Below are 226,123 nucleotides of genomic sequence, written 5' to 3'. Positions count from 1 at the left end.
CGCCGAACGGCACGGACCCCTCGCACGCCTGCGCGAACCGCTCCAGCTCGTCGACCGCCTCAGCCGGGTCGCCGTGCTCGTCGTAGTCGACGATGGCCCGGCCGACCCGCTCCGCGGTCTCCAGGTCGGGCACCGACACCGGCGAGTTCTGCTGCAGGAACAGCACGTCGTGGCGCAGCGCGCCGACCGACCGCGCGGTCGCGGCGATCCGGTCCAGGGTGTCGGTCAGCTCCGGCAGCTCGTACGCCGAGCGGGGGATCGGCAGCCCGAGCAGCGAGCACAGGCGGGCGATCTCGTCGTCCCGGCGGGCCAGGTCGAGGTGGTTGACGATCGCGGCCACGTGGTCGTAGGTGTACGGCTCGCCGCCGGCCACCCGGAACCGCTCCAGCATCGGCTCGGCGTCGCGCTGCGGCTGCGGCCGGAAGTAGGACCGGATGCGGCCGCCGCCGTCGAGATAGTCGAGGTAGTGCCGGATCACGTCGTCGCCGCCCTCCGGCAGCGGCTCCAGCACCTGCACCGGCGGACCGGCGGCGAAACGCACCCGGTCGTCGCGCTGGCGGGCGGCCAGCCCCTGCAGCGACTCGAACTCGGCGCGCAGCCCGCCGTGCACGAGCCGGCCGACCACGTCGCGCAGCCGATCGGCGTCCGGCTCGCCGGCCAGCGAGCCGAGCGAGCCGACGACGCAGCGGGCGACCTGGGTGACGGCCGCGCGGCGCTCGGCGTCGAGATCGCGCAGCAGGCCCGGGAGCACCCGCGCCTCACCGCTCCCGTCGCCGTCGGTGCCGTCGACCACCCGGTCGGCCCGCCGGCAGCAGGCCGCCACCTCGGCGTGCGACGGCAGCGCGCCCTCCGGGGGCAGCTCCTGGTCCGCCCTGGCCGACCGGTCGCGGCCGACCGTCGCCAGCAGCCGGCGCAGCCGGCGCAGGTCGATCGAGGAGAGCCCGGGCAGCCGGTCCACGATCCGCCCGCCGAGTGCGGCCGGGAGCGCGGCGCGCACCGCGCCGAGCCGCTCGGTGTCCGCGCCGGTCAGCAGGATCCGCATGCCCTGGTCGGCCAGCTCGGCGAGCGCCCGGGCCAGCTCGTCGGTCCCGGTGTCGGACAGCACGACCAGCGGTTCGTCGCCGAGCACGCCGGCCAGCGTCTCGGTCTCGTCGCCCGCGGACCGCGGCCGCGGCGGGACCGGCGAGTTCAGCGAGGCGGAGAGGATCCGCAGACCCGCGGGCACCCGCTCGGCGCGCAGGTCGCCGACGATCCGGGTCGTCGCCGCCCGTACCGCCGGTCCACCGTGCCCGCTGCCCGCCAACCGTTCGACGAACGCGACGAGCGCCTCCGTGTCCGTGCCCTCGGACACCCGGACATCCAGCATCTCGCTCACACCTCCGCCGTACCAGCAACGCCGTACCGGGGACGGCGCTCACGGTGTGTATCGCCGTGGCGCGCCCGGCGTTCCGCCTCCCCGCCTGCTCCGTCCGGCCCACCGCCGTTCGCGATCACGATCCGCGACGGACGGGAACCCGAACGGGCACACGACGACTCGGCGGCACGCCCGTGCCGGTCCTGTCGCAGGCTACCCGGCGCGCCGTCGCGGCGCTCCGACCTGGCGGAACTCCCCGGCGACACGATCCACGCAACCTCCGGGGTCCACACTGGGTGACGACGCGCCGTCCAGCACTGCTCCATCGGCGTGAAATCTCTCTCCGTCACCGATCGTGGGCCCAATGTGACGAAACCCCCGGCGGCCGGACGGCCGCCGGGGGTTCGGTCCCGGTCGGGGATGCTCAGAGGCCCAGGCGCTGCTTGAGCGCCTCGAACTCGTCGCGGATCGAGGACGGCAGGTTGTCGCCGCCGATGGTGGCGAACCACTCCTCGATCAGCGGGATCTCGGCCTTCCACTCCTCGACGTCGACGGCCAGCGCCTCGGCGACGTCGGCCTGGTCGGCGTCGACGCCGTCGAGATCGAGCTGGTCGGTGGTGGGCACGTAGCCGATCGGGGTCTCGACGGCGGCCGCCTTGCCCTCCAGCCGCTCGATGCACCACTTCAGGACGCGGCTGTTCTCACCGAAGCCGGGCCACAGGAAGCGGCCGTCGTCGCCGCGCCGGAACCAGTTGACGTAGAAGATCTTCGGCAGCTTGTCCGCGTCCGCGCCCTTGCCGACGTTCACCCAGTGCGCGAAGTAGTCGCCGACGTTATAGCCGAGGAACGGCAGCATCGCCATCGGGTCGCGCCGGACCTGGCCGAGCCCGCCGGCCGCGGCCGCGGTCTTCTCCGACGACATGGTGGCGCCCATGAAGGTGCCGTGCTGCCAGCTGCGCGCCTCGGTGACCAGCGGGATCGTCGTCTTGCGGCGGCCGCCGAAGAGGATCGCCGAGATCGGGACGCCCTGCGGGTCGTCCCACTCCGGGGCGACGACCGGGCACTGCTCGATCGGCACGGTGTAGCGGGAGTTCGGGTGCGCGGCGTCGGTGCCGGACTCCGGGGTCCAGTCGTTGCCCTTCCAGTCCGTCAGGTGCTGCGGGTCGCCCTCCAGCCCCTCCCACCAGATGTCGCCGTCGTCGGTCAGCGCGACGTTGGTGAACAGCGCGTTGCCCTGCTCGATGGTGCGCATCGCGTTCGGGTTGGTCTTCCAGTTGGTGCCCGGCGCGACGCCGAAGAAGCCGAACTCCGGGTTGATGGCGTAGAGCCGGCCGTCGGCACCGAAGCGCATCCAGGCGATGTCGTCGCCGACGGTCTCGGCCCGCCAGCCCGGCACGGTCGGCTGCAGCATCGCGAGGTTGGTCTTGCCGCAGGCGCTCGGGAACGCGGCGGCCACGTAGTACGCCTTGTCCTCCGGGCTGATCAGCTTGAGGATCAGCATGTGCTCGGCGAGCCAGCCCTCGTCGTGCGCCATCGAGGAGGCGATCCGCAGCGCGTAGCACTTCTTGCCGAGCAGCGCGTTGCCGCCGTAGCCGGAGCCGAAGCTCCAGATCTCCCAGGTCTCCGGGAAGTGGCTGATGTACTTGGTCTCGTTGCACGGCCAGGCGACGTCGGCCTGGCCCTCCTCCAGCGGGGCACCGATCGAGTGCAGCGCCTTGACCCAGCGGTCGCCCGCGGTGTCGAGCAGCGGGACGACGCTCGCGCCCATCCGGGTCATGATCTTCATCGAGATGACGACGTACTCGGAGTCGGTGATCTCGACGCCGATCTTCGGGTCGTCCGAGTCGATCGGCCCCATGCAGAACGGGACGACGTAGAGCGTCCGGCCCTTCATCGAGCCCCGGTAGAGCTCGGTCATGGTCTGCTTCATCTCGGCCGGCGGCTGCCAGTTGTTGGTCGGCCCGGCGCCCCGCTCGGTCTCGCTGCAGATGAAGGTCCGCTCCTCGACCCGGGCGACGTCGTCGGGGTCGGACGCGGCGTAGAACGAGTTCGGCTTCTTCTCCAGCCGGGTCAGGGTGCCCGCCTCGACCAGCTGGTCGGTCAGCCGGGTCCACTCCTCCTCCGACCCGTCGCACCACACGACCCGGTCCGGTGACGCAAGCTCGGCGATCTCCTGCACCCAGGCCACGACGGCCTGGTTGGTGGTCGGTGCCTTGTCGGTTCCCGGAACGGTGGCTGCAGTCATGTCGTCCTGTTCTCCTCGCCGGCCCCGGCCCGCCGCCCGGGGAAGTCTTACGAGCCCGTACCGATCATCGGCACGGGCCTGTGCGGGAAAAGGTGGAAACCGAGGCTACCCGCGGAATGGACCCCTACCCATGGCATCTCTTGAGAGGTCAGGCACAACACCGATCATGTAAATCGATCCAGAAGGCCGCGGTGGACGCCGACGTCCTTCCTGGTGACGGGCTTGTCACACGAACGCAACCCGATGCGGGTGACGGATTCGACGACATCACAGGACGATTGAGCGGAAATGCGCAAGCAGGCTTCGCCGAACTACATCCGCGCAGTCGGAACGGTCCGATTCAACGTATTGATCCGACGTAGTTACGCATTCTGCGTGCCGAAGGGGTGCGGACCGGCTCGGCCGGGGTCCGCGCGAACTCCGGGACCATGATCGGCAGCCGGTGCGCGGTGATGTTCCAGTAGCGGGCCACCGGGTCGGCCGCCCGCCAGGCGTCGGCCAGCCGGACGACCGCGTCCGGGTCGATGCTCCGCCGCGGCCGGGGCCGCATCCCGCAGCGCTGCCGGACGCCGGCGTCCAGTGCCCGCCAGGCGTCCTCGGCGGTGGTGTGCACCGAGACCTCGGGCCCGGACGCGCGCTCGTCGGTATCCGGCTCCTCGTGTCCCCCACCCAGAACCAGCGTGTAGGCACTGACCACCTCGTACGGCACGGATGTCTCCCACGGCGTCGGCGGCTGTCCCGGTGTAGTCAACCAGCCGGTCGACGGCACGCCGCCGGGGCGCCCCGGCGGCGGCCCCCGGGGCCGGCGGGGTCCCCGGGGATCCGGCCCGCACCCCCGGGGTCCCGGTCAGCGACCGGAACGCTGCAGCGCCCGCTCCGGGATCCCGGACGCGCCGGCGGCCAGCACGGCCCGGTGCGCCCGCCACAGGCCGGTCCCGGCCGTCACCAGGACGACCGCGACGATCGCCGCGGCCACCCCGGCCGCGAGGTCGACCCCCGCGACGAACGCCTCCCGGCCGGACGCCAGCAGCTCGCCGGCCGGGCCCGCGGGCAGCGACCGGGCGGCCTCGACGGCGCTGCCGAGCGTCTCGCCGGCCGCCGCGGGCGCGCCGCCGGGCAGCACCACCGCGTCCCGGTACACCGCGGAGAGCACCCCGCCGACGACCGCGGTGCCGAACACCGCGCCCACCTCGTAGGCCGTCTCCGAGACCGCGGACGCGGCGCCCGCCTTCTCCGGCGGGGCGGCCGCGAGGATCGCGTCGTTGGTGACCGTCTCGGACAGCCCGATGCCGGCGCCGATCAGCACCGCCGCCGTGGTCAGCAGCAGCACCGCCGAGTCGACCTGCAGGAACAGGCTGACCGCGAAGCCCGCGAGCACCAGCGCCAGCCCGACCGACACCAGCTGGTGCAGGGTGAACCGGCGGGCCAGCCGGGCCGCGGCGAGTCCGGCCACGATCGTCACCAGGAAGCTGGGCAGCAGGAGCAGCCCGGCCTCCAGCGGCGACGAGCCGAGCACCAGCTGGAGGTACTGCGCGGCGAAGAACAGCAGCCCGGTCAGGCCGAACATGGTCGTCGCGTTGGCCAGCGCGCTGTAGCGGAGCACCGGCCGGGCGAACAGCTCCAGGTCGATCAGCGGATCGAGCCCGGCCCGGACGCGCCGCCGGTAGTGCAGCACGAACCCGACCGCGGCCGCGGCCCCGACCAGCACCGACGCCGCGGCGCCCGGGCCGAACCCGGACGAGCCGATCAGCTTGACCGCCAGCACCAGCGGGCCCATCGCGAGCAGCGACAGCAGCACGCCGACCAGGTCGAGCCGGCCCGGGGACGGCTCCCGCGACTCCGGCAGCAGGAACGGCGCGACGACGAGCAGCAGCGCCATCGGCGGCACGCTCATCACGAAGATCGATCCCCACCAGAAGTGCTCGAGCAGCAGTCCGCCGACGATCGGGCCGAGCGCGGCACCCGCGGCGAAGCCGGTCGCCCACACGGCCAGCGCGAGGCGGCGGTGCACCCGGTCGACGAACACGGTGCGCAGCAGCGCCAGCGTCGAGGGCATCAGCATCGCGCCGAACACGCCGAGCAGCGCGCGGGCGGCGACGAGCTGCCCGGCGGACGTCGCGAACCCGGCGGCCAGCGAGACCACGCCGAAGCCGGCCACGCCGATCATCAGCAGCCGGCGGCGGCCGATCCGGTCGCCCAGGGTGCCCATCGTGACCAGCAGCCCGGCCAGCACCAGCGGGTAGATGTCGACCACCCACAGCAGGGTCGACGCGTCCGGGCTGAGCGCCGCGCTGAGCTCGGGCAGCGCCACGCCGAGCACCGTGTTGTCGATCGACACCAGCAGGGTCGGGATCACCAGCACGGCCAGCGCGAGCCAGGCGCGGGCCCCCGGGCGCTCGACCGGGCCGGTGCTGACCTCGGGCCGTGACATCTGTCTTCTCCTCCGTGAACGCCGCACGACGGCTTTACCGTCCAGACGGTACAGTCATATACCGTCCAGACGGTACAGTCCACTCGCCGGGCCGCCCTGTGAGCGGAAGCACCGACGGGCACGTGGGTAGCCTTCGCGGATGGCGGAGCGGCGGAACGCAGGACCACCGGCCCGCGACCGGGTGCTCGACGCGTACGAGACGCTGCTCATCGAGCAGGGGCCGGGCGGGGCCACCCTGGACGCCGTCGCGGCGAGTGCCGAGGTCTCCAAGGGTGGGCTGCTCTATCACTTCTCCTCGAAGGAGTCGCTGGTCGGCGGGCTGCTCGACCGGCTCCGCGAGCGCAGCGCGCGCGACGCCGAGCGGATGCGGACCGATCCGGACGGCGCCGTCGCCTACTACCTGCGCACCTCGGTGCCCGGTGGCGAGTCGCCGGTCGGGCTGACCCGCACCTACCTGGCCGCGCTGCGGATCGCCGACGGCAGCACCGCAGGCGCCCCGGCCCGGGACGCACTGGCCGCGGTCGACGCCGACGGTCTCGCCGCGCTCCGCGAGGAGATCGAGGACCCGGTCCTCGCCTGGCTGGTGCAGCTCGTGGGGGACGGCCTCTACCTGCGCACCCTCACCGGGGCACCGCTCACCGGCGGCGTCTCGCCGGAGGAGCTGCACGCCCGGCTCCGGAAGCTGATCACCGACCGGTCCTAACCGGTGAACCATCCGCGCGCACAGCGCGTCGGAGCGGTCGCACAGGGTAGGCTCGGACCCTGCTCACGCACGGGGAGGGGCCCACTGTGGAGGGAACCGCCAGTTACCTGACGTTGGTCGTGATCGGCATTCTGATCACGGTCGGTGTCGGCCAGATCCTGTTGCGCTCCGGTCAACCGTTCCTGGACGACGTCTTCCAGAACAAGGAGAGCGCCCACTCCATCAACCGGCTGCTGGTGGTGCTGTTCCACCTGCTCACGCTCGGCGTGCTCGGGATGATCTCGGTCATCGACGTGCCTGCCGATGCGGGCACGGCCCAGACCGTGGCGTTCAAGATCGGCGTGGTGCTGCTGCTGGTCGGCATCGCCTACGGCGTCTCGATGCTGGTGCTGCTGCGGATCCGGGAGCGTCGCCGGCAGCAGGCCATGTCCGCCGAGATCGACCAGAAGCTCGCCGAGCAGCGCCGCGGCCCCGGCCGGTTCCGGCGCGGTGGCGGCGGGCCGGCCCCGGAGAGCGAGGCCCGGACACCGTCCGAGCAGCCGGGGGACTGAGCCGGGTCACCGGTCCCCGCCGGGATCGGTGAGCGCGTCCGGCGGGCCGACCGCCGGATCGGCCGGACCCGGCCTGACGACGCGATCGGCCAGGCCGTCGCGGTCCAGGTCGATCCAGAACGACGTGCCGGTGGGCCCGTCGACGACCAGCGTGTCCGGCAGGCCGTCCCGGTCGGCGTCGTGCGCCGCGGGCCCGCTCACCGGTACCGCGGTGCCGGGGACCGGGCCGGTGTCCGCCTCCGGCCGGACCGGCGCCCGGGCGACCTGAACCGAGCTCCACCACGGCGGGGCGGCCGCCGCACCGGCCGCGATCCCGGACGGCCCGCACGGCAGGCGCCTCGGGCGAACGGAGCGGGCACCGCCCGGACCGGTCCGCGGGTCCGGCGCGGGGACCGGGCGTCCGGCCGCAGCCGGGTCAGGCCGCACGATGTGTCCCCGGGCCGGACGGCGTCCGGTGCCACGGCGCCGACCGTCCCCCGACGACGAGCTCGGCGTCCAGGGTCCGCCGGATCAGCTCCCGGTCCGCGGCGGCGAGCACCGCCGCACGCACCCGGTGCGCGATCTCCCGGTCGCGGGCGACCCGGGCCGCGCGCGACCGGGCGGCGAGGCCGGCGCCGCCGAGCAGCACCAGCCCGGACAACACGAGCAGCAGCCCGGGGCCGGCGGTGGGCAACAACCGTCCGGCGGCGAGCAGCCCGGAGAGCAGGGCGCCGGGCAGCAGCGTTCCCGGCAGGAGGGTTCCGGGCAGCAGCGTTCCCGGGAGGAGGGCGCCGGACACGAGGAGACCGGCCACGCCCGAGCCCGGGGGGCGGCGGGCCGGGCCGGACCGCCGGGGACGCACCGCCCGGCCGGATCGCCGGGCACGCGACGGGCCGGGCCGCCGGGGGAGCGGGGCGCCGGACCGCCGGGATCGGGGCGGGCGGTGCCCGGGCACGGCATCGAGGGCCGCCGACGCCGCCGACACCAGGACCGGACCGCAGATCGGTGACCCAGCGTGAGTGATGTGCATCACCCGTTGCCCCGGACGTCCCAGTGCCCGCGGCGCGCCCGCGCGGCGCATCGGCGGACCCGCACGGCGCACCCAGCCCTCGGCGAGATCGCGGGCCGGCCGGTCCAGCGCTGCCGCCCACCAGCCGGCGTCGCCGGCCCGGCCCGGCCGGCGCACCGCGGCCTCCACCAGCCCGTCCACCTGCGAGGACAGCCTTGCAGCACAGTCCATCCTGGCCAGTGCGAGGAGCGGACGAAGCTCACCGAGGGGGTCCGTCCGGCGTCGTCGGATCGACATGGTGAGAGCCTGTCGGGCACCACCGGCGACCGGATGCGTAGGACTGCGCAGCAGTCCCCCCGGGCCCCACCGGCGTCCCGGGCGCGGACCGAACCGGACGCCGGATACGGACGAATCAACCGACCGGGGCAACCCCCCGGGTGGTCCGGACGTCTGCACAGTCGGGTCCGAGAAGCTGCCCGACACGAGAACCGCAACCAGACCGTGACACCGTCGTTGAACGAGTAGAGCGGACCTGTATGGAGGAAGTGTGAGCGCCGTTACGCCCGCCCGCCCGGCCGTCACGCCCGAGTCGAGCGCACCCGCGCGACCCGGGCGCCAGCCCGGCCCCGGCACGGGACAGACGCCCCTCCCGGCGAGTCCTGCCCGACCGACGAACGGTGCCGCCCGCGCGGCCCAGCCGACCCAGTCGGCCCAGCCCCTCCAGCCGGAGGGCCCCGAGGGCTTCCGGCGCCCGCGGCCCCGGCCCGCGCCGCGCCGCAGCGCGAACCCGGCCGTCTCGGTCATCGTCCCGACCCGCAACGAGGCGCGGAACCTCGAGATCGTGCTGCCGGCCATCGCCGCGGTGCGCCCCGCGGTGCACGAGGTGATCGTCGTCGACGGCAACTCGACCGACAACACGGTCGCCGTCGCCCGCCGCACGCTGCCCTGGGCCCGGGTGATCACCCAGACCCGCAAGGGCAAGGGCAACGCGATGGCCTGCGGCTTCACCGCCGCCACCGGCGACGTCCTGGTGATGTTCGACGCGGACGGCTCGGCCGACCCGAACGAGATCCCCGGCTTCGTCGACGCGCTGGTCAACGGCGCCGACTTCGCCAAGGGCAGCCGGTTCTGCAAGGGCGGCGGCTCGGACGACATCACGCTGCTGCGCAAGACCGGCAACGCCGGCCTGAACGGCGTCGCGAACCGGCTGTTCGGCACCCGCTACTCCGACCTCTGCTACGGCTACAACGCCTTCTGGGCCGACCTGCTCCCGCAGCTCGAGCTCCCGGACCCGGCCGCGCCGCAGCCGGAGGACGGCTCGATGCTCTGGGGCGACGGCTTCGAGATCGAGACCGTGCTCAACTGCCGGGTCGCCGCCGCCGACCTGAAGATCACCGAGGTGCCGTCGATCGAGCGTGAGCGCATGTTCGGCGAGACGAACCTGCGGACCTTCGCGGACGGCACCCGGGTGCTGCGTACCCTGATGGCGGAGCACCGTCGCATGGAGCAGCGCCGCAAGGCGTCCGGGTACGCCCGCTAGAGCGCTGCCGGCGCGGCCCGCCGCGGAACCAGCAGCACGAGGAGCGAGTACGTCGTGAGCGACCTGCCCACCGCCAGCGTCGTCGTCTGTGTCTACACCGAGAAGCGCTGGTTCGACATCCGGTCGGCCGTCGAGTCGGTGCTGGCCCAGGACGTCGCGCCGCTGGAGACAATCGTCGTCGTCGACCACAACGACCGGTTGTTCGAGCGCGCCGAGCGCGAGTTCGGGCCGCTCGGGGTCGTCGTCGTCGCGAACGACCGGGTGCAGGGCCTGTCCGGCGCCCGCAACACCGCGCTCGACCTGGCCTCCGGCGAGGTCGTCGTGTTCCTCGACGACGACGCCAGCGCCCGCCCCGGCTGGCTCCGCGCGCTGCTCGCCCCCTACGCCGATCCGGACGTCATCGGGGTCGGCGGGATCGCCCACCCGCGCTGGCCGGACGGCCGCCCGCGCACCCTGCCCGGCGCCGCGCCCGCCGATCCGGACGCCACCGGCGAGCTGGACTGGGTCGTCGGCTGCACCTACACCGGCCAGCCCACCGAGCGGGCCGAGATGCGCAACCTCATGGGCTGCAACATGTCGCTGCGGGCCGAGGTGTTCAAGCGGGTCGGCGGGTTCGCCGAGGACATGGGCCGGATCGGCAAGAACCCGCTGGGCTGCGAGGAGACCGAGCTCTGCATCCGCGCCCGGCAGGCCTACACCGCCGACGGCCGCACCCCGCGAATCCTGTTCGAGCCGAAGGCCGCGGTCGACCACCGGGTCTCCGACGACCGCGTCTCCTGGCGCTACCTGCTGCGCCGCGGCTGGGCCGAGGGCATCTCCAAGGCCGCCGTCTCGAAGGTCGTCGGCACCGGGGACTCGCTGTCCACCGAGAGCAGTTACACGCTGAAGGTGCTCCCCGCGGGCGTGCTCCGGGAGGCGCGCGAGCGCAATCCCGCCTCGGCCGCCGCGATCGTGGCCTGCTTCGGCGTCACCGCGGCCGGCTACATCCGGGGCCGGCTGCCCGGCGCGACGGCGCACGTGCGGCTGCCCGCCGCCGGCCGGAACACCACCGGTGCCTGATCGGGCGCTGACCCCGGACCGACCGCACGACAGCCGGATCCGCTCGTACGTCCACCAGCGGGTCCGGCTCTCCGACGGCCAGGAGTCGGCCTGGCGGAGGCTGTGGCCGGTGCTCGGCGGCGAGGTCGCGGACGTGCTCCCCGAGCCGGGCGGCCACTGGGACCCGCACGCCGCGTTCGGCCGGACCGCCCCGCTGGTGCTGGAGATCGGTTCCGGCATGGGGGAGACGACGGCCGCGCTCGCGGCGGCCGAGCCGGGGATCGACCACCTGGCCGTCGAGGTCTACGAGCCCGGCCTCGCCCAGCTGCTGATGCGGGTCGAACAGCTCGGCCTGAGCAACCAGCGGGTGCTCCGCGGCGACGCCGTCGAGCTGCTGGAGCGGGCCGTCGCGCCCCGATCGCTGAACGGTCTCCGGATCTTCTTCCCGGACCCGTGGCCGAAGCGACGGCACCACAAACGGCGGCTGGTGCAGCCCGGCTTCGTCCGGCTGGCCGTGTCCCGGCTGGTCCCCGGCGGCCGGTTGCACCTGGCGACCGACTGGCCGCACTACGCCGAACAGATGCGCAGAGTGGTCACCGCGGAGCCCGACCTACGGCCGGACGGCGCCTTCCCGCCGGGGCCGGACGGGTGGCAGGAGCGGCCCGAATGGCGTCCTACCACGAAGTTCGAGGAACGTGCCCGGATCGAGGGTCGCCCGGTACGGGACCTGTTGTACGTCGCCGACCACAGAAGCGCCCCCAGTGACATACGGAGAGTGACCGACTAGGGTCATTGTTCCCCCCGACACACATCCCCGCCCGAGTGACCCCAGAAGGACGCCCGTGACGACGGTGGAGCACGCCGCGAGCAACCAGCCCGCGCCCGCGCGACCGACCCAGCCGGTGCGCCGCCCGGCCGGTTTCCGCCCCAGCCCCACCCCCCGCTCCACCGACGCCCAGCCGGGCACCGCCGAGGAGTCCGAGTCGTCCGCCGGTCAGCAGCAGCCCGAACCGGCCACCCGGGCGGTCGCGATCGTCCCGCTGGCGGGTGCGGTCGACGCCACCACGGCGACCCCGGCCCGGACCGGCGTCGAGGCCACCGCGGTCGTCGGCCCCGCCGCGCTGGGCCGCACGGTCCGTACCGGCGGGACGGCCGCCGTGGAGGGCGCCACCGTCGCGGTCCCGCTGCGCAGCACCGGGGCCACCGTCACCACCCGGGTCGAGGCGCCCGGCATCGCCACGACCACGGTCGTCCCGGCGGCGGGCTCGGCGGCCACCCGCACCCCGGCGACCACCCGCACCCCGGCGGCCGGCGCCACCGGCTGCCCGGTCACCGGGCACGGGCGGTCCGGCGGGCACCCGGTCGCCGCTGGCGTCCCGGACGAGCGCAATCCGCAGCCGGTCGACCCGAAGGCCGCCGAGGAGTTCCTCCGTCAGGTCTACACCGAGACCGAGCCCGAGCTGCCGCTGACCGAGCGGCTCCGGCAGGTGCTGGGCGAGATCGACCGGCGCGGCGTCTACACCCACACCGCGCACGAGCTCGTGTTCGGCGCGCGGGTCGCCTGGCGGAACTCGGCGCGCTGCATCGGCCGCCTCTACTGGCAGTCGCTGCAGGTGCGCGACCTGCGGCACCTGAGCGACCCGGCGGACGTCGCGCAGGAGAGCGTCGGGCACCTGCGGGCCGCCACCCGCGGCGGCCGGATCCGGTCCACGATCACCGTGTTCGCGCCGGACGTTCCCGGCCGGCCGGCCCCGCGGATCCGCAACGACCAGCTGGTGCGCTACGCCGGCCATCGCGGCCCGGACGGCGCCGTCGTCGGCGACCCGACCCAGGTCGAGTTCACCGACCGGGTGGTCGAGATGGGCTGGCCGCGGCCGCAGCCGCTCGGCCGGTTCGACGTGCTGCCGCTGCTGATCACCGGTGCGGACGGCCGGTCCCGGCTGTTCGACGTCCCGCCGGACGCCGTGCACGAGGTCCCGCTGCGCCATCCCGAGCACCCGTGGTTCGCCCGGCTCGGGCTGCGCTGGCACTCCGTCCCGGCGATCAGCAACATGCCGCTGGAGATCGGCGGCGTGGTGTACCCGGCCGCACCGTTCAACGGCTGGTACCTCGACACCGAGATCGGCGCCCGCAACCTGGCCGACCCGGACCGCTACGACCTGCTGCCGGAGATCGCGAAGCGGCTCGGGCTGGACACCCGCTCGGTGCGCACCATGTGGAAGGACCGGGCGATGGTCGAGCTGGTCCGGGCGGTGACCTACTCGTTCGACGCCGACGGCGTCACCATGGCCGACCACCACACCGAGTCCGAGCGCTTCCTGCGGCACCTGGAGAAGGAGGAGGCCGCGGGCCGGAGCTGCCCGGCCGACTGGAGCTGGATCGTGCCGCCGATGTCCGGTGCGCAGACCCCGGTGTTCCACCGCTACTACGACGAGCCGGATCCCGACCTGCGGCCGGCGTTCCTGGAGCCGCACCGGATCTGACCGGAGCCGGCGGCCGTCGGGCCGGTCAGATCGGGCCGCGGGGGTCCCGCTCGGCCCGGTCGCGGCGCAGCCGGTCCAGGTCGCCCTCGGCCAGCGCGGTCCAGAACCGCAGCGCCGCGTGCTCCATCTCCAGCCCCAGCTCGAGGGTGATCATGCGGGGCTCGGCCCATCCCTCGGCACCGTGTCGGTCGACCATGGCCTCGTAGATGCCGATCCGCTCCTCGTGCTGGCGGATCTGCTCCCGGGCGAGCTTGTCGACGTCCTCCGGTGAGCCCGCCTCGTTGAAGAACAGCTTGAGCTCGGCCACGTCGCGCATCTCGAAGTGCTCGGGTGTCGGGGCGGCCAGCCACTCCCGCAGCGCGGTCCGGCCCGCCCCGGTCAGCGAGTACGTCTTGCGGCGGCGACCGCTGTCCTCGGTGTCGAGGGCCAGCAGGCCGGCCTCGGCGAGCCGGTCCGGCTCCGAGTACAGCTGCGCGTGCGGGAAGTGCCAGAAGTAGCCGACCGATCGGCTGACCGCCCGCTTGAGGTCGTAGGGCGTCGACGGCCCGCGCAGCGCGATCATGCCCAGGACCAGGTACGACGTCGTCGACAGCCGCATCCGCTCTCCTCACGACCGGTCCATCGGCAGGGACCCGACTGTAGCCGGGTGCTCCCGGCGCTCCTCGTCCGCCGAGAACGACCCTTGCCAGCGCGATCGTCTGAATCGTATGGTCTGAAACAGATGGAAGACGAGGAGGTCGCATGGACCTGGTGACGACGCTGCGCTGGGCTGCCGAGCGCAACCCGGAGCGGACGGCGGTCGCCGGCGCGGGGCGCCGGCTGACCTACCGCGAATGGGACGCCCGCACCGACCGGCTGGCCGCGGCCCTGAGCGCGAACGGGGTGGGCCGGGGTGACCGGGTGGCGCTGCTGATGCACGGCGGCGAGCAGCTGGCGAGCCTGCACCTCGCCGCCCAGAAGCTCGGCGCGGTCTCGGTGCCGCTCTCCACCCGGTTCGGGGTCGCGGAGCTGACCTACTGCCTCGACGACGCCGACGCGCGGCTCGCGATCGCCGACTCCGCGCACGCCGACCGGATGGCCGAGGCCGGGATCACCGACAGGTTGCGCACCGTCGCCGAGATCGACGCCACGGCGCAGCGGCAGGACGCACCGGTCGCCGCGGCGACGCCGCAGGCCACCGACCTGAGCGTGATGCTCTACACCTCCGGGACCACCGGGAAGCCGAAGGGCGTGCCGCGCACGCACGGCGCCGAGCACTCCGCCGCCGTCGCCCACGTGATGCAGACCCGGCAGCGGCAGGGGGTGGCCACCCTCGGCGTGATGCCGCTGTTCCACACGATGGGTCTGCGCACCCTGCTGGGATCGATCGTCGTCGGCGGCACCTGGGTCGGCCAGCCCGCCTTCGACGCCGAGGAGTCGATGCAGCTGATCCTCGACGAGCGGATCGGCTCGCTCTACCTGGTTCCGACGATCTACTGGTCGCTGCTGCGCACCGGCCGGCTCGGCGGGGCCGGCGCGCTGGACAACCTCGCCTACGCCGGGGCGGCGATGACCCCGTCGCTGGCCGAGCAGCTCGTCGAGGAGCTCGCACCGATCTCGTTCGTCAACCACTTCGGCTCGACCGAGATCTACACCTTCACCATCGGCCCTGATGTCGCCGCCAAGCCCGGCTGCGCGGGCCGGGCCGGGCTGTTCTCCCGGGTCCGGCTGATCGCACCGGACGCGGACGCCCCGGTCGACGAGCAGGTGAAGCCCGGCGAGCAGGGACAGGTCATCGTCTCGATGGAGTCGGTGGAGGCGTTCGGCGGCTACTGGCAGCGGCCCGACGCGAACGCCAGGGCGATCCGGGAGGGCTGGTACCACACCGGCGACCTGGCCGTCGCCGACGACGACGGCGACCTCTGGGTCTCCGGCCGCACCGACGACATGATCAACTCCGGCGGCGAGAACGTCTACCCGGACGAGATCGAGTCCGTGCTGGCCCGGTGCCCCGAGATCGACGACGTGTGCGTGGTCGGGCTGCCCGACGAGCGCTGGGGGCACGCCGTCAGCGCGTTCGTCGTCCCGGCCCGCGGGGCCGACCCGATGGTCGCCGCCGAACGGGCGATGGCGTTCGCGCGGGAGCACCTGCCGTCGCTGAAGCGCCCGAAGCGGGTCATCGCCGTCGACGAGGTGCCGCGGTCCGGGGTCGGCAAGACCCTGCGCCGCACCCTGGTCGCGGGGGACTACCGGGCCAGGGGTGAGTTCCGTGCCTGAGCACCCGGAGCACTGGACCCCGAGCCGGGACGAGGACGCCGCGCTGGTCACCGGCCGCGGCGCGTTCCTGGACGATCTCGATCCGCTCCCCGGCACGCTGGTCGCCGCCGTCGTGCGGTCCAACCGGCCGCACGCGCGGCTGCGGTCGGTGGATCTCACCCGCGCCAGGGCACATCCCGGGGTGGCCGCGGTGATCGGGCCCGACGAGGTGCGTGCGGCGCTGCGGCCGTTCCCGCTCTCGACCGGTGTGCCGATGCCCTACCTGCCCACCGGCGTCGACAAGGTGCGCTTCGTCGGGGAGCCGATCGCCGTCGTCGTCGCCACCGACCGGTACGTCGCGGAGGACGCCGCGGAGCTGGTCTCGGTCGACTACGAGGATCTCGGCGCGGTCACCGCCGCCCGCGCGGCGCTGGAGCCCGGCGCCCCGCTGCTGCACCCCGACGCCGGGACCAACGTCGCCACCGACCGCACCTTCTCCTTCGGGCCGGTCGAGGAACGGTTCGCCGACGCGGCCCACGTGGTGACCGGGACCTACGACTTCCCCCGCTACTCCTCGGTGCCGATGGAGTGCTACTCGGTGATCGCGCACTGGACCGAGCAGTCCGGCGGGCCGTCGGTCGAGGCGTGGGCGAACTTCCACGGGCCGTTCTCGATGGTGCCGGTGATGGCCGGCGCGCTCGGCCTGCCCACCTCGCAGGTGCGGCTGCACGTGCCCGCCGACATCGGCGGCAGCTTCGGGATCAAGGCGGGCATCTATCCCTACGTGGTGCTGATGGCGCTGGCCTCGAAGCACGCCGGCACCCCGGTGCGCTGGTCCGAGGACCGGGTCGAGCACCTGATGGCCAGCTCCACCGGGGCCGACCGGGCGATGACGTTCTCCGCCGCGGTGACCGCCGACGGCACGATCACCGCCCTGCGCACCGACCTGATCGACAACGTGGGCGCCTACCTGCGCCCGCCGGAGCCCTCCACGCTCTACCGCTGCTACGGCAACATCACCGGCCCGTACACGATCGACGCGGTGCAGATCCGGGCCCGCGCGGTCGTCACCAACACCATGCCGACCGGGCTGAACCGCGGGTTCGGCGGCCAGCAGCTCTACTTCGGCCTCGAACGGCTGCTGGACGAGATCGCCGACGCGACCGGGCTCGACGTCGTCGAGGTGCGGCGCCGGAACCTGGTGACCGCGTTCCCGCACGAGACGGCCACCGGCGGCGTCTACGACTCCGGCGACTACGCCGCCGCGCTGGAGCTGGCGGTGAAGAACGCCGACCTGCCCGAGCTGGAGAAGCGCCGCGACGAGGCGCGGGCCCGCGGCGGCTGCTACGGGATCGGTACCGCGCTGGTCGTCGACCCGTCCGGCACCAACATCGGCTACGTCGGTCTCGCCACCCCGGCCGAACAGCGCAGGCCGGGCCGCGGGAAGTCCGGCTCCACCGAGCACGTCCGGATGTCGGTGGACCTCCAGGGGACCGTGACCGTGCTGCTCGGCTCGGTCCCGCAGGGGCAGGGGCACGCCACGGTGGCCCGCCGGATCGCCGCGCAACGGCTCGGGCTGCCGCCCGACCGGGTCCGCGCGGTGATCGACATGGACACCGCGACGACGCCCTGGACGGTCACCTCCGGCTCCTACTCCTCGCGCTTCGCGCCGCTGGTGACCAGCGCCGTCGTCGCGGCCGCCGACACGATCGCGACGACGGTGAAGGCCGCCGCCTCGACCCTGCTCGACGGCGCCGACCCGGCCGAGCTGTCGCTGGTCGACGGGCACGTGGTGCACCCCGACGGCCGCGGCGTCACGTTCCGGCACGCGGCAGGCGTCGTGCACTGGGATCCGGCCGCGCTGCCCGAGGGCGTGCCCGCCCGGCTCTACGCCGAGGCCGAGTTCTCGCCGCGCGAGACCCGGGCCGCCACCGCCGATGACCGGATCAACTCCTCGCTCTGCTACGGCTTCGTCGCCGAGATCGTCGCCGTCTCCATCGACCCGGACACCCTGGAGATCACCGTCGACCGGGTGTCCTCGGTGCACGATGCCGGCACCGTGCTCGACCAGACCCTGCTCGACGGGCAGGTCCACGGCGCACTGGTGCACGGCCTCGGCGGCGCGGGCTACGAGGAGTTCACGCACGCCCCGTCCGGCCAGCCCACGTCGGCGACGTTCCTCGACTACCTGTGCCCGACCAGCGCCGAGGCCGGGTTCGAGCTGCGCACCGACCACGTGGTGACGCCGTCACCGCTGACCCCGCTCGGAGCCAAGGGCTGCGGCGAGGGGTCGTCCATGAGTTTCCCGGTCGCCTACGCCAACGCTGTCGCCGACGCGCTGGCCCCGCACGGGATCACCGTCACCTCGCTGCCCCTGCACGGCGAGGTCCTGCACCGGAAGTTCACCGAGAAGGAGCGTTCCTGACATGGCACTCACCGGCGGCGACGTCGTCCTCGAACGCGGGCACGACGGCCGCGTCGCGTACCTGACCCTGTCCCACGGCACGTACACCGTCGTCACGATGGAGATGCGCCGGCTGGTCGCCGAGCGCTTCGCCGAGATCGACCGGGACCCGCAGATCAAGGTCGTGGTGGTCCGCTCGGACGGGCAGCACTTCACCTCCGGCGGCGACATCGCCGGGTTCATGGAGGTCGACCCGATCGACCTCACCGACCTCGGGCACGACGTCACCGCCCCGGCCCGCAGCACCAGGCCGGTGATCGCGGCGATCGACGGCTACTGCTTCGGCGTCGGGCTGGAGATGGCGCTGGCCTGCGACATCCGGCTCGGCACCGGCCGCACCCAGCTCGCGCTGCCCGAGATGAACCTCGGCATGATCCCCGGCTCCGGCGGCACCCAGCGACTGGCCCGGCTGATCGGGCTGTCCCGGGCGAAGTTCCACATCATGACCGCCACCCGGATCCAGGCCCGGCAGGCGCTGGACTGGGGGATCCTCTCCGCCGAGCTGTACGACGACCGGGACGCCCTGCACGCCGCCGCCGACGAGCTCGCGCTGAGGATGGCCGGCTTCTCCCCGGCCGCGCTGCGCACCGCCAAGGAGGTCCTCGACCGCGGTGTCGACGGCCCGCTGTACACCGGCATCGAGCTGGAGCGGAAGGCCTACTCGATGCTGCGCGCCACCGACGACTTCGCCGAGGGCGTGAAGGCGTTCGGCGAGAAGCGCGCGGCGGAGTTCACGGGTCGCTGATGAAGGCCGCACCGTTCGCCTACGTCCGCCCCGGTTCGCTCGACGACGTGCTCGGCGAGCTCGCCGGCGGGAACGGCAAGGTGCTCGCCGGTGGGCAGTCGCTGGTCCCGGTACTGGCCATGCGGCTGGGCCGGCCGGGCACCCTCGTCGACATCACCGCCGTCCCCGAGCTCGGCGAGCTCGGCGTCCGGGACGGCGGCCTGCGCGTCGGCGCGGCGGTGCGCCAGCGCGCGGTCGAGCACGACCCGGCCGCCCGCGCCGTCCCGCTGATCGGGATGGCGATGCCGTTCGTCGGTCATCGCGAGCTGCGCAGCCGGGGCACCGTCTGCGGCAGCCTCGCGCACGCCGACCCGGCCGCCGAGCTGCCCGCCGTCGCCTGCTGCCTGGACGCGCGGATCGAGCTGATCGGCCCGGCCGGGCGGCGGACGATCCCGGCGGCCGAGTTCGTCACCGGGGCGATGAGCACCGCCGCCGGCCCGGAGGACCTCCTGTTGTCGGTGACCTTCCCGGCCGCGGCGGCCGGCGAGGGCCACGGGTTCGCCGAGATCGCCCGCCGGCACGGCGACTTCGCGCTCGCCGGGGTCGTCACCCGGGTCCGGGTCGATCGCGACGGCGCCGTCACCGGGGCCCGGCTGACCGGCTTCGGCATCTCCGACCGGGCCGTCACCCGCGAGGTCACGCCGCTGCTGCGCGAGGCGGAGGACGAGCACGGCCTCCGCCCGGCCACCGCGGCGCTCGCCGAGGAGGTCGTCGACACCGGCGGGGACACGCACGGCTCCACCGGGTACCGGCGGCGGCTGTTCGGCGTGCTCGCCGCACGAGAGCTGTCCCGGGCGCTGCGCCGCGCCCGGGACCGGAGGGAGACCGCATGACCGCCCTGTCCGATCCCCCGGCCTCGCGGGCCCGGCCCGCACCCCGGGAACGGGTCGCCGCCGACGAGACCGTCCGGATCGCGATGACCGTCAACGGCACCGGGGCCACCGTCGAGGTGCCGCCCCGGGCGCATCTCGCCGACGCGCTGCGCGAGCAGCTCGGCCTGACCGGCACCCACCTGGGCTGCGAGCACGGCGTGTGCGGGATGTGCACGATCATGGTCGACGGGCAGGCGGCCCGGGCCTGCCTGCTGTTCGCCGTCCAGTGCGAGGGCGCCGAGATCGTCACCGTCGAGGGGCTCGGCACCCCCGAGGACCAGCATCCGCTGCAGCGGGCGTTCTCCGCCCATCACGGGTTGCAGTGCGGCTTCTGCACTCCCGGGATGCTGATGAGCAGCTACGACCTGCTCCGGTCCGATCCGGGCGTCATCGCCGAGGAGCTGCCCGAGCAGATGTCCGGCGTGCTGTGCCGGTGCACCGGGTACCGCGGGATTCTCGCCGCCGTCGACGACGTCGCACGTACCTACCCGGACGGCGTCCCCGGCCCGATGGCCTGCGGCCACCGCACCCTGGTCGGCCGCGGCACCGGAGCGGGATCCGGGGCCGGGGCCGGGGCCCCGGCCGAGGACGTCCCGGCGACAGCGGCACCCGAGCGCGTCGAGCTGCCCTCCGGTCCGCCGTCGGCGGTGGTGGAGGTGACCAGCACGCTGTGCGCGCCGACCGACCGGGTCTGGGCGGTGCTGGACGACTTCGACCTGCTGGCCCGCTGCCTGCCCGGCGCCCGGCTGACCGAGGTGCTCGACGGCGACCGGTACCGCGGCCGCGCCACCGTCGCACTCGGCCCGGTGAGGCTCTCCTTCGACGGACTCGCCCAGGTCGTCGAACGCGATCCGGCGGCGCACCGGCTGCGCTTCCACGCCCAGGGCGCCGACGCCGGGGGCAGCACCACCCGGGCCGATGTCGTGCTGGTGGCGGCGGCCGGCCCCGATGGGCGGACCGTCCTGACCGCGCACGCCGACGTCCATCTCACCGGCCGGGTCGCCCAGTTCGGCCGGGCACTCGCCGGGGACGTCTCACGGCGGATGTTCGAGCAGTTCGCGGCGAGTGTCGACGAGGCCGCGCAGACCGGCTCGGTGACGGCGCCGGGTCGCCGGGCGCAGCTGCGGCTGCTCGTCGGCACCGCCCGGGACGCCGCCGGTGCGCTCGTCCGGCGCGGGCTCGGCCGGCTCCGGGGCCTGCGCCGCCGGTCCTGACCGCACCGCCGGACACCCCGTACCCACTGCACCGATCCGGTGTGTGATCGCTAGGAGGCGACACGATGGCCGCATCCACCGACGGGCCCGGCGAGGGCGCCGTGCTGGACGAGTCGGTCCGTTCCCGCGGGCTCGAGCCCGGACCTGGCATCCGGTCCGGTCTGCGCGGCCTGCCGTCGCGGCTCAATCCGGCAACGGTCGGCGCCGGCGTGGTCGCCGCGGTCTTCGGGTGCACCGGGCCCGCCCTGATCGTGATCGACGGAGCCTCCGCCGCCGGCGTCCCAGGCGTGATCATCTCGTCCTGGATCTTCGGGATCTACGTGTTCGGCGGGCTGATCTCGCTGTTCCTGGCACTGCGCTACCGGATGCCCGCGGTCGGCGCGTACTCCATCCCCGGCGCGGTGCTCGCAGTCGGGGCGCTCGGCTTCTACGAGTTCTCCGACCTGGTCGGGGCGTTCCTGGTCGCCGGCCTGCTCGTGCTGGCGCTCGGCCTCAGCGGGCTGATCGGCACGGTGGCCCGCCTGCTCCCGCTGCCCATCGTGATGGCGATGATCGCAGGGGCGCTGATCCGGTTCGGCACCGACGTGGTGAACGCGGCCGCGGCGGCGCCGTGGATCGTCGGCTCGGCGATCGCCGGGTTCCTGGTGCTGTCCCGGTTCGTGCCGTCGGTCCCGGGGGCGCTCGGCGCGCTCGGGGCCGGGCTGGTCGCGGCGATCGCGACCGGCGCCCTCTCCGGGGACGGCGCCGCCGTCGAGGGCTGGACCCTTCCGGTACTGGTCGTCCCTACCTTCGACGTGGGCGCGCTGCTCGCCGTCGCGCTGCCGCTCGCCGTTCTGGTGATCGCGGCGGAAAACGCGCAGGCCTACGGCGTGCTGCTCAGCCAGGGCTACCGGCCGCCGGTGAACGCGATGACGGTGGCCAGCGGCATCGGCGGCGCGCTGGCGCCGCTGTTCGGCGGGCACAACGCGAACATTGCCGGCCCGATGACGGCGATCTGCGCCGGTCCGCAGGCGGGCCCTGACAAGGACGCCCGGTACGCGGCGAGCGTGGTCAACGGTGTCGTGTTCATCGCCTTCGGCGTGCTCGCCGGCCTGGCGATGACCGCGGTGACGGCGCTGCCGGTCGAGTTGGTCTCGGCCGTCGCGGGCCTGGCGATGATCGGGGTGCTGGTCTCGTCGTTCCGTGGCGCTTTCGGCGAGGGCCGGTTCCGGGTGGGGGCGCTGACGGCGCTGGTCGTGGCCATGAGCGGGATCGCGCCGCTAGGGATCTCCAGCCCGTTCTGGGCGCTGGTGGCCGGCGTGCTCGGCTCGGCGGTCCTGGAGGGTCGCGACTTCAGGTCGGCGCCGGCGTGAGCCCGGTCGCCGGTGCGGCCGCGGGCCGCGCCCGGGCGGGCCGGGAGGGTCAGGCCGGCGGCGGCGGGGCCAGGCCAGGGACCTGACGGGTCCGCCCCCGGAACTCGGCGACGACCGCCCCGTCGGCGGTCCGGACCGTCACGTCGTAGAGCCCGGACCGCCCGGCCAGCGCGCGCTCCGCCGCCTCGGCGGTCAGCAGGTCGCCGGTCCGGGCCGGGCGCAGGAACGCGATGTCCGCGCCGGTCGCCAGTGCCGAGACGCCGTAGGCGTTGCACGCGTACGCCATCGCGGCGTCGGCGAGCAGGAACAGGTAGCCGCCGTGGCAGACGCCATGGCCGTTCGCGTGGTCCTCGCCGACCGTCATGGTGGCGACGGCGCGGCCCGGCGCCACCTCCGTCACCTCGACGCCCGCGATGCGGGCCGCCCGGTCCGCCGCCCGCATCGCGGCCGCGCTCTCGTCGGCGATCCGCTGACCGTCGGTGCCCGCACTGCCCGTCGTCGTCACCGGCACAGTCTCGCCCACCCGGCGCCCGCCGGCCGACGGGATGTCCCGACTAGGCTCGCCGGCATGAGCAGCGGGGCGGGGACCGTGACGGGCCAGCAGGGGCGTACCGCGCCGACCGGACCGCTCGAGCGGGTGCTGCTCGTCTGGGACGCCCCGAACATGGACATGAGCCTAGGCTCGCTGCTGGGCGCCCGGCCGACGTCGGCCTACCGACCCCGGTTCGACGCCGTCGGCCGCTGGCTGCTCGATCTCGCCGGCCCCGAGGCCGAGGCCGAGGCGTGCGTGTTCACCAACGTCGCCGCGGGCAGCATCGAGATCGTCCGGCCCTGGGTCGAGGCGCTGCGCAACGTCGGCTTCGCGGTCTTCGCCAAGCCGAAGAGCAGCGAGGACTCCGACGTCGACGACGACATGCTCGCGCACATCGACCTGCGCGCGGCCGAGGGCAGGCTGCGGCACGTCGTCGTCGCGTCCGGCGACGGGCGGGCGTTCAAGGACCCGCTGGAGAAGCTCGTCGAGTCCGGCACCGACGTCTCGGTGATCGGGTTCCGGGAGTACGCCGGGTTCGCGCTGTCCTCCGAGGTGATCTCGTTCCTGGACCTGGAGGACATCGACGGCGTGTTCCGGGAGCCGCTGCCGCGGGTCTCGCTGGACACGCTGCCCGACGAGGGCGCCTGGCTGCCGCCGTTCCGGTCCCTGCGCTCGCTGCTCGAGCGGCGCTGACAGTGGCGGTGCTGCAGCGGCTCACCGCCCCGGTGGCGCTGAGCTGCGCGCCGGGGTTCCCGGTCGTCCGCGACGCCGTGCTCGACGTCGACGACACCGGCCGGATCGCTCACTTCGGCCCGGCGACCGACGCACCGGCGACCGACGCCGTCGTCCGGCCGCTGCCCGGGCTGATCATGCCGGGCCTGGTGAACACGCACTGCCACACCCCGATGTCGCTGCTGCGCGGGATGGGCGGCGATCTCCCGCTGATGCCGTGGCTGACCGACGTGATGTGGCCGGCCGAGGCGCTGCTGACCGAGTCCGACGTGCACGCCGGGATGCTCGCCGGCTGCCTGGACCTGCTGCGGACCGGCTGCACCACCAGCGTCGAGATGTACTTCTTCACCGACGCGCTGACCGACGCCGTCCGGACCGCCGGATCGCGCGCCGTGCTGACGCCGGGGATCATCGCCGCGCCCGGCTGGGACCGGCTGGGCACCTGGGAGCAGATGCGCGACGACGTGTCGGCCCGGATCGACGCGCACGGCCTGCACCCGGGCGGGGACGGCCGGATCGAGCTGGGCTACGGCCCGCACTCGGCGTACACCCTCCCGCCCGGTGCGCTGGCGTCGATCTCCGAGCACGCCCGTGAGCGGGGCGCGCTGGTGCACACGCACGTCGCCGAGTCCCGCAGCGAGGACGCCCACCTGCGCGACGAGCACGGCTCGGTCCCGGCGATGCTGGACGCGGGCGGCGCGCTGGGCGGCCGGATCCTGGCCGCGCACTCGGTGCACCTGTCCGACGACGACATCGCCACCTACGCCCGGCACGGGGTCGCGGTCGCGCACTGCCCCGGCTCCAACGCCAAGCTCGCGGCCGGGACGGCGCGATTGCTGGACCTGCGCCGGGCCGGCGTCCCGGTGGGGCTGGGGACCGACGGCCCGGCCTCCGGTGACGACCTGGACCTGTGGCACCAGGCCCGGCTCGCCGGGCTGCTCGCCCGGATCGGGGCCGACGACGCCGCGGCGATCACCGCCGCCGAGGTGCTGCTGATGGGCACCGCCGACGCCGCGGCCGCGATCGGGCGGGACGACCTGGGCGTGCTCGAGGGCGGCCGGCGGGCCGACGTGGTGCACATCGACACCGACGACTCCGCGTTCGTCGCCCCGGAGGACGACGCCCAGCTGGTGTCGAACCTGGTGTGGGCCGGCGGCTCGCGGCTGGTGCGCGACGTGTGGGTCGGCGGCGAGCAGGTCGTCGCGGGCGGCGAACCGACGATGGCCGACCGCCGGGAGTCGCTCGCCGCGGTGCGAGCCGTCTCGGCCCGACTCCGAAAGGCGCTGGCGTCCTGAGAGGTCAGGGGCCGAGCACCGACGCCAGGTAGGGATCGGTGAACCGCCGCTCCGGGTCGAACCGGTCGCGGACCTCGCCGAACGCCGCCCAGCCCGGGTAGGCGACGGCCAGCTCGTCCGGCCCCCACTCGTGCCGGGTCGTCCAGCAGGGGCGGCCGCCCGCGTCCTCCAGGACGGCACCGGCCAGTCGGCGTACCGGCTCCTCCGCCGCGCCGCGGGTCCGGATCCGCAGGTAGGCGGTGTCCCGGCCGGACGCCGGGTGCAGGTGGCCGGTCTCGGCGGGTCCCAGCCGCACCCGGACCGGGCGCAGGTCGTGCCCCCGGGTGGCGACCGCGGCACCCAGCTCGCGGAGCACCGTGCCGAGCGCGGCGCGCGGCACCGCCCACTCGGCGAGATCGGGGTCCCACGGCTGCGGATCGGGCAGCACCTCGTGCGGCGGGCCGGCGGTCCCGGGTGCCCAGCGGTGCGGCGGCGGCCACGACGACCGCGCGGACCACCACGACGACGCCAGCCGGGACACCGCCCGGCCCCAGGTCCCGGCGTATCCGCCGCGGGCCTCGGCGACATCGGCGGGCAGGTCGTCGGTGTCCTCGGGCTCGGCCCACCGGACGATCGCCTGGCCGGTGTGCACCGCCACGTCGCACTCCGTCCAGGCGTACCCGGTCAGCACGCCGTCGGCGAGCAGCTCGCTGGTCCGGGTCGACTCCTCGTGCACCCGCAGCCTGCGCAGCGGCACCGTGCGCAGCTGCACGGCGGTGAGCACGCCGAGCGCGCCGAGGCCGCAGCGGGCGGCGTCCAGGTCCGATCCGGTCACCTCGCGGACCCGGCCCAGCCCGTCCACCAGCCGCACCGCCAGCACCTGGTCGGACAGCGACCCGACGGCCGGTTCGCCGCCGTACATCCCGAGCCCGGTGGCACCGGCGATGGTGGCCCGCGGCGCGTCCGGCACGGTCGCGAGCGCGCGCCCGGACGCGGCCAGCGTGGTGCACAGGGCGGCGATCGTCTCCCCGGCACGGACCCGCACGGTGTCCTCGGCGACCTCGACGACCCCGGTCAGCGCGGACGCGTCGAGCAGCACGTCGTCGGTCCGGACCAGCGGTCCCGGCGCCCGCGCCCCCGCTCCGGTCGGGCGCACCCGGGTGCCCCGCTCGGCGGCGCGCCGCACCGCCGTCACCACCCCGGCCTCGTCCAGCGGGCGGTCGGTGCGACGGGGTCCGGTCGCCGCGGCATCGGTGCTCATCGACTGCAGGGTAGAGCGCCCGGGCGTCACCGTGCGGAAGGATCCGGGTACGACGCGGCGACGTCACCCCGCACGACTTCGTCGAACGTGGTGACTCAGGTGACGGTGGTGACTGCAGTGTTCGGTGATGCTGCAGAACGGACTACGACAGACCCCTTGTGACCCGGACGGCCGCCCGTTACGGTCACACTCCGTGGCGATCATGTCGCCGCGTGAGGCAGGGCCGACGCCGTCCCCGCCTCGTCGAGCCCGCGCCTCCGGAATCGCGCTCCCCACGGTTCCGGGCCGGCTCGATCGCGTCCGGCACCGCCCGACCGTGCCGGCACGGGTACGCGCGAGGGCCGGGACGCCCGGTCGGCTCCCTCCGACCCGGCGTTCCGGCCCTCGCCTTGCGTGCTGACGACCCTGCTCCCCAGCCGGTCGTCACCCACCCCGCGGCCCAAGGTCTCCGCGGGACGTCTTCTCACCTCCCGGGACGTCCCGGGGGCGCGCTGGTTGCCTGCGCCGTGACGATCAGGCCGAACGGGTCAGCCGGTGCCGCCCGGCGCCGCCGAGCAGGTCGGCGACCGCCGCCCGGTCCGCGGCCCGCGCGGCGTCCCGACGGCGCCGCAGCATCGCCAGCGCGGCGTCGCCCGGGTCGTTCCAGGTGCCCCGGCCGACCGGCTCGGACTGCTGCGGGACCGGCGAGGCGAGCGGATCGGTGTGGAACGCGGCGACCGCGTCGGCGGTCTGCCGGGCGTCGGCGGCCGGGGCGCGGCGGGTGGTCCGGACGGTGCCGCGGTGCACCCGCCGCACGGCGTTGCCCGCGGAGCCGGAGCGCTGCCGGTCCCGCCACCCGCCGACGGTGAGCGAATGGAAGATCGGGGTCTCGTCCGCGATCTCGTTGTGCGACTCGTGCCGGCCCGGGAACGGCCATCCGTCCCGGGTGGCCCGCCGACGCCGGATCGACGACTCGAGACCGCCGGAACCGTGACCGCTGGATCCACTCTCGAACTCGTACACCCGCCGTACCTCCTGCTCGCTGACGTCGGTTGTGTGCCGCAACTGGTTCGCCCGAAGTCCGTACCCGTCGTACCGCCGTTCGGCCCACTCACTCCGTCAACGGGTGACACCCGAGCGGGGAAACGGCGGTTACAGCGACACCGGCAAGTGCGCTCGTACGGGTGGCGCAGCCCGGCCGTCACCCTGCGTCGCGTGTACGGAGAGTGTGTGTCCGGCGCTCTTGTGGAGCAGCGAGTAATTGTCAACCCGTCCCGAACCCGGGGCGGAGGTGTCGCTCCGGCTGCTCCTACCGGCTTCGGGGCACGTCCGGGCGGTGATCGGGCGGTGGGTGACCGGTCCGCCACCTGACGGTGTCACCGCCGGACCTCGGGGTGTCCACTACACGGGTGTAGTTCGACGCTGCGTCATCTCCGGTGGTCCACACTGCTCCGACCGCGCGGTGGCTGGGCCGTCCGAGGGGTGCGAGAGGTTCCCCGGATCGCGTGCCGGGCGGGCGTCGCCGGACGGCCGGTCGCCGGCGCGTCCCGGTCCGCGAGCCCGGATCGCCGGCACCGTCGTGCCGGTCGTCGGCACCGCCCTGCCGGACCGCCGGCACCGTCCCGGGGCGACGGGCCGGCCCCGGCCGGATACCGCCGGGTGGACCGCCCCGGCCGGGCCGGCGCTGGGCCGTCCGAGCGGACCTGGGTGCGGGCTCCGCGCGCGGCGGGCCGGCAGCCGGACCGGGGTCTAGCGTCGGGGTGATGGCGGACGGTGCGGGACCAGGCGACGGCCGGCCGGACCCCGGGACGGCCACCGACCCGGACACGACGCGCCCGGAGACCGCACGGCCGGACACCGCGCACCCGGACACCGCGCACCCGGAGACCGCACGGCCGGACACCGTGCAGCCGGGCATCGCGCACCTGGAGACCGGCACCGGGCACGATCCCGGGTCCTCCGCGGCCGCGCTCGCCGAGGGAGCCGGACCGCCCCTCGCCGAGCCCCGGGGCGGCGCGGCGTCCGATCCGGAGGCCGCCCTGTCCTGGTCCGACACCCCGCAGCAGGCCCCCGGGGCCCGGCGATCGCGCCGCCCGGCGGACCGCTCGGACGTCCCGGCACCGCTGCGGGTGGCCTCCGAGATCTGCGCCCGGATGCTGGTCATCGCGGCCGGACTGGCACTGATGATCTTCCTGGTGATCCAGCTGCGGGTGGTCGTCATCCCGGTCGCGATCGCCGTGCTGCTGGCCGCGCTGCTCGCCCCCCTGGTCCAGTGGCTGCACGACCGGCGGGTCCCGCGCGGGGTCGCCACCGGGCTGGTGATGGTCACCGGGCTGGCCGCGCTCGGCGGGCTGCTGACCCTCGTCGTCAACACCCTGGTCGACGGCACCGCCGACCTGATCGGGCAGCTCACGATCAGCGTGGCGTCGCTGCAGGGCCTGGTGGACGCCACCCCGTTCCAGGTCGACGTCGAGCAGCTCGGGAACCAGCTGCTGGAGACCCTGCAGGACAACCAGCAGACCCTCACCTCGGGTGCGGTGAGCACCGCGACGACGGTCGGCGAGGTGCTGGCCGGTTTCGCGCTGTGCCTGTTCGCACTGATCTTCATGCTCTACGACGGCCGCCGGATGTGGGGCTTCCTGCGGCTGCTCGCACCGGTCGGCCGGCGCGAGCGGGTGGACGTCGCCGGTCGGCGCGCGTTCGCCTCGCTGGTCGGCTACGTGCGGGCGACGGTGCTGGTCGCGATCGTCGACGCGACCGGGATCGGCCTCGGGCTGTGGATCACCGGCGTACCGCTGGCGCTGCCGCTGACGGCGCTGGTGTTCGTCGGCGCCTTCATCCCGATCGTCGGCGCCGTGGTGACCGGGGCGATCGCCGTGCTGATCGCGCTGGTCGCGAACGGCCTCGGGACCGCGCTGATCGTGCTCGGTGTCGTGCTGGCCGTGCAGCAGCTGGAGAGCCACGTGCTCCAGCCGGTGCTCCTCGGACGCGCCGTGCGGCTGCACCCGCTGGCCGTCGCGCTGGCCGTCGCCGCCGGCGTGGTGATCGCCGGCATCGTCGGTGCGCTGCTCGCGGTCCCGCTGCTGGCGGTGCTCACCGCCGCCGTGCGCTCGCTCGTCGCACCCCGGGAGGTCACACCCGAGGCCGTCGATCCGCTGCGGCCGCGCGACGGGAACCCGCCCGCCGAGCTCACCGGGAGATCGTGAACCCTGCCGGGCGGGCGAACCGGTGGGACGATCGGTCCGTGCGCTATCTCGTCACGGGAACGACCGGGTACATCGGTGGACGGCTGGCACCGCGGCTGCTGGGGCACGGCCCGGAGGCCGATCTGGTGCCCGACCCGGACGCCGGCCCGGTGCACGTCCGCTGCCTGGTCCGGAACCCGGACAAGCTCGCGGACGTCCCGTGGGCCGGCGACGCCGAGATCGTCACCGGGGACCTGCTCGATCCGGAGAGCGTCCGGGAGGCGTGCCGGGACGTCGACGTCGTCTACTTCCTGGTGCACTCGCTGTCCGACTCGGACTTCGCCTCGCTCGACCGGCGGGCGGCGCTGATCCTCGGTGAGGCCGCGCGCGAGGCCGGCGTGCGGCGGATCGTCTACCTGGGCGGGCTGCACCCGGACGGCGACCCGGCCGAGCTGTCGGCGCACCTGGCGTCCCGGGTCGAGGTCGGGGAGACGCTGCTGCGGTCCGGGGTGCCGACCGTCGTGCTGCAGGCGGCGGTGATCCTCGGCTCCGGATCGGCCAGCTTCGAGATGCTGCGCCACCTCACCGAGCGGCTCCCGGTGATGGTCACCCCGCGCTGGGTGCACAACCGGATCCAGCCGATCGCGGTGCGCGACGTGCTGCGCTACCTGATCCGGGCGGCCGAGCTGCCCGGGCGGCTGAACCGGACGTTCGACATCGGCGGGCCGGAGATCCTCACCTACGTCGAGATGATGCAGCGCTACGCCGCCGTCGCCGGGCTGGGCCGCCGGCGGGTCGTCCCGGTGCCGGTGCTGTCGCCGTCGCTGTCCGCGCACTGGATCAACGTCGTCACGCCGGTGCCGAAGTCGATCGCGACCCCGCTGATCGAGTCGCTGGTGCACGAGGTGGTCTGCTCCGAGCAGGACATCCTGGGCTACGTGCCCGACCCGCCGGAGGGCCGGATCGGCTACGACCGGGCGGTGCGGCTGGCGCTGTCCCGGATCACCGACGGCGAGGTCGAGACCCGCTGGTCCGGCGCGACCGTGCAGAACGTGCCGTCCGATCCGCTGCCCAGCGACCCGGAGTGGGCGGGCGGCAGCGTCTACCTCGACGAGCGCGAGCAGGACTGCGGCGCCTCACCCGAACGGCTGTGGACGGTCGTCAAGGGCATCGGCGGGGAGCGCGGCTGGTACTCGTTCCCGCTGGCCTGGTCGGTGCGCGGATGGATGGACCGGGCCGTCGGCGGGGTCGGGCTGGCCCGCGGCCGCCGCGACCCGGACGACCTGCACACCGGCGACGCGCTGGACTGGTGGCGGGTGGAACGGCTGGTGGAGCCCGGCAGCGACAGCCGGCACGGGGACAGCCGGAACGGGGACGGGGCGGCGCTGCTGCGGCTGCGGGCCGAGATGAAGGTCCCGGGCCGGGCCTGGCTGGAGATGACGGTCCGGCCCCGCGACGGCGGATCGACCTACCATCAGCGCGCGGTGTTCATCCCGCACGGGCTGCCCGGGTTCCTGTACTGGTGGTCGGTCGCGCCGTTCCACGGGATCGTCTTCGGCGGGATGGTCCGCAACATCACCAGGACCGCCGAGCGGGCCGACGACGGCGCACCCGACACCCCGCCGGCGAGCCGCAGGCCGTCCTGGCTGCGGTCCCGCCGGTCCGCCGGCCGCGCCGCCTGATCCCGGTCAGCCCGCGGCGTCGCGGCCCCACAGCACCGGCGGTGCCGACGGGTTCAGCGCGGCCCGCAGCACCGCCGACTCGCGCTCGGACACCGAACGGGCGAAGTGCAGCACGACGGCCTCGGTGTCGCCGGCCGCGTCCAGCAGCTCGCGCAGCGCCTGCGCGGTCTCCTCCTCGCGGGTGGCGGCCGGGCGGTAGAGATAGGCCCGGCCGTCGAGTTCGCGCCGGACCCAGCCCTTGCGGTGCAGGTTGTCCAGCACCGTCATGACGGTGGTGTAGGCCAGCGGGCGGGCCGGTGCGAGGCGGGCCCGGACGTCCCGGACGCGGCACGGTGCGGCACCGTCCCACAGCACGTCCATCACGGCTGCCTCGAGCTCACCGAGTCGACCTCGCATGGTGCCTCCCGGTCTACGAGGGTAACCGCAACCCCCCATGCGCCCCAGGGCTCCGTCCGGCGGACCGCTCCGCCGCCACCCGGCCGAGCAGCCGCGGAGCCGGATCGAGGACGACCCACCGGCCCCCGGCCGCCTCGATCCCCGGCAGCTCCGCGCGCACCTCGTCGGCGAGCTCCGGCATGAACAGCACGACCCGGTCGGGCTGCAGCCGCGCCAGCTCCGCCGGGGCGACGACGGGCACGTCGGTGCCGGGCATCCGCCTGCCCTGCTTCGCCGGCGCCGCGTCGCCGACCGCCGCGAGCAGGTCCGACCGGATCCCGGCCCGGCAGACCAGGGGGACCGACCGCGACGCGGCGCCGTAGGCGGCGACGGTGCGGCCCGCGGCACGCTCGGCGACCAGCCAGGCGTGCAGCGCGCCGGTGCCGTCGGCGGCGGCCTGCAACCGGCCCAGCCCGGCCGCGGTCCGGACCCCGAGCCCGTCCTCGGCGCTGAGCAGCCGCCGGGCCCCGGCGTCCGGCTCGGCCCCGGCCCGGGCGGTGACCAGCAGCGTTCCGCCGGAGAGCGGGTACCACCAGGCGCGGTGCAGGCCGATCCCGTGCCCGCGCAGCGCCGCGTCCAGCGCGGGCAGCGACCAGTAGGCGTGGTGACCGTGCCGCAGGTCGTACCACTGGCCCTCGCGCAGCACGGTGCCCAGCGACAGGAGCTGCAGGGCGAGCGTCCCGCCCGGCGCGAGCAGGGCCGCGCGGCGGCGCAGCGCGGTCCGCTGGTCCGGCTCGTGCAGCAGCCCGTAGACGTCGACCACCAGGTCGGCGGGCCCGGCCCCGGGATCCGCCGGATCGAGCGCGGTCATCCCCCGGCCGGTCAGCCGGGGCAGCCAGGACTCGCCGTGCGGGCTGCCGAACTCGGCCACCCGGCCGCCGGTACGGACCAGGCCGGCGTCGGCGAGCCGGGCGACCGACCGGTCGCTCTGCGCGGCGAACGCCAGCGGCTCGACGCCGTGCAGCTCCTCGGCGACCGGCACGTCATCGGCGAGCTGGGCCAGGCCGCAGCGCCCGCACAGCCACATCCGCAGCGGGGCGACCGGATCGGGCAGCGGCGCGTCCCGCAGCGGCATGCGGTCCCACGGGGGCTGTTCGCCGAGGTCGAGGACGATCTCGCCGCGATCGGAACGGCAGGCGCGGCAGCGCACCGGTTCCGGCATGGCGCCCACCCCCGATCAACTATGGGCGACAGTAGTCCGCGACGGCGGCCACGCCTCGGCCACCCGTTCGGAGCAGTACACATTCGCCGAGCGTCACCGACGGCGTTCTCTCTCGTTGTCGTCCCGGGTACGAGAAACGGGCCGGGGCCCGGACACGCCACCGGGCGTGACCGGAGCGGCCGGGGGGGGGAGCGGCGGGTGAGCGTGCTGAGGACCGTGGTGCCGGGGTCGCTGCTCGTCGGGCCGCCGGGGCCGGACGCGTTCGCGGTGCGCCGCAGGCGCCGGGTGGCCCGGGACGCGGTGGACGGCCTGCACCTGCACCGGGCCGAGGCGGTGCTGCTCGACGTGTCCCGCGGAGCCGGCTACGCGGTCGTGATCGACGCCCGCCCGGAGGCCGAGACGTTCGGCCGGCTCGCCGTGTCCGTGCTGGACGGCGGGCGGCTGCTGCTGGTCCCGCCCGGCTGCCTGCACGGCGTGCAGGCGCTCACCGACGGCACGATCGTCGAGACCCGGTCGGCGGCCAGGCCGAGCCGCCGGGACCGGGCGACCGTCGATCCCGACGACCCGGACCTCCAGCTGCGCTGGCTGCGGTCCCGGCCCGCCAGGACACCGGCCCCGGACCGCTCGTGGACCGGTCTGTGCAGCAGGCTCGGCGCCCCGGCCGGGCCCCGGCGGGACCGCGTCTCCATCTGGTGACCCGGGCCGGTGCGGCGTGAGCACAGGCACTGTGACCCCGTTCGCCCGGCTGTCAAGGTCACGATCAGGTCACGTAGTCTGCCCTGAACGCCCGGATCGACGTCGCCCCAGGCTCCCCACCGGTGCTCCCGTGCGCCGGTCGAGACTCCGAGGGGTGCTCCTGTGCTGAGCGAGCGCGAGACACGGCGGCTGCACGAGATCGAGATCCGGCTGCGGCTCACCGATCCACGCCTGGTGCGCCGGTTCGCGGCGCTCACCGGCGCGAACCGGCCGGCCGGCCCGGGGCGCGCGCTGCGTCCGGCCACCCCGGGGAGCCTGCTGCGTCCGGCCGCGCCGGGAAGCCTGCTGCACGGCCCGGGCGGGTCGGGTCGTTCGGTGCACGGGGCCGGGCCGCTGCCGTCGGTGCTGCTGGGGGTGTCCCTGCTGGTGCTGCTGGCCGGAGCGGTCATGGTCGCGGTGCCGGTGGTGATCGCCGGGATCGTGCTCGCCGCGCTGTCGCTGGGCGTCGCGGCCACCGTGCCGCGGCGGCGCCGACCCGGGGGCTGAGCGGGCCGCCGGGCCACGCTCACCGCGCCGGTCGCGCCGGGCCGGCCCGGCCGCCTGACACCCCGTGCCGCGGCCACCGCCGCGCTGCCGCCACGTCCCGCGCTGTCGCCACGTCCCGCGCCGCGGTCAGCGGGCCGCACGCCACGTCGTACCGGCCGCCCGCGCGCCCGGTGCTGCCGCTGCCCGGCGCTCAGCCGTGCGCGAGATCGGAGAACCGGCTGTAGTGCAGCTGGTGCGCCACGGTGATCGTCGTCGTCGGACCGTTACGGTGCTTGGCCAGGATCAGGTCCGCCTCGCCGGCCCGCGGGTCGTCCTGCTCGAAGGCGTCCGGGCGGTGCAGCAGCACCACCATGTCGGCATCCTGCTCGATGGATCCGGACTCACGCAGGTCGGACAGCATCGGCCGCTTGTCGGTCCGCTGCTCGGGACCACGGTTCAGCTGGCTCATCGCGACCACCGGCACCTCGAGCTCCTTGGCGAGCAGCTTGATCTGCCGGGAGAACTCCGAGACCTCCTGCTGGCGGGACTCGACCTTGCGGCCCGAGGTCATCAGCTGCAGGTAGTCCAGGATGATCAGCTTCAGGTCGTTGCGCTGCTTCATGCGGCGCGCCTTGGCCCGGATCTCCATCAGCGTCAGGTTCGGCGAGTCGTCGATGTAGAGCGGCGCCTCGGAGATCTCCGACATCCGCCGCGCCATCCGCGTCCAGTCCTCGTCGGACATCCGGCCGGCCCGCATGTCGGCCAGCCGGATCCGTGCCTCCGCCGACAGCAGACGCATGACGATCTCGGACTTGCTCATCTCCAGGGAGAAGAACGCGCTGGTCATGCCGTTCTTGATGGAGCAGGAGCGGGCGAAGTCCAACCCCAGGGTGCTCTTCCCGAGCCCGGGCCGGGCCGCGACGACGACCATCTGCCCGGGGTGCAGACCGTTGGTGACCGCGTCGAGATCGGCGAACCCGGTGGGGACGCCGGAGGACATACCGCCGCGGGAGGCGATCGCGTCGATCTCGTCCATCGTCGGCTGGAGGAGCTCCTCCAGCACCGTGTAGTCCTCGGTGGTGGTGCGCTCGGTGACCTCGTACACGGCGGCCTGCGCCCGGTCGACGACCTCGTCGACCTCGCCGCCCTCGGCTCCGTGGTAGCCGAGCTGCACGATCCGGGTGCCGGCCTCGACCAGCCGGCGCAGGATCGCCTTCTCCCCGACGATCTCCGCGTAGTACGCCGCGTTCGCCGCGGTCGGCACCGTCGCGATGAGGGTGTGCAGGTACGGCGCGCCGCCCAGGCGCACCAGCTCGCCGCGGCGCTGCAGCTCGGCCGACACGGTCACCGCGTCGGCCGGCTCACCGCGGCCGTAGAGGTCCAGGATCGTCTCGTAGACCGTCTGGTGCGCGGGACGGTAGAAGTCCTCCGGGCGGAGCACCTCGACGACGTCGGCGATCGCGTCCTTGCTCAGGAGCATGCCGCCCAGTACCGACTGCTCCGCGGTGAGATCCTGCGGCGGCTGACGATCGAAGGTGCCGCTCCCGCTGCCGGAGCCGCCCGCCTGGTCCTCGTCGCGAACGGCTCGAGGCCGGCCGGTGGGACGATCGTCCGTCAGAGCCATACGCAGCGTCACCCCCGGTGGACAGCATAGCGAACACACGTTCGAAGCGCGAGAGCCGTCCTCGGCGTACTCGCGTGGGTCTCCCGTGATGGTCCGGCCCGGGCGCCCGCCACCGGGCCGCCGGTCGTGCGGGCGGGTGCGGGACGTACTGCCGAGCCGGTCGGACCGAGGCTAGGTCGGCGCACACCCCCGGCACCAACCGGCCTGGTGATCAACCTGGGGACGGACTGTGCACGACCGCCGCCCATCCCGGGACCGTGCTGTGGACAACCTGGGGACAGCGCATCGATTTCTGCCATCATCGCTGGTCAGTGGCATGGGGACAGCTGTGGACAACATCGCTCTGGCGTGTCGTCGCAGGGCCGCTTCCGGCGTGTCGGAGTGCGCCGGACACCGTTCACCGCCCGGCGCGTCCACAGCCCCGCCCGACGAGCCGATCGTCACCGCGCGGCGTGTCGTCTGTGTGACAGCGGATCCGGTCCGTCCTCACCCGACCGGGCGGACCCGTCCACTCGCGACTCCGGAGCGCGTCCGCGGACCGGTCGCCGACCCGTCGCGGGCGGGTCCGTACATACGACAGAGCGGTGCCCGGAGCACTCGGCTCCGGACACCGCTCTGACTACTCTCAGTGGTCGACCGACCACCGCACCGCTCAGCTCGCGACGACCGCGATCGGCAGCTCGGTGGTGACCTCCGGGTGCAGGCGCACCTGCACCTGGTGCTTGCCCAGGGTCTTGATGTGACCCGGGACGTCGACGATCCGCTTGTCCAGCGTCGGACCGCCGGACGCCTTGACCGCCTCGACGACCGCGGTCGGGGTGACCGAGCCGAACAGCCTGCCGTTGTCGCCGGCCTTGGCCGGGACGGTCACGTTCAGGTTGCGCAGCTGCGAGTCGACCTGCTGGGCGTGCCCGAGGTCCCGGATCTCGCGGGTCTTCTGGGCCCGGCGGATCTGCTCGACCTGCTTCTCGGCACCACGGGTGGCGACGACCGCGAGCTTGCGCGGCAGCAGGTAGTTGCGGCCGTAGCCGTCCTTGACCTCGACGATGTCGCCGGGCGCGCCCAGGTTCGGGACGTCGGCGTTGAGGATGAGCTTCATCTGCGTTCTCCTCGTCAGCGCGCGGTCGAGGTGTAGGGCAGGAGGGCGACCTCGCGGGAGTTCTTGACCGCGACGGCGACGTCCCGCTGGTGCTGACGGCAGTTGCCGGTCACCCGACGGGCACGGATCTTGCCCCGGTCCGAGATGAACTTCCGCAGCAGACCGGTGTCCTTGTAGTCGATCAGCTGGGCCTTGTCCTTGCAGAACGCGCAAACCTTCTTCTTCGGCTTGCGCACGATGGCCTTGGCCATGGTGGTGCTCCTGGTGGGTCTACCGCCCGTGACGGGCGGTGGGTACGTGGATCAGAAAGGGGGCTCGTCGTCGGACGCCGCGCCGCTCCCGGCGGGCGGGGCCGAACCCCAGGGGTCGTCATAGCCGCCGCCGGAGTTGCCTCCGCCGGAGCCGCCGCCCTGCTGGCCGCCGCCGCCACCGCCGTCGTAGCCGCCGCCACCGCCGCCGCCACCGAAGCCGCCGGAGCCTCCGCCCCGGCTGACCTTGTTGACCTTGGCGGTCGCGTAGCGCAGCGAGGGGCCGACCTCGTCGACCTCCATCTCCACGACGGTGCGCTTCTCGCCCTCACGGGTCTCGAAGGACCGCTGCCGCAGCCGCCCCTGCACGACGACCCGCGCACCGCGGGTCAGCGACTCGGCGACGTTCTCCGCCGCCTGCCGCCAGATGTTGCAGCGCAGGAACAGCGCCTCGCCGTCCTTCCACTCGCCGGACTGGCGGTCGAAGGTCCGCGGCGTCGACGCGACGGTGAAGTTGGCGACCGCGGCGCCGGAGGGGGTGAACCGCAGCTCGGGATCGGCCGTCAGGTTTCCCACGACGGTGATCACGGTCTCGCCGGCCATGACAGCCCCTCTCAGCCGGCGGCGGGCGCCGGCGTGCGGGTGACGTCCTTGCGCAGCACCTTGGTGCGCAGCACGGACTCGTTCAGACCCAGCTGGCGGTCCAGCTCGGCGACGGTGGCGGGCTCCGCGGCGATCTCGACGACCGCGTAGATGGCCTCGCTCTGCTTCCTGATCTCGTAGGCCAGCCGGCGCTTGCCCCAGACCTCGATCTTCTCGACCGATCCGCCGTCGCTCTTCACGACGGTGAGGAACTGCTCCAGGGACGGCTGCACGGTGCGCTCGTCCAGGCTGCCGTCCAGGATGACCATGACCTCGTAGTGACGCATGAGAACCACTCACCTCCTATGGACTCGAAAACGGTCACGGCCCGGACGGCCGTGACAGGAGGTTCTCAGTGCCCCCCGACAGAATCGCCGCACGGCCGGAGCCGGCAGCGGACCTGCGGGATGACCGGGCAAGGCTACCAACGGCCGTCCGGCGCCCCACCTGCGGGTACGCGGGCGCCCGGGCGGTTCTGTCGGGGGCGCTCGCTACCGTGACCCGCATGCAGATCGGAGCACACGTCCGCGACGCCGAGGACCCGCTGGCCGCGGCCGAGGAGGTGGGGGCCGAGGTGATCCAGCTCTTCCTCTCCGACCCGCAGGGCTGGAAGAAGCCGCCGCCGCACCCGCGGGCCGCCGAGCTGGCCGGGTCCGGGGTCGCGGTCGTGGTGCACGCCCCCTACACCGCGAACGTGGCGTCCACGAACAACCGGATCCGGATTCCGTCCCGCAAGATCGTGCAGCAGCACCTGGCCGGCGCGGCCGAGGTCGGCGCGTTCGGCCTGGTGGTGCACGGTGGTCACGTCACCGCGGGCGAGGACCCGGCCGCCGGGATCGACAACTGGCGCAAGTTCGTCGAGCGCCAGGCCGGCGAGCACGGCTTCGACGTGCCGGTCCTGATCGAGAACACCGCGGGCGGGGACAACGCGATGGCCCGCCGGTTCGACGCGCTCGGCCGGCTGTGGGACGCGGTGGGCGAGTTCGGCGTCGGGTTCTGCCTGGACACCTGTCACGCGTTCGCCGGCGGGGAGGAGCTGGCCGGGATCGTGGCGCGGGCGAAGGCGATCACCGGCCGGATCGACCTGATCCACCTGAACGACTCGCGCGATCCGTTCGACTCCGCCCGCGACCGGCACGCCAACATCGGTGCGGGCACCATCCCGCCCGACGAGCTGGCCGCCGTGGTCGCCGAGGCCGGCGCGCCGGTGGTCGTGGAGACCCCGGCCGAGGGCCAGGCCGCCGACATCGCGTACCTCCGCGAGCACACGCGGAGCTGAGTCACCGCCAGGCGAACACCGGCTGTTCCAGGTGCGCCACCCTGGTCGGCCGCCCGTGCAGCACGACCTCCCGGAACTGGTGCAGCACCGCACCGGTCGGAGCGTGCACGTAGCGGTCGAACAGCGGCACCTGGATCACCGGGGACCCGGACTCCGGGATGGTCAGGAAGCGGGGTTCGCGGTCGATCTCGGCGAGCGGGAGCCGGTGCAGCTCCGCGACCTCGTCCGGGTTCGGGAACGGCTCCCCGGCACCGCCCGCCCAGAGCACCACCGGCGTGATGACGTACCCGGAGCGGGTGGGGTAGTCGTCGAGCAGGCCGAGCACCCGGTCCGGGCCGAGGTCCAGGCCGACCTCCTCGGCCACCTCGCGGCGGGCGGCCTGCTCGGCCGTCTCGCCCGCGTCGAGCCGGCCGCCGGGCAGTGCCCACTGGCCGGAGTGCGCGCGTAGCGACCGGGCCCGGCGGGTGAGCACGAACGCGACCTCGGTGGCCAGCGGGCCGTCGCCGGTCGCACCCGGCACCGGGAGCAGCGTCATCGTGACCGACGCGGGCCGCTTCCCGGCCCGCTCGGTGTCGGTCGCGGCGCGCCGCTGCAGCACCGGCAGCGCCGCCTCGATCCGTTCCCGCAGCCGCTGCTGCACCCGGTCCGGGACCACCGCGTCGTCGCCCATGCCCCGATACTTCCGCACCCGTGCGCGGTGGCCCGCCTCGCGAGACCACCGTCACCCGTCACCGAGATGCAGCTCAGCGGGCGCATCGCACACCGGAACGCCCGCTGAGCTGCATCTCGGCGGGGTGCGGGGCGGAGCGGGGCGGGGCGCGGTGCGGCGGGGCGGGGTGCGGCGGGTCAGGTGCGGGCCGCCACCCGGGTCGCGGGCGGCCAGACCGGGTCGGGCGCGGTGTCCCGCCCGCGCCGCAGGATCTGCCGCACCACCAGCACGCACAGTGCCACCACGACGGCGTCCCGGACCAGGACGGTGACCAGGAACGGCTCCATCGGCAGGCCCTTGTCGGCCACGCCGAGGTACTGGTACATCCGCGGCACCCAGACCAGGGCGTCGATCACCATCCAGCCGAGCAGCAGCCGCCAGCGCGGGATCGCCAGCACCGCGAGCGGCACCAGCCAGAGCGAGTACTGCGGGCTCCACACCTTGTTGAACAGCAGGAACGCGGCGACGCACAGGAAGGCGAGCTCCGCGACGGCCGGCGGTTGCGGGGCGCGCAGCGCGAGCCAGGCGATGGCGGCGACGGCGAGCACCATCAGCACCGCGGTGACCGCGTTCAGGATGGTCGGCGGGGCCCCGTCGACGAGTGGGCCGTCGAACCCGGCCCAGCCGGTGAACCAGCTCAGCGAGTACCAGATCGAGTCCGGATCGGCCGGACGGGTGCGGTTGAGCAGGAAGAACTCGGCCCATCCGCGCGGCCAGGCGAGCGCGACCGGCACGTTGACCGCGGCCCAGGCGGCGACCGCGGCGCCGGTCGCCCAGCCGGCCCGCACCAGGCCGCCGCCGGGGCGGCGCCGCCACCCGACGAGCAGGATCGGCACCAGGAGCAGCAGCGGGTAGAGCTTCGCGGCGGCGCCGAGCCCGATCAGGACGCCGGCCCAGCCGGGCCGGTCCCGGCGCAGCGCCAGCAGGGCGCCGGTGGCGAGGGCCACGGTGAGCGCGTCGAAGTTGGTGAACACGTGCACCAGGGCCAGCGGGGACAGCGCGACCAGCGCGGCGTCCCACGGCCGGTTCGGCCGCAGCCGCAGCACCGCCCAGACCACCGTGAGCCAGGCCGCCGACAGCCAGAAGGCCGTCATGTTGAAGTAGACGACGACGTCGAGCGCGGTCGGCAGCGGCAGCCGCTCCGCCAGCCACTGCCAGCCGTCGGTGAGCTGCGCGTTGAGGTACTGGAAGAACCCGGTGAGCACCGGGTACTCCATCCAGCGCTCGACCCGGGTGCCGTCGGAGCGGGTCTCGAACCAGGCGTCTCGGTAGGGGACGCCGTCGTCGGCGAGCCCCTCCAGGCCGTAGAGCGGGACCGTGTCGGAGTAGCACATCGCCACGTACTGGCGGTCGTTACGCCAGTCGAGCGCCAGCACGCCGTCCGCGGTGCGGTACTCCTGCAGGCAGGCTGCCTTGCCGAGCCAGCTCATCGCCAGCACGACGACGGCGAGCAGCAGCACGGCCCGCAGCGGCGTCCAGTAGCGGGCCCGGCCGATCAGCGCGTGCCTGCCGAGCGGGCCGCCGACCAGCCGGCTGGCCGAGCGGGCGAGCGGCTCGGTCCAGCTCGGGACCTCGCGGACGGTCGGGCCGTCCCCGGTGTGCGGTTCCCCGGGGGGATCGGCGCCGGGGCGGCCGGGGTCGCTCAGCCCCCACCGCCGTTCGGGTCGTCGGAGCCGTCCTGGCCGCCGCCGGAGTCCGGGCCGCCGCCGTCGGAGAACGGGTCGCCGTTCTCGAACGGGTTGCGGTCGCCGCCCCCGTCGCCACCGGAGCCGTCGTCCGAGGAGTCGCCGTCGCCGCCGGAGCCGTCGCGCCCGGAGCCCTCGTCGCCGTTGCGGTCCCGGCCCTCCTCGGGCTCCCGGCTCGGCTCCGCGCTCTCCCCGGCCGAGGACGAGTCGTCGCCGGAGCCGGTCTCGGCGGAGACGTTGCGGGCCGGCGGGGCCTCGCCGATCGGCCGGAAGCTGGAGAACTGCTCGGGCGGGGTGCCGCGCAACACGTCGTCCATGAACGACTGCCAGATCTGGCCGGGCAGCATCCGGCCGAAGATCGCGTTGCCGGAGGCGTTGCGGATCGGCGAGTTGTCGTCGGTGCCGACCCAGACGGCGGTGGAGACCGACGGCGTGTAGCCGACGGTCCACGCGTCGTTGTTCTGGCCCTCGACCGAGCTCTGCACGGTGCCGGTCTTGACCGCGACCGGGCGCCCGCCGTTGAGGCCGATCCGGGACGAGCTCGCGACGTCGGTCATCGACTCGGTGACGTTGCGCGCGACCTCCTGGGGCATGACCTGCTCGCCGTCGTCGGTCCCGCCGCGGTCGTAGATCACCCGGCCGTCGTTGGCGGTGACCTTGCTGACCATGTACGGCGCGCGCTTCACGCCATCCGCGGCGAACGTCGCGTAGGCCGCCGCCATGTCCTTCGGGTGCACCTCACGGTCGCCGAGCGAGATGCCGCCGGTCGGGTCCGGCAGCAGGTCGGCGGGGATGCCGGCCTGGTGCGCGGCATCGGCGACGCGCGCCGGGCCGACGTCGAGGCCCATCCGGTAGAAGACGGTGTTGATCGACTTGGTCATCGCCTCCTTGACCGAGCAGTTCGCGCAGCTCACGCCCTCGGAGTTGGTGACCCGGGTACCGGCCAGCGTCTGCGGCGACGACCCGTCGTAGGTGGTGCCCAGGCCGATCGGGTCGGGCGCCTGCAGCGCCGCGGCGACCACGAACGGCTTGAACGACGACCCGGGCTGCTTCAGCACGGACGCGTAGTCCAGCCCGACGCCGTTCTCGCCGCCGTAGTAGGCGATCACGGCACCGGTCCGCGGATCGACCGACACCAGCGACGAGCGCAGGTTCTCCGGCTGCCCGTCCAGGCTCTGCGCGACGGCCTCGGCGGCCTCCTCCTGGGCGGCCGGGTCGATCGTGGTGGTGATCGTGAGCCCCTGGGTGTTGAGCTCGGTCTCGGAGATCCCGAGGCCCTCGAGCTCACCGCGGGCTGCGTTGTAGATGTGTCCCCGGTCGTCGCCGGGGATGCCGCCGCCCTCGGCGGCGGACGACTCGTTCCAGCGGGGGAACTGCTGCTGGTCCCGCTCGGCGTGGCTGAGCCAGTTCTGCCCCACCATGCCGTCGAGCACGAAGTTCCAGCGCTGCTGTGACATCTCCAGGTTCTTCGCCGGGTCCCAGCGCGACGGCGACTGGATCACGCCGGCGAGCATCGCCCCCTCGGAGACGCTCAGCTCCGACACGTCCTTGCCGAAGTACGCCTGGCTGGCCGCCTGCACGCCGTAGGCCCCGCGGCCCAGGTAGATCGCGTTCAGGTAGTTCTCCAGGATCTGTTCCTTGGTCATCTCCTTGGAGATCTTCGCCGCCAGCACCACCTCGCGGAACTTGCGGAACAGCGAGTTCTGGTCGTTCCCGGTGGTCACCTTGATGTACTGCTGGGTGATCGTCGAGCCGCCGCCGATGCCGCCGGTCAGCTGGTTGATCACCGCCCGGCCGATGCCGGAGATGTCGAAGCCGGGATTGGAGAAGAAGCTGCGGTCCTCGGCGGACAGCACGGCCTGCTGCACGGGCACCGGGATCCGGTCCAGCGTGACGCTGGTGCGGTTCACGTTGCCGGGCCGCACCGTCGCCAGCGGCGCGCCGTCGGCATAGGTGAACGTCGCCACCTGGGTGACCGCGATGTCGTCGGCGGCCGGCACCGGGAAGACCAGCCAGCCGATCGCGAAGGCGACCAGCGGGCCGAGCACGGAGACCCCGGCCGCGGCGATGAGCCAGTTCCGGATCCGGCGCCTGCGGCTCGGCCTGCGCCCGTCGCCGCCGTCACCGCCGGGGCGGCGGCCGTCGGTGCGGCCGGGCGGCCCGGGCGGGCCACCGGTCCGGCCCGGCGCCGCGGCCGGCGCGGGAGCACCGCCGCGGGGCGGGCCGGGCCGCTGCGGGGACGGCGGGGCCTGCTGGGCGCCGTGGGCGACCGCGCCGAAGTTGCCGATGCCGGAGTCCTCGTGGGTCAGCAGCGGTGGCGGCGGCTGGGGGAGCGGCCGGGGCCTGCCCCCCTGCGGGACGGGCGGGGGCGCGCCGGGCGGCCCCGGGCGCGGGTTCGGGCCCGGACGGCCGGGGGGCGGTCCGGGTGGCGGTCCGGCCGGTGGCGGGGCCGGCGGACCGGGCCGGCGGGGCCCGGCGCCGGGGCGGGGAGCCGGCGGGGGGAGCGGGCGGCCGGGGGGAGGCGGCGGTCCGGGCGGCGGGGTGTGTCGGGGGTCACGCTCGTCGTTCACCGGGGCGGCTCCGTGGGGTGCGGTCTCGCTGGTCCGCCGGTCGCCGGGTCGGGGGTGCCCGGGACGGCGGTGGTCGGTGGCCGGACCCGCGCCACGGCGGGCCCGGTGGGCTCCGGCGCGCGGTCCGTGATCGGCGGGCGGGCCGGCGGGCGGGGCGACATGGGCTCAGCCACCCGCCGTCCGGCGGCCGCCGCGCGGACGGCCGGTGCCGAGGACGAACGAGCGGACCAGATGGTTCCACTGGCAGGTCCGGCAGACCTCGACCACGTGCACGGTGAACTCGCGATGGTGCGCCGCGAGCTGCTCCAGGTCCTCGGTGGAGCGGGCCGAACCGGAGATGTGCCGCAGTGCCTCGCCGAACACCCAGGACACCTGGCTGAGCTGGTCCCGGCGGCAGACCGGGCAGATCTCGTCGACGGTCCGGCCGTGGAAGCGGGCGGCACGCTGCAGGTAGGCACCGGCGTCGCACACCTCCTCGGGATCGACCCGACCGGCACGGACGTCTGCCAGCAGCGCGCGGCGCTGCAGGGCGTAGTCCACCACCTGTCGCGGGCTGAGCACTCGACCAGGGTACGCGCGACCGTGATCCGCGCCGACCGCCCGCCCCGTGCCAGTGGCCCGTTCCGTGCCTGGTCGGGGCACTCGTCCGGATCGGTGGTGGTTGTGACGACGATCATTCGACGAGCGAACCGATGTATCGGGCCGATATGGTCGGGCCGCGGTCCGTCCGGGATCGCGCGGCAGCGAGGGGGGCGTGCGGTGCTGGAGTTCGCCGTTCTCGGGTTGCTCCAGGAAGGACCGCTGCACGGCTACGAGCTGCGCAAGCAGCTCGGCCGTCGGCTGGGTGGTCTGCGGGCATTCTCCTACGGCTCGCTCTACCCGGCACTGCGCAGGCTGCTGCGGGCCGGACTGATCGCCGAGACCGGGCCGGATCCCGCCGACGTCGAGCGTGCGGTCGGGGCCGGCTGGTCCCGGCGCGGCCGCCGCGTGTACCGGATCACCGCAGAGGGCAAGGAACGGTTCGGCGAGCTGCTCGACGACGCCGGACCGCAGGCGTGGGAGGACGGCAGCTTCGGCGTGCACCTGGCGTTCTTCTCGCGGACGCCGGCCGACACGCGACTGCGGATCCTGGAGGGCAGGCGCCGGGCGGTGGAGGAGCGCCGGGACGGCCTGCGCGCCGCGCTCGGCCGGACCGGCGAGCAGATCGACCGCTACACCCGCGAGCTGCACCGCCTCGGGCTGGAGAGCTCCGAGCGCGAGGTGCGCTGGCTGAACGAGCTGATCGCGGCCGAGAACGCCGAACAGCCGCACGAGACCATCCCCGGCGACGGCGCCGGAACGGACGCCGGACCCGGGTCCGGCGGGGAACGACAGGACGAGACAACAGGAGGAGCCTGACATGAGCCAGGTTCGGGTCGCGGTCGTCGGCGTGGGTAACTGCGCGGCGTCGCTGGTCCAGGGTGTCCACTACTACGCGGACGCCGACCCGTCGACCCAGGTCCCCGGCCTGATGCACGTCGACTTCGGCGGCTACCACGTCCGGGACGTGACGTTCGTGGCCGCGTTCGACGTCGACGCCAAGAAGGTCGGCCACGACCTCGCCGACGCCATCTCGGCCAGCGAGAACAACACCATCACGATCGCGGACGTGCCGCCGCTCGGGGTGGCCGTGCAGCGCGGCCCGACCCTGGACGGCCTCGGCCGCTTCTACCGGGAGACGATCACCGAGTCCGACGACGAGCCGGTCGACGTCGCGCAGGCGCTGCGCGACGCGGGCGCCGACGTGCTGGTCTCCTACCTGCCGGTGGGCAGCGAGGAGGCGGACCGGCACTACGCCCAGGCCGCGCTGGACGCGGGCGTCGCGTTCGTCAACGCGCTGCCGGTGTTCATCGCGTCCGATCCGGTGTGGGCGGAGAAGTTCCGCGCCGCGGGCGTGCCGATCGTCGGCGACGACATCAAGTCCCAGGTCGGCGCGACCATCACGCACCGGGTGCTGGCGACGCTGTTCGAGGACCGCGGTGTGCAGCTCGACCGCACCATGCAGCTCAACGTGGGCGGGAACATGGACTTCCTGAACATGAAGGAGCTGGACCGGCTGGAGTCCAAGAAGGTCTCCAAGACCCAGGCGGTGACCTCCCAGGTGGACCGGGACATGGGCCGGGGCAACGTGCACATCGGCCCGTCCGACTACGTCGCCTGGCTGGACGACCGCAAGTGGGCCTACGTCCGGCTGGAGGGCCGGGCGTTCGGCGACGTCCCGCTGAACCTGGAGTACAAGCTCGAGGTCTGGGACTCGCCGAACTCGGCCGGGATCATCATCGACGCCGTCCGCGCGGCCAAGATCGCCAAGGACCGCGGCATCGGCGGACCGCTGCTGTCGGCGTCGAGCTACTTCATGAAGTCGCCGCCGGAGCAGTACCGCGACTCCGTCGCGCGGGACAAGGTGGAGGCCTTCATCCAGGGCGAGATCGACAGCTGATCATTTTCTCAGGGCATCGGCCCGGCAGCGACCACGCAGGTCACCGCCGGGCCGATGCCGTTTCCGGAACAGGAAGTCTCCGATCTGAAATCTTCTCATAATTGTTCGTGAGCGCAGTCATCCCATTATTGTGTGCTGGGTCATTTATCTGAGCGATATCTGTTCGTAATGTGGTGGTCGGCCTTGTGCGATCTGTGCCCACCCGGGGTGCAGGGCGCAGGGTCTCCGCCGGACGACGACGCGGGCGGGTTGCACGGCCACCGGATACGGCGTTCCCAGCGCCGCACCACGAACTCCCCTCGGGCCGGCGCACCCCACCCCCATGGTTCGCCGGCGGTGCTACCCCCGAGGACACACCGTGCCCCAGCGTCCCACCGCTCCGGCGCTCCGCGTCGCCGTCGTGGCCACCACTGCCGCCGCGGCCGCAGCCCTGTCCGTGCTTCCCGCCGCCACCGCGGCCCCGGCCCCGGACACCACTCCCGAACTCGGCACCGCGACGGTCACCCACGACGTCGTGCCCGCCACGAACGTGCTGCCCGTCTCGCTCACCACCGCGGGCAACCCGGCCGCGCAGAACGTCGCCGCCGCCACCGACGCGGCCGCACAGGCCGGCCAGGCCGTCGCCGCGCGCCAGACCGCGCTGTCCACCGCGATGGCCCAGATCGGCAAGCCCTACAGCTGGGGCGCCACCGGCCCGAGCGCCTTCGACTGCTCCGGCCTGGTGTCCTACGCGTTCTCCGCCGCCGGCAAGGACGTGCCGCGCACCAGCCGCGCCCAGGCGACCGCGGGCACCCCGGTCAGCCGCTCCGAGCTGCAGCCCGGTGACCTGGTCTTCTTCTACAGCCCGGTCAGCCACGTCGGCATCTACATCGGCGGCGGCCAGATCGTGCACGCCTCGACCAGCGGCAAGCCGGTGAAGATCGACGACATGGACCGGATGCCGTTCAACTCGGCGCGCCGGATCTGAGCCGCGGGGTCCGCCGCGCGCGGACCCGGCAGCGCGCCGTAGGTTCCGGCGCATGACCGCTTCGCACCGCCCGCTCGCCCTGATCACCGGTGCCTCCCAGGGCATCGGCGCCGCCGTCGCCCGGCAGCTCGCGCCGCGCTACGACCTGATCCTGGGCGGGCGCGACGAGGAGCGGCTGGCCGCGGTCGCCGACGAGCTCACCGCGGCCGGCCCGGTCGGCGTCCGCACCCTCGCCGTCGAGCTCACCGACGACGCGGCGCTGGCCGGCGCGCTGGCCGGGATCGACCGGCTCGACGCGCTGGTGCACTCCGCGGGCACCGGCGAGCTCGGGACCGTCGAGGAGACCCCGGCGCAGGCCTGGCGCAGGCAGTTCGACGTGAACGTGGTCGCCGTCGCCGAGGCCACCCGGCTGCTGCTGCCGGCGCTGCGCGCGGCCGGTGCGGCCGGCGGGGCCGACGTCGTGCTGGTGAACTCCGGCGCGGGCTTCACCGCCAGGCCCGGCTGGGTGTCCTACGCGGCCAGCAAGTTCGCGCTGCGCGCGTTCGGCGACGCGCTGCGCGCCGAGGAGTCGGCCCGCGGCATCCGGGTCACCTCGGTGCATCCCGGCCGGGTGGACACCGCGATGCAGCGGGCGGTCGTCGCGCACGAGGGCGGCGAGTACGACGGATCGCGCTTCCTGCGCCCGGAGTCGGTCGCGGCCGCCGTGCTCGCGGCGCTGACCGCGAGCCGGGACGCGCACCTCACCGAGATCGTGGTGCGGCCGCAGGGGTGAGCGCCGCGACCGTGCGGAGCTCGGCGAGCGCGGCGACGACCGGCGGGGTGCTCGCGACGGCCTCGCGCACCACCGCCAGGATCGTGCGCACCGGCACCGGCCGGACGACCGGGACCGCCCGGGTCCCGGCCGGGAGCCGCACCGCCCCGAGCTCGGGGAGCACGGTGATCCCGATCCCGGCCCCGACGAAGGCCAGCGCCGTCGGGTAGTCGTGCGCCTCCACGTGGAACGGCGGCCGGAACCCGGCGGCCGAGCAGGCCTCGACGAGATTGCGCCGGCACCAGCCGCGGGCGAAGTCGTTGTCCACCCAGCGCTCGCCGGCGAGCTCGGCCAGCTCGATCTCGGACCGGGCGGCCAGCGGATGGCCGTCCGGGAGGACGACGACGTACGGATCGTCGAGCAGGTGCACCACGCCGAACCCGGGCCGGCCCCGGAAGTCCGGCCGCTCGACCGCGATCTGCACGTCCGAGCACTGCGCCGGATCGTCCGGCAGCGACTCGCGCAGCGCCAGGTCCAGACGCACGCCCGGGAAGTCGGCGGTCAGCCGGTGCACCACGCCGGGCAGCCAGGCGGCGCCGACGGAGGCGAAGTAGGACAGCGACAGCGTGCCGGTCCGGCCGGCCCGCAGGTCGGCCACGACGGTCTCGGCCTCGCCGAGCCGGGCGAGGATCGCATCGGCCTGCTCGGCCAGCACGGTGCCGGCCGCCGTCACCCGCAGGCCGCGCCCGGCCCGTTCGAACAGGGCGAGCCCGGTCTCCCGCTGCAGCGCGGTGACGTGCTGGCTGACCGCCGACGGCGTGTAGCCCAGGTTCGCGGCGGCCGCCTGGACCGATCCGCTCGCGACGACGGACCGGAACACCCGCAGGCGGTGCGTGTCGAGCATCGGCCAATCGTACAGCGCTACTGAATCCATCGGTAGGAAGAGTCGCTGGTACTTAATGGTTCGCGGGAGCAGGCTGAGCACATGACGCCGTTCCCCGCCCGGTACCGGGCGCTGCTCCCGCTCGCCGCCGCCGCTGTCACCGTCGTGCTCTGGGCCTCGGCGTTCGTCGGGATCCGGGCGGTCGGCCACGATCTGTCGCCGGGCGCGCTGGCGCTGGGCCGGATGCTGGTCGGCTCGGCGACGCTGACGGCGATCGTGCTGGCCGTGCACACCCGGCGCGGCCGGCCGGTGCCCCGGCCGGCGCCGGGACTGCTCGGTGCGGTCGCGCTCTGGGGTGCCGCCTGGTTCGGGCTCTACAACCTGGCCCTCAACGCGGCCGAGCGGCACCTGGACGCCGGCACCACCGCGCTGCTGGTGAACGTCGCACCGGTGGTCGTCGCGGTGCTCGCCGGACTGCTCCTCGGCGAGGGCTTCCCGGTCCGGCTGCTGATCGGGATGGCGGTCGCGTTCGGCGGCGTCGCGCTGATCGCGGCGACCACCTCGGCCGGCGGGACCGACGTCGCCGGGGTGCTCCTCGGGCTGGTCGCGGCACTGGTCTACGCCGGCGCCGCGGTCGCGCAGAAGCGGCTGCTCGCCCGGATCGACGCGCTGACCGTCACCTGGCTCGGCGCGCTCGCCGGGACCGTGGCACTGCTGCCGTTCCTCCCCGCCCTGCTCGGCGAGCTCGCCACCGCACCGACCGGGGCACTCGCCGGGACCGTGTACCTCGGCGTGTTCCCGACCGCGATCGCGTTCCTGACCTGGGGCTACGCCCTGTCCAGGACGAGCGCCGGCCGGCTCGCGGCGGCCACCTACGCGGTCCCGCCGATCGTGGTGCTGCTGTCCTGGGGCCTGCTCGGCGAGATCCCGGCCCCGCTGGCACTGGCCGGTGGTGCGCTGTGCCTGGCCGGTGTCGCCGTCGCGACCCGGCGCGGCCGCCCGATCCCCACCGGATCGGTCGGACGACCGATCCCCACCGGCTGATTCCGGTCTACCCTCGCCGGTATGGGGGACGAGCAGGGGGACGACGGCAGGGCCCTGATCCGGGTGTCCGATGCCGAGCGACAGGAGACGGCCGAGCGCCTCAAGATCGCCCACGACGAGGGCAGGCTGTCGCTCACCGAGTACGACGAGCGGCTGCGCGCGGCCTACGCGGCGACGGTGCGCGCCGATCTCGTGGCGCTCGAGGCCGACCTGCCCCGGGTGCGCCGCAAGGACCTGCCCGCGGTGCGCGCGGAGCGGGCGGAGGCCGAACGGGCCGACCAGATCCGCGAGTACACCAAGGAGTGGCGGTCGTGGGCCGGGGTCGCGGTGCTGCTCACCACGATCTGGGGGATCACCTCGATCGCGTCCGGCCAGCTGAACTTCTTCTGGCCGATGTTCCCGATCGGCATCTGGGGCGCGGTGCTGGTCGCGCAACTGTTCTGGCGCGACGACGACTGACCCGGGACTAGAGTCCTGGCATGCTCGATCCCGGCCGCGTCGACCTGGCTGCGCTGGCCGACGCGCTCGACGACCGGTCGCCCGACGTCCGGTGGTACCTCGATCCGGACACCGGGGCGGTCGCGGCGCACCCCGCGGGGGACCCCCCGCCGGCCGGCGACCGGGTGCTGATCGAGCCGGTGACCAGCCGCGAGTCGTACCGGGACATGTCCGACTTCACCGCGGGCGTGCAGCACCGGCGGGCCGGCGCGCTGCTGGACCGGGCGATCGACGGGCGGGGCGCCTTCCGCCGGTTCAAGAACACGCTGTTCGAGTTCCCCGAGGTGCGCGACCAGTGGTACCGCTTCCGGGACGCTCGCTCCCGGCGCCGCGCCGTCGACTGGCTGGCCACCGCCGGGCTGATCTCCGAGGCCGACGCCGAACGCGTCCGGGCCCGCCATCCCGATCCCGACCCGTCGAACGAGGACGTGCCCGCGGCCGTCGCCGACGATCTCGTCGCGCACTACGGTCCGCGACTGCGGCAGGTGCTGCTGTTCGGCTCGTGGGCCAGCGGCGAGGGATCGGTGGAGTCCGCGATCGACCTGCTCCTGGTGCTCGACGACGAGCAGGCCCCGGTCGACCCGTGGCAGGAGCTCGCCTCGGTGGACGAGGTGCTGTGGCGGCACACCCAGCGCAGCGGGCTCACCATCAGCGTGCTGCCGGTCGGTCAGCGTGAGCTCGCCCGGCCGGACGATCCGACGGTGATCCGGGCCCGCGCCGAGGCGGTACGCGTGCGATGAGCACCGGCCGGCACCGCCCCGGGATCGCCAGGGCCCGCACCGAGCTCGCGGGTGCCCGGCTGCTCGCCGGGCACGGCTACGCCGACGCGGCGGTGTCGCGCTCGTTCCACGCCGCGTTCCGGGCCGCCGAGACGGCGCTGCTCGTGCTGGGGGAGACTCGGGCCGAGCACTCCGACGTGGTCAGCGCGTTCGTCCGCCGGGTGGTCCGGGAGCGCTCGCTCGACCCGCGGGCCGGGCGGCTGCTCCGCTCACTGTACAACCGGCGCGGCCTGGCCGACCACTCCGACGTGCCGGCCCCGGCCGCCGAGGCGGACGCCGCGCTGGCCGACGCCGCGTTCGTGATCGACGCGGTCGCGGCCTGGCTCGCGGAGCCCTCGCTCAGCAGCCCGCCGGACCCGAGCAGCGGCACCACCCGGCGGCCGGCGCGGCCGGTCCGCCGGGCCCGTCCGGCGCGGGCCGCCGACTCCTGACCGGGCCCGGACCGCACCGGGTCCGGACCGCACCGGGTCCGGACCGGGCGTCAGAAGAAGTCGCCGCCGAAGTCGCCGCCGCCGTCGAACATGCCGCCGCCGTCCCCGCCGTCGAACCCGCCGGGATCGTCGAAGCCGCCGCCGTCCGTGCCACCGTCCATGCCGCCGCCGTCCATGCCGTCGGCTCCGGCGTAGGCGGCCTGGTCGGCACCGGCCATCCCGCTGAACAGCGAGGTGAACAGCAGCGCCGATCCGACGCCCCACGCCCCGCCGATCAGCGCGGGCTTCCACCACGGCTCGGAGTACCAGCCGCGCGGCACCGGGCGCCCGGCCACCGTCCCACCGGGGTAGTAGTGGTTGTTGCGGTCGGTCGGCTGCGGCGACGCGCCCAGCGTGCGCCCCTCGACCTCGACCTCGCGCTCCTCGGTGACCGCACCGGCCCGCGCCTGGCCCGGGAGCGGCGGCAGCTCGGGGCCGGGGTCCATCCCCATCGCGGTCCGGGCGGCGCGCACGTAGTACAGGCCCTCGTACGCGGTCTCGGTGACCTGGCGGGTCTGGGGCACGGTCCGCGCCTGCTCCATCTGCGACCCGGCCGCGGTGTAGCGCTCCGCGGCGTCGGCGAGCGCCTGCCGGGACGGCTCGTCGGTCCCGGTCAGCGACAGCACCTGGCCGCCGAGCCGCTCGACCCAGCGGCGGGCCTCGGCCTTCGCGTCGTCGAGCTGCGCGGCCTGGTCCGCCTGATGCCTGCGGACCAGCCAGACCACGGCGGCGACCGCCGCCAGCGCGACGATCAGTGTGAGCAATGCTCCGGTCATATCGGACCTCCCACCCGGGTCAACGCACGAGATGCCCGCCGCGTTCCGGGCGCCGGCTTCAGCGGACGACGTTGACCAGGCGGCCCGGCACCACGATCACCTTGCGCGGCTCCGCACCGGCCAGCGCCGCGACAATCTTCTCGTCGGCCAGCGCCGCCGCGCGGATCTCGTCCTGCCCGGCGTCGGCCGGGACCGTGATCCGGGACCGCACCTTGCCGTTGACCTGGATCGGGTACTCGACGGTGTCGTCGACCAGGTACCGCTCGTCGGCCTGCGGGAATGGCGCGTAGGCCAGCGAGCCGTCGTGCCCCAGCTTCTGCCACAGCTCCTCGGCGATGTGCGGGGCCAGCGGCGCCAGCATCAGCACCAGCGCCTCGGCGACCGGCCGCTCGACCGGCGCGGCCCGCTTGGTCAGCACGTTGTTCAGCTCGATCAGCTTCGCGGCTGCGGTGTTGTAGTGCAGCGCAGGGACGTCCTCGCGGACGCCGGCGATCGCCTTGTGCAGCGCGCGCAGCACGTCCTCGCCGGGCTCGGCGTCGACGACGGTGACCTCGCCGGTCTGCTCGTCGACCAGGTTGCGCCACACCCGCTGCAGGAACCGCTGCGGGCCGACGACGTCGCGGGTCGACCACGGCCGGGAGGCGTCCATCGGGCCGGTGTACATCTCGTAGAGCCGGAACGTGTCCGCGCCGTAGCGGTCGCACATCTCGTCCGGCGTCACGACGTTCTTCAGCGACTTGCCCATCTTCCCGTACTCCCGGGTGACGGGCTCGCCGTTCCACGTGAAACGCGGCGTGCCGTCCGGGCCCGCCTCCTCGACGACCTCCTCGGCCGGCACGTAGGTGCCGCGGGCGTCGGTGTAGGCCCAGGCCTGGATGTAGCCCTGGTTGAACAGCCTGCGGAACGGCTCCTCACTGGACACGTGGCCCAGGTCGAACAGCACCTTGTGCCAGAACCGCGAGTACAGCAGATGCAGCACCGCGTGCTCGACGCCGCCGACGTACAGGTCGACGCCGCCCGGGTCCTCGGTGCCCGGCTGCGCCTCGGACGGGTCGGTGCCCAGCCAGTACCGCTCGGCCTCCGGCGAGACGAACCGCTCGGAGTTCTCCGGGTCCAGGTAGCGCAGGTAGTACCAGCAGGAACCGGCCCACTGCGGCATCGTATTCGTCTCGCGCCGGTACGCCCTCGGACCCTGGTCGCCACCGGCGGCGCCCAGGTCCAGCTCGACGTACACCCACTCCGCGGCCCGGGACAGCGGCGGCTCGGGCTCGCTGTCCGCGTCGTCCGCGGCGTAGGTCTTCGGCGCGTAGTCGTCGACGTCGGGCAGCTCGACCGGCAGCTGGTCGGCGGGCAGCGAGATCGGGCCGTGCTCGTCCCACACGATCGGGAACGGCTCGCCCCAGTAGCGCTGCCGGGAGAACAGCCAGTCCCGCAGCTTGTACTGCACGACGCCCTCGCCGGAGCCCTTGGCCGCCAGCCAGTCGATGATCGCCCGCTTGGCGTCGGCGACGCCCAGGCCGTTCAGGCTGATCTCGTCGTTCGCCGAGTTGACCGCAGGCCCGTCGCCGGTGAACGCCTCGCCCGACCAGTCGGCGCCCGGATCCACGGTGCGCACGATCGGCAGGCCGAACGCGGTCGCGAAGTCCCAGTCCCGCTGGTCCTGCGCGGGCACCGCCATGATCGCGCCGGTGCCGTAGCCCATGAGCACGTAGTCGGCGACGAAGACCGGGATCTCGGCCCCGTTCACCGGGTTGACGGCGTACGCGCCGGTGAAGACGCCGGTCTTGTCCCGGTTCTCCTGGCGGTCCAGCTCGGACTTGCGGGCCGCCTCGGCCCGGTAGGCCGCGACCGCCTCCGCCGGGGTCGCCGCGCCGCCGGTCCACCGCTCGTCGGTCCCGGCGGGCCAGGCCGCGGGGGTGATCTCGCCGACCAGCGGGTGCTCCGGCGCCAGCACCATGTAGGTGGCCCCGAACAGCGTGTCCGGCCGGGTGGTGAAGACCTCGATGCCGGCGTCGGCGTCGCACACGCCGAACGTGACCCGTGCGCCCTCGGACCGGCCGATCCAGTTGCGCTGCATCGCCTTGACCGACTCCGGCCAGTCGACCCGGTCCAGGTCGGCGATCAGCCGGTCGGAGTAGGCGGTGATCCGCATCATCCACTGCCTGAGACTGCGCCGGAACACCGGGAAGTTGCCGCGCTCGGAGCGGCCGTCGGCGGTGACCTCCTCGTTCGCCAGCACGGTGCCCAGCCCCGGGCACCAGTTGACCGGCGCCTCGGAGATGTAGGCCAGCCGGTGCGAGTCGATCAGCCGGCGGCGCTCGCCCTCGGACAGCCCGGTCCACGGCCGGCCGTCCGGGGTGGGCCGCTCACCGCTCTCGAAGGACGCGCGCAGCTCGGCGATCGGGCGGGCCCGGTCCGCGTCGGTGTCGTACCAGGCCTCGAAGATCTCCCGGAAGATCCACTGCGTCCAGCGGTAGAACGGGATGTCGGTGGTCGAGACCGACCGGCGCGGGTCGTGCCCCAGGCCCAGCTGGCGCAGCTGCTGCCGGTACCGGGCGATGTTCGCCTCGGTGGTGGCGCGCGGGTGCGTCCCGGTCTGCACGGCGTACTGCTCGGCGGGCAGCCCGAACGCGTCGAACCCCATCGGGTGCAGCACGTTGTGCCCGGTCATCCGCAGGTAGCGGCCCAGCACGTCGGTGCCGATGAAGCCGAGCGGGTGCCCGACGTGCAGGCCGGAGCCGGACGGGTACGGGAACATGTCCATCAGGTAGAACTTCGGCTTCTCCGAGCCCGGCTCGCCGGGGCCCGGGGCGTGGAAGGTCTGCTCGGCCTCCCAGAAGTCCTGCCACTTGCGCTCGATCCGGGCGGCCATCTCGGCGTCGTACCGGAAGGCCGGACGGTCGGTTCGGTCACCGGTCGCCGGTGCCGCGCTGGTCTCGGTGGTCATGTCCGCTTCACCTCGGGAAACATGTCGTGACGGCCCGTGCCCGGGGCCCGGAACACGCTGCGACCCCTCCGCACCCGGTGCAGGAGGGGTCGTCGCCGCGCCGGCGTGTCGTGACGGCGGTCTCGCTGCCGACCTCAGCCCGGCGCGGCGCCGGGAAGTCGGTGCTGCCGGTGGGGCAGCCGACGTCGGGCCGCGCACATGTGACCAGGGTAGCCGGGGCGGGCGGGCCCGCTGCGCCGGGTTCTACCCTGGTCACGTGCCCACCATGCTGCGCCTGGTCCTCGCCGTCCTGCTCCTGCTGGCCGGAGCGGTGCTCGTCGTGCTCGCCGTGCTCGGTGCGAGCGGCAGGCTGCCGCGCAACAGGTTCGTCGGTGTCCGCACGCCGAGCAGCCTGCGCACCGCGGACGCGTTCGCCCTCGCCAACCGGGTCGCCGCGCGCCCGCTGGGCGCGGCCGGCCTGATCGGGCTGGTCGGCGGGACCGCGCTGCTGCTCACCGACCGGGGTGGCGCGGCCCCGTGGGTGCTGGCCGTCATCGCGCTGGCCGGGGTGGTCGTCATGGCCGGTCTCGGCGGCTCGTTCGGGGCCCGGGCCGCGGAGATCGCGATCGCCGAGCAGGCCCCCGCGCCGTCCTGCGCCGGTGTCTGCACCGGCTGCGACCTGGTGGCCGGCTGCGGCGGCCCGGCGGAGTCCGACCGGCGGGCCGGGGAGCGCAGCGCGGGCACCGGCCGCTGATCCCGGCGGGACCCCGGATCAGCCCGGCGGCGGGAGCGCCCGCTCGATCTCGTCGGCGGCGGCCGGTGCGCCACCGGCCGCGGCGATCTCGCCGGCCATCCAGCTCAGCCGCTCGCGCACCGCGGGATCGGTGCTGACCTGCTGCACCGCCGACCACAGCCGGTCCGGGGTGAGGGTGGCCGGATCGAGGGTGACGCCGAGCCCGAGCTCGGCGATCCGGTCGGCGTTCGCCCGCTGCTCGGCCATCTGCGGCAGCGCCACCAGCGGGACCCCGGCTGCGAGGCCCTCCATCGTGCCGCCCATCCCGGCGTGCGTGACGAAGGCCGCGGCGTGCCGCAGCACCGACACCTGCGGGACGCTGCGGTGCACCTCGACCCCTGCCGGCAGCGGGCCGAGCTCGGCCGGGTCGACGTCGCCGACGGCGAGCACGACGTGCCGGCCACGCCCGGCGAGCCCGGCCAGGATCGTCCGGTAGAGGGCGGGGCGCCGGTTGTAGGCGCTGCCGAGCGACACCAGCAGCACCGGCCGGTCGCCGTCCGGCGGGGTCCAGCCGGTCTCGGCCGCGCGGTCGCCGAGCACCGGGCCGACGAACCGGAATCCCTCGAAGGTCTCCCCGGCGTACTGGAACGCCCGGGGCAGGGTGACCAGCCGCTGGGCCGCGGCGCTGCCCTCGAAGAACCCCCGGACGTCCCGGATTCCCTCCCTGCGCAGGTAGGAGCCATATCTCATCATTATGGCGAGAAACCGTGGGGCGAGCGGGTTCAGCCGCGTGTAGCGGTTCATCGACCAGTGCCGGTTGCTGACCAGGTTCGGCCAGACCTCCACGCCGAGCGGCACGTAGTGCGACGCGGTGGCCATCGGCGGCAGGGTAGCTCCGCCGGTGCGTCCGCCCGGATCAGTTCTGCGCGGGGTCCGCCGGGAAGGTGGCGAGCAGCGCGAGCGGGATCCCCTGCCGGCGCAGCACCCGCTCCCACAGCCGGTCGTGCGAGGTCGTCAGCAGGTCGTCCGGGAGCCCCGGCACGACGAACCAGTCGCCGCGGGCGATCTCCCCGTGCAGCTGCCCGCCGTCCCAGCCCGAGTAGCCGGCGAAGATCCGCAGCCCGCGCAGCCGGGGTGCGAGCGGGGCCGGATCGGAGTCGAGATCGACCAGCTGCACCGGGGGCCGGACCGGCATCAGGCCGCTCAGCCCGCGGGTCGACTGCCCGGTGCGCAGCGCGGCGAGGCAGAGCGCGGTCTGCGCCTCCACCGGCCCGCCGACGAACATCGAGCCGGGATCGCTGGTCACCCCGGCCCATCGGGGGAGCACGTCGCGCACGGCGGACCGGCCGGGCCGGTTGAGCACGACGCCGAGACTGCCGTGCGGACGGTGCTCGATCATGTAGACGACCGTCCGGGCGAAGTTCGGATCACCCAGACCGGGGGCGGCGACGAGCAGGCTGCCCGGTGTGACCGGGGGAAGGGCGGCGCCTCGGGTGGCGCGGTGTTCCCGCACGGCGTCAGTTTCGCACCCGCCCCGGGGGTCCGCTTTCGGCACCCGTGTGCAGTAGCGCCACCCGACCGATGGACGCCGGACCGGGCGGGTCGTCCGGGGCGCTCGGCACCCGGCGCGGACGATCGTGTGTACGGACGTCTGAACGGGGTCACCGGCCGGGCACGCTCCGTACGTACGTCATAGACGATCGTCTATGACGTACGTACAGCTCAGAGGTTCTCGGCCGCCCAGGCCCGCAGCGCCGCCTCGGCCTCGTCCGGCCCGAGCGGGCCCTGCTCCATCCGCAGCGCGAGCAGGTGCTGGTAGGCACGGCCGACCGCCGGGCCCGGCGGGATGCCGAGCAGCCGCATGATCTGGTTGCCGTCGAGGTCCGGCCGGATCGCGTCGAGCTCCTCCTGCTTGCGCAGCTCGGCGATCCGCCGCTCCAGCCCGTCGTAGTTGCGCTGCAGCGCCGCCGCCCGCCGCCGGTTGCGGGTGGTGCAGTCGGACCGGACGAGCTGGTGCAGCCGGTCCAGCAGCGGGCCGGCGTCGGTCACGTACCGGCGGACCGCCGAGTCGCTCCACTCGCCCTTGCCGTAGCCGTGGAACCGCAGGTGCAGGTAGACGAGCTGGGAGACGTCGTCGATCAGTGCCTTCGGGTACTTCAGCGCGCGCAGCCGCTTGCGGGTCATCTTGGCGCCGACCACCTCGTGGTGGTGGAAGCTGACCCGGCCGTCCGGCTCCTTGCGCCGGGTGGCCGGCTTGCCGATGTCGTGCAGCAGCGCCGCCAGCCGCAGCGTCAGGTCCGGGCCGTCGGTCTCCCGCTCGATCGCCTGCTCCATGACGACCAGCGAGTGCGTGTAGACGTCCTTGTGCTGCATGTGCTCGTCGGTCTCCAGCTGCATCGCCGGCACCTCGGGGACGACGTGCTGCGCCAGCCCGGTGTCGCAGAGCAGCTCGATCCCGCGCCGCGGGTGCGCGCCGAGGACCAGCTTGGAGAACTCGGCCTGCACCCGCTCGGCGGTGATCCGGGACAGCTCGTCGGCCATCGCGGTCATCGCCGCGGTCACCCGGTCGGCCGGGGTGAAGCCGAGCTGGGACACGAACCGGGCGGCCCGCAGCATCCGCAGCGGATCGTCGGCGAAGGAGCGCTCGGGGAGGTCCGGGGTGTCGAGGACGCCCTGGGCGAGGGCGGCGAACCCGCCGTGCGGGTCGACGAACCGGCGCTCCCCGAGCTCGACGGCCATCGCGTTGACCGTGAAGTCCCGCCGGACCAAATCGCCCTCGATGTCGTCGCCGAAGCGGACCTCGGGATTGCGGGACCTGCCGTCGTAGGTGTCGGCACGGAACGTCGTCACCTCGATCACCTGATCGCGGCGGCGCAGCCCGACGGTGCCGAACGCGATCCCGGTGTCCCAGACCGCGTCGGCCCAGCCGCGGACGGCCTCCAGGATCTGTTCCGGCCGGGCGTCGGTGGTGAAGTCCAGATCGCCGGAGTCCCGGTCCGACACCCCGGTGCCGCGCAGCAGCGCGTCCCGGACGCTGCCCCCGACCAGGTAGATCCGGTGCCCCCGCTCGGCGAACCGGGCCGCCAGCTCGTCGGCGACGGCCGGCACGTCCAGCATCTGCATCACGGCGTCCTCCTGCGAGCGCTTCAGCCCCTCCGGATCCGGCCCGGGGCCGGACTCCCGACCGCCCCGGGCAGCCGGGCGCGGGTTCTGGGCGGAGGTCACGGGACGCGAGGTGACGGACGGCGTGGACACGACCGGCCAGTGTAGGCAACGCGCCCGGGCGGGGCCCGCGGGTACGGGTCCGGGCGGGACGGCGGGCCCGCAGATCAACGGGCAGCCGACCGCCGCGAGCCCGATCGGTGACGGCTCGTCGACCCACCGAGATGCCACCGTCTCGTTACCATCGCCACATGTCCACCTCCCGCGGCCGCTCCGGGGGGCGTCGCGCGGGACGCTCGTCCGACCGGCGCCGCCGCCTGCGCACGGTGGACGAGACGTCCGCGGGTGGCCTCGTCGTCGATCCGCGCTCGGGCGCCGCGGCGCTGATCGGCCGGCTGGACCGGCGCGGCCGGCTGCTGTGGTCGCTGCCCAAGGGGCACATCGAGGCCGGTGAGACCGCGGAACAGGCGGCCGTGCGCGAGGTGCAGGAGGAGACCGGCATCATCGGTGAGGTGCTGGCACCCCTGGGCACCATCGACTTCTGGTTCGTGGCCGAAGACCGCCGCGTGCACAAGACCGTGCACCACTACCTGATGCGCGCGCTGGGCGGCGAGCTCTCCGACGAGGACGTCGAGGTCTCCGAGGTGGCCTGGGTGCCGCTCGGCGAGCTGGAGGGCCGGCTCGCCTACGCCGACGAACGCCGGTTGATCCGGCACGCGGCCAACCTCCTGGAGGAGACCGCGTGAGCCGGGTCGCGGCCCTGGTCGCGATCCTGCTCGCCGCCCTCCTGTCCGGGTCGGTGGCACTCCCCGCCCCGGCGCGGGCCCAGGAGCAGCCGGATGTGGCACCGGTCCGGCTGGAGGTCGACGCGATGTCGCCCCGGGTCGTCACCTCGGCCGGGCCGCCGGAGCTCGTCGTCACCGGTTCGGTGACCAACACCGGACCGGATCCGGTGGACGACCTCTCGCTGCGGGTGCAGCGCGGACCCGCGGTCGGCGGCGAGCCGGCGCTGCGCGCGGCGTTCGCCGGGGAGGCCCCGGTGGACGACGCGACGCCGGCGTTCACCGAGCTGGGGCCGGTCGCCCCCGGCGGCTCCGTCCCGTTCCGCTACTCGGTCCCGCTGACCGGTGACCGGGCGGACTCGCTCGCGCTGCCGGGCCCGGGCACCTACCCGCTGCTGGTGAACCTCAACGGCACGGTGAACGGCACCCCGTCCCGGATCGCCGGGATCCGCAGCGTGCTGCCGGTCTCGTCGCTGCCCGGCGCGCCGGCCGACCCGGGCACCTCGGCGACCCCGGTGTCGATGCTGTACCCGATCACCGACGCCCCCCGGCGGATCCCGCCGGTGCCGGGGCAGGTCCCGGTGCTCACCGACGACGACCTGGCGACCTCGATGGCTCCCGGCGGGCGGCTGTACGGCCTGGTCGACGCGCTGTCCGACGGCGCGCCACCCGGCTCGCCGGTCCGCACCGCGCTCTGTCTGGCGATCGATCCCGAGCTGGTGGCGACGGCGGCGGCGATGAGCGGCGGCTACGAGGTGACCGTCGGGCCGGGCGGCGAGACCGCCCCCGGGCGGGGCGCCGCGGCCGCGGCCGAGTGGCTCGAGGCGCTCCGGGGTGCCGCGGCCGGGTCCTGCGTGCTGGCCCTTCCCCCGTCCGACGCCGACCTGGTCGCGCTGGTCCGCGCCGGCCAGGCGGAGCTGGCCCGCACCACCCTCGAACAGGGCCGGGCCGCGCTCGCCGAGCTGCTGGGCGCCACCGTCCTGAGCGACGTCGTGTGGCCCGCCGACGGCGTGCTGGACGAGCCGACCCTGGAGGCGCTCGGCGGCGGCACGCGGTTCCTGCTGTCGTCGGACGGCGTGTCCTCCGGGCAGACGTCCGGGGTGGTCCGGCTCAACGACGGTCCCGCCGGTGGGGACCGGGCGGTGCTGGCCGATCCGTTGCTCGCCCAGGCCGCGACCGGCCCGGCCGTCGTCGAGCTGCAGGACGGTGGCGCCGGGGGTCTGGCCGGCCAGGAGCTGGCCGGGGCGCTGGCGTTCCGGGCGGGCACCGGCGGCACGGCCGGCCCGGATGGCCCGGCCGGTTCGCTGCTCGTCGCCCCGCCGCACGGCTGGGCCGCAGGCCGGGAGGCCGCCGCCGGGATCCTGTCGGCGCTGACCGCCCTGATCCAGGACGGCAGGCTCGCCGCGGCCGGGCTGCCCGGCGTCGCGGCCCAGGCCGATCCGGCCGCCGAACCGGCCCGGCTGTTCTACCCGGTGCAGGCCGGCGGGGCGGAGATCCCCGGCCCGGTGATCGACACGGTGGCCGACCAGGTCCGGTCGATCGAGGGACTGCGCGGCGCCGCGGAGGCCCGGACCGGGGTCGGCGCGAGCCCGGCCGAGGTGTTCGATCCGCTGGTCCGCGGGACGCTGCGGGCGGCGTCGTCGTGGTGGCGGGCGGACCCGGCCCGGGCCGAGCGGGAGGCCGCGATCGTGGCCGGGCGGATCGAGCAGATCCGGGCGTCGGTGCGGGTCGTGCAGCCGCCGAGCCCGTACTCGCTCGGCACCAGCGACGCGCCGCTGCTGATCACGGTGGCCAACGGGCTGCCGGTCACGATGAACGTCCGGGTGGTGCTGTCCAGCACCACCGGCCTGCGGGTGGCCCCGATCCCGGTGCAGGCGGTCCCGCCGCTGGGCCGGGTGCAGGTCCGGGTGAGCGCGCAGGTGACGCGGTCCGGCCAGTTCGGGGTGGACGCGGGCCTGCGCACCCCGGACGGCGCGGAGCTCGGGCCGGACACCCGGCTCCGGGTCCGGTCGACCGTCTACGGCACCGTCACCGTCTGGCTGACCGGGATCGCCGGCGCGTTGCTGGTGGTGCTGGTGGTGCGCCGGATCGTCCGCCGGGTGCGCGCCGGGAGCGGCTCCGGCGACGCCTCGGGGGGCGGCCCGGCAGGCGGCCCGGACAGCGGGCCGGACGGCGGGCCGGACGGTGCTGCGGGCCCCCGGGCGGCGTCGCCCACCGGCGCCGGCGGCGAGGCCGCCGCACCCCCCGCCGCGGACCGGGCACCGCCGCGCTGAACGGCGGCCCACTCACCCGCAACGGGTCGTCCACGGATCCAGGACGACCGTTCGTCGCATGAAAACGACATTTCGCCGAATACCGTCGGCTGTGCGGCGAACCTGTCCGGACCCCCGGCCGATGACTGTTCGAGCGGGTCGCGAAGGCGGTCCTCGACTCGTCCGGAAGGGACGGGGTGACGTAGGCTGATGCCCGACGAGACATCAGCGCGCCAGGGGGAGGCGAAGCCGTTGAACGGGCAGATCGACGAGCGCGCTGCCCGTACGGAACTTCACCCGAACCCCCAGGCCGACGCGGCGGGCACGCACCCCTCGCTGGACCCGGCCGGTGCCGTCGATCCGGCCACCGCCACCACCCACGACGGCCGTGAGCAGTCCCCGGCGGCCGACGGCGGGGCGACCGCCCGGGTGCCCGCGCAGACCCGGGCCACCGAGCGGATCCCCGCGGCGCGGGACGCCGTCGGCACCGCGGCGGGCTCCCCGCTCACCGACCGTTACGTGCTCCGCCAGCGGACCGGCTCCGATCCCTCGGCCGGCGCCGAGTTCTGGCGCGCCGAGGACACCGTGCTGCGCCGTCCGGTCGCCGTCACCCTGCTCCGCAGGCTGCCCGCCGACGACCGTTCGGACGATCCGGAGGGCTCGGCCCGGGCCGGCGAGATGATCGTCCGCGCGCTGCGGTCGGGCTGTTTCGAGCACCCCGGCAGCGCGCGGCTGCTGGACGTGCTGGCCCCGGCACGCACGGCCTCCCGGCCGACGTGCTGGGCGCGGCCGTCGCCGAGTGGGTGCCGGGCAGGTCGCTCGCCGAGACCGTCGCCGACGGGCCGGTCCGGGCGCAGCGGGCGGCGAAGGCCGTCGAGACACTCGCCGCCGCCGCGACCGAGGCCCACCAGCAGGGCCTGGTGCTCGGCTGCGACCACCCGCAGCGGATCCGGATCACGCCGGACGGCCGCGCGATCCTCGCCTTCCTGCTGCCCCGCCCGTCGGTGTCGGCCGCCGACGACGTGCGCGGGCTGGGCGGGCTGCTGTACACGCTGCTGACCCGCCGCTGGCCGCTCTCGGTCGCCGACGCCGCCCGGGCCGGGCTGGTCGCCGCGGACCGGACCCCGACCGGCCGGCTGCGCTCGCCGGCGCAGCTGCGCCCGGGCGTCCCGCTGGAGCTGGACACGCTGTGCATGGGCGCGCTCGGCCAGGCGGGCGAGGGCGGTCTCGGGCGGGTGCACACCGCGGCCGCGATGCACCGGATGCTGGCCGACGTCGTCGCCGAGCACGCGGACCAGGCGTTCTTCCCGCCGGTGCACGACGGCGCCCCGTCCGATCCGGACGACGTCTGGCAGGACTCCGATCGGCTCCCCGACACCCGCAACGATCCGCAGCGCCGCCAGAACCTGCGGGTCGGCCTGGCCGTGCTGGCGATCGGCGTGCTCATCGTGCTCGGCTACCTGGGCATCCAGGTGGGCGCGCTGTTCGGCGGCTCCAGCACCCCGCCGGTCGTCATCCCGCCGGCCGCGACGGCGCCGGTCCAGCAGGGCCAGGCTCCGGCCGCGGTCGCCGCCCCGGTGCAGGACGTGTCGGTCCAGGTCTTCGACCCGGCCGGGGACGGGGACAACGCCGCCACCGTCGACCGGGTGGTCGACGGCGACCCGTCGACCACCTGGAGCACCAGCCGGTACTTCCAGCAGTTCCCGGCGCTCAAGCCCGGGATCGGGATCATGGCGTCGTTCGGCTCGCCGGAGCCGGTGAGCCGGCTGACGATCGACTCGGCGAGCGCGGGCACCGTCGTGGAGGTGCGCACGGCGCCCACCGCGGACGCCACGCTCGGGCAGACCGATCTCGTCCGCACCGTGACCCTGGAGCAGGGCGAGACGGTCGTCCCGCTGGACGCCGCCGAGCCGACCGGCCACGTCCTCCTGTGGATCACCGGCCTCGGCCCCGGCAACCAGAGCGAGATCGGCGAGATCTCCTTCGAGCGGGCCGTCCAGTAGCCCACCCCGGCAGCCCGCCGTTCGCAGCCGCGAACGGTACCGGCCGGACGCCGGTGGCCGGACCCGCACCGGACCTACCGTGCGCCGGTGCCCACCGTCGACCGGTCCCCGCGGCCCGCCGCGCCCGACCTGGACGAGGTGTTCCGTGCGCACGCAGACCGGCTCTGGTCGGTCGCGCTGCGCATCCTCGGCGATCGGGCCGACGCCGAGGACGCGGTCCAGGAGGCGTTCCTGGCCGCGCTCCGCTCGTCGCACTTCCGGGGTGAGGCCGCCCCCGGGACCTGGCTGCACCGGATCCTGGTGAACGGCTGCATCGACCGCATCCGGGCCCGGGCCCGGCGCCGGGACGCCGACGATGCCGGCGCGGCCGTCGTCCGGGATCCGGCCGGGCCGCTGGTGACCCGGCTGACGGTCGACGACGCGCTCGCCGTGCTGCCCGTCGAGCAGCGGGTGGCGGTGGTGCTGGTGGACGGGCTCGGCTACCCGGTCGCCGAGGTCGCGGAGATCTCCGGCGTCGCGGACGGAACGGTGAAGAGCCGCTGCGCGCGGGCCAGGGCCCGCTTGGCCGCGGAGCTCGGGTGCCTGCACGAGGAGGACCGATGAGCACGTCCGGGGAGCCTTCTCGCCACACTGACACGAATCAGTCGGAGAGTTCTTCTCGGAGCGACGAGAACAGGGATCCACCTGGTGAATGTCATATCGACGATAACGTTGCGGTGCAGGTGCGGCTCGGGGTGGCCCTCGGGCCGGTCCCGATGCCCGACGACGTCGCCGGCCGGATCCGCGGGCGGCTGCACGACGAGCTCACCGGCGGCACCCGCACCCCGCCGGACACCCGGTGGGCGACCGGCCGGTCGCCCACCACCCGCCCCGGTCGGCCGCCGCGACCCCGGAGCGCCCGGCTGCTCGCCGCGGCGGGCTCGGTCGCCGCGATCGCCGTACTCGCCGCCCTGCCCGCGTTCCTGCGGGCGGCCGCGGACCGGCCCGGCCCGGCCCCCCGGCCGGTCGCCGCCGACACCCCGGAGGCACTCCGCAGCGCCGCGCCGGGCGCCGGGGCCCCCGCCGGGCCGCTCGCCGATCCCGGGCGCGTGCGGGACTGCCTGACCGCCGCCGGCGCCGACGACCCGGACGCGCCGCTGCTCGCCACCCGGCCGTATCCGGTGCAGGGTGAGCCCGGGGTGCTGCTCGTCCTCGGCACCCCCGAGCCCGGCCGGCTGCGGCTGCTCGTCGTCCCGCCGGACTGCGGCCCGGGCAACGGCCGGGTGCTCCTGGAGGGCCGCGCTCCGTGACCGTTGCGGGACCGATCGGCCGGGCCCCGGTTCGCGCCCGGAGCACCGGGAATGCCCCTGTCTAGGATCTCGTTCGAGAGAACAGACAGCTACGACGCGGGGCAGACCCCCGCGGGCCCCGTCATCGCGCAGCCCGCACGGGCAGCGCCAGGAGGGATCGGTACCGGTGAGCACCCATGACACCGTGCACAACCTGATCATCATCGGCTCCGGCCCGGCCGGCTACACCGCCGCGGTGTACGCCGCACGGGCCCAGCTGGCACCGCTCGTCTTCGAGGGCAGCCAGTTCGGCGGGGCGCTGATGACCACCACCGAGGTCGAGAACTACCCCGGCTTCACCGACGGCATCATGGGCCCCGAGCTCATGGAGCAGATGCGCGGCCAGGCCAAGCGCTTCGGCGCCGACCTGCGCGCGCAGGACGTCGACGAGGTCTCCCTCGAGGGCGAGATCAAGGAGGTCCGGGTCGGGAAGGAGACCTTCCGCGCCCGGGCCGTGATCCTCGCGATGGGTGCCGCGCCGCGCTACCTGCACGTCCCCGGTGAGCAGGAGCTGCTCGGCCGCGGCGTCAGCTCCTGCGCGACCTGCGACGGCTTCTTCTTCCGCGACCAGCACATCGCCGTGATCGGTGGTGGCGACTCCGCGATGGAGGAGGCCACCTTCCTCAGCCGGTTCGCCGAGACCGTCACCGTCGTGCACCGGCGCGACGAGTTCCGGGCCTCGAAGATCATGCTCGAGCGCGCCCGGAACGACCCGAAGATGCGCTGGCGCACCAACACCGAGGTCATCGAGGTCACCGGCGACGGCTCGGTGAAGCAGCTGCAGCTGCGCGACACGGTGACCGGCGAGACCGACACGCTCGACGTGACCGGCATGTTCGTCGCGATCGGGCACGACCCGCGCAGCCAGCTGGTCCGCGGCCAGGTCCCGCTCGACGACGAGGGCTACGTGAAGGTGCTCGACCGCAGCACCTACACCGACCTGCCCGGCGTCTTCGCCTGTGGCGACCTGGTGGACCACACCTACCGGCAGGCCGTCACCGCGGCCGGGTCCGGCTGCTCGGCCGCCATCGACGCCGAGCGCTGGCTGGCCGGGCACCCGATCTCGCCCGAGCTGGCCGGCGGCGGCTACGGCGACGCGCCCGCCGAGGAGGTCGCCCGGGCCGCGCACTGACGCCCCGGCACGACCACCCCACCCACCACCCGACCCGTTCCGACCGAAGGAGAAACCCATGGCCAACACGATCGACGTCACCACCGGTTCGTTCGACCAGGACGTCCTCAAGAGCGACAAGGCCGTCCTGGTCGACTTCTGGGCCACCTGGTGCGGCCCGTGCAAGATGGTCGCCCCGGTGCTCGACGAGATCGCCGGTGAGCACGCCGAGAAGCTCACCGTCGCGAAGCTCGACATCGACGCCAACCCGGAGGTCGCCCGCGACTACCAGGTGATGTCGGTGCCGACGATGATCCTGTTCAGCGGCGGCAAGCCGGTGAAGCAGATCGTGGGGGCGAAGCCGAAGGCCGCCCTGCTGGCGGATCTCTCCGACCACATCTGACGATCACTCGCGCGCGTCTAGCGCATCGAGATCACGCTGCGTGTCCCGGTTGATCACAACCGGGACACGCGCGTGTACGCCCCGCTGCACTACCCCGCGGCCCGGGCAGGGCACAATGGTCGTCGGCCGTCGCCCGGTTCGACCGGGTGCGACCAACCGACAACGGGGCGCCACACGGCGCCATCGACTGCGAGCGAGGGGTGCATGCAGCTGCTCCGGCGCGGGGACTTCGGTCCTGCTGTTCTCGAGGTCCGGGTGACGCTGCAGCAGCTCGGTCTGCTGCCCGAACTGCCGGCGGACTCCGCGTCCCGGCATCAGTTCGACGACGCCATGGACCACGCCGTCCGGGTCTTCCAGCAGAGGCGTGGCCTGATCACCGACGGCATCGTCGGCCCGGACACCGCCCGCGCGCTGCGCGAGGCCGGGTGGACGCTGGGCGACCGGATGCTGTCGTTCACCCTCTCCACCCCGACCACCGGTGACGACGTCGCGATGCTGCAGGAGCGGCTGCTCGAGCTGGGGTACAACTCCGGCCGCCCGAGCGGTCTGTTCGACCAGCAGACCGAGCAGGCCCTGATGCGCTTCCAGCGCGACTACGGCATGGTCCCGGACGGCGTCTGCGGGCCGGAGACGCTGCGCGCGCTGCGCCAGCTCGGCCGCAAGGTGACCGGCGGTCGTCCGCACCTGCTTCGCGAGCAGGAGCTGCTGCGCCGGGCCGGGCCCCGGATGCGCGGCAAGCGGATCGTGATCGACCCGGGGCACGGCGGGAACGACCGCGGCGTCGAGGTCGCCGGCGTCACCGAGGCCGACCTGATGTGGGACCTGGCGCACCGGCTGGTCGGACGGATGTCCGCGACCGGCATGGAGGCGCTGCTGTCCCGGCCGGAGTGCGGGAACCCGCCGGACGCCGATCGCGCCGAGTTCGCGAACGAGGTCGGCGCCGATCTCGTCGTGTCGTTGCACACCGACGCGAGCTTCAGCCCGAACGCCCAGGGGCTGGCGACCTACTACTTCGGCAACGGCTCCGGCACCACGTCGAACGTGGGGGAGGCGCTCGCCGGGCTGATCCAGCGCGAGCTGCTCACCCGGACGTCGATGCTCGACTGCCGGAGCCAGACCTGCACCTGGGAGCTCGTCCGGCGGACCCGGATGCCGGCCGTCCGGATCGAGACGGGCTACCTGACCCACCTGGGGGACCGGCGCAAGCTGCTCGATCCCGGCTTCCGGGACGTGGTGGCCGAGGGCATCCTCGTCGCGGTGAAGCGGCTCTACCTGCTCGGCCAGGACGACCAGCCGACCGGGACGTTCACCTTCAACGACGTGCTGGCCCGCGAGTACGGCAGGGACCAGATCAGGGCCGTTTAGGCCCATTCCGACGTTTCCCGGCCCCGTACACCGGGGCCGTCCCGGAAGTCGATCAGCGGCGATCTCAGGAAGCCCTGAGATCGCCGCTGACGTATGTTCAGGCCCCGTTCGACGCCTGGCAGCGGCCGGCCCGAACGGGGGTCTTCGTCGCGACCGGCGCCGGGGCCTGCATCGGGATCGTCACCGTGTTGAACAGCTGTTCGAGAGCGGCCTCGACATCGGACTTCCATTCGATTCCGGAACGGAGCTCCATCCGCAGTCGCGGCCACCTGTGGTGCGGGCGGACGGTCTTGAACCCGACCGACCGGAGGAAGTCCGCCGGCACGACACAGTCGGCCTCGGTCCCGGGACGGGCGTCACCGAACGCCTCGACGGCGCGGACGCCGCGGCGTACCAGCTCCTTCACGACGGCCTGGGCGAGCGCGCGGCCCAACCCCTCCCCGGAGAACTCCGGCAGCACCTGCATCGTCGTGAGCAGCACCGCATCGGCGCTGACCGGGCCGGTCGGCATCTCGGTGGCCCGGGGGACCGAGACGGGCGGGGCGAACAGCACGTACCCGGCGGGGGCGCCGCCGACGTAGACGACCCGGCCGCAGGATCCCCACTCGAGCAGGACCTCGGACAGCCAGGCTTCCTTCTCCAGATCGGTGGTGCCGTAACCGTCAGCCTGTTCGGCCAGCTTCGGAGACAGTTCCCAGTAGACACAATTCCGGCAGCGCTTGGGCAGATCACCCAGATTGTCCAGATTGAGCGCGGCCACATGCCAGGACACGGATCGAACCTCCGGCTGTCGTCGTCGCGCGGGACTCGCGCACATCCGCGGAACGATCGGCCCCGGAGATCGTCCCCCGAACCGGCGCAACAGCCCCCGTCGCTGTATCCGGTCCCCGCAATGGACCCGGCGATCCGCCTGCCCCGAGGGTAAGCGGAATTCGGCGCCACCGTCACCCCGGAAAGGCCCACCGGTCCCTCCGTGACGACGAAGGGCAAGCCGATCACCCGTCGTGGTTACACTCGGCCGACCATTCATCTCGTCGAAGGGGAGCACCCCGATGGCCTCGCCCGATCGTCCGCAGCAGCCCGACGCCCGCCGCACCGCGGCAGCGGCGGCGGCCGCAGCGGCAGGGGAGGGCGTCGTGCCGGCCCCGCTCCCGGACGGGTTCGCGGCGCCGGCGCTGCTGCCCCCCACCGAGCGCTTCGCGGCGCGCACGGCCGGGATGACGGCGTCGGAGATCCGGGCGCTGTTCGCCGTCGCGAGCCGGCCGGAGGTGGTGTCGCTGGCCGGCGGCATGCCGAACCTCGCGGCGCTGCCGCTGCAGTCGCTCGCCTCCGAGGTCGCCGAGCTGGTCGACGTCGACGGGATGACCGCGCTGCAGTACGGCTCCGCGCAGGGCGTGCCGCAGCTGCGTGAGCAGATCTGCGAGGTCATGCGCGAGGAGGGGATCGAGGGCGACCCGAACGACGTCGTGGTGACGGTCGGCTCGCAGATGGCGCTCGACCTGCTCACCCGGATCTTCGTCGACCCGGGCGACGTCGTGCTGGCCGAGGGACCGTCCTACGTCGGCGCGCTGGGCAGCTTCGCCGCCTACCAGGCCCGCGTCGTGCACGTCGCGATGGACGAGCACGGGCTCGTCCCCGCGCTCCTGCACGAGGCGCTGGAGTCGTTGTCCCGGAAGGGCATCACCCCGAAGTTCCTGTACACGATCCCGAACTTCCACAATCCGGCCGGCGTGACGCTCGCCCACGAGCGGCGCCCGCAGATCCTGGATCTGTGCCGCCGCTACGGCGTCATGGTCATCGAGGACAACCCGTACGGGATGCTCGGCTTCACCGGCGAGGTGCATCCCGCGCTGCGGTCGTTCGACCCGGACGTGATCTACCTCGGGTCGTTCTCGAAGACGTTCGCGTCCGGCCTGCGGGTCGGCTGGGCGCTGGTCCCGCCGCTGGTCCGCGACCGGCTCGTGCTGGCCGCGGAGTCGGCGACGCTGTGCCCGCCGAGCTTCACGCAGATGCTCGTCTCGCGGTACCTGTCGCATCACGACTGGCGCAGCCAGATCAAGACGTTCAGCGAGAACTACCGGGAGCGGCGCGACGCGATGCTGGCCGCACTCGAGGCGCACCTGCCGGAGGGGTGCAGCTGGACTGTGCCGGACGGCGGGTTCTTCGTCTGGCTCACCGTGCCGGCCGGCGTGGACACGAAGGCGATGCTGCCGCGCGCGGTGACCGCACGGGTCGCGTACGCGTCCGGAACCGGCTTCTACGCCGACGGGTACGGCAGCCGGCAGCTGCGGTTGTCGTTCTGCTTCCCGACGCCCGAGCGGATCACCGAGGGGGTCCGCCGACTGGCGGCCGTCCTGGAGGCGGAGCTCGACGTGGTGCGCACGTTCGGCACGCCGGACCGGCCGGAGCTCAAGCGGGGCTCGGACAATCCGGCGCCCGACACGACCTGACCGTGTTTCACGTGAAACGCCCCGGATCGGAAGGTCCGGGGCGTTCCCGTCTCCGGGGCATGGAGCAGAATGCCCGGGTGAGCGATCGAACGGTGGCCGTGCTGGCCGGAGGTCTGTCCCACGAGCGCGAGGTGTCGCTGCGGTCCGGCCGCCGGCTCGCCGGTGCGCTCCGTGCGAACGGCGTGGACGTGCGGGAGTGGGACGTCGACGGCGCGCTCCTCGGCCGGTTGAACGACGAGCGCCCGGACGTCGTCGCGGTCGCACTGCACGGCGGCGAGGGGGAGAACGGGGCCGTCCAGCAGATCCTGGAGCTCCTGCACATCCCGTTCGTGGGCACCCCGTCGGGAGCCTGCCGGCGCGCCTGGGACAAGCCGAGCGTGAAGGCGGAGCTGGTCCGCGCCGGGCTGACGACGCCGGACTGGGTGGCACTGCCGCACTCCACGTTCCGGGAGCTCGGCGCGCAGGGAGTGCTGAGCGCGATCGTCGAACGGCTGGGCCTCCCGCTGGTGCTCAAGCCGGACCAGGGGGGATCAGCGCTGGGCGTCCAGGTGGTGCGTGACGCCGCCGAACTCCCGGCCGCGATGGTGAGCTCGTTCGCCTACGCCGACACGGTGCTCGCCGAGCGGTTCGTGAGCGGGACCGAGGTCGCGGTGTCGGTCGTGCACGACGGCGCCGAGCCGCGCGCGCTGCCCGCCGTCGAGGTCGAGGTGCCGTCCGGCTTCTACGACTACACCTGCCGCTACACGCCGGGTGCGGCGAGCTTCCACTGCCCGGCCCGGCTCCCGGACGATGTCCTGGCCATGCTGGCGGAGACCGCGCTCGCCGCGCACCGCCTGCTCGGTATGCGGGACCTCTCGCGCACCGACGCGATCGTCGACGACGAGGGGCGCGTGCACGTGCTGGAGATGAACGTGTCGCCCGGCCTGACCGACACCTCGCTGCTCCCGACCGCGGTAACCGCCGCCGGTTCGGACCTGGCGACCGTGTACCAGGCGTTGGTGGAACGGGCGGCCTCCCGCCCGGGCTGAGATGTTCCACGTGAAACCGGTGGATGTGGGCGCGCCGGTTTCACGTGAAACCCGCGCGGCGTCCGAGCTGGCGCGGGGCGACCGGCCGCGCTGCGATCCCTCGGGCAAGGGCCAGGGAGTACCGGACGGTCCGGACGTCGATCCGGCATCCACCGGCGCCCGGCCCGGGGAGCCAGGGGAGCGCGGCTCCGGCCGGGTGCTCGGGTGCGCCGGGCCGGGCCGCGACCCGTCCCTGGCCGGCGAGTTCGCGGCGGGCCGGACCGCACGCCGGCCGGCGCGGTCCGCAGGCGCGCCGGGTCGGCGCGGATCCGGCCGGTGCGCAGGCAACCGGGAATCGCGCCCGTGACCGCGGCTCGCAGCGCCGACCCGAGCTGAGTCCGGAGCCTCGGGGAGGCGGGGCCGCGCATGGGTGGCCCAGCGCTGCACCGGAATCGGCGCTCGCGGGCGGGATCGGGGGAGGCCAGGGCAGAGCCCCGGGTGTGCCGAGGCGGAGCCCCGCGTCGAGGCGGAGCCCCGCGCCGAGGCGGTGCCCCGGGTGCTGGGGCGGAGCCTCGGGTGCCGGGGCGGAGCCCGACCCGCCGGACTGGAGCCCGACCACCGCGGAGGAGCCGGACGCTCCGGGGGGCGGGATCCCGGGCACGCCGGCTGCGGAGCGCGGGAGCTCAGCTGCCGACTCCCGCACTCCGAGGTGCGGTCGGGGCAGCGAGAGCAGGGCCGAACGCGTCAGCGCGGAAGCCGGACACGCCGGAGCGGGGTCCAGCGCTCCGAGGCAGAGCCAGGCACGCGAGAGCTGAGGCCGAGCACGCCGGCGCGAACCCGAGCACACCAGCGCAGAGCCCGCACACTCCGAGACAGAGCCCGGGCAGGCCGACGCGGACCCGAGCCTGCCAGCGCCGAACCCCGCACGTTCCGAGACAGAGCCCGAGCACCCGAGCGCGGAACCCGCGCACTCCGCGGCAGAGCAGGGGCACACCGACGCAGAGCCCCGCCACGCCGGCGTGGCACCCGAGCACGCCGGCGCGGACCCCGGACACTCCAGGGCGACCGGCCGACCCTCCGGAGCGGAGACCAACACCCGGAGGGCCGCCAGGACACCCACCCGGCGCAGCCGCGGCGACCGTCGTCCCGCCCACCAGGTTCTCGATCCAGGCCGCTGAGCAGACGAGGCCCGGCCCGCTCCGCGAACGCACTCCGGCCGAAGCACCGATGCCCGGGCCGGCGCACCGGTCCGGGATGAGCACGCACGACCCGGGGGAGGGGAACGCCGGGTACCTCGGGAACGGGAACAGCGTGGCGCCGGCCCCGAGCGCAGTCCATGATCATGAAAAGTGCGAGCGACCTCTGCCGGCGCCCCGCCTCCGCCATCCGCGCGCGACCACCGAGCGCTGTACCGGGACGCGCCTCGGCCCACACCCCCGTAGCCCGTCGCTGTTCGGGCCGACCGTGTCACCGCGCACCGCCAGGCGGCCGGCAGCTGCCGACCCGGACCGTGCCGCCGATGGGACCAGCGCCCCACCGCGCGGAACAGCGGCTCAGTCCGCCCCTGGCAACGCCCGGCACCCTGCCGGAGTGATCGTGCGGCGACCCCGGCGCCGGCCGCCCAGCGGCCGATCTGGGGCGCCCTCAGATCCCGGCTGCCGGGCGAACCAGGGGAGGGGTCAGCCCTGGTCGCGCAGCCCCATCATGCCGGTGATCCGCTCGAGGTCCTCCACCGAACCGAACTCGACGACGATCCGGCCCTTCCGCTGACCCATCTCCACCTTGACCCGGGTGTCGAAGGTGTCGGAGAGCCGGTCCGCCATGTCGGTGAACTCGGGCCGCTGCACCCCCTGCTTGCGGGTCCGCGGCTCGCGCGCCGGGCCGTCCTGCCGGGCGAGCACGACGGCCTCCTCGGTCGCTCGGACCGACATGCCCTCCGCGACGATCCTCGTCGCGAGCTCCTCCTGCCGGCCGGCGTCCTCCAGGCCGAGGAGTGCCCGGGCGTGCCCGGCGGACAGAACGCCCGCGGCGACCCGACGCTGCACGGTCACCGGGAGCTTGAGCAGCCGGATCATGTTCGTGACGACCGGGCGGCTGCGGCCGAGCCGGTCGGCGAGCTCGCCGTGGGTGACCCCGAACTCGGCGAGGAGCTGCTCGTAGGCGGCCGCCTCTTCGAGCGGGTTGAGCTGGACGCGGTGGATGTTCTCCAGCAGCGCGTCGCGGAGCATGACGTCGTCGCCGGTGTGCCGGACGATCGCGGGCAGCGTGTCCAGGCCGGCCCGCTGGGCGGCCCGCCAGCGGCGCTCGCCCATGATCAGCTCGAAGTCGCGGCCGGCACGGCGCACCACGATCGGCTGGAGGAGCCCGAACTCGCGGATCGAGTGCTCCAGCTCGGCGAGCTGCTCCTCGTCGAACTGGCTCCGCGGCTGCTTCGGGTTCGGGACGATCCGCTTCAGCGGGATCTCCCGGTACTCGGCACCGCCGTCGACGACCGAGGTCTCCGCGTCGGTGCCGTCCCGGTGCGCGGACCGGTCCGGCCGGTGCAGCGGGGCGCCGGCGGCGCTCCCGGGGCCCGGGCCGTCCTCGGCCGGTGCGGTGGGGATCAGCGCGGCGAGGCCGCGCCCGAGACCACCCTTGCGTTCGGCCATCTCAGCGCCCGCCCGCACGGTAGGCGCCGGAGGCCCCGTGCTCGGCGATCTCGCGGGCGGCGTCGACGTAGCTCATCGCGCCGCGCGAGCCGGGGTCGTACTCGAGCACGGTCTGGCTGTAGCCGGGTGCCTCGGAGACCTTCACGCTGCGCGGGATGACCGTGCGCAGCGCCGTCGGACCGAAGTGCTGGCGGACCTCGGAGGTGACCTGGTCGGCCAGCTTCGTCCGCCCGTCGTACATGGTCAGCAGGATCGTCGAGACGTGCAGCGCGGTGTTGAGGTGCGACCGGACCAGGTCGATGTTGCTGAGCAGCTGGCCGAGCCCCTCCAGCGCGTAGTACTCGCACTGGATCGGGATGAGCACCTCGGAGGCGGCGACGAGCGCGTTCACCGTCAGCAGGCCGAGCGAGGGCGGGCAGTCGATCAGCACGTAGTCGACGTCCAGCTCGTCCAGGTGCTCGTCGGCGAGCGCCTGGGACAGCCGCGACTCCCGGGCCACCATGCTGACCAGCTCGATCTCGGCGCCGGCCAGGTCGATGGTCGCCGGCACGCAGAGCAGGTTGGGTGACGCGGTGCTGGTGACCGCGGCCTCCTCGAGCGGGATCTCGCCGAGCATGAGCTCGTAGACCGAGGGCGTCCCGGTCCGGTGCTCGACACCCAGCGCGGTACTCGCGTTGCCCTGCGGGTCGAGGTCGATCACCAGCACGCGGATCCCGTGCATCGCCAGCGCGGCGGCCAGGTTCACGGTGCTGGTCGTCTTGCCGACGCCGCCCTTCTGGTTGGCGACGGTCAGGACACGGCGTTCGGCCGGCCGGGGCATGCTGTGCCGATCCGGATGCAGCACGCGGGCGGCACGTTCGGCCTCGTCCGCGATGGGGGTCCAACCGAGACTCACGCGCGGCCCTCTCTCCGTCGATTCCCCTGGTGATGTTTCACGTGGAACAGCCGAGGACGGTGTCCTGCTCATCATCGCCGTTGTTTCCTCCGGTTGCGGCGGGGCGCGCCGATACGCGGAATCTCGACCACCGTGGTAAGCGGATCGACGACGCCGGCACCGCACTCGTGGATCCGGGCGTCGCCGCCCCCGAGGAGCCGGACCGCGTCCACATCGCGCGCGATCTCCTCCGGAGCGGAGGCACCCTTCAGCACCAGCATCGCACCACCGGTCCGCAACAGCGGGAGGCACAGCCCCGCGAGCCGGGCGAGTGGCCCGACCGCTCGGGCGGTGACCACATCGGCGCCCTCCCATCGTCGCAGAACGGAAGGCTCCTCGGCACGCCCCCGTTCGACGGCGATGTCGAGACCGAGGTCCGAGATCACCTCGTCCAGCCAGTCGACCCGGCGGGCGAGCGGCTCGACGAGCACGATCCGCAGGTCCGGGCGGGCCAGCGCCAACGGTATCCCGGGCAGCCCGGCGCCGGAGCCGACATCGACCACTTTCGCGTCCGGCGGTACCACCTCTGCGAGCACCGCGCAGTTGAGGACGTGCCGGTCCCACAACCGCTCCCGCTCGCGCGGCCCGATCAGCCCGCGCTCGATCCCGGACGTCGCCAGGTGCTCGACGTAGCGGACCGCCGAGGGCAGTCGCTCGCCGAACACCGACGCGGCGACGTCCGGGGTCGGCACCCCGTCGGCACTCACTTCGTGTGGACGACGACCTGCCGGCGCGGCTCCTCGCCCTCGCTCTCGCTGATGACGCCCTTCACCGTCGCGACCGCGTCGTGCACGACCTTGCGCTCGAACGGCGTCATCGGACGGAGCCGGACCGACTGCCCGGACTGCTTGACCTCGCGCGCGGTCTCCAGACCCAGGTCGGTCAGCTCGTCGCGACGGCGCTTGCGCCAGCCCGCCACGTCGAGCATCAGCCGGCTGCGGCTGCCGAGCTGCTGCTGCACCGCGAGCCGCGCGAGCTCCTGCAGGCTCTCCAGCACCGCCCCCTTGTCACCGACCAGCTTCTCCAGGTCGGTGTCGCCCTCGGCGCCCTCGATGCTGACGATGGCGCGGCCGCCGTCGACGTCGAGATCGATGTCGCCGTCGTAGTCCAGGATGTCGAGCAGACGCTCCAGGTAGTCACCTGCGACGTCGCCCTCCTGGATCAGCAGCTCGTCACCGGACGGCTTGTCCTGGACGCCGCCGTCCTGAGCAGTGGTGGACACGGGATCTCCTCTCGCTGGGGTGGGCAGGTGCGCGGCGCCGGGCCCGCGCGGCGGTGGGGTCCGCCGGGGCCGCGGGGCGCCGCGGGTCGGTCAGCGGCGCTTGCCGCGCTTGGACTTCGTTCCCTGGCGGCGCTGCACCGGCTTCGCCCCCGGCTTCTTGCCGCCGGAACCGTTGCCGTTCTTCGCGACGCCGTTCGTGCCCGAGCCGTTCGCGCCGGAGCCGTTCGGTGTGGAGCCGTTCGGTGTGGAGCCGTTCGGTGTGGAGCCGTTCGGCGACCCGCCCTCGGCGGAGGCACCGTCCGAGCCCTGCGCGGAATCGGCCTCCAGCGGCTCGTCGGCGATCCGGCGGACGTCCTGCGCGGTGCCCTTCCCGTCCTTGCGGACCGGCTTCTGCCCCGGACGCGGCGCGAGCGCCTTGGCGGACTCGGTCGCCTTCTGCTCCTTCTCCGCCTCCTCGGCGTCGATCCGCTTGTAGACGACCCACTGCTGGCCGAGCGTCCACAGGTTGTTCGCGACCCAGTAGAAGAGGACGGCGAGCGGCAGGAACGGCGCACCGACGACGACGCCGATCGGGAACACGTAGAGCATCAGCTTCTGCATGATCTCGGCCTGCGGGTTCGCCGCCGCGGTGCCGGCCGCGATCTGCGCCTGCTGGCGGGCGACCGAGTGCCGGGCGGTGACGTGCGTGAAGATGCCGGCCATGATCATCAGCGGAACCATGACGATCCACTGCGAGACCAGGTTCCCGCCCAGGTCGGCGACCGACGAGGTGTTCTGCAGCGGCCAGATCGCGGCGCCGAGCTTGGAGCCGAAGAAGTCGGAGTCGACGAACGACGCGTTCTCCGCGGCGTTGAACACGTAGTTCTCGGTCTTGCCCGGCTTGAACTCGCGCAGCACGTGGAACAGGCCGATGAAGACCGGGATCTGCACCAGGATCGGCAGGCAACCCATGATCGGGTTGGCGCCGTTCTGCTGCTGGAGCTTCTGCATCTCCGTGGCGAGCTTCTGCCGGTCGTTGGCGTACTTCTTCCGGAGCTTCTGCATCTCCGGCGCCATCTCCTGCATCTTGCGCATGGAGCGGACCTGGCTGACGAACGGCTTGTAGAGGATCAGCCGCAGGGTGAAGACGAGGAACACCACCGACAACGCCCAGGCGACACCGCTGTCGTCGCCCAGCACGAAGCCGAACACCTTGTGCCAGACCCACATGATGAAGCTGACGGGGTAGTAGATGAAGTCCAGCACGGGTGTGTTGCTCCTCGGGGTCTCGGGTCGGGCACGCTGTGCGGCGGGCCGCGCCGTCTGGAGGCCTTCGGTTCAGGACGGGTCGGTGGACGCCTGGCCGGGTTCCCGGCCGGTCCGCGGTGTTCCGCGAGGTCGCCGGGGTGGCACGGGGTCCCACCCGCCAGGGTGCCACGGCCCGCAGCGCAACAGTCGCCACGCGGTGAGCCCGAGGCCCCGGACGAGCCCGTGGGTGCCGAGCGCCTCGACGGCGTAGGCACTGCAGCTGGGGTGGAAGCGGCAGCTGGGCAGCAGGTTCGGCGAGATCCAGACCTGGTACCAGCGGACCATCGCCATCGCCACCCGGGCACCGAGCCCCGCGGGGGGTGCCGGCGGGTCGCCGCCGTCGGGGCAGCAGGGACCGCGGGCGGCGGCTTCGCGCTCCTCGCTCACCACGTCCTCCTCGGCTACGGCAGCGCCGTCGGCGCAGCGGCGGGCTTCCGGGCGTCCGGCTGTGCGGACCTCGGCCTGCGCGGACGGCTCGCCGACCGCAGCGCGGAGTCCAGGTCCGCACCGAGCTCGGCGGACGTGGCGGTGCCGGCCGGCGGCAACGCCCGTACGACGAGTGCCGCACCGGCCGGGAGCGTGTCCAGCCGGTCCGCCACCAGGTGCCGCAGACGACGGGTCACCCGGTGCCGGACGACCGCGTTGCCGACCGCCTTGCTCACGACGAAACCCGCCCGCGGCGAAGCGTGCTCGGGCACGCCGCCGGGGCGGGTCGGGTCGAGATGCACCACCAGCCTCGACCGCCCGGCACGTCGGCCGTTCCGGATCGTCGAGGCGAAGTCTGGCCGGCGGGTGAGCCGGGCGTGTGCCGGCAACACGGCGCTGGCCGGTCGGGGTGCCGGCCGTCAGGCCGAGACGTTGGTGCGCCCCTTGCGGCGGCGCGCGGCGAGAATCGCGCGGCCGGCACGGGTGCGCATGCGCAGCCGGAAACCGTGCGTCTTGGCCCGGCGGCGGTTGTTCGGCTGGAAAGTACGCTTGCTCACGGTCGGCTCTCCTGGTCGGCGGCTCGCAGGCGCCCTGCGACGCCGATGATCTCTACGGTCACTGGCACTGGTTCGTGGGCCACCGGCCGCCACGCTGCCCGCGTGCGAACGGGTGCGCGCTGGACGTACGTCATGCACGTCCTGACCAGTGTCCGAGCGTCAAGGGTACGCAGCGCGTTTCGAGGGGGTCAAACCGCCCCCGGACCGGCCGCCCCCGGGGCACCGGGGCGGGCCCCGGCTGCTAGCGTCCCCTTTCCCGCTGCTCCGTGGCGGGCGTAACGATCGTCCGCACCAGGACCGAGCCCACTGACGACCCGTCCGGCGGCCCCGCCGCGAGCCGGGCGGAGCGTGCTGCGTACCTTTACGCACAAGTGTGGACAACTCTGGGGATACATCTGCCCGCAGGTGCCGCGGACGCGTCCGAGCGAGTGAGGGCAGGTTGGTCCGGGGGGAGCAGCCGCGGACGGCGGCCGAGCGGGAAGGGGAACCGCGGATGACCGACCAGCCGGGCGATCTCGGCCGGGTCTGGAACCGGGTCATCGCCGACCTGTCGGGTTCCTCGGCGGAATCCGGTGCCCCCGCCCTGTCCCCCCAGCAGCGCGCGTTCCTCCGGCTCACCCGGCCGCTCGGGCTGCTCGACGGCACCGCGCTGCTCGCCGCCCCCTCCGAGTTCGCCAAGGACGCCATCGAGCGGATCCTGCGCCGTCCGATCAGCGACGCGCTGGGCAGGCACCTCGGCGTCTCGGTCAACCTGGCCGTCGTCGTCGACGCCTCGGCGGCCTCCGGCGGCACCGAGGTCCCCGATCCGCCCGGGTTCGGTCTCGCGCGGAGCGGATCGGCGGGCGACAGCGCCCGGGACACCGGTGCCGTCGACCGGTCCGGCCCGCAGGCCGGCGAGCCGTCCCCGCGGACCGAGGAGCCGGACACCGGCACGGCCGTGGCGACCGAGCCCGCCGCCGGCGAGGTGGCCGCCGAACCGGACCGGGGTCCCGCATACCCGGCCGATCCCGCTCCGGTGTCGCCCGGCGGCTGGGCCCCGCAGGCCACCCAGCCCGATCCGCCGGCCCGGGACACCGGCGGCACCGCGTGGCCCGCCTACACCGCGCCGCAGGCCGGTGACCCGGTCGCGCCGCGCTCGCAGACCCGGCTCAACGAGCGGTACACCTTCGACACGTTCGTCATCGGCGCGTCGAACAGGTTCAGCCACGCCGCCGCGGTCGCCGTCTCCGAGGCTCCGGCGCGGGCCTACAACCCGCTGTTCATCTGGGGCGAGTCCGGGCTGGGCAAGACCCACCTGCTGCACGCCGTCGGGCACTACGCCCAGCGGCTGTTCCCCGGGATGCGGGTCCGGTACGTCAGTACCGAAGAGTTCACCAACGACTTCATCAACTCCCTGCGCGACGACCGCAAGGTCGCCTTCCAGCGCCGCTACCGCGACGTCGATGTGCTGCTGGTCGACGACATCCAGTTCCTGGAGGGCAAGGAGGGGACGCAGGAGGAGTTCTTCCACACCTTCAACACCCTGCACAACGCGAACAAGCAGATCGTCGTCTCCTCCGACCGGCCGCCGAAGCGCCTCGAAACGCTCGAGGACCGGATGCGGACCCGCTTCGAGTGGGGGCTGATCACCGACATCCAGCCGCCCGAGCTGGAGACCCGGATCGCGATCCTCCGCAAGAAGGCCGCCCAGGACCGGCTCGCCGTGCCCGGCGAGGTGCTGGAGTTCATCGCCGAGCGGATCGAGCGCAACATTCGCGAGCTCGAGGGCGCGCTGATCCGGGTCACCGCCTTCGCGTCGCTGAACCGGCAGGCCGTCGACACCCAGCTCGCCGAGATCGTGCTGCGCGACCTCATCCCCGACTCCGCGGCCTCCGAGATCACCGCGCCGACGATCATGGCGGTGACCGCCGAGTTCTTCAGCGTGACGCTCGACGACCTCTCCGGGCCCGGCAAGACGAAGGCGCTCGCGCAGGCCCGGCAGATCGCGATGTACCTCTGCCGCGAGCTGACCGACCTGTCGCTGCCCCGGATCGGGCAGACCTTCGGCGGCCGGGACCACACGACCGTCATGCACGCCGACAAGAAGATCCGCAACGAGATCTCGCTCCGGCGGAAGACCTTCGAGCAGGTACAAGAGCTGACCGCGCGGATCAAGCTGCGCGCCCGGCACTGACTCCGCGCCGGCCCCGCCTTCGCACCGGCGGGCCCCGGCGTCGCACCTCTACTCATGGCGTCGCACCCGCGACCGGGCTCAGCGAGCCGCCCACGCCGGCCCCGAACCCCGCGGCCGGGCGGGCGGGACCGAGGGCCGACGAGCCGCACCGGCCGAGTTGTCCACCGCCCACCCCCACGATCCACAGCGCCGCGGACGCCGGGACCGCCACGCGACCCCGGTCACCGGCCGCGCCGGGACCGATTCCGTCGCACCCACACGGTTACCAGCCCTCAGACGGCCGCTGAGGCCCGTTCCCGGCCGTCCCGGGATGATCAGGTACCCCGGCGACGGCCGGCTCCGGCGCCCGGAGCCGGCACACCCTGATCCCGATCGGGTCCGGCGTGCCGACACCGGCGTGTCGCTCCCACGACTTCCGCTCGCCGTCCGGTAATGGGCGCTGGGCGCACGGCCACCCGAGCAGGTGATCATCCGCGCCGACCGGGTCGTCACCCTCCGTCGACCGGTTTGTGGCGCATGAGGCGAATGTGGGTTCAGAGCGCAACGTCAGGGTGCCGCTCGCCCTGCGGTCTCCATCACCCTGGGTCTACGATCCACCACGTTTCCACCCACATCTGGGGACAACTCTGTGGATGGACCGCGCCGGGCCCGTGGACGGATGCCCCACGATCCGTGGACAACTCCCCCCGGAACCCGGGATGGATCGGGGACGGATGGGTGGACGGGCCGTCCGTCCACCGCCGCGGGAAGCTGTCAACGGGTGCCCCCACCGTCACGTCCCCAGTCGACGCGGCCTGCTGACCAGCGCCGATGAGGTCCATCCACACTGTGCACAGCCCTTACTACTACGTCTGTTCTTCTCTCCTTCTTCTCTACTACTCAAGAAGAGGCGTGTGGAGGGACCCGGACGGGGTCCCTCCACGGGCACACCCGGTCGCCGCCCGTCCGGCCGGTGACCGCCGGGGCGGCGTGGAAACTGTCGGTGGGAGGCTCTACCGTGAGCGTCCCGGCGAACCCGGGTCCCGATCCCGCAGCAGCCGCCCGGTGGCGGCACGGCACCACCGCAGCGGGGGAGGGCACCGGTTCGCCGTCGCACCGCCGTCCCGCCGGCGGTCCGGGCCCGGCGACGGGCAGCGGGCCGAGGCGCTACCGGGGAAGGTTCTCGATGAAGTTCCGGGTCGAACGCGACGTCCTAGCGGACGCGGCTGCCTGGGTGGCGCGCAGCCTTCCGGCGCGCCCGCCGGTGCCCGTGCTCGGCGGAGTCCTCATCCAGTCCGATGGCGAGGCCGCCGAACGGCTCACGGTCTCCGGCTTCGACTACGAGACCTCGGCCCGGGTGGAGCTCGACGCCACGGTCGGCGAGCCGGGTCGCATGCTGGTGTCCGGGCGGCTGCTGGCCGACATCACCCGGGCACTGCCGTCCAAACCGGTCGACCTGGTGGTCGACGGGGCGCGCGCCACGATCTCTTGCGGCAACAGCCGGTTCAGCCTCCCGACGATGCCGGTCGAGGACTACCCGCAGCTGCCCGAGATGCCGCAGCGGGCCGGTTCGGTCGCCGCCGACGCGCTCGCCGCGGCGGTCGCCCAGGTCGCCGTCGCGTCCGGCCGCGACGACACGCTGCCGATGCTGACCGGCGTCCGGCTGGAGATCGAGGGATCCCAGCTGACGCTGGCCGCGACCGACCGGTTCCGGCTGGCCGTGCGCGAGCTCGAGTGGGTCCCGGAGGACGCGTCGATCTCGACCGCCGTGCTCATCCCGGCGAAGACGCTCGCCGAGGTCGCCAAGACGCTCGCCGGCTCGGGCACCGTCGAGATCGCACTGTCCGCCGGCGACGGCATGCTCGGCCTGACCGGCGGTGGCCGGCGGTCCACCAGCCGCCTGCTCGACGCCGAGTTCCCCCGGTTCCGCCAGCTGATCCCGGCCGAGCACACCACCGCCGTCGAGCTGGACGTGGCGCTGCTGGTCGAGGCGATCAAGCGGGTCTCGCTGGTCGCCGACCGGGTCGCCCAGATCCGGCTCGAGTTCGGTGAGGACGGTCTGCGGCTGGCCGCCGGCGGCGACGACGTCGGATCGGCCGAGGAGGAGCTCCCCTGCGCGCTGGACGGAAATCCGCTGACCATCGCGTTCAACCCGGGCTACCTGCTCGACTCGCTCGGCGCGCTGCACACCGACCGCGCGCAGCTGACCTTCACCACGCCGAACCGGCCGGCGCTGGTCCGGCCGGTGCCGAAACCCGCGACCGACGACGCCGAGGACGCACCGTCCCCGGAGAAGTCCGGGTACCTGCACCTGCTGATGCCGGTCCGGCTCCCCGGCTGAGCCCGCGCACCGCAGGCACCACCTCCCCCGCCCGCCGGCCGGCGGGGCGGAACGGGAAGACTCGGCCCCGGCGTGATCGACGCCGCCCGCCGGCTCCACGACGCGACCGGTGGCACGGACGGAGGAGCTCACTGTGCAGATCGGTCTGATCGGACTCGGCCGCATGGGCGGCAACATGCGGGAACGGCTGCGCGCCGCCGGCCACGAGGTGATCGGATTCGATCCCCGGCCCGAGGTCAGCGACGTCGCCTCGCTGCCCGATCTGGCGGCCGCGCTCGACGCACCGCGCACGGTGTGGGTGATGGTCCCGTCCGGCGAGCCCACCCGGAACACGATCGCCACCCTGGCCACCGTGCTGGGCTCCGGTGACCTGGTCATCGAGGGCGGCAACTCCCGCTACACCGACGACCGGCCGAACGCCGCGCTGCTCGCCGAGCACGGCATCGGCTACGTCGACTGTGGCGTCTCCGGCGGGATCTGGGGCAAGGACAACGGCTACGGCCTGATGGCGGGCGGCGAGGACGAGCACATCGCCCGCGCCATGCCGGTCTTCGACGCGCTCCGGCCGGAGGGTGCACGCGAGGAGGGCTTCGCGCACGCCGGCCCGGTCGGCGCAGGCCACTTCTCCAAGATGGTGCACAACGGCATCGAGTACGGCCTGATGCAGGCCTACGCCGAGGGCTTCGAGCTCATGCAGGCCAGCGAGCTGATCACCGACGTGCCTGGCGTCATCCAGGCCTGGTCGCGCGGCACGGTGGTCCGCTCCTGGCTGCTCGACCTGCTGGTCGCCGCGCTGAAGGACGATCCCGACCTGGACGGTCTCGAGGCGTGGGTCGACGACTCCGGCGAGGGCCGGTGGACCATCGAGGAGGCCATCGACCACGCCGTGCCGCTGCCGGTGATCTCCGCCGCGCTGTTCGCCCGGTTCTCCTCCCGGCAGGACGAGTCCCCGGCGATGAAGGCGGTGGCCGCGCTGCGCCAGCAGTTCGGCGGGCACGCCGTGAAGCGCTCCGGCCCGGCCGGTGCACCCGGTGACAAGGCGGGTCCGGCGTCCGCGGCGGGAGGCTGACCACTCGGTGTACCTCAGGCGGTTCTCGGTCACCGACTTCCGGTCCTGGCCGGAGGCCGAGCTGGAGCTCGACCCCGGCGTCACGGTGCTGGTCGGGTCGAACGGCGCGGGCAAGACGAACCTGGTGGAGGGCGTCGGGTACCTCGCCTCGCTCGGCTCGCACCGGGTCACCTCCGACGTCCCGCTGATCCGGCGCGGTGCCGAGCAGGCGGTCGTCCGCGGCGAGGTGCACCATCACGGCCGCATGCTCGGCGTCGAACTGGAGATCAACTCCGGGAAGCAGAACCGGGCCAGGGTGAACCGTTCCCCGGTCTCCCGGCCGCGGGACGTCCTCGGGATCCTGCGCAGCGTGCTGTTCGCGCCGGAGGACCTGGCGCTGGTCCGCGGCGACCCCTCGGAACGACGCCGGTTCCTCGACGAGCTGCTGGTCGCCCGCTTCCCCCGGTACGCCGGCGTCCGCTCGGACTACGACAAGGTGCTCCGCCAGCGGTCCGCCCTGCTCAAGTCGGCGAAGCCGGCGCTGCGGGCCGGGCCGCGGGGGAGGTCGCGGCCGCGCGCCGAGGCGCCCCCGGCCGACGACCTGCCCGACGACCTGACCACCCTCGAGGTGTGGGACGGGCACCTCGCCCGCACCGGCGCCGCGCTGCTCGCCGGCCGCCGGGAGCTGGTCGTCGCACTCGCGCCGTACGCCAGGGAGGCCTTCGCGCAGGTCGCCCCGTCGTCGGACCCGATCGGGCTGGACTACCGGTCCAGTCTCGGCACGGACGGGGTGGCGGACCTGCCGTCGTCGGCCGGGGACCTGGAGGCGCTGCTGCTCGCCCGGCTCGCCGACGTCCGCCGGCAGGAGATCGAGCGCGGGGTGTGCCTGGTCGGCCCGCACCGCGACGAGCTGGAGCTCGCGCTCGGCGAGGGCCCGGCGAAGGGGTACGCCAGCCACGGCGAGTCGTGGGCCTTCGCGCTGGCGTTGCGGCTGGCGTCCTACCGGCTGCTGCACGCCGACGACGTCGAGCCGGTGCTCGTGCTCGACGACGTGTTCGCCGAGCTCGACGCCACCCGCAGGCGGGCCCTGGCCGGGCTGGTCTCCGGGGCCGAGCAGGTGTTGGTGACGGCCGCCGTCGCCGAGGACGTGCCGCGCGAGCTGGACGGCGCCCGGTTCCACGTCGGGGACCGGCGGGTCGTCCGCGAACCGGACGGGGGAGCGGCATGACCGTTGCAGCGACTCCCTGTCACAGATATCTCGACCGCATCACGGCGACCTGGGGACAAGCCTGTGGATTCTGTGGACAACTCCGGAGCGGCGGGGAACGGGCGGCGCCGCGGCACCTCGAACCCCCGGACACGGCGTCGTGACGGCGGGGCGAACGGTCCGCGTCCTGGGGATGGACGCCCCGGCGAAGATCCGGCCGCCGATCACGGCCCGGTCACGGGCGGCGGGGTGCCCGGCGAGCAGGGTGATCTCCTGGCGGGGGAGCGGGCCGGTCTGCGCGGCGCCGATCTCGCCAGGGACGCGCTGCGTGCCGCCCGGGAGGCGACCGCGCGCAGGGCGGACGAGCGGGCCGAGGAGGCCCGGCCGAAGCTGCGGGTGGTGTCCGGGAAGGGCAGGCGCCGGCGCTGGTCCGGCTCCGGGCCGGACGACCGGGACCCGCAGCCGTTCGGCCGGGTGGTGTCCCGGGTGTCGATGGACCGGGGCTGGTCGTCCCGGCTGACCGACGCCACCGTCCTCGGCCGCTGGCCGCAGCTGGTCGGCCCGGACGTCGCCGACCACTGCATCCCGGTGTCGCTGCGCGACGGCGAGCTGACCCTGCAGGCCGAGTCGACCGCGTGGGCCACCCAGCTGCGGACGCTGCAGCGCCAGCTGCTGACCCGGCTGTCCGCGGCGGTCGGCCCGGACGTGGTGCGCCGGATCCGGGTGGTCGGCCCGAGCGGGCCGAGCTGGCGGCACGGGCCGCGGCACGTGCGGGGCCGCGGCCCCCGCGACACCTACGGCTGACCGCGGCCCGCCCGGCCGCCGCCGGAACCGTCACGGGCAGCCACGAACGGTCCGGCCGGGTCGCCGGCCGCCACCGGACGGGGCACCGGCCGGACGCGCCGGTGACCGGGCGTCGGCGCCGGACGGCCGGCGGCGCCGGAAACGTTCCGTGCGTATGACGGCCCCGTGACCGGCACGAGGGTGCGGATCGGGTCAGGAGTCGGACCGACCGGGCCGGGCCGCTCACGTCGCCGGTGAGCGCGAGATGACACGGCCGCGGCACCGTTCGACCCCGGGTCGGCACGGAACATCCCGCAGCGGAAGCCGTTCGCCCGTCTGTGACGGTTCTAGGCGGGTCCTGGCCGCCTTTCTGTCGGTGCCGCCGGGTAGACTTGTGGGGTGTTCCCGGGTGGCTCCCCTGACATGAACAGAGCGCCCGGTCGGTGGAACCGGATCGACGGTCGTCGCGCCCTTGCGGCGTCTGCGGATCGTCGGCGGTTCACGTGGCGAGGAGAACCAGCTACTCGTGGCTCAGGACAAGGCAGCGAAGAACGCCTACGGCGCGTCGTCCATCACGGTCCTCAAGGGGCTGGAGGCGGTCCGCAAGCGGCCCGGCATGTACATCGGCTCCACCGGTGAGCGGGGCCTGCACCACCTGATCTGGGAGGTGGTGGACAACTCGGTCGACGAGGCCATGGCCGGTCACGCCACGAAGGTCGTCGTGACCCTGCAGGCCGACGGCGGCGTCCGGGTGCAGGACGACGGGCGCGGCATCCCGGTCGAGATGCACCCGACCGAGAAGAAGCCGACCCTCGAGGTCGTCCTCACCAGCCTGCACGCCGGCGGCAAGTTCGACGACAAGTCCTACGCGGTGTCCGGCGGTCTGCACGGCGTCGGCGTGTCGGTGGTGAACGCGCTGTCCACCGCCCTCGACGTCGAGGTCCGCAAGGACGGCGTGATCTGGAAGCAGCACTACGACCACGCCCGGCCCGGCGAGCTGATCGAGGCCGGCACCACGAAGAAGTCCGACACCGGCACCACGATCACCTACTGGGCCGATCCGACGATCTTCGAGACGACCAGCTACACGCTGGAGACGATCCGGCGCCGGCTGCAGGAGCAGACGTTCCTCAACAAGGGCCTGACCATGGTCCTGCGCGACGAGCGCCGGCCGGAGAAGGCCGCCGAGCTGCTGCCGTCGAGCGACGGGGTGGACGAGGACGGCAACCCGGCCGAGGTCGTGCCGGTCGTCGACGCCGACGAGGAGCCGGACGCCGAGGGCTACGTCGCGAAGCCCAAGGAGTACGTCTTCCACTACCCGAACGGGCTGGAGGACTTCGTCGCGCACCTGAACAAGTCCAAGGACCCGATCCACCGCAAGATCGTGTCCTACACCGGCGAGGGTCCCGGCCACCAGGTCGAGGTCGCGATGCAGTGGAACTCCGGCTACTCGGAGTCGGTCTACACCTTCGCGAACACGATCAACACGCACGAGGGCGGCACCCACGAGGAGGGCTTCCGGCACGCGCTGACGGCCACCGTGAACCGGTACGCTCGCGACAAGAAGCTGATCAAGGAGAAGGACCCGGCGCTGTCCGGCGACGACATCCGCGAGGGTCTCGCCGCCATCGTCTCGGTGAAGATCTCCGAGCCGCAGTTCGAGGGCCAGACGAAGACCAAGCTGGGCAACACCGAGGTCAAGTCGTTCGTCCAGCGGGTGTCGAACGAGTGGCTCGCGGACTGGTTCGAGCGCAACCCCACCGAGGCGAAGACGATCGTCAACAAGGCGGTCTCCTCGGCGCAGGCCCGGCTCGCCGCGCGGCGGGCCCGGGAGCTGGTCCGCCGCAAGAGCGCCGGCGACATCGGCGGCCTGCCGGGCAAGCTGTCCGACTGCCGCTCGCGCGACCCGGAGAGCTGCGAGCTCTACATCGTCGAGGGCGACTCCGCCGGCGGCTCGGCGAAGGCCGGCCGCGACTCGATGCACCAGGCGATCCTGCCGATCCGCGGCAAGATCATCAACGTCGAGAAGGCGCGGATCGACCGGGTCCTGAAGAACACCGAGGTCCAGTCGATCATCACGGCGATGGGCACCGGCATCCACGACGACTTCGACCTGGCGAAGCTGCGGTACCACAAGCTGGTGCTGATGGCCGACGCCGACGTCGACGGCCAGCACATCCGGACGCTGCTGCTCACGCTGCTGTTCCGGTTCATGCGGCCGCTGATCGAGAACGGCCACGTCTTCCTCGCCGCCCCGCCGCTCTACAAGATCAAGTGGGGTGGCCGCGGGTCGGAGCCGGAGTACGCGTACTCCGATCGCGAGCGCGACGGGCTGATCGAGGCCGGCCGGGCGGCGGGCAAGAAGCTGCCGAAGGACGAGGGCGTCCAGCGGTACAAGGGCCTCGGCGAGATGGACGCCAAGGAGCTGTGGGAGACCACGATGGACCCGTCGAACCGGCTGCTGTACCAGGTGAGCCTGGACGACGCCGCCACCGCGGACGAGCTGTTCTCGGTGCTGATGGGTGAGGACGTCGAGTCCCGCCGGTCGTTCATCACCCGCAACGCCAAGGACGTGCGCTTCCTCGACGTCTGATCGGACATCTGATCCAGACGGACGTATGAACTCACAGGAGACTTCGTGACGGACACGATCGATCCCGCGGCCCCGGCCGCGGGCGGCGGCGAGGGCGGCGGTGGCGGCCGGGTCGAACCGGTCGATATCCAGCAGGAGATGCAGCGCTCCTACATCGACTACGCGATGAGCGTGATCGTCGGGCGGGCGCTGCCGCTGGTGGAGGACGGCCTCAAGCCGGTCCACCGCCGCGTCCTGTACTCGATGGGCGAGAACGGCTTCCGGCCGGAACGGTCGTACGTCAAGTGCGCCCGCGTCGTCGGTGACGTGATGGGCAACTACCACCCGCACGGCGACTCGGCGATCTACGACGCCCTCGTCCGGATGGCCCAGCCCTGGTCGATGCGCTACCCGCTGATCTCCGGGCAGGGGAACTTCGGCTCGCGCGGCAACGACCCGGCGGCCGCCATGCGGTACACCGAGTGCCGGCTCTCGCCGCTGGCGATGGCGATGCTGCAGGACATCGACGAGGAAACCGTCGACTTCCTGGAGAACTACGACGGCAAGACCCAGGAGCCGGTCGTCCTGCCGTCCCGGGTGCCGAACCTGCTGATCAACGGCAGCTCCGGCATCGCGGTCGGAATGGCGACGAACATCCCGCCGCACAACCTGCGCGAGGTCGGGGACGGCGTCGTCTGGGCGCTGGAGAACCCGAACGCCACCGACGACGAGCTGCTCGACGCGCTCATGGAGCGCATCAAGGGCCCCGACTTCCCGACGCACGGCCTGATCGTCGGGCGGGACGGCATCGAGTCGGCCTACCGGACCGGCCGCGGCTCCATCCGGATGCGCGCGGTCGTCGAGGTCGAGGAGGACACCAAGGGACGGACCACGCTGGTGGTCACCGAGCTGCCCTACGTGGTGAACCCGGACAACCTCATCGAGTCGATCGCGACCATGGTGCGCGACGGCAAGATCGCCGGCATCTCCGAGGTCGTCGACGAGTCGTCCGACCGGATCGGCATGCGGATCGTGATCACGCTCAAGCGGGACGCGGTCGCCAAGGTCGTGCTGAACAACCTCTACAAGCACACCCAGCTGCAGCACAGCTTCGGCGTGAACATGCTGTCGATCGTCGACGGCGTGCCGCGCACGCTGCGCCTGGACCAGGTCGTCCGGCACTACGTCCGGCACCAGATCGAGGTCATCGTCCGGCGGACCCGCTACCGGCTGCGCAAGGCCGAGGAGCGGGCCCACATCCTGCGTGGTCTGGTCAAGGCGCTCGACGCGCTCGACGAGGTCATCGCACTGATCCGGGCGTCGGCCACGGTCGACGTCGCCCGGGCCGGCCTGATCGACCTGCTCGACGTCGACGAGATCCAGGCCCAGGCCATCCTCGACATGCAGCTCCGGCGGCTCGCCGCACTGGAGCGGCAGAAAATCATCGACGAGCTGGCCGAGATCGAGCTCGAGATCGCCGACTACCAGGACATCCTGGCCCGCCCGGAGCGTCAGCGGGCGATCGTCCGCGACGAGCTCCTGGAGATCGTCGAGAAGCACGGCGACGACCGCCGCACCCGGATCGTCGGCTACGACGGCGACGTCACCGACGAGGACCTGATCGCGGTCGAGGACGTCGTCGTCACGATCACCCGGACCGGCTATGCCAAGCGCACGAAGACCGACCTCTACCGGGCGCAGAAGCGCGGCGGCAAGGGCGTGCAGGGTGCCGCGCTGAAGCAGGACGACATCGTCGCCCACTTCTTCGTCTGCTCCACGCACGACTGGATGCTGTTCTTCACCAACCGCGGGCGGGTCTACCGGCTCAAGGCCTACGAGCTGCCCGAGGCGAACCGGACGGCCCGCGGCCAGCACCTGGCGAACCTCCTGGCACTGCAGCCGGAGGAGGAGATCGCCCAGGTCATGCAGATCAAGGACTACCGGGCGCGGCCGTATCTCGTCCTCGCGACGCGAAACGGGCTGGTGAAGAAGTCGCGGCTCACCGACTTCGACTCCAACCGGACCGGCGGCCTGATCGGCATCAACCTGCGCGACGACGACGAGCTGGTCGGCGCCGTGCTCTGCTCCTCCGACGACGACCTGCTGCTCGTCTCCGCGGAGGGACAGTCGATCCGGTTCACCGCCACCGACGACGCGCTGCGCCCGATGGGCCGGGCGACGTCCGGCGTGCTGGGCATGCGCTTCAACAGCGGTGACCAGCTGCTCGCGCTCGGCGTGATCCGCCCGGACACCTTCCTGCTGGTCGCCACCACCGGCGGCTACGCGAAGCGCACCCCGATCGAGGACTACCCGGTGCAGGGTCGTGGCGGGAAGGGAGTGTTGACGCTCCAGTACGACCGTCGCCGTGGCACGCTGGTCGGTGCACTCATCGTCGGTATCGACGACGAGCTGTACGCGATCACCTCCACCGGCGGGGTCATCCGGACCTCTGCCCGCGAGGTGCGGAAGGCCGGTCGGCAGACGAAGGGAGTCCGCCTGATGAACCTGGGCGAGAGCTCCACGCTGCTGGCGGTCGCCCGCAACGCGGAGGAGACCGAGGAGGACCCGGGCCAGCAGGCGTAGGCGATCGCGGGTGGCCGGTCGGCGTGACCGGCCACCCGCGCCGTCGACCGGCCGGGGTCGTCTGCAGGACTGCAGCGACGACAAGCGAGGAGAGCTCCAGCTCGTGAGCACCGACGACCGCACCCCGTCGTCGCCGGACGAGGGCCGCACCGTCGCCACCGACGCGGACCAGACCGGCGCCCCGGCTGCCGAACCGGCCCCCGAGGCCGGCGACACGACCCCGGCGGCACCCTCCGCGGACCCGCAGCCCAGCCCGGTCCCGCGGACCGAGCCCGTGGCGGAGGAGCCCGCCGCGGTCGATCCGGCCGGCGCGTCCCCGCCGCCGTGGCGCCGGGTGCCGGACCCGAACGAGCAGCCCCGCGAGGCGGAGCAGCCGACCGTGGCGGACTCGCTGCTGAGCGAGGCACCCACGGCGTTCCTCACCGCGCCGGGCGCCGGCGGCACCGCCACCGCGGTCCGCGAGCCGGAGCAGCGGGAGACCACCGGCACCGAGGCGCCCCGCGCGTCGGTCCGCAACCGCCCGCCGCGTCAGGCGCTGCTGCAGCTCAAGCGGTTCGACCCGTGGTCGGTGCTGAAGATGGCGCTGGCACTGGCGATCGTGCTGTGGCTGGTGTGGATGGTCGCGGCGGGCGTGCTCTACGGCGTGCTCGGCGGGATGGGCGTGTGGGACCGGCTCAACGGCACCTACGCCGATCTCGTCACCGGCCAGGAGGCGACCGGCGGTGCGCTGATCAGCGCCGGCCGGGTGTTCGGGCTGGCGGCCGTCGTCGGTGCGGTGAACAGCCTGCTGTTCGCCGTCGCCATCACGATCGTGGCGTTCGTCTACAACGTCGCCGCCGACCTCGTCGGCGGCGTCGAGGTCACCCTCTCCGAGCGCGACTGAGGGCCTGTTCCGCACGGGATCCGGCGGGTCCGCGGGGAGGACCCCGCCGGTAACCCGCTCGACCCCGTGCGGTACTGTTCCTCCTGTCGCAAGGGCCTATAGCTCAGTTGGTTAGAGCGCATCGCTGATAACGATGAGGTCGCTGGTTCAAATCCAGCTAGGCCCACACCTCCCGCCTCCGAAGTACTCGTGAGGAGACCGTCGATGAAGAAGCTGCTCGTTCTGGCCCTGGTGGCCGGCGCCGCGTACGTCGGCTGGTCCCGCCTCCGGGGCGTCGGGTCCGACGATCTCTGGCACGAGGCCACGACTCGCTGAACCCGTCCACCGGGTACGGTGAGTCGACCCACCCGGGGACGTAGCTCAATTGGCAGAGCACCGCCTTTGCAAGGCGGGGGTTAGGGGTTCGATTCCCCTCGTCTCCACCATCGCTCACCAGTAGATTCGCTGAGGAGCCCGCTCGCGGACCGGCCGAGTGCCGCCAACCGCGTAGCCACAGCCTGTGCCACGGACACCGCGCGAGTCGGCTCGCACTGCCGGGTGCACCTCGTGTGGATCAAGGCGCCGAAGGGAGCGGATCCTCACCGGGCCGATGGCAGGCTCAGCGTCGTGAGCCCCGAGGATCGCGCCGAGCACGTCCGCCACGTCCGCCGGCGACTCGCAGTCCTGCGCAGTGTCGCTCTCGGGCTCGACAACGCACGAGCCGTCACCGACATACTCATGGCGTCCGAGAACCGGACCGCCGCCCTCATGGCGCTCCAGGAACTGCTGGGCGTCGACGACACGGGTGCCCGCGCCATCGTCGAGCTGCAGTGGGCACGGCTCACCAAGGACACCCGCCCGCACGTGGCGCAGGAGATCGAGGAACTCGAAGCCGAGATCCGGGGGTTCGGAGACTGACATGGGCTCCGCCCACACCCGGCACCGCTGAGGAGACCAGGGCAGTGCTGGTCTCCTCACGGCGTGCCGAGAGGGCCACCGGACCGGGGGGAACCCTCTTCCGGAATCGGAGTCCAGGTGAGGGCGTGACCGACTGCGGGTGTGGGCCCGGGGAGAGGCGTTCGCCCACGCGACCGGACGAACGACGCCGAGGCAGCTCTGGGTGGCAGCCGCCTCGGCGCGCACGAGGCACCGATCTCGCCGGCGGCCGGGACCGGATCAGTGGCGGATGCCGATCTTGCGCATCTGGGGCATGACCTCGGCACCGAACTCCTTGAGCTCGGTGGTGTAGTCGTGGAAGCCGAAGATCGCACCACCCATGCCGGCCTCGGACAGCTCGGCGAACTGCTCGGCCACCTGCTCGGGGGTGCCGACGAGGTTCGGGCCGCCCCAGCCGGCGATGAAGCGCTCCTGGTACTTCTCGATCTGGCTCGAGAAGGAGCCGGACTGGATGCCGAGGACGTCCATGACGTTCTTCGCCCCCGCCCAGTCGCCGTTGTCGATGATGGCCTGCTGCGCGGCCTTCGCCTCCTTCTCGGTCTCGCGGCAGACCACCAGGCAGTAGGTCCAGACGTCGATGTCGCGCTCGTACTTGTCGTTGGCGAGACGCTTGATGCCCGTGATGTAGTCGGGCGCTTCCTCGGTCGGAAGCGCGATCAGATTGATGTCGACGTTCTTGGCCGAGAACTCCTGGCCGCGCGGGGAGGCGCCGGCGTTGAGCAGGGCCGGGCGCGGGTCCTGGACCGGCTTGGGGTAGGCGTGCGCGCCGGTGGACTGGAAGAACGTGCCGTTGTGGTCGAAGGCCCCCTTCTCGTTCCAGAGCTCGATGGCGAAGTCGATCCACTCCTGGCCGTACTCGTAGCGCTCGTCGTGTTCAAGCTGCTTGCGGCCGAACAGCTCCATCTCGGGGTTGAACCAGCCCATCACCAGGTTCATCCCGAATCGACCACCGGAGATGTGGTCGACGGTGGTGGCCATCTTCGCGGCGACGATCGGGTGCACGGTCGGCACGTGAGTGGTGGTGAAGATGCCGATCTTCTCGGTGGCCTGGGCGAGACCGGCGGCCCAGGTGTAGGTCTCGAAGCAGACACCGTTGAAGTTGGTCTCGCCGCCGAAGCCCGTCCAGCGACCGACCGGGACCATCGCCTCCATACCGAGCCGGTCGGCGGTGCGGGCGATCTCGAGCTGCTGTTCCCAGGTGACCCGGAAGCCGGTCGGCTCGTGACTCATCACGACACCGCCGCTGCAGTTCGCGGCGAAGATGCCGAGCTTGAGCTTCTGGTCGCTGAAGACCGGGTTCTCGTTGACCGGCTTGTCGTGGCCGAGCAGGCCGTCCGTCTCGTGCATGGGGTAGGTCACAGCAGTCCTCCATCATCGGTGATCAGGGATTGCGCGCCGGCAGTACGTCGCGCACCGGCGGATCGCTGTGAGCAGGAACGTAAGGATCAGCGAGGACGCCCGACTATCCGCGCACCGACCTGGGCTGTCCGGCAAACGACCGGATGCGGTGTTCGCACCCGGGCGCCGCGCCGCACAACCCGCGAGGGGTCGCTCCGCGGATAGCAGCACCCGGGATCACCTCCTAGCGTCGACGGGGTCGGAGATGTCACGGACGACGCCCGGGGTGGGAGATGAGCACGCCGAACGAGCCGCTGGCTCGATGCCCCGCCATGCGTACGGCGGATCCCGACGAGGCGCAGCAGGTGGTCTCCCGGGTGTACGTGCCACACCGCCTGCGGGCCTCCGACGTCCTCGACGCCCGGCTGAACCTGGCCGGGTCCACGCGACTGACCTTCGGCTACCTCTCCTACGGCACTGCGATCGAGTTGTCGGTGCCGCCGATGGTCGAGTGCTACCACCTCAACCTGACGGTGCGTGGCCGGACCGCCGTCCACCAGGGTGCGACGGCCACGATCACGAACGCCGGCCGGTCCGGGGTGTTGCTCTCGCCCTTCGAGGAGTCCCGGCTGCGGTGGTCGGCGGATGCCGCGCAGTTCGCGGTCAGGATCCCGGTTCGGTCCCTGTGGGCGCAGCTGTCGAGCTTGCTGCAGGAAACGGTGGCGGCACCGCGCTTCGACCTGCGCGTCGACCTGGACAGCGACGCCGGCCGAGGTCTGCTCGGGGCGGCGACGTTCCTGGCCGACCAGCTCGACGGGGGTGGCGCCGCCGATCTGGTGCACGAGCAGCTGGAGTCCTACCTGCTCACGCAGCTGTTGCTGGGGAGCGAGCACAACTACTCGGGGCGGCTGCACCACAGCGGTGCCCCGGATCGCCTCGCGGTGAGCGAGGCCGTGGACTACATCGAGGCATATCCGGAGCGGACGCTGGGGATCGCCGAGCTCGCGGCCGTGACGGGTGTGGGTGCGGCCGCGCTGCAGGCGGCGTTCACCGCCGAGCTGGGGGTTCGGGCGGAGACCTATGTCCGCGAGGTCCGGCTCGCCCGGGCCCATGCGCAGCTTCGCGAGCCCGGACCCGGGGACTCGGTGGCGGCGGTCGGGCGACGCTGGGGCTTCAGCAGCACGAGCCGATTCTGCACGGAGTACCGGGAGCGCTACGGGTGCAGCCCGGCCCGCCGTCCGCCGGTGTCGTGCCGCGGACATCGTGCGGTCGGGAACGGATAGTTCGAGGATCGAGGCCCTCCTAGCGTCGCCACGAGCACGGCACGCACTGTCGAGGAGGACGGACCGATGGCTGATCTCGAGCGGTTCAAGTTGGTGATCGGCGGCAAGCCGGTCGACGCCCTGTCCGGGGCCACGTTCGAGTCGCTGAACCCCTACGGCGGACAGCCGTGGGCAGTGCTCGCCGACGCCGGCCCGGAGGACGTCGACGCGGCGGTGGCCGCGGCCCGGGCGGCGCTCGACGGCGAGTGGGGCAGCGCGACCGGGTTCGTCCGCGCCCGGCTGCTGCGCCGGGTCGGCGACCTGATCGCCGAGAACGCCGAGCGGCTGGCGACGCTGGAGGTCAACGACTCCGGCAAGCTCTACCGGGAGATGATCGGCCAGATGGCCGGGCTGAACTCCTGGTTCGACTACTACGCCGGACTTGCGGACAAGGTCGAGGGACGCCAGATCCCGTCCCCGAACCCGAACTACCTGGTCTACACGCGCAAGGAGCCGATCGGGGTGGTCGCCGCGATCACCCCGTGGAACTCCCCGCTGCTGCTGCTGACCTGGAAGCTCGCGCCCGCGCTCGCCGCCGGCTGCACGATGGTCGTCAAGCCCTCCGAGCACGCGTCCGCCTCGACCGTCGCGCTGGTGGAGCTGTTCGACCAGGCCGGGTTCCCGCCCGGTGTGGTCAATGTCGTCACCAGCCGGGCCCCGCAGGTCGGAGCCGCCCTCGCCGGTCACCCGGGGGTGGACAAGGTGGCGTTCACCGGCGCCACCTCGACCGGGCGGCACGTCGCCCGCGCCGCCGCGGAGAACCTCAACCCGGTCACCCTCGAGCTGGGCGGGAAGTCCCCGCAGATCGTCTTCCCCGACGCCGACCTGGCTGCTGCGGCCAACGGGGTCATCTCGGGCATCTTCGCCGCGACCGGGCAGACCTGCATGGCCGGCTCGCGGCTGATCGTGCACGAGTCGGTGCACGACGTGCTGGTGCGCCTGGTCGCCGAGCGTGCGGCGGCGATCAGGCTCGGCGACCCGATGGACCCCGACACCGAGATGGGCCCGGTCGCGAACGCCCCGCAGTACGCCAAGGTGCTGCAGTACCTCGAGACAGCCCGGAACGAGGGTGCCACGGTCGCCTACGGGGGCGCCGCCGACGACGGCCTGGGCGGGCTGTTCGTCAAGCCGACCGTGCTCACCGGTGTCGGCCCGGAGTCGACGATCGTGCGCGAGGAGGTGTTCGGGCCGGTGCTGTCGGCCTACACCTTCCGCGAGGAGGACGAGGCACTCGAACTGGCCAACGACACCCCGTTCGGTCTCGCCGGCGCCGTCTGGACCAAGGATGTGCACCGCGCCCACCGGATCGCGGCCAAGGTCCGTGCCGGCACGGTGTGGATCAACGCATACCGGGTCGTGGCTCCGAGTGTCCCCTTCGGTGGTTACGGGCTGTCGGGGATCGGCCGGGAGAACGGCGTCGAGGCCGTCGAGGCCTACACCGAGAACAAGTCGGTCTGGGTCGAGCTCACCGGCGGTACCCGCGATCCCTTCACCCTCGGCTGAGCTGACGCCCGCACCGAGCGGGAGCAGCGCCCGATCCTGCCCGCGGCCGCCGTGGCCGCGGGCAGACCGCCGTCGTCGAGCGGCACCCGACCGGGCACCGTCCGGCGAGACCCGGTCCGTGGTGACGCCGTTGCAGCCGATGTCGCTCTCCGGACAGTGCTGTCGCGGAGCAGATGGTGACGCCGGGCACAGTCGGCTAGCGTCAGCCTCCTGAACAGCAGCGATGCCGCTGTGACGGGCAGAATCGACCATGACGGTCGTGACCCGCGGAGGCTGGACATGACAGGTGAGGGCACCGGCGCCGAGCTGGATGCACGGCCGTTCCTCGTGACGCGCGATCTCGAGGAAGCACAGCACTTCATCACCGACGTCTACATCCCGCACAACCTGCAGACCCGCGACGGCCGAGCCCTCGACTTCAAGCTGCGCTATCTCGCCTCCGAGCGGCTGACCGTCGGTCACCTCGTCTACGGCGCGGACGCCGAGCTCCTCGTTCCGCCGATGCTGGACTGCTACCACATGAACCTGACGCTCAGCGGGCAGACGATGGTGTCGCAGAACGGGCGCTGGGCCGCGACCCGGGCCAAACAGAGCGGGGTGTTCTTCCGGCCCGACGACCCGTTCACCGTGCGGTGGAGCCCGGAGGCCGTCCAGTACGCCGTCAAACTGCCGCGACGCCCGCTCGAGGCGCACCTGTCGAAGCTCGTCAACCGGCCCGTCGAACGCCCGATCGCGTTCGACCTGGGCTTCGACCTCGCCTCACCCACCGGGCAGTCACTGCTGGCCGCGGTCGACTACCTGCGCCGCGAGCTGTCCCGACCGGGCGGCATCTCCGAGATGCCGCTGGCCCGGGACCAGCTGGAGTCGCTCGTGCTCACCCAGCTGCTGCTGACCGTCCCGAACGCCTTCACCGAGCTGCTCACCGCCCCCTGCCGGCCCGCGCAGCGTGGGAAGGTGCAGCGGGCGATCGAGATGATCGAGGCCAACCCGCGGGCCGAGCTGTCACTCGGTGACCTGGCCGCCGCCGCCGGGGTCACCGCCCGGCAGCTGCAGCGCGGCTTCAAGGAGACCGTCGGCGTGTCCCCGATGGCCTACCTCCGCGCCGTCCGCCTCGACCGGGTGCACGCCGAGCTGCAAGAGGGAACGGGCGTCGTCTCGGTGACCGACGTGGCGATGCGCTGGGGCTTCTTCCACCTCAGCCGCTTCGCGCAGCAGTACCGTCAGCGGTTCGGCCGGCTGCCGTCCGAGACGGTGCGCCAGGTCCCGCGAGGCTAGCCGTCAGCGTCGGTGATCGGTGCCGATCCCGTCGCTACCGTTGCGCGGTGAGCCGCAGCTTCTCCGTCGTCTGTGAGATCGAGCCCCCCACCAGGCCGGACCTGACGCGCGCCCGGCACCAGATCGGCATGCTCGCCCCGGTCGTCGACGACTTCCTGATCCCGGACAAGCACATCGGCCGGGCGACGGTGTCGAGCATCGCCGTCGCGAACGAGGTGTACGCGATGGGACGTCGGAGCATCGCCTGCCTCAACTCCCGGGACCGCAACCTGCTCGGCCTCCGGCGCGACCTGCTCACGGCGGCCGCGTACGGGGTCGACCGCTTCCTGTTCGTCGCCGGCGACAAGCCGACGGCCGGTGACCGGGCCGGCGGGCTCACCGTGCGGACGATGATCGAGGAGGCCCGGGCCATCACCGGGCGGCCGGAGTTCGCCGGGGTGCAGCCGTTCGGGATCGGCGTCACGTCGGGCAGCCGCCGCCGGCTCGCCCCGTGGAAGCGGGCGGCGGACTTCGTGTTCCTGCAGGTCGGCTTCTCGGTGGACGAGGTCGTGCGGTGGCGCGAGGAGAACCCGACCGACCAGCCCGTCCACGCCGGCGTCATGGTGCTGGCGAGCGCCGGGATGGCGGCCCGGCTGCGGGCGAGCGTCCCGGACATCGAGATCCCGGATGCGCTGGTCGACCGGGTCGCCGCCGATCCCGATGCCGGGGTGGCCGCCGCGTGCGAGCAGGTCGTCGCGCTGTGGGACAGCGGGGCCTGCGACGGCGTGCACTTCGTCCCCGTCAGCCGCTACCGGCAGGAGGCGATCGAACTGGAGCGCCTGCTCCGGAAGCCGCCGGACGACGACCGCCCGGCGTAGCGCAGCACCACTTCTGACGTCTCGTCGAGCAGACCCGGATCGACGTCGGCCGCATCGGGTACGGCTGCTCCCCGGAGCAGGACGCGGAGATCAACGCCGGGGAGGCCGCCGCGCAGGACGAGTACTGGGCGCGGTGCGCGGACACCCCGCCCGGCGTGGACGGCTGCTAGACCGGGCTCGGGTCGGTCGTGATCGTCTGCCGGCGTTCGACCGTCGATCGCTGGGGTATCAGCTCCCGCCGGCAGCGGGACCCGGGCGCCCCCCGGTCGTGGCGTACCGGGCGGCGGTGGTGCGGACGGCCTCGTCGACCACCTCGGCGGCGCGTTCGGCGCTCACCTCCCAGCCGGGCACCAGCAGTGTGGGCCAGAAGACGTAGTTGGAGATCATCCCGAGGAACTGGGTGGCGGCGAGGTCGACGTCGTCGATCCGCACCGTTCCCTGCTCGTGCTCGGCCACGAGGTAGCTGCGCAGGGCCTCGAAGTAGGGCATCTTGCCGTGCGCGAACTGCGCATGGGCCAGCTCGGGGAACCGCGGGAGCTCGGCGATGACGATCCGGAACAGGTCGGTCATCCGGGGGCGGCCCAGCAGCTCGGCGTAGCGCCGGCCGAGGGTGCCGAGCCCTTCGACGATGTCGCCCGCGGGCGGCGGATCGGCCTCGTCGGCGGACGACCACGACTCGGTCACGATGGCGTCGAACAGGGCGGCCTTGCTCGGGAACTGCTTGAACAGGGTGGCCCGGGACACGCCCGAGGACTCCGCGATCCGCGCCAGCGACGTCCGGTCGTAGCCCTGCTCCAGGAACAGCGCGGTCGCGGCCGCCACGATCAGCGCGCGCTTCTCCCGGGCGACGCGCTGGTGGTACGTCGTCACGTCACCGCTCATGGGCCGAGCATACGAGGTGAGTGGCTTGACTCGCCATCGTTGCCGACCTAGTGTCCGAGGGGATGGTGAGTCGATCGGCTCACCACCGGTCGTCGCCCACCGTCGGCGATCCACCCACCTCCCGGAGGACACATCCGATGCCCCGCTTCGACAACCAGACCGTGCTCGTCACCGGTGGCACCGGCGGCCAGGGAACGAGCCACGTGCGCGCCTTCCACGCGGAGGGGGCGAACGTGGTGATCGGCGGCCTGGACGCCGAACGCGGCGCCGCGCTCGCCGACGAGCTCGGGCCCCGCGCGCACTTCGTCCACCTCGACGTCACCGAGGAGAGCTCGTGGGCCGCCGCCGTGCCGGCCGCCGAGCGTGCCTTCGGTTCGCTGGACGTGCTGGTCAACAACGCGGGTGTGCAGAACCCGCCGGCCCCGATCGAGCACACCGACCGGGCCACCTGGTCGCGCATCCTCGACGTCAACCTCACCGGGACCTTCCTCGGGATCAGGGCCGCGATCCCGGCGCTGCGCCGCGCGGGCGGGGGCAGCATCGTCAACATCGCCTCAATCATGGCCATGGGCGGCACGGCGCACTACGCGCCCTACGTCGCCGGCAAGTGGGCCGTGCGCGGCCTGACCCGGACGGCGGCGCTCGAACTCGGCCGCGACCGGATCCGGGTGAACACCATCCATCCCGGCGTGATCGCGACCCCGTTCATCCACGAACCGGCGGCCGGCGCCACCGCGGCGATCGCCGACTTCTACTCGCCCGAGCCGTTCGCCGTCCCCCGGCTCGGGGAACCGACCGACGTCACCCGGCTCCTGCTGTTCCTCACCTCGTCGGAGGCGTCGTTCATCACCGGATCGGAGTACGTCGTCGACGGTGGGCTGCTGCTCGGCCCGGCCCTCCCGGCCGAGGCCGCATGAGCACCCCGGACCCGTCCGGCACGGCGCACCTGCCCGACCACATCCGGCGCGCCGTCGAGATCACCCCGACCGCGGGCACCCGCGAACGGATCATCGACATCACCACGCGGGGGCGCCGCACCGGGCGGCCACGCCGCATCGAGATCTTCTTCTACCGTGCCGCCGGCGCCGTCTACCTGTGCAGCGGCGCCGGCGGCGGTGCGACCGGCTGGCACGCGAACCTGCTCGCCGATCCCGAGTTCACCTTCCACCTCAGGAACGGGATCCGTGCCGATCTGCCCGCCCGGGCCACGCCGGTCACCGACCCGGCCGAACGCCGGGCCGTGCTGGCCGAGATCGTCGCGGATCTCAACCAGCCGCACGATCCCGGCACCATCCGGCCGACCCGGCCGGAGGACTGGGCGGAGAGCCGGCTGATGCGCGTCGAGTTCCGGCACCGGCCGTGATCGCGGATCCGCCCGCCCGCGCTCAGACGACGGCGAGCGGATCCAGCATCGCCCCGGTCGCCCCGGCGATCTTGAGCGGCAGCGCGACGAACAGGAACTCGTGCACCCCGGCGGCGGCGAGCTCCTCCAGATCGAGGCTCTCCAGGATGTAGATCCCGCCTTCGACGAGCAGCCGGGTGTGCACCGGCTGCGGATTGGACGGCACGGCGGGATCCGGTGCGGGCTGCATCTCGAAGGTCTCGGTGTCGCTGCCCACCGCGATCACGCCGCGCTCGGCGAGCAGCTCGGCCGCCGACAGGTCGGGGCCGGGGGACACGTGCCGGGCCATCCGTTCGGCGTCCGGCCACAGGCCCATGTAGCCGGTGCGGAACAGCACGACGTCCCACCGGCCGATCGCGGTCCCCTGCGCCGCGGCGATCGCCTGCACCTCGGCGGCGTCGACCTGGGAGCCCGCCGGGAGGCAGTCCACCCCGCGGTGCCCGGCGACGTCGAGCAGCACGCCGCGGGTGAACAGCGGCGGGATGGTCGCCGCGTCGCCGACGGTGGGGCCGAAGTCGCCGAGGTGCTCGGCGGCGTTGGCGCCGCCGAACCAGTGGTCGTCGTCGCCGACGGTGATGTGCGCGAGCGCGTCGATGTGCGCGCCGGAGTGCACGGTCGAGGTGATCACCTCGGTCATGCAGGCGAGGCCGACCTCGTTCGGCGTGTGCGGCCACAGGTCGTCCCCGGCGACCCGCAGGCCGCGCGGGGTCCGGTAGGACTGCACCTGGAACGGCGGGTGGCCGGGGAACAGCGGCATCCCCGGGAACCGGGTGGCCGCCAGTACTGCCGGCCGGTGCGCACCAGCCCGGCGGCGGCCACCCGCTGCGCGGCGGGGACCTCGCCCGCCGGACCGGCGTGTCCGGTCACCGGGCCTCCCGGGCGGCCGCCACCGCCGCGACGACGCGTTCCGGTGTCATGGGCAGCTCGTCGATCCACACGCCGAGCGGCTTGAGCGCGTCGCCGATCGCGCTGGCGATCGCCGTCGGGGCGACCAGCCGGCCGCCCTCGCCGGCCCCCTTGACGCCGTACTCGGTGAACGGCGAGGGCGTCTCGCGGTGCTCCAGCACGATCTCGGGCGCCTCGTGCACGCTGGGCAGCAGGTACTCGCGGAAGGTGGGCGTGCCGAGCGTGCCGTCCGCGCCGTAGCTGTACCCCTCCATCAGCGCGGCGCCGATGCCCTGCACGATGCCGCCGACCACCTGGCCCTCGACCAGCGCCGGGTTCATCAGGGTGCCGCAGTCGTTGACCGCGTAGTACTTCAGCACCGTCACGACGCCGGTCTCCGGGTCCACCTCGACGATCGGGATGTGGCAGGCGTGCGACACCATCGGGTAGAAGGCGCCCATGTCCGTGCGGTCCGCGGCCGGCGGGGTGGAGTACGGGTGGTCGTAGGTGAAGGTCTCGACCAGCCCGCTCTTCTCCTCCTCGGGGTTGTCGTGCTTGAACAGGTGGGCGCGCATCGCGACGTCGGACATCGACATCGACGTGTGCGGCGCCCCCTTGGCGCGGAAGGTGCCGTCCACGCACTCGACGTCCTCGGGCGCCATCTCCATCGCGTTCGCGGCGATCCGGATCATCTTGGCGCGGATCGAGCGGGAGGCGCCGCGGGTCGCGCCGGACAGCATGATCGTCAACCGGCTGCCGCCCGGGCCCGCGGACAGCGCGCCGGTGTGGTCGAGTCCGCGTACCCGACCGAGACGTCCGCCGGGTCGATGCCGAACTCCTCGGCGACGACCTGGCTGACGACCGTCTCCGGGCTGTTGCCCCAGAGCGGGCAGCCGAGCTCGACCCGGACGCCGCCGGTGGCGTCGACGTTGAGCTTGATGCTCTCCGGGGTGCTGGTGGCGCCCAGCGGGGGATTGTCGTAGAGGAACCACCACTCGCTGGCGTTGTAGCCGGTGCGCTCCTGGCAGCTGGTCAGCCCGATCCCGAGGTAGCGGCCCTCGGCCCGCAGCCGTTCCTTCTCCTCCTCCCAGTACCCGAGATCGGCGATCTCCAGCGCGCGGTCCAGGACGGACTCGTAGTCGCCGCTGTCGTAGACGTTGCCGGTGGGGACCTTGTAGGGGAACTCGTCGGGCCGGATGAAGTTGCGCCGCCGCAGCTCGGCCCGGTCGATGCCGAGCTCGTCGGCGGCGGGGTCGACCAGGCGTTCCAGGATGAAGTTGCCCGGATCGGCGCCCGCGCCGCGGAAGAAGCCCTGCTGCACCTTGTTGGTGAGCACGCAGGAGACGTCGTAGCGCAGGCTGCCGATCCGGTACGGCCCGGTCGGCTGGGCCATCGCGTTGCCGTGCTGGCCGTGCGCGAACTGGAAGTAGGCGCCGTAGTCGTCGATGATCTTCAGGGTGAGCCCGGGAACTCGCCGTCGGCGGAGCGGCGAGCTCGGCGTCGTAGATCCGGTCGCAGCCGACGTTGTCGTTGGCCGAGATGTTGTCGATCCGGTCCTCGATGAACTTGACCGGACGGCCGGCGGCCCTGCTCAGCGCGCCGGCGATCGCGATCACCTTGTTGATCAGGTGCTTGCTGCCGAAGCTGCCGCCGGCCGCGCACGGGATCATCCGGAGCCGGTTGTTGGGCACGCCGAGCATCCCGGCGAACGACCACGGCAGGAAGTTGTGGGGGTTCGTGTTGGACCAGCCGGTCATGTCCTCCGCGTACGGGTCGTACGAGCAGATCGCGCCGGCGGTCTCGATCGGCTGGGCGCCCATCGGGTTGACGTGGGCGAGCGCCTCCGCCCCGGTCAGCACGGCGACCACGCCGGGCGGCGCCCGCGCCGCGCTGGTGTCGATCGAGACGATCCGGGCGTGCGCGTGCGGGCTGCGGAGCACCGCGGCGTCCAGCATCCTGGGGACGGTGACGTCGCCGATGTAGCCGCCGCGCCCGGCGAGCAGCCGCGGGTCCTCCTTGCGGGGCACGCTCCGGCCGACCCAGCGGTAGCCGGTCCGGTCCGGGGCGGCGGTGTCCGGTGTGTGCTCGGCGATGCTCATGCGTCCGCTCCGGTGGTGGCGTTCGGGTTCTCGGCGGCGACGAGCCGGCCTGCCGCGCACACCGGTCGGACGATGTTCTGGTAGCCGGTGCAGCGGCACAGGTTCCCGGAGATCGACTCGGGCACGTCGGCGGGTTCGGGCAGCGGTGTCCGGTCGAGCAGTTCGCAGGCCGACATCAGCATCCCGGAGGTGCAGAAGCCGCACTGCAGGCCGTGGTTCTCGACGAACGCCCGCTGGATGGGGTGCAGCGTGCCGTCCGGCGCGGCCAGCGACTCCACGGTGCGGATCGAGGCGCCGTCCAGCTGCGCGGCGAACAGCAGGCAGGACCCGGTGGTCCGGCCGTCGAGCAGCACCGTGCACGCGCCGCAGACCCCCTGCTCGCACCCGGCGTGGGTGCCGGTCAGGGCGAGCTCGTCCGCAGGAAGTCGACCAGCAGCGTGCGCGGTTCGACGAGGGTGTCGTGCGCGACGTCGTTCACGACGAGACGGATGCGGACCTTATCGGGCATCGGGGTCTCCTGGCCGGCTCGGGTGACGGCGGTCTGCAGGGATCGCCGGGTCAGCACGCCGGCGAGATGGCGGCGGAACGACGCGGAGCCGTGGCAGTCGCCGATCGGCTCGACCGCCGCCGCCGCCAGCGCGGCGGCCTCGGCGATCCGGTCGGTCCCGGGGACGGCGCCGAGCAGCGACGCCTCGGCGTCGCGGGCCCGCACCGGGCGCCGGTCCACCGCGCACAGGGCGATCCGGGCGGTCTCGACGACGCCGTCCGGGGTGAGCGTGAGGACCGAGCCGACGCCGCACATCGGCAGGTCACCGTGCCGCCGGGAGACCTCGACGAAGGCCGAGCCGGTCCGCTCCGGCCGGGTGCCGGGGATGCGGACCGCCACCGCCAGCTCGTCGTCGGCGAGGCTGGTGCGGAACGGCCCGACGAAGAAGTCGTCGGCGTCGACGAGCCGTTCCCCCGAGCTGCTCCGCACGACGACCTGCCCGTCGAGGGCGAGCAGCGCGGCCGGCAGCTCGGCCGAGGGATCGGCGAAGGCGACGCTGCCGACCACGGTTCCGCGCTGCCGTACCGAGACGTGCGCGACGTGCCCGCCCGCCTCGCTGAACAGCGGGACACCCGCGGCGATCCGCGGATCGATCTCGCAGGAACGTTGCCGGACGATTGCTCCGACGGTGATCACCCCGTCGGTGACCGAGATCGTTCCGAGCATCGGGGATGCGGTTGATGTCGATGATCACCGACGGGGTGGAGAGGCGGGTGTTCATCAGCCGGACCAGGCTCTGGCCGCCGGCGAGCACCCGGGCCTCGGGCCCGTGCTCGGCGAGCCGGGCGACTGCTTCCTCGACGCTGCTGGGCGCCAGGTAGGCGAACGCGGCAGGTTTCAACTCCACACCTCCATGTGCGGGGAAGGGGGCGACCGGACGGTCGCTAGTCGGTGTCGCCCATCACGAGCGCACCGAAGTGCTCGATGTGGTGGCGCATCTCCTTGCCGGCGAGGACCGGATCGCGCATGCGCAGCGCGGCCAGGATCGGCTGGTGGGAGTCGACGATCTCGCGGAGCTCGGTCCGCAGGCTGGCGTAGGTGATCAACGTGCGGATCTCGGCGTGCAGCGAGCGCCACACCTCGAGCAGCAGCGAGTTCCCGGCGGTCTCGAAGATCAGTTCGTGGAACCGGGCGTCGTGCACCAGCTGGGCGTGCAGGTCACCGTCCTCGGTGGCGGCGCGCATCGCGCCGATCTCCGCGTCGAGCAGGTCCAGGACGCGGTCGGTCATCAGCGGTGCGGCGGTGCGGCCGGCGACCTCCTCGAGCGCCGCGCGCACCGGGTACATCTCGCCCGTCTCCTTCCGGGAGATCGCCCGCACCCGGACCCCGCGGTGCGCCTGGCTCTCGACGAACCGCATGGCCTCCAGCCCGCGCAGCGCCTCGCGGATCGGGGCCTGGCTGACCCCGTACTCCTTCATCAGCCGGCTCTCGACGATGCGTTCGCCGGGCTGGAAGTCACCGTCCAGGATCCGCTGGAGGATCTTCTCCCGGAGCTGGTGGCTGAGGACGGATCGCGTGAGACCGGCCATCGGGGCTCCTCGGTGTGCGATGCGGTGGACCGCGCCGGTACTGCTGTAGGGCCGGGCGTCGCACCTCGCCGGAAGCTGTTCATCGAGTATCGATAATCGACTACCGTGTGTCAAGGGTCACGTCATCGAGCGGGCGGCTGCCGCCGGACCGGCCGGGTCAGGGGCGTTCCGGCAGCACGCACAGCTCGTTGCCCGACGGGTCGGCGTACACCCGCCAGGGGAGCGCGCCCCACTCAGGGTGCAGCTCCCGCCCGCCGAGCCCGGCGATCTGCGCGGCGACCTCGTCGGGGTCGTCGCCCGCCTCCAGCCGGACGTCGAGGTGCATCCGGTTCTTCCCGGCCCGCTTGGCGGCCGGCTCCGGGCACATCTCGAGCAGCGGGCCGCGCCGCGAGGGATGCCGCAGGGTGCGGGGCGCCACCCCGGGTGCATCGGTCCATCCGGTGAGCCGGGACCAGAACTCGGCGTCGCGGTCCGGATCGGCGGAGTCCAGCGGGAGCGCCGCGATCGGACCGGTGTCGACGTAGGCCGGGCGCTCCTCCATCACGCAGAACGGGTTGCCCTCCGGATCGGCGAGCACCACCCAGGGCACGTCCCGCTGGCCGATGTCGAGCGGTCGCGCGCCCAGGCCGAGCAGCCGGTCGACCACCTCGTCCCGCCGGTCGCCGCCGAACAGGTCGGCGTGCAGCCGCAGCGGCTCGGACGGCGGCTCGGCGACGCGCTGCAGGCACAGGTCCAGCACCGGCCCGCCCTCGACGGCGAGCCGGGTCTCGAAGATCCCGGGCTCGTCGGTGAGCCGCTCGCCGCCGACCACCGCCTCCCAGAACCGGCCCAGCCGGGCCGGGTGGACGGCGTCGAACACCAGGTTCTCCAGGAACACCCGCCCACCGTAGGTCCGAACGGAAAGCGGGGCCCGGCCGTGTCGGCCGGGCCCCGCATTCGTCGGCTACTGCGTACTCAATGATCCAGATGATCGGGTGCTGTTCTGATGAATCGCCCTCCCCAACCTCTCGACCCGGTCGCCGTCCCTGTGGCGTCAGGACTGCCTTCGTTCGATGCCCATATCTATAGTCAGCGCTGCAGATCGCGTCAAGCCCTCCGCGCCGGTTCCGCCGGATCGCGGTGATCGCCGGAGCGGTCCCGGCGCACTATGGTGCAGATCACCCCGGGTCGCGACCGGCCGGCGGGCGTGGCCGGTCCATCGCAGGTCGATCACCGGTCGGCGGGGCGCCGGTCTATTCTCGACGGCCGCGGCGGCCCGGCCGCGGACGCCCCGCGACGCCCCTCCCCGGTGATCGTTGTTGGAGGCTCGGGTGGGTGGGTGTAGCGTGATGATCGGTCACCGTAAGTTCTGAAGTTCGTTTCTCTGAGCGCGCTCGCGGAATGATGATGCGGGCGGATTCGCTGTCTGTGGTGTAGCTGTAGCTGGCTGCCGTCTGGGAATCGCAGTGACCCGGGCAGCCGCAGGACGTGGTTGTTCCGTCCACAAAGCTAGGCAACGAAGGAGCATCCACATGGCTACCGGCACCGTGAAGTGGTTCAACGCCGAAAAGGGCTTCGGCTTCATCGCCCCCGACGACGGCGGCGCCGACGTGTTCGTGCACTACTCGGCGATCGACGCCTCGGGCTTCCGTGAGCTCTCCGAGAACCAGTCCGTGACCTACGAGGTCACCCAGGGCGCCAAGGGCCCGCAGGCCTCGAACGTCACCATCTGACGTTCCTCGGCACACCGGCGGTGGTGTCCCTCCTCGGAGGGGCACCACCGCCGTCGTCGTTCGTGGCCCGCTGTCAATCGTGTGGTGCGGGTCACACTCATTTCCTGTCAGGTGCTGTCGAGAACGCCCGAACGGCTCCGTCCCCGGCGTGAACGTGACCAGAATGGGTCACGCCCGTACGGAGGAGGGTCACGATGGCCAAGTACCTGCTGCTCAAGCACTACCGCGGCGCCCCGGCATCGGTGAACGACGTCCCGATGGAGAAGTGGACCCCGCAGGAGATCACCGACCACGTCCGGTACATGCAGGACTTCGCGGACCGGCTGGAGCAGACCGGTGAGTACGTCGACGGGCAGGCGCTCGCCCCCGAGGGGACGTTCGTCCGGTACGACGGCGAGGGCCGCCCGCCGGTCACCGACGGCCCGTTCGCCGAGACCAAGGACCTGATCGCCGGCTGGATGGTGATCGACGTCGACAGCTACGACCGGGCCGTCGAGCTCGCCGGGGAGCTGTCCGCGGCGCCCGGGGCCGGCGGGGAGCCGATCCACGAGTGGCTGGAGCTGCGCCCGTTCCTGACCGCGCCGCCGACCATCCAGGAGTGACCGGCGATGGACGGCGCCCTGCTGCGGACGCTCACCCCGGCAGTGACCGCGATCCTGGTCCGCCGGGGCGCCGACTTCGCCACCGCCGAGGACGCCGTGCAGGAGGCGCTGGTCGAAGCGGTCCGGGTCTGGCCGTCCGATCCGCCGCGGGACCCGAAGGGCTGGCTGGTCACCACGGCCTGGCGGCGGTTCCTGGACGGGGCCCGGGCGGAGTCGGCCCGCCGCAGGCGTGAGGAGCTGGTCGAGGCCGAGCCGGCACCGGGCCCGGCGGCCGGGACGGACGACGCGCTCCAGCTGTACTTCCTGTGCGCCCATCCGTCCCTGCCGCCGTCGTCGGCGGTGGCGCTCACCCTGCGCGCGGTCGGCGGGCTGACCACCCGGCAGATCGCGCAGGCGTACCTGGTTCCGGAGGCCACCATGGCCCAGCGGATCAGCCGGGCCAAGCGCACCGTGGCGGACGTGCGGTTCGACCGGCCCGGGGACGTCGCCGTCGTGCTGCGGGTGCTGTACCTGGTGTTCAACGAGGGATACCGGGCGACCGGGGAGGTCGACCTGGCCGTCGAGGCGATCCGGCTCACCCGCCGGCTCGCGGCCGGGATCGACCATCCGGAGGTGGCCGGGCTACTCGCGCTGATGCTGCTGCACCACGCGCGGCGCACGGCCCGCACCGCGCCCGACGGGAGCCTCGTGCCGCTCGCCGAGCAGGACCGCGGCCGGTGGGACACCGCGATGATCGCCGACGGGGTGCGGGTCCTGCAGGCCGCGCTGGCCCGCGACCGGCTCGGCGAGTACCAGGCGCAGGCCGCCGTCGCCGCGCTGCACGCCGACGCCCGCACCGCGGCCGAGACCGACTGGGCGCAGATCGTGGAGTGGTACGACGAGCTCGTCGCGCTCACCGGCAGTCCGGTGGTCCGGCTGAACCGGGCGGTGGCGCTCGGCGAGGCCGACGGCCCGCGGGCCGGGCTGGCCGCGCTCGCCGAGCTGGACGGATCGCTGCCCCGGCACACCGCCGCGATGGCCTACCTGACCGAGCGCGCCGGGGACCCGGCGACCGCGGCCGCGCTGTACGCACGGGCCGCCGCGGCGGCGACCGACCTCGGCGAGCGCGACCACCTGGTCCGGCAGGCCGCGCGGCTCAACACCCGGCTGCGCGGCTGAGCAGCGGCCGGGCACCCGGCCGGGCGGTGCGGCCGCACCGCTCAGGCGTCGAAGTCGACCGTCGCGGTGGCGGACACCGGCCGACTCTGACAGGTGAGCACGAAACCGGCGGCGACCTCGTCGTCCTCCAGGGCGAAGTTGCGCCGCATCTCGACCTCGCCCGCGGTGACCCTGGCCCGGCAGGTGCCGCACACGCCGCCCTTGCAGGCGAACGGCATGTCACCGCGGACCTTCTGCGCGGCGTCCAGCACGGACTCGGTGCGCGGCAGGTCCAGTGTGGTCGACCGTCCGTGGAGGACGATCGTGACCGTGCTGCCGGTGCCGCCGGGCGCCGGATCGTCCTCGGCGCGGTGCGGCTCCGGCGGTGGCTCGCCGACGTAGAACAGCTCGCGGTGCACCCGCGCCCGGTCCACGCCGTGCTCGGTCAGCACGGTGACGGCGTCCTCGGTCATCCCGAGCGGGCCGCACAGCCACCAGTGGTCCACGCCGGGGACGTCCACCAGCGCGGTGAGCAGCCTGCGGAGGCGGTCGGCGTCGAGCCTGCCGTTGACGATCTCCGCCTCGGTGGGCTCCCGGGACAGCACGTTGATCAGGTGCAGCCGCGGGCCGTAGGCGTTCTTCAGGTCGGCGATCTCCTCGGTGAACATCACCGTGTCGGTGCGCCGGTTGCCGTAGACCAGGGTGACCTGCGTGTCGTCGTGCGCGGCGAGCACGGACGCGGCGATCGACAACATCGGCGTGATCCCCGAGCCCGCGGCGACGAGCGCGTGATGGGCGCCCGCGGCCTGCACCGGCGTGAACGACCCGCCCGGCGGGCCGACCTCCACCAGGTCGCCCGCGGTGAGCCGGTCGACCAGCCAGCCGGAGAACAGCCCGCCGTCGACCCGGCGGACCCCGATCCGCGGGGCGGCACCGGCCGGGGAGCAGATCGAGTACGACCGGCGCTCCTCCCCGTCGGCGGTCACCGTGCGCAGCGTCAGGTACTGGCCGGGCCGGAACGCGTAGTGCGCGCGCAGGTGCTCCGGCACGTCGAAGGTGACCGCGACGGCGTCCTCGCACAGCCGATCGACGTCGGCCACCCGCAGCCGGTGGAAGCCCGCCGGGAGGTCCGCCGGTGCGTCGACCGTGCCGGGTTCGGTGAGCAGCATCAGAGTTCCTTCATGTGCTCGAACGGCTCGCGGCAGGCCGTGCATCGGCGCAGCGCGGTGCACGCGGTCGGGCCGAACCGGGAGAGTTCCTCGGTCGCCGGCGACCCGCACTGCGGGCAGCGCACCACCGACGACGGCGGGTCCAGGACCAGCGGGACCGGGCCGGGCCCGGCCGCGGCGGCCGCGCCCGGCGGGGCGACGCCGGCGTCGGCGAGCTTGCGCCGGCCGGCCTCGCTGATCCAGTCCGTGCTCCAGGCGGGGGACAGGACGGTCGTCACCTCGACCGGGCCGTAGCCGGCCGAGGTCAGCGCACCGGCGATGTCGGCGCGCATCTCCTCGATCGCCGGGCAGCCCGAGTAGGTCGGGGTGATCGTGACGGCGACCCGGCCGCCGTCCTCGGTCACCGACCGGATCACCCCGAGATCGTCCAGGGTGAGCATCGGCATCTCCGGATCGACCACGGCCGCCACCACGTCGCGGGCGCCCAGGCCCGGCAGCAGGCCGGTCACCACGTCGCCCCCGGGTGCCGGCGGGCGAGGCTCTGCAGCACGACGAGTGCCTGCTCGAGCTTCTCGGTGTGCACGCCCTGGCGGCCGCCGCGGCCGCCGATGGTGCCGGCCGCGGGCACGTCCGGGCGGGTCAGCGTGGCGCGGTCGAGCACCCGGTCCAGCACGGCGTCGACCTCGTCGCGGGTCTGCGCCGGGTCGGCGGCGATCCCGGCGGCGACCAGCCTGCGTTCGACGTCGGAGGTGCGGAACAGCTCGCCGAGGTAGGGCCACACCCACTGCAGCGCGTCCTGCATGCGCGCGTGCGACTCGGGGGTCCCGTCGCCGAGCCGCAGCACCCAGCGGGCGGCGTGGTCGCGGTGGTAGGCGACCTCCTTGACCCCCTTCGCGGCGACCGCGGCGAGCACCGGATCGGCCGAGTCCCGCAGCCGGTGGAGCAGCGCGAGCCGCCAGGCGGAGAACACCAGCAGCCGGGCGACGGCGCGGGCGAAGTCCAGCTCGTCGGACGGCTCGGTGAGCGCGACGCAGCGGAACTCCGCGACCTCGCGCCAGTGCGCGAGATCGTCCTCGGTGCGGGCGGTCCGCCCGTCGAGGAGCCCCTCGACGTGCCCGGCCCGGGACAGCAGCACCCGGGCCTGGCCGAGCAGGTCGAGCGCGGTGTTGGCGAGCGCGACCTCCTCCTCCAGCTCGGGGGCGTTCGACACCCACTCGGTGAGCCGGTGGCTGTAGACCAGCGCGTCGTCGCCGAGCATCAGGCAGTACTCGGCGAGATCGGCCGGATCGGCGCCGTCCGGGACCGGCGCGGCGATCTCCGCACCGGCCTCGGAGAAGCCGGAGCCGAACGCCCATCGGGGGTCGTCGGCCTCGGTCAGCGCGTCGTAGACGTTCCCGGTCACAGGTGCGGCACCTCCTCCGGGATCTCGTAGAACGTCGGGTGCCGGTAGACCTTGTCCGCGGACGGCGCGAAGAACGGGTCCTTCTCGTCCGGGCTGGACGCGGTGATCAGGTCGGCGCGCACCACCCAGATGGAGACGCCCTCGTTGCGCCGGGTGTAGACGTCGCGGGCGTTGTGCAGGGCCATCTCGTCGTCGGCGGCGTGCAGCGAGCCGACGTGCACGTGGTTGAGGCCGCGCTTGCCGCGGACGAACACCTCGTAGAGCGGCCAGGACCGGCGGGCCGGCGTGCCGGCGCTCGGGGCGGTGGTCGGGGTGGTGGCCTCGGCGGTGCCGCCGCTGCCGGTGTCCGGGGTGGTCATGCGCCCGCCTCCGCCCGTGCCGCCCGCTTGTCCGCGTAGGCCCGGGCGGCCTCGCGCACCCAGGCGCCGCTCTCGTGCGCCCGGCGCCGGTGCGCCAGCCGCTGCCGGTTGGCCGGGCCGGCCCCGGAGACGACGGCGGTGAACTCCGACCAGTCCGGGTCGCCGAAGTCGTGCGCCTGCCGCTCCTCGTTCCAGCGCAGGTCCGGGTCCGGCAGCGTGACGCCGAGGGTGGCGGCCTGCGGGACGGTCATGTCGACGAACCGCTGGCGCAGCTCGTCGTTGGTGTGCCGCTTGATGCCCCACTCCATCGACTGCCGGGTGTTGGGGGAGTCGCCGTCGGCCGGGCCGAACATCATCAGCGACGGCCACCACCAGCGGTCCACCGACTCCTGCACCATCGCGCGCTGCGCGTCGGTGCCGTTCATCATCGCGAGCAGCGATTCGTAGCCCTGCCGCTGGTGGAACGACTCCTCCTTGCAGATCCGGATCATGGCCCGGGCGTAGGGACCGTAGGAGCAGCGGCACAGCGGGACCTGGTTGGCGATCGCGGCGCCGTCCACCAGCCAGCCGATGACGCCGATGTCGGCCCAGGACAGCGTCGGGTAGTTGAAGATCGACGAGTACTTCTGCTTCGCGTCGATCAGCTTCTCGGTCAGCTCCTCGCGGTCCACCCCGAGGGTCTCGGCGGCGGCGTAGAGGTACATGCCGTGGCCGGCCTCGTCCTGCACCTTGGCGAGCAGGATCGCGCGGCGGCGCAGCGAGGGGGCGCGCAGCAGCCAGTTGCCCTCCGGCTGCATGCCGATGATCTCGGAGTGCGCGTGCTGGGCGATCTGGCGGATCAGGGTCCTGCGGTACGCCTCGGGCATCCAGTCCCGCGGCTCGATCCGCTGGTCCGCCGCGATCGTCGCGTCGAACCGGGCCTGCAGGCTCTCCGGCGTGTGCGGGTCAGCCGTCGTCACGATCCACCTTCCAGCGACCGAATGTTCGTTCGTCCAGAGGGTGGACCAGTACCGGCCCGGAGCGCAAGTGGGACGGGACTCAGCCGGCGGCGGGATCCGGCTCGGGGGACCGCTCCATCCCGGTGGCGAGCCTGCGCAGCAGCTCGTCCAGGACGGCCACGTCGGGCCCGACGATCTCGGTGAACCGCTCCCGCACCCCGGCCACGGCGGCGTCCCAGCGGGCCAGCGCCGCCCGGCCACGGGCCGAGGCGAAGATCAGCACCCGGCGCCGGTCGTGCTCGTCGGGCCTGCGCAGCACCAGGTTGGCCGAGACCATGCGGTCGACCAGCTTGGAGCACTTGGGGGCGAGCATCAGCGCGTGCTCGGCGACCACGTTCATCGGGCAGCCGCCCCGGTCGGCGAGCAGCGACAGCACCCGCCACTGGTCGAGATCGGCACCGGCCGACCGCAGCGCGTCGTCCAGTCGTTGTGTCGCGGCACGCTCGGCCATCGAGAGCAGGCGCAGCGTCTCGTCGCTCACCCGAACGCACCCCGGGCGGACATCATCCTCGACCATCCCCCCGAACAGAGCAGGACACGCAGGTGGAAGACCTTTAGCGTAGCCGCATGACGCCCCCGCGTCTCACCGTGCCGCCCGCGTCCCGCCGGGACGTCCTCACGATGGCGCTCGTGGTGCCGCTGCAGGGCCCGGCCGGGATCTTCGGCCCGTCCTGCGAGAGCTGCGGAACGCTCGCCATGGAGGAGACCAACGACGAGGGCGGCGTGCTGGGCCGCGAGCTGCGGCTGCTCCCGGTGGACGGCGGCGCCGCCCCGGAGGAGGTCGCCCGCGAGGTCGCCGCGCTGGTCACCGCGGGTGCGGTGCAGGCGGTGACCGGCTGGCACATCTCGGCGGTCCGCGAGGCGGTCGCGCCGGCGATCGACGGCCGGGTGCCCTACGCCTACACCGCGCTCTACGAGGGCGGCGAGTCCCGGCCGGGGGTCTTCCTCACCGGCGAGACGCCGGACCTGCAGCTCGGCCCGACCCTGGACTGGTTCGCCGGGACGGCCGGCGTCCGGCGCTGGACGATCGTCGGCGACGACTACGTCTGGCCGCGCCGCTCGGCCGACGCGGCCCGCCGGTTCCTGCGCCGGATCGGCGGCACCGTCTGCGACGAGATGTACGTGCCGCTGGGCACCACCCGGTTCGACGACGTGCTGCGGCGGGTCGAGCGCAGCGGCTGCGAGGCCGTGCTGATGCTGCTGATCGGCGACGACGCCGTCGCGTTCAACCGGGCGTTCACCGCGGCCGGGATGGACCGCGACATCCTGCGGTTCAGCTCGCTGATCGACGAGAACGTGCTGCTCGCCTCCGGGGCGGAGAGCACCCGCGGCCTGATGACCTCGGCCGGCTACTTCGAGGACCTCGCCACGGCCTCCGGCCTGGACTTCGCGGCCTGGTACGCGCGCCGGTTCGGGCCGGAGGCCCCGGTGCTGAACAGCCTCGGCGAGTCCTGCTACGAGGGGGTCCGGCTGCTGACCGCGCTGATGCGCCGGGCCGGGGCCACCGACGTCCGGTCGATGGTCGCGGTGTCCGACGGGCTGTCCTACGAGAGCCCGCGCGGCACCGTCGAGCTGCGGGACCGGCACCTGCGGCAGCGGGTGTTCCTGGCCGCGGCGGACGGCCTGAGCTGGGACGTCCTCCAGCAGCTGTGACCGTTGACACCATGCGCCGTCCGCTATAGCTTTCCTGGGAAATTATTTCCTAGGACGAGCGAGGATGGCATGGCGACCTACACGTACCGGTGCGGCACCGACGGCCCGGTCGACGTCCGCCGGCCGATCGGCACCGCTCCCGCCACCCTGGCCTGCCCGGCCTGCGGCACCGAGGCGGTCCGGCTGATCACGCCGCCGATGCTCGGGTTCGCCGACCGGGGCCGGATGGGCCTGATCGACCGGGCCGAGGCGAGCCGGACCGAGCCGCAGGTCGTCACGTCGGTGCCGTCCGCGGGCACCGGGCCGCGCCCGGCCGCCCGCCTCGATCCGCGCACCCGGGGCCTCCCGCGCCCCTGAACCGCACCCGGACCACCACCGGCGACGGGCCACACCGGCCCGCCGCGCGATCCCCCCTGCCCGCACTCCCGGCCGTCCCCCCACCAGATGGAAGGTGTGTTCGTCATGCCCGAGGTCGTGTTCCCGCTCGACTCCCGCAAGAAGTTCACCGAACAGCAGATCGTCGGCCACAACCGGTGGCATCCCGACGTCCCCGCCCAGGTCCGGGTACGCCCCGGCGACAGCTTCCGGGTCGACTGTCGCGAGTGGTTCGACGGGGCCATCCGCAACGACGACTCCGCCGACGACATCCTCAACGCCCCGCTGGCCGGTGTGCACGTGCTCTCCGGACCGATCCACGTCGAGGGCGTGCAGCCCGGCGACCTGCTGATCGTCGACATCCTCGACGTCGGCCCGATCCCGCAGGAGGACTCCGGTCCGCTCGCCGGGCAGGGCTGGGGCTACACCGGCGTGTTCGCCACCCGCAACGGCGGCGGCTTCCTGACCGAGCAGTTCCCGGACGCCTACAAGGTGATCTGGGACTTCCGCGGCGGTGTCGCCACCTCCCGGCACGTCCCGCACGTGTCGTTCACCGGCATCGTCCACCCGGGACTGATGGGGACCGCGCCGTCGCACGAGCTGCTGCGCACCTGGAACGCCCGCGAGCAGGCCCTGATCGACACCGATCCGCAGCGCGTCCCGCCGCTGGCACTGCCGCCGAACCCGGACTCGGCGATCCTCGGTTCGCTGACCGGCGCCGACTTCGACCGCGCCGCGGCCGAGGCCGCCCGCACCGCGCCACCCCGGGAGAACGGCGGGAACCAGGACATCAAGAACCTCACGAAGGGCAGCCGGGTCTTCTACCCGGTGTTCGTCGACGGCGCGAAGCTGTCAATGGGGGACCTGCACTTCTCCCAGGGCGACGGTGAGATCACCTTCTGCGGGGCGATCGAGATGGGCGGGTTCATGGACCTGCACGTCGACGTCATCAAGGGCGGGATGGACAAGTACGGCGTCTCCGAGAACGCGATCTTCATGCCCGGCCGGACCGATCCGCAGTACAGCGAGTGGCTGGCGTTCTCCGGCACCTCGGTGACGCTGTCCGGCGAGCAGCGCTACCTCGACTCGCACCTCAGTTCGGGTACTCCGACATCCAGGCGTACATGATCCTCGGGGCGGCGCCGATCGAGGGCAGGCTGTCCGGCGTCGTCGACATCCCGAACTCGTGCTCCACGGTCTACCTTCCGACCGAGATCTTCGACTTCGACGTCCGGCCGGGCAAGGACGGCCCGGCGACGATCGACCCGGGACAGGGCGTCCCGGTGGCGCGGGCCTGAGGAACCGGCGATGGGATCCGTCGGACTGCTGTTCGTCGGCGCCGTCCTGTTCATCAACGGCGTGATGCTGCTGGGATGGGTGGACGCGCGGTCCGCGGCACCGATGAACTTCTTCGTCGGCGGCCTGCAGATCATCACGCCCACCTATCTGATCTTCACCGCGGGCGGCGACCCGAACGTCATCCTGGCCGCGTCCGGGCTGTACCTGTTCTCCTTCACCTATCTCTACGTCGCGCTGAACATCACGCTCGGCCTGGACAGCAGCGGGCTCGGCTACTTCTGCCTGTTCGTGTTCCTGTCCGCGCTGGTGTTCTCCTGGCTGAACTTCACCCGCTTCGCCGATCCGGGGTTCGGCGTGATCTGGCTGCACTGGGCGTTCCTGTGGCTGCTGTTCTTCGTGCTGCTCGGGCTCAAACAGGACCGGATCGGCCGCTACACCGGCGCGGTCTGCGCGATCCAGGGCTGGGTGACGGCGTGGCTGCCGGCGCTGCTGCTGCTCACCGGCGGCTACCAGCAGTTCGCCGGGACGGTCGCGGTGGCGCTCGCGGTGTTCGGCGTCGTCGTCTACGGCGGGCTCTACGTGGTGCTCGGGCGCGGGTCCGACGCCGCGCCGGTCGCCCCGGCCGGGGACCGGAGCGTCTCGGCCTGAACCGGCTCCCCGCACCGGCGGGCCGCGGTCCCGGGTGGACCGCGGCCCGCTACGTGCGGGTGAGGATCAGCCAGACCAGGTAGGCGAGGTAGACGGCGACGAGCACGCCGCCCTCGAACCGGGTCAGCCTCGCCCCGGTCCGCGTCGCGATCGCGGTCCCGTCACGCCGAGGACCAGTGCGATGTTGTAGACGCTGGAGCCGGCCAGGTTGCCCACGGCCAGCCCGGTCTCGCCCCGCACGATCGCGACCAGCATCGTCACCAGCTCCGGCGCCGAGGTGCCGATCGCGACGACGGTCAGCCCGATCACCGCCTCGTCCACCCCGAACGCCCGCGCCCCCTGCACGGCGCCGTCGACCAGCAGCTCCGCGCCGACGACGATCAACCCGATCGACGCGACGAGCACCAGCAGCTGCACCACCGGCCCGCCGCTGCCGCCGGTGTCGGCCTCCGCCGTGACGTCCTCCCGGCGGCTCGTCCGGAAGATCAGCACGGTGTAGGCGACGGCGCCGGTGAGCAGCAGCGCACCGTCCAGCGGGCCGAGCGACCCGTCCCGGGCGAGCAGGAAGAACAGCAGCGTCGCGACGACCATCGCGGGCAGGTCGAACCGCAGCGTCCGGCCGCTGAACAGGACCGGCCGCAGCAGCGCACCCAGGCCGAGCACGAACAGCAGGTTGACCAGGTTGGTGCCGACGATGTTGCCGGTGGCCAGGCCGGCGCTGCCCGAGCGGGCGGCGTCGATGCCGATGGCGAGCTCGGGCAGGCTCGTGCCGACCGAGACCACGGTCAGCCCGATGACCATCGGGGACAGCCCGAGCCGGCTCGCGAGCCGGGATCCGGCCCGGACCAGCAGCTCGGCGCCGACCAGCAGCAGCGCGAGGCCGCCGAGGCCGAGCAGGATCGGCTGCACGGTGGGCTACTCGTGGACGCGCGGCCGACCGTCGAGCCGGACATCCGGGTCCGGGACGCCGAACAGCATCGCCCGGGACGCGGTGGGTCCGTCGGGGAGTCTGTCCAGCACGTCGAACTCCTCCATCGCGCCGGTGACCTGCAGTGCCCGGCGCGCCGGGCGGCTGCCGCCGCAGAGCACCTGCAGCTGCTTGCCCTCGGCGCCGATCACCTCCCGCGCCTCCAGCAGCGACGTCAGGCCCGCGGTGCCGAGGAAGTCCACACCGGACAGGTCCAGGATCAGGTCGGAGCTCTCGTCGGACCAGATGCCGAGCTGGATCCACAGATCGGCTGAGGTGTCGTCGTCGATCGCGCCGATCGCGTGCAGCACGGCCGCCCCGGACGGGTGCCGGGAGGTCTCGAACCGCAGTGCCGGCCCGGACCGCGGCTCAGGACGGTCACCCAGTTGCTCGGCGGGCTCGGGCGACGGCAGGGGCCGCTTCTCGTCCTCCATCGCAGGCGTTCCCTTCCGGAGCCGGTACGCCCGGCGCCGGGGCCAGCATCGCAGTGACCGCCGGTGACCGCATGCGCTGTGGATCGCCCCGGGACCGTCGCCCGGTGCCGCGTAGCCTCGGCCCCGTGGCCACCACCCTGACCGCCGCCGAGATCGCCGGGATGATCGATCACGCGATCCTGCGGCCTGAGCTGAGCCGGACCGACGTCGACGCCCAGCTGGAGACCGCCGCCCACCATCGGATCTTCAGCGTGTGTGTCCGGCCGAGCGACGTCGCGCACGCGGTCGCCCGGCTGGACGGCACCGGCGTCGCGGTCGGGACCGTCATCGGCTTCCCGCACGGCACGACCAGCACCGCGGCCAAGGTCGCGGAGTCCGGGCAGGCGATCGCCGACGGCGCGGCCGAGCTGGACATGGTGATCAACGTGGGACGGCTGCGCAGCGGCCTGCTCGACGACGTCGAGGCCGACGTCCGGGCCGTCGTCGAGGCCGCGGGCGGGCGGATCGTGAAGGTCATCCTGGAGACGGCGCTGCTGTCCGACGACGAGATCGTCGCCGGCTGCGTGGCCGCCGAGCGCGCCGGTGCGGCGTTCGTGAAGACCTCCACCGGCTTCGCGGGCGGCGGCGCCACACCGGAGCACATCGCGCTGATGCGGCGCAGCGTCGGACCGTCTGTCCAGGTGAAGGCGTCCGGCGGGGTGCGCGACCTGGACACCGTGCTCGCTTTCCACGCCGCCGGGGTGACCCGGTTCGGCACCAGCGGGACGGCGACGATCCTGGCCGACGCCGCCGCCCGGGACGCCGGCGGCTCCGCGGACGCCCGGGTGGACGACACCTCCTACTGATCGGTACCCGGCGCAGCCCGATCTGGGAGGCTGACCCGGCGACCGCCCCGTGAACCGGAGGAGACCGATGGCAGAGCAGCCCCGCCCCTCCCCGTGGTCGCCCGCCGGCGTCACCGGGACGCTGATCGGCGCCGCGCTCGGGACCGTCGGCGCTGCGGTCGAGATCGGTCGCAGGCTCCCCGGCTGGCTCGCCGAGGCACCCCGCGCCGTCGAGGCGATGCCGCAGCTGGCCGCGGACGTGGCTGCGCTGCCCCGCCGGATCGGCGGCGTCGACTCGGCGCTGACCGGTCTCGCGCCGGTGCTCGACGACGTACTCGGCCGGGTCGTCACGCTCTGGGACGACCCGGGCACCGTGGACCGGATCGACCGGCTGACCTCGGCCGTCGTGGAGTTGTCGGCCGCCGCCGGGCCGCTGACCGAGCTGGCCGGGGCGCGCCGGGACCTCGGCACCCTGGCCGGTGCGGTGGGGCCGCTGCGGGAGCTGGGTGGTGCCGTGGAGTCGTTGCGCGAGCTGTCGGCCGCGGTGGGGTCGCTGCGTGAGCTGTCCTCGGCGGTCGGGCCGTTGCGTGAGCTGTCCTCGGCGGTCGGGCCGCTTCATGAGCTGTCCTCGGCGGTGGGGCCGCTGACCGAGCTGTCGGCCGCGGTCGGGCCGCTGCGCGAGCTGGCGGCCGTCCGCGAGGACCTGCACGAGCTGGCGCTGGTGCGGGAGGACCTGCACGAGCTGGCGGCGGTGCGCGGGGATCTGCACGAGCTGGCGCTGGTGCGCGGGGATCTGCACGAGCTGGCTGCGGCGGTCGGCCCGCTGCGGGAGCTGTCGGCCGCGGTGGAGCCGCTGCGTGCGCTGTCCGGTGCCGCGGCACCGCTGGCCGAGCTGGCCACGGCGGTGGAGTCGCTGCGCGAGCTGAGCGCCGCGGTGGGACCGCTGCGCGAGCTCGCCGCGGTGCGCGACGACCTGCACCTGCTCGCCGGCGCCGCCGAGCCGCTGCGCGCGCTCGCCCCGGCCGGCGAGGACCTGGCGGCGCTCGCCGGAGCAGTGACCGCGCTGCACCGGCTCGCCGACGCCGTCGGCCCGCTCGAGGAGCTCGCCCGCGCCCGGGAGGACCTGGGCGAGCTCGCCGGTGCCGTCGGCCCGCTGCGCGACCTGGCGAGCGCCGGCGAGCACCTGGGGTCGCTGACCGGGGCGGTCCCCGCGGTGCAGGCCCTGGCCGCCGCTCGCGACGATCTCGCCCGGCTCGCCGAGGCCGTCGGCCCGCTGCAGGCCCTGTCCGAGACCAGCGAGGATCTCGCGGCGCTCGCCGGTGCGGTGGAGCCGTTGCGGGAGTTGGCGCGGACCCGGGAGGACCTGGCGGCGCTGTCCGGCGCGGTCGAACCGCTGCGCGAGCTCGCGCTGACCCGGGAGGACCTGGCGGCCCTCGCGGGCGCGGTGGAGCCGCTGGGGGAGTTGGCGCGGACCCGGGAGGATCTCGCGGCGCTCGCGGGTGCGGTGGAGCCGCTGGGGGAGTTGGCGCGGACCCGGGAGGATCTCGCGGCGCTCGCGGGTGCGGTGGAGCCGTTGCGGGAGTTGGCGCGGACCCGGGAGGATCTCGCGGCACTGTCCGGCGCGGTCGAACCGCTCCGCGCGCTCGCGACCGTCCGCGCCGACCTGGCCGCGCTCGCCGCCTCGATCGACGAGAACGGCGCGGTGTACCGGCTCGCGTCCGTCGTAGCCGATCCGGCCGGCGGGGACGGCGACCGCACACCCCGGCTCGCCGCGCTCGACGCGAACCTCGCCCAGGCCGCCGACCAGCTCACCACCGTCGCCCCGGACCTGCGCTCGGTCGCCGCCCGGATCGACGCCCTCGACCGGCAGATCGGGGTGCTCGCCGACGCGCTCGCCCCGCTGCAGGGGACCACCGAGCGGATCGGCCGGATCGTCGACCGGCTGCCGGACCGGACCCGCCGGCTCGTCACGCGTCCGGCCCCGGAGAGCTGACCGAAGATCACCGTCCCGGTGCCCGGGACCGCGATCCGCGTGGCCGGACGCACCACGACGGCGATCATGACCGATACACAACGAACGGGCCGGCCCGCAGATCGCGGACCGGCCCGTTCGCCGGAGAAGCCCGGCTGTGCTTCCGGGGTACCCGTGTTCTCAGCCCAGGCCGGCGGTCTGGTCGAGAACGGTCTTCTGGGCCTGCTCGACCGAGGCGGCGTTGCCCTGCTCGGTGGAGGACTCGATCGAGTTGTCCTGGACGACGGACTGGCCGGAGCCGCCGCGCACGTCCTCGTTGGCGAAGTTGCTCAGCCCGGCGATGCCCTCGGCGTTCGCGGCCGGGTTCACCTGGGTGACCGGGGCGGCGGAGCCGTTGCCCTGCGAGACGTCGGCGCCCTGGGCGCCGGTCGCGGAGCCGGCGGTCTCCTGGGTGATCGTGGTGTCGTCGGCGAACGCGACGCCGGAGACGCCGAGGGCCAGCGGGAGCGCCAGCGCGGACGCCGCGGCGATACGGATGGACTTGCGCATGGGGAAGCGTTTCCTCTCGGGGAAGTACCCGCGACGCCCGAGTTCGGGGAGGGCGGCGCGGGATGGAACATGTCGGTGCAGGGAGAGATCAGCCGGCGAGGCTGGTCAGCTGCTCCACGATGGTCTTCTGGGCCTGCTCGGTCTCGGCGGCGTTGCCCTGGTCGGTCGACGAGTCGATCGAGTTGTCCTGCACGATGGACTGGCCGGAGCCCTCGCCCTCGTAGACGTCCTCGTTGGCGAAGTCGCTGAGCCCCAGCACGTCGCTCACGTTGATCGCCGGGTTCGCCTGGGTGACCGGGGCGAACGAGGCGTTGCCCTGGTCGGTGCCGGCACCCTGCTCGGCACCCGCCGTCGCGTCCGAGCCCTGGTTCTGCTCGAAGGTGTCGTCGGCGAAGGCCATCCCGGCGGCGCCGAGGGCCATCGGCACGGCCATCGCGGCGGCGGCCAGAGTGCGCACGGACTTACGCATCAAGCGCGTTCCCTTCCTGAGTTCCTGCTGTCGTGCGCGCCCGCCAATGCGACCGGCGCGCTGTCGAGAAAGGTAGTGGTAATCGAACCGAAATGCGTGGCGAGATGGGGTGACATGTGCGGCACGCGAACCGGTGAACCGATACGCAGGGTGCTGCGAAGCAGATCCCGAACGAGTGATGATATCCAATTATCGCCTGTTCACGATGGTCGCGCTTAGTCATCGCCGCTGTTCGGTGCGGTGTCCGGAAAACAACACACGATGGAGTGACATCCGCGGAGCGGAGTGCGTCGAAGGCACGACGTGTTACGCCGAGAAATAGGTGGTTACGGCCGTTCGGCGAAAAGATCCGACGATATTCGGCACGCCGGGCAGGTGTTCGTGTCAGCGTTCGCGGAGCCGGCCGAGGCCGGTCCAGACGAGGCCGAGCATCAGCTCGGTGAGCGTGTCCGGATCCTCCGTGCCGCCGGCCGCCGACCAGTCGGCGAGCCCCTCGGCGGCGCCGACCAGCCCGGCGGTCAGCGGCGCCGCGAGGGCGCGGGCCGCGGCCGGGTCCGGGCCGGGCAGCTCGGCCGCCAGGAGATCGGCCACCCGGCCGACGATCCGCGCCCGCGCGTCGTGCACCTCATCGGCGAGGGTCCCGGTGCGGGCCTGCCGGTAGAGCACCGACCAGCCGTCGCGGTGGGTGGTGAGGGTCGCGAAGAACGCGCGCAGGCCGCGGCGCAGCCGGTCCTCGGTCGTCCGGTCCGCCCCCGCGGCCAGCGACACCGACGTCAGCAGTCGGTCGGCCTCGCGCCGGATGCAGCGGCGCAGCAGCTCCTCCTTGGACCCGCCGCCGTGCGTGTAGACCATCGGCTTCGACAGGCCGGCCTGCTCGGCGACGTCGTCCATCGAGGCGTCGTGGAAGCCGACCCGGGAGAAGACCCGCACGGCCGCGTCGAGCACCTGGCGCTCGCGCTGCTCCGGCGGGAGCCGGCGCCGGCCGGTCGCGCGCGTCGGGGGGACCACGCTCGACAGCTTAGCTACTGCTGCGTAAAGTACCGCCCACATGAACCGCGTACTTCGAGTACCGGGCACTTCTGACCACGACGAGGTGGAGTGACCGATGACCGACACGGTCGACATCAACGAGCTGGGTCGCAGCATCGACCCGAAGAGCCTGTCCGACGAGCAGCTGCTCGCCACGCTGGGCACCGCCCTGCGCGACGGCGACCCGGCCGACGTCGATCCGTCGCTGTTCGCCCGCCTGGTCAAGGGGGCGTCGAAGCAGCAGCTGGCCACGGTCATGGCCTCCGACGTGCGCGGCCCGGTGCTGGAGGCGATCTTCGGCCGGATGAGCGAGTTCTACTCGTCGAAGGGCGCAGGCGGGAACCGCCAGGTCGTGCACTGGCACATCAAGGACGGCGACGTGGTGGACAGCTTCGAGACCGTCCTGCACGGCGGCACCTGCACCGTCACCGAGGGCACCAGCGAGGAGCCGCGGACGGCGCTGACCATGCCGGGCACCGAGTTCCTGCGGATCGTCACGAACAACGCCAACCCGGTCACCCTGTTCATGACCCGCAAGCTCAAGGTCGCCGGCGACGTCGGTTTCGCCACCGCCCTGCAGAAGATGTTCCAGATCCCGTCGGCGTGACACCGGACCAGGGAGCAGCGACATGACCTCCTTCGAACTCTCCACCGAACACCGCGAGCTGCAGGAGTGGGTGCACGGGTTCGCCGCCGAGGTGGTCCGCCCGGCCGCCGCCGAGTGGGACGAGCGCGAGGAGACCCCGTGGCCGATCCTGGCCGAGGCCGCGAAGATCGAGCTCTACAACTTCGAGACGCTGGCGTCGTTCTGGGGTGACGAGACCGGACTGTCGATGCCGCTGGTCAACGAGGAGCTCTTCTGGGGCGACGGCGGCATCGGCATGGCGATCTTCGGCACCACCCTCGCGGTGGCCGGCATCTTCGCCTCCGGCACCCCGGAGCAGATGGTCGAGTTCATCCCGCAGTGCTACGGCGACGCGTCCGACCCGAAGGTCGGCGCATTCTGCTCGTCCGAGCCGGAGGCCGGCTCCGACGTCGCGGCGATGCGCACCCGCGCGGTGTACGACGAGGCGCGCGACGAGTGGACGCTGACCGGCCAGAAGGCGTGGGCCACCAACGGCGGGATCGCGAACATCCACGTGGTGCAGGCCGTCGTCGATCCCGAGCTGGGGAGCAAGGGCCAGGCGGCGTTCGTCGTCCCGCCCGGAACGCCCGGCCTGGAGTCCACCCGGAAGATCAAGAAGATGGGGCTGCGGGCCTCGCACACCGCGGACGTCTTCCTCGACGACGTGCGCCTGCCCGGATCCTGCCTGCTCGGCGGCAAGGAGAAGCTCGACGAGCGGCTCGCCCGTGCCCGGTCCGGCGTGCGGTCGACCGGATCGGCGGCGATGCAGACCTTCGAGCTGTCCCGCCCGACCGTCGGCGCCCAGGCGATCGGCATCGCCCGCGCCGCCTACGAGTACGCGCTGGACTACGCGAAGGACCGGGTCGCCTTCGGCAGGCCGATCATCGCCAACCAGTCGATCTCGTTCACCCTCGCCGACATGAAGACCGAGATCGACGCCGCCCGGCTGCTCGTGCACCGGGCCGCCTGGATGGGCCGCAACGGGGTGCCGTTCACCGCGGGCGAGGGGTCGATGTCCAAGCTGAAGGCCGGCCGGGTCGCGGTCTGGTCGACCGAGCGGGCGATCCAGATCCTCGGTGGTGCCGGGTACTCGCGCGAGCACCCGGTGGAGCGGATGCACCGGGACGCCAAGATCTACGACATCTTCGAGGGGACCGAGCAGATCCAGCAGCTCGTGATCGCCCGGGCGATCTCCGGGATGCACCTGTCCTGAGGTCAGGGCGGTGCCGAGGGGCGCCGCGGGTGGCCGTCACCAGCCGGTAGCCCAGGTCGGTCGACGCGAGGCCGCGTAGCTGCCCGTGCCGCGCGTCCCACCGGCCGGCGGCCAGGTCGTCGGACAGCCGTCCGACCGCGTCGCGCACCGCTGCGGCGGGCAGCCGGGCGAACGCCGAGATCGCCGCCCGCCGGTCCGGGTCCAGATAGCACTCCGGCCGGTTCCAGTAGGCGCCGAGGAAGCCGTCGGTGCAGTCGGCGGGCACCGGAACGGTCTCGACCGTCACCGACCCGCCGGGGGTGGTGAGCCCGGCGACGACCCGGTCGACGGTGGCGAGGCCGGCCTCGGCGGCCGCGGTCCCGGGGAGGTGGTCCGCGATCAGCCAGAACCGGGCCATGACGTCCGGGTCCCAGGTCAGGACGACCTGCCGGGGTGCGATCCGGCGCAGCTCGGCGAGCCCGGCGCCGGCGTCCGGCCAGTGGTGCACGGTGAGGACGGCGAGTGCCGCGTCGGCGGCGTCGTCCGCGACCGGCAGCGCCTCCGCGCTCGCCCGGACGGCCGGTGCGGCGCCCGCGGGCCGCTGCGCGAGCATGCTCGGCGACGGGTCGATCGCGAGCACCTGCCGCCCGGGCGGCTCGTACGAGCCGGCCCCGGCGCCGACGTTCACCACGGTCCGGGCGGTGCCCAGGGCCGCCTCGATTCGCTCCGCGATCCGCGGGTCGGGCCGCTGACGCTGCGCGTAACCGGTGCTGAGCCCGGCGTAGACGTCGCGCACCGGCCCGGGGACCCCCACCCGGGCAGGATAGTCACCCGGCGCACCGGCGCGAACCCCGTTGCCGGGTGGCCGGGTGCGCGGTGGGCTGGTCAAGATGGTGCACGAGCCGGGCCCACGAGGTGCCCGGCCGTGCCGCGAGGAGGACGAGTGCCGAGCCTGACGTTCCGCGGGCGCACCTGGAACCGTGACCGAGCGATGGTGATGGGGATCGTGAACCGGACGCCGGACTCGTTCTACGACCACGGGGTCACCTTCGCCGAGCAGGCGGCCCGGGACCGGATCGCCGCGGTGGTCCGGGAGGGCGCCGACGTGATCGACATCGGCGGGGTCCCGGCCAGCCCCGGGACCGAGGTCACCGAGCAGGAGGAGATCGACCGGGTGGTCCCCACCGTGGAGTGGGCGCGGCACGCCTTCCCGGACGTGGTGATCAGCGTCGACACCTTCCGGGCCGGGCCGGCCGAGGCCGTCTGCGCGGCCGGGGCCGATCTCGTCAACGACAACTGGGCCGCCGCCGATCCGGCGATCCTGGATGTCGCCGCCCGCTACGGCGCCGGGTACGTCAGCGCGCACACCGACCACGTCACACCGCGCACCGAGCCGCACCGGCCGCGCTACCCGGACGTCCTGGCGTCGGTGATCGGGCAGACGGTGGCGCTCGCCGAGAAGGCGGTCGCCGCCGGGGTCCCGGCCGCCGGGATCCTGATCGACCCGGCGATCGACTTCTCCAAGAACACCCTGCACAGCCTGCAGGTGCTGCGCGGCATCGACGAGATGGTCGCGACCGGGTGGCCGGTGCTGCTGGCGATGTCGAACAAGACCGTGGTCGGGGAGTCGCTGGACGTCCCGCTCGAGGAGCGGCTCACCGGCACCCTCGCCGCGACCGCGCTCGCCGCGGACCGGGGCGTCGCGATGGTCCGCGCCCACCAGGCCCGGGCCACCCGGGAGACCTGCGAGATGGTCGCGACGGTGCGCGGCGAGCGGAACCCGGCCCGTGCGGTGAGACTCCTCGCGTGACCGCGATCCACCAGATCCTCCCGGCCGCCGACGCCGGCCCGCTGAGCACCGAGGCACTCGAACGGCTCTACGCCTACCCCGACGACGGCCGGCTGCGGGTGTGCGTCAACTTCGTCTCCAGCGCGGACGGTGCGCTGGAGGTGGAGGGCCGCTCGGCCGGCCTGTCGACCCCGCCGGACCGGGTGGTGCTCGGCCTGGGCACCGATCTCGCCGACGTCGTGCTGGTCGCGGCCGGGACCGCGGTCGCCGAGGGTTTCACCGGGGTCCGGCCGGGGGAGCGGATGGCGCAGCGGCGGCGCCGGTTCGGGCTGTCCGAGGTGCCGTCGACGGCGGTCGTCACCGGATCGGGGCGCTCGCTGCCGCCGACCGCGCCGGTGCTCACCGACGTGCTGGTCCCGACGATCGTGCTCACCTGCGCGGCGGTGCCCGAGGACGTGCGGGCGGGCTGGAGCGACGCGGGCGCGGAGGTCGTCCTCACCGGCGACGGGACGGTGGACCTGACCGCTGCGCTCGCCGAGCTCGACCGGCGCGGACTGCGCCGGATCAACTGCATGGGTGGTCCCGGCCTGTTCGGCAGCCTTGCCGAGGCCGGTCTGGTCGACGAGCTGCGCCTGACCCTGGCGCCGTTCCTGGTGTCCGGCGAGGCGGGCCGGATCGCCCGCGGTGCCGGCATGGACCCGGCGCGGTTGAGCCTGGTCAGCGTCGTCACGGGGGACGACACGCTGCTCATCCGGTACGAGGTCGCGGAGCCCCCGGCCCGCTAGCACGCTGCCGATCGGGTCACCGGCCGGGGATCGCCGGTCACGGACGGCGACGGGTGCTGCAAGATGGATTCGTGGCCCGGCCCTCGAACACGTTGGCGGACGGCGTGGTCGTCCTCAGCCCGCTCGGCTGGGACGACGTGGAGCCGTACCTCGCCGGGGAGGACGCCGAGCTGGTCCGCTGGCTGAACGGCGGCCGGGGGACCAGGGCGACGGTCCGGGCGCACATCCGGCGGGCGATCGAGCGGTGGGCCGACGACGGGCCCAAGCTCAGCTTCGGCATCCGGGTGGACGGCGGCTCGGTGCTCGCCGGGACGATCGACGCCGAGCTCGACCGGGACGCCGGCCGGGCCGGGCTGGCGTACGGGATCTACCCGGCCTTCCGCCGCCGGGGGCTGGCGACGCGCGCGGTGCGGCTGGCGTCCCGGTATCTCGCCGAACGCGGTGACGTGCACGGGATCTCGATCGACGTCGATCCGGCCAACGTCCCGTCGATCGGGGTGGCGCGCCGGGCGGGTTTCCGGTTCGTCCGGCACGTGGTCGACGACGAGGGCGACTTCGACCGGTACGAGCTGGTGGTCCGTGCCCCGGTGGTGCCCGCCCCGCCGCCGTTGCCCCGGCACGGGCTGGGCTGACCCGGACGGTGCCGACCTGGATTGCGCCGACCTGGATTGCGCCGACCTGGATTGCGCCGACCTGGATTGCGCCGACCTGGATTGCGCCGACCTGGATTGCGCCGACCTGGATTGCGCTGACCTGGGCTGCGCCGGCCCGGGCTGGGCCGATTCTGGCTGGGCCGGGTAGGAACGGCCGCGGCCGCCCGCGCCGCCGTCCCGAGGGGGTGGGACGGTCGGTGCGGACGGCCACGGGTGCCGGTCGGGGAGCCCGGCGACCGACGGTCGGGGGACGCCGACGGTCAGATGGTGATGCCGGGGGCCTCGATGTACATGACGCCCGGGATGTCGAGCGTCGGGAGGGCCTCGGTGTTCGGCAGCGGCAGCGCGTCGGCCGAGGGCAGCGCGTCCAGCGGCAGGCCGTCGAGCGGGGCGTCCAGCGGCAGGGCGTCGAGCGGGGCGTCCAGGGGGAGCGCGTCGGTCGGCAGGCCGTCCAGCGGCAGGGCGTCCAGCGAGGGGGCGGGCAGCGTCGACGCGGTCGGCAGCTCGGGCAGTGCGTCGGCGCCCGGGATCGCCGGGAGCGCGCCGGTGCCCGGCAGCGCGTCCAGCGACGGCAGTGCGTCCAGCGACGGCAGTGCGTCGGCCGAAGGCAGCGAGTCGGTGGACACCGCGTCCAGCGACAGGGCGTCGGCCGAGGGCAGGGCGTCTGCGGAGGGCAGGGCGTCTGCGGAGGGCAGGGCGTCGGCCGAGGGCAGGGCGTCGGCGCCCGGGATCGCCGGGAGCGCGTCGGTTCCGGGCAGCTCGGGGAGTGCGTCGGCGGACGGGGCCTCCGGCAGGCCGTCGGTGGACGGCAGCTCCAGCAGACTCGTGATCGAGTCGGTGGAGGGCAGCTCCGGCAGCCCGGACGCCTGCAGCTCCGGACCCTGCAGCTGGCCGAACGTCACGTGGGCCGATCCGCTGGAGACGGTGCCGTCCCCGTCGGGCGTCGGCAGGGCGTCGGTCAGCGACGAGGCGTCGGGGACACCGGGCAGGTCGGGGAGCTCGGCGGCCGAGGCCTGACCGGCGACGCCGGCACCCAGGACCGCGATGCCCGCACCGGCCATGGAGAGCCGGAGCGCGTTGCGGGCGAGCGAGTTCATTCGCACGTCCTTCCGTACAGAGTGTTGGGGAGCGAAGGGCTGACCCTCCGATGGCGCAACGAGAGCCCCGGGACCCGGTTGCGTAACGGAGCGATCTTGATCCGATGAACCACCCGAAAGAGTGGCAACCTGAGAGTGCTCTCGCACGTACAGGCCAGTCCGGCGGTGACGGTGCGTGCCCTCCCCGCTCGGCGTGCGGGTGGCCGGAGCGGAGGAGCAGGATGGCTCCGTGCACCCGCCCCCGACCCGCCGTCCGGTTTCCGGTTACGCATCGGCCTCCGTGCTGGCCGGCGTCCTCGGCGGGGCCGGGGGCGCGGCCGCGGCCGTCAGCTGGCACTACTCGACGCTGCTGCTGCACCCCTCGGTGCACCCGGGCCGGCCCGAGCGGGTGCTCGCAACCGGCCCCGGCGTCGTCGAGCTGGCCGCGAACCGGCTGACCTGCCAGCCCGGGGTGTGGGGCCTGCGCGGGCCGGCCGGGCTGAGCGTCGTCGGGCCGGTGCTGGACCGGGGCCGCAGGCGGGTGACCCGCGAGCTGCGGGACGGCCCGGTGCCGCAGACCGGGCCCGCCGTCCTCGACGCCGGCCCGTTCGATCCCGATCCGGGTGCCCGCGACCTCCCGTTCGACGACGTCGTCGTGCGGACCCCGGTCGGCCCCGCCCCGGCCTGGGACGTCCCCGCCCCGGCCTGGTCCGACGGCCGGACCTGGGCGATCTGCGTGCACGGCCGCGGCGGGGCCCGGCGGGAGGCGCTGCGCGCGCTGCCCGCGCTGCACGCCGCCGGGCTGCGCGCGCTGGTGATCAGCTACCGGGGCGACGGCACCGCGCCACCCTCCCCGGACGGCCGGTCCCATCTGGGCGACACCGAGTGGCACGACGTCGCCGCGGCCGCCGCGCACGCGCTCGCCGCGGGCGCCACCCGGCTGGTGCTGGTCGGCTGGTCGATGGGCGCGGCCGTCGGCGGGGCCTTCCTGGACCGCTCCGGGCACGCCGCCGCGGTGGCCGCCGTCGTGTGGGACGCGCCGCTGCTCGACTGGCGCCGCACTCTGCGCCGGCAGGCCCGCAACCGGGCCCTCCCGCCGCCCCTGGCCGGGGTGGCGGCCCGGTTCACCGAACGCCGGATCGGGATCGACCTGGACCGCTTCGACCTGCTCCGCCACCCGCCCGCGGTCCGGCCGCCGACGCTGCTGCTGCACAGCGACGGCGACACCGCCGTCCCGGTGGACCTCAGCCGCGACCTGGCGGCCGGCGCGCCGGCACTCGACTGGCCGGTGACCTACCGCGAGTTCGGCGGCACCGAGCACACCGGCAGCTGGAACGCCGATCCGGACGGCTACCGGGCGGCGGTCACCGGCTTCCTGCGCGAGGCCCTCTGACCGCGCTCAGCTCGCGCCGCCGCCCTGCCCGATCGGCTTCCCGTGGATCTGCGAGTCGGCGGGCGGGACGGTCGGGACCGGGGTGCCCGGGTCGACCGGGCGCTCCCGGCGCAGCAGCGCCACCCAGGCGTACGCGGCCAGCCCGCTCAGCAGCACGACGGCCAGGATCCACGGCGCCCGCCGGGTGCGGGACGGCGCCGGGTCGATCGCGGCGGCGAGCGCCCGGCGGGCGTCCTCCACCCCGTGCGACACGTTGTGCGACAGGCCCTGCGCCAGGCCCTGGGACAGCTCGGAGACCCGCGCCGAGGCCGTCGAGACGGCCGCCCCGCCGGCGATCCGGCCGGCGTCCGCGAGGGTGTGCACGGCCTCGGCCGCGTCCTTCCGGGCCCTGGCCCGCTTGCGGTCGGCTCTCATTATCGGACCTGCTTCCCACGGATGCGGCTGCGGACTGGCACGATGGTAGCCGTGACGGAACCAGGAAACGCCAAGACGACGGCCGTCCTGCACACCAACGAGGGCGACATCCGCGTCGAGCTGTTCGGCGACCACGCCCCCAAGACGGTGGCGAACTTCGTGGGGCTCGCAGAGGGGTCCAAGGACTACACGGGGCCGAACGCCAGTGGCGGCGACTCCGGGCCGTTCTACGACGGTTCGATCTTCCACCGGGTGATCAGCGGCTTCATGATCCAGGGCGGCGACCCGACCGGTACCGGTCGCGGCGGCCCGGGCTACCAGTTCGGCGACGAGTTCCACCCGGAGCTCAAGTTCGACCGGCCCTACCTGCTCGCGATGGCGAACGCCGGCCCCGGGACGAACGGGTCGCAGTTCTTCATCACCGTGGGCCCGACCCCGCACCTCAACCGGCGCCACACCATCTTCGGTGAGGTCGCCGACGCCGAGTCGCGGGCCGTCGTGGACGGGATCGCCCAGACGACCACCGGGCAGGCGGACCGCCCGCTCAACGACGTGGTCATCGAGAAGGTCGAGATCGAGCGGAGCTGAGTCCGCCCTGACCGAGCGACCTGAGTCCCCCGGTCCCGGTACGCCCCGGGGGCCGCACGAGCCCCCGGGTCCGGCCGGCACCGGCGGACAGCCGTACTACCCGGCCCCGCCCGGCTACCCGCAGCCGCAGTGGGGCCCGGGCGGCCACGGGCAGGGACCGTCCTGGCCGGGTGCGCCCGGGCCGACCCCGCCGCCGGGCGCCCCGCCGCCCGCGCAGGGCGGTCCGCCGGTGTGCGCCCGGCACCCGGACCGGCAGACCGGGCTGCGCTGCACCCGGTGCGACCGGCCGGCCTGCCCGGAGTGCCTGCGGCCCGCATCGGTCGGCCAGCACTGCGTCGACTGCCTGGCGCAGTCCTCCCGGGCGGTGCCGCGGGCCCGCAACGTCGCCGGTGCCAGCCGCACCGGCCGGCCGGTGCTGGTGCCCGGCCTGATCGTCGCCAACGTCGCGATCTTCGCGCTGACCGTGGCGATGGCCGGCAGCCTCAACGCCAACTACGACTCCTGGCTGTTCCGGGCCGGGGCGCTGGTCCCGGCCGCGGTCGGGCAGGGCGAGATCTGGCGGATCCTCACCTCCGGCTTCCTGCACATCGGCCCGCTGCACCTGGCGTTCAACATGTTCGCCCTGTGGATCATCGGCCGGGAGGTCGAGGCGGTGCTCGGCCGGGCCCGCTTCCTCGCCGTCTACGGCGTCTCGCTGCTCGGCGGCTCCGCCGCGGTGATGCTGCTCAGCAACCCGATGGGCTTCACCGCAGGCGCGTCGGGTGCGGTGTTCGGGCTGATGGGCGCCCTGGTCGTGCTGCTGCGCCGGCTCCGGATGCCGGCCGGTCAGGTACTGACCCTGATCGCGGTCAACGTCGGGATCAGCCTGGTCATCCCGGCCGTCTCCTGGCAGGGGCACTTCGGCGGGCTGGTGTTCGGTGCCGCCGTCACCGCCGCGCTGCTCTACCTCGGTGCCGGCTCGCCGAACCGGCGCCGGGTGCAGGCCGCCGCGGTCACCGGGCTGACCCTGGTCACCGTCGCCCTGATCGCCCTCGGCGCTGTCCTGTCCTGACCTGGCCTGACCCGGCGCGGTCCCGCGCCGGGTCACGGCCGCAGCTCGGCCAGCGCGTCGGCCACCTCCTGCAGGTCCTCGCCCAGCTCGGGGCGGCCCAGCACGACCAGCCGCTCGTGCCCGTCGGCGTCGCGCAGGTCCAGCTCCAGCTCCAGCACCGTGGACCCGCGGCCGAGCCGGCGGGTCCGCAGCACGCGCACCTCGTCCACCCGGCCCCACGGCACGTGCCGGGTCCAGGTCAGCCGGCGCACGGTGATCCCCTCCGGCCCGGCCTCCAGCCGCGGCCGGGCCCGGGTGCCGGACGCGGCGGCGAGCGCGAACCCGAGCGCCGCGACGCCGGCGATCAACCATCCGGCCGGATCGGCCCCGGTGCCGACGAGCGCGGTCAGCCAGCCGGCAGCGGCCGCGGCGAGCAGCCACAGCAGCGCGACGACCCCCGCCGGCGTCGACCAGGACCGCCGCCCGAGATGATCACCCAGGGTGCTCAACGTGAGTTGTCCACAGCCGCCATCCACAGTGAGGATAACTCACGTCGATGTGTTTCTGCAGGTCAGCGCCACCGCATGGTCATCAAGAGGCCGATCACGATGAGTGAGAACCCGATGATGAAGTTGCCGTTCCCCAGCGCGGCCATGAACGGGATCGACGGCGCGGCCAGGTAGTTGACCACCAGCCAGCCCAGGCCGAGGATCCACATCGCGACCATCACGGCGAGATACGCCGGGTGCGTCGGCCCGGCCACCTTCTGCGGGGTGCGGCTGACCGGGGGCGGGGTGTACGCCGCCTTCTTGCGGACCTTCGACTTCGGCATTGTCGGACCTCGTGCAGTTCGTCGGTCGGGCAACAGTGTCCGGCCGGTGCGCCGGCCGGGGGCGGGACCTGCGACGGGGCGGCGCACCGGGGAGCGGCCGACCCGGACAGATCCACCACCACGGTAGCGCGGATACCGGCCGGACTGCGTCACACGGCCGAAACGAACGGATGCCTGTCGGGCATCTCAGACGTCGGCGACCAGCCCGGCCATCTCGTCCGACAGCCGTTGCACCACGTCCTCCGGCACGGCGTGCCCGGCCTGCCGGAGCCAGTTCGCCAGCATCCGGTGCCCGCCCTCGGTCAGCACCGACTCCGGATGGAACTGCACGCCCTCGATCGGCAGGTCCCGGTGCCGCACCGCCATGATCAGCCCGGTCTCGGTGCGGCCGGTGACCTGCAGCTCGGGCGGCAGGCCGTCCGGCGCGATCGTCAGCGAGTGGTACCGGGTCGCGGTGAACGGCGACGGCAGCTCGCGCAGCACCCCGACGTCGTCGTGGAACACCAGCGACGTCTTGCCGTGCAGCAGCTCCGGCGCGCGCTCGACGACACCGCCCCAGGCGGTGGCGAGCGCCTGGTGGCCCAGGCAGACGCCGAGCAGCGGGGTGCCCCGGCCGGCGGCCCGCCGGATCACCTCGACGCTGCGGCCGGCCCGTTCCGGGGTGCCCGGGCCGGGGCTGACCAGCACCGCACCGACCTCGTCGAGCTCGTCGAGCTCGATCTCGTCGTTGCGCCGGACCACCGGATCGGCGCCGAGCTGGGCCAGGTACTGGACCAGGTTGTAGACGAAGCTGTCGTAGTTGTCGACGACGAGGACGCGCACCGTCCCACCCTCTCCGATAGTGCCGGGATCAGTCGAACGGGAAACCGCGTGGGGTCTCGCCGGTGTCCCCGCCGTCGCCGGTGTCGCCACCGGACGCCCGGCCGACCGTGAGCGTCACCTGCTGGCCGTCGGAGGCCTGCGAGCCGCCCGCCGGGTCCTGGCTGAGCACCACGCCGTTCTGCGACGGGTCGGACACGTCGGTGGTCTGGATGGAGAACGACAGCCCCGCCTCGCGCAGCGTGTTGACCGCGTTGTCCACCCGCTGGCCGACGACGTTCGGGATCTGGGTCTGGTTGCCGCGGCTGACCTGGATGGTGATCGTCTGGTCGCGGGCCACCCTGGTCCCCGCGGACGGGTCGGTGCCCACCACCGAGCCGGCGTTGCCGCCGCCGTCGACCTCGCTGGTCTCGATCGAGCTGAAGCCGGCGTTGCGCAGCGCGGACCTGGCCTCCTCCGCGGAGCTGCCGGACACGTCCGGCACCGCGATGGTCTGCTGTTCGCGGCCGATCACCAGCGACACCGACGAGTTGCCGGGCACCCGCTGGCCGGGGCCCGGGTCCGAGGAGATGACCCGCCCGACCTGGCTCGCGTCCGAGGTGTCCTGCTCGGTCCGCCCGCCGACCTGCAGCCCGGTCTCGCGCAGTTGCGCCTCGGCCTCCTCCGGGGTGCTCCCGGCCAGCGACGGCACGGTCACCTCGGCCGGCCCGGTCCCGACGAACACGGTGACCCGGCTGTTCTCGGCGACCTGGTTGCCGCCGCCCGGGTCGGTGCGGACCACCCGCCCGACCTGCTCGACGTCGGAGGGCTGGTTCTCCTGGGCGAACAACAGTCCGGCGCCGGTGATCGTGACCCGGGCCTCGTCCGGCGTCTGGCCGAGCACGTCGGGCACCGCGACCTGGTCCGGCCCGGAGCTGGAGAACATCTGGTAGCCGACGAAGCCGAGCAGGCCGAGCACGGCCAGCACGACCAGCCACAGGGCGATCTTGCGGCCGCGGCCGGAGCGCGGCTCGTCCTCGTAGTCGTCGTAGCCGCCGGGCATGACGTGCCGGCCGGTCGGCGGGCCGCCCCCGCCGTCCATCCGCCGGGTCGCCATCGCGGCGGTGGCGTCGTCGTGCGCCATCATCTGGGTGCGCTCGTACTCGCTCATCACCAGCGGCGCGTGCACCGGCTCGCCGTTGCGCACCCGCACCAGGTCGGCGCGCATCTCAGCGGCCGACTGGTAGCGGTTGGCCGGGTTCTTGCTGAGCGCCTTCAGCACCACCGCGTCCAGCGCCGGGGGCACCGACGGGTTCAGCTCGGACGGGGCCCGCGGGTCCTCCCGGACGTGCTGGTAGGCGACCGCGACCGGGGTGTCGCCGGTGAACGGCGGCTCGCCGGTCAGCAGCTCGAACAGCACGCAGCCCGCGGCGTACACGTCCGACCGGGCGTCCACGGCCTCGCCGCGGGCCTGCTCGGGGGACAGGTACTGGGCGGTGCCGATCACCGCGGCGGTCTGCGTGACGTTCTGCCCCTCGCCCAGCGCGCGGGCGATGCCGAAGTCCATGACCTTCACGGCGCCGACGCCGTTGATCATGACGTTGGCCGGCTTCACGTCCCGGTGGATGATGTTGTGCCGGTGCGAGAAGTCGAGCGCGGCGCACACGTCGGCCATCACCTCGACGACCCGCTGCTGGGTCATCGGGCCGGTGGTCTTGACGATCTCGCGCAGCGTCTGCCCGTCGACGAACTCCATCACGATGTAGGGCAGCGGGCCGAACTCGGACTCGATCTCGCCGGTGTCGTAGACGGCGACGATCGCCGGATGGTTCAGCGAGGCCGAGTTCTGCGCCTCCCGCCGGAAGCGCAGCTGGAACTGCGGGTCGCGGGCGAGGTCGGCGCGCAGGACCTTCACCGCCACGTCCCGGCCGAGCCGGGTGTCGAGGCCGCGGTGGACCTCGGACATGCCGCCGTAGCCGAGCGGGTCGCCCAGCTCGTAGCGCTCGGAGAGCAGTCGCGGTGTCGTCATCGGTTCAGGGTTCCCGTAGTCATCGAGCCGTCGGAGGCGTACTCATCATGCAGGTCGGTCGAGCGGATCACCGTGGTGCGGTCGTCACATGCGCCGGACCGTCCGTTCCGTGGGGTCACCGGGGGACCTCCGGTCTCCCGCGGGACGGCGCGGCGGCGAGCGGGGCCCGGTCGCCCGCCGGTCCCGCCCGGTCCGCCTCCGGCCCGGCGGCCTCGGCGACGGTACCCGGGCCGACGCCCAGCGAGCCGGTTCGGTCGCCGCCCGGCGACGTCTCGCGCAGGATCATCACGGCGATCAGCACGGCGGCGACCGTCAGCAGCACGAACAGCACCGCCAGCCAGGCCTTCGCCCGCCCGGACCGGCGCGGGGTGAGGTCCAGCGGGCCCGACGGGTGCTGCTCGACCGGCCGGTCCGCGGCGTCGTGCCTGCGCACCGGGGGCCGGGACGGCACCGGCCGCTGCGGCCCGGGGGTCGCCGGGCCCGGCCGGCCCGGCTGCTCGTGCCCCGGGTACCCCGGGCGGCCGGGACCGGCCGGCCGCACCGCGTGCTGCGGCCCGCGGACCGGCGCCCCGTACGGCGGCGAGCCGGGCTGGGCGGGCGGCGGCACCGGCAGCGGCCCGGAGCCGGGCCGCTGCTGCGGACCGGAGGGCGGTCCGGGCGGGCGGGCCGACGGGTCGGTGACCGGGCGCTGCTGCGGCCCGGACGGCAGCTGCCCCGCCTGGGCCTGACCGGACCCGGCCTGAGCCGAGCCGGTCTGAGCCGAGCCGGCCTGGCCCGAGCCGGCCTGAGCGGGGTGGGCCGGACCGGACCGGGACCGGCCGGCCGGCCGGTCCCGCTCGGCGGCGGCACCCGGGTCCCGGTCGACGCCGTGCCGCGGCGAGCGGGGCACCCGGCCGCTGTCCGGGCCGGGCTCGCGCCTGCCGTGCCGGGGCGCCGGATCGTGCTGCTCGTCGTCCCGGCGGAACCCGGGGGCGTCGCCGGCGGGTGCCGGGATGCCGGCCGGCGGCGGCCGGTGCCCGCGGCGCACCGCGGCGACCGCGTCGGCGAACTCGGCGCCGTCGGCGTAGCGCTCGGTGGGGTCCTTGACCAGCACCGACGCGATCAGCTCGCGGACCCGCTCGGGGATCTCGCCGGGCAGCGGCGGCGGCTCGTCGCGGACCTGCATCATGGCCACCGCGACGGCGCTCTCCGCGCGGAACGGGCGGACCCCGGCGAGGCACTCGTACCCGACGACGCCGAGCGAGTAGACGTCCCCGGACGGGCCGGCCTCCTCACCGGACGCCTGCTCCGGCGCGATGTAGTGGGCGGTGCCCATGACCATGCCGGACCGGGTGACCGGGACGGCGTCGGCGGCCTTCGCGATGCCGAAGTCGGTGAGCTTCACGATGCCGTCGGTGCGCAGCAGGATGTTGCCGGGCTTGACGTCGCGGTGCACGAAGCCGCGCTCGTGCGCGGCGTGCAGCGCGCGGGCGGCCTGCTCCAGGATGTCGAGCGCCTCGTCCGCCGGGATCGGCCCGCGGCCGATCCGGGTCGACAGCGGCTCCCCGCGGACGAGTTCCATCACCAGGTAGGCGGTCCGCCCGCCGCCGCCGGGGGCGTCGTCCTCGCCGTAGTCGTGCACGGACGCGATGCCGCCGTGGTCGAGCGAGGCGACCGTGCGGGCCTCGATCCGGAACCGGTGCAGGAACTCCGGGTCGTCGGACAGGTCGGACTTCAGCACCTTGACGGCCACGCTGCGGCCCAGCCGGGTGTCCGAGGCCTCCCAGACCTCGCCCATCCCGCCGACCGCGATCCGCCGGTCCAGCTGGTACCGATCGGAGATCAGCTGTCCGGCTGCCAGCGCGCTCACGGCGCCGCCGGGGGCCTGCGCCGTGCTGGGCGCCCGGCGCGACCCGGGCTCACTGGGCGTCCCGCAGGGCTTCGGCGATCACGGCCCGGCCGATCGGCGCGGCGATCGACCCGCCGGTGGCCTCCTGCGCCCGGTTGCCACCGTTCTCCACCAGCACGGCGACCGCGACCCGCGGGTTCTCGGCCGGGGCGAACGCCACGTACCAGGCGTGCGGCGGGGTGTTCTTCGGGTCGGTGCCGTGCTCGGCGGTGCCCGTCTTGGAGGCGATCTGCACGCCGGTGATCTTGCCGCCACCCTGCGTGCGGTCCTCCGAGCCGATCATCAGGTCGGTGAGCGTCCGGGCGACGTCGGCTGGCACCGCGCGGGCCAGCCGGTCCGGCTCGGTGGTGTCGACGGCGTCCAGCGACTGGCTCTGGATCTCCCGGATCAGGTGCGGCGCCATCGTCTGGCCGCCGTTCGCGATCGAAGCGCCGATCATCGCCAGCTGCATCGGGGTCAGCCGGACGTCGCGCTGGCCGATCGCGGACTGCTGGGTGGACGGCGTGTCCTCCATCGGCCCGACCTGCGAGGCGGTCACCGGCATCGGGATCTGCAGGTTCGACCCGCCGATCCCGAACGCCTCGGCCTGGGCGCGCAGCGCGTCGGCGCCGAGCTCCTCGCCGAGCTGGGCGAACGCGGTGTTGCAGGAGCGGGCCAGCGCCTCGGCCAGCGAGGCGGTCTCGCCGCTGCCGCAGGCCGAGCCGTTGTAGTTCTCCAGCGTCGTCGTCGAGTCCGCCAGCTGGATGCTGCGGGCCGCGGTCAGCCGGCTCTCCGGGGTGTAGCCGTTCTGCAGGGCGGCCGCGGTGGTGATCAGCTTGAACGTCGACCCGGGCGGCTCGATCTCGTTGATCGCCCGGTTGGTCAGCGGGTTCGGGTCGGCGTTGTTGTACTCGCGCCAGGCGGCCTGCTGCTCGTCGGCGTCGGCGGCGGCGAGCCGGTTCGGGTCGTACGACGGCGTGGACGCCATCGCGATGATCTCCCCGGTCTGCGGCTCCAGTGCGACGACGGCGCCGGTGAACCCCTGGTCGTTCAGCCGGTCGTAGGCGACCCGCTGGACGTCCGGGTCGATCGTGGTGACGACGTTCCCGCCGGCCGGGTCCCGGCCGGTGATCAGGTCCGACATCCGGCGGACGAACAGCCGGTCGTCGGTGCCGTTGAGCACCTCGTCGGCGGAGCGCTCCAGGGCGCCCTTGCCGTACACCGTCGAGAGGAAGCCGGTGATCGGGGCGAACGCCGGGCCCGCCGGGTACTCGCGGGCGTAGCGCAGCCGGCCGCCGGACTCGACGCTCTGCGCGAGCACCTCGCTGCCCGCGGTGATCTGGCCGCGCTGGCGCGAGTACTCGTCGATCTGCGAGCGCTGGTTGCGCGGGTCGTCGCGGTACTGGCCGGCCATCACGACCTGCACGTAGGTGATGTTCGCGAGCAGCGCGACGATCATCACCATCACGGCGAGGGCGACGCGGCGGACCGGGCGGTTCACGGGTCGTTCCTCTCCGGGGACGCGGGTGTCGGGCTGGTTCCGTTCCCGTCGCCGCTGCCGCCGGGCCGCCGGACGAGCTCGGTGCTGGCCTCGGCGATCGGGGCGCGCGGCTGCGCGGGCCGCTTGGGCAGCGGCGCCCTGGCGACGTGCGAGATGCGCAGCAGGATCGCCACCAGAGCGTAGTTCGCCAGCAGCGACGACCCGCCGTAGGACAGGAACGGCAGGGTCAGGCCGGTCAGCGGGATCAGCTTGGTCACCCCGCCGATCACCACGAAGATCTGCAGCGCGATCGAGAACGACAGGCCGGTCGCCAGCAGCTTGCCGTAGGAGTCGCGCACCGCCAGCGCGGTGCGCAGGCCGCGGGTGATCAGTACCAGGTAGACGATCAGGATCGCGGCCAGCCCGATCAGGCCCAGCTCCTCGCCCAGCGAGGAGAAGATGAAGTCGGACTCGGCGAACGGCACCAGATCCGGTCGGCCCGCGCCCAGCCCGGTCCCGCCGACCCCGCCGGTCCCGAGCCCGAACAGCGCCTGGGCCAGCTGGAACCCGCCGCCCTCGTAGTCGGCGAACGGGTCCAGCCAGATCTGCACGCGCACCCGGACGTGGCCGAACAGCTGGTACGCGATGGCCGCACCGACGGCGAACGCGGACAGCCCGATGACCATCCAGGAGATCCGCTCGGTGGCGGTGTAGAGCAGGACCAGCACCAGGCCGAAGATCAGCAGCGAGCTGCCCAGGTCGCGCTGGAACACCAGCACACCGACCGACAGCCCCCAGGCGGCGAGCAGCGGCGCCATGTCCCGGGCGCGGGGCAGTTCCATGCCGAGGAACCGGCGGCCCGCGGTGGAGAGCAGGTTCCGCTTCTGCACCAGGTAGGCCGCGAAGAAGATCAGCAGCAGGATCTTGGCGAACTCGCCCGGCTGGATGCCGGGGCCGCCCGGGATGCGGATCCACAGCTTCGCGCCGTTGACCTCGGAGATCGACGACGGGAGCATGCCCGGCAGCGCGAGCAGCACCAGGCCGACGAACCCGGCGGTGTAGCCGTAGCGGGCCAGCGTGCGGTGGTCGCGCAGGAAGAACAGGACCAGCGCGAACAGGCTCAGCCCGGCGACCGTCCAGGTCATCTGCGCGCCGATCAGCCCGGACGGGGCGTCCCGGCCGAGCAGCTCGGCGCGGGCCGCCCGGGCCAGGTCCAGCCGGTGGATCATGACCAGGCCGATGCCGTTGAGCAGCGCGACCGAGGGCAGGATCAGCGGATCGGCGTACGGGGCGAGCCAGCGCACCGCGAGATGGGCGAGCGCGAACAGCACCAGGTAGGCGAGCCCGACGAACAGCAGGTCGGTGGTGAGCGACTGCTCCTGGTTGGCCTCGACGAGCACCAGCGCGCCGGTCGTCAGCACCGCGGCCAGGCCGAGCATGAGCAGTTCGATCCCGCGGCCGGTCGGGGTGGTCGGCTCCGCGACGGAGCCCTCCCTGGCCATCAGCCGTCGAGCCGGCAGTTCCGGCCCGGCTCGGGGGTCACGGTCGGCAACGGTGTGGTGGTCACCGGCGGGGCCCCCGGCTCGGGGGGCGGCGCGACGACCACCGGCGCGGGCGGCGGGTTGAGCGTCGAGCAGAGCGGCAGCATCCGCTCGCGCAGCCGGTCCACGGTCTCCCGCGCGCCGGCCTCGCCGTCGTCGGACAGGATGCCATCGGCGATCTGGCTGCGCACCGGCTGCGGCAGGTCGTCGAGCGCGATGTCCGAGCGCTCCGCGACCCGCTGCAGCGGCACGCCCAGCACGTTCCCGCGCACGCCCTGGTAGATGGCGACCTGGCCCTGGTCGACGGCGACGTAGTACTGCTGCAGCACCATCGCCCGGGCGATGAACAGGCCCGCGACCAGCACGGCGAGCACCGCCAGCAGCGCCAGCACGGTCCGCAGCCCGCGGCGGCGGCGCGGCTCCTCGGTGCGGGCGGGCTCCAGCCGGACCGGCTCGGTCCGGGGCAGCGTCGTCGCCGCGGCGCGCTGCGCGGAGGAGTGCGGCACCCGCTCGTCGCGCTGGTAGTCGCCGTCGCCCGCGCGCGGGTTGCGACCGGCCGAGCCGCCGATGATCGGCGCGTCGTCGGCGTAGTCCACGTCCACCACGTCCGCCACGATGCACGTGATGTTGTCCGGCCCGCCACCGCGCAGCGCGAGCTCGATCAACCGGTCGGCGCACTCGCGCGGGTCCGGGTAGTCCTCGAGGGTCTGCTTCAGGGTCTCGTCGCTGACCGGCCCGGACAGGCCGTCCGAGCAGAGCAGGAACCGGTCCCCGGCGCGGGCCTCGCGGATCGACAGCGAGGGCTCGACGTCCTGGCCGGTGATGGCGCGCAGCAGCAGCGAGCGCTGCGGGTGCGTGTGTGCCTCCTCCTCGGTGATCCGGCCCTCGTCGATCAGCGACTGGACGAAGGTGTCGTCCTTGGTGATCTGGGCGAACTCGCCGCCGCGCAGCTGGTAGCAGCGCGAGTCGCCGACGTGCACCATGCCCAGCCGCGACCCGGCGAACAGGATCGCGGTCAGCGTGGTGCCCATGCCCTCCAGGTCGGGGGCCTCGGCGACGTGCCGGGAGATCGCGTCGTTCCCGTCGTGGGTGGCGTCGCGCAAATCGGCGAGCAGGTCGTCGCCGGGCACGTCGTCGTCGAGCGGGGCGAGCGCGGAGATCACCAGCGAGGAGGCGACCTCGCCGGCGGCGTGCCCGCCCATGCCGTCCGCGAGCGCGAGCAACCGCGGACCGGCGTAGACGGCGTCCTGGTTGTTCTGCCGGACGAGTCCGCGGTCGCTGCGGGCCGAGTAGCGCAGAACCAGTGTCACGGGGCGGCTCCGGCTTCGGTCGGGGCACGTCGGGGCGATCCCGCGCCGCGGGACCGGTCGAGCGGCCGCGGCACCGGGGGAGCGGAGGGTCGCGGCGGTTTCGTCATGGTCGTTCGCTCATCTGCAGTCCGAGCGCGTCACGATCGGAGCTCGATCACCGTCTTGCCGATGCGGACCGGCGTCCCCAGGGGGACCCGGGTGGGCCCGGAGACCTTAGCCCGCTCCAGATACGTGCCGTTCGTCGACCCGAGATCCTCGACGTACCAGTCGTCCCCCTGCTGGGAGATGCGGGCGTGCCGGGTCGAGGCGTAGTCGTCGTCCAGCTTGAGCGTGGAGTCGTCGGCGCGGCCGATCAGGATCGGCCGCGAGTCCAGGGTGATCCGGCTGCCGGCCAGCGGGCCCTGGGTGACCAGCAGCTGGCGGGCGACCTTGCCGCGGCCGGTGCCGCGGACCCGGCCGCCCCGGCCACCGCCCCGCCCGGGGACCGCGGCCTTGAGGCCGGACGCCGCGTACAGGTCCGAACGGACCACCTGCAGCGCGAGCAGCACGAACAGCCAGAGGAGAGCCAGGAAGCCACCTCTGGTCAGCTGCAGCACCAGTTCCGGCACTTCGCCCGTTCGCCCTTCTCGCGGTTATCGCACGGACCGCCCGCCCGATCAACGCCGGGCGGGCGGCCGATGCCGTCCGTCGTCCAGTCTGACGTGCCCTCGCGGGGCGCTCAGCCCTGGGTCCGGAAGACCAGGCTGGAGTGCCCGACGCGGACGACGTCGCCGTCGGTCAGCTGGCAGGACTGGACCGGCGAGTTGTTGACCGTGGTGCCGTTGGTGGAGCCCAGGTCGTTCAGGGTCGCGACCTGGCCGTCCCAGGTGACCTCCAGGTGCCGGCGGGAGACCCCGGTGTCCGGCAGCCGGAAGTTGGAGTCCTGGCCGCGCCCGATGACGTGGGTGCCCTCGGTCAGCTGGTAGTTGCGGTTCGACCCGTCGTCCAGGATCAGCATCGCGGTCAGCTGCTGCGGTGCGCCCCAGCCGCCCTGGGCCGGGTAGCCGCCGTCGTAGCCCTGGTCGTAGCCGCCCTGCTGCGGGTAGCCGGGCTGCTGGCCGTACCCCGGCTGGCCGTAGCCGCCGTCGTAGCCCTGGTCGTAGCCGCCCTGCTGGGGGTAGCCGGGCTGGGCGTAGCCCTGCGGCTGGCCGTAGCCGCCCTGGGGCTGGCCGTAGCCGTCGTAACCCTGCTCGTAGCCCTGCTGCGGGTAGCCGGGCTGCTGCTGCGGATAGCCGCCGCCGTAGCCCTGGTTCGGGTCCGCGTACCCGCCCTGCTGCGGGTAGCCGCCCTGCTGGGGGTAGCCGGGCTGGCCGTACTGGTCGTACCCGCCCTGCTGCTGGCCGTACTGCCCGCCACCCTGCTGCTGGTACTGGTCGTACCCCTGCTGCGGGGGCTGGCCGTAGCCCTGCTGGCCGTACTGGTCGTACCCGCCCTGCTGCTGGCCGTACTGGCCGCCCTGCTGACCCTGCTCCTGGTCGTACCCCGGAGGCGCGTAGGTCTGCTGGCCGTATCCGCCGGGGGCGCCCCGGTCGTATCCGTACTGCCCGTTGTCCTCGGGGTGGCCCGGTTGCTGGCTCATGGGTGCTTCTCCTGCGGTGCGTGCTCTGGTGGCGGCCCGACGGGAAGCGTCGGGGTCGACAGCGGAGCGGGTGCGGAACTGTCCCGTGTGCAGCGCCTCGGAGCGCTCCAGAAAGACTACGACCTCACCGTAGGTGTCCCATCCCTGGTCGGTGAGTTCTTTCGCCACGTGCGACGACAGGGATCGGACGACCCCGTCCTCGTCGCCAGCCATCCGGTCGAGATCGCTGGGGCTGAGCAGCACCGTGAACCGGTTGGGTGCCAGCAGGCGACCCCCGGCGAGCTGCTCCACGTTGTCCTCGGCTTCCCTCAGCAGCGCCTGTGCGACTTCCTGTGGGACGACGCTGCCTCCGAAGACCCGCGCGAACGCATCGCCCACGAACCCCTGAAGACGGCGCTCGAAGCGATCCACGCGGCCCAAATGATCTCCTCCGTCCGCATCGGCGTGTCGGTGATGTGTCGCCGATCGTATCTGTGCTAACCGGAGGACCCGGCGGCGCCCGACCGAACCGGTCGCGGGCGTCTCCGCGGTCCTCCCTCCGATGTACCCCTGCCGGTTGCGCGGCGCATCCGCGGGCCCCCGCGCGGACCCCCCTGCACGGCCCCTCCGGACGGGGTGCTAACTTTCCCTCGTCGCTCAGGGCGAGTGGCGGAATGGCAGACGCGCACGGTTCAGGTCCGTGTGTCCGAAAGGACGTGAGGGTTCAACTCCCTCCTCGCCCACACTTTCACCTCCTGGTGGAGATCTTCCTCCCCGGGCGTCACGATCGCCATCGCGCGATCGGTATCGCAGCTCACCCGATCCCGTTCCGTCCGGTCCAGGCTCCACGCTGCGTCACCGCGGCCCGTCCGGCCGGGTGTCGCCGTGCGCCGGTCAGGCGTCCCGCAGCGCCGGACGGTCCGGATGATCGGCCATCACGAGCACGTCCGCCTGTCCGCCCGGGTCGCCCTCGGCGTCGTAGCGGGCGTAGGCGGGTGCCGTCCACGCGTCGTCGGGACCCAGCCGCCGCTCCAGTGCCGCCCGGCCCATCCGCAGGTGCACGGTCAGCTCGGCGGGCAGGCCGCGGCCGAGCAGCCGCCCGCCGGCCAGCAGCACGACGCCGCCGTCGGCCAGCGGCACCGGCTCCGCGCGGAACGCGCGGTCCCGCACCCGGTCCCGCAGCCGCGGCAGCACCCGGCCCGAGCCGTCCGGGCCGCCCGGCCCGAGCACCTCGCGGCGCAGCGCCGGCTCGTCCAGCCAGCCGTCCAGGAACATGCCGGTGTCGGTGCGGCCGCGTTCGAGCCGGAGCGAGGCCGGGCGGAGGAAGTCGTCGGCGTCCACGGCGAGCGCGTCGCGGCCACGGGCGCGCAGCAGCTCGGCGACGGCGCGGGCCAGCGGGAGCGGACCGGCCGGCGGCGGACCGTCGAGGAGCACCCGCAGCCGTCCGGGACGGTCGGTGAGCCGGTCCGCCAGGTACCCGGCGAGCCCGGTCCGGTCCACCGGGCGGAAGCCACCCGCCACTCGTCCTCCCGGTCGCTGGTGCCGATCGGTCCCGGCGGCGAGACTAGGCCGGTGGTCTCCGAGTCCTCCACCGCGGCCGGGGTGGCGCTGCGCCGCGCGCTGCGGGTGATGGAGGCCGTCGCGGAGGCCGGCGACGGGGTGACCGCCAAGGCGCTCGCCCGCCGCCTGGAGCTGCCGCTGCCGACCACGTACCGGCTGCTCGGGACGCTGGTCGAGGAGGGCTACCTGGTCCGGCTGCACGCGGCTCGCGGCTACGGGCTGGGCTACCGGGTGGTCGGGCTGTACCGCGGCATCACCGACCGGATCGCGCCGCCCGAACCGGCCCGGGAGATCCTCGCCGAGCTGCACACCCGGATCGGCGCGGCGGCGGTGCTCACCGTGCTGCGGTCCGACGACGTCGTGGTCGCGCACACCGAGACCTGCGCGGCCCATCCCGGCCCCGGTGCGATGCCCGGGGAGCCGCTGCCCGCGCACGCGACCGCGCCGGGCAAGGTGCTGCTCGCCGGGCTGGAGCCGGGCCGGCTCGCCGAGGTGCTCGGCCCGGGGCCGCTCGCCCCGCTGACCCCGCACACGCTGGTCGACCGCAGGCTGCTCGACCGGGAGCTGCTGCGGGTGCGCTCGGCCGGGGTCGCGGTCGAGGTGGAGGAGCACGCCCGCGGGCGCGCCGGGCTGGCGGTCGCGGTACCGGCGGAGCGGGCCGCGGCGCTGGCCGTGCTGGTCAGCCGGGCGGACTTCGCGGGGCGGCGCTGGGAGCTGGAGCAGGCGGTGCGCGAGGCCGCCGGGCCGCTCGCCCGGCACCTCGCCGCCGCGCCGGGGATGGCGGCGTCCGGCTGAACCGGGCCGCGGCCCGGCGGGCCCCGGCCCGTCGACCGGTCTTCCATATTCCGGAAGTCGGGTCGGCGGGCATGCGCACCCGGCGATACGTTCGCGGGCATGACGGAGACAGCGCAGTCCTCGCAGGCACCGACCGACACCGCGCCGTTCCGGGCCGACCACGTCGGCAGCCTGCTCCGCCCGCCGGAGCTGCTGGCGGCGCGCGAGCAGCACGCCGCGGGCACGCTCGACGACGCCGGCCTGCGTGCCGCCGAGGACGCCGCGATCACCGACGTGGTCGCCCTGCAGGAGTCGGTCGGGCTGCGCTCCGCGACCGACGGCGAGTTCCGCCGCACCTCGTGGCACATGGACTTCATCTACGCGCTCGGCGGCATCACCAAGACCGACGGCCGGGTCGAGGTGAAGATGCGCAACTCCTCCGGGGAGAACAACTTCACCTCCGCCGGGATGGCCGTCGACGGCCGGGTGCACCTCGCCGAGCCGATCTTCGCGACGGCGTTCGACCACCTCGCGTCGCAGGTCACCACTGCGACGCCGAAGCTCACCATCCCCTCGCCCAGCATGGTCTACGCGCGTGGCGGGCGGGCGGTCATCGACCAGGACGTCTATCCCGGCGACGACGGGGTCGAGGCGTTCTGGGCGGACCTGTCGGCGGCCTACGCCGACCAGCTGTCCGCGGTGTACGCGCGCGGCTGCCGCTACCTGCAGCTCGACGACACCGCGCTGGCCTACCTCAACGACCCGAACCACCGGGCCGAGCTCGCCGCGAAGGGCGACGACCCGGAGACCCAGCACCTGCGCTACATCCGCCAGATCAACGCCGCGATCGCCGACCGGCCGGCCGACCTGCAGGTCACCACGCACATGTGCCGGGGGAACTACCGGTCGTCCTGGGCGGCCGAGGGCGGCTACGACCACGTCGCCGAGGCGCTGTTCGGCGAGCTGGCCGTGGACGGCTTCTTCTGCGAGTTCGACGACGAGCGCTCCGGCGGCTTCGAGCCGCTGCGGTTCGTCCCGCCGGGCAAGAAGGTGGTGCTCGGCCTGGTCACCACCAAGACCGGTGAGCTGGAGGACGCCGGCGAGCTCGTGCAGCGGATCGAGCAGGCGGCGAAGTACGTCCCGCTGGAGCAGCTGTGCCTGTCCCCGCAGTGCGGCTTCTCCTCCACCGTGGAGGGCAACGCGCTCACCGTGGACGACCAGAAGCGCAAGCTGGAGCTGATCGTCTCGGTCGCCGAGCAGGTCTGGGGCCGCTGATCCCGGCCCGCTGATCCGGTCCGCTGTCGGCGGTCCGGGCCATACTCCGGCCATGGCCTACGACGAGGGGCTCGCCGCCCGGATCCGCGCCGGCCTGGCGGCGGAGCCCCGGGTGGCCGAGCGGCGGATGTTCGGTGGGCTCGCGTTCCTGGTCGGCGGGCACATGGCGGTGGCCGTCTCCGGAGCCGGCGGGCTGATGGTGCGGGTCGATCCGCGGCGCTCCGGTGAGCTGCTGGGCAGGCCCCGGGCGTCGCCGATGGTGATGAACGGCCGCGAGCTCGCGGGCTGGCTGCGGGTGGTCGGTGAGCCCGATCCGGACGACCTGGACGGCCCCGAGCTCGCGGACTGGGTGGCCGAGGGCGTCGGGTTCGTGCGCGGGCTGCCGCCGAAGTGAGGCCCGGCCGGGCTCAGCCGACCGTGCCCCCGGGCTCGACCAGCCCGGACTCGTAGGCGAACACGACGGCCTGCACCCGGTCGCGCAGGCCGAGCTTGCCGAAGACCCGGGTCAGGTGCGTCTTCACCGTCGCCTCGCTGACGAACAGGGCGAGCCCGACCTCGGCGTTCGAGCGGCCGCGGGCGACCAGCCGCAGCACCTCGGTCTCCCGGTCGGTGAGCGCGGCGAGCCGCTCGCGAGCGGCGTCCACGGCGCCGGTGCGGGCGACGAACCGCTCGATGAGCCGCCGGGTCGGGGCCGGTGCGAGCAGCGCCTCACCGGCCGCCACGGTGCGGACGGCCTCGGCGATCCGGTCCGGCGGGGCGTCCTTGAGCAGGAACCCGTCGGCGCCCGCGCGCAGCGCCCGGTAGACGTACTCGTCGAGGTCGAACGTCGTCAGCACCAGTACCCGCGGGGCCCGGCCGGGCGCCGACCGCAGCCGCCGGGTCGCCTCGATCCCGTCCAGGACCGGCATCCGCACGTCCATCAGCACGACGTCCGGGATCAGCCGGGCCGCCTCGGCCAGCCCGGCCGCGCCGTCCGCCGCCTCGCCGACGACCTCGATGCCGTCCCGGGCGCCGAGCATCCCGGCCAGGCCGGACCGGATGAGCTCGTGGTCGTCGACCAGCAGTACCCGGATCGGGGCGCTCACGGTGCGGCCGCCGTCGTCGAGCGCGGGAGCCGCGCGCGGACGGTGAACCCGCCGTCGTCGTCCGGACCGGCCCGCAACGTCCCGCCGAACACCCGCACCCGTTCGGCCATCCCGGGCAGGCCGCGACCGGTCGTCCCGGTCCCGCCGGACACCGGATCGGGCCGGCCGCCCGGTCCGTTGCGGATCTCGATCCCGATCGCGTCGTGGCCGTGCTCGAGCAGCACCGTGACGGCGATCCCGGGCGCGTGCCGCCGGGCGTTGGTGAGCGACTCCTGCACCACCCGGTACGCGGCCAGGTCCACCGCCGGCGGCAGCGGTGCGGCGTCCCCGGTCTCGTGCAACGTCACCGGCGTTCCCGCGTCCCGGGTGGCGGCGACCAGGTCGCCGATCCGGCCGGTGCCGGGCAGCGGCGCGAGGTCCTCGCGGGCCTCGTCGTAGGGGTCGAGGACCTCCAGCATCCGCCGCATCTCGACCATCGCCCGGCGCGCGCCGTCCCGCGCGTGGCCGATGTGCAGGCGGGCGCGCTCCGGATCGGTGCCGACCAGGTCCTCCGCGGCGCCGGCCTGCACGGCGACGACCGAGACGGCGTGCGCGACGACGTCGTGCAGCTCGCGCGCGATCGCCGCCCGCTCCCGGGCCACCGCCTCCCGCGCGGCGGTGGCGGCCTCCCGTTCGGCGGCGTCGGCCAGCGCGCTCGCCCGCGCCCGGTCCTGCTCGGCGCGGACCAGGTCCTCGGCCCGGCGGCGCAGCAACCGGCCCGCGGTCCACGCGCCCGCGACGAAGAAGACCGCGACGGCGAGCTGCGGTCCGACCGACTCGGTGTAGTAGCCGAACAGCTGGACGACGAGGACGGTGGCCGACGCGGCCACCCCGCCGGCCACCGACACCGCGGTCCGGCGCACCCACAGGCCGCAGGCGAACGTCAGCAGCAGCACGGTCGGGAACGGCATCGCCCCGGCCGGTGGGGCGCCGGCGAGCAGCGCGTCCACCAGGAACGTCCCGAGCAGGAAGGCCAGCGACGGCAGCGGAGCCACCCGCATCCACAGCGTCGGCAGCGACCAGGCCGCCGCCAGGGCCAGCGCGAGCGGCAGCGGGCGGGGCGCGGCGACCGCCTCGAGCACGGCCCATAGCAGCAGGCCCGCGGTCACCAGGAACTCGCTGCGCCGGGGCCCGGCCGGCGATCGCGCGAGCGCGGTGACGGGGATCACCGTAGGGCGGTCCGGGCCCGCCGTCGTCCATCTCAGGTCGTACCGGGCGGCGCCGCGCGGTGGACCCGGCCGCGGCCCGCGGCCGACGCCGGCGCCCCGGGCGGCGGCACAGGCTCGTGGTCGTCCGCGGCGCCGGGTGCGGCGCCGCCCGATCGAGGGGAACCGCCCATGACCACCGCCACCGCCGCCCCGACCCGTACCGTCGGCCGGCCGCTCGTCGTCACCGCGGCGACGGCGGCCGTCGCCGAAGCCGTCGTCGGTGTGCTGCAGCTGACCCGGAGCGACCAGGGTGCCGGGGTGCACGACGCCCGGGTGCACGCGGTGCTCACCCTGTTCGCGCTCGCCCTGCTCGCCGCCGCCCCGCTGTGGTGGCGGCTCGGCGCGCAGACCGGCGCGCGCTGGGCGGGCGGCACGCTCGTCGCGGGCAACCTGCTGCTCGCGTCCGGCACCACCGTCTCGAACGTGAACGGCTCGGACCCGGCGTTCTTCGGGCCGCTCGCGGTGGTCGCCAACGCGGCGGTGCTGGTCGGCCTGCTCGGGCTGGCGGTCGCGGCCCGGCGCGGGCGGACGCTGCCGGGCCCGCTCGCGGTGCTGCTGCCGGTCTACCTGATCGGGCTGGTCCCGCTGTCCCAGCTCGGCGGGAACCTGCTGCGCGGCGCGGTGCTGGCCGCCGTGCTCCTGGCCCTGTCGACGGCGGCGGCCCGCTCGTCGACGGCGGCCGGACGCTGAGGCCCGCTACGGTCCGAGCGTGACCGAGACCACCCCGTCCCCCCTGCACGAGCGCGTACTGGCCGGGGCCGCGCCCGGCGCCCGGCTGCTCGACGTCGGCTGCGGCGCCGGTGAGCTGCTGGTGGCCGGGCTCGCGGCCGGGCTGACCGTGTCCGGCGTGGACGTCGAGCGCGGTGCCCTGGCGATGGCGGAGCGGGCCGCACCGGCCGCCGATCTGCGTCCCGGCGACGCGCACGAGCTCCCGTTCGACGACGACGCGTTCGACCTGGTCACCCTGGTCCAGGTACTGGAGCACCTGACGAACCCGGTGCTGGCGCTGCGCGAGGCCGGGCGGGTGTGCGCCCCCGGTGGTGCGGTGCGGGCCAGCGTCTGGGGCACACCGGAGGAGTGCGACGCGGCCGTGATCGGCGCGGCACTGGCCCCGCTGACCGCGGCGGCCCCGGCCCCGCGGCAGGACCCGCCGCGGGCCGGTGCGGGACCGGGCCCCGGGGCGGGCGGTGCCGCACCGGTCGTCCGCCCGGGAGCCGACCGCAGCGGTACCGGGGCGCCGCCGCTGACCGACCCGGAGCGGCTGGCGAAGCTCGCCGGGACGGCCGGGCTGGTCGTGCGGGAGATCGCCGTCGTCCGGGTGCCGACCGACCATCCCGACCCGGACGACCTGGTCGCCGGGGTGCTGGCGTCCGGACCGGGCAGGCACGCCGCCCGGTCGGCCGGTCCGGGGGCCGTGCGCGAGGCGCTGCTGGCCGCGCTGGAGCCGTTCCGGGTGGGGGAGGGGTACCGGTTGGTCGACACCGTCCGGGTGCTCGACGCCACCCCTGGCTGAGCCTCACCCCGGGCCCGGCACGCACGTGGGCCGTGCCCCCGGCGGCGGGGCACGGCCCACGTGGTCGGCGGTCCCGGCAGGGTCCGGGTTCCGCCGGCCCGCTCAGCTCCCGGCGGCGGCCGGGGCCCGATCCGTGTAACGGATCTTGAGCAGCGACTTGCAGTACTCCCCGTTGGTCTCGATCCCGACCCGCTGCAACCGCGCCCGGCGCAGGTGGAGCGGGACCTGTTCGACCGTCACCGGTGACCCGTCGGAGTGCACCAGCAGTGGGGCGTCGTCGGCGGCCGGGAGGCCGATGGTCTCCCGGCGGCGCCGCATCCGGGTGAGCTCGTCGGTGTCGGCCTCGGTCCCGGCGAGCTCGCCGAGGGTGAGCGCGGCCAGCTCCTCCGGGGTGCGGCCGGCGTCGACCAGCGGCCGGGCCACCCGGTCCTGGCCGGCCAGCGCGGCCTTGGCCAGGAACGTGTGCCGCAGCTCGTCGAGCTCGGCAGCGGCCTCGCCGTTGATCGAGCCCTCGAACGACTTCACGAAACCGGCGTGCGCCGCGACCCCGCCGTTGATCTCGTCGGAGGCGTGGTGGTCCGCCAGCGTCACCCGCGCGCTGCTCACTCCCGGGACGGCCGTGACCGCGTCGTAGGCGTCGGCCACCATCAGGAACGAGAAGTTCGGCGCGCAGAAGAACGTCGGCAGCCGGAGCCCGACGGTCACGACGCTGCCGCCGTGACCGTCGGGCGAGACGGTGCAGGACTCGACGAAGTCGAGATCCGTGATGGGCTCGTCCAGCTCCGGATCGAGCACCGTCCCCAGCGCGGACCACACGGCCTGCCGGTCGACGACGCCGGCGGTGCCGGTGACGGCGCCCGTGTCGTCGAGGGTCTCAGCAGGTCCGCCGGCCATTACGCCTGAGCCCCGGCCTTGTTGTCGACGAGCTCCTCGCCCGGCGCCATCGCCTCGTCGGCCGAGGTGTCCGGCAGCTCCAGCCCGGCCGGGACCGGGATGTCGTAGAGCTTCGCGGCGTTCAGGCCGAGGATCTTCTTCTTGCTGTCGGTGGTGAGCCGCGGGTAGTCGGCGAACTGGTCGTCGTCGGGCATCTGCCAGTCGACGAAGCCCTCGACCTGCCACTTCGGCGTCCAGATGTTGTAGTCGCCGCCGAAGGTCATCTTGTCCTCGCCGACCCAGAACAGCAGCTCGCCCATCACCTTGGCGAAGAACTTCGGGCGGGCGTGCATCAGGCCGCCGATGACGACCGAGAGGCCGGCGTAGACGTTCGGCTCCTGCACCGCCATGAAGCAGAAGTCCTCGATGCGCGGCAGCCCGACGTGCTCGACGATGAAGTTGAGGCCCTGGAAGTCGGTCGCGGCGTGGTCGACGTCGGCGACGTCGAACGCGTCCTTGTCCAGCGGCCAGATCGTCGGGCCCTTGTGCACGTGGATGTTCTTGATCCCGAGCTCCTGCGCGGCCTGCAGGAACCGGTACGCCTCGGGATCGGTCAGCTTGTAGCCGCGGGAGTCGCCGTTCCACTCCGCGGTGTAGAGCTTCACGCCCTTGAGGTTGAACTTCTTCGCGTCGGCCTCGAGCTGCTTGAGGCCCTCGTCGCCCTCGCGCGGGTCGAACCGCCCGTTGACGATGACCTTGTCACCGAACCGTTCCAGCAGCGCCGAGTTCTGCTCGGTGGTGTTGAAGCCCTTCGTGTACCACTCCTTGAGGTACGTCGACTGGAAGATCGCGTAGTCGACGTGGCCCTCGACGAACATGTCCCGCTCGAAGTCGTCGACCGAGACCTTGAGGTACTTCTCCCAGTCCCAGTGGGTCTCCGGCGGGCCCAGCTGGTGGTAGCCGTAGAAGCAGTCGATCCAGCCCTTGGCGTACTGCTCGCGACCCTCGCGCCAGTTCTCCCGGGAGGCGTCCCAGAAGTGGCAGTGGGAGTCGACGACGAAGTACTTCTCGCCATCCTTCTCGTACATGGTTCCTCCTGCGCCGGCGTCGTCGCCGCTCGGTGGTGGTCAGGAAAGACGTACGTCTTGTACGTACGTGTGAATCGGCCCTAGGGGACGAGGATCGCCCGGCCGCGCACCTTGCCCGCGTCGAGATCGTGCAGCGCGTCGATCGCCCGTTCGAGCGGGTACTGCACGGTGTGCAGGGTGACCTTCCCGGCCTGGGCGAGGACCATCAGCTCGGCGAGGTCGTTGTAGGTGCCGACGATGTTGCCGATCACGTTCTTCTCGCCCGCGACGAAGTCGAGGGTGGGGGCCTTGAACTCGCCGCCGTAGCCGAGCACGAAGTTGTAGCCGGCCGGGCCGGTCATCGCCCAGGCGTCGAGCTCGGCGCCCTCCTCGGCGACGAAGTCGAAGGTGACGGTCGCGCCGCCGCCGGTGAGCTCCTGGACGGCCTCGACGTGGTTGCCGTCGGCGACCACGGTCTCGTCGGCGCCGATCTTCTTGGCGAGCTCCAGCGCGGCCGGGTTCTTGTCCACCACGATGATCTTCGTGGCGGTCAGCGCGGCGAGCGCCTGGATGCCGATGTGGCCCAGCCCGCCCGCGCCCTGCACGACGGCGGTGGTGCCCGGGTAGAGGAACGGCACCGACTTGCGCACCGCGTGGTAGGCGGTGATGCCCGCGTCGGCGAGCGCGGCGACGTCGGCCGGGTTGGTGCTCGGGTCGAGCTTCACGCAGGCCCGGGCGGAGGTGCGCAGGTACTCGGCCATGCCCCCGTCGTTGCTGGACAGGCCGGGGAAGAACGCGTCACCGGTGCACTGCATGTCCCGCCCGGACCGGCAGGCGAGGCAGAGCCCGCAGGACGGCTGGGGGTGCAGGATGACGGTGTCGCCGACCTTCACGTTCGTGACGGCGTCGCCGACGGCGTGCACCCAGCCGGCGTTCTCGTGGCCGATCACGTAGGGCAGATCGGGGTTCTGGATCTCGGCCCAGTCGCCGTTGACGATGTGCAGGTCGGTGCGGCAGACACCGGCCCCGCCGATCTTCACGATGACGTCCAGGGGGCCCTGGATCTTCGGTTCGGCGATGTCGTCGATCTGGGGATCCTGCTGGTACGCGTGCACCCGCACGGCTTTCACTCGGGTACCTCCTGGGTCGGACGCGCGTCGGTGCACGTCGGATGTGGTGGGACTACGCGGCGTTCCTGTCGTGGCCCGTCGGCTGCGGTCGGTGACCGCGGTCTCTGTGCCACCCGTCACAGCGATCAGAACCCCGCCGCGGACCGCGGACAAGAGGGTCCCTTCTCGCTCTTCGAGAATTCGGACAAAACGGTCCGCTTTCGCAGGTGGTTACCGGTGAGTAGCATGCGGGCATGGCAGACGACGTGAGCTGGGTGGCCGACGCGATGACGCAGGCCGTCCCGTGGGTGTCCACCGCCGGGATCTCCTTCGGCCGGATCAGCACCGATCGGGTGGAGGCCTTCCTCCCCGACCGTCCGGACCAGCACAACCACGTCCGCGGTCCGCACGCCGCGGTGATGTTCGGGCTCGGCGAGACCGCGTCCGGCGCGGTCGGGCTGGCCGCCTTCGCGGCGGCCGGTGACCGGGCCGTCCCGCTGGTCGTCCGGTCCGAGATCCGCTACCTCAAGCTCGCCAGGGGCGACCTGCGGGCCGAGGCCGTGCTGACCCGTCCGGCCGGTGAGGTGCTCGCCGAGCTGGACGCCGGGACCCGTCCGGAGTTCACCGTGGACGTCACGATCACCGACGCGGACGGCGTGCAGACCGGTGCGATGACGATCGTCTGGACGCTCAAGCCGCACCGGTAGCGCCGGGCCGCTAGCGTCGCCGTCATGGATGTGGTCATCGCCGGAGGACACGGACAGATCGCGCTGCGGCTGTCCACCCTGCTCGCCGGGCAGGGGCACACGGTGCGCTCGATCGTGCGCAATCCCGACCACCTGGACGACGTCCGCGCCACCGGTGCGAGCGGCGTGCTCGCCGATCTGGAGTCGACCGCGGCCACCGATCTGGCCGGGCACCTGACCGGCGCCGACGCGGTCGTGTTCGCCGCCGGGGCCGGGCCGGGCAGCACCGCGGCGCGCAAGGAGACCGTCGACCGGGACGGCGCGACGCTGCTCGCCGACGCCGCCGCGACCGCCGGCATCCGGCGCTACCTGCTGGTCTCCTCGACCGGGGTGGACACCGAGCCGGATCCCGGGCTCGGCGAGGTGTGGGCCGCCTACATCCGGGCGAAGAAGGCCGCCGAGGAGGCCGTGCGCGCCGACCGCAGGCTGGCCGCCACGATCCTGCGCCCGCACCGGCTCACCGACGACCCGGGCACCGGCAAGGTGACGCTGGTGCCGCCGCCGCTGGACCGCGGCGAGATCACCCGCGACGACACCGCGGCCGTGCTGGCCGCGCTGCTCACCGCCGATCACACGATCGGGTCCACCCTGGAGCTGCGCTCGGGTGACATCGCGGTGGCCGACGCGGTGGCGGCGCTGGGCGGGTGAGAAATCCGGCCCGGGCGGGAATGCTGGGGCCATGAGCGAGCACGAGTACGACGTCGTCGTGATCGGGGCGGGTCCGGTCGGGGAGAACGCCGCAGGCTACGCGGCCGCCGCCGGCCTGTCCGCCGCCCTGGTGGAGGACGAGCTGATCGGCGGCGAGTGCTCGTACTGGGCGTGCATCCCGTCGAAGGCGCTGCTGCGCACCCCGCAGGCGGTCGCCGACGCCCGCCGACTGCCGGGGGTCACCGCCGAGTTCGATCCGGCCGCGGTGCTGGAGCGGCGCACGTACTTCACCGGCAACTGGGACGACTCCGGGCAGGAGGAGTGGGCCCGGGGCGCCGGCGTGGTGGTGCTGCGCGGCCGCGGGCGGCTCACCGGGGAGCGTCAGGTGCAGGTCACCGGGCACGACGGGGTGCTCACCCCGGTCACCGCGCGGCGCGCCGTCGTGCTGGCCACCGGGAGCGTCCCGGTCACGCCGACGGTCCGCGGGCTCGACTCGGTGCCGTTCTGGGGGTCCCGCGGGGCGACCTCGGCGAAGGAGATCCCGGACCGGCTCGGGGTGCTCGGCGGCGGCGTCGTCGGCTGCGAGCTGGCGCAGGCCTTCGCCCGGCTCGGCTCCCGGGTCACCCTGTTCCACCACGGCCCGCGGGTGCTGCCGAACGCCGAGCCGGTCGCCTCCGAGCGGGTCGCCGACGGGCTGCGCGAGGCAGGCGTCGACCTGCGGAGCGGCACCGGCCTGGACTCGGTCGAGCCGGCCGGCCCCGGCTCCGGCCCGGGCACCGACGCGGTCCGGCTGCACGGCGGCGGGGACGTCGTCGAGGTGGACCGGCTGCTGGTGGCGACCGGCCGGCGTCCGGCGTCCGGCGATCTCGGGCTGGACTCGGTCGGGGTGCGCACCACCGACCGCGGCGCCGTCCCGGTCGACGATTCCGGACTGGTCGAGGGCGGCGGCGACTGGCTCTACGCGGTCGGCGACGTCAACGGCCGGGCACCGCTCACCCACCAGGGCAAGTACCAGGCCCGGATCGCCGCGCACGCGATCGCCGCCCGCGCCGGGGGCCGGCCGCTGGACGCCGGGCCGTGGGGTGAGGACGCCGCCACCGCCGACCACGCGGCCGTCCCGCAGGTGGTGTTCACCGATCCCGAGGTGGCCTGGGTCGGCCGGACCGCCGACGCCGCCCGCGCCGCCGGGCTGCCGGTCCGGGTGATCGACATGGAGATCGCGGTGGCCGGGTCGTCGCTCACCGCGGACGGCTGGTCCGGCCGGGTGGTCGCCGTCGTCGACACCGAGCGGGAGGTGCTGGCCGGCCTCACCTTCGTCGGGCCCGGCGTCGCCGATCTGCTGCACGCCGCGACCGTCGCCGTGGTCGGCGAGGTGCCGCTGCGGCGGCTGTGGCACGCCGTGCCCGCGTTCCCGACCGTCAGCGAGGTCTGGCTGCGGCTGCTGGAGGCCTACCGGGCGGGCTGAGCGGCGATCAGGACCGCACGCCCAGGTGGTCCAGCAGCTCGACCTCGATCCGGTCCAGGTCGCGGGAGATCGTGCGGTAGGCCGCCTTGCGGCGGGAGACCGGCATGTTCTCCGCGGCCCGGACGGCGGCCGCGAGATCGTGCAGCCGCGGCTCGGTCTCGTCGGCGAACCGCTTCGCCGCGGCGTCGGACTCGGTGGTGCCGTCCTCGCGCAGCTCGGTGATGGTGCGCGAGATCCGGGACAGCCGCGCGTGCAGCTTGCCGCCCGGCCCGGAGTAGCCGCCCAGCTCGTCCGGGGAGACCCCGAGCCGGCGCGAGCGCTGGTCGTCGAGCCGGTGCCGCAGCGAGCCGGCGGCCGCCATCGCGTACGGCGCCAGCAGCGGCGCCAGGAGCTTGGCGATGCCCAGGTAGCGCTGGACCTTCTTGGCGTTCCACTCGCGGGCGACGCGCTCGCGCTCGGCCTGCTTCGCGGCCCGCGCCTCGCTCTTGAGCCGGCCCTTCTCCGCGGTGAGCGACGCCTTCGCCTCGGCCTTGCGGGCGCTCGCGTCGGCCTTCGCGGCGGCCCTGGTGACCTTGCGGTCCGCCGAGCGGGCCTTCAGGTCGGCCTCGCTGAGCAGGCCCTGCGCGGCGGAGGCGACCCGGTCGCCGCCCTTGCCGACGGCCCGGCGGGTGGTGCGGGCGGCCCGGCGCCCGGCCTTGTCGGCCCGGCGGCCCGCGGCCTCCGCCCGGCGGCGCGCCTTCGCGGCCCTGCGGTGCAGCTTCTCGGTCGCCCGGTCGGCCGCGTCCCGGGTGCTGCCGGCCGCGTCCTGGACCCACTCCGACGCGTCGACCGCCGCCTCCCTGGTCGCCGCGGCGGCCCGCTCGCCCGCGCTCGGCTTCCTGCGCAGCAGTCCCATGTCGTGTCCTCCAGGTCCGGTCGACCGCACGTGATCGGCATTATCGTCGCCGCAGCCTAGGGCCCGCGCCACCGGGCGCGCAGGCCCGACACCGGCGAGTGACCTGACCGGTGGCCGATCGGCACCCGTCGGAAGTGTCGGGGGTGGTCTCTACCCTCGATGTCCGTGAGCACCCCGACCGGATCCCGTACCGCGCCACGCGTCCTGCTGGACGCGGCGGCGCTCAGCGGGTGCCGCAGGCGGGTGCACCTGGATCACGACCCGTCCGCCGCCGGTGCGCCCCGCGCGCTGCCCGACCCGGCGATCGAGCAGCGCCGGGCGGACGCGGCGGCGCACCGGGTGCGGATCGGCGAGCTGCTGGCCGAGGTGTGGGGGGCCGACTGGGCGAGCGCCTGGCCGTCGGGCGCGGCCGGGCCGGAGCCCGGGGAGGGCGGCGTCCGGGCCGCGCGCGCCGCGCGCACCGCCGAGCTGGTCGCGGCCGGGGCGGCGATGATCTGGGGGGCGGTCCTGCCGCTCGACGGCGACCGGCGCGGCGGCGCCGAGCTGCTGGTCCGGGTGCCCGGCGGCGGCTACGTCCCGGTGCTGGTGGTCCGCCGCCGGATCACCGATCCGGGCGAGGGCGCCCGCACCACCGCCGTCACCGATCCGTGGCCGCAGCGCGCCCGGCACGACCCGGACCGCAAGGTCCGCTCCCAGCCGCGCGACCTGCTCGAGCTCGCCCAGCTCACCCGGCTGCTGGAGGCGGCGGGCTGGGCGCCGCCGGAGTCGGCGCCGCGGCTGGGCGGGGTGATCGGGCTGGACGCCGACGTCGTCGTGTGGCACGACCTGCGGGCCGGTCACTGGCCGGGCGGGCGGCACACCCTCGACGAGTACGACGTCCGGTTCGCCGACCGGTCCGCGGTGGCCCGGTCCGCCGCCGCCGGGGGGCCCGCGCTGGCCGCGCCGTCCCGGATCACCGAGTGCCGCCGCTGCCCGTGGTGGCCGACCTGCGAGGCCGAGCTGACGGCCGTCGATGACGTGAGCCTGGTCGCGCACGGGGAGACGGCGCGGCTGCTGCGCGGGGCCGGTGTGAGCACGGTCGCCGGCCTGGCGGCGCTCGACCCGGCCGCGCCGCCCGCCGCGCTCGCCGTGCCGCTGCCCGGGCCGCCGTTCACCGACCTGGTGGCGCTGGCCAGGGCCCGCGGCCAGGGGCTCGCGGTCGCCCGCCGGGTGCCGCGGGTGCCGGTCCCGCGCGGCGACGTCGAGATCGACATCGACATGGAGAGCTTCGGCGAGTCCGGCGCCTACCTGTGGGGGGTGCTGCTGTCCTACCCGGGCGGCCGGCGCGACCGCGATCCCGAGCCGGGGTACCGGGCGTTCGCCACCTGGGAGCCGCTCCCCACCCCCGACGAGGGGCGCTCGTTCGGCGAGTTCTGGACCTGGCTGTCCGGGATCCGGGCGATCACGGCCGGCTCGGGCCGGTCGTTCGCCGCGTACTGCTACAACGAGCAGGCCGAGAACCGCTGGATGCTGTCCTCGGCGCAGCGGTTCGCCGGGATGCCCGGCGTGCCGACCGAGCGGGCGGTGCGCGAGTTCATCTCCGACCCGTCCTGGGTGGATCTCTACGGCGTGGTGTCGCGCTGGTTCCTGTGCGCGCACGGCAAGGGCCTGAAGAAGATCGCGCCCGCCGCCGGGTTCGGGTGGCGCGATCCGGAGGCCGGCGGCGAGAACTCGATGCGCTGGTACCGGGACGCCGTCGCGCTGGAGGGCGGCGAGCCCGATCCGGTGCAGCGGGAGCGGCTGCTCGGGTACAACACCGACGACGTGCTGGCCACGCAGGTGCTGCGGGAGTGGATGTCGTCGGACCGGGTGCTGGAGGTCCCCCTGGTGAGCGAGCTGGCGCCGCCCGCCGTGTGAGGATGCGGGCGTGGCACCCCGTACGTACGACCGGATCGGGCCGCGCGGAGCGGTCAGCAGCACCCACCATCTGGGCACCGCCGCGGCGGCGTCCGTGCTCGCCCGCGGCGGCAACGCCTTCGACGCGGCCGCCGCCTGCGGGTTCGTCCTGCAGGTGGTCGAGCCGCACCTGTGCGGGCCCGGCGGCGAGCTGCCCGCCGTGTTCGTCACCGCGGCCGACCCGGCCCCGACGGTGCTGTGCGCCCAGGGCGTCGCCCCGGCCGCCGCGACACCGGAGCGGTTGCGCGCCGAGGGGTGCGAGATCGTCCCCGGCACCGGCCTGCTCCCGGCGACCGTGCCGGGCGCGTGGGACGGCTGGCTGACCCTCCTGCGCGACCACGGCACCTGGGAGCTCGCCGACGTGCTGGAGCCGGCGCTGGGCTACGCCGCGTCCGGGTTCCCGCTGCTCCCGCGGGTCCCGCAGGTGCTGGCCGCGGTCGCCGAGCACGTCACCGCGCACTGGCCGGGAACGGCCGCGACCTGGCTGCCCGACGGCCGGATCCCCGGGCCGGGCGAGATCGTGCGGCTGCCCGCGCTGGCCGCGACCTGGCGGCGGCTGCTCGACGCGGCGACCGGCCCGTCCCGCGAGGCGCGGATCGACGCCGCCCGCGACGCCTGGTACCGCGGCTTCGTCGCCGAGGAGATCGACCGCTTCGTCCGCACCCCGGTCCGCGACGAGACCGGGCGCGACCACGCCGGACTGCTGACCGCCGACGACCTGGCGTCGTGGTCGTCGCACTACGAGCCCGCGGTCGTCGCCGACGCCGGGAACGGCTGGTCGGTCGCCAAGTGCGCGGCGTGGTCGCAGGGCCCGGTGCTGCTGCAGCAGCTGCGCCTGCTGTCCGGTGTGGACCTGGAGCTGCCGGGCGGGGTGGCGACCGCGGACACCGTGCACGTCGCGGCCGAGGCGGCGAAGCTGGCGTTCGCCGACCGGGAGGCCTGGTACGGCGACTCGGCGCCGGTGCCGCTCGACGAGCTGCTCTCCGACGGCTACACCGACGCCCGGCGCGCGCTGATCGGCCCGGCCTCCGACGGCACGCTGCGACCCGGCTCGCCCGGCGGGCGGGAGCCCCGGATCGGGGCGTACGCGGCGACCCCGGGTGCGGGCCGGTCGACCGGCACCGACGGCCCCGGCTCGGGCGAGCCGACGGTCGGCAGGCAGGGCGTCACCCGCGGGGACACCGTGCACGTCGACGTCGTCGACGCCGCCGGGAACATGGTCTCGGTGACGCCGTCCGGCGGCTGGCTGCAGTCCTCGCCGACCGTGCCGGCGCTCGGCTTCTGCCTCGGCACCCGCGGGCAGATGTTCTGGCTGGAGGAGGGCCTGCCCAGCTCGCTGGTCCCCGGCCGGATGCCGCGGACCACGCTCAGCCCGTCGCTGGCCTTCCGCGACGGCGAGCCGGCCGCCGCGTTCGGCACGCCCGGCGGCGACCAGCAGGACCAGTGGCAGCTGTGCTTCCTGCTCGCGATGATCCACGGCGGACTGGACCTGCAGGCCGCGATCGACGCGCCGGCCTGGCACTCCACGGCGTTCCCCGGCTCGTTCGCACCGCGCGGCTGGGAGGCGCACGGCCTGGTCGTGGAGTCCCGGCTCGGCGCCGCGACCCTGGCCGAGCTGTCCCGGCGCGGGCATCTGGTGGACGACGCGGGCCCCTGGGAGCTGGGCCGGATGTGTGCGGTCGGCCGGGGCGCGGTGCTGCCCGGCGGGGGAGGGGCGGGGGCGCTGCACGCCGCCGCCGATCCCCGGTCGGGGGTGGCCGGGGCGATCGCGCTGTAACCCGGCGCCGCGGAGCCTCGCGGTCGTCGGCTGCGACTGACGCGTGCTCGCGCGTGCTCGCGTGTGCTCGTCGTCGCGCGTGACTCGTGGTGGTGCGTGCTCGTACCCCCGGGTGCGCAGGCGTCGCACTGCGTGGTCGGTGCCGCACCTCGTGGTCGGTGCCGCGCCGCGTGGTGGGTGCCGGGGTGCGCCGTGGGTGCCGGGGTGCGCCGTGGGTGCCGGGGTGCGCCGCACCTCCGGCTCGCGACCTCGCACCCCTGCCTCGGCCTCGCACCTGTTCCAGCGGGTGCGACGCAGAGGCAGGGGTGCGAAGCCGGGCGGAACCGGCCGCCGCTACCGGGCCCCCTCCGGCGGCCGCTCCCCGACGTGCCGTCCGTTGCCGTTGCGCCCGACGGCGTCCCCCAGCGGGGGCGGGAACGCCACGTCGGAGTGCGTGACCCGGCCCGGCTCCAGCGACACGACGGCGGCCACCGGTGGATACCCGCTGGTCGCGAGCGTGTAGCTGCCCGGGGCCAGGCCCTCGAAGGTGAACGTGCCGTCGGCGTCGGAGAGCCGGGACCCGACGACCGCCCCGTCGGCGTCGATCAGGGTCGCGATGGCCTGCGCCACCGGCATGCCGTCCGGGGCCGCGGTCACCCGCCCGGTCAGCCGGGAGCGCTCGGGCAGCCGCACGTCCTGCGTCACGCCTCCGTCGGCCGGGACGTCCAGCCCGATCGCCACCGGATCGACGCTCTCCCCGGCCGCGGCCAGGACGTAGTGCCCCGGTGGCACCGCGTTGAGCGTGTACCGGCCGGAGTCGGCGGACTCGGCCGCGGTGACGACGTCGCCGTCGCGGTCGATCAGCGAGACCGTCACCCGGGCGACCCCGGCGCCGGACGGGTCCCGGACGGTGCCCCCGATCCCGCTCCCGGCGGTGAGCCGCACGTCGTGCCGGACGACGGTGCCCGGCCCGGTCGTGACCGTCGCGGCGTGCGGCGGCAGCGTCCCGGCGGCGACGACGACCAGCACCCGGCCGGAGTCGTCGAGCGCGAGCCGGTAGTGGCCGTCGTCGTCGGTCCGGGTCCGGCCGATCTGCTCGCCGGACAGCCGCAGCGCGGTCACGGTGGCCGGGCCGCCCGCACCGGTGTGTGTCACGCGGCCGGCGATGGCCGGGACCGGGTCCTCCCGTTCGTGCCGGGGGATCCGGCCGGCGGGCGCCGGAGCCGGTGCCGGTGCCACGGCGGAGATCTCGCCGGTGGGCACGGCGGCGGCGTCCGCCTCGGCCTCGGCCCGGGCCGCCTGGGCGCCGGACATCGTCCGCAGCGGCAGCTCCCGCAGGAACAGCACCAGCACGAACGCGGCCGCCGCGACGCAGCCGGCGATCAGGAACGCGAGCGTCATCGAGCTGGTGAAGCCCTCCTGGAACGGCGCGGCCAGTCGCGGGTCGATCTGCTGCAGGAACGACGAGTCGCTCAACACCGCGGCGCTGAGCCCGCCCGGCTGCCCGCCGGTCAGCCCGTCGACGACGGCGCGGTTCGCCGGATCGGCGACGACGGCGGGATCGGTGAGCGCGGCCCGGAACGTCCCGGTGCCCAGCGCGGACCGGATGGCGTCGCCGATCCGGTCGCCCGCGGTCGAGAACACCACGGACAGGAACACCGCGGTGCCCAGCGTGCCGCCCATCTGCCGGAAGAAGGTGACCGACGAGGTGGTGACGCCCATGTCGCGGGCGGGCATCGCGTTCTGCACCGCCAGCACCAGGGTCTGCATGCACAGGCCGAGGCCGAGGCCGAGCAGCGCCATCGTCAGGTCGAGCTGCCAGATCGGGATCTGCGGGGTGACCGTCCGCCAGAGCAGCAGCATCGCGATCGTCATGAACGCGGTGCCGAGCACCGGGAAGATCTTGTAGCGGCCGGTGCGCGAGGTCAGCTGGCCGGAGGTGATCGAGGCGACCATGATCCCGCCCATCAGCGGCAGCATCATCAGGCCGGCCTCGATCGGCGTCGCGCCGTGCACGATCTGCAGGAACTGCGGGAGCAGCGCGATCCCGCCGAACATCGCCATGCCGATCAGCAGGTTGATCACGCTGGCCAGCGAGAAGATGCCGGTCCGGAACAGTCGCAGCGGCAGCAGCGCCGCGTCGCCGTAGGTGCGCTCGGCGAGCAGGAACAGGCCCAGCCCGATCACGCCGACGACGTAGTAGACGATCGAGGTCGGGGAGCCCCAGCCCCACTCGCGGCCCTGCTCGGCGACGATCAGCAGCGGCACCAGGCACAGGGTCAGCGCGAGCGCGCCGGGCCAGTCGATCCGGGCCGGTCGCGGCACGTGCGGGACGTTGAGCACCCGCTGGACGACGACCAGCGCGATCAGCCCGATCGGGACGTTGACCAGGAAGATCCACCGCCAGCCGTCGATCCCCAAGATGGTGTCCACCCCGGACAGCAACCCGCCGACGACCGGTCCGATCACGCTGGACGTACCGAACACGGCCAGGAAGTAGCCCTGGTAGCGGGCCCGTTCCCGGGGCGGGACGATGTCACCCAGGAGGTCAGCGCCAGCGACATCAGGCCGCCCGCGCCGAGTCCCTGCAGCGCCCGGAACGCGGCGAGGGAGTACATCGACCAGGCCAGGGTGCAGGCGACCGAGCCGATCAGGAAGATCGAGATCGCGGTCATGAACAGCGGCTTGCGGCCGAAGATGTCGGACAGCTTGCCGTAGAGCGGCGTCGTGATCGTGCTGGTGATCAGGAACGCGGTGGTGGCCCAGGCCTGCATGGACAGGCCCTGCAGGTCGTCGGCGATGGTGCGGATGGCGGTCGAGACGACCGTCTGGTCCAGGGCGGCCAGGAACATGCCCAGCATCAGCCCGCCGAGGACGGTGAGGATCTGGCGGTGTGTCAGCTCCCCGTCCGCGCGGGACGCGGCGGCGGCTGTGGACATTCAGGACTCCCGTGCTTCGAAGGTCTGGTAGTCGTCGAGGAACCGGCCGAGCAGGCCGGTCAGCGCCTCGCGGTCGGGGGCGTCCCACCCGGCGAGCACCTCGGCGATGACCCGGGCCCGGCGGCGTCACTCGGTCTCGATCACGCGGAAGCCCTCGTCGGTGGCGGCGAGCAGGGACGCCCGTCCGTCGCCCGGGTCGGCGCGGCGCTCCACCAGCCCGGCCTTCACCAGTGCGGTGACCTGGCGGCTGATGGTCGACGGATCGGAGTGCAGCGTCGCCGCGACCTCGACGGCCCGTTGCGGCCCGCCGAAGCTCAGGTGGGCCAGCAGGTGGTAGCCGGCCATGTCGACGATCATCTCGGGGCGGTGCCGCTCGGCCGACCGCTTCACCTGCCGGGTGAGCAGGAACAGCTGGCGGACGACGGTGTCGGCGAGCGCCAGGTCGGGATCCCCCGTTTCCGGTGTGGTGGCCGGATCCCGGGAGGCGGGTGCAGCGGTGGACATCGCAGCTCTCCACTTGCATGTATCACGCAACTAGTTGACCCGCGCAACTATGCGCTTCGGCATTGCACAACGCAACACGATTGCGGTGACGTGTGTCACGCAGGGGTGCGCCCCGGTGCCGTCCGGCGGCGGGCACTAGCCTCGCGGCGATCCGCCTCGCTCCCCGGGAGGACCGCCGTGCGCACCCGTCCCCGTCCCGCCCTCGCCGGACCGGCGCTGCTGGTCGCCGTCGCGGCCCTGCTCGCCGGCTGCGCCCAGCCCGGGCAGCTGGGGCACGAGTCCGCCGATCCGGCAGGCGCCGCGTCGCCGGCCGCACCCAGGACGACCGAGCCCGCGCCGCCGGGCACCGGCCCCGGCAGCCCCGACGACCCGACCGGCACCGCGCTGCCCGGGGTGCCCGGCGCACCGGTCGCGCAGGCCGGCTCGGACACCCGGGGCTTCCTGGAGCGGCCGATCGAGATCAGCACCCCCGGGCCCGCGGAGCTGCTGGTGCGCACCGAGGTGCTGCAGCCCGGCCAGGTCACCGGCTGGATCCGGCACCCCGGCACGGCGACCTCCGCGGTCCGGTCCGGCGAGCTCACCGTGCAGCGGGCCGGGCGGTGCGAACCGCAGACCTTCCGGACCGGCGAGGCGTTCTTCATCGGCGACGGCGAACCCAACGAGCTGCGCAACGACGGGCCCGAGCCGGTGGTGCTGACCCGGTCGCAGCTGCTCGCGCCCGGGATCCCGGAGCGGGAGCCGGTCGAGCCGGCCTGCTGACCGGGAAACGCGGTCGGTCCCCGGGCTCCCGGCTCCGTAGCCTCGGTACCCGTGCGTACCGCCCGCGAGGCCACCCCCGCCGATCTCGACGGTTGCGCGGACGTACTGTCCGACGCCTTCGCCGACTACCCGTTCACCCGGCACACCATCGCCGCCGACGACCATCTCCGGCGGCTGCGCGGCTGCCACGAGCTGCTGATCCGGGAGGTCGGCCTGCCGCACGGGCAGGTGCACGTGGTCGACGGCCCGGACGGGATCGACGCGGTCGCCGTCTGGACGGTGCCCGGCCCCGCCGTGGAGGAGGCGCTGACCCGGTCGGCGCCGCGGCTCGCCGAGCTGGCCGGCGACCGGGCCGCGGTGGCCACCGACGTCGAGGACGCGCTGGCCCGGCTCCGGCCGTCCGGGGCGTTCTGGTTCCTGGCCCCGGTCGGCGTCCGGCCGTCCCGGCAGGGCCTCGGGTACGGCCGGGCGGTGCTCACCCCCGGGCTGGCCGCCGCGGACGCCGCCCGGCGGGCGGCATTCCTGGAGACGTCCTCGCCGGTCAACGTGGACATCTACCGGCGGCTGGGCTTCGCCGTCACCGCCGAGCTCGACCTGCCGCACGGCGGTCCGCGCACCTGGGCGATGGTCCGGCCGCCCCGCTGACGCGCGTCGCTCGGTTCTGTCGGTGCGCTGTGGGAACATCGGCGGTGCACGGGGCAGGGCGTGGAACCCGGGACGGGATGGATGGCGACGAAGACGGTCATCGCGGCGGACTACCGCGAGTGGCAGGTGCAGCGGCGGATCGAGTGGACCACTCCCGCCGTCGGCGACGAGTTCGAGCACGACGTCGACGCCGGTAACGGCGCGGTCGTGCTCATCCTGTCCGCGCTCGCCCTGTTCTGGCTGGTTCTGCTGGTCTGGGCGCCGAGCGCCGTGGTCTTCCCCTGGTTCTACTGGCTGGTCGTGATCGTCGGGCTCGGCTTCTTCCCGGTCCGCTGGCTGCTGCGGCGCCCGTTCACGATCACCGCGAAGACGCAGGGCGGCTACGACCTGCCGCCGGAGAAGTGGACCGGGATGGTGCGCGGGCTCGCCACCGCCCGCGAGGAGACCAAGGTCGTGATCCGCAGCCTGAAGAACCGGTCCACCCCGGGCCACGCGGACAGCCCGCTGCAACCCATCAACTAGGAGCCGACGAGCCCCGAGGAGTCACCGTGCCCGAACTGCCGGAGGTGGAGGCCCTCGCACACCACCTGCGCGAGCACGCCGTGTACCGCCCGGTGGCCCGGGTGGACCTGGCCTCGATGAGCGCGCTGAAGACCTTCGACCCGCCGGTCTCCGCGCTGACCGGCCGGGTGGTGACGGGCGCGTCGCGGTTCGGGAAGTTCCTGTCGGTGGACTTCGCCGACCGGCCGGACGAGCCGGTGCACCTGGTCACGCACCTGTCGCGGGCCGGCTGGCTGCGCTGGCACGCCACCGCGGGCGCCACCCCGCCGAAGCCGGGCCGCGGCCCGTTGCAGCTGCGGGTGCATCTCGACGCGGTCGGCGGGCCGGGTTTCGACCTCACCGAGGCAGGCACCCAGAAGCGGCTCGCCGTGTACCTGGTGACGGACCCGGCGCAGGTCCCCGGGATCGCGCGACTGGGGCCGGACGCGCTGGAGCTGACCCGGGCCGGGCTCGGCGAGCTGCTCGACGGCGACAACCGCCGGCTCAAGACGCTGCTCACCGACCAGCGGACGCTGGCCGGGATCGGCAACGCCTACTCCGACGAGATCCTGCACACCGCGCGGCTCTCGCCGTACGCCGTCGGCGCCCGGCTCGACGAGGCGGCCCGGGACCGGCTGTCCGCCGCGCTGCACGCGGTGCTGACCGACGCCGTCGAACGGTCCGTGGGGCAGGGCGCCGCCGAACTGAAGGGCGAGAAGCGCTCCGGTCTGCGGGTGCACGCCCGCACCGGACTGCCCTGCCCCGTGTGCGGCGACACCGTCCGGGAGGTGTCGTTCGCCGAGAGATCGTTCCAGTACTGTCCGACCTGCCAGACTGGTGGCAAGCCGCTTGCGGACCGCCGGTTGTCCCGGCTGGTGAGGTAGGTCGTCCCAGGAGGCGCAGCGGTGAGCAGCACGGTCGGGGGAGCGGTGGATCTCGCCGTCGCCGTCGTCGACGGGCAGACGGAGCTGGCCCCGTCCCTGGTGCTGCTGCTGATCGTCGCGGTGGTGGTGCTGGTCATCGCGGCGTTCGTGTTCCTGTGGCAGCGCAACCGCCGCAACAACATGGTCTCCCCGCTCGCCAAGGCCACCTTCTCGGCGCTGCACACGGTGGCGCTCGCCGCCCCGGTGCTGCGGGAGGGGCTCTCCCAGCGCTCCGCGTCGCAGGCGCTGCCCTACCTGCGCCAGCTGCTGGAGAGCACGGCGATGGCGATGACCGACTCCCGGGCCACCGTGCTCGGCTGGGACGGCAGCGCCGACCAGCACCAGCAGGACGTGCAGACGCTCGCCGACCGGGTCATCTCGACCGGCCGGATGGAGCTGATGAGCCACACCTCGATCAAGTGCAACCAGCCCGGCTGCGAGGTGCGCGGCATCGTCGTGGTGCCGCTGGAGAGCGACGGCAACATCATCGGCACGCTCGCCGCGCTCACCCCGGCCACCGCCGGGCCGCCGGTGCTGCGGGCGACCGGCGAGGTCGCCCGCTACGTGTCCAGCCAGCTGGAGCTCGCCGAGCTCGACGACTCCCGGGCCCGGCTGAACCGGGCCGAGGTGCGGGCGCTGCGGGCCCAGATCTCGCCGCACTTCGTCTACAACGCGCTGACCACCATCGCGTCGTTCATCCGGACCGACCCGGCCCGCGCCCGCGAGCTGCTGATCGAGTTCGCCGACTTCACCCGCTACTCGTTCCGGTCGGCAGGCGAGTACACGACGCTGATCGACGAGCTCACCAACATCGAGCGCTACGTCCGGCTGGAGAAGGCCCGGTTCGGCAACCGGCTCAACATCCGGCTGCAGATCGATCCCGAGGTGCAGAACGTCGTGCTGCCCTTCCTCGCGCTGCAGCCGCTGGTGGAGAACGCGGTGCGGCACGGGCTGTCCGGCAAGCCGAACGGCGGCACGGTCACCATCCGGGCGGAGAACGCCGGCTCCGAGTGCGTGATCGTCGTCGAGGACGACGGCGTCGGCATGGACCCGGCCCGGCTCAACGAGGACCTCGACGACGCCCACCTGTCCGGCGCGCACGTCGGCCTGGGCAACGTCGACGACCGCATGCGGTCGGCCTTCGGGGACAACTTCGGCCTGGTCGTCGACACCAACATCGGCGCCGGTATGAAGATCACCCTGCGGGTCCCGAAGTTCCGGGCCGGCATCCGCGCCTGAACGGCGGTGGCGCTGGGCCGCACGGGTGAGCGGCGACACGCCGCGATGTGCCGAACCGGTCACGCCACGTCACGGAGCGCTCCCGCGTACGGTGGGATCGCATGGACGTCCTGCGCATTCCCGCCGCGGTGACCTCGCGGCTGCCGGGCCGACTCGGTGAGTCCGTCGGCGCGGTCGGCCCCCCGGTGGTGTCCGTGGTGCGGCTGCACGGCGTGATCAGTGCCCAGGCTGCGCCGGTCCCCCGGCAGGTGCTCAACGCCGCGTCGGTGGAGAAGGTGCTGGAGCGCGCGTTCGCACCGGACCGGCTCGCCGCGGTCGCCCTGGTGATCAACTCGCCGGGTGGGTCGCCCACCCAGTCGCAGCTGATCGGCGACCGGATCCGGGCCCTGGCCGCGGAGAACGACGTGCCGGTGCTCGCGTTCTGCGAGGACGTCGCCGCGTCCGGCGGGTACTGGCTGGCCTGCGCGGCCGACGAGATCTACGCCTGCTCGACCTCGATCGTCGGCTCGATCGGCGTGGTCAGCGCCGGATTCGGGCTGGACGGCCTGATCGACCGGTGGGGCGTCACCCGGCGGCTGCACACCGCGGGCGGGTCGAAGTCCCGGCTGGACCCGTTCCTGCCGGAGAAGCCCGAGGACGTCGCCTGGCTGACCGGCCTGCAGGAACAGCTGCACGAGCGCTTCGTGAGCTGGGTCCGGGACCGGCGCGGTGACCGGCTCGCGACCGGCACCGAACTGTTCGACGGCGAGGTGTGGCTGGGCGAGCGGGCCCGCGAGCTCGGGCTGATCGACGGCATCGGCGCCGCGCACGAGGTGCTCGCCGAGCGGTTCCCGGAGGCGGAGCAGCGCCCGGTCGAGGCGCGCAAGCCGTTGCTGGCCCGGCTGGGCGCGGGCGGCGCCGCGTCGCTCGGTCACCCGGGAGTGGATCCGGCGGTGATCGGGTCGGAGCTTCTCGCCGCGATCGAGGCCAGGGCGACCTGGGCGCGGTTCGGGCTGTGAGACGACCGGTCAGCGGCACCGCCCGGGGACGTCGCCACGTGTCCGGACGGTCACCGATCCGGTTCGTGCCCTGGCACTCCGCGCGTCGGCACGTCACCATGGTCGCGGCGCAGGGCGATCATCGAGGTCGATCGGATCCCGGTCCGGGACCGGAAGCAGGATGAGGAGATCGTGGACAGCAACGACACCACTCGGGGACTGGTCGTGCTCGCGGTGGACGACGAGCAGCCCGCGCTCGAGGAGATGGCATTCCTGCTGAACGAGGACGCGCGTGTCGCGACCGTCCTCAAGGCCGGTGAGTCCACCGAGGCACTGCGCATCCTGAACGGGCGGCGGGCGAGTGCCCCGGCGGGCGGGCCGTCCGGCGGACCCGGCGACGTCGCCGAGCAGACCGACATCGACGCCGTGTTCCTCGACATCCGGATGCCCGGCCTGGACGGCCTTGAGCTCGCCAGGGTGCTGAAGAACATGGCCGTCCAGCCGGCGATCGTGTTCGTCACCGCACACGACGACCGCGCCGTCGACGCCTACGACGTCGGCGCCATCGACTACCTGCTCAAGCCGCTGCGCACCGAGCGGCTCTCCGCCGCGCTGGACCGCATCCTGTCGACCCGCCGGACCGGGCCGGTCGAGCAGGCCCGCGACGACTCCGGCGACGACGAGGTGATCCCGGTCGAGCTGGCCGGTACCACGAAGCTGGTGCCGCGCTCCGCCGTGCGCTACGTCGAGGCCCAGGGCGACTACGCCCGGCTGCACACCACCGACGGCAGCCACCTCGTGCGGATCCCGCTGTCGGTGCTGGAGGACCGCTGGCGGGACGCCGGTTTCGTCCGGATCCACCGCTCGTTCCTGGTCGCGCTACCGCTGGTCACCGAGCTGCGGCTGGCCGGTTCCGGGTATGTCGTCCGGATCGGGTCGGGGCCGGAGACGGCCGAGCTGCCGGTCAGCCGCCGGCACACCCGTGAGCTGAAGGACCGCCTCGTCCGCGCGACCAAGCAGGCGTGGAGCCAGAGGTGAGCAGGTCCACCGGCGGCGTCCAGCCGTCGGTGCGTCCGGAGTCGCAGGAGCAGGCTCCGGACGATCACGACGGTTCGCCCGGCCCGGGCGGCGGCGCGCCGGGCAACGGCGCGGTGTGGCCCAACCGTGCGGCCCGCAACGCGGGTGCCGCCGGCCCGTACCGCAACGGCGGTTCGCCCGCTGCGCCGCAGGTGTCGGCGGCATCGCCGGTGTCGGCCGTGCCCTCCGCGCCGCAGGTGCCGCCGGTGTCGGCTGTGTCGTCCGGACCATCAGGGCACCCCGTGTCAGCCGGGCAGCCGGGGTCGGCCGGGCAGCCCGGGCACCACGGATCGCCCGCGCCGGCCGGGATGCAGCCGGAGGCACCGGGCCCCGTGCCCGACGGTCGGCACCCGCACGCCGGCCCGGTCGCCCCGCGGCCGCGCAGCCCGGCGTTCTCCGGCGGCGTTCCGCGGCCGGTGGACCCGCCGACCGGTACCGAGCAGGCCGCGGCGGAGCAGGAGTGGGCCGGGTACACCGACACCCGGGCCGGACAGGCCGGGGGTGCGCATCCGGCGGCCGGGCCGGCCGGGAACGGTCAGCCCGCCGCCGGGTACGCCGGAACGTCCACGTCCGGGCCGGCCGGCACTGCCGACCCCACTGCCGGTCCCACTGCCGACCCCACTGCCGATCCCACTGCCCACCCCAGCGCCGATCCCACCGCGCAGCCGGCCGCCGCACCCCCGGCCCCCGAGGCGAGCGGGTCCGCGGACCGCCCCCGGCGTCGCGCCCGGCGCGAGGCCGCCGGGGCCGACGCCGACGAGGGCGCGAGCTGGCTGCAGCAGGAGATCGCGCGCCGGGTCGCGGACCGCGCGGGCGGGTCCGGCAGGCACGCCCGGGTCGAGCCGGCCGCCGAGCGTTCCGGCGCCGAGATGGCCGAGGTGGCCGAGCCTGCCGCGCTCCCCGGCGCGGCCCCGGACGGCGGAGCCACCGGGACGGACCCGGAATCCGGCGGCCCGGCCCCGGCCGGCCCAGCGACCGGCGGCTCAGCGTCCGACGGATCAGTGACCGATGGCCCGGCGCCCGGCGGCTCAGCGACCGACCGCCCAGTGACCGACGGCCCGGCGGCCGACGAGGACCACCGCGAACCGCAGCACCCCCGGGCGCGCGCCGCGCACCCGCGGCCGCGTTCCACCATGGTGCCCGATCCCTACGCCCCGGCCGGCCTGCGCGACTCCGCCGCCGAGGGCGTCTGGCCCCCGTCCCGCCCCGCCGACAGCGGCAAGCAGTGGCCGCCGGCCGCCGGCGCGGCCGGACTGCCACGGCGCATCCCCGGAGCGACCTCGGAGTGGAGCCACGGCTGGGCCCCGGACCGCAGCGCGTTGCTCGGGGTGGCCGGTGCGGCCCCCGCCGACGCGGGCCCCGCCGACACCGACCCGGACACCGCCGCCGAGGAGCACCCGGAGACCAGGCCGGTCCCGACCCGCTGGACCGCCGCCGGCCGCCGCAGCAGCGAGGTGGCCGCCGAACCGGCCGGCACCGCTGCGCCCGCCGATCCCGGCCTGCCGGTGGACGACGACCTGCCGGACGATCCTGACCTGCACCCGGACCTCGATCCGGACCTCCGTCTCGACCCGGACCCGGACGACGAACTGCGCGGCCCGGCCGCCGAACGCACCGAGGTCATCTGGCGCGCCCCCGGCCTGAACGCCCCGGTCGCCCCCGCCCCGGCCCCGGACCCGGGCGCCGACCTGGTGGCCACCTCGTTCGCGCCCTACACCGGCGCCCGTCCCCGCCGGTTCGCCGCGGCGCCGACCGACGCACCGGAACCGGACGGCACCGGCACCGACGACGGCCCCGGCGGCAACCGGGTGCGCATCGTGCTGTCCGAGCGCCGGTCCACCGCGCACTCCTCGCGCGGGCTCTCCGACGTGCAGGACCCGGGCGCGGTCGGCACCCTGCTCCGCAACTCGCTGGTCCGGACCCAGCTGCTGCTCGCCCTGCGGGTGAGCCTGGTCGCGCTGTTCACCCTCGGCATGCTGCCCGCGCTGTTCATGGCGCTGCCGGTGCTCGGTGAGATCGAGGTGGTCGGCATCCGGCTGCCCTGGCTGCTGCTCGGCCTGCTCGTCTACCCGTTCCTGCTCGGCCTGGGCTGGTGGTACGTGCGCTCGGCCGAGTCGGTCGAACAGGACTTCGCCGACGACGTGGCGGACCGGTGAGCCTGACCGCCATCGCGTCGCTGGTCGCGATCGTCCTGGTGGCCGTGGTATCCGCGGTGATCGGCTCGATCGCCCACCGGACCCGGCTGACCTCGGACTTCCTGGTCGCCTCCCGGACCGTGCCGTCCCGGTTGAACGCCGGCGCGATCTCCGGCGAGTACCTGTCCGCGGCGTCGTTCCTCGGGATCGCCGGGCTGATCCTGGTCAACGGCGTCGACGGGCTCTGGTACGCCGTCGGTTACACCGCCGGGTACCTGCTGCTGCTGTTGTTCGTGGCGGCCCCGCTGCGCCGCTCCGGCGCCTACACGGTGCCGGACTTCGCCGACGCCCGGCTCGCTTCACCGGCGCTGCGGCGGGTCTGCGCCGCCGTCGTCATGGTGATCTGCTGGCTGTACCTGCTGCCCCAGCTGCAGGGCGCCGGCCTGACCCTCGGCATCGTGACCGGGCTGCCGGACTGGATCGGCTCGGCCGGGGCCGGCGTGATCGTGCTCGCCACCGTCGCGTTCGGCGGCATGCGGTCGGTGACCTTCGTGCAGGCGTTCCAGTACTGGTTCAAGCTGACCGCGCTGGCCGTCCCGGCGGTGATCGGGCTCGCCGTCTGGTTCGGCGACGGGCACACCTTCGCCCGCAACGAGCCGCCCGAGTTCCGCGAGCCGACCACCGTCTCGGTGACGACGCCGGTCGTCCTCGACATCCGGCTCTCGGTCGACGTGACCGTCCGCGGCACCGTCGACGGGGTGCCGGTCGACGGCCCGCTGCGCTGGGTCGCCGGGTCCTCGCACGACATCGCACCCGGCACCGAGCTGGACTTCGCGGCCGGCGAGCCGGTGCCGGTGACCAGCGGCGCGCCCACCGACGACGAGAGCTGGCTGCGCCCGTTTGCCGGCTCCGGCGAGCACCAGCTGCTGGGCACCTACTCGCTGATCCTGGCGACCTTCCTCGGCACCATGGGCCTGCCGCACGTGCTGGGCCGCTTCTACACAAACTCCGACGGCCGGGCGGCCCGGCGCAGCGCCGTCGTCGTGCTCGCGATGCTCGGCGGCTTCTACATCCTGGTGACGCTGCTCGGCATGCTGTCCCGGGTCTACACGCCGCAGCTGCTGGTCACCGGGCGGTCGGACGCCGCGGTCCTGCTGCTGCCCAACGCGATCCTGGGCAGCGGGCTGCTCGGCGCCCTGGTCGCCGGGCTGGTCGCGGCCGGGGCGTGGGCGGCGTTCCTGTCGACGGCGTCCGGCCTGCTGGTGAGCCTGGCCAGCGTCATGTCCACCGACGTGCTGCCCGGCAAGGGGCGGATGGCGCGGCGGTTCCCGCTGGCGACCGTGCTCGCCGGGATCCCGCCGACTGTGGTGGCGCTGGTGCCGACCGGGCTGAACTTCGCCGAGGCCGTCGCACTGGTCTTCGCGGTGGCGGCGTCCACCTTCTGCCCGCTGCTCGTGCTCGGCATCTGGTGGCGCGGCCTCACCGACGTCGGCGCGATCGCCGGGGTCCTGGTCGGCGGGATCATCTCGGCCGCGGCGGTGGTCGCGGCGCTCGCCGGGCTGGACACCGGGTTCCTCGGGCCGGCCGCCGGCTGGGTCGAGGTGCTGCTGTACCGGCCGGCGATCGTGAGCGTGCCGCTCGCGTTCGCGACGATGATCGCCGTCTCGCTGCTCACCCGGGCGCGCCGTCCCGAGGATGCCGGTCAGGTGATGTTGCGACTCCACGCACCCGAACGGCTGGGCCTTATGCGTGACAGGCTGGACGACCGAACCTGATCGAGGGCCCGTCCCCGATGACCCCGCGTGACCGGATCGGCCGAATGGTTGGTCCGGACCGGGCAACTTTCCGCCGTTCGGTGCGTTCGATCGTCGCTCCGGGCGTCCGTCGTCGTTGTGCGAGGTAAGGGTGTCCCGCGGCCCACCGGCCGCGGCGGGCCCGGCTCCCCCCGCCAGCACGACGCGAAAGGCCGGTGAACGGCGCCATGAGCAGCCCCGCTGAGGGCCCGGCCGGGACCGTGTACCAACAGGTCCAGGCCAGCCCGGAGTTCCGGGCCTTCCGTACCCGGCTGCGCCGGTACGTGTTCCCCATGACGGCGATCTTCCTGGCCTGGTACCTGGCCTTCGTCGGACTCGCCAGCTACGCCCCCGGGTTCATGTCGATCCGGGTCGGCGAGACGATCACGGTCGGCCTGCTCGTCGGCCTCGGCCAGTTCGTCAGCACGTTCGTGATCACCACGTTGTACGTGCGGTTCGCCGAGCGCGAGATCGACGGCCCGGCCGCCGAGCTGCGCGCCCGGGTCGAGACCGGCCTCGCCGGGTCCCCGGAGGTGCGGGCATGACCGGCACCGTGCTGGCGCAGGCCGAGTCGGTCGGCAGCGTCACCGCCAATCTCGGGTTCTTCCTGCTGTTCGTGATCGTGACCCTGATGATCGTGCTCCGGGTCAGCCGCACCAACGCGACCCGCGCCGACTACTACACCGGCGGGCACGCGTTCACCGGCCCGCAGAACGGCACCGCGATCGCCGGTGACTTCCTGTCCGCCGCGTCGTTCCTCGGGATCGCCGGCGCGATCGCGCTCTACGGCTACGACGGGTTCCTCTACTCGATCGGCTTCCTCGTCGGCTGGCTGATGGCGCTGCTGCTGGTCGCCGAGCTGCTCCGCAACACCGGCCGCTTCACGATGGGCGACGTGCTGGCGTTCCGGATGCGCCAGCGCCCGGTCCGCGCGGCCGCCGCGACGTCCACCCTGGTCGTCTCGCTGTTCTACCTGATCGCGCAGATGGCCGGCGCCGGCGGACTGATCTCGCTGCTGCTGCAGATCCCGAAGGACGACTCGTTCTCGCAGTCGATGGTGATCGTCGTCGTGGGCGGTCTGATGGTCGTCTACGTGCTGTTCGGCGGGATGAAGGGCACCACCTGGGTGCAGATCATCAAGGCCGGCCTGCTGCTCGTCGGTTCCGCCGTGATGACGACGTGGGTGCTCGGCCGGTACGGCTTCGACCTGTCCACGGTGCTGGACCGGGCCACCGAGAACTCCGAGCACGGCGAGGCGGTGCTCGACCCGGGCCTGCAGTACACGAACAAGGTCGACTTCATCTCGCTGGGGCTGGCGCTGGTGCTCGGCACCGCGGGCCTGCCGCACATCCTGATGCGCTTCTACACCGTGCCCTCGGCCAAGGAGGCCCGCCGCTCGGTGGTCTGGGCGATCTGGCTGATCGGCACGTTCTACCTGTTCACGCTGGTGCTCGGATACGGCGCGATGGCGCTGCTCCCGCCGGGCACGATCTCCCGGGAGAACCAGAACGACGCGGCGCCGCTGCTCGCGTACGCGCTCGGCGGCGAGATCATGCTGGGCCTGATCGCGGCGGTCGCGTTCGCGACGATCCTCGCGGTCGTCGCCGGGCTGACGATCACCGCGTCGGCGTCGTTCGCGCACGACGTCTACGCGAACGTGATCCGCCGCGGCGACGTGACGCCGGACGCCGAGGTGCGGGTCGCCCGGACCACCGCGCTGGTGATCGGGCTGGTCGCGATCGGCGGCGGCATCATCGCCAACGGCCAGAACGTCGCGTTCCTGGTCGCGCTGGCGTTCGCCGTCGCGGCGTCGGCGAACCTGCCGACGATCCTGTTCTCGCTGTTCTGGAAGCGGTTCAACACGACCGGGGCGCTGTGCAGCATCTACGGCGGCGTGCTCATCTGTGTCGGGCTGATCGTGGTCTCGCCCGCGGTGTCCGGTTCGCCCACCTCGATGATCCCGAGCGCCGACTTCGCGGTGTTCCCGCTGTCGAACCCGGGCCTGGTGTCGATCCCGATCTCGTTCCTGCTCGGGATCGTGGGCACCTTCCTCGGCGGCACCGAGCGGTTCGCCGCCGTCCGCTACGCCGAGATGGAGGTCCGGTCGCTGACCGGTGCGGGCGCGGTCCGGGCCACCACGGCTCCGAAGGAGGAGCCGAAGCGGCAGCCGGTGACGGCCACCTCGGTCGGTGCGATCCCGACCTACCGCGGTGACGACGGCGGCCGCGCCGGGCGGGCGGTGCCGGGGATCTCGCCGGAGCGCAGGCAGCCGACCAGCAGGCAGGCCGGGGACCTGTTCGGCGGTTCCGGCGTGACCGGCGCGTACCGGCCGCCGTCGGTGCGCGGCGACGCGGCGGGCGGGCAGGGGCCGGTCCCGGCGAACGCCGGGCCGGTCGAACCCCCGCTGGACCCGAACGAGATGACGATCCCGCACGGCTCGCTCTACCGCGACGATCCACCGCGGTAGGACGCCGCCGTCTCTCACCGGGTGTTGACGGTGCAGCGTGGCAGGATGGCGGACATGTCCGAGCCGGTGCCCACCGTCAGCGTGTCCGATCTGCCCCCCGACGCCCCGATGCTGGACGTCCGCGAGCTCGACGAGTGGACGGCCGGGCACGCCCCGTCCGCCCGCCACCTCCCGATGTCCGAGCTGGCGGGGCGGGTGTCGGAGGTGCCGGGCGACGATCCGCTCTACGTGGTGTGCCGGTCCGGCGGCCGTTCCGCCCGGGTGGTGGCCTACCTGAACCAGCAGGGCTTCCCGGCGGTGAACGTGGCCGGCGGCATGCAGGACTGGGCCGCCGTCGGGCGTGACGTGATCACCGACGACGGCAGCGCGCCCCGGATCGCCTGAGGCGTTGGCGCAGCCACCGGCGCCGCCACCCTGCCCCCGGTGCGGCCGGCAGGCCGGGCCGGGGAGCGGCGCGTTCTGTCCCTGGTGCGGCCGCTACCTGTCGGCGCTGGACTGGGTGGCGACGCCACCGGATCCGGCGGCGCTGCCGGACTCGCTGCGGCCGCGCCCGCCGGACGCGGCCCCGGGCCGGTACACCGGCCCGCCGCGCTACCGCTCGGTGCCGCGCTGGGGTCTCCCGGTCGGGCCGTGGCGGATGCCCGCCGTCTCCTTCGACGGCGACCCGGCCGGCCCGTCCACCGCGCTCGACCGGGTCCGCTGGCTCGCCGGGCAGCTCGTCCCGGTGCTGTGGGTCGTGGTCGTGATGAGCCTGGTCGCGGCCGCCGCCGAGGTGTGGCGCTACGCGCTGCTGCTGGAGAGCCGATCGGACGCGCTGTCCCCGGTCGCCGTCGCCTGGTCGGACGCGATGGTCTGGTTCGGCGGCTGGTCGTCGGTCGCCGCGGTGATCGCCGCCGGGTTGCTGACGATCTCCTGGAGCCTCTGGTCCTACCGGGCGGCCGCCGACCGGGCGGGGACCCGGCCGTGGCGCAGCCGTCGCCGGATCATCGCCGGATGGCTGGTCCCGGGCTGGAACCTCGCCGCGCCCGGATCGCTGCTCGCCGAGACCGAGCACGCCGCGCTCGGGCTGCCCGCCGACCGGCGGCCCGCACCGTCGCGGGAGATCCTGGTCTGGTGGGTGCTGTGGGCGGTCTGCGTGCTGCTCGCCGGGCTGGCGCTGGTCGGCCGGTTCCGGACCGGCACCCAGGCACTGGCCGACGGGGTCGTGGTGCACGCCTGGGCCGACGCCGTCGCCGCCGTCGCCGCCTACCGGACGATCCGTGTCGTGCGGTGGATCACCGGTCTGCTGGAGCCGGAGCCGCGTGGTCCGCGGGAGCTCCTGGTGCGGACGGGCCCGGTGGCGGGTGCTCCCACGCCGGACGCTCCGGCTGCCGGGACCCGTCCGGCTGCCCAGAACCCCCTTGCTGCTCGGCCCTCGCAGTCGGATCCGCAGTCGGATCCAGCGCCGGATCCGGATCGGCGGCCGGGCTGAGCGGGGCGACCGCCCGGGACGGCAGGGTGGCCTCGACGTCGCCGCCGGATCCGGGATCCGGCCGCGCACCGGCCGTCGCCGGACCGGCGTGCGGCGCGGCCGGGCCGGTGCCGGGGTTCCGGGGTGCGGGCAGCGCGACCGCGGGCGCTCCGGCGTAACCGCGGCCGGGGATGCCCGGACCGGCGGCGGAGTCGCCGCGGACCAGACCGGCGGGGTACCACCCGCCCGGTCGGCCGGCCCCGGCAGCGCCCGGAGTGTCCGCACCGCCGGTGCGGTCCGGATCGGCCGGGCCATCGTCCCCGCCCACCCGGACCGGCCGGGAACCCGGGAGGGCTGCCGCGTGGCCGCGTGCCGCCGATCCGGTCGCGGTGCGACCGGGCGCGGCCGGGTGGCCCGGGGTTGCGGCCCCGGGCGCCGGGCGACCGGAACCACCGGCCCCGGGGTCCGGCCGGCCGGAACCACCGGCCCCGGCCTGACCGGGCACGGCCCATCCCGCGGATCCCGGCCGCACGGCGACCGACGGTCCCGCGGTGAGCGCGCTCTCCGAGACCGCGCGCAGCCGCTTCCGGACCTTCGCGACCGCCCGGTCCGATCCGCGCACGACCACCGACATCGCGAGCCGCCCACCGTGCGGGTCGGTGACGGTGTGCAGCACGTGCCGGTCCGGCCCGGCCTCCAGCACGAGCGCGATCAGGCCGCCGGAGGCGGGTGCCAGGGCGAGCCCGATCCGGACCAGCTCGGCGTGCGCGGCCCCGCGGACCTCGTCGCGATGGTCGTGCTCGGCGGGCCTGCCCAGCCCGAACCGGCCGGCCGAGGTGTCCGGCCCGCACACGTCGAGCACCATCCCGCTGTCGATGTCGATCAGCGCGGCGGACCGGATCCGGGGATCGGTGAGCAGCGGCCCGAGCACCGCGGCGAGGCCGTCGGTCCGCACCGTGACCGCATGCCAGTGACGTCCCACGCGGTCGGGCGGCTCAGCGCTGCTGGGCGGGGAAGAACGCCTGCCCGGCCTGCTGCGGTGCCCCCTGCGGCGAGGACATCGCGAACTGCTGCTCGATGACGCGCAGGTCGCGGCGGGCCATCGCCAGGTTGGCCTGGGCGCGGTTGAGCACCAGGTAGAAGAACAGCTGCTCGTCGGTGCCGCGGATGATCCGGATCAGGTGGTACTGGCTGTCCAGCGTGATCAGGATGTCCTCGATGTTCTCGCGCAGGCCGAGCTTCTGCATGACCTCGAGCTTGGTGCGCACGACCTCGGAGTTGCCGGGCGCAGCGACGTCCAGGTCGAACTCCGGGCTGCCGCCCCGCGAGCCGAGCGTCATGCCGCTGTCGAAGTCGACGATCGCGACCGCGAAGGCGCCCTTGATGTTGGCTGCCATGTCCAGCGAACGATCGATGTTGTTCATTTGCTGTGCCTCCGCACGGTGCGTGAACGCGGCCGTGTTCGATGATCGGGGAGCGGTCGCCGGGAATCTTCCGCGGGAGACGGAAAGATCTTCATCGAAATGTCCCGGCGAGGGCACAACAATAACCCTGAATCACGATACGTCAACTCTCCGTCGCGGACGGCCGATCGAGGCGGCGCAGCCCGGCCAGGATCCGGGCCATCGTGCGGAGGTCGTCGGACCAGCGGCTGCCCGGCTGGTCCGGGGGCTCCGCCGCGGTGCTCGCCGGCGGCGGTGGCTGTACCGCCGGGGCGGGTGCCCGGCGGGGGAGCGGGATCGCGACCGGCGGGAGCTGTTCGGCCTCCGGCGCGGACGGCTTGGCCGGTACCGGGACCGGGTCCGCCGGGAGCGCGAGCAGTGCCCGCCGGGCCAGCGCAAGATTGCCGCGCACCCGGTCCACCTGCAGATATGCGAGCAGCGGCGCGCCGTCGCGGTGCAGCGTGCGCACCAGGTGGTACGCCACGTCGGTACTGATCACGGCGTCGGCGAAGCGGGGCCCGGCCGCCGTCGCCATCTCGGTGCCGGCCCAGCCCAGCACCGCGGCGACCGCCCCGGGGACGCTCCCCGGGCCCGGCCCGCCGGAGCGCACCGACGGCACCGACGGCACCGACGGCACTGACGGCACTGACGGCACCGGCAGCGCTGGCAGCGGGGGCCGGGTGGCCCGCGGCCCGGCCGCCGCCGGCGTCCCGTGTGCGGCGACCACCTGGCCGGTGGCCGGGTCGGCCACGCACGCATACCGCACGCCCGGTGCCTCGAGTGCATCCCTGAGCACTTCCGACCACGATTCCACCGGGGTGATTCCAGCATGCCCGGCGGGCGCGGTCGACGGCGCACCTGCAATTCCGGAAAACGGCCCCGGAATCATTCGGGTGCGACCAACGCAATTCTTCGAACGGCCCTGCGGAATGATTCCTTCAGCTCAGTGCGCGGAGGGCCGTTCGGTCGATGCGGTGAGGAGGAGCTCCGACCAGCCGCGCATCACGAAGCGGGGGCGGCGGACCGGGTTCCCGGCCGGTGCCGCGTCCGGGAGCAGGCGCACCAGCGCGCGCAGCACCTCGGCGATCTCCAGCCGGGCCAGCGGCGCGCCGAGGCAGTAGTGCACGCCCGCGCCGAAGCCCAGGTGCGGGTTGGGTGACCGGCCGACGTCGAGCCGGTCGGCGTGCTCGCCGAACACGGCGGGATCGCGACCGGCGGCGCCGAGCAGCGTGCCGATCCGGCCGCCCGCGGGCACCCGGTACCCGGCGACCGTCGTGTCGGCGATCGCCGTCCGCTCGAACAGCTGCAACGGCGCGTCGAACCGGATCAGCTCCTCGACGGCCGTTCCGACCAGCTCCGGATCGACCACCAGGCGTCGCCACTGATCCGGGTGCCGGAGCAGCGCGTGCACCCCGTTGCCGATCACGTTCACGGTCGCCTCGTGTCCGGCCATCAGGAGCAGCGCCGCGGTGCCGACGAGCTCGTCGGCGGAGATCCGATCCCCGGAGTCGCGCACCGCGAGCAGGTCGCCGACGAGGTCGCCGCCGCCCGGGGCCCCGGTGACGGCATGCTCCGCGGCGCGCTGCACGGACGGCCTGCCCGCGGCGCCGGCGCCTCGTTCGGCGACCAGATCGCGGAGCATCGACACGAAGTCGGCCGACGCCCGTTCGGCTGCCTGTCGCGCCGCCGGACCGGGATCGGGCTCGTACATCCGCACGATCGCGTCCGACCAGTCCCGCAGCGGGGCGCGCCGGTCGTCGGGCACGCCGAGCAGGTCGGCGATCACCTGCACCGGCAGCGGCTCGGCGACCAGCCCGACCAGGTCGGCCGGCTCGCCGTCGCGCACCCGGGCGACGAGGTCTCCGACCAGTGCGGTGGCGCGGGCCCGGACCAGCGGGGCCAGCCGCTCGGTGTGCCCGCGGGCGAAGGCGGCGGCCACCAGCCGTCGTAGCCGGGTGTGCGGTTCGCCCTCCCGCTCCAGCAGCGAGTTGCGGTGCAGCAGGTTGAACGCGGCCAGCTCGGTCTCCGGCCGGGCGTCGGTCCAGATCCGGCCGAGACCGCGGTCGCGCAGCACCGCGGAGCAGGCCGCGTGGGTGACCGCGACCGGCAGGCCCAGTCCCGGGTGGTCGTGCACCGGGCCGGCGGCGCGCAGCGCGGCGTAGGCGGGGTAGGGGTCGTCGAGGAAGGCCGGGTCCGCGGCGTCGAACGGCACCGGGGCGGGACGGGACCGGGGGTCTGGCGATTCGGACGCATGCATCACCCGCTACCTTGCCGGGTGATGGGCAAGAAGACGCGCAACCGCGCCAACCGCTCCGAGACGGCCGCCGACAACCCGCGCCGGCCGTGTCCGTGCGGTTCGGGTAAGCGGTACAAGGCCTGCCACGGCGCCGGCGACGACGTGATCGTCGTCCGGCCGTTCGAGGGGCTGGCCGCCGAACCCGATCTCGTCGCGATGCGGGAGTTCCTTCCGTCGGCGACGGCGCCGCTCCCGCTGCGCACCGGCGGGCCGGTGACGCTGACGTCGGTGCTGCCCGGCGCGTCGGCCGCGCTGGTCCGCGACAACGGCGAGATCCTGCTCGGGATGCAGGTGCAGACCCGCTCCGGGGACCTTTCCGCCGATCTCGCCGGCGCGCTGGCCTGGGCCCGTTCGGCGGAGCCCGGCTCGTCGCTGCCGGTGGTCGGGCCGGACCGCCGGACCGGGGAGCGGCTGCAGGACCTGCTCGAACCGGAGACGGCGCTGGAACCGACGGTGCACGCCGACTTCGCGTGGTGGCTGCCGGGGGACAGCCCGGACCCGGAGGCGGCGGCGATGCTGGAGCGCGCCAACTCGGTGATCATGCCGACCGAGGCGGTCACGGCGCCCGGCGTGCGCGGCGCGTACTGGGTGGACACCGGCTCGAAGGCGCACGTGCGCTGGGTGCGGACCGAGGACGAGTCGTCGCTGATGGCGGCGCTGGCCCGGCTGTCCGACCAGGGCGGCCTGGAGCTCGGCGAGGACTCCCGCTACGCCGGGTCGTTCCGGGCGCACGGCCTGCTGGTGCCGGTCTGGGACGTCGACCGGGACATGCACTCCTCGGAGTGGGCCGGTCCGGCGGCCGACTTCGCCAAGCGGCTGGACGAGGCGCTGGCGGGGCTGGCGGAGAAGCCGCTGACCGATGCCGAGCACCGGGCCCGCGAGGTGCTCTCCGGGAAGCAGATCACGCTGCGGTAGCCGGCAGCGGGCCCCGGTGCCGGTGCGGCACCGGGGCCCCTGCGGACCGACGGGATCGTTCGCTCAGACGCGGCCACCGGCGACGGCCGGGGCGGTCGCGTCGGCCGCCTCGCCCCTGGCGAGCTCGCGGGCGACGAAGTCCTCGATGTGGAACAGGTCGTCGCCGGCCCGGCGGACGATGGTCAGCAGCGTGGTCATCGACGCGACCTCCTCGACCTGCTCCTTGAGGAACCACTGCATGAACTGCTCGCCGAGGTAGTCGCCCTCGTCGCGGGCGGTCCGGGCGAGCGTGGTGATCTGCTCGGTGACCTGCTTCTCCTGGGTCAGCGCGAGCGAGACGACGTCCTCGACAGAGCTGAAGTCGTTCTTGACCTCGTCGATGCCGGGGATGGTGGCCTGCAGGTCGTTGTCCAGCATGTACTGGACCATGCTCATCGCGTGGTTGCGCTCCTCGAGGGCCTGCGCGTAGAAGTGCGCGGCCAGCTGCGGGAGGTCCTGGTCGTCGAGCCAGACCGCGATCGCGGTGTACTGCTGGCTGGCGGTGAACTCGCTGCGGATCTGGTCGCGCAGCAGGGCGTGGAACTTGGTCTCGTCGGTCATGAGATCCAGGTTAGCGCCGATCACGCTTGTCTTGAGGCATTCCAGAGTTGAGGTCTGTCTCAGTTGGACAGGGTCACCTTTCTCCAGGTGAGGGGCCCTTTCCCGGTGCATCGCCTGATCTCGGCGGGGCCGCTCGGACGGGCGTGCGCCGCCGCGCGCCACCCCGTCGCACGTCGCACCCCGTGACCCGCCGAGATGCAGATCAGCGGGGTGCAGAGATCGACATTTCCCGCTGGTCTGCATCTCGGCGTGCGACGGGGTGCGAGGTCGTCACGCGGCCTACCCTTTCCGATCGTGGACCGGGCGTGGGAGGCGGAGCTGCGGTTTCGGACAGGGTCACCTTTCTCCAGGTGAAGGGACCTTTCCCGGTGCATCGCCTGAGTTCGGCGGGGCCGCCGGACGGGCGTGTTCGCGGACCGCGCCGGGTCCCGAGCCGGTCGTCAGAAGGGTCAACTCCCAGGGTCCGGAATCGACGTCGCCCGCGCGGTCGTAGCCGACCCAGCGGCCCCGGGCAGACCGGCCCGTCGGATCGACGACGAGCTGGATCGCGCCGTGGTACCGGGCGCCGCGGTAGTGGCCGTCGACGGCGGTGAACTCGGTCCAGGTGCCGGTGAGGACCTGACGATCGCGGACCAGGTCGAGCTGGACGGGGGAGTCGTTGGAGTGCGCGATGCTCGAGATCCCGACCTGGTTCTCGCCGTTCTCGAACACAGTGACGTGGTGGTGCCGCTGGATCGGGCCACGGGTCGTGCTGACGTACTGATAGCGGCTCAGCCATATCCCGGTAAGCCTGTCCTGCGCGGACCGGGTTTCGTAGACGGGGGTCAGAGCGGACACAGGTACGCCGTCGACCTGCACGGGAGCCGCTGCGGCGGCCGCCGTGCTCAGCTTGAGGAGCCACGCACGTCGCTCCCGTTCCGGCACGAGTTCGGCCCAGTGGGCGACGGCCCGGGTCAGCTCCGGCAGCTCCAGGTTCCCGACCTGCCAGGCGAGCGCCTCGACGTCGCCCGGACCGTCCGCGCCCGGCCCGTGGTCCGGGAGGTCGGCGAGCAGGTCCTGGACGGCGCACCGGTAGAGCCGGGACAGCCGGTCGATCACGTCGAGGGACGGGGCGTGCCCGGTGGGTCCCGGCCAGTTCTCCCAGGAGGAGAAGTTCTTGAACGTCCGTGGTGCCTCCGGCCAGCGCCGGGTCCACTCGGTGGCGGCATCGGCCTGGCTCCAGCCGTGGGCCAGCCGCATCGCGGCGAGCGCGCGGACGCCGAACCGGTCGCGCAGCTGCCGCGCCGTCGCCGCGGGCGTCGCACCGGCGTCGCGCAGGGAACGGGCGAACCGCAGCTGTTCGGACCGTCGGCTCATGGCCGGCGACCGTACTCCGGGCCGGACCGGGAGTACGGCTGCCTGCGACCCGGCGCCGGCGGGTGATCCGGCGGCGTCCGGCGCCGGAGGCTCACGGCGTGACCCGAGACGTGTCCGGCCTCGCCCGGCTCCTCGCCGACCATCCCGCGCTGCGTGACGCGTTGCTGCGCGAGCACGTCGCCCGGCCGGACGGCCGCTGCCGCGCCTGCGGCTCCCAGGTCGGCCTCGCGACGCGGTGGCCCTGCTCCCTGCGGTCCGCCGCCGAGCAGGCGCTGCGGCTCGCCGGGGGTCAGAACGGCAGGACGTCCACCAGCAGCGCGTAGCCGACGAACGCCACGATGTCGATCACCAGGTGCGCCCCGACCAGCGGCCACAGCCGGTTGGTCCGCTGCCAGTAGCGGGCGAAGACCAGCCCCATCACGACGTTCCCGACGAACGCCCCCACCCCCTGGTAGAGGTGGTAGCACCCGCGGACGACGGCGGCGACCAGCGCGGACCGGTTCTCCGACCAGCCCAGCTGCCGGAACCGGGTGAGCAGGTAGCCGATCATGACGACCTCCTCCGCCCAGGAGTTCGCGGCGGCGGAGAGGATCAGCACCGGGATCCGCCACCAGTCGTCGGTCAGCGTGCTGGGTGCGACGTCCGGGGTGATCCCGGCGACCCGGCCGAGCAGGTAGAGCCCGAGCCCGGGGATCCCGATCAGCGCGGCCAGCCCGAACGAGTGCAGCGTGTCGCGGCCCGGCCGGCGGCCGTCCAGCCCGACCCGGCGCAGCGCGAACCCGGCGCGCAGCAGCAGGTACGCGGCCAGCGCACCCCATCCGGCCAGCTGCAGCGCGCGGACCAGCTGGAACGCCAGGTCGATCCAGGTGTCGGTGGACGCGGGCGCGTTCAGCGCGACCTGCTGGTCGGTCAACGGGGCCGGGGCGAGCAGCGCCTCCAGCAGCGACAGCGCGCTGCGCAGCCCGGACAGCCCGAGCGTCACCGTCAGCACGACGGCGATCTCCAGGCCGATCAGCCGTCGTTCCCGCCGGTCGGTGACGACGACCGGATCCGCCGGTGCCGCCGGGTTCAACCATCCGCGCAGACCACCCGAGGTGGCCGGTGCCGTCGTCACGTGGTGATCCTCGCAGGCCCGGTGCTCCGGCCGACCGCGGTGCGTACCCTGGGTGCGTGTTGCGGTTGCTGCTGTCCCCGAAGTGGATGGCCTGGCACGTGCTCACGCTCGGTGCCATGGTCACCTGTGGCTGGCTGGCCGCCTGGCAGTGGGGCCGGGCCGGATCGGCGATGGGCTCGGCCCTGAACATCGGGTACGGGCTGCAGTGGCCGCTGTTCGCGGTCTTCTTCGGCATCATGTGGTGGCGGTTCCTGCGCCTGGAGATCGGCGACCTGCGCGCGGCCCAGGCCGCCGCGGACGAGTCCGGCACCGGCGAGTCCGGCACCGGCCGGCCCGCCGGCGGCCGATCCACTGCCGGTGAGCCCGCTGCCGGCGAGTCCGGTGCCGTTGACCCCGCCGCCGCGACCCCCGGAGCCACCGCAGTGCCCGCCGCTCCGGAACCTGCCGCCACCGCGGCCCGGCCGTCCCCGTTCACCGCGCGCCCGGCCGGCGTGACCGCACCCCCGCCCGTGGATCCCCAGCTGCGGGCCTACAACGATGAGCTGGCCCGCCTCGCGGCCCGGCAGGAGGAGGCGACCCCGTGACCGTCGCGACCGCGCTCAAGGCCTTCCGGATCTCGGCCTGGGTCACCGGGGTGGGCCTGCTGCTGCTCACCTTCTACGCCATGCCGGCGAAGTACATCTTCGGCGATCCGCGCCCGGTCGCACTGATCGGCATGGTGCACGGCTTCCTGTACATGATCTACATCGTGTGCACGCTGATCCTGGCCGAGCGGTGCCGGTGGAACCCGGTGTTCGCCGTCGTGATCCTGGCGGCGGGGACCGTGCCGGTGGCGTCGTTCTTCGCCGAGCGGCACGTGACCCGCAAGGTGCAGACCGAGCACCTCGCGGCCGCGGGTACCTGACTGACAGCAGGCTCAGGGCTGCTGCGCCGCCGGGCAGCCGACCAGCTCGGCGAACCGCTTCTGCAGCTCGGTCGGGGTCCTCGCCTCGGCCGAGAACGCCAGCCGCACGTCCTGGGTGCCGCCGCCGGACGCGGGCACCCGGACCCGCAGCCCGTACCGGTCGACGCCGATCGGCCGGATCCGCCCCGTCGCGTCGCCGGGTGCGCGCAGCGCGTGCGGCAGGTGCCTGCGCAGCGCGGCCAGCATGTCCGGGTGCGCCCGGTCCAGGTGCTCCAGCCACGCCTGCTCGACCCGGCAGAACGGGTCCGGCTCGGCGGCCGACAGCTCCACCGGTGAGACCGGCGCGCAGCCCTCGGCGTCGGAGTACACCGCCGACGACGGCTGCAGGCGCAGCAGCGTCGCGCCCCGCCCGGCGTCGAGCAGGTTCGGGTGCGGCGACCGCTCGGCCAGCCGCAGCGCCCGGTCCCGCCCCGTCCGCGGGTCGGGCTCGTGCAGGCGGCCCAGCAGCCAGAGCAGCTCGCGCACCGGCTCGGGCAACGGCACCGGGGTCGATCCGGTCAGCTCCAGCATCACCGGGAGGCCGTCGACGGCGAGCCGGGCCTGCCTGCGGACCGGATGGTCGTCGGGCAGCTGGACGTCGGTCGTGCCGTCCGGCCAGGTGTGGTGCATCAGCGGCGCGCACGGTTCCGGCTCCCCGGTCCCGACGAGCGCGGCGCGACCGCCACGGGTGACCAGGCTGCGGGCGCGCTCGGCGACGGCGGGCGTCGGGGGGCGTCGCGTGCGGGTGGTTCCCACTCTCACCTCCATTAGGTAACCCTTACCTAAACAGGTGTGAGTGTCCCCTGTCCAGTGCTGGACGCGGCGCCGTTGGACCGGCCCGGCAACCCCCGTTGTCCACCCGCCGTGACCCGACCGTTAGCGTCTGTCGACGTGATGACCGTGCCCTCGGGTTCCGCTGCCGACCCGTGGCCGATCCGGCCGCTGTTGGCTGCGCTGGTCGACGACACCAGCCTGCTGCAGCCGCGGAGCGTCGCACCGGGTGTCGACGCCGTGGTGTCGCGCTACCTCGCCGCTCGCGACGGCCACTACGGAGGCCTCGTCGGCCGGCTGGTCTGCCCCGCCTCGCAGCTGCCCGCCGTGGTCACCGAGCTGGCCCGGTCCGCCCCGAGCCGCCCCGCCGAGCTGGCGCTCGTCGTCGACACCGGCCTGGGCGCGGTCCCCAAGGCCCTGTCCACCGTGTTCTCCCGGTCCAGCCTGCTCACGCCGAGCACCGTGGAGTGCGCCGCGCCGCCGGACGTCGACGGTATCTGGCTGGAGCGCGTCTCCGAGTTCGTCCCGGACGAGGTGACGCCGGTCGTCGAACCGCGCCGCCCGGTCGACGGCGACGCGGAGGGCACGCTGGCCTGGCTGGCCGCCGTCCGCAGGGTCGCCGAGCACGGCTGCACGCCGAAGATCCGGATGGGCGGCCCGCGGCCGTCCGACGTCCCCGAGGTCGACGACGTGCACGCCTTCCTGCAGGCCGGTCTGGAGAGCGGCACCGGCGGGATCTCCGCGCAGGGCGTCGACCGGATCGTCCGCGAGGAGCCGTCCGGCTCGTTCACCCGGGGCAGGCACGGCCTGCTCAACCTGATCGTCGCGGTCGCCCGGATGACCGGGGTCAGCGCGTCGCCCGATCCGGTGCAGGACGCGCTGGAGTGCACCGACGGCGAGAAGCTCGCCCGCGAGCTGGACGAGCTGCCCCCGGCCGCCGTCGAGCAGGTCCGCGCCGTGCTGCCGCGCTGCGGCGTCGACCCGGATCCGGTGCCGATCGCCGATCTCGTGGCCCTCGGCCTGCTCGACTGAGCGCGAGCCGAGACGATGCCGAACCGCCCGCGGATCGGGTTCCTGGGCCCGCACGCCACCTTCACCGAGCAGGCGCTGCACACCCTGCCCGAGTCCCGGGACGCCGAGCTGGTGCCGCTGCCCGGCGCCCCGGCGGTGCTCGCCGCCGTCCGCGACGGCTCGGTCGACGCCGGCTGCGTCCCGATCGAGAACACCGTCGAGGGCGCGGTGCCGCCGGTGCTCGACGGCCTGGTCGCCGATCCGCCGCTGGTGGTCACCCGGGAGGCCCGGATCGCGGTCCGGTTCTGCCTGCTCGGCAGGCCCGGCGCCGACCGGGCCGGTGATCTCGCCGCGGTGCGCACGGTCGCCTCGCACGGCCACGGCATCGCGCAGACCCGCGGCTGGCTGGCCGAGTACCTGCCCGGCGCCGAGGTCCGGGTCAGCTCGTCCACCGCGGAGGCCGCCGCCCAGGTCACCCGCGGCGAGGTCGACGCCGCGGTCGCCGCGCCGCTCGCCGCGACCCGGCACGGGCTCGCCGTGCTCGCCGACGACATCGCCGACAATCCCGGGGCGGTCACCCGGTTCGTGCTGCTCACCCGGCCCGCGCTGCCACCGGAGCCGACCGGCTGGGACCGCACGATGCTCGCCGCGACCACCACGAACCGGCCCGGCACGCTGCTCGGCCTGCTCACCGAGCTGACCGTCCGCGGGATCGACCTGACCCGGATCGAGTCCCGCCCGGTGAAGGACCGGCACGCCGAGTACTGGTTCCACCTGGACTGCTCCGGGCACGTCGCCGACCCGGCGATGGGGGAGGCGCTCGCCGCCCTGCACCGGCGCTGCGACCGGCTGATCTACCTCGGCTCGTTCCCGCGCTCCGATCCGCGGCCGGAGCGGCCGGGCGGGGTCGGCAGCCCGGTGGCACCGCCCGCCGTCGCCACCGCCGACGACCACGCCGCGTCCCAGCGCTGGCTGGCCGCGATCCGCGAGGGGGCGGGCCGGTGAGCGACGACACCGCCACCGCGTTCGCCGCGGCCGGCGGCGGGATCCGGGAACCGGCCGTCCCGCCGGACGACGGCGCGGTCCGCCTGGTGCTCGTCCGGCACGGCCGCACCCCGTCGAACGTCCGGCACGCGCTCGACACCACCGTCCCCGGCCCGTCGCTGGACGAGCTCGGCCACGAGCAGGCCGCCGAGGTCGGCAGGCTGTTCGCCGGATGGCCGGTCCGCGCGCTCTACGCGTCCCGGGCCACCCGGGCCCGCGAGACGGCGGCCCCGATCGGTGCCGTGCTCGGCCTCGACGTGCAGCTGCTCCCCGGCGCGCACGAGATCTTCGTCGGCGATCTCGACAACCGGGCCGACGACGAGGCGCGGGCGGTGTTCGACGAGGTCTTCGCCTCCTGGTGGGACGGCGAGGTGGACCGGCCGATGCCCGGTGGCGAGTCCGCGCGCGACGTCTGGGACCGGTTCCTGCCGGACCTGGACGCGGTGCTGGACGGCGTCGACGGCGGCGCCGTCGTCGTGGTGAGCCACGGCGCCGCGATCCGGCTCGCGACGTTCGCGCTGCTGGGCGCCCGGGAGGACGCCGAGCGCGCGGATCCGCCCGCGACCTACGGGCGGGACCGGCCGGTCCCGAACACCGGCCGGGTGGTGCTGCGCCGGGACCCGGGCGGCTGGGCCCTCGAGCTGTGGGACCCGATGCCGGACGGCCGGACCGGGTCGCACTGACCCGGATCACAGGAACGGTGTCGCCGGGTCCTGTCCCATCAGCACCCGCCCGTGTACCTCGAGATTGGTGTTCAGGTTGAGAGCCGCGTGCAGGCTCAGCGCCTCGATGTCGCGGAACACCCGCTGGATGGGCACGTCGCCCCGGATCGACGACGCACCGCTGATGCTGTTCAGGGCCTCCACGGCGAGCCTGCTCAGCCGGACGACGTGCGCCGACTCGGCCCGCATCGCCGCGCGCTCGGCCACACCCGGGTCGCGGCGGGTGATCGCGGCGGCCCGGAGCCGCTCGGTCAGGTCGCGGGTGAGCAGTTCGGCCGCGCGGATGTTCACGGCGGCGTCGGCCACCGTGACGTGTGTGGTCTGGGCCTCGGCAACCGTCCATCCGGTGTAGGTGATCATCCGGCCCGGTGCTCGTTCGCGGAAGTGGTCCATCGCGGCCCGGGCCATCCCCAGCGGGGTCCCGGTGCTGCTGACCAGGACGAACGGGAAGAGCGCGCAGTGGTACAGGTCGGCGTCGGCGTTCGCGACGGACCGGGTGCCACCGGCGAGGGCCTCGGCCACCGGGAGCAACCGATGCTCGGGCACGAACACCGACTCGGCCACGGTGGTGTTGCTGCCGGTGCCGGCGAGCCCGGACGGGTGCCAGTCGTCGGCGATGGTGAGCTCCGACATCGGGACCAGTGCGAGCAGGATCTCCGGTGGCCCGTCCGCCGGCCCGTCGACCTGGGCGGCGACCGCGTCCCAGGTGGCGGAGCGGCAGCCGGTGTTGAACGGCCAGCGCCCGCTGAGCAGGTAGCCGCCGTCGACCGGAGTGAGCACACCGCCGGGGCTGAACACGCTGGCCACCCGGCTGTCCGGGCCGTCGGCCCAGACCTCGTCCTGCGCGCGGTCGTCGTACCGGCCGACGAAGTAGGCGCCGACGGCGTGCAACGACGTGACCCAGGACGTCGATCCGCAGCCGCGCCCGATCGCGTCGAGTACCCGGGTCAGCTCGACGAGGTCGGTCTCCGAGCCCCCGTAGCGCCGCGGGGTCGTCATTCGGAAGGCGCCCGCGTCCTGCAGGGCCCGGATGCTCTCCTGCGGGATCCGCCGGGTTCGTTCGGCCTCGGCGGCGTTCGCCCGCAACAGCGGGACGAGTTCGTCCACCGCCGCCAGGAGCGGGGTGGTCCCTGGGTGGGTCTGGGTGTCGAGTGTCGAGGACATCGGCGGCCTCCGGTTGAGAAGTGTCGCCGGACGGTAGGGCGGCTCCGGTCCGTCCGGCGAGCCGCGATCCGCCGGCACCGTCCGATTCCCGCAACGGGTCGGTCCGGACGGGCGTTGACACCGGGACTGCCCGGCGTTTCGATGACGGACACCTGTCCGATCAGCGGGCACCTTCCGCTGGGTCACGGGAAGTGGAGGGTCATGGTCGACCCGGAGGTCACAGCCGCGTGTCGTCCGACAGGTCCGCTCGCGGCCCACACCTTGCTGCGCTCCTCCGATCCGGACGAGATCCGTTCACGCGCGGTCGCCCTGCTCAACGGGCATTCGATGCGGCTGTCGGACCGCGCGGCCCGGCTGCGTGCGGACATCCGCGGTGTCCAGGTCGCCGGCCTGCGGCTGATGGCGTTCCGCTACGGCGCCGGGGTCGAGATCGGTGCGCCCCCGCTGGACGACTTCGTGACGATCCACCTGCCGGTCCGGGGCGGCTTCCGGCTGGATCACCTGGGCCGGTCGGTGGCAGCCGGTGCCGGTCGGGGCGCGGTGATCTCCGCCGTCGCCCCGCTGCGGATGGAGTGGAGCGCCGATCTGGTGTTGCTGGTGGTGCGGTTGGAGCGGGCGGCGCTGCGCGAGCGGTGGGCGGCGGTACTCGGCGAGCAGGTGGATGCCGATCTCGTGTTCGAGCCCGCCGTCGACGCCGGCTCGGCGCTTCCTGGGGCGGTCCGGGCGTTGTTCGGTGCCGTCGAGGAGTCCGGGCCCGCCGGGCTCCGGCCGACGGTGGCCGCCGAGTTCGAGCGGACGATCGGCTCACTGCTGGTGCTGGAGCACCGGCACTCGTCGTCCGAGCAGCTCACCCGGCACCTGGCGCTGCCGTCGCCGCGGGTGCTGCGGGACGCGCTGGCCCACCTCGAGACGAATCCGGACCGGGCGGTCCCGGTCGCCGAGCTGGCCCGGGTGGCCGGGGTCGGCGAGCGGACGCTGCTCGCCGTGTTCCGTGGGCACCTCGGGACGACGCCTGCCGCGCACTCCCGCCGGATCCGGCTGGACCGGGCCCGTCGCGACCTGCTCGGGGGCGGCCCGCACGCGTCGGTCACCCGGATCGCGCAGGACAACGGCTTCGCCCACGCCGGCCGGTTCGCCGCGGCCTATCGGGCCCGGTTCGGGGAGCACCCCTCGGTCACGCTGCGCCGCTGAGGTCCCGTCGGACCTGTTGCCGGGACCGTCGCCGCCGGGCCGGTCGTCCGCCTGCGCCGCGGCCGGCTGCCGGGACCGTCGCCGCCGGGCCGGCCGCCGGGGGTCGTCCCTGCCGGCTCGGCCGGGAACCTCTCACCGGCGGGCCGGCGGATCAGCGGCGCAGGGTGGTCGACGGCGACTCCCCGAACCGGGCCCGATAGGCGGCGGCGAACCGGCCGAGGTGCCCGAACCCGTGCCGCAGGGCCACCTCGGTGACCGAGCCGGTCGCCGGATCCGCCGCGGCCAGCTCGGCCCGCGCCCGGTCGAGCCGTACCCGGCGGAGGTAGGCCATCGGCGTGCTGCCGGTGTGCCTGCCGAACGCGGTGTGCAGGGCGCGCTCGCTGATCCCGGCCTCCCGGGCCAGGTCGGCGACGCCCAGCGACTCGTCGGTGCTCGACTCGATCAGCTCGAGCACCCGGGCCACCGTCCGCGGCGGCGGGCGCTCCGGTTCGGCGAACAGCGCCCGGGTGTGCCGGTGCCGATGGCCGAGCAGCAACGCCGACACCAGCGACCGTTCCGCCTCGGCGGCCACGGCCGGGGGCGGCCGCCCGCCCGGACTGGTGCGCAGCACGTGGAGCAACATCGACACGGCCGCCGTGACACCGCTGGTGCCGACGTCCAGGACCGCCTCGAACGACAGCGGCCCGGCCGGCCGCCGGCCGAGCATCCGCTCCAGCGCGGTCTCCAGCCGGCGACGGTCGATCAGCACCATGAGCTGGTACGCCTCCGGTGACAGCCGGATGGTCAGCGGGCGGTCGTAGGTGAACACGGTCGCGCGGTCCGCGTCGAGGGCGAGCGGCGGGCTGCCCTCCACCGACGAGACGGCCGATCCGGTGGACAGGAAGTTCAGCGTGACCCACGGGATGGGTGGCACGCAGGTGATCGCCACCGGGGTGCGGTAGGTGGTCGCCAGCAGGCCGATCCCGCCGACCGAGGCGAACCGCACCTGGGCGCGGAACCGTGACTCGTCGCGCACCGCCATCGCGTGCGCGCAGTCCAGCAACGCCTCGGTGCGGGTCCTGGCCCGGTGCGGATCCGGGGTGCTGAACCCGGTGCCCCGGCTCAGCCGGCGGGCGTCCGGGCGTGTCACGTCCGACGACGCCGATCCGGCCATGCTCGCCTCCATTGGCGGACATCTGTCCGATGGACGCCAGCCTGGCCAGCGAGCCCGGCTGATGTCAACGTCCGGCCCGGTGGCGGCTGCGCAGGAAGTGGATCGCCGCACAGCGGTGAACGGATCGCGGGTCCGCGACGCCGCTCGTAGCGTCGAGGCGTGGCTGTGGCAGTCGCCACACCCCCCGGCGCCGGACGGTGCCGGGGCGACCGACCCGGGGAGGCAGACACCGGTGACCGATGTCGTGGAAGGACCGGCCGTCGCGCGAGAGCTCGCGGCCGGAAGCGGATCGATCAGCTACTTCCGGTCCGGGAGCGGGCACCCGTTGCTCTTCCTGCACGCGGCCGGCGGGGCCGGGGTGTGGGGACCGTTCCACGAACGGCTGTCCGGATCGGCCGATGTCATCGCCCCCGACCATCCCGGCTGGGGCGGCTCGGACGACCTGCCCGAGCTGCGCGGTGTGGACGACCTCGTCTACCACTACCTCGACGTGCTCGACCGGCTCGAGCTGGACCGGGTCGACCTGGTCGGGGCGTCGTTCGGCGGGTGGCTGGCCGCCGAGCTCGCGGTGCACTCCCCGGAGCGGTTCCGCAGCCTGGTGCTGCTCGGCCCGGTCGGGCTGCGGATCCCCGGTCACCTGGTCGCCGACCTGTTCCTGATGACGCCGCGGCAGCTGATCGCGGCGCTCTACCACGATCCGGCGCTGGTCGAGCAGATCCTCTCGGTCGCCCCGGGGACCGACCAGATCGTCGCGACCTACCGGGAGCTGGGTTCGCTGGCCCGGTTCGGCTGGCGGCCGTTCCTGAACAACCCGCGGCTGGAGAGCAGGCTGCACCGGATCTCGATGCCGGCCCGGGTGATCGCGGCCGGCGAGGACCGGATCGTGCCGCGGGTGCACTGCGAGCGCTACGCCGCCGGGATCCCCGATGCCGAGCTCGTCGTCGTCGACGACTGCGGGCACGCGCTGTACGGGGAGCGCCCGGACGCCGTCGCCGACGCCGTCGTCACCTTCCTCACCGAGCGCGCAGGAGGCCGGTCGTGAAGTTCAACTTCTTCCACCTGATGCCCTACCCGTACCTGCCGGACGATTTCGACGACGTGGAGAAGTACCCGTCGATGTCGCTGAACTACTCGAACGCGAACTTCGACCCGGCCCGCGGCGTGCAGCTCTACCACCGCTACCTCGATGAGCTGGAGCACGCCGACGCGGTCGGCTTCGACGGCATCGTGGTGAACGAGCACCACCAGTCCGGCTACGGGATGATGCCCTCGCCGAACATCATGGCCGCGGCGCTCGCCCGGCGGACGTCGAACTCGTCGATCCTGGTCCTCGGCAACGCCATCCCGATCCGCGGGAACCCGCTCCGGGTGGCCGAGGAGGTGGCGATGCTCGATCACCTCACGAACGGCCGCCTGGTGTCCGGGTTCGTCCGCGGGATCGGGTGGGAGCACTTCGCGCACAGCGTCAGCCCGGCCGAGTCGCGGTCGCGGTTCAACGAGGCGTTCGACCTGATCCGGAAGGCGTGGACCACGCCGGGGCCGTTCGAGTGGGTGGGCGAGCACTACGAGTACCGGTACGTGAACGTCTGGCCGCGTCCGCTGCAGTCGCCGCACCCGCCGATCGCGGTGCCCGGCGCGGGCAGCCCGGAGACGATGCGCTGGGTCGCCGAGAACCGCTTCCTCTACGTCTCGGTGTACGCCCCGACCGCGGTGGTCAGGACCTGGTTCGACGGTTACCGGGGCGCTGCCGCCGACATCGGCTACGAGGTGGAGCGGGAGAAGATCGCGCTGGCGGTGCCGGTGTTCATCGGTGAGGACGAGCGTTCGGCGCACGAGGAGGCACGCCGGCACGTCGAGTGGCTGTTCCACAAGGGATTGCGGCAGAGCGCCGAGATGGTGTTCCCGCCCGGCTACATGTCCCCGCCGGCGCTGCGCGGCCTGCTCAAGGCGAACCTCAAGCCCTATCCGGAGCTGTCCTACTCCGAGCTCGTCGAGCAGGGGTACGTGATCGTCGGCGGGCCCGAGTCGGTCCGCAACCGGATCGGTGAGCTGCGCGACGAGCTCGGATTCGGCCAGATGATGACCATGCTCGCGATCGGGGACATGCCGGCCGATCTGGTGCGTCGCAACACCGACCTGTTCGCGAACGAGGTGGTCCCGCACTTCAGGACCGCACTCGCGGCGGCCGGCTGACCCGCCCCGAGCTCAGCCCCAGCCGAGCTCGTGCAGCCGCTCCTCGGAGATCCCGAAGTGGTGCGCGATCTCGTGCACCACGGTGATCGCGACCTCGTCGACGACCTGCTCGTCGTCCTCGCAGAAGTCGACCACCGCGTCCCGGTAGATCGTGATCCGGTCGGGCAGCTCGCCCGCGTAGTCGGCGGTCCGCTCGGTCAGCGCGACGCCCTCGTACAGCCCGAGCAGGTCCGGCTCGTCGGGATTGCGGTCCTCGACCAGCACGACGACGTTGTCCATCGCCGCCGCGAGCCGCTCCGGCAGCAGATCGAGCGCGTCGCCGACCAGCTCCTCGAACCGGTCCGGCGTCATCGGGACGGGCACGGCGTCAGCCGTCGAGGCCGGGCAGCCCCGGCGGCACGTCGAGATCCGGCGGCGGTGTCGTGCCGCCGTCCGGCGCGGCGGGCTGCCCGGAGCCGGGCTGCTCGACCGGCGCCGGCGAACCGGGCGCCGCCGGGTCGGCCGGGGCGGACGGATCGGCGGGCGCGGACGGATCGGCCGGGGCACCCGGTGCCGTCGCGGCGGGCGGGGCGGGCTGCTCGCCGACGACCAGCTCCCCGCGCACCGAGCCGGTGATCGTGGCGAACCCGCTGCCGTCCGGCAGCAGGGTGCCGATGTTGCAGTTGACCTTGCGGCTGCCCGCGTTCCAGGACGCCTCGGACAGGTTGCCCCAGTAGACGGTGAGGCCCTTCTCGCCGATCACCCGGTCGTTGCCGGCGAAGGTGTTCGCGGCCTCGGTGCAGGCGGGCTGCAGGAAGCCGTCCTGGTCCTCGACGGAGGGGAACGCGTCCGGGAACTCGGTGCCCAGGTCGATCACGCCGACGGCCTCCACGGCGTGCGGGCCTGCGCAGTCGGTCGGGTCGCCGACGCTGCGCCCGTCGATCGCCAGGCAGGTCCCGGCCGCCTGGACCGCGGACTGGTCCTGGTCGGCGACCCGCCCGGTGATCGGGAACATCGCGCCGCTGCGGGACGCCATCTGCAGGCCGCAGCGCATCCCCCGGTCGCCCTCGTCCCACCGCTGCTGGGACGGCTTGAGCGCGCCCACCCGGAACTTGCCGTCCGGATCGAACCGGCCGTCCAGGTAACCGGTGACGACCGGGGTGCAGCGCTCGGCGACCAGCGTCTGCCACGCCTGGTCGCTCGGGAACACCGCCTGGTCGGCCAGCGCGACCCGGCCCGCCTGCTCGAACAGGTGCGGCTGCGCACAGTCGACGGCGGCGGTGTCGGTCGCGTCGGCGCGGCTCCAGTTCAGGCAGGTGCCCGGGGTGTCCGGCGGCGGCGGGAGCGGCGGCGGCGCCTCGACCCGCGGCGGCACCCCGGACGACGCGAACGAGCCCAGCACCGGCACCTCCGCGCCGAGCAGCGAGTCCAGCGACGCGACCGTCAGCATGAGGAAGGCGCCGATCAGGATCCCGATGCCGACCCGGCGGGCGCCGAGCGGCCCGCGCTGCGGGCCGCCGTGGTCGTGGCCGTGGTCGTGCGGGACCGCCGACTCCGGCCCGGCGGCCCGGCGGCGGCGCCGGGTGGGTGCCACCGGGGTCGCCGTCGTCGACGTGCCGGCCGGGCGGGTCAGCACGGACGTCGTGCCGCCGCCCGGGGCACCGTGCGCGGCGCGGGCGTAGCGGCCGTCGTAGACCTGCTCCCCGGTGTCGGCAGGCCCGGGGTCGGCGTGCCGGCGGGGAGCGGAGCCGGTGGGGGAGCTGGGATCCATGACCCGTCCATGATGCAGCGGCCGGGTCCGCGGCTTCATCCGGCCGGGGTACCGGGGCGGCGGTCGGTCGGCCGGGTGCTGTGAACGTGCAGGTGACGGCCGCGCGCGGCCGGCGCCGGTCCCGCTCGTCCGGCCGGGGGCGCCCGGTCGCCGCGGACCGGTGCCCGGCGGCGTCACCGGTCCCCGCACGGGGGTCGGCGGGGACCGTTAGGGTGCGCGAGGGGGGATGCGGCGATGGGTGAACAGCGATGACCGACGGGGCAGGGCGGCCGGGCCGGATCCGGCACCAGGACGGCAGCACGACGCCGCGCGAGCCCACTCTCGCCGAGAAGCGGGCCCGTGAGCAGAAGCTGCGCGCCGACCGCGAGGAGGTGCGCCGCCGCGAGGCCCGGTCGAAGACCACGAAGCGGGTGCTGATCGGCACCGGCGCCACGGTCGGCGTCGTCGCGTTGATCGCGGCCGTCTACGCGGCGTCCGGCGGCGGCACCGAGACGGTCGATGCGCGCTGCGTCGACGAGAACCAGGTCGTCGTCCCGGACGAGAACTGCGCGGGCACCTCGCAGAGCGGCCAGGTCAGCACCGGCGGCGGCGGGTTCGCCTTCGTGCCGATCTTCCTCGGCGGCGGCGGGCGGCAGTACCACTACAACTACGGCGGCACTGGCAACGTCGGGCAGGTCGCGACCGGCGGGAACGTGACCCCGCCGCCGAGCGGCACCACCGTGCGCAGCGGCACCACCGGCTCCACCATCGGATCGACCACCCGCGGCGGGACGATCTCCCGCGGCGGGCTCGGCGTCGGGGGCGGCTCGTCGACGTCCTCCGGCGGGTCCGGCACGTCCAGCGGGAGCTGAGGCGTGCGACGCGAACGCGGCACCCCGCGGCCGGGCTGGCAGCGCACCGTCGCCGACCAGGGCATGGTCTTCGGGTCGCCGGGCCGGGACGGGTCCGGCGGCGAGCGCCCGTACTGGGACGAGTCGGTCCACTACACGTTCGAGATGGACGAGATCCTCTCGCTGGAGGCCGACGTCGAGGTCCTGCACTCGATGTGCCTGTCCGCCGTGGACCACGTGGTGACCACCGGCCGGTTCGCCGACTTCGCGCTGCCGGAGTGGAGCTGGCAGGCGGTCACCGACTCCTGGCGGCGCTCCGATCCGCACGTCTACGGCCGCTTCGACCTGCGCTACGACGGCTCCGGCCCGGCGAAGCTGCTGGAGTACAACGCGGACACCCCGACGTCGCTGCTGGAGGCGTCGATCCCGCAGTGGTACTGGCTGCAGGACACCCATCCCGGCGACGACCAGTGGAACTCGCTGCACGAGAAGCTGGTCGAGCGGTGGGCCGAGATCAAGGCCGCGCTGCCGTCGCCGGAGGTGCACTTCACCTGGTCGGGGGCCGAGTCGACCGGCGAGGACCACATCACCGTCGGCTACCTGCAGGAGACGGCGGCCGAGGCGGGCATCGACACCGTCGGACTGTCCATCGAGGACATCGGCTGGGACTCCGCGCTGGACCGGTTCGTGGACCTCGAGGAGGTCCCGATGTCGTCGGTGTTCAAGCTCTACCCCTGGGAGTGGGTGCTGTCCGACGAGTTCGGCAAGCACGTCACCCGCAGCCAGCCGGAGACGCTCTGGCTGGAACCGCTCTGGAAGTCGCTGCTGTCCAACAAGGCGCTGCTCGCGGTGCTCTGGGAGATGTACCCCGGGCACCCGAACCTGCTGCCCGCGTCGCTGGGGAACCCCGGCATCCTCACCGAGTACGTGCGCAAGCCGCTGCTCGGGCGCGAGGGGGCGAACATCTCGATCGTCGCGCCCGGCTACGAGACGGCCACCGGCGGCGTCTACGGCGACGAAGGGTACGTCTACCAGCTGTTCGACCCGCTGCCCGAGTTCGACGGCTTCCGGCCGGTGCTCGGCGCCTGGCTGGTCGGTGACACCGCGGCCGGGCTGGGCATCCGCGAGACCGCCGGCCTGATCACCGACGACGGCGCGGCCTTCGTACCGCACCGCATCCCGCACTCCTGACCGCTCCCCGCTCCCCTCCGGAGGTACCACCGTGATCCTCGCCCAGGCGCTCGACGCCACCTACTGGGGTTTCCTCGGCCGTGGCATCGGCGCGATCCTGCTCTACGCGGTGATCGGCACCCTGATGATGCTGATCGGCTTCTGGGCGATCGACCTCACCACCCCGGGCAAGCTGCCGCAGATGGTGCGGGCCGGGCTGCCGAACGCCGTCACGATCACCGCCGCCGGGATGATCTCGATGGCGTTCATCATCGTGCTGGCGATCTACGCGTCCTACGGGTCGCTGCTTCAGGGCGTCATCTCGTCGCTGGTGTTCGGCCTGATCGGGATCATCGCCCAGGTCGGCGCCGTGCGGCTGCTGGAGTGGGTGACCGGGATCGACATCGGCGAGATCATCCAGTCCGAGGAGCCGCGGGCCGCGGCGAAGGTCGTCGCCGCCGCACACGTCGCACTGGGCCTGATCGTGGCGGTCGCCGTCTTCTGAGCCCCGCGGGGACGGCGGCGCCCCGGTCCTCAGGCCAGTGCGGCGACGATGTCCACCCGCGACTGGGGTGAGGGCATCGCGGCGATCTCGGCGCGCACCTCCCGGGCGGCGGCGGCGATCTCGCCGTCGTGCAGCAGCCTGCGCAGCGCGTCCTCGGTGACCGCGCCGCCGATCCCGGCGCCGCGCGCGTCGACCAGCTCCGCGTTGTACCGGCGGTCGCCCGGACCGGGCAGGGCCAGCTGCGGGAGGCCGGCCCCCAGCGCGGCCAGCACGTGCCCGGAGCTCCCGCCGTGCAGCACCGCCGCGCACGCCGGCAGCAGCTCGGAGAGCGCGACCCGGCCGACCGGCCGGACCCCGCGCCCGCCCCGGCGCAGCAGCCGCGCGGGCGGGCGCACCAGCACGAGCTCGCAGTCCAGGTCGTCCGCGGCGGCCACCACCCGCAGCGCGGACGCCTGCAGGTCGCCGCGCATCGGGCCGCCGCCGCGCAGCACCAGCACCCGCGGCCGCACCGACGGCGCCCGCAGCCAGCCCGGCAGCGGGCCCCCGGCACCGGCCCGGCCGGGCCGCACTGCGAGCGCGTCGCGCGGGCCGGCCAGGCTCTGCGGGGTGATCGTCAGTGCCATCGCGGGCGGCGGCACGCCGCGCACGCCGTGCCGGGCCCTGGCCCGCTGCAGCGGGCGCGAGTCGAGCAGCACCCGGGTGGTGGCGAGGCCGTCGAGCAGGCCGTTCTCGTGCAGCACCGCGGGCACGTCGTGCCGGGCCGCGGCGACCGCGCCGCCGGCGGCCAGCGGCTCGTGCAGCACGATGTCCGGCCGCCACTGCTCGGCGACGGTCACCAGCGCGTCGGTGAGTTCCTCGTTGACCGGGCCGAACAGCGACCGGACCCCCGCGTCCCCGCCGCGCCCGGCGAGCTCGGCCCGCGCGGTCACCGGGTGCGCGACCAGCGAGCGGGCGGCGAGCCGGCCGATCCGCAGGTTCCGGGCGACGTCGATGAACGGCAGCGCGCCGGTGCCGCCGGCCGGGAGCACCTCCCCGCCGCAGGCGACCAGCACCTCGTGGCCGGAGTCCCACAGCGCGTGCGCGAACGGCAGGAGCGGTGTCAGGTGCCCCGCCAGGGGGGCCGCGACAACCAGAACGCGCACCCGCCGAGGGTAACCACTCCGGGGCGTCCCGCGGGACGTCCGGCGACCCGGCGGGGCGCCGGTGTTCCGTACGCTCGAGCTGTGATCGCCGACAACCCGCCCCGGCTGGTCGCGACCGACGTCGACGGCACCCTGCTCGACGACCGCGACGCCGTCTCCCCGCGCACCGCCGCCGTCATCTCCCGGCTGGTCGACGCGGGTGCCGGCCTCGTGCTCGTGACCGGGCGCCCGCCGCGCTGGATCCCGCCGGTGATCGCCAAGCTGCCGGCCGGGATGGTCCGGCTGTGCGTCTGCGCGAACGGCGCCGTGCTCTACGACGCGGTGGACGACGTGCTGCTCGGCGCGCACACCCTGGAGCCGGACGCGGTCCGCCGGCTCGCCGCGCTGGCCGGGAAGCTGTTCCCGGGCTGCGGCCTGGGCGTCGAGCGGGTCGGCACCGCGGCCACCGGCCGGGTCGAGCTCGGCACCGTCGACGAGTTCCTCACCGGGCCCGGCTACGTGCACGCCTGGGGTGCGCACGACGGCGGCCCGGCCAGCCGGGACGAGCTGGTCGCCCGGCCGGTCACGAAGCTGCTGATCCGCGCGCCGGAGCTGACCAGCGAGCAGATGATGGCGACGCTCGAACCGGAGGTCGGCGGCATCGCGGACCTGACCTTCTCGCACCCGTCGGGGCTGCTGGAGGCGTCCGCGCCGGGCGTCACCAAGGCGACCGGGCTGGCCGACGTCGCGGCCCGGCTCGGGGTGACCGCGGCGCAGACGATCGCCTTCGGGGACATGCCGAACGACCGGGAGATGCTGCGCTGGGCGGGGACCGGCGTGGCGATGGGCAACGCGCACCCGGACCTGGTGGGGCTGGCCGACGAGGTGACGGCGCCGAACTCGCGGGACGGGATCGCGGAGGTCCTCGAGCGCTGGTTCTGACCGGCGTCGCCCAGCCGTCGTGGGCGGGCCTGGCGGGACACCGGCGCGGTGTTGCGGCGTGCACTCCGGCGGGTCACGAGGCGGTGGCCGCGCGTTCACCGGAGCATCACACGGGCCGCGACGGCCCGCCCCGGGGCCGGTCGCCGGGCTGCCCGGGCGTACCATCACCCGCTGTCATCGCCCGGATCGAGCCGGGTGCCAGCGGCACGCCTGGAGGGCCCCACCCCGTGGCCGACACCCTGGACCGCCCCGGTCCGCACCCGACGTCCGACGCGGCCCGCACCCCGGCGGCCCCCGCGAGCGGGGAGACCGCCGTCCTCGCGGGCGTGCAGAACGCCCTCGCGAACGGGCCGTCCGTCCGCGTCGCACGCGGGATGTCGTTGTTCGGCGAGCACGCCGCGGGCTGGCTCGCCATCGGCGTCGCCGGCACCGTGCTCGACCGCCCGCGCCGGCGGGAGTGGCTCGGCTCGGCGGCCGCGGTCGCGTTCGCGCACGGCGCCTCGATCGGCGTCAAGCGGGTCGTGCGCCGCCGCCGCCCGGACCACCCGTCGGTCCGGGTGCTGGTCGGCACCCCGAGCCGGCTCAGCTTCCCGTCCTCGCACGCCACGTCCACCACCGCGGCCGCCATGCTGTACGGCGGCCTGCTCGGCCGCCGGTCGCGGATCGCCGCGACGGCGACCGTCGGGCTGATGGCGCTCTCCCGCCTGGTCCTCGGCGTGCACTACCCGACCGACGTCGCCACCGGCACCGCGCTCGGCGCGGCCGTGGCCACCGGCGCGCGATCCGTCATCCGGCGCAGCGCCGCACGTCGCAACCCCACCTCCGGAGGGTGAGCGCATGACCAGCACCGACCGCACCCGCGTCGAGAGCGGCACCGACGACCGGGACACCCCGGCCGACTCCGCCGCCAAGGCCGTCGCCTCCAAGGCCGCCGGCGCCAAGGCCGCAGACTCCACCGCCGACTCGGCCACCGACTCGAAGGCCGCCGTCGCCGAGGCGGCCGACCCGACCACCCCGGTGGTGCCGGACGCCCCGGACGACGCGGGCGCCCCCGAGGGCCACGCCGCCGACGCCGCCGGCCGCGGGCCGGCGCCGCACGTCCCGATGGACCCGTCCGAGCGGACGCCGGCGATGGTCGCCCGCGGGCTGGTGCGGACCATGCGCCCGCGGCAGTGGGTGAAGAACGTCCTGGTGCTCGCCGCGCCGTTCGTCGGCGGGGGCCTGTTCGACTCGTCGGTGCTGATCGACTGCCTGGTCGCGTTTGTCGCGTTCTCGCTGGCCTCGTCCGGCGTCTACCTGGTGAACGACGCGCTCGACGTCGAGGCCGACCGGGCGCACCCGACCAAGCGGCGCCGCCCGATCGCGGCCGGCATCGTGCCGCTGCCGCTGGCCTACGTCGCGGCCGGCGTGCTGTTCGTGGCGTCGATCGGGCTGGCCGTGGCGGTCACCTGGCAGCTGATCGTGGTGCTCGCGGTGTACGTCGTCGTGCAGCTGTCGTACTGCCTGTGGCTCAAGCACCAGCCGGTGATCGACATCTGCATCGTGGCGTCCGGGTTCCTGATGCGCGCCATCGCCGGTGGTGTCGCGACGGCGATCCCGCTGTCCCAGTGGTTCCTGCTGGTCGCCGGGTTCGGCTCGCTGTTCATGGTCGCCGGCAAGCGCTACGCCGAGATGACGCTCGCGGAGCAGACCGGCGCGAAGATCCGCAAGTCGCTGGAGAGCTACTCGGCCTCGTACCTGCGCTACATCTGGTCGCTGTCGGCCACGGTCATGATCATGACCTACGGCCTGTGGGCGTTCGAGATCCGCGAGACGCACCACAACACGGTGTGGTCGGTGCTGTCGATCGTGCCGTTCGTGATCGCGGTGCTGCGCTACTCGGTGGACGTCGACCGGGGCACCGGCGGCGAGCCGGAGGAGATCGCGCTCGCCGACCGGGTGCTGCAGGTGCTCGCGGTGGCCTGGCTCGGGATGCTGACGCTGGCCGTCTACAGCTGAGCCCGCCGGGGCCGGCTCACCCGCGTGCGGTGTGCCAGGCCCAGGTCGCGGCCAGCCCGTCGGCGAGGGCGGTCGGCTGCGGGAGCCCCAGCGCGGCGATGCCGCGGGACGGGTCCAGGCAGCTGCGCCGCAGCTCGCCCGGCCGGGCCGGCTCGAACTCGGGGGTGAACGCCGCCGGGTCGAGGCCGGCCACCCGGCCGATCGTCGCGGCCAGCTCGGTGATCGTCGACTCGGTGCCGGTGCCGACGTTGAACACCTCGCCCGCCAGCTCCCCGGCGGCGAGCCGGTCGGCGGACGCGAGCGCGGCGCGGGCGATGTCGCCGACGAACAGGAAGTCGCGGGTCTGGCCGCCGTCGCCGAAGACCGTCGGCCGCCCGCCGGTGCGCGCCCGGTCGCAGAACAGCGACACCACGCCCGCGCCGCCCGACGGGTGCTGACGCGGGCCGTAGACGTTCGCGAACCGCAGCACCAGCGCGGGCAGCCCGTGCGCCCGCACGAAGAACCGGGTGTAGCGCTCCGCGGCCAGCTTGCTCAGCCCGTACGGCGACTCCGGATCCGCCGGCTCGCTCTCGGTGGTCGGGAGCGGGGCGCCGTCGCCGTAGATCGCGCCGCCGGTGGAGCAGACCACGACCGCGCGCGCCCCGGACGCCTGCGCCGCCCGCAGCACCGAGAGCGTCCCGAGGACGTTCACCGAGGCGTCGTGCAGCGGATCGGCCATCGACGTCCGGACGTCGATCTGGGCGGCCAGGTGGTGCACCGCGTCCGGCCGGAACCGGTCCGCCAGCGCGGCCAGCGCGTCGGCGTCGCGGATGTCGAGCTCGGCCAGCTCGACGCCGGCCGGGAGGTTCTCCCGCTTGCCGGACGACAGGTCGTCGACGACCAGGATCTCGTCGCCCCGGGCGACCAGGGCGTCGACCAGGGTGGAACCGATGAAGCCGGCTCCGCCGGTCACGAGCACGCGCATGTTTCCTCCGGGCCGGGTGAGGACGACGCGGTCGCCCGGGATCGTCGACGGCGACACGGTATCGGCCGGGCACGGTGCCGACCTGGCCGGGTGATGATCATCCGGTCGGTTCGGCGGCGTCGCAGGCGGTGACCCGGTAGAGGGTGCTGCCTCCGCCGGAGGCGACGGGTTCGAAGCCGGGAGTCTCGTCGAGCTCGGTGAGGCCGGGGAACGCGTGCGCGCGAGCGTCCCACGGCCAGTACGACACCGGGCCGTCGATCACATGCGTGAGGCCGGTGGAGTGCACTGCGTCGCACACGGAACGGTCGTTCCCGGCGTCCCGCAGGTGCTCCCGGATCAGCTGCTGGTCCGGGGTCCAGTGGCCCGACATGTGCGGGAACATCACCCCGCGGCCGGTGAGTGCGTACAGCAGGGCGTTCCCGGTCCACGGGTTCGCCGCGACCACACCGTCCGGTGGTACGAGCTGACCTGCCTCGTCGAGGAACTCGCGCTGACCCGGCTGCAGCATCCAGGTCGCCTCGCGCTGGTACGTGCCCGCGACGGTGTAGGCGTGGACGCCGATCCGGAAGCCGTCGGAGGCCAGGACCAGTGCGGCAGCGACGACCGCGGCGACCGGTAGCGCCGACACCCGGCGTCGCTCCGCGGTCGGCTCGAGCCCGCGCAGCCGCAGTGCTGCTCGGACGAGCAGCCCGGCGATCCCGAGAACGCCGATGGTCGCGAGCGGCACGCCGGTGATCGGCACCATCGCCGCGATCCGGTAGGAGTCGTTGTACCAGGCACCGGTCAGCGCGGTGGTCAGCGCACCTTCGCGGGACACCGCCAGCACGTACAGGAAACCCGAGGTGGCGTGGGCGGGTACCAGCCAGCCGGTGCGTGGGCTGCGGAGGGCGAAGAGCGCACCGATTACGACCAGGACGGAGACGGTGACGAGCTCCGGACGTTGGTTCATCGCGTTCAGCAGCACGCCGCGTATTGCTTCGCGGGCGCCCATCGTCGCGGGCCAGTCGAACGACCGGACGCCGGCGAGGAACGGTGACCAGGCGAGGAACCAGACCACAGCGAGGACGGTGAGCAGCGCACCCGACACGGCGGCGGCCGAGCGGAGGAGACGGCGTTCAGGAAGCCAGCGGACGGTTGAGACGACGGCGGCGAACAGGACCGGGGAAACACCGAGCACGAGCAGGCTGACAATCGCGTTCGGATGAGCCAGCCCGATCCCGGGTACGGCGACCGCGCCGAGCAGCAGTGCGGCCGGTCGACTGACCGTGCTCTCCCGGACCAGCCCGAGGACCGTCACGGTTGCGGCGAGGCCGGCCGGGACGAGCGCCAGGCCGAGCAGGTTCGGCCACAGCACCCCCCAGGTCATGACCATCCACGGCATGGCGGTGAACGCGGTCGCGAGGACAGGAGCGACGAGGTACACGGCGGGCCGCGGTCCGATGACCTGGCGGGCCAGGAGAACACAGGACAGCGGCCAGGCGATCGTCGCGACCATGAGTGCGACGAGGTTGGACGCGACCGGGACCGAGGCCGCCGAGGTGAGTGCGGTCAGCGCGACGAGATCGTGCCACGCCGCAGGGTAGGCGGCGGGTCGTCCGGGGGCCGTCAGTTCGCCGAGCGTCAACGACGAGCCGTCGCCGGTGTCCAGGATCCGCGCGACGGCGCTGTAGTGGTGGACGGCGTCGTAGGTCGGCGAGATCGCGTCCACCGGGCCGAACGCCAGCACGGCCGTCCACCAGCTGATCGCGACGGTCACGGCCATCCCGACGACGAGCGCGGGACCTGCGTACCTCCCGTCCGGACCATCCGTGGCCGGTACGGCCGGCCCGGCCGCCGGAGCGGTGGCCCGGGGGTCCGGACCGGACCGGAGCCGGACGAGCGAACGACCGCCGAGCACCGCCGCGGCGGCGAGCAGGGTCGCGGCGACGACCGGCAACGGCCCCCACGGGATCCCGAGCCACCCGGCGACGACCGCGGTCGTCGCGATGAGGGCGATCGAGGTGAGCGGGGCGGATCCCCAGCAGGCGATCCCCCGCCAGCCCGAGGCGCGTGCGACCAGCAGCCCCGGCAGCACGCACCACGCAGCGGCCGCGAGAGCGACCGGGACGGCCGCTGCCCACGTCATCGGTGGGACCTGGCCGTCGTGCGACGAGCGGGCACGCCCCGGGCATCGACGTTGATGGGAGGCACCCGCCGGAGCTTACGGCGACGCTATGCGTTACCCGATCGGGTAGGGGCCCGCCCGGGCTCAGGACGACCGCTCGTGCTCCCGCGGCTGGGTCCCGTTGGTGCCGTTCGGGGCCGCGCCGATCGCGGTCTCCGCGCTCCCGGCGTCCGGCGCCTCGTGCCGCCGCAGCAGCTCGGTGAGCTCCTCCTCGCGCCGGGCCAGCTCGGCGTCCCGGATCGCGATCTGCCGGGCCAGGTTGGTCAGGTGCTGGCTGATCTCCCGGTCCCGCAGGTAGGTGTTCAGCATCCCGAACACGAACGCCACGACCAGCAGGTACACGATGAGGTCGGTCCCGCGGCCGACGCCGACCATCCGGGCGAGCGCGGTGACGTCCTCCGGGCGGAGCACCGCGTAGATGTTGAGCAGCACGAACAGGCCGAACGCGAGCCGCTTGCTGGCCCGGATCCCGACGTTCTGCCCGCTGCGGACGAAGTAGACGAGCGCCGCCAGCGCCGCGGCCACGAGGACGATCTGCACGATCACGGCGTCACCTCTGTCGGACGGAGAGGTCGAACAGGATGTTCACCCCGTTGAACAACGACTGGCCCTTGGACCGGGAGTACTCGGTGTAGCGGATCGTGACCGGTTCCTCACGGATCCGCCACGACGAGGAGGCCAGCGCCGCCACGATCTCGGAGGCGTGCGCCATCCCGTTCATCGAGATCCGCAGCTCCTCCACGACCGGCCGGGACAGCACCCGCAGGCCGTTGTGCGCGTCGGTCAGCTTCAGCTTGCGGCTGGCCGGCGACAGGGTCGCGACGGTGCGCAGCACGATCCGCTTGAGCAGCGGGATCGGCTCGGTGGAGGCGAGGAACCTCGACCCGAGCACGACGTCGGCCTCGCCGTCGCGGACGATCGCGGCCATCCGCTCGGCGTCGTCGATGTCGTGCTGGCCGTCGGCGTCGAACGTGACGATCCGCTTCGCGCCCTGCCGCAGCGCGTAGTCGATCCCGGTCTGCAGGGACGCGCCCTGGCCGAGGTTGATCGGGTGCCGGACGAGATGCGCCCGGGTGCCCGCGATGCGCTCGGCGGAGGCGTCGCGGCTGCCGTCGTCGACGCACACGACGTTCGGGAACCGGGTGCGGATCTCGGTCACGACGTCGGCGATGACGGTCTCCTCGTTGTACACGGGGACCACCACCCAGGTGCCGGTGTCGGCGACCACGTCCACTCCTTCGTCACGGCCGGACGGCTGTCGTGCGCCGCCCGGGCAGGCTATCGCCCCCGCTCGCGGCGTCCTGGGACGGTGGGGCAACGAACCGGACTCGCGTGACATTTCGTACGGTGGTCCGGTGGACCCCAGGACGCTGCTCGAGCTGATGCTGTCTGATCTGGAAGGCGCGCCGGAACTCTACCGGCCGACGAACTTCTGGCAGACGGGGCTGGAGAAGGTGGTCGCCGACCTGCGTGAGCGCGGTTTCGCCGAGTTCCGCAGGCACCCGAGCGCGACCTTCTTCTACGCGCCGCGGTACGCGCCCGTCTCGCGTCCGGCGGCGGCGCTGTCCCGCGCGTTCGGCATGGCCGGAACGCCCGGCAAGCTGATCTCCGAGCGGATCGACCAGGTCCCGGTGGCGCGGGCGCACCACGCCACCGTACGCGCGCTCGATCCCGCCGACCGGGCCCCGTTCCTGGACGGCTTCTCCGAGTCGACGGTGGGCGCCCCGACCGAGCAGATGGTGTTCGACGGCCGCCGGTTCAGTCGCTCGTCGTTGAACTACCTGCGTGGCCTGGTGATGCTCAAGCGGGCCGCCCCCGATCTGGACGTCTCGACGGTGCTGGAGATCGGCGGTGGGTTCGGCACGCTCGGCGAGATCCTGGTCCCGCGCAACGACGGCATCCGCTACATCGACGTCGACATCCCGCCGGTCGCCGCGGTCGCCACGCACTACCTGCGCGAGGTGCTCGGTGGTTCCCGGGTGCTCGACTACGCGGCGACCCGCGAGCAGGAGAAGATCGTGATCGACGAGATCGCCGAGCCCGCGACGGTGCTCTGCCCGTGGCAGCTGCCGCGGCTGACCGGGACCGTCGACCTGTTCGCCAACTTCATCTCGTTCCAGGAGATGGAGCCCGAGGTGGTGCAGAACTACGCGAACCTCGTCACCGATCTCGGCGCCCGCTGGCTGCTGCTGCGCAACTCGCCGACCGGCAAGCCGAACGTCCGGGAGCCCATGCTGCGGCACCGCTACCTGGAGTTCTTCGACCACTACGAGCTCGTCGACTCCGACGCCGGGCTGTACGGGCAGGACTCCGAGGGCACGGTGTCCGAGGTGATGGTGCTCGCGCGCAAGTGAGGGACGGCCGCCGGTTCCGCCGATCGCGTCCGCGGGGGCCGGTCCGGCACTAGCCTGTGGATCTTCCGAGTTCCCCGGAGGTCCTGGTGGCCCGCCCTGTCCTGATCCTGTTCGTGCTGGTCACGGTGGGTGCGCTGCTCGCCGGGTGCGGTAGCGGCGAGCCGGAGAGCCCCTTCCCGGAGCGTCCGGCCGAGATCGACGTGTCGACTGTCGATCTCTGCCTCGCTCTTACCGCGGAGGAGCAGGCCGAGCTGGGCGTCGAACCGGGGGAGGCCAGTACCGGGGAGCTGTCCAACGGTCCGACCCGCATCTGTGGGTGGAGCAACTACGTCGACGGCTACAACTACGGCGTTCAGACGATCGCCGACGGTGCGGTGGTCGCGGTCGGGGGCGACGACACGACGGTCGACGTCATCGACGGGTACGGGGTGGTCGTGGCGACGGCGCACGGTGCGTCGGCGCCGCTATGCAGCGTCTACGTCGACGTCTCCGACGCCCAGGCGATCCGGGTCCAGGCGCAGGCGACCAAGGACGAGTCGACCGGCATCCCGTCGTTCGAGACGGTGTGTGGCCGGGCCAGGTCCCTCACGTCGACGGCGATCCGGAACCTCGGCGCGGCGGTGCCCTGAACGTTCGCGCGAGTGAACCGGTTCCGCCGGAACCGGTCCCGCCGGCGGTCGAACTTCCTACGGTTCGCCGGCATGGACATCGACGCACGCCTGCCCCGCGGGACCGCCTCGGACAGCCTGATGACGCAGATCGACATCGGCAACGTGCTGCAGGTTCGGGACGCACTTGCCCAGCAGGCCAGAGCCATCCAGCAGGCGCTCGAAGGTGCCGGCAAGCTCACCGACATCCCCCGTTGCGGCGACGACCCGGTGTCGCGGGACGCGCAGAAGATGTTCCAGCGCGAGATCGACCGGATCATCGCCGCCCACAAGGCACACATCGCCGAGCTCGACGAGGCGTGCGCCCGGCTGGGCGAGGCGGCCCGGCAGTACGGACTCACCGACGACGACACGGCGGCGTCGTTCCGTTCGACCGATGTCCCGCAGAACGCCCCCATCCGGTAGCGGCCGTCGCACGGGCCGAACCCGGTCGCGTCCGTCGCCCGGAACGCTGTCGGGGACGCTAGCTACCCTCGGGGACGTGCGCACCCCGGACCCGATCGAGCTCGGCGGCCACCGCGTGGGCCCCGGCGAGAAGCCCTTCGTCATCGCCGAGGTCTCCGGCAACCACAACGGGTCGCTGGACCGCGCCCTGGAGATCGTCGAGGCGATCGCGGGCTCCGGCGCGCAGGCGGTGAAGTTCCAGACCTACCGGGCCGACACCATCACCATCGACGCCGACGGCCCGGCCTTCCGGATCCGCGACGACCACGGCCTGTGGGGCGGCCGGAACCTCTACCAGCTCTACGAGCAGGCGCACACGCCGTGGGAGTGGCACGAGCCGCTGTTCACCCGGGCCCGCGAGCTGGGCCTCGTCCCGTTCTCGTCGCCGTTCGACCCGACGGCGATCGAGCTGCTGGAGTCCCTCCACGCGCCGGCCTACAAGGTCGCCTCCGCCGAGCTCGTCGACCTGCCGCTGATCCGGGCGATGGCCGCCACCGGGAAGCCGCTGGTCGTCTCGACCGGGATGGCGACGCTGGCCGAGATCGACGCCGCGCTGGCCGCCGCCCGGGAGGGCGGGGCGACCGAGATCGTGCTCCTCGCCTGCACGGCCTCGTACCCGGCCGACCCGGCGGACGCGAACCTGCAGACGATCCCCGCGCTGCGCGAGGCGTTCGGCGTGCCGATCGGACTGTCCGACCACACCCCGGGGATCGGCGTCCCGGTCGCCGCCGTCGCACTCGGCGCGGTCGCGATCGAGAAGCACGTGACACTGCAGCGGGCCGACGGCGGCGTCGATTCCGACTTCTCGCTGGAGCCCGCCGAGCTGGCCGCGCTCGTCACCGAGACCGACGTGGCCCGGCGTGCGATGGGCCCCGCCCGGTTCGGGCCGCGGGAGTCCGAGCGGGACACCCTGGCGCTGCGCCGGTCGCTCTACGTCGTCGCCGACGTCACCGCCGGGGACAAGGTGACCGAGGAGAACGTGCGCTCCATCCGGCCCGCAGGCGGACTGCCGACCGACACCATCGGGACGGTCCTGGGGCGGACCTTCACCCGCGACGTCACCCGCGGCACACCGCTCACCTGGGACCTGATCTGATCAGCGACCCTCCGCGAGGAAGGCCCTGACCAGCGCGTTCACCTCGTCCGGGGACTCCCGGTTCGACCAGTGCCCGCGCCCGGGCAGCACCTCGAGCCGGGAACCCGGCACGGCGGCCGCCACCTCCCGGGTACGCGCGACCGGGACCCCGGCGTCCCGGTCGCCCTGCACGAACAGCGCCGGGCACCGGATCTCCCCCAGCCGGGGCCGCAGGTCGACCCGCATCCGCCGGAACCCGATCGAGTCGTTCTGCCAGTCCGAGCTGGTCGCGCCACCCCGGCGGGCCTCGGCCAGGCACTCGTCGATGATCGCGTCGAAGTCGTCCGGGACGCCGGCTCCGAACAGCGCCCTCCGGACGAACCACGCGACGGTCGGCCGGTACCGGAAGGCCAGGTTCGGCAGCGTGCGGTTCAGCAGCGGCAGCTTCGCCGTCAGCCACAGCAGCTGATGGACGACCGGGGGGAACGACAGCGTGCCGGCCGGGGCCAGCGCGACCAGGCGTTCCACCCGCTCGGGATGCTCGATCGCGTAGGCCAGCGTCAGCGCACCACCCTGGGACAGCCCGACGACGGCGGCCCGCTCGACGCCGAGGTCGTCGAGCACGTCGGTGATCGTGCGGAGCAGGACGTCGTGCGTGGCGCGACCGTGCCACGGGCGGCTGCGGCCCTGCTTCGGCCAGTCCGGGGCGATCACCCGGTGGTCGCGGGCGAGGGTCGGGATCATCCGGGCCCAGCTGAGATTCGCGTTGTCCATCCCGGCGCCGGAGAGCAGCAGCACCGGGGGACCGGTGTCGCCGGCCAGGTGGACGTGCAGCCGCCCCTCGGGGCGGTCGATCACGTGTTCGCGAAGGGTGGTCATCGGTCTCCTCCGGCGTCGTGTTGTTGCGCGCGGCCCGCCTCCCAGCGCTCCCAGAGCGCCGGCAGCTCCGCCTCCAGGAACAGGTAGAGCTCGTGCACGTGCGCGAGGCGTTCGCGACGGGCCGCAGGGGCGCCGGTCAGGGCGTCCAACCCGTGTTCGAGCACCGCCCGGAACTCGGTCGCCCGTGCGTACCGGGCGGCCAGCATCCGGCTCCAGCCGTCCGGTGCGATCCGGAACAGCTCGACGCGGTCGCCCCGGCGACGCACCCGCTCGACCAGCCCGCCGGGCGTCAGCATCCGGGTCGCGGTGCTGATCGAGCTGCGGCTCACACCCAGCACGACGGCCAGGTCGGCGGCGGACTGCTCCGGCGGATCGCTGATCAACAACCAGCCGATCACCCGTCCGGTGATCAGCGGCATGCCTTCCCGCTCGAACGACGCGGCCACCTCGTCGACGAAGTCGAGCTCGCGTTCCGTCGGTGTCATGAGATGACCGTACAGTCATTGCAGTAATTACTGCAACGACTGGACGTGCGGGCGTTTCGGCCGGTCGCGCCTGCGGTACCCGGGAGGTATGACGATCACGATGGCCGCCGATCCCGATCGCGCGCCGGATCCCGGGAAGCAGGATCCGGACGAGGAGGTGCCGGCCAAGCCGGACGTGCCGTCGGGCGAGCCCGCCCCCGAGCCGGACGAGCCGGTGCCGACCGGCTGACGGTGCCAGGCTGCTGACGGTGCCGGGCCGCTGGTGCCGGGCCGGGGGCGTCACACGGCTCGGGAGTTCGCCGGGCCAGGGCGGGCGCGGGGCTGCCGGGGGCCGGAGGGATCAGGGGTACCGGTCGGACGACGGGCAGGGCCGTCGGCCTCACCATCGGCGCTGCCGGCCCTGGGACCGTCGGTGCTGCTGGGCGTGGGACCGTCGGTGCTGGCTGTGCTGGCTGTGCTGGCTGTGCTGGCTGTGCTGTCGGCGCTATCGGTGCTCCCGGGGTCGCCACGGCCGTCGTTCGTGCCGTCCTGCCCGTCTTTCCGGCTGTCGCCGCTGTCGCCGCTGTCGCCCCATCCGCGGGCGGCGAGCGCCTCGCCGAGCGCGTCCGCGTGCCGCAACGTGCGCACCATGAACGGCACCGCGAACGCCGTCACCGATCCGCCGGCCCCGCGCGCCTTCGCCGCTGCACGGACCTGCCCGGCGATCCCCGACAGCGTCCCCACCGACTGGATCGTCAGACCGACGAGAAGACCGACGGTCTCCGGGTCGACGCCGAACCGCCGCAGCGGTCCCAGCGCCCGCTGTACCGCGCTGACCAGGTCGTCCACCCGGGTCGTCAGGGTGAACAGGGTCGCCGCGCCGATCGCCGCGACCAGCCGCAGCGAGATCACCGTCGCCCGTTCCGGCCCGAGCAGCCACCACTGGATGCCGCCGACCAGCACCAGCACCAGCAGCAGCGTCCGCAGCAGCGGCCGGATCCGGCGCCACGGGATCCGGGCGACGACGAACCCGAGCGCGACCAGCCCGCACGCCCCGGCGAGCAGCCGCGGATCGGCGACGGCGACGGTGCCCGCCGCGAACACCAGCAGCGCGAGCAGCGACGGCCCGGCGGGCGTCCGGTGCAGCAGGCTGGTGCCGGGCTCGTAGAGGCCGAGCGGGGTCACGCCGCGCAGATCTTCCGGTAGTACGCGACGGCGGGGCCCGGCTCGTCGTCGGCGACCACCCGGCCTTCGTCGAGGACGACGACCCGGTCGAAGTCGTCGAGCAGGTCGAGATCGTGGGTGGCGAGCAGCACCTGCTGACGCAGGCCGGCCAGGCGTTGCGCGAACGCCCGCTTGTTGCGCAGGTCGAGCAGGGTGGTGGGCTCGTCGCACACCAGGACGTCCGGATCCAGCACGAGCACCGAGCACAGCGCGAGCAACTGCTTCTGCCCGCCGGAGAGCTGGTGCGCCGGGTGCTCGACGTGATCGCCCAGGCCGAACCCGGTGAGCACCTCGGCGGCCCGCCGCGCGCGTTCTGCGTGGTTGCGGACGGTGCGGCGCAGGGAGAAGGCGACGTCCTCACCCGCGGTCGGCATGACGATCTGGGAGTCCGGGTCGCTGAACACGAACCCGACCCGACGGCGGACCGCCGAGCCCTGGCGGGCCGGGTCCCGGCCGTCGACCCGGACCGACCCCGCGGTGGGGGTGACGAGCCCGTTGACCGTCCGGGCCAGCGTCGACTTGCCGGAGCCGTTCGCGCCCACCAGCGCGACCCGGCGCTCGGGCAGCGTGAGGTCGACGCCGTCGAGCACGGTCCGCTCGCCGTAGCGGTGCCCGACCCCGCTGAACTCGATCATCGTCTTCCCCTCACCGGACGACCCGCCAGCGGGTCGCGACGCCGAGCCCGCCGCCGGACGACAGCGCCGCCAGACCGGTCTCACCGTGACCCTGCACGACGAGCCGGTGGAACAGCCGTACCACCAGCACCGCGCCGGACGCGCCCCACGGATGGCCGAGCGCGAGCGCGCCGCCGTCCGGGCTGACCGTGCGCTCGTCGAGGCCGCCGGCGTCGAGGCAGGCGAGCACCTGGCCGGCGAACGCCTCGGTGAACTCGACGACGTCCGGTGCGGGACCGGGCAGCGCCCGGACGGCCGGGACCGCGCCGAGACCCAGCAGCGCGGGATCGCAGCCGCGGGTGGCCGCGGCGTCCAGCGCGAGCCCCGGGACGCCGAGCTCCCGGCGCCGTCCCTCGGAGACGACGAGCACGGCGGCGGCGCCGTCGTTCACGCCGCAGGAGTTGGCGGCGGTGGCGGTGCCGTCGGGGGTGAACGCGGGCCGGAACCGGGCGAGGCGCTCCGGGGTGAACCGGTCGCGCGGGCGTTCGTCGGTGCCGACGCCGCCGACCGCGACGATCTCGGCGTCGAACCGGCCGGCCCGCTGGGCGGCGACGGCACGGGCGTGGCTGCGGGCGGCGAAGGCGTCCTGCCGCTCCCGGGAGACGCCGCACCGGGCGGCGACCGCGTCGGCGGCCGGGCCCATGTCCGGGTCCGGCCACCCGGCGGGGGCGAACGGTGCGCGGGTGTAGGCGGTGCCGTCCGGCCGGAGCCGCGCCGGTGCCGTCGACGGGGACTCGGTGCCGCCCGCCAGGTACGCCGAGCCGTCCCCGGCCCGGATCGCGGTGGCCGCGGTGACGATCGCGGCGAGCCCACTCGCGCACTGCCGGTCGAGGGTCATCCCGGGGACGTGGTCGCCGAGCCCGGCGCGCAGGGCCGCGACCCGCGCGGGATTGCCGCCGGGGCCGAAGACGTTGCCGAGCAGCACGTCGTCGACCGGGGTGCCGGTCCTGGCCGGGGTGTCGAGGGACGTCGCGAGCGCGGCGAGGACCGGGGCGGCCAGTTCGTCGACGGTGAACGCACGCAGCGCGCCGCCCGCGGTGCCGATCGGGGTCCGCCGGGCGGCGATCACGACCGGGGTGAGATCGCCGGTCACGGCCGGCCACCGGACGGTTCGGGGAACGGCCGCGTGCCGAGGGTGCCGTCGCGCAGGGCGTCGTCGATCACCGACCGGGCGGGCTTGCCGGAGCCGAGCCGCGGGAGCGCCGGGACGAGCAGCCAGCGGCGCGGGCGTTTCGCCGGGGACAGCGCCGTCCGGACCGCGGCCCGCAGTGCCCGGCGGGACGGCGCGACGCCGTCGGTGGCCTCGACGACCGCGGTGACCAGCGTCCCCAGCGAGGGGTGCGGGGTGCCCGCGACCACGACGTCGGCGACCCCCGGGACGTCCCGCAGCACCTGCTCGATCTCCTCGACCGCGACCAGGGTGCCGCCGGAGGTGATCGTCGTGGCGGCCCGGCCGTGCACGGTGAGCGCGCCGTCGGTGCCGAGATCGGCGCGGTCGCCGACGGTGCTCGGGCCGGGGCCGATCGGCTGCAGGACGCCGTCGCGCAGCCGGCCGAGAACGGTCTGCGGGCTGTCCACCCAGAGGACGCCGTCGCGCACCGCGAGCCGGACTCCGGGGACCGCGCGGAGCTGTCCGGCGTCGCGGCGGAGCGCGATCAGCGAGTGCTCGGCCGAGCCGTAGTACTCGATCAGGACGGTGCCGGGGAGCAGCCGCGCACAGCGCTCACGCAGGGCCGGTGCGACGTGCGCGCCGCCGCAGACGATCACCGCCGGCGCGGGCCGGTCCGGGTGCCGGTCCCGGTCGTCGAGCAGCGTGGGCAGCAGCGCCGGGACCAGGTGCACGGATCCGCCGGCGGGGAGATCCGCGGGATCGAACCGGTCGGTGGTGACGAGCCGGAGACCGTGGTGCAGGGCGTGCAGCGCGCCGAACAGGTAGAGCGTCGACGACGGCGGGCCCGGGACGAGCACCGGGCCCGGCAGCGGTCCGAGGACGTCGAAGCCGAGCAGCCACGAGTCGCGGGTGCGGGCGAGGACGGTGGGCGGTCCGGTACTGCCGGAGGTGGTGGGGAGGAGGAACGGGTCCGTGCCGTCCGGCTGGTCGCGCGGGCCGGTCGGCCGGTGCTGCCCGGGTTCGGGCCGGGCGGGGGTTCCGGTGCCGGTGCTGGTTTCGGTGCTGGTGCTGGTGCCTGAGCCGGTTCCGGCGGTGCTGACGTCGAGCACCCTGCTGGGTTCGGTGTCGGCGAGTACGGCTGCGCGCTCCCGGTCCGACCAGCCCGGATCGGCCACCAGGGCTGCGGCGCCGGCCCGGTCGACGGCGAGCAGGTGGGGCAGGACGGACCACCGGACGCGTGCCGGTGCGTCGATCACGACACGGTCGCCGGGGCCGATGCCGTGGGCGCGGAGGTGCTCGGCAGCGACGGCCGTCGCCACGGCCAGGCCGGGTGGGAGCAGGTCGGGTGGGACGATCGAGGTGGGGCCGGTGCCGGGTGGGGGCACCGTCGCCGTCGGTCGCTGCGGCTCGGTCGTTCTCGTCTGTTCGGTCCCTGAGGATGCGCCTGCCGGGCCCGCCGCCTGCGCCGGCCGGTCGGTCGTCGTGGAATCCGCTCGGGCCGTGCGACCGGGACCTGTCGTCACCGGACCCGCGGCCCGCGGGCCGGCGTCGGGAGGAGATCGGGCAGGGCCCGGTGCACCAGCGTGGCGATGACGGCGGCGAGGACGACCTTGATCAGGTCGCCGGGCACGAAGACCAGCGACTGGACGAAACCGGACCACAGGTCCCCGACCACCAGCCCGAGCACCGGCATCCCGATCAGGTAGTCGGCGAGCAGCCCGGCGAGGCAGGCGACCAGCAACACCGGCAACGTCCGGGTCCGGGCCCGCTGCACGATCAGGCCGGTGACCAGCGCGGACAGCAGCCACCCGATGAGGAAGCCCGCGCTGGGCCCGACGAACGGGGCCAGCCCGCCCCGGCCGCCGGACAGCAGCGGCAGGCCGATCGCGGTCAGTGCGAGGAGCAGCGCCACCGACGCGGTGCCGAGCTTCCAGCCGAGGATCGCACCGGCGAGGATCGGGCCCACGTTCTGCAGGACGATCGGGACTCCGGCGACACCCCCGAAACCGGGGAAGAGGCCGAGCACTGCGATGAAGGCGGCGAACACCACGACCCGCGCGAGATCGGCGGCAGGCAGCGTGGAGCGGGATCCGGACACGCGCGAAGGTTAGGTCACGCAGACGTGTCCCCGGCACCTCTGCGGGCGGCATCACCGCGCCACGATCGTGCCACGCACCTCTCGACACCCCGACGCACCCGGCCCGGTGGCCGCGTGTGCTCCGTGATCGGCATCCGTGGGGGCCGCGGGGCCGGCGGAGCGACACCTCCCGCTCCGGATGGCCGGCGGTACCGGTCCGGTTGCCGGTCAGAACGGCGGCTCCGCGACGTCCTCGGCGAACCGGTCCCGCGCATCCGCACCCTCCCCGCGGGCCCAGGGGCTCGGCCCGCGCGCCGGGCCCGTCTCGGCCCGCACCGGCCCCACCGGTGAGGGCTGCGCCTCGTAGGTGTGCCCGGACGGCGTCGTCCAGACCAGCGTGCCGTTCGGCCGCATCTCGACGTGCCAGCCCGGCATGTGCTTGAGCCGATGATGGGAACGGCAGAGCGGGGCGGTGTTGCCCGCGGAGGTCGGCCCGGTCGCCCGCACCGGATCGAACGGGACGACATGGTCGATGTCGCACCGGTGGGCCGGCGTCCGGCATCCGGGGTGGGCACAGCAGCCGTGCCGCGACCGCACCAGCCTGGCCAGATCGGCTGGTGGCCGGTAGCGCTGCGTGCCGTGGTCGAGCACCTTGCCGGTGACCGGATCGGTCACCAGCCGGTCCCACACGGAGGCCGGGTCGAAGGCCAGGGCCCGGGCGTCCTCCGCGGGGATCGGGCCGAAGCCCGCCAGCTCGGCCGGCTCGTCCCCGGCGCCGGTGAGGGTGTCGAGCGGGACGGTGACATGGATGTTCACGCGCACGGTGTTCCGCACGAACGGGCTGCCGCCCGCGGGTGCGGACGCCAGGCCCGGGACCTCGGTCGGCTCCGCGCTCGCGGCGCCGGTGGCGAGCGCGGTTCCGGCGCTCACCCGGCCGGTGTCGCGCAGCACGAGGTCCACCAGTGCGTCGGCCCGCCGGGCGTCCATGCCACGCGGATCGGCGCTGCCGCAGCCGCGGGCGTGCTGGTCGACCACGGCGAGGATGCCGGTCGCCGCGGCGGCGGGCAGGAACGCCCGCAGCGTGGCCATGCCGTCGGCCTCGGCCTGGACCCGTACCCCGCGGTCGAGGGTCCGGCGCTCGCGGCGCCGGGCCCGGGCACCGTCCGGCAGACCGGTCAGGAACCGGCGGATCGCTGCACGCAGCTGACCGGTGGTCTGGCCCGGAGCCTTCGGCAGGACGCGGGTGAGGAGCCGCTCGGTCTGCTCCGGTGTCAGGTCTGTGGTGGCTTCCACCAGAAGCAGGACCTTGGACCGGGACAGCAGGCCGGCCCGCGCCAGCTCGGCGACCGGTGCGAGCTCGGCGGCGGACAGGCCCCTGGCCTCGTCGACCCGGTACCACGCGGATCCGGTGGTGAGGCGCAGCATGAGCCGCAGCTCCGCGACGATCGACTGCAGCGCATCGGGGACCGTGTCGAACAACCCCAGCGGTGGGTCGGTGGCGGGATCGTGCTCGGCGATGTGCCGGGCCATCGTGGACTCGGCGCCCTCGACGAGTGCGGCGATCTCGCAGCTCTGCAGCGCCTGCAGGCTGTTGATCACTCGCTCGAAGGCGCCGATGCGCTCCAGCCGCTCGGCCGGGGGATCACCGGGATCGGGTGGTCGCTCCAGAACCGCCACCACCGCGGAACCGGGCGGCATCTCGGACCAGCGGGTGGCGGTGATCGGGGCAGTTGATGCGCTGGTGGTGGTGCCTGTGTCGAACATATGGTCGAGTCTGCCGTGGACCCCTGACAGTTTCGGGTGGTCGACGGACGGGCGCGGCATGATTCACCTGGATGGAGCACTCCGAGAGCGTGGAGGTGCGGCGCCGGGCAGGTCGGGCGCGGGACAGGTGCGGTGCCGGACGGTGTGGCCGGATCGGGCCCGTGTGCGGAGGCGGGCGGCGAGCACCGGACGCTCCCGCACCCGGCCGGTGTCACCCCCTGTCCGGTGCGGCACCCACCGAGCCAGTCAGAGGATGCGGCGCAGCGTCCGGAACCCCTCGCTGTCCGGCCCGGTGCCGTCGTCGACGTACCCGGCCCGCGCGAACAGCCTGGCCGAGGCCGCATTCTCCCGGTGCACCACCGCGATCAACGGCGTCCCGGAGCCGGTCCGCTCCCGCAGCGCGTCCTCACCGGCCCGCAGCAGCGCCGCGGCCAGCCCACCCCCGCGGCGTTCCGGTGCGACGGTGATCGACACCTCCCAGCCGCGGCAGTCCCGGTCCCAGCGGACGGTGCCGACGGGGCCCGTGGTGTCGGACACGACGAGCAGGTACCGGTCCTCGCGGTCCAGCGAGCTGGCGAGCCAGCGCCGGTGGGTGTCCAGGTCGATCTCGTCGGCGGAGCGCGAGTTCCGGCGGGTGTCCGGGTCGTTGCGCCAGGCCAGGAGGAGCTCGGCGTCGGCGAGCGTCGCGGGGCGTGTGTGCAGCGCGGCGGTCGTGTCCTCGACGCGCGGGTCCTGCCCGGCCCGGGCAGGGGACGTCCGGGCCAGGGACGCCGATCCCCGCGCACCCCCCACCCGCCGGACGGCGTCGGTGATCGCGTCCACGATCCGCCCCGCCCCTGCCCCGTCCACGACGGTCCTGGCCCGCCGGGCGAGCGCATCCCGGGCGCCCGGATCGGTGAGCAGCCCGCGCAGCACCGCCCCCGCCTGTTCCGGCGCGGCGAGCTCACCGATCCCGCCGAGCCCCGCGGCGGCCCCGGCCGCGACGACCGTCCGGTACCCGTCGGTCTGGTTGTCCGCGGCGAGGACCAGCGCCATCGGGACGCCGACGCAGCACAGCTCCCACACGGTCGTCCCGGCCGCGCTGACCACCAGGTCCGCGCCCGCCATCGCGGCCGGGAGATCGGCCAGCGGGGCGACCGCGCGGAAGCGCGCCGGGCCGCCCGCGGGCAGCTCCGGCGACCGCCCCGGCGGCACGACGACGTCGACCTCGGCGGGCGCACCGGCCGCGTCCAGCGCGGCGACGACCCGGGGCAGCAGGCCCGCCGCGTCCGTCCCGCCCATCACGACCAGCACCCGCGGCGGCTCACCGGCCGGGTGTCCGGCGTCCCGTTCCCGCCGCGCCCGCCGGGCGGCCGCCCGCAGCGGGGCGTAGGCGGGACCGCGGAGCAGGAGCGGGCTGCCGTCGTCCGGCCGCGGGTGCTCGTCGGCGCCCAGATTCGGATCGACGACGACGTCACCCGGCCGCCGTCCGGTGGCGAAGTCCTCCACGGTGGACAGCACGGTCCCGGCCGCGTTCAGCGGATCGCGCAGGTCGTCGCCCAGCAGGTAGTGGTCGACGTGCACGGCGTCGATCCGGTGCCCGCGGGCGAGCCCGGCCAGCGACCCGGCGTCGTCGGCGGGAGGCAGCACCGTCCGGGGCGGCCCGGTGACCAGCCCGGCCCACAGCCAGTCCAGCCCGTCGAGCCGGCCGGACCAGAGCACCTCGTGCCCGGCCGCGTCGGCGGCCTCGGCGACCGCCGCGCACCGTACGGCGTGCCCGACGCCGGTCGACGGTCCGGCGTCGCAGCGCAGCAGCAGGCGCACCCGATCAGCCCTCCGCGAGGGACTTCTGGCGGACGTGCGCGTTGCGCTCCACCAGGTCCGGCCGCGACCGCAGCACCGACACCACCGACCGCCAGCCGGTGCGCCCGTCGAGAGCCTCGACCAGGCCCTGCAGGGCGTGCAGGTCGTCGGGGGTGTCCAGGGTCACCCGCAGGTCGTCCGCGGCAGGTGCGACGACGACGCCGAGACACCGGAACCGGCCCGGGTCGCCGTAGAGGCCCGAGGTCACGTGCACCCGGTCGTACCCGGTGGCGCCGGCGTCCAGCGCGCGCAGCGCCGGCACGGTCGCGAGCTCGACGTCCAGGCCCCGCGGCAGCGTCCGGACCAGCGTGGTCGCCACGTAGTCGTGCTCCGGCGCCGACCGCCAGGTCGCGGCGACCAGGCCGACCAGGTCGGGATCGAGCAGCGGGCAGTCGGCGGTGAGCCGCACCACGGCGTCGCACGGGTGCTCGTCGGCGGCCTGCACGAACCGGGACAGCACGTCGTCCTCGGAACCGCGCACCACCCCGACGCCGAGCGCCGCGGCGTGCTCGGCGACGGCGTCGTCACCGGCGGCCGTGGACGTCGCGACCAGCACGTCGTCGATGCCGTGTGCGGCCCGGGCGGCGTCGACGACCCGGTCCAGCACCGGACGCCCGCCGAGCTCCCGCAGGACCTTGCCGGGGAGCCGGGTCGAACCCGTCCTGGCCTGAACGACCGCGTTGATCCGCACCTGCTGCCTTTCGTCCGGGTACCCGCGTGCCATCATGCCGGGCGGGAGAAATCCGCGGATCTGGAGGCGTGATGTCGGTTCTCAAGGGCTCGTCGGTCCTGGTCACGGGCGGGACGGGGTCCTTCGGCAAGGCGTTCGTGCGCACGCTGCTGGACCACTACGACCCGCGCCGGCTGGTCATCCTGTCCCGGGACGAGCTGAAGCAGTACGAGTGCCGGTCGCTGTTCGGCAACGACCCGCGGCTGCGCTGGTTCCTCGGTGACGTCCGGGACCGGGACCGGCTCAAGCGCGCCATGCACGGCGTCGACCACGTGGTGCACGCCGCCGCGCTGAAGCAGGTCGACACCGCCGAGTACAACCCGTTCGAGTTCATCCGGACCAACGTCGAGGGCTCGCAGAACGTCGTCGAGGCCGCGATCGACTCCGGGGTGAAGAGGGTCGTCGCGCTGTCCACGGACAAGGCGTCGTCGCCGATCAACCTCTACGGCGCGACGAAGCTGTGCGCCGACCGGCTGTTCGTGAGCGCGAACCACTACGCGGCCGC

Annotated in this window: 215 protein-coding genes, 3 tRNA genes and 7 pseudogenes (2 of these 225 only partly in view); 119 read left to right on the top strand and 106 right to left on the bottom strand. The window is 74.0% G+C overall.

Features of this window, described 5'->3' with window-relative positions:
* From ACVJO7_RS08610 to ACVJO7_RS08595, 4 genes are all read right to left on the bottom strand, one after another.
* A protein-coding gene (locus ACVJO7_RS08610; RefSeq protein WP_491672412.1) for a hypothetical protein crosses the window boundary here: on the bottom strand, positions 1-1,375 show its 5' portion. The gene continues 659 nt to the left of window position 1, outside the view; 1,375 of the gene's 2,034 nt are visible here — the first part of the coding sequence; the start codon lies at positions 1,373-1,375; the stop codon falls past the left edge of the window.
* 403 nt (positions 1,376-1,778) lie between these two features.
* The gene (locus ACVJO7_RS08605; RefSeq protein WP_344030500.1) at positions 1,779-3,599 is read right to left on the bottom strand and encodes a phosphoenolpyruvate carboxykinase (GTP); all 1,821 of its coding nucleotides are present in this window, start codon (positions 3,597-3,599) and stop codon (positions 1,779-1,781) included.
* A 340-nt stretch (positions 3,600-3,939) separates the two neighbouring features.
* Positions 3,940-4,308, bottom strand: coding sequence for a hypothetical protein (locus tag ACVJO7_RS08600; protein WP_491672411.1), 369 nt, complete (start codon positions 4,306-4,308; stop codon positions 3,940-3,942).
* 138 nt (positions 4,309-4,446) lie between these two features.
* Positions 4,447-6,030 carry an MFS transporter gene (locus ACVJO7_RS08595; protein ID WP_491672410.1) on the bottom strand — a complete coding sequence of 528 codons (1,584 nt, stop codon included), beginning with the start codon at positions 6,028-6,030 and terminating at the stop codon, positions 4,447-4,449.
* A 139-nt stretch (positions 6,031-6,169) separates the two neighbouring features.
* On the opposite strand from ACVJO7_RS08595, the gene ACVJO7_RS08590 reads away from it, so the two are divergent.
* Complete coding sequence (locus ACVJO7_RS08590) at positions 6,170-6,733, top strand: TetR/AcrR family transcriptional regulator (RefSeq protein WP_491672409.1); 564 nt, start codon at positions 6,170-6,172, stop codon at positions 6,731-6,733.
* 86 nt (positions 6,734-6,819) lie between these two features.
* Complete coding sequence (locus ACVJO7_RS08585) at positions 6,820-7,284, top strand: hypothetical protein (protein WP_491672408.1); 465 nt, start codon at positions 6,820-6,822, stop codon at positions 7,282-7,284.
* A gap of 6 nt (positions 7,285-7,290) precedes the next feature.
* On the opposite strand, the gene ACVJO7_RS08580 is transcribed toward ACVJO7_RS08585, so the two are convergent.
* On the bottom strand, positions 7,291-7,485 hold the full coding sequence (locus ACVJO7_RS08580) for a hypothetical protein (protein WP_491672407.1): 195 nt from the start codon (positions 7,483-7,485) through the stop codon (positions 7,291-7,293).
* A gap of 214 nt (positions 7,486-7,699) precedes the next feature.
* A complete protein-coding gene (locus ACVJO7_RS08575; RefSeq protein ID WP_491672406.1) occupies positions 7,700-8,062 on the bottom strand; it encodes a hypothetical protein in 363 nt (120 codons plus the stop codon).
* A 757-nt stretch (positions 8,063-8,819) separates the two neighbouring features.
* Between ACVJO7_RS08575 and ACVJO7_RS08570 the strand changes: the two genes are divergently transcribed.
* The 4 genes and pseudogenes from ACVJO7_RS08570 to ACVJO7_RS08555 form a co-directional block, all read left to right on the top strand.
* A complete protein-coding gene (locus ACVJO7_RS08570) occupies positions 8,820-9,812 on the top strand; it encodes a glycosyltransferase family 2 protein (protein WP_491672405.1) in 993 nt (330 codons plus the stop codon).
* A gap of 54 nt (positions 9,813-9,866) precedes the next feature.
* Positions 9,867-10,871 (top strand): glycosyltransferase family 2 protein, encoded by a 1,005-nt coding sequence (locus tag ACVJO7_RS08565; protein WP_491672404.1) that lies wholly within the window; start codon positions 9,867-9,869, stop codon positions 10,869-10,871.
* Positions 10,864-11,637, top strand: coding sequence for a tRNA (guanosine(46)-N7)-methyltransferase TrmB (gene trmB, locus ACVJO7_RS08560; RefSeq protein ID WP_491672403.1), 774 nt, complete (start codon positions 10,864-10,866; stop codon positions 11,635-11,637). The genes ACVJO7_RS08565 and trmB overlap by 8 nt, the downstream gene beginning before the upstream one ends.
* 586 nt (positions 11,638-12,223) lie before the next feature.
* Positions 12,224-13,333 (top strand): annotated as a pseudogene (locus tag ACVJO7_RS08555) (nitric oxide synthase oxygenase); the annotation flags it as partial.
* A 25-nt stretch (positions 13,334-13,358) separates the two neighbouring features.
* On the opposite strand, the gene ACVJO7_RS08550 reads toward ACVJO7_RS08555, so the two are convergent.
* The gene (locus ACVJO7_RS08550; RefSeq protein WP_344030526.1) at positions 13,359-13,931 is read right to left on the bottom strand and encodes a PadR family transcriptional regulator; all 573 of its coding nucleotides are present in this window, start codon (positions 13,929-13,931) and stop codon (positions 13,359-13,361) included.
* Between the two features lie 143 nt (positions 13,932-14,074).
* Here ACVJO7_RS08550 and ACVJO7_RS08545 point away from each other — a divergent pair, with 143 nt between their 5' ends.
* From ACVJO7_RS08545 to ACVJO7_RS08520, 6 genes are all read left to right on the top strand, one after another.
* On the top strand, positions 14,075-15,589 hold the full coding sequence (locus ACVJO7_RS08545; protein WP_491672402.1) for a class I adenylate-forming enzyme family protein: 1,515 nt from the start codon (positions 14,075-14,077) through the stop codon (positions 15,587-15,589).
* Positions 15,582-17,993 carry a xanthine dehydrogenase family protein molybdopterin-binding subunit gene (locus ACVJO7_RS08540; RefSeq protein WP_491672401.1) on the top strand — a complete coding sequence of 804 codons (2,412 nt, stop codon included), beginning with the start codon at positions 15,582-15,584 and terminating at the stop codon, positions 17,991-17,993. The genes ACVJO7_RS08545 and ACVJO7_RS08540 overlap by 8 nt, the downstream gene beginning before the upstream one ends.
* 1 nt (position 17,994) lies before the next feature.
* Entirely contained in the window at positions 17,995-18,777 is a 783-nt protein-coding gene (locus tag ACVJO7_RS08535; RefSeq protein ID WP_491672400.1) for an enoyl-CoA hydratase/isomerase family protein, read from the top strand.
* Positions 18,777-19,649 carry an FAD binding domain-containing protein gene (locus ACVJO7_RS08530; RefSeq protein ID WP_491672399.1) on the top strand — a complete coding sequence of 291 codons (873 nt, stop codon included), beginning with the start codon at positions 18,777-18,779 and terminating at the stop codon, positions 19,647-19,649. The genes ACVJO7_RS08535 and ACVJO7_RS08530 overlap by 1 nt, the downstream gene beginning before the upstream one ends.
* Entirely contained in the window at positions 19,646-20,902 is a 1,257-nt protein-coding gene (locus ACVJO7_RS08525; RefSeq protein WP_491672398.1) for a xanthine dehydrogenase family Fe-S subunit, read from the top strand. The genes ACVJO7_RS08530 and ACVJO7_RS08525 overlap by 4 nt, the downstream gene beginning before the upstream one ends.
* A 65-nt stretch (positions 20,903-20,967) precedes the next feature.
* Entirely contained in the window at positions 20,968-22,254 is a 1,287-nt protein-coding gene (locus tag ACVJO7_RS08520; protein WP_491672397.1) for a benzoate/H(+) symporter BenE family transporter, read from the top strand.
* Between the two features lie 49 nt (positions 22,255-22,303).
* Here ACVJO7_RS08520 and paaI read toward each other — a convergent pair whose 3' ends face one another.
* Positions 22,304-22,696, bottom strand: coding sequence for a hydroxyphenylacetyl-CoA thioesterase PaaI (gene paaI, locus ACVJO7_RS08515; RefSeq protein WP_491672466.1), 393 nt, complete (start codon positions 22,694-22,696; stop codon positions 22,304-22,306).
* Positions 22,697-22,822: 126 nt separating this feature from the next.
* Between paaI and ACVJO7_RS08510 the strand changes: the two genes are divergently transcribed.
* Together ACVJO7_RS08510 and ACVJO7_RS08505 are read left to right on the top strand one after the other, a co-directional pair.
* Positions 22,823-23,479, top strand: coding sequence for an NYN domain-containing protein (locus ACVJO7_RS08510; RefSeq protein WP_491672396.1), 657 nt, complete (start codon positions 22,823-22,825; stop codon positions 23,477-23,479).
* 2 nt (positions 23,480-23,481) lie between these two features.
* Positions 23,482-24,813: an amidohydrolase family protein gene (locus tag ACVJO7_RS08505; protein WP_491672395.1), complete on the top strand. Its 1,332-nt coding sequence runs from the start codon at positions 23,482-23,484 to the stop codon at positions 24,811-24,813.
* 4 nt (positions 24,814-24,817) lie between these two features.
* Here ACVJO7_RS08505 and ACVJO7_RS08500 read toward each other — a convergent pair whose 3' ends face one another.
* Together ACVJO7_RS08500 and ACVJO7_RS08495 are read right to left on the bottom strand one after the other, a co-directional pair.
* Entirely contained in the window at positions 24,818-26,053 is a 1,236-nt protein-coding gene (locus tag ACVJO7_RS08500) for a D-arabinono-1,4-lactone oxidase (RefSeq protein WP_491672394.1), read from the bottom strand.
* Between the two features lie 513 nt (positions 26,054-26,566).
* Complete coding sequence (locus ACVJO7_RS08495; protein WP_491672393.1) at positions 26,567-27,055, bottom strand: hypothetical protein; 489 nt, start codon at positions 27,053-27,055, stop codon at positions 26,567-26,569.
* A gap of 740 nt (positions 27,056-27,795) precedes the next feature.
* On the opposite strand from ACVJO7_RS08495, the gene ACVJO7_RS08490 reads away from it, so the two are divergent.
* Both ACVJO7_RS08490 and ACVJO7_RS08485 read left to right on the top strand, forming a co-directional pair.
* Positions 27,796-29,238, top strand: a complete 1,443-nt coding sequence (locus ACVJO7_RS08490; RefSeq protein ID WP_491672392.1) for an AI-2E family transporter — start codon at positions 27,796-27,798, stop codon at positions 29,236-29,238.
* Positions 29,239-29,276: 38 nt separating this feature from the next.
* Entirely contained in the window at positions 29,277-30,899 is a 1,623-nt protein-coding gene (locus tag ACVJO7_RS08485) for an SDR family oxidoreductase (RefSeq protein ID WP_491672391.1), read from the top strand.
* Between the two features lie 6 nt (positions 30,900-30,905).
* Here the strand turns inward: ACVJO7_RS08485 and ACVJO7_RS08480 are convergent, their stop codons facing one another.
* Both ACVJO7_RS08480 and ACVJO7_RS08475 read right to left on the bottom strand, forming a co-directional pair.
* The gene (locus tag ACVJO7_RS08480; RefSeq protein WP_491672390.1) at positions 30,906-31,295 is read right to left on the bottom strand and encodes a BlaI/MecI/CopY family transcriptional regulator; all 390 of its coding nucleotides are present in this window, start codon (positions 31,293-31,295) and stop codon (positions 30,906-30,908) included.
* A gap of 13 nt (positions 31,296-31,308) precedes the next feature.
* On the bottom strand, positions 31,309-32,496 hold the full coding sequence (locus ACVJO7_RS08475) for a methyltransferase C-terminal domain-containing protein (RefSeq protein WP_491672389.1): 1,188 nt from the start codon (positions 32,494-32,496) through the stop codon (positions 31,309-31,311).
* Positions 32,497-32,694: 198 nt separating this feature from the next.
* Between ACVJO7_RS08475 and ACVJO7_RS08470 the strand changes: the two genes are divergently transcribed.
* Together ACVJO7_RS08470 and ACVJO7_RS08465 are read left to right on the top strand one after the other, a co-directional pair.
* Positions 32,695-33,192 (top strand): dTDP-4-dehydrorhamnose 3,5-epimerase family protein, encoded by a 498-nt coding sequence (locus ACVJO7_RS08470; protein WP_344030572.1) that lies wholly within the window; start codon positions 32,695-32,697, stop codon positions 33,190-33,192.
* A gap of 162 nt (positions 33,193-33,354) precedes the next feature.
* Positions 33,355-33,738, top strand: coding sequence for a DUF3040 domain-containing protein (locus ACVJO7_RS08465; RefSeq protein WP_491672388.1), 384 nt, complete (start codon positions 33,355-33,357; stop codon positions 33,736-33,738).
* 190 nt (positions 33,739-33,928) lie between these two features.
* Here the strand turns inward: ACVJO7_RS08465 and dnaB are convergent, their stop codons facing one another.
* The 5 genes from dnaB to rpsF all read right to left on the bottom strand — a co-directional run bounded on the left by dnaB (position 33,929) and on the right by rpsF (position 37,617).
* Positions 33,929-35,341: a replicative DNA helicase gene (gene dnaB / locus ACVJO7_RS08460; protein WP_491672387.1), complete on the bottom strand. Its 1,413-nt coding sequence runs from the start codon at positions 35,339-35,341 to the stop codon at positions 33,929-33,931.
* Between the two features lie 652 nt (positions 35,342-35,993).
* On the bottom strand, positions 35,994-36,440 hold the full coding sequence (rplI, locus tag ACVJO7_RS08455) for a 50S ribosomal protein L9 (RefSeq protein WP_344030580.1): 447 nt from the start codon (positions 36,438-36,440) through the stop codon (positions 35,994-35,996).
* Between the two features lie 14 nt (positions 36,441-36,454).
* The gene (rpsR, locus tag ACVJO7_RS08450; RefSeq protein ID WP_085915038.1) at positions 36,455-36,691 is read right to left on the bottom strand and encodes a 30S ribosomal protein S18; all 237 of its coding nucleotides are present in this window, start codon (positions 36,689-36,691) and stop codon (positions 36,455-36,457) included.
* A 51-nt stretch (positions 36,692-36,742) separates the two neighbouring features.
* Entirely contained in the window at positions 36,743-37,291 is a 549-nt protein-coding gene (locus tag ACVJO7_RS08445; RefSeq protein ID WP_344030583.1) for a single-stranded DNA-binding protein, read from the bottom strand.
* Positions 37,292-37,302: 11 nt separating this feature from the next.
* Positions 37,303-37,617, bottom strand: coding sequence for a 30S ribosomal protein S6 (gene rpsF / locus ACVJO7_RS08440; RefSeq protein ID WP_344030597.1), 315 nt, complete (start codon positions 37,615-37,617; stop codon positions 37,303-37,305).
* A gap of 218 nt (positions 37,618-37,835) precedes the next feature.
* Here rpsF and ACVJO7_RS08435 point away from each other — a divergent pair, with 218 nt between their 5' ends.
* A complete protein-coding gene (locus tag ACVJO7_RS08435; protein ID WP_344030586.1) occupies positions 37,836-38,609 on the top strand; it encodes a deoxyribonuclease IV in 774 nt (257 codons plus the stop codon).
* A gap of 1 nt (position 38,610) precedes the next feature.
* On the opposite strand, the gene ACVJO7_RS08430 is transcribed toward ACVJO7_RS08435, so the two are convergent.
* The 4 genes from ACVJO7_RS08430 to ACVJO7_RS08415 form a co-directional block, all read right to left on the bottom strand.
* Positions 38,611-39,279, bottom strand: coding sequence for an NUDIX hydrolase (locus ACVJO7_RS08430; protein WP_491672386.1), 669 nt, complete (start codon positions 39,277-39,279; stop codon positions 38,611-38,613).
* Between the two features lie 176 nt (positions 39,280-39,455).
* Positions 39,456-40,778, bottom strand: a complete 1,323-nt coding sequence (locus ACVJO7_RS08425; RefSeq protein WP_491672385.1) for a glycosyltransferase family 87 protein — start codon at positions 40,776-40,778, stop codon at positions 39,456-39,458.
* Between the two features lie 182 nt (positions 40,779-40,960).
* Positions 40,961-43,573, bottom strand: a complete 2,613-nt coding sequence (locus ACVJO7_RS08420; protein WP_491672384.1) for a transglycosylase domain-containing protein — start codon at positions 43,571-43,573, stop codon at positions 40,961-40,963.
* A gap of 165 nt (positions 43,574-43,738) precedes the next feature.
* Positions 43,739-44,134, bottom strand: coding sequence for a DUF5318 family protein (locus ACVJO7_RS08415; RefSeq protein ID WP_491672383.1), 396 nt, complete (start codon positions 44,132-44,134; stop codon positions 43,739-43,741).
* A 198-nt stretch (positions 44,135-44,332) separates the two neighbouring features.
* Between ACVJO7_RS08415 and ACVJO7_RS08410 the strand changes: the two genes are divergently transcribed.
* The 4 genes from ACVJO7_RS08410 to ACVJO7_RS08395 all read left to right on the top strand — a co-directional run bounded on the left by ACVJO7_RS08410 (position 44,333) and on the right by ACVJO7_RS08395 (position 47,791).
* Positions 44,333-44,971 (top strand): PadR family transcriptional regulator, encoded by a 639-nt coding sequence (locus ACVJO7_RS08410; RefSeq protein ID WP_344023802.1) that lies wholly within the window; start codon positions 44,333-44,335, stop codon positions 44,969-44,971.
* 1 nt (position 44,972) lies between these two features.
* The gene (locus tag ACVJO7_RS08405; RefSeq protein WP_491672382.1) at positions 44,973-46,052 is read left to right on the top strand and encodes an inositol-3-phosphate synthase; all 1,080 of its coding nucleotides are present in this window, start codon (positions 44,973-44,975) and stop codon (positions 46,050-46,052) included.
* Between the two features lie 358 nt (positions 46,053-46,410).
* A complete protein-coding gene (locus tag ACVJO7_RS08400) occupies positions 46,411-47,019 on the top strand; it encodes a C40 family peptidase (protein ID WP_344023806.1) in 609 nt (202 codons plus the stop codon).
* A 52-nt stretch (positions 47,020-47,071) separates the two neighbouring features.
* Positions 47,072-47,791, top strand: coding sequence for an SDR family oxidoreductase (locus ACVJO7_RS08395; RefSeq protein ID WP_344023808.1), 720 nt, complete (start codon positions 47,072-47,074; stop codon positions 47,789-47,791).
* Here the strand turns inward: ACVJO7_RS08395 and ACVJO7_RS08390 are convergent.
* Positions 47,760-48,674, bottom strand: coding sequence for a LysR family transcriptional regulator (locus ACVJO7_RS08390; protein ID WP_344023810.1), 915 nt, complete (start codon positions 48,672-48,674; stop codon positions 47,760-47,762). The two genes, ACVJO7_RS08395 and ACVJO7_RS08390, sit on opposite strands and share 32 nt — an antisense overlap.
* An 81-nt stretch (positions 48,675-48,755) precedes the next feature.
* Here ACVJO7_RS08390 and ACVJO7_RS08385 point away from each other — a divergent pair, with 81 nt between their 5' ends.
* Genes ACVJO7_RS08385 through ACVJO7_RS08370 form a run of 4 tightly spaced genes read left to right on the top strand, consistent with a single transcriptional unit; the run spans position 48,756 to position 51,405 of the window.
* Positions 48,756-49,697, top strand: coding sequence for a DMT family transporter (locus tag ACVJO7_RS08385; RefSeq protein WP_491672381.1), 942 nt, complete (start codon positions 48,756-48,758; stop codon positions 49,695-49,697).
* Positions 49,698-49,718: 21 nt separating this feature from the next.
* Entirely contained in the window at positions 49,719-50,156 is a 438-nt protein-coding gene (locus ACVJO7_RS08380; protein WP_491672380.1) for a DUF1707 SHOCT-like domain-containing protein, read from the top strand.
* A gap of 20 nt (positions 50,157-50,176) precedes the next feature.
* On the top strand, positions 50,177-50,935 hold the full coding sequence (locus tag ACVJO7_RS08375; RefSeq protein ID WP_491672379.1) for a UPF0158 family protein: 759 nt from the start codon (positions 50,177-50,179) through the stop codon (positions 50,933-50,935).
* The gene (locus tag ACVJO7_RS08370; protein ID WP_344023818.1) at positions 50,932-51,405 is read left to right on the top strand and encodes a HEPN domain-containing protein; all 474 of its coding nucleotides are present in this window, start codon (positions 50,932-50,934) and stop codon (positions 51,403-51,405) included. Before ACVJO7_RS08375 ends, ACVJO7_RS08370 begins: the two co-directional genes overlap by 4 nt.
* 50 nt (positions 51,406-51,455) lie before the next feature.
* Here the strand turns inward: ACVJO7_RS08370 and ACVJO7_RS08365 are convergent, their stop codons facing one another.
* Both ACVJO7_RS08365 and leuS read right to left on the bottom strand, forming a co-directional pair.
* Positions 51,456-52,220, bottom strand: a complete 765-nt coding sequence (locus ACVJO7_RS08365) for a hypothetical protein (protein ID WP_491672378.1) — start codon at positions 52,218-52,220, stop codon at positions 51,456-51,458.
* A 58-nt stretch (positions 52,221-52,278) separates the two neighbouring features.
* Entirely contained in the window at positions 52,279-55,167 is a 2,889-nt protein-coding gene (gene leuS, locus ACVJO7_RS08360) for a leucine--tRNA ligase (protein WP_491672377.1), read from the bottom strand.
* A 265-nt stretch (positions 55,168-55,432) separates the two neighbouring features.
* Between leuS and ACVJO7_RS08355 the strand changes: the two genes are divergently transcribed.
* Positions 55,433-55,900, top strand: coding sequence for an SdpI family protein (locus ACVJO7_RS08355; RefSeq protein ID WP_491672465.1), 468 nt, complete (start codon positions 55,433-55,435; stop codon positions 55,898-55,900).
* 18 nt (positions 55,901-55,918) lie between these two features.
* Here ACVJO7_RS08355 and ACVJO7_RS08350 read toward each other — a convergent pair whose 3' ends face one another.
* From ACVJO7_RS08350 to ACVJO7_RS08340, 3 genes are all read right to left on the bottom strand, one after another.
* The gene (locus ACVJO7_RS08350) at positions 55,919-56,758 is read right to left on the bottom strand and encodes a nucleotide disphospho-sugar-binding domain-containing protein (RefSeq protein WP_491672376.1); all 840 of its coding nucleotides are present in this window, start codon (positions 56,756-56,758) and stop codon (positions 55,919-55,921) included.
* 37 nt (positions 56,759-56,795) lie between these two features.
* Positions 56,796-57,392: a YqgE/AlgH family protein gene (locus tag ACVJO7_RS08345; RefSeq protein ID WP_491672375.1), complete on the bottom strand. Its 597-nt coding sequence runs from the start codon at positions 57,390-57,392 to the stop codon at positions 56,796-56,798.
* Between the two features lie 209 nt (positions 57,393-57,601).
* Positions 57,602-59,002 (bottom strand): CCA tRNA nucleotidyltransferase, encoded by a 1,401-nt coding sequence (locus ACVJO7_RS08340; protein WP_344024358.1) that lies wholly within the window; start codon positions 59,000-59,002, stop codon positions 57,602-57,604.
* Between the two features lie 290 nt (positions 59,003-59,292).
* On the opposite strand from ACVJO7_RS08340, the gene ACVJO7_RS08335 reads away from it, so the two are divergent.
* On the top strand, positions 59,293-59,787 hold the full coding sequence (locus ACVJO7_RS08335; protein WP_344023829.1) for an NUDIX hydrolase: 495 nt from the start codon (positions 59,293-59,295) through the stop codon (positions 59,785-59,787).
* Positions 59,784-62,096 carry a DUF6049 family protein gene (locus tag ACVJO7_RS08330; protein ID WP_491672374.1) on the top strand — a complete coding sequence of 771 codons (2,313 nt, stop codon included), beginning with the start codon at positions 59,784-59,786 and terminating at the stop codon, positions 62,094-62,096. The genes ACVJO7_RS08335 and ACVJO7_RS08330 overlap by 4 nt, the downstream gene beginning before the upstream one ends.
* Before the next feature lie 272 nt (positions 62,097-62,368).
* Here ACVJO7_RS08330 and ACVJO7_RS08325 read toward each other — a convergent pair whose 3' ends face one another.
* Positions 62,369-62,584: a hypothetical protein gene (locus ACVJO7_RS08325; RefSeq protein WP_491672373.1), complete on the bottom strand. Its 216-nt coding sequence runs from the start codon at positions 62,582-62,584 to the stop codon at positions 62,369-62,371.
* Positions 62,585-62,851: 267 nt separating this feature from the next.
* Between ACVJO7_RS08325 and ACVJO7_RS08320 the strand changes: the two genes are divergently transcribed.
* From ACVJO7_RS08320 to ACVJO7_RS08295, 6 genes are all read left to right on the top strand, one after another.
* The gene (locus ACVJO7_RS08320) at positions 62,852-64,078 is read left to right on the top strand and encodes a protein kinase family protein (protein ID WP_491672372.1); all 1,227 of its coding nucleotides are present in this window, start codon (positions 62,852-62,854) and stop codon (positions 64,076-64,078) included.
* An 87-nt stretch (positions 64,079-64,165) separates the two neighbouring features.
* The gene (locus ACVJO7_RS08315) at positions 64,166-64,681 is read left to right on the top strand and encodes a sigma-70 family RNA polymerase sigma factor (RefSeq protein WP_344023835.1); all 516 of its coding nucleotides are present in this window, start codon (positions 64,166-64,168) and stop codon (positions 64,679-64,681) included.
* A gap of 113 nt (positions 64,682-64,794) precedes the next feature.
* On the top strand, positions 64,795-65,367 hold the full coding sequence (locus ACVJO7_RS08310; protein WP_491672371.1) for an RsmA family anti-sigma factor: 573 nt from the start codon (positions 64,795-64,797) through the stop codon (positions 65,365-65,367).
* Positions 65,368-65,533: 166 nt separating this feature from the next.
* A complete protein-coding gene (gene trxB, locus ACVJO7_RS08305; protein WP_491672370.1) occupies positions 65,534-66,538 on the top strand; it encodes a thioredoxin-disulfide reductase in 1,005 nt (334 codons plus the stop codon).
* Between the two features lie 58 nt (positions 66,539-66,596).
* Positions 66,597-66,920, top strand: a complete 324-nt coding sequence (gene trxA, locus ACVJO7_RS08300) for a thioredoxin (RefSeq protein ID WP_344023839.1) — start codon at positions 66,597-66,599, stop codon at positions 66,918-66,920.
* A gap of 204 nt (positions 66,921-67,124) precedes the next feature.
* Positions 67,125-68,285, top strand: coding sequence for an N-acetylmuramoyl-L-alanine amidase (locus ACVJO7_RS08295; protein WP_491672369.1), 1,161 nt, complete (start codon positions 67,125-67,127; stop codon positions 68,283-68,285).
* A 97-nt stretch (positions 68,286-68,382) separates the two neighbouring features.
* Here the strand turns inward: ACVJO7_RS08295 and ACVJO7_RS08290 are convergent, their stop codons facing one another.
* Positions 68,383-69,057: a GNAT family N-acetyltransferase gene (locus ACVJO7_RS08290; RefSeq protein WP_491672368.1), complete on the bottom strand. Its 675-nt coding sequence runs from the start codon at positions 69,055-69,057 to the stop codon at positions 68,383-68,385.
* A 280-nt stretch (positions 69,058-69,337) separates the two neighbouring features.
* On the opposite strand from ACVJO7_RS08290, the gene ACVJO7_RS08285 reads away from it, so the two are divergent.
* Together ACVJO7_RS08285 and ACVJO7_RS08280 are read left to right on the top strand one after the other, a co-directional pair.
* Entirely contained in the window at positions 69,338-70,735 is a 1,398-nt protein-coding gene (locus ACVJO7_RS08285; protein ID WP_491672367.1) for an aminotransferase-like domain-containing protein, read from the top strand.
* Between the two features lie 77 nt (positions 70,736-70,812).
* Positions 70,813-71,763: a D-alanine--D-alanine ligase family protein gene (locus tag ACVJO7_RS08280; RefSeq protein ID WP_491672366.1), complete on the top strand. Its 951-nt coding sequence runs from the start codon at positions 70,813-70,815 to the stop codon at positions 71,761-71,763.
* Between the two features lie 1,658 nt (positions 71,764-73,421).
* Here ACVJO7_RS08280 and ACVJO7_RS08275 read toward each other — a convergent pair.
* The 8 genes from ACVJO7_RS08275 to rpmH all read right to left on the bottom strand — a co-directional run bounded on the left by ACVJO7_RS08275 (position 73,422) and on the right by rpmH (position 78,816).
* Positions 73,422-74,390: a ParB/RepB/Spo0J family partition protein gene (locus tag ACVJO7_RS08275; RefSeq protein ID WP_491672365.1), complete on the bottom strand. Its 969-nt coding sequence runs from the start codon at positions 74,388-74,390 to the stop codon at positions 73,422-73,424.
* A 1-nt stretch (position 74,391) separates the two neighbouring features.
* Positions 74,392-75,357, bottom strand: a complete 966-nt coding sequence (locus ACVJO7_RS08270; RefSeq protein WP_491672364.1) for a ParA family protein — start codon at positions 75,355-75,357, stop codon at positions 74,392-74,394.
* Positions 75,357-76,016, bottom strand: coding sequence for a 16S rRNA (guanine(527)-N(7))-methyltransferase RsmG (gene rsmG, locus ACVJO7_RS08265; protein ID WP_491672363.1), 660 nt, complete (start codon positions 76,014-76,016; stop codon positions 75,357-75,359). The genes ACVJO7_RS08270 and rsmG overlap by 1 nt, the downstream gene beginning before the upstream one ends.
* Positions 76,017-76,027: 11 nt before the next feature.
* A complete protein-coding gene (locus tag ACVJO7_RS08260) occupies positions 76,028-76,546 on the bottom strand; it encodes a Jag family protein (protein ID WP_344023853.1) in 519 nt (172 codons plus the stop codon).
* Between the two features lie 90 nt (positions 76,547-76,636).
* On the bottom strand, positions 76,637-77,791 hold the full coding sequence (gene yidC / locus ACVJO7_RS08255; protein ID WP_491672362.1) for a membrane protein insertase YidC: 1,155 nt from the start codon (positions 77,789-77,791) through the stop codon (positions 76,637-76,639).
* Positions 77,792-77,863: 72 nt separating this feature from the next.
* Positions 77,864-78,220 (bottom strand): membrane protein insertion efficiency factor YidD, encoded by a 357-nt coding sequence (yidD, locus tag ACVJO7_RS08250; RefSeq protein WP_491672361.1) that lies wholly within the window; start codon positions 78,218-78,220, stop codon positions 77,864-77,866.
* 14 nt (positions 78,221-78,234) lie between these two features.
* Entirely contained in the window at positions 78,235-78,651 is a 417-nt protein-coding gene (rnpA, locus tag ACVJO7_RS08245) for a ribonuclease P protein component (protein WP_344023857.1), read from the bottom strand.
* 27 nt (positions 78,652-78,678) lie between these two features.
* The gene (gene rpmH, locus ACVJO7_RS08240) at positions 78,679-78,816 is read right to left on the bottom strand and encodes a 50S ribosomal protein L34 (protein ID WP_085915072.1); all 138 of its coding nucleotides are present in this window, start codon (positions 78,814-78,816) and stop codon (positions 78,679-78,681) included.
* 493 nt (positions 78,817-79,309) lie between these two features.
* Between rpmH and dnaA the strand changes: the two genes are divergently transcribed.
* The 12 genes from dnaA (at position 79,310) to ACVJO7_RS08180 (ending at position 93,282) form a co-directional block, all read left to right on the top strand.
* Positions 79,310-80,989, top strand: a complete 1,680-nt coding sequence (dnaA, locus tag ACVJO7_RS08235; RefSeq protein ID WP_358488289.1) for a chromosomal replication initiator protein DnaA — start codon at positions 79,310-79,312, stop codon at positions 80,987-80,989.
* Between the two features lie 1,165 nt (positions 80,990-82,154).
* The gene (gene dnaN, locus ACVJO7_RS08230) at positions 82,155-83,309 is read left to right on the top strand and encodes a DNA polymerase III subunit beta (RefSeq protein ID WP_491672360.1); all 1,155 of its coding nucleotides are present in this window, start codon (positions 82,155-82,157) and stop codon (positions 83,307-83,309) included.
* A 133-nt stretch (positions 83,310-83,442) separates the two neighbouring features.
* Positions 83,443-84,378 carry a phosphogluconate dehydrogenase (NAD(+)-dependent, decarboxylating) gene (gene gnd / locus ACVJO7_RS08225; RefSeq protein ID WP_344023865.1) on the top strand — a complete coding sequence of 312 codons (936 nt, stop codon included), beginning with the start codon at positions 83,443-83,445 and terminating at the stop codon, positions 84,376-84,378.
* Between the two features lie 7 nt (positions 84,379-84,385).
* Complete coding sequence (gene recF, locus ACVJO7_RS08220) at positions 84,386-85,585, top strand: DNA replication/repair protein RecF (RefSeq protein WP_344023867.1); 1,200 nt, start codon at positions 84,386-84,388, stop codon at positions 85,583-85,585.
* A gap of 228 nt (positions 85,586-85,813) precedes the next feature.
* Complete coding sequence (locus tag ACVJO7_RS08215) at positions 85,814-86,368, top strand: DciA family protein (RefSeq protein WP_344023869.1); 555 nt, start codon at positions 85,814-85,816, stop codon at positions 86,366-86,368.
* Positions 86,369-86,873: 505 nt separating this feature from the next.
* On the top strand, positions 86,874-88,940 hold the full coding sequence (gyrB, locus tag ACVJO7_RS08210) for a DNA topoisomerase (ATP-hydrolyzing) subunit B (RefSeq protein WP_491672359.1): 2,067 nt from the start codon (positions 86,874-86,876) through the stop codon (positions 88,938-88,940).
* 45 nt (positions 88,941-88,985) lie between these two features.
* Positions 88,986-91,502 (top strand): DNA gyrase subunit A, encoded by a 2,517-nt coding sequence (gene gyrA, locus ACVJO7_RS08205; protein ID WP_491672358.1) that lies wholly within the window; start codon positions 88,986-88,988, stop codon positions 91,500-91,502.
* Positions 91,503-91,605: 103 nt separating this feature from the next.
* A complete protein-coding gene (locus ACVJO7_RS08200; protein WP_491672357.1) occupies positions 91,606-92,385 on the top strand; it encodes a DUF3566 domain-containing protein in 780 nt (259 codons plus the stop codon).
* Between the two features lie 92 nt (positions 92,386-92,477).
* Positions 92,478-92,551 (top strand) — tRNA-Ile (locus ACVJO7_RS08195).
* Between the two features lie 38 nt (positions 92,552-92,589).
* Positions 92,590-92,700 carry a DLW-39 family protein gene (locus tag ACVJO7_RS08190; RefSeq protein ID WP_211286625.1) on the top strand — a complete coding sequence of 37 codons (111 nt, stop codon included), beginning with the start codon at positions 92,590-92,592 and terminating at the stop codon, positions 92,698-92,700.
* Between the two features lie 34 nt (positions 92,701-92,734).
* Positions 92,735-92,810, top strand: a tRNA-Ala gene (locus ACVJO7_RS08185).
* A 181-nt stretch (positions 92,811-92,991) separates the two neighbouring features.
* Positions 92,992-93,282 (top strand): hypothetical protein, encoded by a 291-nt coding sequence (locus tag ACVJO7_RS08180; protein WP_491672356.1) that lies wholly within the window; start codon positions 92,992-92,994, stop codon positions 93,280-93,282.
* Positions 93,283-93,540: 258 nt separating this feature from the next.
* Here ACVJO7_RS08180 and ACVJO7_RS08175 read toward each other — a convergent pair whose 3' ends face one another.
* Entirely contained in the window at positions 93,541-94,680 is a 1,140-nt protein-coding gene (locus ACVJO7_RS08175) for an LLM class flavin-dependent oxidoreductase (RefSeq protein WP_491672355.1), read from the bottom strand.
* A 272-nt stretch (positions 94,681-94,952) separates the two neighbouring features.
* Between ACVJO7_RS08175 and ACVJO7_RS08170 the strand changes: the two genes are divergently transcribed.
* The 4 genes from ACVJO7_RS08170 to ACVJO7_RS08155 all read left to right on the top strand — a co-directional run bounded on the left by ACVJO7_RS08170 (position 94,953) and on the right by ACVJO7_RS08155 (position 99,616).
* Complete coding sequence (locus ACVJO7_RS08170; RefSeq protein WP_491672354.1) at positions 94,953-95,942, top strand: AraC family transcriptional regulator; 990 nt, start codon at positions 94,953-94,955, stop codon at positions 95,940-95,942.
* A gap of 66 nt (positions 95,943-96,008) precedes the next feature.
* Entirely contained in the window at positions 96,009-97,484 is a 1,476-nt protein-coding gene (locus ACVJO7_RS08165) for an aldehyde dehydrogenase (RefSeq protein WP_491672353.1), read from the top strand.
* Positions 97,485-97,763: 279 nt separating this feature from the next.
* On the top strand, positions 97,764-98,759 hold the full coding sequence (locus ACVJO7_RS08160; protein WP_491672352.1) for an AraC family transcriptional regulator: 996 nt from the start codon (positions 97,764-97,766) through the stop codon (positions 98,757-98,759).
* A gap of 47 nt (positions 98,760-98,806) precedes the next feature.
* Positions 98,807-99,616, top strand: coding sequence for a methylenetetrahydrofolate reductase (locus tag ACVJO7_RS08155; RefSeq protein ID WP_491672351.1), 810 nt, complete (start codon positions 98,807-98,809; stop codon positions 99,614-99,616).
* Positions 99,617-99,844: 228 nt separating this feature from the next.
* Here ACVJO7_RS08155 and ACVJO7_RS08150 read toward each other — a convergent pair whose 3' ends face one another.
* Positions 99,845-100,498, bottom strand: coding sequence for a TetR/AcrR family transcriptional regulator (locus ACVJO7_RS08150; RefSeq protein WP_491672350.1), 654 nt, complete (start codon positions 100,496-100,498; stop codon positions 99,845-99,847).
* A gap of 137 nt (positions 100,499-100,635) precedes the next feature.
* On the opposite strand from ACVJO7_RS08150, the gene ACVJO7_RS08145 reads away from it, so the two are divergent.
* Positions 100,636-101,415 (top strand): glucose 1-dehydrogenase, encoded by a 780-nt coding sequence (locus tag ACVJO7_RS08145; protein WP_344023923.1) that lies wholly within the window; start codon positions 100,636-100,638, stop codon positions 101,413-101,415.
* The gene (locus ACVJO7_RS08140; RefSeq protein WP_491672349.1) at positions 101,412-101,861 is read left to right on the top strand and encodes a nitroreductase/quinone reductase family protein; all 450 of its coding nucleotides are present in this window, start codon (positions 101,412-101,414) and stop codon (positions 101,859-101,861) included. Before ACVJO7_RS08145 ends, ACVJO7_RS08140 begins: the two co-directional genes overlap by 4 nt.
* Before the next feature lie 22 nt (positions 101,862-101,883).
* Here ACVJO7_RS08140 and ACVJO7_RS08135 read toward each other — a convergent pair whose 3' ends face one another.
* The 7 genes and pseudogenes from ACVJO7_RS08135 to ACVJO7_RS08105 all read right to left on the bottom strand — a co-directional run bounded on the left by ACVJO7_RS08135 (position 101,884) and on the right by ACVJO7_RS08105 (position 107,837).
* Positions 101,884-102,657: a cyclase family protein gene (locus tag ACVJO7_RS08135; RefSeq protein WP_491672348.1), complete on the bottom strand. Its 774-nt coding sequence runs from the start codon at positions 102,655-102,657 to the stop codon at positions 101,884-101,886.
* A 106-nt stretch (positions 102,658-102,763) separates the two neighbouring features.
* Positions 102,764-104,884, bottom strand: a pseudogene (locus ACVJO7_RS08130) (xanthine dehydrogenase family protein molybdopterin-binding subunit).
* On the bottom strand, positions 104,881-105,237 hold the full coding sequence (locus tag ACVJO7_RS08125) for a (2Fe-2S)-binding protein (RefSeq protein WP_491672347.1): 357 nt from the start codon (positions 105,235-105,237) through the stop codon (positions 104,881-104,883). The pseudogene ACVJO7_RS08130 and the gene ACVJO7_RS08125 overlap by 4 nt, the downstream one beginning before the upstream one ends.
* A 47-nt stretch (positions 105,238-105,284) precedes the next feature.
* A complete protein-coding gene (locus ACVJO7_RS08120) occupies positions 105,285-106,097 on the bottom strand; it encodes an FAD binding domain-containing protein (protein WP_491672346.1) in 813 nt (270 codons plus the stop codon).
* Positions 106,098-106,155: 58 nt separating this feature from the next.
* Positions 106,156-106,278: pseudogene (locus tag ACVJO7_RS08115) on the bottom strand (FAD binding domain-containing protein); the annotation flags it as partial.
* Positions 106,279-106,315: 37 nt separating this feature from the next.
* Positions 106,316-106,960: a GntR family transcriptional regulator gene (locus ACVJO7_RS08110; protein WP_491672345.1), complete on the bottom strand. Its 645-nt coding sequence runs from the start codon at positions 106,958-106,960 to the stop codon at positions 106,316-106,318.
* A gap of 157 nt (positions 106,961-107,117) precedes the next feature.
* Positions 107,118-107,837, bottom strand: coding sequence for a VOC family protein (locus tag ACVJO7_RS08105; RefSeq protein WP_491672344.1), 720 nt, complete (start codon positions 107,835-107,837; stop codon positions 107,118-107,120).
* Positions 107,838-108,471: 634 nt separating this feature from the next.
* Between ACVJO7_RS08105 and ACVJO7_RS08100 the strand changes: the two genes are divergently transcribed.
* The 3 genes from ACVJO7_RS08100 to ACVJO7_RS08090 all read left to right on the top strand — a co-directional run bounded on the left by ACVJO7_RS08100 (position 108,472) and on the right by ACVJO7_RS08090 (position 110,432).
* Positions 108,472-108,672: a cold-shock protein gene (locus tag ACVJO7_RS08100; protein ID WP_344023939.1), complete on the top strand. Its 201-nt coding sequence runs from the start codon at positions 108,472-108,474 to the stop codon at positions 108,670-108,672.
* Between the two features lie 194 nt (positions 108,673-108,866).
* Entirely contained in the window at positions 108,867-109,274 is a 408-nt protein-coding gene (locus ACVJO7_RS08095) for a YciI family protein (RefSeq protein ID WP_344023941.1), read from the top strand.
* Positions 109,275-109,280: 6 nt separating this feature from the next.
* Positions 109,281-110,432 carry an RNA polymerase sigma factor gene (locus tag ACVJO7_RS08090; protein WP_491672343.1) on the top strand — a complete coding sequence of 384 codons (1,152 nt, stop codon included), beginning with the start codon at positions 109,281-109,283 and terminating at the stop codon, positions 110,430-110,432.
* 41 nt (positions 110,433-110,473) lie between these two features.
* Here ACVJO7_RS08090 and paaE read toward each other — a convergent pair whose 3' ends face one another.
* The 6 genes from paaE to ACVJO7_RS08060 all read right to left on the bottom strand — a co-directional run bounded on the left by paaE (position 110,474) and on the right by ACVJO7_RS08060 (position 114,820).
* Positions 110,474-111,580, bottom strand: coding sequence for a 1,2-phenylacetyl-CoA epoxidase subunit PaaE (gene paaE / locus ACVJO7_RS08085; protein WP_491672342.1), 1,107 nt, complete (start codon positions 111,578-111,580; stop codon positions 110,474-110,476).
* Positions 111,580-112,092: a 1,2-phenylacetyl-CoA epoxidase subunit PaaD gene (paaD, locus tag ACVJO7_RS08080; protein ID WP_491672341.1), complete on the bottom strand. Its 513-nt coding sequence runs from the start codon at positions 112,090-112,092 to the stop codon at positions 111,580-111,582. The genes paaE and paaD overlap by 1 nt, the downstream gene beginning before the upstream one ends.
* Positions 112,086-112,982 (bottom strand): 1,2-phenylacetyl-CoA epoxidase subunit PaaC, encoded by an 897-nt coding sequence (gene paaC, locus ACVJO7_RS08075; protein ID WP_491672340.1) that lies wholly within the window; start codon positions 112,980-112,982, stop codon positions 112,086-112,088. Before paaC ends, paaD begins: the two co-directional genes overlap by 7 nt.
* A complete protein-coding gene (gene paaB, locus ACVJO7_RS08070) occupies positions 112,979-113,341 on the bottom strand; it encodes a 1,2-phenylacetyl-CoA epoxidase subunit PaaB (RefSeq protein ID WP_491672339.1) in 363 nt (120 codons plus the stop codon). Before paaB ends, paaC begins: the two co-directional genes overlap by 4 nt.
* On the bottom strand, positions 113,338-114,300 hold the full coding sequence (paaA, locus tag ACVJO7_RS08065; protein WP_491672338.1) for a 1,2-phenylacetyl-CoA epoxidase subunit PaaA: 963 nt from the start codon (positions 114,298-114,300) through the stop codon (positions 113,338-113,340). The genes paaB and paaA overlap by 4 nt, the downstream gene beginning before the upstream one ends.
* 79 nt (positions 114,301-114,379) lie before the next feature.
* The gene (locus ACVJO7_RS08060) at positions 114,380-114,820 is read right to left on the bottom strand and encodes a MarR family winged helix-turn-helix transcriptional regulator (RefSeq protein ID WP_344023952.1); all 441 of its coding nucleotides are present in this window, start codon (positions 114,818-114,820) and stop codon (positions 114,380-114,382) included.
* A gap of 86 nt (positions 114,821-114,906) precedes the next feature.
* Here ACVJO7_RS08060 and ACVJO7_RS08055 point away from each other — a divergent pair, with 86 nt between their 5' ends.
* The 4 genes and pseudogenes from ACVJO7_RS08055 (at position 114,907) to ACVJO7_RS08040 (ending at position 118,314) form a co-directional block, all read left to right on the top strand.
* On the top strand, positions 114,907-115,992 hold the full coding sequence (locus tag ACVJO7_RS08055; protein WP_358488317.1) for a substrate-binding domain-containing protein: 1,086 nt from the start codon (positions 114,907-114,909) through the stop codon (positions 115,990-115,992).
* A gap of 69 nt (positions 115,993-116,061) precedes the next feature.
* On the top strand, positions 116,062-116,349 hold the full coding sequence (locus tag ACVJO7_RS08050) for an FmdB family zinc ribbon protein (protein WP_491672337.1): 288 nt from the start codon (positions 116,062-116,064) through the stop codon (positions 116,347-116,349).
* A 105-nt stretch (positions 116,350-116,454) separates the two neighbouring features.
* A pseudogene (gene fmdA / locus ACVJO7_RS08045) lies at positions 116,455-117,665 on the top strand (formamidase).
* Between the two features lie 10 nt (positions 117,666-117,675).
* Positions 117,676-118,314: an AmiS/UreI family transporter gene (locus ACVJO7_RS08040; RefSeq protein WP_491672336.1), complete on the top strand. Its 639-nt coding sequence runs from the start codon at positions 117,676-117,678 to the stop codon at positions 118,312-118,314.
* Between the two features lie 123 nt (positions 118,315-118,437).
* On the opposite strand, the gene ACVJO7_RS08035 is transcribed toward ACVJO7_RS08040, so the two are convergent.
* Both ACVJO7_RS08035 and ACVJO7_RS08030 read right to left on the bottom strand, forming a co-directional pair.
* Positions 118,438-119,223 carry a calcium/sodium antiporter gene (locus tag ACVJO7_RS08035; protein ID WP_491672335.1) on the bottom strand — a complete coding sequence of 262 codons (786 nt, stop codon included), beginning with the start codon at positions 119,221-119,223 and terminating at the stop codon, positions 118,438-118,440.
* Positions 119,224-119,229: 6 nt separating this feature from the next.
* Positions 119,230-119,715: an STAS domain-containing protein gene (locus ACVJO7_RS08030; RefSeq protein WP_491672334.1), complete on the bottom strand. Its 486-nt coding sequence runs from the start codon at positions 119,713-119,715 to the stop codon at positions 119,230-119,232.
* A gap of 125 nt (positions 119,716-119,840) precedes the next feature.
* Between ACVJO7_RS08030 and deoC the strand changes: the two genes are divergently transcribed.
* Complete coding sequence (gene deoC, locus ACVJO7_RS08025) at positions 119,841-120,560, top strand: deoxyribose-phosphate aldolase (RefSeq protein WP_491672333.1); 720 nt, start codon at positions 119,841-119,843, stop codon at positions 120,558-120,560.
* A 67-nt stretch (positions 120,561-120,627) separates the two neighbouring features.
* Positions 120,628-122,532: a hypothetical protein gene (locus ACVJO7_RS08020; protein ID WP_491672332.1), complete on the top strand. Its 1,905-nt coding sequence runs from the start codon at positions 120,628-120,630 to the stop codon at positions 122,530-122,532.
* 159 nt (positions 122,533-122,691) lie between these two features.
* Here ACVJO7_RS08020 and ACVJO7_RS08015 read toward each other — a convergent pair whose 3' ends face one another.
* The 3 genes from ACVJO7_RS08015 to ACVJO7_RS08005 all read right to left on the bottom strand — a co-directional run bounded on the left by ACVJO7_RS08015 (position 122,692) and on the right by ACVJO7_RS08005 (position 124,537).
* Positions 122,692-123,060, bottom strand: coding sequence for a hypothetical protein (locus ACVJO7_RS08015; protein ID WP_491672331.1), 369 nt, complete (start codon positions 123,058-123,060; stop codon positions 122,692-122,694).
* 88 nt (positions 123,061-123,148) lie between these two features.
* Entirely contained in the window at positions 123,149-123,529 is a 381-nt protein-coding gene (locus ACVJO7_RS08010) for a hypothetical protein (protein ID WP_491672330.1), read from the bottom strand.
* Between the two features lie 384 nt (positions 123,530-123,913).
* Positions 123,914-124,537: a TetR/AcrR family transcriptional regulator gene (locus ACVJO7_RS08005; RefSeq protein WP_491672329.1), complete on the bottom strand. Its 624-nt coding sequence runs from the start codon at positions 124,535-124,537 to the stop codon at positions 123,914-123,916.
* A gap of 97 nt (positions 124,538-124,634) precedes the next feature.
* On the opposite strand from ACVJO7_RS08005, the gene ACVJO7_RS08000 reads away from it, so the two are divergent.
* The gene (locus ACVJO7_RS08000) at positions 124,635-125,165 is read left to right on the top strand and encodes an SCP2 sterol-binding domain-containing protein (protein WP_491672328.1); all 531 of its coding nucleotides are present in this window, start codon (positions 124,635-124,637) and stop codon (positions 125,163-125,165) included.
* Positions 125,166-125,187: 22 nt separating this feature from the next.
* The gene (locus ACVJO7_RS07995; RefSeq protein ID WP_491672327.1) at positions 125,188-126,396 is read left to right on the top strand and encodes an acyl-CoA dehydrogenase family protein; all 1,209 of its coding nucleotides are present in this window, start codon (positions 125,188-125,190) and stop codon (positions 126,394-126,396) included.
* A 496-nt stretch (positions 126,397-126,892) separates the two neighbouring features.
* On the opposite strand, the pseudogene ACVJO7_RS07990 reads toward ACVJO7_RS07995, so the two are convergent.
* Positions 126,893-127,015 (bottom strand): annotated as a pseudogene (locus tag ACVJO7_RS07990) (SAM-dependent methyltransferase); the annotation flags it as partial.
* A 303-nt stretch (positions 127,016-127,318) separates the two neighbouring features.
* Between ACVJO7_RS07990 and folP the strand changes: the two are divergent.
* From folP to ACVJO7_RS07975, 3 genes are all read left to right on the top strand, one after another.
* Complete coding sequence (gene folP / locus ACVJO7_RS07985) at positions 127,319-128,185, top strand: dihydropteroate synthase (RefSeq protein WP_491672326.1); 867 nt, start codon at positions 127,319-127,321, stop codon at positions 128,183-128,185.
* A complete protein-coding gene (locus tag ACVJO7_RS07980; protein WP_491672325.1) occupies positions 128,182-128,949 on the top strand; it encodes a dihydrofolate reductase family protein in 768 nt (255 codons plus the stop codon). The genes folP and ACVJO7_RS07980 overlap by 4 nt, the downstream gene beginning before the upstream one ends.
* A 71-nt stretch (positions 128,950-129,020) precedes the next feature.
* The gene (locus tag ACVJO7_RS07975) at positions 129,021-129,581 is read left to right on the top strand and encodes a GNAT family N-acetyltransferase (RefSeq protein WP_491672324.1); all 561 of its coding nucleotides are present in this window, start codon (positions 129,021-129,023) and stop codon (positions 129,579-129,581) included.
* A 281-nt stretch (positions 129,582-129,862) separates the two neighbouring features.
* On the opposite strand, the gene ACVJO7_RS07970 is transcribed toward ACVJO7_RS07975, so the two are convergent.
* A complete protein-coding gene (locus ACVJO7_RS07970; protein WP_491672323.1) occupies positions 129,863-130,699 on the bottom strand; it encodes a hypothetical protein in 837 nt (278 codons plus the stop codon).
* Positions 130,700-130,979: 280 nt separating this feature from the next.
* Here ACVJO7_RS07970 and ACVJO7_RS07965 point away from each other — a divergent pair, with 280 nt between their 5' ends.
* On the top strand, positions 130,980-132,071 hold the full coding sequence (locus tag ACVJO7_RS07965) for an alpha/beta hydrolase family protein (protein WP_491672322.1): 1,092 nt from the start codon (positions 130,980-130,982) through the stop codon (positions 132,069-132,071).
* A gap of 6 nt (positions 132,072-132,077) precedes the next feature.
* Here ACVJO7_RS07965 and ACVJO7_RS07960 read toward each other — a convergent pair whose 3' ends face one another.
* Positions 132,078-132,485 carry a hypothetical protein gene (locus ACVJO7_RS07960; RefSeq protein ID WP_491672321.1) on the bottom strand — a complete coding sequence of 136 codons (408 nt, stop codon included), beginning with the start codon at positions 132,483-132,485 and terminating at the stop codon, positions 132,078-132,080.
* A 42-nt stretch (positions 132,486-132,527) separates the two neighbouring features.
* Between ACVJO7_RS07960 and ACVJO7_RS07955 the strand changes: the two genes are divergently transcribed.
* A complete protein-coding gene (locus tag ACVJO7_RS07955) occupies positions 132,528-133,073 on the top strand; it encodes a peptidylprolyl isomerase (RefSeq protein ID WP_344024039.1) in 546 nt (181 codons plus the stop codon).
* 229 nt (positions 133,074-133,302) lie between these two features.
* Positions 133,303-134,124, top strand: coding sequence for a rhomboid family intramembrane serine protease (locus tag ACVJO7_RS07950; protein ID WP_491672320.1), 822 nt, complete (start codon positions 133,303-133,305; stop codon positions 134,122-134,124).
* A 32-nt stretch (positions 134,125-134,156) separates the two neighbouring features.
* Here the strand turns inward: ACVJO7_RS07950 and ACVJO7_RS07945 are convergent, their stop codons facing one another.
* From ACVJO7_RS07945 to ACVJO7_RS07900, 10 genes are all read right to left on the bottom strand, one after another.
* On the bottom strand, positions 134,157-134,612 hold the full coding sequence (locus ACVJO7_RS07945; RefSeq protein ID WP_491672319.1) for a PH domain-containing protein: 456 nt from the start codon (positions 134,610-134,612) through the stop codon (positions 134,157-134,159).
* A gap of 62 nt (positions 134,613-134,674) precedes the next feature.
* Entirely contained in the window at positions 134,675-134,935 is a 261-nt protein-coding gene (gene crgA, locus ACVJO7_RS07940) for a cell division protein CrgA (protein WP_344024045.1), read from the bottom strand.
* A 186-nt stretch (positions 134,936-135,121) separates the two neighbouring features.
* Positions 135,122-135,757, bottom strand: coding sequence for an aminodeoxychorismate/anthranilate synthase component II (locus ACVJO7_RS07935; protein WP_344024047.1), 636 nt, complete (start codon positions 135,755-135,757; stop codon positions 135,122-135,124).
* Between the two features lie 28 nt (positions 135,758-135,785).
* Positions 135,786-137,762, bottom strand: a complete 1,977-nt coding sequence (gene pknB, locus ACVJO7_RS07930) for a Stk1 family PASTA domain-containing Ser/Thr kinase (protein ID WP_491672318.1) — start codon at positions 137,760-137,762, stop codon at positions 135,786-135,788.
* 115 nt (positions 137,763-137,877) lie between these two features.
* The gene (locus ACVJO7_RS07925; RefSeq protein ID WP_491672317.1) at positions 137,878-139,611 is read right to left on the bottom strand and encodes a serine/threonine-protein kinase; all 1,734 of its coding nucleotides are present in this window, start codon (positions 139,609-139,611) and stop codon (positions 137,878-137,880) included.
* A gap of 49 nt (positions 139,612-139,660) precedes the next feature.
* A complete protein-coding gene (locus ACVJO7_RS07920) occupies positions 139,661-141,130 on the bottom strand; it encodes a peptidoglycan D,D-transpeptidase FtsI family protein (protein WP_491672316.1) in 1,470 nt (489 codons plus the stop codon).
* Positions 141,127-142,611, bottom strand: coding sequence for an FtsW/RodA/SpoVE family cell cycle protein (locus ACVJO7_RS07915; protein WP_491672315.1), 1,485 nt, complete (start codon positions 142,609-142,611; stop codon positions 141,127-141,129). Before ACVJO7_RS07915 ends, ACVJO7_RS07920 begins: the two co-directional genes overlap by 4 nt.
* Complete coding sequence (locus ACVJO7_RS07910; RefSeq protein ID WP_344024055.1) at positions 142,611-143,960, bottom strand: PP2C family protein-serine/threonine phosphatase; 1,350 nt, start codon at positions 143,958-143,960, stop codon at positions 142,611-142,613. The genes ACVJO7_RS07915 and ACVJO7_RS07910 overlap by 1 nt, the downstream gene beginning before the upstream one ends.
* Before the next feature lie 137 nt (positions 143,961-144,097).
* On the bottom strand, positions 144,098-144,568 hold the full coding sequence (locus ACVJO7_RS07905) for an FHA domain-containing protein FhaB/FipA (protein WP_344024056.1): 471 nt from the start codon (positions 144,566-144,568) through the stop codon (positions 144,098-144,100).
* A 110-nt stretch (positions 144,569-144,678) separates the two neighbouring features.
* Positions 144,679-145,998: an FHA domain-containing protein gene (locus ACVJO7_RS07900; RefSeq protein WP_344024058.1), complete on the bottom strand. Its 1,320-nt coding sequence runs from the start codon at positions 145,996-145,998 to the stop codon at positions 144,679-144,681.
* A 219-nt stretch (positions 145,999-146,217) separates the two neighbouring features.
* On the opposite strand from ACVJO7_RS07900, the gene ACVJO7_RS07895 reads away from it, so the two are divergent.
* Positions 146,218-146,300: transfer RNA gene (locus ACVJO7_RS07895), tRNA-Leu, on the top strand.
* Between the two features lie 151 nt (positions 146,301-146,451).
* Here ACVJO7_RS07895 and ACVJO7_RS07890 read toward each other — a convergent pair.
* Positions 146,452-147,078 (bottom strand): nucleoside/nucleotide kinase family protein, encoded by a 627-nt coding sequence (locus ACVJO7_RS07890; RefSeq protein ID WP_344024060.1) that lies wholly within the window; start codon positions 147,076-147,078, stop codon positions 146,452-146,454.
* A 51-nt stretch (positions 147,079-147,129) separates the two neighbouring features.
* On the opposite strand from ACVJO7_RS07890, the gene ACVJO7_RS07885 reads away from it, so the two are divergent.
* The 3 genes from ACVJO7_RS07885 (at position 147,130) to ACVJO7_RS07875 (ending at position 149,560) form a co-directional block, all read left to right on the top strand.
* Entirely contained in the window at positions 147,130-147,912 is a 783-nt protein-coding gene (locus tag ACVJO7_RS07885; RefSeq protein WP_491672314.1) for an IclR family transcriptional regulator, read from the top strand.
* A 99-nt stretch (positions 147,913-148,011) separates the two neighbouring features.
* On the top strand, positions 148,012-149,166 hold the full coding sequence (locus ACVJO7_RS07880) for a 5-methyltetrahydropteroyltriglutamate--homocysteine S-methyltransferase (protein WP_344024064.1): 1,155 nt from the start codon (positions 148,012-148,014) through the stop codon (positions 149,164-149,166).
* A gap of 52 nt (positions 149,167-149,218) precedes the next feature.
* Positions 149,219-149,560, top strand: a complete 342-nt coding sequence (locus tag ACVJO7_RS07875; protein ID WP_491672313.1) for a TfoX/Sxy family protein — start codon at positions 149,219-149,221, stop codon at positions 149,558-149,560.
* A gap of 13 nt (positions 149,561-149,573) precedes the next feature.
* Here the strand turns inward: ACVJO7_RS07875 and ACVJO7_RS07870 are convergent, their stop codons facing one another.
* Together ACVJO7_RS07870 and ACVJO7_RS07865 are read right to left on the bottom strand one after the other, a co-directional pair.
* Positions 149,574-150,251 (bottom strand): response regulator, encoded by a 678-nt coding sequence (locus ACVJO7_RS07870; protein ID WP_344024068.1) that lies wholly within the window; start codon positions 150,249-150,251, stop codon positions 149,574-149,576.
* Positions 150,248-151,459, bottom strand: a complete 1,212-nt coding sequence (locus ACVJO7_RS07865) for a sensor histidine kinase (protein ID WP_491672312.1) — start codon at positions 151,457-151,459, stop codon at positions 150,248-150,250. Before ACVJO7_RS07865 ends, ACVJO7_RS07870 begins: the two co-directional genes overlap by 4 nt.
* Positions 151,460-151,627: 168 nt before the next feature.
* On the opposite strand from ACVJO7_RS07865, the gene ACVJO7_RS07860 reads away from it, so the two are divergent.
* On the top strand, positions 151,628-152,188 hold the full coding sequence (locus ACVJO7_RS07860) for a hypothetical protein (RefSeq protein ID WP_491672311.1): 561 nt from the start codon (positions 151,628-151,630) through the stop codon (positions 152,186-152,188).
* Between the two features lie 19 nt (positions 152,189-152,207).
* Entirely contained in the window at positions 152,208-153,011 is an 804-nt protein-coding gene (locus tag ACVJO7_RS07855) for a class I SAM-dependent methyltransferase (protein WP_491672310.1), read from the top strand.
* A gap of 102 nt (positions 153,012-153,113) precedes the next feature.
* On the opposite strand, the gene ACVJO7_RS07850 is transcribed toward ACVJO7_RS07855, so the two are convergent.
* From ACVJO7_RS07850 to ACVJO7_RS07840, 3 genes are all read right to left on the bottom strand, one after another.
* Positions 153,114-153,905 (bottom strand): iron-sulfur cluster assembly protein, encoded by a 792-nt coding sequence (locus ACVJO7_RS07850; RefSeq protein ID WP_491672309.1) that lies wholly within the window; start codon positions 153,903-153,905, stop codon positions 153,114-153,116.
* Entirely contained in the window at positions 153,905-154,972 is a 1,068-nt protein-coding gene (locus ACVJO7_RS07845) for an amidohydrolase family protein (RefSeq protein ID WP_344024077.1), read from the bottom strand. Before ACVJO7_RS07845 ends, ACVJO7_RS07850 begins: the two co-directional genes overlap by 1 nt.
* A gap of 80 nt (positions 154,973-155,052) precedes the next feature.
* Positions 155,053-156,081: an NAD(P)-dependent alcohol dehydrogenase gene (locus ACVJO7_RS07840; RefSeq protein ID WP_344024079.1), complete on the bottom strand. Its 1,029-nt coding sequence runs from the start codon at positions 156,079-156,081 to the stop codon at positions 155,053-155,055.
* Between the two features lie 233 nt (positions 156,082-156,314).
* On the opposite strand from ACVJO7_RS07840, the gene ACVJO7_RS07835 reads away from it, so the two are divergent.
* The 3 genes from ACVJO7_RS07835 to ACVJO7_RS07825 are packed head-to-tail and all read left to right on the top strand — an operon-like array spanning position 156,315 to position 158,919.
* Positions 156,315-156,767 carry a DUF4442 domain-containing protein gene (locus ACVJO7_RS07835; RefSeq protein ID WP_491672308.1) on the top strand — a complete coding sequence of 151 codons (453 nt, stop codon included), beginning with the start codon at positions 156,315-156,317 and terminating at the stop codon, positions 156,765-156,767.
* A 24-nt stretch (positions 156,768-156,791) separates the two neighbouring features.
* Complete coding sequence (locus ACVJO7_RS07830) at positions 156,792-157,454, top strand: NAD(P)H-binding protein (protein WP_491672307.1); 663 nt, start codon at positions 156,792-156,794, stop codon at positions 157,452-157,454.
* Positions 157,455-157,485: 31 nt separating this feature from the next.
* Positions 157,486-158,919 (top strand): dihydrolipoyl dehydrogenase family protein, encoded by a 1,434-nt coding sequence (locus ACVJO7_RS07825; protein ID WP_491672306.1) that lies wholly within the window; start codon positions 157,486-157,488, stop codon positions 158,917-158,919.
* Positions 158,920-158,926: 7 nt separating this feature from the next.
* Here the strand turns inward: ACVJO7_RS07825 and ACVJO7_RS07820 are convergent, their stop codons facing one another.
* Positions 158,927-159,814, bottom strand: coding sequence for a DUF6474 family protein (locus ACVJO7_RS07820; protein WP_344024087.1), 888 nt, complete (start codon positions 159,812-159,814; stop codon positions 158,927-158,929).
* A gap of 159 nt (positions 159,815-159,973) precedes the next feature.
* Between ACVJO7_RS07820 and ACVJO7_RS07815 the strand changes: the two genes are divergently transcribed.
* The gene (locus ACVJO7_RS07815) at positions 159,974-161,710 is read left to right on the top strand and encodes a TM0106 family RecB-like putative nuclease (RefSeq protein ID WP_491672305.1); all 1,737 of its coding nucleotides are present in this window, start codon (positions 159,974-159,976) and stop codon (positions 161,708-161,710) included.
* A 10-nt stretch (positions 161,711-161,720) separates the two neighbouring features.
* On the top strand, positions 161,721-163,526 hold the full coding sequence (locus ACVJO7_RS07810; protein ID WP_491672304.1) for a gamma-glutamyltransferase family protein: 1,806 nt from the start codon (positions 161,721-161,723) through the stop codon (positions 163,524-163,526).
* A 333-nt stretch (positions 163,527-163,859) separates the two neighbouring features.
* On the opposite strand, the gene ACVJO7_RS07805 is transcribed toward ACVJO7_RS07810, so the two are convergent.
* The 3 genes and pseudogenes from ACVJO7_RS07805 to ACVJO7_RS07795 all read right to left on the bottom strand — a co-directional run bounded on the left by ACVJO7_RS07805 (position 163,860) and on the right by ACVJO7_RS07795 (position 166,948).
* Positions 163,860-164,819 (bottom strand): MSCRAMM family protein, encoded by a 960-nt coding sequence (locus ACVJO7_RS07805; RefSeq protein WP_491672464.1) that lies wholly within the window; start codon positions 164,817-164,819, stop codon positions 163,860-163,862.
* A gap of 408 nt (positions 164,820-165,227) precedes the next feature.
* A pseudogene (locus ACVJO7_RS07800) lies at positions 165,228-166,357 on the bottom strand (MDR family MFS transporter); the annotation flags it as partial.
* A gap of 213 nt (positions 166,358-166,570) precedes the next feature.
* Positions 166,571-166,948, bottom strand: a complete 378-nt coding sequence (locus ACVJO7_RS07795) for a MarR family winged helix-turn-helix transcriptional regulator (protein WP_491672303.1) — start codon at positions 166,946-166,948, stop codon at positions 166,571-166,573.
* A 177-nt stretch (positions 166,949-167,125) separates the two neighbouring features.
* Here ACVJO7_RS07795 and ACVJO7_RS07790 point away from each other — a divergent pair, with 177 nt between their 5' ends.
* The 13 genes and pseudogenes from ACVJO7_RS07790 to ACVJO7_RS07730 all read left to right on the top strand — a co-directional run bounded on the left by ACVJO7_RS07790 (position 167,126) and on the right by ACVJO7_RS07730 (position 180,974).
* Entirely contained in the window at positions 167,126-167,707 is a 582-nt protein-coding gene (locus ACVJO7_RS07790) for a cupin domain-containing protein (RefSeq protein WP_491672302.1), read from the top strand.
* A gap of 51 nt (positions 167,708-167,758) precedes the next feature.
* Positions 167,759-168,352, top strand: coding sequence for a GNAT family N-acetyltransferase (locus tag ACVJO7_RS07785; RefSeq protein ID WP_491672301.1), 594 nt, complete (start codon positions 167,759-167,761; stop codon positions 168,350-168,352).
* Between the two features lie 81 nt (positions 168,353-168,433).
* A complete protein-coding gene (locus ACVJO7_RS07780; protein ID WP_344024101.1) occupies positions 168,434-168,874 on the top strand; it encodes a hypothetical protein in 441 nt (146 codons plus the stop codon).
* A 26-nt stretch (positions 168,875-168,900) separates the two neighbouring features.
* The gene (locus tag ACVJO7_RS07775) at positions 168,901-169,776 is read left to right on the top strand and encodes a DNA-formamidopyrimidine glycosylase family protein (protein WP_491672300.1); all 876 of its coding nucleotides are present in this window, start codon (positions 168,901-168,903) and stop codon (positions 169,774-169,776) included.
* Between the two features lie 21 nt (positions 169,777-169,797).
* The gene (locus ACVJO7_RS07770; protein ID WP_491672299.1) at positions 169,798-171,054 is read left to right on the top strand and encodes a sensor histidine kinase; all 1,257 of its coding nucleotides are present in this window, start codon (positions 169,798-169,800) and stop codon (positions 171,052-171,054) included.
* A 101-nt stretch (positions 171,055-171,155) separates the two neighbouring features.
* Complete coding sequence (locus ACVJO7_RS07765; protein ID WP_491672298.1) at positions 171,156-172,052, top strand: S49 family peptidase; 897 nt, start codon at positions 171,156-171,158, stop codon at positions 172,050-172,052.
* A 171-nt stretch (positions 172,053-172,223) separates the two neighbouring features.
* The gene (locus ACVJO7_RS07760) at positions 172,224-173,069 is read left to right on the top strand and encodes a LytR/AlgR family response regulator transcription factor (protein ID WP_491672297.1); all 846 of its coding nucleotides are present in this window, start codon (positions 172,224-172,226) and stop codon (positions 173,067-173,069) included.
* Between the two features lie 371 nt (positions 173,070-173,440).
* The gene (locus tag ACVJO7_RS07755; protein WP_491672296.1) at positions 173,441-175,264 is read left to right on the top strand and encodes a hypothetical protein; all 1,824 of its coding nucleotides are present in this window, start codon (positions 173,441-173,443) and stop codon (positions 175,262-175,264) included.
* Positions 175,261-177,018: a sodium/solute symporter gene (locus ACVJO7_RS07750; protein WP_491672295.1), complete on the top strand. Its 1,758-nt coding sequence runs from the start codon at positions 175,261-175,263 to the stop codon at positions 177,016-177,018. Before ACVJO7_RS07755 ends, ACVJO7_RS07750 begins: the two co-directional genes overlap by 4 nt.
* A gap of 206 nt (positions 177,019-177,224) precedes the next feature.
* Positions 177,225-177,581 (top strand): DUF485 domain-containing protein, encoded by a 357-nt coding sequence (locus tag ACVJO7_RS07745; RefSeq protein WP_344024116.1) that lies wholly within the window; start codon positions 177,225-177,227, stop codon positions 177,579-177,581.
* Positions 177,578-179,170: pseudogene (locus tag ACVJO7_RS07740) on the top strand (monocarboxylic acid transporter); the annotation flags it as partial. The gene ACVJO7_RS07745 and the pseudogene ACVJO7_RS07740, both read left to right, overlap by 4 nt.
* A 387-nt stretch (positions 179,171-179,557) precedes the next feature.
* Complete coding sequence (locus tag ACVJO7_RS07735) at positions 179,558-179,887, top strand: rhodanese-like domain-containing protein (protein WP_344024366.1); 330 nt, start codon at positions 179,558-179,560, stop codon at positions 179,885-179,887.
* A gap of 4 nt (positions 179,888-179,891) precedes the next feature.
* Positions 179,892-180,974, top strand: a complete 1,083-nt coding sequence (locus tag ACVJO7_RS07730; RefSeq protein WP_491672294.1) for a DUF4328 domain-containing protein — start codon at positions 179,892-179,894, stop codon at positions 180,972-180,974.
* Positions 180,975-181,948: 974 nt separating this feature from the next.
* Here the strand turns inward: ACVJO7_RS07730 and ACVJO7_RS07725 are convergent.
* The 3 genes from ACVJO7_RS07725 to ACVJO7_RS07715 all read right to left on the bottom strand — a co-directional run bounded on the left by ACVJO7_RS07725 (position 181,949) and on the right by ACVJO7_RS07715 (position 184,652).
* The gene (locus ACVJO7_RS07725; protein WP_344024122.1) at positions 181,949-182,377 is read right to left on the bottom strand and encodes a hypothetical protein; all 429 of its coding nucleotides are present in this window, start codon (positions 182,375-182,377) and stop codon (positions 181,949-181,951) included.
* 142 nt (positions 182,378-182,519) lie between these two features.
* The gene (locus tag ACVJO7_RS07720) at positions 182,520-183,146 is read right to left on the bottom strand and encodes a hypothetical protein (RefSeq protein WP_491672293.1); all 627 of its coding nucleotides are present in this window, start codon (positions 183,144-183,146) and stop codon (positions 182,520-182,522) included.
* A 192-nt stretch (positions 183,147-183,338) separates the two neighbouring features.
* Positions 183,339-184,652, bottom strand: coding sequence for a cytochrome P450 (locus ACVJO7_RS07715; protein WP_491672292.1), 1,314 nt, complete (start codon positions 184,650-184,652; stop codon positions 183,339-183,341).
* Positions 184,653-184,673: 21 nt separating this feature from the next.
* On the opposite strand from ACVJO7_RS07715, the gene ACVJO7_RS07710 reads away from it, so the two are divergent.
* Complete coding sequence (locus ACVJO7_RS07710; protein ID WP_344024128.1) at positions 184,674-185,606, top strand: DUF5926 family protein; 933 nt, start codon at positions 184,674-184,676, stop codon at positions 185,604-185,606.
* 63 nt (positions 185,607-185,669) lie between these two features.
* Here ACVJO7_RS07710 and ACVJO7_RS07705 read toward each other — a convergent pair whose 3' ends face one another.
* Positions 185,670-186,206, bottom strand: a complete 537-nt coding sequence (locus tag ACVJO7_RS07705; RefSeq protein ID WP_344024130.1) for a ferritin — start codon at positions 186,204-186,206, stop codon at positions 185,670-185,672.
* 336 nt (positions 186,207-186,542) lie between these two features.
* Entirely contained in the window at positions 186,543-187,562 is a 1,020-nt protein-coding gene (locus ACVJO7_RS07700; protein WP_491672291.1) for a hypothetical protein, read from the bottom strand.
* Between the two features lie 98 nt (positions 187,563-187,660).
* Here ACVJO7_RS07700 and ACVJO7_RS07695 point away from each other — a divergent pair, with 98 nt between their 5' ends.
* Entirely contained in the window at positions 187,661-187,885 is a 225-nt protein-coding gene (locus ACVJO7_RS07695) for a hypothetical protein (RefSeq protein ID WP_491672290.1), read from the top strand.
* Here ACVJO7_RS07695 and ACVJO7_RS07690 read toward each other — a convergent pair.
* A complete protein-coding gene (locus ACVJO7_RS07690; RefSeq protein ID WP_344024136.1) occupies positions 187,852-188,676 on the bottom strand; it encodes a CPBP family intramembrane glutamic endopeptidase in 825 nt (274 codons plus the stop codon). The two genes, ACVJO7_RS07695 and ACVJO7_RS07690, sit on opposite strands and share 34 nt — an antisense overlap.
* A gap of 56 nt (positions 188,677-188,732) precedes the next feature.
* Here ACVJO7_RS07690 and ACVJO7_RS07685 point away from each other — a divergent pair, with 56 nt between their 5' ends.
* Positions 188,733-189,260, top strand: coding sequence for a hypothetical protein (locus tag ACVJO7_RS07685; protein ID WP_491672289.1), 528 nt, complete (start codon positions 188,733-188,735; stop codon positions 189,258-189,260).
* Entirely contained in the window at positions 189,257-189,580 is a 324-nt protein-coding gene (locus ACVJO7_RS07680; protein WP_344024140.1) for a DUF3817 domain-containing protein, read from the top strand. Before ACVJO7_RS07685 ends, ACVJO7_RS07680 begins: the two co-directional genes overlap by 4 nt.
* A 12-nt stretch (positions 189,581-189,592) precedes the next feature.
* Here the strand turns inward: ACVJO7_RS07680 and ACVJO7_RS07675 are convergent, their stop codons facing one another.
* Positions 189,593-190,375 carry a DUF2470 domain-containing protein gene (locus ACVJO7_RS07675; RefSeq protein ID WP_491672288.1) on the bottom strand — a complete coding sequence of 261 codons (783 nt, stop codon included), beginning with the start codon at positions 190,373-190,375 and terminating at the stop codon, positions 189,593-189,595.
* 138 nt (positions 190,376-190,513) lie between these two features.
* On the opposite strand from ACVJO7_RS07675, the gene ACVJO7_RS07670 reads away from it, so the two are divergent.
* Genes ACVJO7_RS07670 through ACVJO7_RS07660 form a run of 3 tightly spaced genes read left to right on the top strand, consistent with a single transcriptional unit; the run spans position 190,514 to position 193,128 of the window.
* Positions 190,514-191,422 carry a hypothetical protein gene (locus ACVJO7_RS07670; RefSeq protein WP_344024144.1) on the top strand — a complete coding sequence of 303 codons (909 nt, stop codon included), beginning with the start codon at positions 190,514-190,516 and terminating at the stop codon, positions 191,420-191,422.
* A 15-nt stretch (positions 191,423-191,437) separates the two neighbouring features.
* Positions 191,438-192,406: a prephenate dehydratase gene (gene pheA / locus ACVJO7_RS07665; RefSeq protein ID WP_491672287.1), complete on the top strand. Its 969-nt coding sequence runs from the start codon at positions 191,438-191,440 to the stop codon at positions 192,404-192,406.
* Positions 192,403-193,128 (top strand): histidine phosphatase family protein, encoded by a 726-nt coding sequence (locus ACVJO7_RS07660; protein ID WP_491672286.1) that lies wholly within the window; start codon positions 192,403-192,405, stop codon positions 193,126-193,128. Before pheA ends, ACVJO7_RS07660 begins: the two co-directional genes overlap by 4 nt.
* A 6-nt stretch (positions 193,129-193,134) precedes the next feature.
* Here ACVJO7_RS07660 and ACVJO7_RS07655 read toward each other — a convergent pair whose 3' ends face one another.
* Positions 193,135-194,331 carry an acyl-CoA dehydrogenase family protein gene (locus ACVJO7_RS07655; RefSeq protein WP_491672285.1) on the bottom strand — a complete coding sequence of 399 codons (1,197 nt, stop codon included), beginning with the start codon at positions 194,329-194,331 and terminating at the stop codon, positions 193,135-193,137.
* A gap of 261 nt (positions 194,332-194,592) precedes the next feature.
* Here ACVJO7_RS07655 and ACVJO7_RS07650 point away from each other — a divergent pair, with 261 nt between their 5' ends.
* On the top strand, positions 194,593-195,522 hold the full coding sequence (locus ACVJO7_RS07650; protein WP_491672284.1) for an AraC family transcriptional regulator: 930 nt from the start codon (positions 194,593-194,595) through the stop codon (positions 195,520-195,522).
* 151 nt (positions 195,523-195,673) lie between these two features.
* Here the strand turns inward: ACVJO7_RS07650 and ACVJO7_RS07645 are convergent, their stop codons facing one another.
* The gene (locus tag ACVJO7_RS07645; RefSeq protein WP_491672283.1) at positions 195,674-196,675 is read right to left on the bottom strand and encodes an AraC-like ligand-binding domain-containing protein; all 1,002 of its coding nucleotides are present in this window, start codon (positions 196,673-196,675) and stop codon (positions 195,674-195,676) included.
* A 232-nt stretch (positions 196,676-196,907) separates the two neighbouring features.
* Here ACVJO7_RS07645 and ACVJO7_RS07640 point away from each other — a divergent pair, with 232 nt between their 5' ends.
* Positions 196,908-197,717, top strand: coding sequence for an alpha/beta fold hydrolase (locus ACVJO7_RS07640; RefSeq protein ID WP_491672282.1), 810 nt, complete (start codon positions 196,908-196,910; stop codon positions 197,715-197,717).
* Positions 197,714-198,868 (top strand): LLM class flavin-dependent oxidoreductase, encoded by a 1,155-nt coding sequence (locus tag ACVJO7_RS07635; protein WP_491672281.1) that lies wholly within the window; start codon positions 197,714-197,716, stop codon positions 198,866-198,868. The genes ACVJO7_RS07640 and ACVJO7_RS07635 overlap by 4 nt, the downstream gene beginning before the upstream one ends.
* A gap of 12 nt (positions 198,869-198,880) precedes the next feature.
* Here the strand turns inward: ACVJO7_RS07635 and ACVJO7_RS07630 are convergent, their stop codons facing one another.
* Entirely contained in the window at positions 198,881-199,231 is a 351-nt protein-coding gene (locus tag ACVJO7_RS07630; protein WP_491672280.1) for a metallopeptidase family protein, read from the bottom strand.
* A 4-nt stretch (positions 199,232-199,235) separates the two neighbouring features.
* On the bottom strand, positions 199,236-200,618 hold the full coding sequence (locus tag ACVJO7_RS07625) for a septum formation family protein (protein ID WP_491672279.1): 1,383 nt from the start codon (positions 200,616-200,618) through the stop codon (positions 199,236-199,238).
* A 248-nt stretch (positions 200,619-200,866) separates the two neighbouring features.
* Here ACVJO7_RS07625 and ACVJO7_RS07620 point away from each other — a divergent pair, with 248 nt between their 5' ends.
* From ACVJO7_RS07620 to ACVJO7_RS07610, 3 genes are read left to right on the top strand one after another with little or no spacing between them, the layout of a single operon-like run.
* Positions 200,867-201,469, top strand: coding sequence for a hypothetical protein (locus tag ACVJO7_RS07620; protein WP_344024153.1), 603 nt, complete (start codon positions 200,867-200,869; stop codon positions 201,467-201,469).
* 3 nt (positions 201,470-201,472) lie between these two features.
* Complete coding sequence (locus tag ACVJO7_RS07615; RefSeq protein WP_344024155.1) at positions 201,473-202,639, top strand: glutathionylspermidine synthase family protein; 1,167 nt, start codon at positions 201,473-201,475, stop codon at positions 202,637-202,639.
* A gap of 31 nt (positions 202,640-202,670) precedes the next feature.
* A complete protein-coding gene (locus tag ACVJO7_RS07610) occupies positions 202,671-203,123 on the top strand; it encodes a DUF350 domain-containing protein (protein WP_344024157.1) in 453 nt (150 codons plus the stop codon).
* Positions 203,124-203,152: 29 nt separating this feature from the next.
* Here ACVJO7_RS07610 and ACVJO7_RS07605 read toward each other — a convergent pair whose 3' ends face one another.
* Entirely contained in the window at positions 203,153-204,265 is a 1,113-nt protein-coding gene (locus tag ACVJO7_RS07605; protein WP_491672278.1) for a nucleotide disphospho-sugar-binding domain-containing protein, read from the bottom strand.
* An 81-nt stretch (positions 204,266-204,346) separates the two neighbouring features.
* On the opposite strand from ACVJO7_RS07605, the gene ACVJO7_RS07600 reads away from it, so the two are divergent.
* From ACVJO7_RS07600 to ACVJO7_RS07590, 3 genes are all read left to right on the top strand, one after another.
* Complete coding sequence (locus ACVJO7_RS07600; RefSeq protein WP_491672277.1) at positions 204,347-205,186, top strand: HAD family hydrolase; 840 nt, start codon at positions 204,347-204,349, stop codon at positions 205,184-205,186.
* 227 nt (positions 205,187-205,413) lie between these two features.
* On the top strand, positions 205,414-206,019 hold the full coding sequence (locus tag ACVJO7_RS07595; RefSeq protein WP_491672276.1) for a phosphatase PAP2 family protein: 606 nt from the start codon (positions 205,414-205,416) through the stop codon (positions 206,017-206,019).
* A gap of 271 nt (positions 206,020-206,290) precedes the next feature.
* Positions 206,291-207,184 carry a decaprenyl-phosphate phosphoribosyltransferase gene (locus tag ACVJO7_RS07590; RefSeq protein WP_491672463.1) on the top strand — a complete coding sequence of 298 codons (894 nt, stop codon included), beginning with the start codon at positions 206,291-206,293 and terminating at the stop codon, positions 207,182-207,184.
* 16 nt (positions 207,185-207,200) lie between these two features.
* Here the strand turns inward: ACVJO7_RS07590 and ACVJO7_RS07585 are convergent, their stop codons facing one another.
* The 4 genes from ACVJO7_RS07585 to ACVJO7_RS07570 form a co-directional block, all read right to left on the bottom strand.
* Positions 207,201-208,148 (bottom strand): NAD-dependent epimerase/dehydratase family protein, encoded by a 948-nt coding sequence (locus tag ACVJO7_RS07585; RefSeq protein WP_491672275.1) that lies wholly within the window; start codon positions 208,146-208,148, stop codon positions 207,201-207,203.
* Between the two features lie 97 nt (positions 208,149-208,245).
* Complete coding sequence (locus ACVJO7_RS07580; protein WP_491672274.1) at positions 208,246-210,273, bottom strand: DUF6541 family protein; 2,028 nt, start codon at positions 210,271-210,273, stop codon at positions 208,246-208,248.
* Positions 210,274-210,396: 123 nt separating this feature from the next.
* Positions 210,397-210,858, bottom strand: coding sequence for a DUF2304 domain-containing protein (locus tag ACVJO7_RS07575; protein WP_491672273.1), 462 nt, complete (start codon positions 210,856-210,858; stop codon positions 210,397-210,399).
* A 4-nt stretch (positions 210,859-210,862) separates the two neighbouring features.
* The gene (locus ACVJO7_RS07570; protein ID WP_344024185.1) at positions 210,863-211,540 is read right to left on the bottom strand and encodes a glycosyltransferase family 2 protein; all 678 of its coding nucleotides are present in this window, start codon (positions 211,538-211,540) and stop codon (positions 210,863-210,865) included.
* Positions 211,541-211,667: 127 nt separating this feature from the next.
* Here ACVJO7_RS07570 and ACVJO7_RS07565 point away from each other — a divergent pair, with 127 nt between their 5' ends.
* From ACVJO7_RS07565 to pseI, 4 genes are all read left to right on the top strand, one after another.
* A complete protein-coding gene (locus ACVJO7_RS07565; protein WP_491672272.1) occupies positions 211,668-212,666 on the top strand; it encodes a putative sugar O-methyltransferase in 999 nt (332 codons plus the stop codon).
* A gap of 86 nt (positions 212,667-212,752) precedes the next feature.
* Entirely contained in the window at positions 212,753-213,295 is a 543-nt protein-coding gene (locus ACVJO7_RS07560; RefSeq protein ID WP_491672271.1) for a DUF3558 family protein, read from the top strand.
* 72 nt (positions 213,296-213,367) lie between these two features.
* Positions 213,368-213,739: a PE domain-containing protein gene (locus ACVJO7_RS07555; protein ID WP_491672270.1), complete on the top strand. Its 372-nt coding sequence runs from the start codon at positions 213,368-213,370 to the stop codon at positions 213,737-213,739.
* A gap of 76 nt (positions 213,740-213,815) precedes the next feature.
* Positions 213,816-214,874: a pseudaminic acid synthase gene (pseI, locus tag ACVJO7_RS07550; protein ID WP_491672269.1), complete on the top strand. Its 1,059-nt coding sequence runs from the start codon at positions 213,816-213,818 to the stop codon at positions 214,872-214,874.
* On the opposite strand, the gene ACVJO7_RS07545 is transcribed toward pseI, so the two are convergent.
* Positions 214,875-215,732, bottom strand: coding sequence for an alpha/beta fold hydrolase (locus ACVJO7_RS07545; RefSeq protein ID WP_491672268.1), 858 nt, complete (start codon positions 215,730-215,732; stop codon positions 214,875-214,877).
* A complete protein-coding gene (locus ACVJO7_RS07540) occupies positions 215,729-216,217 on the bottom strand; it encodes a GbsR/MarR family transcriptional regulator (RefSeq protein WP_491672267.1) in 489 nt (162 codons plus the stop codon). Before ACVJO7_RS07540 ends, ACVJO7_RS07545 begins: the two co-directional genes overlap by 4 nt.
* A gap of 88 nt (positions 216,218-216,305) precedes the next feature.
* Between ACVJO7_RS07540 and ACVJO7_RS07535 the strand changes: the two genes are divergently transcribed.
* Complete coding sequence (locus ACVJO7_RS07535) at positions 216,306-216,446, top strand: hypothetical protein (protein WP_344024201.1); 141 nt, start codon at positions 216,306-216,308, stop codon at positions 216,444-216,446.
* A gap of 50 nt (positions 216,447-216,496) precedes the next feature.
* Here the strand turns inward: ACVJO7_RS07535 and ACVJO7_RS07530 are convergent, their stop codons facing one another.
* From ACVJO7_RS07530 to ACVJO7_RS07495, 8 genes are all read right to left on the bottom strand, one after another.
* Complete coding sequence (locus tag ACVJO7_RS07530) at positions 216,497-217,381, bottom strand: energy-coupling factor transporter transmembrane component T family protein (protein ID WP_491672266.1); 885 nt, start codon at positions 217,379-217,381, stop codon at positions 216,497-216,499.
* Entirely contained in the window at positions 217,378-218,055 is a 678-nt protein-coding gene (locus ACVJO7_RS07525) for an energy-coupling factor ABC transporter ATP-binding protein (protein WP_344024205.1), read from the bottom strand. Before ACVJO7_RS07525 ends, ACVJO7_RS07530 begins: the two co-directional genes overlap by 4 nt.
* Positions 218,056-218,065: 10 nt before the next feature.
* Positions 218,066-219,187 carry a thiolase family protein gene (locus tag ACVJO7_RS07520; RefSeq protein ID WP_491672265.1) on the bottom strand — a complete coding sequence of 374 codons (1,122 nt, stop codon included), beginning with the start codon at positions 219,185-219,187 and terminating at the stop codon, positions 218,066-218,068.
* A complete protein-coding gene (locus ACVJO7_RS07515) occupies positions 219,184-220,590 on the bottom strand; it encodes a class I adenylate-forming enzyme family protein (RefSeq protein ID WP_491672264.1) in 1,407 nt (468 codons plus the stop codon). Before ACVJO7_RS07515 ends, ACVJO7_RS07520 begins: the two co-directional genes overlap by 4 nt.
* A 134-nt stretch (positions 220,591-220,724) precedes the next feature.
* Positions 220,725-221,303: a biotin transporter BioY gene (locus ACVJO7_RS07510; RefSeq protein ID WP_491672263.1), complete on the bottom strand. Its 579-nt coding sequence runs from the start codon at positions 221,301-221,303 to the stop codon at positions 220,725-220,727.
* Between the two features lie 207 nt (positions 221,304-221,510).
* A complete protein-coding gene (locus ACVJO7_RS07505) occupies positions 221,511-223,046 on the bottom strand; it encodes an HNH endonuclease signature motif containing protein (RefSeq protein WP_491672262.1) in 1,536 nt (511 codons plus the stop codon).
* A 246-nt stretch (positions 223,047-223,292) separates the two neighbouring features.
* The gene (locus ACVJO7_RS07500; RefSeq protein ID WP_491672261.1) at positions 223,293-224,849 is read right to left on the bottom strand and encodes a GNAT family N-acetyltransferase; all 1,557 of its coding nucleotides are present in this window, start codon (positions 224,847-224,849) and stop codon (positions 223,293-223,295) included.
* A gap of 4 nt (positions 224,850-224,853) precedes the next feature.
* Positions 224,854-225,615 carry a cytidylyltransferase domain-containing protein gene (locus ACVJO7_RS07495; RefSeq protein ID WP_491672260.1) on the bottom strand — a complete coding sequence of 254 codons (762 nt, stop codon included), beginning with the start codon at positions 225,613-225,615 and terminating at the stop codon, positions 224,854-224,856.
* A gap of 35 nt (positions 225,616-225,650) precedes the next feature.
* On the opposite strand from ACVJO7_RS07495, the gene pseB reads away from it, so the two are divergent.
* Positions 225,651-226,123: the 5' end (the start) of a UDP-N-acetylglucosamine 4,6-dehydratase (inverting) gene (gene pseB, locus ACVJO7_RS07490; RefSeq protein WP_491672259.1), read on the top strand. The gene runs 511 nt beyond the window's last position; only the first 473 of its 984 coding nucleotides appear in the window; the start codon lies at positions 225,651-225,653; its stop codon lies off the right edge, out of view.

This window comes from Pseudonocardia sp. DxW (assembly GCF_058448985.1).
Note: the sequence above shows the minus strand (reverse complement) of the source record. Positions and strands in the feature narration are given on the sequence as shown.

Excerpts from the sequence above, each read along its gene's own strand:
- ACVJO7_RS08605 (WP_344030500.1), bottom strand. The coding sequence starts at position 3,599 with ATGACTGCAGCCACCGTTCCGGGAACCGACAAGGCACCGACCACCAAC.
- ACVJO7_RS08595 (WP_491672410.1), bottom strand. The coding sequence starts at position 6,030 with ATGTCACGGCCCGAGGTCAGCACCGGCCCGGTCGAGCGCCCGGGGGCC.
- ACVJO7_RS08590 (WP_491672409.1), top strand. The coding sequence starts at position 6,170 with ATGGCGGAGCGGCGGAACGCAGGACCACCGGCCCGCGACCGGGTGCTC.
- ACVJO7_RS08550 (WP_344030526.1), bottom strand. The coding sequence starts at position 13,931 with ATGCGGCTGTCGACGACGTCGTACCTGGTCCTGGGCATGATCGCGCTG.
- ACVJO7_RS08545 (WP_491672402.1), top strand. The coding sequence starts at position 14,075 with ATGGACCTGGTGACGACGCTGCGCTGGGCTGCCGAGCGCAACCCGGAG.
- ACVJO7_RS08535 (WP_491672400.1), top strand. The coding sequence starts at position 17,995 with ATGGCACTCACCGGCGGCGACGTCGTCCTCGAACGCGGGCACGACGGC.
- ACVJO7_RS08530 (WP_491672399.1), top strand. The coding sequence starts at position 18,777 with ATGAAGGCCGCACCGTTCGCCTACGTCCGCCCCGGTTCGCTCGACGAC.
- ACVJO7_RS08525 (WP_491672398.1), top strand. The coding sequence starts at position 19,646 with ATGACCGCCCTGTCCGATCCCCCGGCCTCGCGGGCCCGGCCCGCACCC.
- ACVJO7_RS08520 (WP_491672397.1), top strand. The coding sequence starts at position 20,968 with ATGGCCGCATCCACCGACGGGCCCGGCGAGGGCGCCGTGCTGGACGAG.
- paaI (WP_491672466.1), bottom strand. The coding sequence starts at position 22,696 with ATGCGGGCGGCGGACCGGGCGGCCCGCATCGCGGGCGTCGAGGTGACG.
- ACVJO7_RS08510 (WP_491672396.1), top strand. The coding sequence starts at position 22,823 with ATGAGCAGCGGGGCGGGGACCGTGACGGGCCAGCAGGGGCGTACCGCG.
- ACVJO7_RS08500 (WP_491672394.1), bottom strand. The coding sequence starts at position 26,053 with ATGAGCACCGATGCCGCGGCGACCGGACCCCGTCGCACCGACCGCCCG.
- ACVJO7_RS08490 (WP_491672392.1), top strand. The coding sequence starts at position 27,796 with ATGGCGGACGGTGCGGGACCAGGCGACGGCCGGCCGGACCCCGGGACG.
- ACVJO7_RS08480 (WP_491672390.1), bottom strand. The coding sequence starts at position 31,295 with ATGCGAGGTCGACTCGGTGAGCTCGAGGCAGCCGTGATGGACGTGCTG.
- ACVJO7_RS08475 (WP_491672389.1), bottom strand. The coding sequence starts at position 32,496 with ATGCCGGAACCGGTGCGCTGCCGCGCCTGCCGTTCCGATCGCGGCGAG.
- dnaB (WP_491672387.1), bottom strand. The coding sequence starts at position 35,341 with ATGGCTCTGACGGACGATCGTCCCACCGGCCGGCCTCGAGCCGTTCGC.
- rplI (WP_344030580.1), bottom strand. The coding sequence starts at position 36,440 with ATGAAGCTCATCCTCAACGCCGACGTCCCGAACCTGGGCGCGCCCGGC.
- rpsR (WP_085915038.1), bottom strand. The coding sequence starts at position 36,691 with ATGGCCAAGGCCATCGTGCGCAAGCCGAAGAAGAAGGTTTGCGCGTTC.
- ACVJO7_RS08445 (WP_344030583.1), bottom strand. The coding sequence starts at position 37,291 with ATGGCCGGCGAGACCGTGATCACCGTCGTGGGAAACCTGACGGCCGAT.
- rpsF (WP_344030597.1), bottom strand. The coding sequence starts at position 37,617 with ATGCGTCACTACGAGGTCATGGTCATCCTGGACGGCAGCCTGGACGAG.
- ACVJO7_RS08435 (WP_344030586.1), top strand. The coding sequence starts at position 37,836 with ATGCAGATCGGAGCACACGTCCGCGACGCCGAGGACCCGCTGGCCGCG.
- ACVJO7_RS08430 (WP_491672386.1), bottom strand. The coding sequence starts at position 39,279 with ATGGGCGACGACGCGGTGGTCCCGGACCGGGTGCAGCAGCGGCTGCGG.
- ACVJO7_RS08405 (WP_491672382.1), top strand. The coding sequence starts at position 44,973 with ATGAGCCAGGTTCGGGTCGCGGTCGTCGGCGTGGGTAACTGCGCGGCG.
- ACVJO7_RS08395 (WP_344023808.1), top strand. The coding sequence starts at position 47,072 with ATGACCGCTTCGCACCGCCCGCTCGCCCTGATCACCGGTGCCTCCCAG.
- ACVJO7_RS08390 (WP_344023810.1), bottom strand. The coding sequence starts at position 48,674 with ATGCTCGACACGCACCGCCTGCGGGTGTTCCGGTCCGTCGTCGCGAGC.
- ACVJO7_RS08385 (WP_491672381.1), top strand. The coding sequence starts at position 48,756 with ATGACGCCGTTCCCCGCCCGGTACCGGGCGCTGCTCCCGCTCGCCGCC.
- ACVJO7_RS08380 (WP_491672380.1), top strand. The coding sequence starts at position 49,719 with ATGGGGGACGAGCAGGGGGACGACGGCAGGGCCCTGATCCGGGTGTCC.
- ACVJO7_RS08375 (WP_491672379.1), top strand. The coding sequence starts at position 50,177 with ATGCTCGATCCCGGCCGCGTCGACCTGGCTGCGCTGGCCGACGCGCTC.
- ACVJO7_RS08370 (WP_344023818.1), top strand. The coding sequence starts at position 50,932 with ATGAGCACCGGCCGGCACCGCCCCGGGATCGCCAGGGCCCGCACCGAG.
- ACVJO7_RS08365 (WP_491672378.1), bottom strand. The coding sequence starts at position 52,220 with ATGACCGGAGCATTGCTCACACTGATCGTCGCGCTGGCGGCGGTCGCC.
- leuS (WP_491672377.1), bottom strand. The coding sequence starts at position 55,167 with ATGACCACCGAGACCAGCGCGGCACCGGCGACCGGTGACCGAACCGAC.
- ACVJO7_RS08355 (WP_491672465.1), top strand. The coding sequence starts at position 55,433 with ATGCTGCGCCTGGTCCTCGCCGTCCTGCTCCTGCTGGCCGGAGCGGTG.
- ACVJO7_RS08350 (WP_491672376.1), bottom strand. The coding sequence starts at position 56,758 with ATGGCCACCGCGTCGCACTACGTGCCGCTCGGCGTGGAGGTCTGGCCG.
- ACVJO7_RS08340 (WP_344024358.1), bottom strand. The coding sequence starts at position 59,002 with ATGCAGATGCTGGACGTGCCGGCCGTCGCCGACGAGCTGGCGGCCCGG.
- ACVJO7_RS08335 (WP_344023829.1), top strand. The coding sequence starts at position 59,293 with ATGTCCACCTCCCGCGGCCGCTCCGGGGGGCGTCGCGCGGGACGCTCG.
- trxA (WP_344023839.1), top strand. The coding sequence starts at position 66,597 with ATGGCCAACACGATCGACGTCACCACCGGTTCGTTCGACCAGGACGTC.
- ACVJO7_RS08295 (WP_491672369.1), top strand. The coding sequence starts at position 67,125 with ATGCAGCTGCTCCGGCGCGGGGACTTCGGTCCTGCTGTTCTCGAGGTC.
- ACVJO7_RS08285 (WP_491672367.1), top strand. The coding sequence starts at position 69,338 with ATGGCCTCGCCCGATCGTCCGCAGCAGCCCGACGCCCGCCGCACCGCG.
- ACVJO7_RS08275 (WP_491672365.1), bottom strand. The coding sequence starts at position 74,390 with ATGGCCGAACGCAAGGGTGGTCTCGGGCGCGGCCTCGCCGCGCTGATC.
- ACVJO7_RS08270 (WP_491672364.1), bottom strand. The coding sequence starts at position 75,357 with ATGAGCAGGACACCGTCCTCGGCTGTTCCACGTGAAACATCACCAGGG.
- dnaA (WP_358488289.1), top strand. The coding sequence starts at position 79,310 with ATGACCGACCAGCCGGGCGATCTCGGCCGGGTCTGGAACCGGGTCATC.
- dnaN (WP_491672360.1), top strand. The coding sequence starts at position 82,155 with ATGAAGTTCCGGGTCGAACGCGACGTCCTAGCGGACGCGGCTGCCTGG.
- ACVJO7_RS08190 (WP_211286625.1), top strand. The coding sequence starts at position 92,590 with ATGAAGAAGCTGCTCGTTCTGGCCCTGGTGGCCGGCGCCGCGTACGTC.
- ACVJO7_RS08170 (WP_491672354.1), top strand. The coding sequence starts at position 94,953 with ATGAGCACGCCGAACGAGCCGCTGGCTCGATGCCCCGCCATGCGTACG.
- ACVJO7_RS08165 (WP_491672353.1), top strand. The coding sequence starts at position 96,009 with ATGGCTGATCTCGAGCGGTTCAAGTTGGTGATCGGCGGCAAGCCGGTC.
- ACVJO7_RS08160 (WP_491672352.1), top strand. The coding sequence starts at position 97,764 with ATGACAGGTGAGGGCACCGGCGCCGAGCTGGATGCACGGCCGTTCCTC.
- ACVJO7_RS08150 (WP_491672350.1), bottom strand. The coding sequence starts at position 100,498 with ATGAGCGGTGACGTGACGACGTACCACCAGCGCGTCGCCCGGGAGAAG.
- ACVJO7_RS08145 (WP_344023923.1), top strand. The coding sequence starts at position 100,636 with ATGCCCCGCTTCGACAACCAGACCGTGCTCGTCACCGGTGGCACCGGC.
- ACVJO7_RS08140 (WP_491672349.1), top strand. The coding sequence starts at position 101,412 with ATGAGCACCCCGGACCCGTCCGGCACGGCGCACCTGCCCGACCACATC.
- ACVJO7_RS08135 (WP_491672348.1), bottom strand. The coding sequence starts at position 102,657 with ATGCCGCTGTTCCCCGGCCACCCGCCGTTCCAGGTGCAGTCCTACCGG.
- ACVJO7_RS08120 (WP_491672346.1), bottom strand. The coding sequence starts at position 106,097 with ATGCTCGGAACGATCTCGGTCACCGACGGGGTGATCACCGTCGGAGCA.
- ACVJO7_RS08110 (WP_491672345.1), bottom strand. The coding sequence starts at position 106,960 with ATGGCCGGTCTCACGCGATCCGTCCTCAGCCACCAGCTCCGGGAGAAG.
- ACVJO7_RS08100 (WP_344023939.1), top strand. The coding sequence starts at position 108,472 with ATGGCTACCGGCACCGTGAAGTGGTTCAACGCCGAAAAGGGCTTCGGC.
- ACVJO7_RS08095 (WP_344023941.1), top strand. The coding sequence starts at position 108,867 with ATGGCCAAGTACCTGCTGCTCAAGCACTACCGCGGCGCCCCGGCATCG.
- ACVJO7_RS08090 (WP_491672343.1), top strand. The coding sequence starts at position 109,281 with ATGGACGGCGCCCTGCTGCGGACGCTCACCCCGGCAGTGACCGCGATC.
- paaE (WP_491672342.1), bottom strand. The coding sequence starts at position 111,580 with ATGCTGCTCACCGAACCCGGCACGGTCGACGCACCGGCGGACCTCCCG.
- paaB (WP_491672339.1), bottom strand. The coding sequence starts at position 113,341 with ATGACCACCCCGGACACCGGCAGCGGCGGCACCGCCGAGGCCACCACC.
- ACVJO7_RS08055 (WP_358488317.1), top strand. The coding sequence starts at position 114,907 with ATGACGCCCCCGCGTCTCACCGTGCCGCCCGCGTCCCGCCGGGACGTC.
- ACVJO7_RS08050 (WP_491672337.1), top strand. The coding sequence starts at position 116,062 with ATGGCGACCTACACGTACCGGTGCGGCACCGACGGCCCGGTCGACGTC.
- ACVJO7_RS08040 (WP_491672336.1), top strand. The coding sequence starts at position 117,676 with ATGGGATCCGTCGGACTGCTGTTCGTCGGCGCCGTCCTGTTCATCAAC.
- ACVJO7_RS08030 (WP_491672334.1), bottom strand. The coding sequence starts at position 119,715 with ATGGAGGACGAGAAGCGGCCCCTGCCGTCGCCCGAGCCCGCCGAGCAA.
- ACVJO7_RS08020 (WP_491672332.1), top strand. The coding sequence starts at position 120,628 with ATGGCAGAGCAGCCCCGCCCCTCCCCGTGGTCGCCCGCCGGCGTCACC.
- ACVJO7_RS08015 (WP_491672331.1), bottom strand. The coding sequence starts at position 123,060 with ATGCGCAAGTCCATCCGTATCGCCGCGGCGTCCGCGCTGGCGCTCCCG.
- ACVJO7_RS08010 (WP_491672330.1), bottom strand. The coding sequence starts at position 123,529 with ATGCGTAAGTCCGTGCGCACTCTGGCCGCCGCCGCGATGGCCGTGCCG.
- ACVJO7_RS08000 (WP_491672328.1), top strand. The coding sequence starts at position 124,635 with ATGACCGACACGGTCGACATCAACGAGCTGGGTCGCAGCATCGACCCG.
- ACVJO7_RS07995 (WP_491672327.1), top strand. The coding sequence starts at position 125,188 with ATGACCTCCTTCGAACTCTCCACCGAACACCGCGAGCTGCAGGAGTGG.
- ACVJO7_RS07970 (WP_491672323.1), bottom strand. The coding sequence starts at position 130,699 with ATGAACTCGCTCGCCCGCAACGCGCTCCGGCTCTCCATGGCCGGTGCG.
- ACVJO7_RS07960 (WP_491672321.1), bottom strand. The coding sequence starts at position 132,485 with ATGAGAGCCGACCGCAAGCGGGCCAGGGCCCGGAAGGACGCGGCCGAG.
- ACVJO7_RS07955 (WP_344024039.1), top strand. The coding sequence starts at position 132,528 with ATGGTAGCCGTGACGGAACCAGGAAACGCCAAGACGACGGCCGTCCTG.
- crgA (WP_344024045.1), bottom strand. The coding sequence starts at position 134,935 with ATGCCGAAGTCGAAGGTCCGCAAGAAGGCGGCGTACACCCCGCCCCCG.
- pknB (WP_491672318.1), bottom strand. The coding sequence starts at position 137,762 with ATGACGACACCGCGACTGCTCTCCGAGCGCTACGAGCTGGGCGACCCG.
- ACVJO7_RS07915 (WP_491672315.1), bottom strand. The coding sequence starts at position 142,611 with ATGGCCAGGGAGGGCTCCGTCGCGGAGCCGACCACCCCGACCGGCCGC.
- ACVJO7_RS07880 (WP_344024064.1), top strand. The coding sequence starts at position 148,012 with ATGACGGAGACAGCGCAGTCCTCGCAGGCACCGACCGACACCGCGCCG.
- ACVJO7_RS07875 (WP_491672313.1), top strand. The coding sequence starts at position 149,219 with ATGGCCTACGACGAGGGGCTCGCCGCCCGGATCCGCGCCGGCCTGGCG.
- ACVJO7_RS07860 (WP_491672311.1), top strand. The coding sequence starts at position 151,628 with ATGACCACCGCCACCGCCGCCCCGACCCGTACCGTCGGCCGGCCGCTC.
- ACVJO7_RS07850 (WP_491672309.1), bottom strand. The coding sequence starts at position 153,905 with ATGGCCGGCGGACCTGCTGAGACCCTCGACGACACGGGCGCCGTCACC.
- ACVJO7_RS07845 (WP_344024077.1), bottom strand. The coding sequence starts at position 154,972 with ATGTACGAGAAGGATGGCGAGAAGTACTTCGTCGTCGACTCCCACTGC.
- ACVJO7_RS07835 (WP_491672308.1), top strand. The coding sequence starts at position 156,315 with ATGGCAGACGACGTGAGCTGGGTGGCCGACGCGATGACGCAGGCCGTC.
- ACVJO7_RS07830 (WP_491672307.1), top strand. The coding sequence starts at position 156,792 with ATGGATGTGGTCATCGCCGGAGGACACGGACAGATCGCGCTGCGGCTG.
- ACVJO7_RS07825 (WP_491672306.1), top strand. The coding sequence starts at position 157,486 with ATGAGCGAGCACGAGTACGACGTCGTCGTGATCGGGGCGGGTCCGGTC.
- ACVJO7_RS07820 (WP_344024087.1), bottom strand. The coding sequence starts at position 159,814 with ATGGGACTGCTGCGCAGGAAGCCGAGCGCGGGCGAGCGGGCCGCCGCG.
- ACVJO7_RS07815 (WP_491672305.1), top strand. The coding sequence starts at position 159,974 with ATGTCCGTGAGCACCCCGACCGGATCCCGTACCGCGCCACGCGTCCTG.
- ACVJO7_RS07805 (WP_491672464.1), bottom strand. The coding sequence starts at position 164,819 with ATGTCCGGCGCCCAGGCGGCCCGGGCCGAGGCCGAGGCGGACGCCGCC.
- ACVJO7_RS07795 (WP_491672303.1), bottom strand. The coding sequence starts at position 166,948 with ATGTCCACCGCTGCACCCGCCTCCCGGGATCCGGCCACCACACCGGAA.
- ACVJO7_RS07780 (WP_344024101.1), top strand. The coding sequence starts at position 168,434 with ATGGCGACGAAGACGGTCATCGCGGCGGACTACCGCGAGTGGCAGGTG.
- ACVJO7_RS07765 (WP_491672298.1), top strand. The coding sequence starts at position 171,156 with ATGGACGTCCTGCGCATTCCCGCCGCGGTGACCTCGCGGCTGCCGGGC.
- ACVJO7_RS07745 (WP_344024116.1), top strand. The coding sequence starts at position 177,225 with ATGAGCAGCCCCGCTGAGGGCCCGGCCGGGACCGTGTACCAACAGGTC.
- ACVJO7_RS07735 (WP_344024366.1), top strand. The coding sequence starts at position 179,558 with ATGTCCGAGCCGGTGCCCACCGTCAGCGTGTCCGATCTGCCCCCCGAC.
- ACVJO7_RS07725 (WP_344024122.1), bottom strand. The coding sequence starts at position 182,377 with ATGAACAACATCGATCGTTCGCTGGACATGGCAGCCAACATCAAGGGC.
- ACVJO7_RS07715 (WP_491672292.1), bottom strand. The coding sequence starts at position 184,652 with ATGCATGCGTCCGAATCGCCAGACCCCCGGTCCCGTCCCGCCCCGGTG.
- ACVJO7_RS07710 (WP_344024128.1), top strand. The coding sequence starts at position 184,674 with ATGGGCAAGAAGACGCGCAACCGCGCCAACCGCTCCGAGACGGCCGCC.
- ACVJO7_RS07705 (WP_344024130.1), bottom strand. The coding sequence starts at position 186,206 with ATGACCGACGAGACCAAGTTCCACGCCCTGCTGCGCGACCAGATCCGC.
- ACVJO7_RS07700 (WP_491672291.1), bottom strand. The coding sequence starts at position 187,562 with ATGAGCCGACGGTCCGAACAGCTGCGGTTCGCCCGTTCCCTGCGCGAC.
- ACVJO7_RS07670 (WP_344024144.1), top strand. The coding sequence starts at position 190,514 with ATGACCGTGCCCTCGGGTTCCGCTGCCGACCCGTGGCCGATCCGGCCG.
- pheA (WP_491672287.1), top strand. The coding sequence starts at position 191,438 with ATGCCGAACCGCCCGCGGATCGGGTTCCTGGGCCCGCACGCCACCTTC.
- ACVJO7_RS07655 (WP_491672285.1), bottom strand. The coding sequence starts at position 194,331 with ATGTCCTCGACACTCGACACCCAGACCCACCCAGGGACCACCCCGCTC.
- ACVJO7_RS07645 (WP_491672283.1), bottom strand. The coding sequence starts at position 196,675 with ATGGCCGGATCGGCGTCGTCGGACGTGACACGCCCGGACGCCCGCCGG.
- ACVJO7_RS07625 (WP_491672279.1), bottom strand. The coding sequence starts at position 200,618 with ATGGATCCCAGCTCCCCCACCGGCTCCGCTCCCCGCCGGCACGCCGAC.
- ACVJO7_RS07620 (WP_344024153.1), top strand. The coding sequence starts at position 200,867 with ATGACCGACGGGGCAGGGCGGCCGGGCCGGATCCGGCACCAGGACGGC.
- ACVJO7_RS07590 (WP_491672463.1), top strand. The coding sequence starts at position 206,291 with ATGGACCCGTCCGAGCGGACGCCGGCGATGGTCGCCCGCGGGCTGGTG.
- ACVJO7_RS07585 (WP_491672275.1), bottom strand. The coding sequence starts at position 208,148 with ATGCGCGTGCTCGTGACCGGCGGAGCCGGCTTCATCGGTTCCACCCTG.
- ACVJO7_RS07580 (WP_491672274.1), bottom strand. The coding sequence starts at position 210,273 with ATGACGTGGGCAGCGGCCGTCCCGGTCGCTCTCGCGGCCGCTGCGTGG.
- ACVJO7_RS07555 (WP_491672270.1), top strand. The coding sequence starts at position 213,368 with ATGGACATCGACGCACGCCTGCCCCGCGGGACCGCCTCGGACAGCCTG.
- ACVJO7_RS07545 (WP_491672268.1), bottom strand. The coding sequence starts at position 215,732 with ATGACCACCCTTCGCGAACACGTGATCGACCGCCCCGAGGGGCGGCTG.
- ACVJO7_RS07540 (WP_491672267.1), bottom strand. The coding sequence starts at position 216,217 with ATGACACCGACGGAACGCGAGCTCGACTTCGTCGACGAGGTGGCCGCG.
- ACVJO7_RS07535 (WP_344024201.1), top strand. The coding sequence starts at position 216,306 with ATGACGATCACGATGGCCGCCGATCCCGATCGCGCGCCGGATCCCGGG.
- ACVJO7_RS07525 (WP_344024205.1), bottom strand. The coding sequence starts at position 218,055 with ATGATCGAGTTCAGCGGGGTCGGGCACCGCTACGGCGAGCGGACCGTG.
- ACVJO7_RS07505 (WP_491672262.1), bottom strand. The coding sequence starts at position 223,046 with ATGTTCGACACAGGCACCACCACCAGCGCATCAACTGCCCCGATCACC.
- ACVJO7_RS07495 (WP_491672260.1), bottom strand. The coding sequence starts at position 225,615 with ATGATGGCACGCGGGTACCCGGACGAAAGGCAGCAGGTGCGGATCAAC.